Source organism: Plantactinospora sp. WMMC1484 (assembly GCF_049315195.1).
GTDB lineage: Bacteria > Actinomycetota > Actinomycetes > Mycobacteriales > Micromonosporaceae > Plantactinospora.
On the sequence record NZ_CP186055.1, the window covers coordinates 2121622 to 2351598 of the forward strand.

Sequence of the window (229977 nt, forward strand, 5' to 3'; positions counted from 1 at the left end):
GTCGGCCGGTCACTCCGGCCAGGGTAGGCCGTTTCGTCCATCGCCCGCACACCTACGGGACGGCACCGCCGGCCCGGGTGGCCTAGCGTCTCGGCATGTTCTCCACCGGTCAACTCCCCGCCCTGATACTCGCGTTGACCCTCTACCTCGCCGTCACGGTGGTGCTGTTCCTCGCCCTGTACTGGGTCGTCCGCCTGGCCGTGCGGCACGCGATCGAGGACACCGACCGCCGCCGGGCGAGCCAACGGCGCTGACCCCTGCCGCCGCGCCCACCCGGCACCGGGTAGCGGCGCGACACGCCTCCAAATGGCTGCCGGTGGTCACCGCCGACCTGCACTGTCACCCTGCGAGCCGCGCCACCGCTCCCGTCTCCAGGGCGACCCAGACCGTCCCGTCCGGACCGACCGTGATCCCGTGCGGCTCGGACGCCGGGGTCGGCAGGTCGTACTCCCGGATCGTGCCCTCCGGGCCGAGCCGCCCGACGCGGTTGGCGCCCCACTCCGTGAACCAGTAGCTGCCGTCCGTCCCGGCAGCGATGGCGTGCGGCCGGGCGGCCCGGTCCGGCAACGGCAGCTCGGTGATCTTTCCGTCCTGGGTGATCCGGCCGAGCTGCCCGGCAGCGATCTCGACGAACCAGATCGCGCCGTCGGTGCCGTCGGTACCGGCCGCGATGCCGACCGGCCCGGCTCCGGCGGTCGGCAGCGGGTGCAGCGCGATCTCACCGCCGAGGTCGAGCCGGCCGATCGCGTTCGCCTGGTTGAGGGTGAACCAGAGGGCACCGTCCGGCCCGGCGGCGATCCCCGACGGGTACGCCCCGGCCTGCGGCAGCGGGTACTCCTCGATGGCGCCGTCGGTGCCGATCCGTCCGATCCGGTCGGCGTTCATCTCGGTGAACCAGAGCGCGCCGTCGGGCCCGGCCGCGATGCCGTAGGGACCGCCCTCCCGCGACGGGACCGGATAGGAGGTGACCTGCCCCGAGGGCGTGATCCGGCCGATCCGGTGGTCCCGGAACCGGGTGAACCAGAGGGCGCCGTCCGAACCCGCCGTGATGACGGAGGGCCCACTCGCCGGATCGTCGAGTGGGAAACGCCGGATCTCCCCGTCCGGCGCCATCCGGGTGATTCCACCGGCATGCACCAGAGTGACCCAGATCGCCCCGTCCGGTCCCACAGTGATTCCGTACGGCCCGGCGGCGGAATCGGCTATCGGAAACTCCGTAACCGACGGTTGAGACGACGATGCCATGTCATTTTCCCCTTCCGAGATCTCGAATGGCGGACCGGCCGGAACGGCACCGCGCCGCGACCGAATCCGCCGCAGGGAACGCCGCAGCGGAAGCCCGTGCGGAATCAGCCGACCGGCGCACTGACCGGTTCCGGATCGAGCGATCCGGCGGTCATCGTCCGCTGCTCGCCGCGCCACCGCCCGCGCAGCCGGCGGTCGTGGCTGACCACGACCACTGCGCCCGGGTACGCCGCGAGGGCCGCCTCCAGCTCTTCGACCAGACCCGGCGACAGGTGGTTCGTCGGCTCGTCCAGCAGCAGTACGTCGGCCGGCGTGTCGACCAGCCGGGCCAGGGCGAGCCGCCGCCGCTGTCCGGTGGAGAGCTCTCCCACGGGTACGCCGAACTGCGCCCGGTCGAAGAGTCCCAGCGAGACCAACCGCTCCACGTGTTCCTCCACCGGCCCGGGACGGTCCCGCCCGAAGGCGGTGACCAACGCTTCCCCGGCCCGCTCGACGTCGACCTCCTGGGGCAGGTAACCGACCCGACCCCGCCGTAGCACCCGACCGGAGTCCGGCACGAGGTCACCGGCGAGGACCCGCAGCAGGGTGCTCTTGCCCGCGCCGTTGGCCCCGCTGACCAGCAGCCGCTCGCCGTCCCGCAGCAACAGCGTGGTCGGGCACAGCCGGCCGTCGACCGCCACCCCGTCGGCCGCCAGCAGCACTCGACCGGAGCCGTCAGCACGACCACCGGCCACCGGAGGAGCGAACCCGCCGGCCACCGGAGGAGCGAACCCGCCTGCACCCGCCACCGGAGGAGTGAAGCGGAGCGGCTCCGGCGGCGCCGGCACGGCTCGCTCCACCAGCCGGCGCAGCCGCTGCTCGGCGTTGCGTACCCGGCTGGCGACGGACTGCTGCACCCGGCCGCCGTTGCGGTCGTACGCCGCCTTGTTCCGATCCTTCATCTCCCGGCCGGGCGCGACCTGCCGGGCCGTGGTCGCCACCGCCTCCCGCAGCCGGGCGACCTCGGCCTGCCAGTCCAGGTGCGCCTGCACCCAGCGCTGCCGGGCCGCCGCCCTGGCGGCGAGGAACCCGGGGTATCCGTCGCCGTAGCGGACCAGGGTGTGCCGGTCACCGTCCACTTCGACCAGGGTGTCGGCGACCCGGTCGAGGAAGACCCGGTCGTGCGAGACCACCACCGTGCTGCCGCGCCGGCCGCGCAGGTGCTCCTCCAGCCAGGTCAGCGAGTCGTCGTCGAGATGGTTGGTGGGCTCGTCCAGCAGCAGCACCTCCGGGCCGGCGGCCAGCACCGCCGCCAGGTGCAGCCGGGACTGTTCCCCGCCGGAGAGCTCGCCGAGCCGCCGGCTTCGGTCGATCCCGGCCACGCCGAGGGCGTGCAGCGTCCGCTCGACCCGGGCGTCGGCGTCGTACCCGCCGCGCAGCTCGAAGACGGTGCTCAGGTCGCCGTACGCGGTGAGCAGCCGCTCGTCCCCGCCGCCGAGCCGCGGCTCCAGCTCCCGCAGCCGGGCCTCGATCCGGCGCAGCTCGGCCAGGGCCTCGTCGATCGCCTGCCGCACGGTCAGGTGCCCGGGCAGCGGCGCGTCCTGCCCCAGATAACCGAGGCCCCCGGTGGTGACGACGGTGACCCGGCCCTCGTCGGGTCGCTCCCGGCCGGCGAGCAGGCGGAGCAGGGTGGACTTACCGGAACCGTTCTCGCCGACGACCGCGGTGCGTTCGTCGGCGGCCAGGGCGCAACTGACCGCGTCGAGCACGGTCCGGTCGGCGTAGCGCTTGGTGACGGCGTGCAGGCTGAGCTGGGTGGGCATGGGTGCAACTCCGGGCGTCGACGGGTCGGCCGCCGTCGGTCGGGCGACGGCTCTCGGACACGGGGCGCTCAGCGGAGCATCGGAACGGACACCTGCCTCTGATCTGGCGGACGTGCCGTGCGGTCACGTCTGCGATGACCGCACGGGCCAACGACTAAGTCTACGGATGTAGCAGTAACATGCTGCCATGGCGCCACCGCGATCGACAACCAATTCCGGATCCGGCCCGATCCGCCGGCCGGGCGGGCGCAGTGCCGTGGTCCGACGCCGGGTGCTCGACGCGGTTCGGGCCCAGCTCGTCGAGTGCGGCTACGACGCGCTCGGCATCGACGCCGTCGCCGAGCGTTCCGGCGTGCACCGCACCACGGTCTACCGGCGCTGGCGCGACGTGGGTGGCCTGCTCGCCGACGTACTCGCCGAGGCCACGGCCGACGACTGGCGCCCGCCGGACACCGGCTCGCTGGAGGGGGACCTGCGCGCGCTCAACGCCGGGGTCTACGCCGCGCTGACCGAGGACCCCCCGGTCACGGCCGCGCTGATCGCGGCGTCGTTCCGGTCGGCGCCCGCGGCCGAGGCACTCCGCTCCTTCTGGGCCGACCGGTACGACCGCTGCGCCGTCGTCGTCGAGCGTGCCGTGCGGCGCGGCGAGATTCCGGCCGGAGCCGAGCCGCGTAGGTTGCTCGTTGCCGCCACCGCGCCGCTCTACCACGAACTGGTGCTGCTGCGGTCACCCGCCGACCCGCGGCTGGCCGCAGAGGCGGCCCGGGACGCCGCCGCTGCCGCTCGTGCCGGCGCCTTCGGTCCTACCACCGCCGCTCGTGCCGGCGCCTTCGGTGGCCCAATCGTCGCCGTTTCCGTCCGGAATGGTCACTGTTCAGTGGTTGAAGCGATTTAGGCAATATCTACCGACGGCGGCATTTGATGCGCCTGCCCGCGTACGTTCGGTGAGTCGCATTGAGCGCTGCGTGAATCGTGTCGGCCATTTGCCCACCAGGGGCTTGCAACCGGGCGGCGGAGTTGTACCTACCGAACGGTTAGACTTTGCCGATCGCCGGCTGGTCGCCCCTCCGATGGCTTTGCCGGTTCCCAGGACTGTGGCACCATCATGGAACATCTAGCTTTCACCTCGCCATCTCGACGGGAGCAACCAATGCCTGCATGGAGGCTGGGCCGCTACGTAGGCTCTCTTCTTGTGCTCGCCGTGCTCGCCGTCGGCGTTATCGCCGCGAGCGCGGGCATGGTCGGTTGGTCGGACCGCAGCGGTGTGGTCGCCTCCGAAACGTCCGACGAAGGCTGGTCCGACGACGGCGAGTCCGACGAAGGCGAGCAGCTTCCACCCGGGAGCGCCTTCCAGACCTTCGGCTTCGAGTGGTCGTAGCGGGATCACCTCGGTAGGCCGTGGGGATCCTCCCCGGCCAAGGAGCGGTTTCCCGGAGCCGCGGTTTCCCGGAGCCAAGGAGCAACCTCCCGGAGTTGACGAGCGATCTCCCGTAGATGGGGAGTGGTATGCCAAGGGGTTCTTCCGCGACACGTCGGTCCCCCGAGCATGCCTGGCTCGTCACCGGGCCGCTCGGAATCTTCGCCGTCGTCATGACGGTCGCGCTCGGTGTCCTCAGCAGGGAACCCGCTGGCGAGTGGGGAGTGGCCGCCCTGATCCTCGGGCTGGTCCTGCTCTCCGAGATGCCGATGCTCTACTTCGTCGTCCGGCGCCAGTCGATGTCCTTCACCATCACCGAGATCCCGCTGCTCTTCGCGCTCTTCCTGCTGCCGCCACTGACGGTCGTCCTGGTTTTCACCCTGGGTTCGTTGATCGCCCAGTTGCGCCGCCGGTTCGCCCCGCCCAAGGTCTGGTTCAACGTCGCCAAGGCGGCGGCGGCCAGCTCGCTGGCCAGCCTGGTCCTGCTGGCCCTGCCGGAGATGCGCGGGTTCGGGCCGGGGACCTGGTTCATCCTCTTCGCCGCCGTCGGCAGCCACACCCTGGTGACGCTCTTCGCCGTGGCGGCGCTGATCGCCGTGATCCACGGCAGCCCGGCCGGTTGGGAGATGATCCGCTCCTCCGGACCGGGCCTGATCACCGCGGCGATCAACGTCGCGGTGGGCCTGGTCATCATGCTCTGCATCCGGGCCACCTGGTGGTCCGCCCTGCTGCTGCTGGCGCTCGCGGCCGCCATGGCGGTCCTCTACCGGTCATACTCGCAGTTCTTCCGGCAGCACCGCACCCTGGCCGACGTCTACGAGCTGACCAAGGCGATGAGCGAGCGCGGTCAGGACGGCACGCTGGCCGACTCGCTGCTCGGCCGGGTCAGGGACATCATGCGGGCCGAGACCGCCACCCTCTGGCTGCCGGCGCAGGGCCGGCATCCGGAGGTGCTGCTGACCGCGCGGGTCGACGAGCGCGGGCTGCTCGACATCTCCCGGACCCCGGTCATCGCCCGGCAGCGGGCGGTCGACGAAGGGCGTACGGTCGCCGCCGGCGGTCGGGTGGGTGGAGACCGGGACATCCGGGAGGCGCTGCGCGACGCCGGCCTCAAGGACGTCATCGTCACACCGCTGCGCTCCGGCCAGGCGGTCATCGGCACCCTGGAGGTGGTGAACCGGCTCGGCGACATCGGCCATTTCGCCGAGGCCGACCTCCCGATCTTCGAGACGATCGCGGCGCACGCGGGGGTGGCCCTGGAGAACTCGCGGCTGGTGGACCGGCTGCGGCACGACGCGTACCACGACGGGTTGACCAACCTGCCCAACCGGCGGCGGGTGACCGGTGCGCTGGAGGAGGCGGTCCGGGTACGCGCCCCCAACGAGGTCGTCGCGCTGCTCCTCTTCGACGTGGCAGGGCTGCGCCAGGTCAACGAGTCCGTCGGGCACGCCGCCGGTGACCGGGTGCTCGTCGAGGTGGCCAACCGGCTGCGCACCTCCGCCCCCTCCGCCGCGCTGGTGGGCCGGGCCGGCAGCGACGAGTTCGTGGTGACCCTGCGGATGGAGAGCGTCGACGCGGCACTCGAGCTCGCCGCCGAGCTGCGCGAGCAGATCCGTGACCGGATGCTCTTCGAACCGCTGGTCCTCGACGTCGACACCGTCGTCGGGGTGGCGGTGCATCCGGACCACGGCGACGACCCGGCGACCCTGCTGCAACGTGCCGACCTGGCGGTGACGAGGGCCAAGACGACTCCGGAGGGCGTCCAGCTCTTCAGTCCCGGGCTGGAGTCCCGCTCGTCGCGCCGGCTCGGTCTCGCCGGGGACCTGCGGCGGGCGCTCGACCACGCCGAGGTCGAGGTCTACTACCAACCCAAGGTCGCGCTGACCGACCGGCGCTTCGTCGGGGTGGAGTGCCTGGCCCGGTGGGTGCATCCGGCACACGGCACGGTGGCCCCGGAGGACTTCGTGGCGGTGGCGGAGCACACCGGCCAGCTCTCGGAGCTGACCCGGCTGGTGCTCGGCGAGGCGCTGCGGCGCAGCCGCGACTGGACCAGCGGCGGCAACACGCTCGCGGTCTCGGTGAACATCTCCCCGCGTACCCTCGCCGACCAGCGGTTCCCGGCCCAGGTGCAGGAGATGCTCGCGGAGTACGGCGTCGCACCGGAACTGCTCACGCTGGAAATCCCGGAGTCCGGCGTGCTGGACGGCACCGACCGTGCCGTGCCCGCGCTGCGCCGGCTCCGCGACATCGGGGTACGCCTCTCCGTGGACGACTTCGGCACCGGCCACTCCTCCCTCTCCTACCTGCGCCGACTGCCCGTCAACGAGGTCAAGGTCGACCGGTCCTTCGTGCAGGGGATGGCGACCGACCCGGTGGACCTGGCGATCGTGAACGCCGTGGTGACCCTCTCCCAGCAGTTCGGCCTGGCGGTCGTCGCCGAGGGGGTGGAGAGCGAGCTGACCCTCGAACTCCTCCAGGACATCGGCTGCCAGATCGGGCAGGGCTTCCTGTTCAGCCGCCCGCTGCCGTACGAGCGCCTGGAAGCCTGGTTCGCGGCCCAGACGGAGTCCGACCTGCAGACCGGCCCGGCCGACGTACGCCGGCTGCGGGCGGTGCCCTGAGCTGCTCCGACGGCCCGGGACGGATGTCCCGGTCAGCCACCGGGGATCTGATTTCACCTCGTGCCCGCCGCCGTGTACTCTTACCCCTGCGCGCCCACCGGGAAAGATCGCGTGCGCGCCCCCTTAGCTCAGTCGGCAGAGCGTCTCCATGGTAAGGAGAAGGTCTACGGTTCGATTCCGTAAGGGGGCTCAGCGGGTTCAGCTGGACCCACCACGGCGGTGTAGCTCAGATGGCAGAGCAAGCGGCTCATAATCGCTGTGTCGCCGGTTCAAGTCCGGCCACCGCTACTCTCGGCCACCGGGCCCACCCGGAGACCGGAAACACAGGGCGCCACCGGCGCCCACTTTGCGTGTCCGCGTGGCAGGCGTCTACGCTGGTACGTCGTAGTTGAGTCCCGCTTACGAGGAAGGCGCCCCGCCGTGGCCAAGGCGACCGATGTCCGTCCCAAGATCACTTTGGCGTGTGTGGAGTGCAAGGAGCGCAACTACATCACGCGTAAGAACCGCCGCAACGACCCGGACCGCATCGAGCTGAAGAAGTTCTGCCCCCGGGACGGCAAGCACACCCTGCACCGCGAGACCCGCTGATCCGGGTCGACGCGAGTCGGACCTCCACCACGTCCCAAGACGTCGTAGATCGCCGTTCCGGCCCTCCGGTGAGCGTGCCTCGAGCCCGCCGCGCCGACGCCGGGGCGGCGATCGTGCCGTTTCCGGGCAGTCCGCGGTCCGCGGCGCACCGCCCGGTCTCCGGCGGCGGCTCCGGCTCGCACCGGCCGTGTAGGTTCGGCGGCATGTCCCTGGACCCGTCCTTCGTCGGCCGCAGTTATCCGCCGACCGCCCCCTATCAGGTAGGGCGCGAGAAGCTCCGAGAGTTCGCCACGGCGATCGGTGCCGCCGATCCGGCGTACCACGATCCGGAGGCGGCCCGGGCGCTCGGGCACAGCGACGTGGTGGCGCCGCCGACGTACCCGTTCACGATCACCATGGCGGCCAGCCGGCAGATCGTCGAGGATCCGGAACTCGGCATCGACTACAGCCGGGTGGTCCACGGCGACCAGCGGTTCCGGTACACCCGGCCGGTGGTGGCCGGCGACGAGCTGGTCTGCGTCAACACGATCGAGGAGATCGTCAGCCGGGGCGGGCACGCCTTCCTGACCACCCGCGCCGAGGTCAACACCGCCGCCGGGGAACCGGTGGTCACCGTCTGGACCAAGCTAGTCGTACGCGGAGAGGGCTGAGATGGCGGAGGCAACCGAGACGGCGGAGCGGGCCGGGACGGCGGAGCCGGCCGAGCGGGAGCTGACGCCCCGGACCTTCCGGGTCACCCGCGCGGACCTGGTCCGTTACGCCGGTGCCTCGGGCGACTTCAACCCCATCCACTGGAGCGACCGGTTCGCCACCGGAGTCGGCCTGCCCGGGGTGATCGCGCACGGCATGTTCACCATGGCGCTGGTCGGCCGGGCCGTCACCGACTGGGCCGGTGCGCCGGACGCCGTGGTCGAGTTCAGCGTCCGGTTCACCCGGCCGGTGGTGGTGCCGGACGACGACGAGGGGACCGAGATCGAGGTGAGCGCGGCCGTCCGGGGCGTACCCGAGGAGGGGTTGACCCGGCTCGACCTGACCGCCACCTGCCAGGGCGAGAAGGTGCTGGCACAGGCCCGGGCCGTGATCCGTACCCCGGCCTGAGTGGCTGCCGGCCCGCCCCCGGCGGTGCCGGCGGCGGCGCGGGTGGACCGGCCGCGACGCGCACTCCGACAGAGAGCGGTTGGGAAAGTCGTGCCTCTACCCGTACACTGGTCCGCCGTGGGGCAAGTGGCCTCTGCGAAGGCGTGCGTGCCTGAGTGGGTCCGCTGCCCGCACAGGGGTGTAGCTCAATTGGCAGAGCAGCGGTCTCCAAAACCGCAGGCTGCAGGTTCAAGTCCTGTCACCCCTGCGCCTACGGCCTGACCGGTCCCGGGATCGGCGTCGCCATCACCTGTGGCGACCGGCTCGTGTTGGTGGCATCGGCGGGGTCGAGCCGAGGTGGTGCATCCGCCCGGTTTGTCCCCGGCGGCTCCGCCGGCCGCGGGCCGTTCCGGGGGACGGTCGTCCGGGGGTTCGGTCGAGGCGGTCGGCGCCCCGGGCGGAAACCCGGGTCCGGCCGGCGTGACCAGCGCAGCGCGCGTCCACACCGACACGCGTACCAACCACCCGGCGACGGAGGGCGAAGTGGCCGAGAAGAACCGGCGCGACGAGGACGACAACGGCCGTCTCGACGACGAGATGATCGACGACGTTGTCGACGATGACGCTGACGAGGCGGACGAGCCGGTCGGTCGTGGCGGCACCGCCACCCGGGAGCGCACCAGGACCGACTCGGCGGACAGCAGGCCCAAGACCAGGACCGAGGGCCGGGTCGGAATATTCGGCCGGATCGCCCGGTTCATCCGCGAGGTCGTGGCAGAGCTGCGTAAGGTCATCTGGCCGACCCGCAAGGAGTTGCTGACCTACACCGCCGTGGTGGTCGTCTTCGTCGCCGTGGTGCTGACGATCGTGGCCGGGCTGGACTACGCCTTCGCCCGCGGCGTGCTGTGGGTCTTCGGCGGCTCCAGCTGACCACCTGCCCCACCTGATAGTGACGGAAGTGAGCGAGCGTGCCTGAGTACGACGAGACCGCCGAGACCCCGGACGAGCAGTCCGCGGTGGCGACGGCGAGCGGTAGCGAGTCGGTCGAGGCCGCCAACGAGCCGGAGTTCGGTGTCGACCAGGCGCCGGACGAGGATTACGACCCGGTGGCCGAGCTGCGGCAGAAGCTGCGCTACGCCCCCGGCGACTGGTATGTGGTCCACTCGTACGCCGGCTACGAGAACAAGGTCAAGACCAACCTGGAGACCCGGATCACCAGCCTCGACATGGAGGAGTTCATCTACCAGGTCGAGGTGCCGACCCGGGAAGAGGTCGAGGTCAAGAACGGCAAGCGCCTCCAGGTCCAGAACAAGGTCTTCCCGGGCTACATCCTGGTCCGGATGGAGCTGACCCCGGAGTCATACTCCTGCGTCCGCAACACCCCGGGGGTCACCGGCTTCGTCGGCTCCACCGACCGGGCCGACCGGCCTGCGCCGCTCTCGCTCGACGAGGTGCTCAAGTGGCTCGCCCCGGCGGTGGAGACCGAGACCAAGAAGGCGAAGCCCGAGGTCAAGGTGCTCGACTTCGAGGTCGGCGACTCGGTCACGGTGACCGACGGCGCCTTCGCGTCGCTGCCGGCCACGATCAGTGAGATCAACGCCGACCAGCAGAAGCTCAAGGTGCTGGTGTCGATCTTCGGTCGGGAGACCCCGGTCGAGCTGAACTTCAACCAGGTCGCCAAGATCTGACCGGCGCCGGCGCCGGCACCATCTCGGCGGCGGTTCCGCGCCGAGGTGTGGCGCCGGGCCTACCTCGGCGTGCCGCCCGGTCCGGCGCTGCGCTACTCTTGAACGTCGCCCGCACCGCAGGCGCGCTTGACCGTGCGCGCCCACCGGCGACGTCAGGTGCACGTTCCCCAGTTTCAAGCCCAGGAAGAGACATGCCTCCGAAGAAGAAGCTCGTCAAGACGTTCACGCTTCAGCTCCCGGCGGGCCAGGCCACCCCGGCGCCGCCGGTCGGTCCGGCGCTGGGTCAGCACGGCGTCAACATCATGGAGTTCTGCAAGTCCTACAACGCGCAGACCGAGTCGCAGCGCGGTGACATCGTGCCGGCCGAGATCAGCGTGTACGAGGACCGGACCTTCACCTTCGTGCTGAAGACCCCGCCCGCCGCCCGACTGCTGATCAAGGCCGCCGGCGTGCCGAAGGGCTCCGGCGTCCCGCAGAGCCAGAAGGTCGGCTCGGTCACCCGCGCCCAGTTGCGCGAGATCGCCGAGAAGAAGATGGCCGACCTCAACGCCAACGATCTCGACCAGGCCGAGAAGATCATCGCCGGCACCGCCCGGTCGATGGGCATCACGGTCAAGGAATAGCCCGCACCCCCGATCGACCAGTTCGTGGGAGGGCCGCGGAGCGCCGTGGCCCGACAGACACCACAGGAGTAACCAGATATGCAGCGCAGCAAGAACTACCGCAAGGCCGCCGAGGCCATCGACCGGGACAAGCTCTACACCCCGGTCGAGGCCGTACGCCTGGCCAAGGGGAGCAGCACGGTCAAGTTCGACGCCACGGTCGAGGTCGCGATGCGCCTCGGCGTCGACCCCCGGAAGGCCGACCAGATGGTCCGGGGCACGGTCAACCTGCCGCACGGCACCGGCAAGACCGCCCGGGTGATCGTCTTCGCGAGCGGCGCCAAGGCCGAGGAGGCGACCGCCGCCGGTGCGGACGTGGTCGGCACCGACGAGCTCGTGGCCCGGATCCAGGAGGGCTGGCTCGACTTCGACGCGGCGATCGCCACGCCGGACCAGATGGCCAAGATCGGCCGGATCGCGCGGATCCTGGGCCCGCGCGGTCTCATGCCGAACCCGAAGACCGGCACGGTGACGATGGACGTCAGCAAGGCCGTCTCGGACATCAAGGGCGGCAAGATCACCTTCCGGGTGGACAAGCACTCCAACCTGCACCTGATCATCGGCAAGGCCTCGTTCTCCGAGACCCAGTTGGTCGACAACTACGCCGCGGTGCTCGACGAGGTGCTCCGCTCCAAGCCGTCCGCGGCAAAGGGCAAGTACCTCAAGAAGATCACCCTCACCACCACCATGGGGCCGGGCGTTCCGGTCGACCCGAACGTGGTGAAGAACCTGCGGGAGTCCGACGCGGCCTGAGCCCCGACCGACCCGACAGTCCCGTCCGTTCGCGGGGCGCCCGTACGCCGGGCGCCCCGCGTCGGCGTTTCCGCCAGCCCACCTCCGCCGCGGGGATGTGCCGCTCGCGCGGGGCACGCCCTGCTCGGGAGCGCCGCCGCCCTGGCCGGGTACGCCTGGCTGCGCCGCCGGCGGACGTGACCCGGGACACCAGGGGTGATGTGGTTGTCACCCGCGCGGTCGCGTAGTCTTGAGGCCGGTCGTGTTCGTGCGGCCGACGTTATAACCCAGAGACCGCTGGTCACCGTGCTCCGGCACGGTCGAAGGTCCCGCTCGACGGGCGGCCCGCGCAGGGGGAGACGGTGAGCGTGCAGGTCGTGTCGCGCACATGACCTTCTTCGCCCCGTGCGCCCTGCGCCGGGGCTTTTCTCGTTGCGGTGTGAGCTTCCGATCTCCGTCCCCGGGGTTCGATCGCGCCTGCCGGCCGGTCGGCCGTGGCCAGCCTGGAGCAACGAGAGAGGAGGGACATGGCGGACAAGCCGGTTCGGGCCGACAAGGCCACCGCCGTCGCCGAGCTCACCGAGCACTTCCGCAACGCGGGAGCCACGGTGCTGACCGAGTACCGCGGGCTGACGGTCGCCCAGCTGACCCAGCTGCGCCGCTCGCTCGGTCGGGACACGACCTACGAGGTGGCGAAGAACACGCTGGCCAAGCGTGCCGCGACGGATGCTGGCATTGCCGGCCTCGACGAGCTGTTCACCGGTCCTACCGCGCTGACCTTCGTCTCCGGTGACGTGGTCGAGGCGGCGAAGGGTCTGCGGGAGTTCGCGAAGGCCAACCCGAGGCTCGTCATCAAGGGCGGCGTCTTCGAGGGCCGGGCGATCAGCGCGGACGAGGTCAACAAGCTCGCCGACCTGGAGTCCCGCGAGGTGCTGCTGGCCAAGATGGCCGGCGCGATGAAGGGCAGCCTGAGCAAGGCCGCTGCCCTGTTCCAGGCGCCGCTGGCGCAGACCGCCCGCCTGGCGGCTGCCCTGCAGGACAAGCGTGAGAAGGAGTCGCAGGGCTGAGCCCTGCCGAGGATCATTTAGAGAGGAATGCCGATCATGGCGAAGCTCAGCACCGAAGAGCTGCTCGACGCGTTCAAGGAGATGACGCTGATCGAGCTCTCCGAGTTCGTGAAGCAGTTCGAGACCACCTTCGACGTGACCGCCGCCGCGCCGGTGGCCGTCGCCGCCGGTGGCCCCGCCGCCCCGGCCGCCGAGGCCGAGCCGGAGCAGGACGAGTTCGACGTCATCCTGGAGGCCGACGGCGGCAAGAAGATCCAGGTTATCAAGGTCGTGCGCGAGCTGACCGGCCTGGGCCTGAAGGAGGCCAAGGACCTCGTCGAGGGCGCGCCGAAGGCGGTCCTGGAGAAGGCCAACAAGGAGACCGCCGACAAGGCCAAGGCCAAGCTCGAGGGTGAAGGCGCCAAGGTCACCCTCAAGTAGTCGTTCCCCGCGTCAGCCGAGTGAGCTGACGCACAGCAACGTCGTCGACGGGCGGCGATCCGGCGTCGGATCGCCGCCCGTTTCCGTCCGCTGACTGGCTGCGACCGTCGATGATCAGGGCTTTGGTGGCTCGGACGGCCCTCGTGGACCCGTCCGGGTGGCCAGCTCCGGATGGCGGGCCGGGCAAAGACGTGGCCCGACCCGGGCATCAGCCCTTGACGCGGCACGAAGCGGCAGGCACGCTGACATCAGCGAGACCTTCCGCGCTTGCGACGGCCGACACCTGGGTAAGAGCCGCGGCAGCACCACGAGCCGCAGGTGACCACGAGGCCTAGCGGGTTGCGTGCGGGACGTGTGAGCGCGTTCGACGCGCGCCAGCCAGCCTGCTGGCGACACGTTCTGCAACGCCCTGCCGTGGTGGGCTGGACAGCGGTTAGCCGCTCGGCTACACTGCTAGTTTGCGCTGCCTTCCGACTTGACCCCTGCTCGGAATGTCCAGTTTTGGGCGTTTGGAGTGGGGCCATTGGAGTGCACGCGTGACAGCCGCATCTAGCAGCACCGGTCCTCGGAAGGACGCATCTTGGCAGCTTCCCGCCCTGCGAAGACCAGTCGTACGTCGAGCGCTTTCGCGCCCCGCCGAATCTCCTTCGGCAGGATTACCGAACACCTCGAGGTCCCCAACCTCCTTGCCATCCAGAACGAGTCGTTCGACTGGCTGGTCGGCAACGAGGCTTGGCAGGGCCGGTCGGCCGACGACCCGCACGCTCGATCGGGTCTCGCTGAGATCCTCGACGAGATCAGTCCCATTGAGGACTTTTCTGGCACCATGTCGCTCTCCTTCTCCGCGCCCCGCTTCGACGAGGTCAAGGCCTCGATCGAGGAGTGCAAGGAGAAGGACCTGACCTACTGCGCACCACTCTTCGTGACCGCGGAGTTCACCAACAACACCACTGGCGAGATCAAGAGCCAGACGGTGTTCATGGGTGACTTCCCGATGATGACGCCGAAGGGCACCTTCATCATCAACGGCACCGAGCGCGTGGTGGTGAGTCAGCTCGTCCGGTCCCCGGGCGTCTACTTCGACAAGCAGCCGGACAAGACCTCCGACCGCGACCTCTCCAGCGTCAAGGTCATCCCGAGCCGGGGTGCCTGGCTGGAGTTCGACATCGACAAGCGCGACACCGTGGGTGTCCGCATCGACCGCAAGCGCCGGCAGGCCGTCACCGTCCTGCTCAAGGCGATCGGCTGGACCAACGAGCAGATCCGTGAGCGGTTCGGCTGGTCCGAGCTGATGATGACCACCCTGGAGAAGGACCACATCGCCGGGGTGGACGAGGCGCTGCTCGACATCTACCGCAAGCTCCGGCCGGGCGAGCCTCCCACCCGGGAGAACGCCCAGACCCTGCTCGACAACCTCTTCTTCAACCCGAAGCGGTACGACGTCGCCAAGGTCGGCCGATACAAGTTCAACAAGAAGCTCCAGCTCAGCGTGCCGATCAACACCGGCACGCTGACCGAGGACGACATCGTCGCCACCGTCGAATACCTCTGCCGGCTGCACGCCGGTGAGGAGGGCTACGAGGCCGACGACATCGACCACTTCGGCAACCGCCGGCTCCGTACGGTGGGCGAGCTGATCCAGAACCAGGTTCGGGTCGGCCTCTCCCGGATGGAGCGGGTGGTCCGGGAGCGGATGACCACCCAGGACGTCGAGGCGATCACCCCGCAGACCCTGATCAACATCCGCCCGGTGGTGGCGGCGATCAAGGAGTTCTTCGGCACGTCTCAGCTGTCCCAGTTCATGGACCAGACCAACCCGCTGGCGGGGCTGACCCACCGGCGCCGGCTGAGCGCGCTCGGCCCGGGTGGTCTGTCCCGGGAGCGGGCCGGCTTCGAGGTGCGGGACGTGCACCCGTCCCACTACGGCCGGATGTGCCCGATCGAGACGCCGGAAGGCCCGAACATCGGCCTGATCGGCGCCCTGTCGACCTTCGGCCGGGTCAACCCGTTCGGCTTCATCGAGACGCCATACCGCAAGGTCGTCGAGGGCCGGGTCACCGACCAGATCGACTACCTGACCGCCGACGAGGAGGACCGGTTCGTCAAGGCGCAGGCCAACACCGCGCTGCGCGCCGACGGCAGCTTCGCCGAGGGCCGGGTCCTGGTCCGCCGGAAGGGCGGTGAGGTCGACTTCGTCGCGCCCACCGCGGTCGACTACATGGATGTCTCGCCGCGCCAGATGGTGTCCGTGGCGACCGCCATGATCCCGTTCCTCGAGCACGACGACGCCAACCGGGCACTGATGGGCGCGAACATGCAGCGCCAGGCGGTGCCGCTGGTCAAGGCCGAGTCGCCGCTGGTCGGCACCGGCATGGAATACCGGGCCGCCGTCGACGCCGGTGACGTGGTCGTCGCCGAGGTCGGCGGCGTGGTCGAGGACCTCTGCGCCGACTACGTGACGGTGCACCAGGACGACGGCCACCGGCGCACCTACCTGCTGCACAAGTTCCGCCGCTCCAACGCGGGCTCCTGCGTCAACCAGAAGCCGGTCGTCTTCGAGGGCGACCGGGTGGAGGCCGGCCAGGTCATCGCGGACGGCCCGTGCACCGACGACGGTGAGATGGCGCTCGGCCGCAACCTGCTGGTCGCGTTCATGTCGTGGGAGGGCCACAACTACGAGGACGCGATCATCCTGTCGCAGCGCCTCGTGCAGCAGGACGTCCTCACCTCGATCCACATCGAGGAGCACGAGGTCGACGCCCGGGACACCAAGCTGGGTCCGGAGGAGATCACCCGCGACATCCCGAACGTCAGCGAGGAGATGCTCGCCGACCTCGACGAGCGGGGGATCATCCGGATCGGTGCCGAGGTCGTCACCGGGGACATCCTGGTCGGCAAGGTCACGCCGAAGGGCGAGACCGAGCTGACCCCGGAGGAGCGGCTGCTCCGCGCGATCTTCGGCGAGAAGGCGCGCGAGGTCCGGGACACCTCGCTGAAGGTGCCGCACGGCGAGACCGGCACGGTCATCGGGGTACGCACCTTCAGCCGCGAGGACGGCGACGAGCTGCCGCCGGGCGTCAACGAGCTGGTCCGGGTCTACGTGGCGCAGAAGCGGAAGATCCAGGACGGTGACAAGCTCGCGGGCCGGCACGGCAACAAGGGTGTCATCTCCAAGATCCTTCCGGTTGAGGACATGCCGTTCCTGGAGGACGGCACGCCCGTCGACATCGTGCTCAACCCGCTCGGCGTGCCGAGCCGGATGAACATCGGCCAGGTGCTGGAGACCCACCTCGGGTGGGTCGCCAAGACCGGCTGGCAGGTCGACGGCGACGACACCGACTGGAAGCGGGCGCTGCGGGCGATCGACGCGCACGAGTCCGAGCCGGACACCAACGTGGCGACTCCGGTTTTCGACGGCGTCAAGGAGGAGGAGATCTCCGGTCTGCTCTCGTCGACCCTGCCCAACCGGGACGGCAACCAGCTGATCGGCGCGAGCGGCAAGGCGCAGCTCTTCGACGGACGTTCCGGCGAGCCGCTGCCCGACCCGATCGCGGTCGGCTACCTCTACATCCTCAAGCTGAACCACCTGGTCGACGACAAGATTCACGCTCGGTCGACCGGCCCGTACTCCATGATCACGCAGCAGCCGCTGGGTGGTAAGGCGCAGTTCGGTGGCCAGCGGTTCGGTGAGATGGAGTGCTGGGCGATGCAGGCGTACGGCGCCGCATACGCCCTGCAGGAGCTGCTGACGATCAAGTCCGACGACGTCCTCGGCCGGGTCAAGGTCTACGAGGCGATCGTCAAGGGCGAGAACATCCCCGAACCGGGCATCCCGGAGTCCTTCAAGGTGCTGCTCAAGGAGCTGCAGTCGCTGTGCCTCAACGTCGAGGTGCTCTCCAGCGACGGTGTGGCCCTGGAGATGCGCGAGACCGACGACGAGGTCTTCCGGGCCGCGGAGGAACTCGGCATCGACCTGTCCCGGCGCGAGCCGAGCTCGGTCGAAGAGGTGTGAGGGTGCGTGGTGGGTTCGGGGCGGCTCGGGCCGTCCCGAACCCCCAGGCCAGTGAGCTAGTGGTAAAACGACACGACACGAGGGACGTATAACGTGCTCGACGTCAACTTCTTCGACGAGTTGCGGATTGGCCTGGCCACCGCCGACGACATCCGTCAGTGGTCGCACGGCGAGGTCAAGAAGCCTGAAACGATCAACTACCGCACCCTGAAGCCGGAAAAGGACGGGCTCTTCTGCGAGAAGATCTTCGGTCCGCAGCGGGACTGGGAGTGCTACTGCGGTAAGTACAAGCGGGTCCGGTTCAAGGGCATCATCTGCGAGCGCTGCGGCGTCGAGGTGACCCGCTCCAAGGTGCGGCGTGAGCGGATGGGCCACATCGAGCTGGCAGCCTCGGTGACGCACATCTGGTACTTCAAGGGTGTGCCGAGCCGGCTCGGCTACCTGCTGGACCTGGCGCCGAAGGATCTCGAAAAGATCATCTACTTCGCGTCGTACGTGGTCACCAGCGTGGACACCGAGGCGCGGCACCGTGACCTCGCCACGGTGGAGAACGAGATCCTCGCCGAGAAGCGGCAGGCCGAGAACAGCCGCGACTCGGAGATCGAGAAGCGGGCCGCCAAGCTCGAGGCCGACCTGGCCGAGCTGGAGGCCGAGGGTGCCAAGGCGGATGTGCGGCGCAAGGTCAAGGAGGGCGGAGAGCGCGAGATGCGCCAGATCCGTGACCGGGCGCAGCGCGAGATCGACCGCCTCGACGAGGTGCTGGACACCTTCCGCAAGCTGGAGCCGAAGCAGCTCGTCACCGACGAGCTGCTCTACCGCGAGCTGCGGGACCGGTTCGGCGAGTACTTCACCGGTGGCATGGGGGCCGAGGCGATCAAGGCGCTGGTCCAGAACATGGACCTGGACGCCGAGGCGGACAACCTCCGCGAAGTCATCCGCAGCGGCAAGGGCCAGCGGAAGATCCGGGCGCTCAAGCGGCTCAAGGTCGTGGCGGCGTTCCTGAACACCCGCAACTCGCCGCTCGGCATGGTGCTGGACTGCGTACCGGTGATCCCGCCGGACCTGCGCCCGATGGTGCAGCTCGACGGTGGCCGGTTCGCGACCTCGGACCTGAACGACCTCTACCGCCGTGTGATCAACCGGAACAACCGCCTCAAGCGACTGATCGACCTCGGTGCCCCCGAGATCATCGTCAACAACGAGAAGCGGATGCTCCAGGAGGCCGTCGACGCGCTCTTCGACAACGGGCGGCGTGGCCGGCCGGTCACCGGGCCGGGTAACCGGCCGCTGAAGTCGCTCTCGGACATGCTCAAGGGCAAGCAGGGTCGGTTCCGGCAGAACCTGCTGGGCAAGCGGGTCGACTACTCGGGTCGTTCCGTGATCGTGGTGGGTCCGCAGCTCAAGCTGCACCAGTGCGGCCTGCCCAAGCAGATGGCGCTGGAGCTGTTCAAGCCCTTCGTGATGAAGCGGCTGGTCGACCTCAACCACGCCCAGAACATCAAGTCCGCGAAGCGGATGGTCGAGCGGCAGCGGCCGGTCGTCTGGGACGTGCTGGAAGAGGTCATCGGCGAGCACCCGGTGTTGCTGAACCGGGCGCCGACCCTGCACCGGCTCGGCATCCAGGCGTTCGAGCCGCAGCTCGTCGAGGGCAAGGCGATTCAGATCCACCCGCTCGTCTGCACCGCGTTCAACGCGGACTTCGACGGCGACCAGATGGCGGTGCACGTGCCGCTGTCGGCCGAGGCGCAGGCCGAGGCCCGGATCCTGATGCTCTCCTCGAACAACATCCTCAAGCCGGCCGACGGCAAGCCGGTCACCATGCCCACCCAGGACATGGTCATCGGCCTCTACCACCTCACCCACCTCACCCCCGGTGAGCGGGGGGAGGGCCGGGTGTTCAGCTCGGACGCCGAGGGGCGGATGGCCTTCGACAGCGGCGAGCTGCACCTGCAGACCCCGGTGAAGATCCGGCTGCGGGGCGTCGTCGAGGTCGACAACGGGCCGGGTGCGACGCCGTGGGCGGCGCCGGAGGGCTGGACGCCGGGCGAGCCGCTGACCGTGGAGACCACGCTGGGGCGGGTGCTCTTCAACGAGACCCTGCCGCTGGGCTACCGGTTCGTCAACTACGAGATCCGCAAGGGGCAGCTCTCCGCGATCGTGAACGATCTCGCCGAGCGGTTCCCGAAGGTGGCCCTGGCCGCGACGCTCGACGGGCTCAAGGAGGCCGGCTTCCACTGGGCCACCTGGTCCGGTGTGACGATCGGCATGGAGGACGTCATCGCGCCGCCGCGCAAGCGGGACATCCTGGAGCGGTACGAGAAGGAAGCCGAGCAGATCGACAAGCAGTACCAGCGGGGTCTGATGACCGCCGAGGAACGCCGCGGCGAGCTCATCGAGATCTGGACCAAGGCGACCAACGAGGTCGCCAAGGAGATGGAGACCGCGCTGCCGCAGGAGAACCCACTGTGGAAGATGATCAACTCGGGTGCTCGCGGTAACCTGCTCCAGCTCCGCCAGATCGCCGCGATCCGTGGTCTGGTGGCCAACCCGAAGGGCGAGATCATCCCGCGGCCGATCAAGGCCAGCTACCGGGAGGGCCTCTCCGTGCTGGAATACTTCATCTCCACGCACGGTGCCCGGAAGGGTCTGGCGGACACCGCGCTGCGTACCGCCGACTCGGGTTACCTGACCCGCCGTCTGGTGGACGTCTCGCAGGACGTGATCATTCGCGAGGAGGACTGCGGGACGGACCGCGCCATCTCGATGCAGATCGCCGTCCAGTTCGACGGCAAGCTGATGGCGCACGAGCACGTCGAGACCGGCGTGCACGCCCGTACCCTGGCCGACGACATCAAGGGGCCCGACGGCAACCTGGTCGCCGAGCGGGGTGCCGACCTCAACTCGATCCTGGTCGACCGGATCGTGGCGGCGGGGGTGGACACCGTACGGGTGCGCAGCGTGCTCACCTGCGAGTCGAAGCTCGGCGTCTGCGGTGCGTGCTACGGCCGCTCGCTGCCGACGGGCAAGACCGTGGACGTCGGCGAGGCGGTCGGCATCATCGCCGCCCAGTCGATCGGTGAGCCGGGCACGCAGCTGACGATGCGGACCTTCCACACCGGTGGCGTCGCGGGTGAGGACATCACCCAGGGTCTGCCCCGGGTCCAGGAGATCTTCGAGGCCCGGGTCCCGAAGGGCAAGGCGCCGATCGCCGACACCCCGGGCCGGGTCCGGATCGAGGACGGAGAGCGGTCGCGCAAGATCATCGTCGTGCCGGACGACGGCAGCGACGAGATCGTGTACGACAAGATCTCCAAGCGGGTTCCGCTGCAGGTGCAGGAGGGTGGCCACGTCGACGTCGGCCAGAAGCTGACGAAGGGCACCATCGACCCGCACGAGCTGCTGCGGATCCTCGGCCCGCGGGCGGTCCAGGTCCACCTGACCCAGGAGGTCCAGGAGGTCTACCGGTCGCAGGGTGTGCTCATCCACGACAAGCACATCGAGATCATCATCCGCCAGATGCTCAAGCGGGTGACGGTGATCGACTCCGGCTCGACCGAGTTCCTGCCGGGCGTGCTGGTCGACCGGGCGCTCTTCGAGTCGGAGAACCGCCGACTCGTCTCCGAGGGCGGCGAGCCCGCCGCAGGGCGGCCGGTGCTGATGGGCATCACCAAGGCGTCGCTGGCCACCGACTCGTGGCTCTCGGCGGCCTCCTTCCAGGAGACCACCCGGGTGCTCACGGACGCGGCGATCCACGCCCGGAGCGACTCGCTGATCGGTCTGAAGGAGAACGTCATCATCGGAAAGCTCATCCCGGCCGGTACGGGCATCAGCAAGTACCGCAACATCCGGGTCGAGCCGACCGAGGAGGCGAAGGCCAAGGTCTACTCGATGACCGGCTACCCGGAGACCGACTACGGGTTCGGGCCGGCCAGCGGGCAGGCGGTGCCGCTGGACGACTTCGACTTCGGGTCGTACCGCTAGGCGACATCCGCGGCGCCCCGCTCCCGTCGGTGACGACGAGGGCGGGGCGCCGCAGCCTTTCCGGGTGGTGTGCGCCGGGTTCGATAGGCTGGCGGCGTGACGACGACGCCGGTCGCCGGTCCGGCCGGGCGCCATCCGCTCGACCCGGATCCGGTGCGCTCCACCAAGGCGCGGACCGTCTTCGCCCTCGGCCTGGTGGCACTGCTCACCGGTCCACTGGTCGGCGGCGTCGTTCCGGCGACCGTGGCGATGCTGCTGGCCCGGCAGGCCCGGCGCGAGGCGTACGCCTCGGGCGGCTACCTGACCGGCGCCGCCTGGTTGGATCGCGGTGAGTGGATGGCCTGGGCCGCTGTCGTCCTCGCGGCGACGGCGGTGGTGGTGGCGGCAGTGATCGGCGTGGTCAACCTAGCCGACGGCTCGGTCGGGCGGGACTTCGCGCCGGGTGTGGACTGAGCCCGACCGCAGCCCGGCCTCCCGAAGGGGTCGCCGACGGCAGGGGCAGCCCCGGCTGGTCCGGGCGACGACCCCGGACGTGGCTCATGGACGTAACCGGGCCGGTGCTGCGCGGCCCTGCGGCGGTAACCTGACCTTGGCGCGACGTGTCGGGCCCCGATCGGCGATTCCGGTCGGCCGATGATCGGTTCCGCCACCGGGCATGCGGCCCGATGGTTATGTCAGGGGGAGTTCGTGACGGACGAGGCGCAGCCGGACGGGGCGGAGCGCGCGGCGGACCGAACGCCGGAGCCGCCCGCCGAGCACGAGCCGCGCTACCACGAGCCGTCGTACACGCTGCCGACAGCCACCCCTCAGATGCCCTGGGCGGGCGGCCCGGGACAGCCGGCGGGACCTGTCAGCGAGTGGGCCCGGCCCGCGCAGGCCGGCCCCGAGCCCGGCCACCGGGGCTCCGCCCCGGCGGACCCGGGTGCTGTCCCGGCCGGCTGGGCTGCCGTCCCGAGTGGCTCGGGTGCTGCTCCGGCGCCGGTGAGTGCGACTCCTGGTGCGAGGCCGACCGCCGGGCCGGCACCTGCCGCGGTGGCCACCGGCGTCGGAGGTGCGCCGCCGCCGGGGCTGCGGACCGCAGCGTCGGGTGTGCCGCCTGCGGCCGCGTACCCAGGAATGTCCGGACCGGTGGGTGACCCGGCGGCGGCCGGCGGTGGTCTGCCGGCCCGGGTGCCGGCGCCGCCCCGGGAGTCGCTGCGGGCGCCCACCCGGGTGGACCCGGTGCCGGGTACGCCGTTCGGCCTGGTCTATCTCGACGTGGCTCCGGTCACCTCGGGACCGGCCGTGGCGTCGCTGGTCGCCGGAATTGGCTCCGTGCTCGTCGCCTTCATCGCCGGATGCCTGGGGCTGGCCGGCTCGCCGGAGGACTGGGGTGGCTGGGTGGCGGGAGCCTTCGCGGTGCTGGCCGGCGTGCTCGGCCTGGCCGGTCTGCTCCTCGGCGAGCTGGGCCGCAGGCAGACCGGGCCGGCGCGGCTGCCCTCCTGGTTCAGCCGCCAGGCGGCCGGCGGCACCGGGCCGGGCGGTGCCGCGCCGCCGGTCCGGTTCACCGGCCGGGGCCTGGCGATCGCGGGGATCACCTGCTCCGCCGTCGGGCTGGCGGTGACCGTGCTGGCGCTGGCCGTGGCGGTGCTGCTGCAACTGGTCTGAGCACCGGCGTCGGGCAGCCGGGCGACGGCTCCCGCGCAGTGGGTGGTGGGCCAGGGCGGCGGTGGGTTCTGGTCCTGTCCAGGTCGGGCGCCGGGCCCGCCTCGGGTCCGGGGCGGGTGCCGGGTTGTCGGGGCCACGCGTGCGATTGCGAAATCAGCCGGTACACTGGAAACCGGCAGTGCATGTCGTGAGCGACGCGGAGATGTGGGGCCTGGCCGGGGGACGGTGACGACCTCTCGGAGTCCTGTTTTGACGTGCCCACTCACGGTAGGTACTCTTTCCTCTCGTGCCCGGGCATGCCCGGGCAACTCGTGCGTGTGCCCGAGTCCACGTGGTGGCAAGTCCACGGGTGGCAATCGAGCACCGCCACGACACAGTCGAAACGAGTCGGCTACGCCCCGGCGTGCCGGCGAGCTGGAATCCGGCGTCGACGAGCGACGGCGGAAACCGCGAGCGAGCGACACGCCCGACCGCGGGTGCCGGGACCGCCGCCAGGCGGCCCTGGTCGGAAGGTAAGAGAGTCACCCGTACGGGCGGCTGAAGACACACGGCGCGGTCGCGAGCAGGCGGCCGGAGGGAGCGAAAAACCCGGTGCCCACGATCCAGCAGTTGGTCCGCAAGGGCCGCCAGGCGAAGACGAGCAAGACCAAGACGCCGGCGCTGAAGGGGAGTCCCCAGCGGCGCGGCGTGTGCACGCGCGTGTACACCACCACCCCCAAGAAGCCGAACTCCGCGCTGCGCAAGGTCGCTCGGGTGAAGCTCAGCAGCCAGATCGAGGTGACCGCCTACATCCCCGGTGTCGGGCACAACCTGCAGGAGCACTCGCTCGTGCTGGTCCGTGGCGGCCGGGTGAAGGACCTTCCGGGCGTGCGTTACAAGATCGTGCGCGGTTCGCTGGACACCCAGGGCGTCCGCAACCGCAAGCAGGCCCGCAGCCGTTACGGCGCGAAGAAGGAGAAGAGCTGACATGCCGCGTAAGGGCCCCGCTCCGCGCCGCCCGCTGGTCGCGGACCCGGTGTACAACTCCCCGCTGGTCACCCAGCTGGTGAACAAGATCCTGCTCCGCGGCAAGCGTCAGCTCGCCGAGCGCATCGTCTACGAGGCCCTGGAGGGCTGCCGGGAGAAGTCCGGCACCGACCCGGTGGTCACCCTCAAGCGGGCGATGGACAACGTGAAGCCGACCCTGGAGGTGCGCAGCCGCCGGGTCGGTGGCGCCACCTACCAGGTGCCGGTCGAGGTCAAGCCGCAGCGCGCCACCACGCTGGGCCTGCGCTGGCTGGTCACCTACTCCCGCGCCCGTCGGGAGAAGACGATGGTCGAGCGGCTGATGAACGAGCTGCTCGACGCGAGCAACGGTCTCGGCGCCGCCGTCAAGCGGCGCGAGGACACCCACAAGATGGCCGAGTCCAACAAGGCCTTCGCGCACTACCGCTGGTAACGGCCTTCGGGTTCCGGTGCGGTCCGCCGTACCGGAACCCGGCAACGGTCGCGATTACGCCGATCGAGACGACGAGACGATAAGTAGGGATTGAAGTGGCCGCCGCAGACGCGCTCGCCAACGTACGCAACATCGGCATCATGGCGCACATCGATGCCGGTAAGACCACTACCACCGAGCGGATCCTGTTCTACACCGGCATCACCTACAAGATCGGTGAGGTCCACGAGGGCGCCGCCGTCATGGACTGGATGGAGCAGGAGCAGGAGCGGGGGATCACCATCACCTCCGCCGCCACCAAGTGTGAGTGGAAGGGCCACACGATCCAGATCATCGACACGCCCGGCCACGTCGACTTCACTGTCGAGGTCGAGCGGTCGTTGCGGGTGCTCGACGGTGCCGTCGCCGTCTACGACGGCGTCGCCGGCGTGGAGCCGCAGACCGAGAACGTCTGGCGGCAGGCCGACAAGTACAACGTCCCCCGGATGTGCTTCGTCAACAAGCTCGACCGGACCGGGGCCGACTTCGACCGCTGCGTGCAGATGATGGTCGACCGGCTCAACGCGACCCCGCTGGTGCTGCAGATTCCGATCGGCCTGGAGGCCGGCCACATCGGTGTCGTGGACCTGATCGGGATGCGCGCGCTGACCTGGCGCGGTGAGACCCAGAAGGGCGAGGACTACGCGGTCGAGGAGATCCCGGCCGACCTCGCCGAGGCCGCCGCCGCCGGCCGCGAGACGCTGCTCGACACCCTCTCCAGCGTCGACGACGAGTTCACCGAGATCTACCTCGAGTCGCTGGACGGCGGGGAGCTCTCCGTCGACCAGATCAAGGCCGCCATCCGGCGGGCGACCATCGGTGGCCGGGCCAACCCGGTGCTCTGCGGCTCGGCCTTCAAGAACAAGGGCATCCAGCCGATGCTCGACGCCGTGGTGGACTACCTGCCGTCGCCGCTGGACATCCCGGCGATCGAGGGCACCGCCACCGACGGCGAGACCCCGCTGCTGCGCAAGCCGGACAGCAGCGAGCCGTTCTCGGGCCTGGCGTTCAAGATCCAGACGGACAAGCACCTGGGCAAGCTGACCTACGTGCGGGTCTACTCGGGCAAGGTCGACTCCGGTTCGCAGGTGATCAACTCCACCAAGGACCGCAAGGAGCGGATCGGCAAGATCTACCAGATGCACGCCAACAAGCGGGAAGAGCGCAGCTCCGCCCAGGCTGGCGACATCATCGCGGTGCAGGGTCTGAAGCAGACCACCACCGGTGACACCCTCTGCGACCCGGCCAACCCGGTCATCCTGGAGTCGATGACCTTCCCGGAGCCGGTCATCCAGGTCGCGATCGAGCCGAAGACCAAGTCCGACCAGGAGAAGCTCGGCACCGCCATCCAGCGGCTCGCCGAGGAGGACCCGACCTTCCGGGTCAGCCTCGACGAGGAGACCGGCCAGACGGTCATCGCCGGCATGGGCGAGCTGCACCTGGACATCCTGGTCGACCGGATGCGTCGCGAGTTCAACGTCGAGGCCAACATCGGCAAGCCGCAGGTGGCGTACCGCGAGACCATCCGCCGCAAGGTGGACAAGATCGAGTACACCCACAAGAAGCAGACCGGTGGCTCGGGTCAGTACGCGCGGGTGATCGTGAGCGTCGAGCCACTGCCGCTGACCAACGACTCGCCGACCTACGAGTTCGCCAACGCGGTCACCGGTGGCCGGGTGCCGAAGGAGTTCATCCCGTCGGTCGACGCCGGCGCCCAGGACGCCATGCAGTACGGCGTACTCGCCGGCTACCCGCTTGTCGGTCTGAAGCTCACGCTCCTCGACGGTCAGGCGCACGAGGTCGACTCGTCCGAGATGGCGTTCAAGATCGCTGGTTCGATGGTGCTCAAGGACGCGGCCCGCAAGGCCGACCCGGCGCTGCTCGAACCGATGATGTCGGTCGAGGTCACCACTCCGGAGGAGAACATGGGTGACGTGATCGGCGACCTCAACTCCCGTCGGGGCATCATCCAGGCGATGGAGGAGCGCGGCGGAGCCCGCGTCGTCCGCGCCCTGGTGCCGCTGTCGGAGATGTTCGGCTATGTCGGCGACCTGCGGTCGAAGACCCAGGGCCGGGCTAGCTACAGCATGCAGTTCGACTCCTACGCCGAGGTTCCCGCGAACGTGGCGAAGGAGATCATCGCGAAGGCGACGGGTGAGTAGGCGGGAACGCCGAGCTCACCCGGTGCCGGGCCGGTGATACCGCGAGGGCCGTGGGCGGGTAATCTCGCCCGCGGCGTTCACGGGCCGGGCTGCGAGACCGGGCCTGAAGGTTTCACCGCCGCAAGACCCACATGACCTCCCGGCCGGAAGTTCTCGGTCGGAAAGGCTGTCGACAGAGTCCTGAGCGCCGCATGGCGTGCCGGGCGTACGAACCAAGAAGTCCACAGGAGGACACCAGTGGCGAAGGCGAAGTTCGAGCGGACTAAGCCGCACGTCAACATCGGCACCATTGGTCACATCGACCACGGTAAGACGACGCTGACGGCGGCCATTACCAAGGTCCTGCACGACAGGATGCCGGACCTGAACCCGTACACGCCGTTCGACGAGATCGACAAGGCGCCGGAGGAGAAGGCCCGGGGCATCACGATCTCGATCGCACACGTCGAGTACCAGACCGAGGCGCGGCACTACGCACACGTCGACTGCCCCGGTCACGCCGACTACATCAAGAACATGATCACCGGTGCCGCGCAGATGGACGGCGCGATCCTGGTGGTCGCGGCGACCGACGGCCCGATGCCGCAGACCCGCGAGCACGTGCTGCTGGCCCGCCAGGTCGGCGTTCCCTACATCGTCGTGGCGCTGAACAAGAGCGACATGGTCGACGACGAGGAGCTGCTCGAGCTCGTCGAGCTCGAGGTCCGCGAGCTGCTCTCGGCGCAGGAGTACCCCGGCGACGACCTGCCGGTCGTGCGGGTCTCGGCGCTGAAGGCCCTCGAGGGCGACCCGGAGTGGACCGACAAGCTCATGGACCTGATGAGCGCCGTCGACACCGCCATTCCGCAGCCGGAGCGGGAGACCGAGAAGCCGTTCCTGATGCCGATCGAGGACGTCTTCACGATCACCGGCCGGGGCACCGTGGTGACCGGTCGCGCCGAGCGCGGCATCCTCAAGCCGAACGAGGAGGTGGAGCTCGTCGGTATCCGCGAGAAGTCGCAGAAGACGGTCTGCACCGGCATCGAGATGTTCCGCAAGCTGCTCGACGAGGCCCGCGCGGGCGAGAACGTCGGCCTGCTGCTCCGGGGCATCAAGCGCGAGGACGTCGAGCGCGGCATGGTGGTCGTCAAGCCCGGCACCACCACCCCGCACACGGAGTTCGAGGCGACCGTCTACATCCTCTCCAAGGAGGAGGGCGGCCGGCACACCCCGTTCTTCCAGAACTACCGTCCGCAGTTCTACTTCCGGACCACGGACGTCACCGGCGTCGTCACGCTGCCCGAGGGCACCGAGATGGTCATGCCGGGTGACAACACCACGATGTCGGTCAAGCTCATCCAGCCGATCGCGATGGAGGAGAACCTCAAGTTCGCGATCCGCGAAGGTGGCCGTACGGTCGGCGCCGGGTTCGTCACGAAGATCGTCAAGTAATTCAGGTAACCCCGATTGGCGTTGCCGTGCGGTAGTACGGCATACTGGTCAGGTTGCGTACCGGCGGGGTGGCTGATTGCCCGGCAGTCAGCCACCCCTGCTGGGCGTCCGGAGGTAGTTGATCTACGTCCGGCGCCCCCGAAAACCTCCCGCACGGGCGGGGCCGTCTCGGACCTTCCGAGGTGGAGTCCGGCCCAGGGGTGCGACACGCCCGACCGCGGGGGTCGGACAAGCACGGGAAACTGGGCAGCGCCCGAGCCCGGCATGGAACATCCCACTCCCCTCCGGGAGAGCGGCTCCGCAGGAGCGGGCGGGCGGGACGGACAAGGCGAGAGAAGGAACAGAGGCCACCATGGCGGGACAGAAGATCCGCATCCGGCTCAAGGCGTACGACCACGAGGTGGTCGACTCCTCGGCGCGCAAGATCGTTGAGACGGTGACGCGTACCGGGGCTCAGGTCGCGGGCCCGGTGCCGCTGCCCACGGAGATCAACCGTTTCTGCGTGATCCGTTCGCCGCACAAGTACAAGGACTCGCGTGAGCACTTCGAGATGCGCACGCACAAGCGTCTGATCGACATCATCGACCCGACCCCCAAGACGGTCGACTCGCTCATGCGCCTCGACCTGCCGGCTGGCGTCGACATCGAGATCAAGCTGTAGGGACCGGACTAATGGACAGGCAAGTGAAGGGCATCCTGGGCGCCAAGCTCGGCATGACCCAGGTCTGGGACAACAACAGGGTTGTCCCGGTGACCGTGGTGCAGGCCGGACCGTGCGTGGTCACCCAGGTCCGCACCGCTGACAAGGACGGCTACTCCGCGGTCCAGCTGGCGTACGGCGCGATCGACCCCCGCAAGGTCAAGAAGCCGATCACCGGCCACTACGCCAAGGCCAACGTGGCGCCGCGCCGGCACATCGTCGAGCTGCGCACCACCGACGCCGGTGAGTACGAGCTGGGCCAGGAGGTCAGCGTCGAGACCTTCGCCCCCGGGGCCAGGGTCGACGTGACCGGCCGGACCAAGGGCAAGGGCTTCGCCGGTGTCATGAAGCGGCACGGCTTCCACGGCCTGCGCGCCAGCCACGGTGTCGAGCGCAAGCACCGCTCGCCGGGCTCGATCGGCGCCTGCGCCACCCCGGGTCGCGTCTTCAAGGGCGTCCGGATGGCCGGCCGGATGGGTGGGGCGCGCTACACGGTGCAGAACCTCACCGTCCAGGCGGTGGACCCGGAGAACAACCTGCTGCTGGTCCGCGGCGCCATCCCCGGCCCGAAGGGCGCGCTGGTGCTGGTCCGGTCGGCCGCGAAGGTCGAGGCGACGAAGGGTGGTGCCGCCTGATGGCCACCGTTGACGTGCTGGACGCCGAGGGCGCCAGGACCGGCTCCGTCGAGCTGCCGGCCGAGATCTTCGACGTGCAGGCGAACATCGCGCTGATGCACCAGGTCGTGGTCGCACAGCTCGCCGCCGCCCGCCAGGGCACGCACAAGACGAAGACCCGGGGCGAGGTCGCCGGCGGCGGCAAGAAGCCGTACAAGCAGAAGGGCACCGGTCGGGCCCGGCAGGGTTCGATCCGCGCGCCGCAGTTCGCCGGTGGCGGCGTCGTGCACGGGCCGGTCCCGCGCGACTACCGCCAGCGGACCCCGAAGAAGATGAAGGCCGCCGCGCTGCGCGGCGCCCTGTCGGACCGGGCCCGCGGCGGTCAGCTCCACGTGGTCGAGACCTTCGTCACCGGCGAGAAGCCGTCCACCAAGGCGGCGCTGGCGGTGCTCCGCAAGGTGACCGAGGCCAAGCGGGTACTTGTCGTGCTCAGCAGCACCGACGAGCAGAACTGGCTCTCGCTGCGCAACGAGCCCCGGGTGCACCTGCTGGAGGCGGGCCAGCTCAACACGTACGACGTGCTGGTCGCCGACGACGTGGTCTTCACCAGGGAGGCCCTGGACGAGTTTCTGGGCGGCCGTGGTGGGACGCAGGGTGAGGAGAGCGAGAAGTGAGTACCATCGCCGACCCGCGGGACATCATCTTCGCGCCGGTCGTCTCGGAGAAGAGCTATAGCGTTCTCGACCAGAACTGGTACACGTTCCTGGTGCATCCGGACGCCAACAAGACGCAGATCAAGATCGCTATCCAGCAGATCTTCAACGTCCGCGTGCTGACCGTCAACACGGCCAACCGCGAGGGGAAGCGCAAGCGCACCCGCACCGGGTACGGCAAGCGCAAGAACACCAAGCGGGCGTTGGTGAAGCTGGCCGAGGGCGACCGCATCGAGGCCTTCGGCGGCCCGGTCAGCTGAGGGGTGTAGACAATGGCTATCCGTAAGTACAAGCCGACGACGCCGGGCCGGCGTGGCGCCAGCGTCGCCGACTTCGCCGAGATCACCCGGTCGACCCCGGAGAAGTCGCTGCTGGCTCCGCTGCCGAAGAAGGGCGGTCGCAACGCCCACGGCCGGATCACCACCCGGCACCACGGCGGCGGGCACAAGCGGCAGTACCGGATCATCGACTTCAAGCGGGTCGACAAGGACGGCGTGCCGGCGAAGGTCGCGCACATCGAGTACGACCCCAACCGCACCGCGCGGATCGCGCTGCTGCACTACGCCGACGGCGAGAAGCGCTACATCATCGCGCCGAAGGACCTGAAGCAGGGCGACCGGGTCGAGTCCGGTCCGGGCGCCGACATCAAGCCGGGCAACAACCTGCCGCTGCGCAACATCCCGGTCGGTTCGACCGTGCACGGGGTGGAGCTGCGGCCCGGTGGCGGCGCCAAGCTGGCCCGCTCGGCCGGTGTCGGCATCCAGCTGCTGGGCCGGGAGGGGGCGTACGCCACGCTGCGGATGCCCTCCGGCGAGATCCGGCGGGTGGACGTGCGCTGCCGGGCCACCGTCGGTGAGATCGGCAACGCCGACCAGTCAAACATCAACTGGGGCAAGGCCGGCCGGATGCGCTGGAAGGGCCGGCGCCCCACCGTCCGGGGTGTGGCGATGAACCCGGTCGACCACCCGCACGGTGGTGGTGAGGGTAAGACCTCCGGTGGTCGTCACCCGGTGAACCCGCAGGGTAAGCCCGAGGGTCGTACCCGGCAGAAGGGCAAGGCGAGCGACCGCCTCATCGTCCGCCGCCGCTACGCCACCCGTAAGCGCGGCTAAGGGAGATAGGTAGACATGCCTCGCAGCCTGAAGAAGGGCCCGTTCATCGACGACCACCTGCTCAAGAAGGTGGAGACGCAGAACGAGAAGGGCTCGAAGAACGTCATCAAGACCTGGTCGCGCCGCTCGACGATCATCCCGGACATGCTCGGGCACACGATCGCCGTGCACGACGGGCGCAAGCACGTCCCGGTGTTCATCACCGAGGCGATGGTCGGGCACAAGCTCGGTGAGTTTGCGCTGACCCGCACGTTCAAGGGTCACGAGAAGGACGACCGGAAGAGCCGCCGGCGCTGAGCGCCGACCACGGATTAAGGATCAAGGGGTTTCAGCGATGCCAGTAAAGGGCGACGCTCCGGTGCTTCCGGGCGCGCGGGCGGTTGCGCGACACGTGCGCATCTCGCCGACCAAGGCGCGCCGGGTGGTCAACCTCGTCCGCGGTCTGCCCGCGAAGGAGGCGCTCACGGTGCTGCAGTTCGCGCCGCAGGCGGCGAGCGAGCAGGTTTACAAGGTGCTCGCGAGCGCGATCGCCAACGCGGAGAACAACGAGCGGCTGGACCCCGACGCGCTGCTCGTCAGCGAGGCGTTTGTGGACGAGGGCCCGACGATGAAGCGGTTCCAGCCGCGGGCGCAGGGCCGGGCGTACCGGATCCGCAAGCGGACCTGCCACATCACCATCGTGGTCGAGGCCGTGGCGCCGGCGGCGCCGGGCGGGCGGGGCGCGGCGAAGAAGGCCGCACCGGCCAAGAAGGCGGCTCCGGCCGGGGCGACGGCGTCGACCGAGCCGGCCGAGACCGAGCCGACGACCGAGGGCGCGGAGAAGCAGAGCAAGACGGAGGGTGCCGAGTAATGGGTCAGAAGGTTCACCCGCACGGGTTCCGGCTCGGCATCTCGACCGACTGGAAGTCCCGCTGGTACGCGGACAAGCTCTACAAGGACTACATCGCCGAGGACGTCAAGATTCGGCGCATGATGTCCAGCGGCCTGGAGCGGGCCGGCATCTCCAAGGTCGACATCGAGCGGACCCGGGACCGGGTCCGGGTCGACATCCACACCGCCCGGCCGGGCATCGTCATCGGCCGTAAGGGTGCCGAGGCCGACAAGATCCGCGGCAAGCTGGAGAAGCTCACCGGCAAGCAGGTGCAGCTCAACATCCTCGAGGTGAAGAGCCCGGAGTCGGACGCGCAGCTCGTCGCGCAGGGCGTGGCGGAGCAGCTCTCCAGCCGGGTCAGCTTCCGGCGGGCGATGCGCAAGGCCATGCAGTCCGCGATGAAGAACCCGATCGTACGGGGCATCCGGGTGCAGGTCTCCGGCCGGCTCGGCGGCGCCGAGATGAGCCGCACCGAGTTCTACCGAGAGGGCCGGGTGCCGCTGCACACGCTGCGGGCCAACATCGAGTACGGCTTTTTCGAGGCCCGGACCACCTTCGGCCGGATCGGCGTGAAGGTCTGGATCTACAAGGGCGACGCCGTACCGGGCCGGGAGGCCCCGGCCGAGACGGGTCCGGCCCGGCCGCGCCGGGAGCGGGGCGACCGTCCCGAGCGCCCGCGTCGTGGTCGCTCCGGCTCCTCCGGCACCACCGCCGGCGGCACCGAGGCGGGCCGGGCCGCGCAGGCGGAGATCTCCGGTACGCCCGCCGAGGCGACGAACGACAGCGCCGCGTCGGCTTCCGCCGCGGCGACTCCGGCGGCTTCCGCCGGAACGGACAGCTCAGCGCAGGAGGGCTGACATATGCTGATGCCGCGCAAGCCCCCGAAGGGCTTCCGCAAGCCGCACCACCCCGACCGCCACGGCGCGTCGAAGGGCGGCAACCGGGTGGTGTTCGGCGAGTTCGGAATCCAGGCGCTCGAGCCCGCGTACGTGACCAACCGGCAGATCGAGTCGGCGCGTATCGCGATGACCCGGCACATCAAGCGTGGCGGCAAGGTCTGGATCACGGTCTTCCCGGACCAGGCCCTGACCAAGAAGCCGGCCGAGACCCGGATGGGTTCCGGTAAGGGTTCGCCGGAGTGGTGGGTCGCCAACGTGAAGCCGGGGCGGGTCCTCTTCGAGATGTCCTTCCCCAACGAGCAGATCGCGCGAGAGGCGATGCGTCGCGCGATCCACAAGCTCCCGATGAAGTGCCGCATTGTGACGCGCGAAGTGGGTGAAAGCTGATGGCCGCGGGCGTGAAGGCCAGCGAGCTGCGTGAGCTCTCCGAGGAGGAGCTGGTCAGCCGGCTCCGGGAGGCCAAGGCCGAGCTGTTCAACCTCCGTGTCCAGGGGGCGACCGGTCAGCTGGACAACAACCGCCGGCTCCAGGTCATCCGCCGGGAGATCGCCCGGATCTACACGATCATGCGTGAGCGCGAGCTTGGGCTTTCGGCCGCGCCGACTGAGGTGACTGCATCATGAGTGACGAGAACACGACCACCGCCCAGGCCCGGCCGCAGCGCAAGGTCCGCGAGGGCCTCGTGGTCAGCGACAAGATGGAAAAGACCGTGGTCGTCGAGGTGGAGGACCGGGTCAAGCACGCGCTGTACGGCAAGGTCATGCGCCGCACCAGCAAGCTGAAGGCGCACGACGAGCAGAACGCGTGCGGCGTGGGCGACCGGGTGCTGCTCATGGAGACCCGTCCGCTCTCCGCCACCAAACGGTGGCGGGTCGTGGAGATCCTCGAGAAGGCCAAGTAAGAGCCGTACCGCAGGCTCAGGGTTCCGCCAAGCTCAGCCGGCACGGGACTCCGGTCGGGAAGGCAGACCGGAGCGACCACCGGCTGAGAACTGGCAGACATAGGAGATAGACGTGATTCAGCAGGAGTCGCGACTGCGTGTCGCCGACAACACGGGTGCACGGGAGATCCTGTGCATCCGGGTGCTCGGTGGCTCCGGTCGGCGCTACGCGGGCATCGGCGACGTCATCGTGGCCACGGTCAAGGACGCCATCCCCGGTGCCGGTGTGAAGAAGGGCGACGTCGTGAAGGCGGTCGTCGTCCGCACCGCGAAGGAGAAGCGGCGGCCGGACGGCTCGTACATCCGATTCGACGAGAACGCGGCCGTGATCATCAAGGACGGTGGTGACCCGCGGGGTACCCGTATCTTCGGCCCGGTCGGCCGGGAGCTGCGGAACAAGCGGTTCATGAAGATCATCTCGCTCGCGCCGGAGGTGTTGTAAACCGTGAAGGTGAAGAAGGGCGACACGGTGATCGTCATCGCCGGCAAGGACAAGGGTGCCAAGGGCAAGGTCATCGCGGCCTACCCGCGGCAGGACAAGGTCCTGGTCGAGGGCGTGAACCGGGTCAAGAAGCACACCCGCATCCAGACCACCCAGCGCGGTGCCAAGACCGGCGGCATCGTCACCCAGGAGGCCCCGATCCACGTCTCGAACGTGATGGTCCTGGACTCCGACGGCAACCCGACCCGGGTCGGGTACCGGATCGACGACGGCGGCCAGAAGATCCGCATCGCGCGCAGCACCGGTAAGGACCTGTGATGACGGCAACCGAGACCAAGACGCTGCCCCGGCTCAAGCAGCGCTACCGCGACGAGATCGTGGGGCAGCTGCGCGAGCAGTTCCAGTACGGCAACCCGATGCAGGTGCCCGGGCTGGTCAAGATCGTCGTCAACATGGGTGTCGGCGAGGCGGCCCGCGACGCGAAGCTGATCGACGGCGCCGTGCGTGACCTGGCCACCATCTCCGGCCAGAAGCCGCAGGTGCGCCGGGCCCGCAAGTCCATCGCGCAGTTCAAGCTCCGCGAGGGAATGCCGATCGGCGCCAAGGTCACCCTGCGCGGCGACCGGATGTGGGAGTTCCTGGACCGGCTGCTCTCCATCGCGCTGCCCCGGATCCGCGACTTCCGTGGCCTGGACGGGCGCAAGCTCGACGGACACGGCAACTACACGTTCGGGCTCACCGAGCAGTCGGTGTTCCACGAGATCGACCAGGACCGGATCGATCGCGTACGGGGCATGGACATCACGGTGGTGACCAGCGCGACGACCGACGACGAGGGCCGGGCGCTGCTCAAGCTGCTTGGCTTCCCGTTCAAGGAGAGCTGAGCCGCGTGACGGATCGAAACGAGGAGAACTGAGATGGCGAAGAAGGCGCTGATTCTCAAGGCCGCCGCGAAGCCGAAGTTCTCGGTTCGCGCGTACACCCGCTGCCAGCGGTGTGGTCGGCCGAAGGCGGTCTACCGCAAGTTCGGCCTCTGCCGGGTGTGCATCCGGGAGATGGCCCACCGGGGCGAGCTGCCCGGCGTGTCGAAGGCTTCCTGGTGACACTGCGCCCCATCCGCCGGTGGCGGAGCGAGCACCGCGACGCCACCTGCTTTGGGCCCAGCCACGTCCCGGCCGATGTCCGGGGCGAGGATCGCAACGCCGTAGGCCCGGGGCACTGCCCCGGGAACCCCGGCGAGAAAGGCTGACGAGATCCATGACGATGACCGACCCGATCGCAGACATGCTGACGCGTCTGCGTAACGCCAACCAGGCGTACCACGACCGGGTGACGATGCCCTACTCGAAGATCAAGGCGAACATCGCCGAGGTCCTCAAGTCCGAGGGCTACATCGCGACCTGGTCGGTCGAGGAGCCCGAGGAGGGCGCCGTCGGCAAGCGACTGGTCGTCGAACTGAAGTACGGCCAGAACCGGGAGCGGAGCCTGGCCGGCATCAAGCGCGTCTCCAAGCCCGGTCTCCGGGTGTACGCCAAGTCGGACGGGCTCCCGCGGGTGCTCGGCGGGCTGGGTGTGGCGATCATCTCGACGTCCCAGGGGCTGCTGACCGACCGGCAGGCTCGCAAGCGGAGCGTTGGCGGGGAAGTCCTCGCCTTCGTCTGGTAACGGGAGACTGCCGTGAGCGCGAGGAGTGCAGCGAAGCGGAGCCCCGCAGTCGCGAACGAAGGAAATGATCGATAATGTCGCGTATTGGACGCAAGTCGATCCCGGTGCCGTCCGGCGTCGAGGTGACGATCGACGGCTCGACCGTCAAGGTCAAGGGCCCCAAGGGCGAACTGTCGCACACCCTGGCCGAGCCGATCACGGCGGAGCGGGGCGACGACGGCCAGCTGCACGTCAACCGGCCGAACGACGAGCGCAAGGCCAAGGAACTGCACGGCCTGAGCCGTACCCTGGTGGCGAACATGATCGTCGGGGTGACCCAGGGCTACCGAAAGACCCTGGAGATCGCCGGCACCGGTTACCGGGTCACCGCCAAGGGCAGCGACCTGGAGTTCGCGCTCGGCTTCTCGCACCCGGTGCAGGTGAAGGCCCCGACGGGGATCACCTTCACGGTCGAGCGGCCCACCCTGTTCCACGTGGCCGGCATCGACAAGCAGCAGGTCGGCGAGGTCGCCGCCAACATCCGGAAGATCCGTCCGCCGGAGCCGTACAAGGGCAAGGGCGTCAAGTACCAGGGCGAAGTGATTCGTCGTAAGGCCGGGAAGGCAGGTAAGAAGTGACCGCCACACTGCTCAAGCGCCGGCGCGGCGTTGCCGCTCAGCGCGCCGTCGGGCGGGCGCGTCGGCACTTCCGGGTGCGTAAGACCGTCGTCGGCACCGCCGAGCGGCCGCGTCTCGTGGTCACCCGTTCGCTGCGGCACATCACCGCGCAGATCGTCGACGACGGCAAGGGGCACACCCTGGTCTCCGCGTCGACCCTGGACGACTCGATCCGGGGCAGCGAGGGCGACAAGAGCGCCCTGGCCGGCAAGGTCGGCGCGCTCGTGGCCGAGCGTGCCAGGGCGGCCGGGATCGCCAAGGTCGTCTTCGACCGCGGTGGCAACAAGTACGCCGGGCGGATCGCGGCGTTGGCCGACGCGGCCCGCGAAGCCGGGCTCGAGTTCTGAACCCCGTCACGAGAAGAGAGGAAGGCTGCTGATGCCAGGTCAACAGCGCCGTGGCGGCGGGTCCGGTGGCAACGAGGGTGGTCGCCGCGACAACCGCCGTGAGGGCGGCCGCGGAAACGCGCCCGCCGAGAAGACGCCGCATCTGGAGCGGGTCGTCGCGATCAACCGGGTTGCCAAGGTCGTGAAGGGTGGACGTCGGTTCAGCTTCACCGCCCTGGTGATCGTGGGCGACGGCGACGGCACGGTCGGGGTCGGCTACGGGAAGGCCAAGGAGGTGCCCGCGGCGATCGCCAAGGGTGTCGAGGAGGCCAAGAAGCACTTTTTCAAGGTGCCGCGGATCGGTGCCTCGATCCCGCACCCGGTGCAGGGCGAGGACGCCGCCGGCGTGGTGCTGCTCAAGCCGGCCAGCGCCGGTACGGGCGTCATCGCCGGTGGGCCGGTGCGTGCCGTGCTGGAGTGCGCCGGCATCCACGACGTGCTCTCCAAGAGCCTCGGTTCGGCCAACCCGATCAACATCGTGCACGCGACGGTGGCGGCCCTGAAGGGGCTGGAGTCGCCGGAGGCGGTGGCGAAGCGTCGGGGCCTGCCGGTCGAGGACGTCGCCCCGGCCGCCATGCTGGCGGCCCAGGCGGGGGTGACGGCCTGATGGCACGCCTGAAGGTGACCCAGGTCCGGTCCGGCATCGGGACCAAGCACAACCAGCGCGAGTCGCTGCGGTCGCTCGGTCTCAAGCGGATCAATGACGTGGTGGTCAAGGAGGACCGCCCCGAGATTCGGGGCATGATCTTCACTGTGAGCCACCTCGTGAAGGTCGAGGAGGTCGAGTAATGACCATCAAGGTTCACCACCTGCGCCCGGCCCCCGGAGCCAAGACCGAGAAGACCCGGGTGGGTCGCGGTGAGGGCTCCAAGGGGAAGACGGCCGGTCGGGGCACCAAGGGGTCCAAGGCCCGGAAGAACATCTCGGCGGCCTTCGAGGGTGGGCAGATGCCCATCCACATGCGGCTGCCGAAGCTGAAGGGCTTCAAGAACAAGTTCAAGGTCGTGTTCCAGGTGGTCAACCTGGACCGGCTCGCCGAGCTCTTCCCGGAGGGCGGCCAGGTCGGCCCGACCGAGCTGGTCGCGGCCGGCGCCGTCCGCAAGGGTCAACCGGTGAAGATCCTCGGTACCGGGGAGCTGGGCGGGGTCGCCCTCCAGGTGTCGGCGCACGCGTTCAGCGCGTCCGCCAAGGAGAAGATCACCGCTGCCGGCGGCTCGGCGACGGAGCTGTAGGAGACCGTGGTCGGGGCGCTCGCTCAGTTCAGGTGACTGGCGGGCGCCACGGCCCTACTACTAGGGGGGGTCGGGCCCGCAGCGCCCGGATGCCCCGTTAATATCGGAACCGGTGAATGCTCTCCGGGGTGGATCTGCCCGGAAGCCCGCCGGACTGTTAGAGTCCGAACCCAGCTATGGGTATCGGGTCACTCGCCCGACAACCAACCCCGTCCCGCCACGCACCAGCGGCGGCCGCCTCGCGCAGGAGGAAGAAGTTGCTCTCCGCCTTTCTCAGTGCGTTCCGCACGCCTGACCTGCGCAAGAAGTTGCTGTTCACCTTAGGCATCATCGCGGTCTACCGGCTCGGCGCGACGCTACCCAGCCCTGGCGTTTCCTACGGCAACGTGCAGCAGTGCATCAGGACCATGGAGTCGGGGGAGGGCAACGGCGTCTTCAACCTGCTCAACCTCTTCTCCGGCGGGGCGCTGCTCTCGCTCTCGGTCTTTGCGCTGGGCATCATGCCCTACATCACCGCCTCGATCATCCTGCAGCTGCTGACCGTGGTGATTCCCCGGTTGGAGCAGCTCCGCAAGGAGGGTCAGGCCGGCCAGGCGAAGATCACGCAGTACACCCGTTACCTGACCCTCGGGCTCGGTGTGCTGCAGGCGTCGGCCTTCGTGGCGCTGGCCCGTTCCGGTCAGCTCTTCAACGGGATGTGCCAGGAGTTCCCGATCATCCCAGAGGGCACTGGCCTGCCGACCTGGCTGACGGTGAGCATCCTGGTGATGACCATGACCGCCGGCACCGGCGTGGTGATGTGGCTCGGCGAGTTGATCACCGACCGGGGCGTCGGCAACGGCATGTCGGTGCTGATCTTCACCTCGATCGCGGCCCGGCTCCCCAGCGAGGGCTGGACGATCAAGAACAACAAGGGCTGGGCGATGTTCGCCCTGGTCCTGGTGCTGGTCTTGGTGGTCATCACCGCGGTGGTCTTCATCGAACAGGCGCAGCGCCGGATCCCGGTGCAGTACGCCAAGCGCATGATCGGCCGCCGGATGTACAGCGGTACCTCCACCTACATCCCGTTGAAGGTCAACCAGGCGGGTGTGATCCCGGTCATCTTCGGCTCGTCGCTGCTCTACCTGCCGTCGCTACTGCTCCAGTTCTTCGACCAGAACAACCTCAACAGCTGGCAGACCTGGGTGCAGAACCACCTCGTCCAGCCGGACAGCCCCACCTACATCAGCATCTACTTCCTGCTGATCATCTTCTTCACGTACTTCTACGTCTCGATCACGTTCAACCCGACCGAGGTAGCGGACAACATGAAGAAGTACGGCGGGTTCGTCCCCGGCATCCGGCCGGGCAAGCCGACCGCCGACTACCTGGACTTCATCCTGAGCCGGATCACCCTCCCCGGGTCGCTCTACCTGGGTGCCGTCGCGGTCCTGCCGAACTTCTTCTTCATCTGGCTGGACAACCAGCAGTTCCAGAACTTCCCGTTCGGCGGCACCGCCGTGCTGATCATGGTCGGCGTCGGGCTGGAGACGGTGAAGCAGATCGAGAGCCAGCTCATGCAGCGGAACTACGAAGGGTTCCTGCGGTAGATGCGACTCGTTCTGGTCGGTCCCCCCGGGGCGGGCAAGGGGACCCAGGCCGAGTTCATCGCCGCCCACCTCGCCGTGCCCAAGATCTCGACGGGTGACATCTTCCGGGCCAACGTTTCGCAGGGCACGCCGCTGGGCGTCGAGGCCAAGCGCTACATGGACGCCGGCAAGCTGGTGCCGGACGAGGTGACGATCAACATGGTCCGGGACCGGCTCGCCGAGCCGGACGCGGCCGAGGGGTTCCTGCTCGACGGCTTCCCCCGGACCACCCCGCAGGCCGCCGCGCTGGACAAGCTGCTGGCCGATCTCGGCACCGCGCTCGACCTGGTGCTGGAGCTGGTGGTCGACGACGACGAGGTGATCCGGCGGCTCTCCGGGCGGCGCACCTGCCGGGGCTGCGGCAAGGTCTGGCACATCGAGTTCGACCCCTCCTCGGTGGAGGGGCTCTGCGACCGCTGCGGCGGTGAGCTGTTCCAGCGGGACGACGACAAGGCGGAGACGATCGCCGAGCGGCTGCGCGAGTACGCCAGCAAGACCGCGCCGTTGATCGACTACTACGGCGCGCAGGGCAAGCTCGTCGGCATCGACGCCACCGGACCGGTGGAGGACGTCACCGTGCGGGCTATCGACGCCCTGCGCTCGTACGGCGGCTAGGCTGGCACCATGCGCCGTCCCCAGCTGGACATCCAGCTGAAGACCCCGGAGCAGGTCGAGCTGATGCGTGCCGCCGGGCTCGTCGTCGCGGCGGCCCTGGCACGGATGCGCGCCGCCGTGGCGCCCGGGATCTCCACCGCCGACCTCGACGCGATCGCCGAGTCGGTGATCCGGGAGGCTGGCGGCACCCCTTCGTTCAAGGGCTACCACGGCTTTCCCGCGTCGATCTGTTCCTCCGTCAACGAGCAGGTCGTGCACGCCATCCCGGCACCGACCCAGGTGCTCCGGGAGGGTGACCTGATCTCGATCGACTGCGGCGCGATCCTCGACGGCTGGCACGGCGACGCCGCGATCACCGTCGGGGTCGGCGAGGTCCGCCCGGAGCTGCTCCGGATGGCGGAGGCCACCGAGGACGCGATGTGGGCGGGGATCCGCGCCGCGGCGCGCGGCATGCTCAGCGGGCGCGGCCGGCTGACCGACATCTCGTACGCGGTGGAGCGCGCCGTCCGGGCCGCCGGCCGCTACGGAATCGTCGAGGGGTACGGCGGACACGGCATCGGCACCGAGATGCACCAGGACCCGCACGTGCTCAACCACGGCCGCCCCGGGCGCGGCCCCCGGCTGGTGCCGGGGATGGCGCTGGCCATCGAGCCGATGCTCACCATGGGCTCGCCCCGGACGACGGAGCTGGACGACGGCTGGACGGTGGTCACCCGGGACGGCTCGATCGCCGCGCACGTCGAGCACACCATGGCGCTGCTGGACGACGGCGTCTGGGTGTTGACCGCCCCGGACGGCGGCCGGTCCCGCCTCGGTGACCTGGTGACCGCACGCGAACCGGCCCGCTCTTCCTAGCCCTTCCTGACGAGAGTTGTTAGGCGGGGGCCCTTCTTATACAAAAAGCGATAACCGGGGGCCCTTCCTTGCACTGTGGCGCGGGGGTGGCATCCTCGTAGGCATGGACCGGCGGGACCAGATGCGCGCCGCTGACTCGGATCGGGCGTCGGTGGCCGATCAGCTGCTGCGGGCCTTGCAGGAGGGCCGGCTCGACCTCGCCGAGTACGAGGATCGGCTGCAGCGGGCGTACGCCGCCAAGACGTACGGGGACTTCGCCGGCCTCCTCGACGACCTGCCGGGTACGGTGCCGGTCGACCGGTCCGAGCTCGTCCCCGCGACCGGGTCGGGAGCCCCGGTGCCCCGACCCGGCCCGGACGGGCGGTATCCGGGCGCGACCCGCGCGTGGCTGGCCGACACCTGGGACGGCTATTTCGGGGTGGTCACGATCGTGGTGGCGATCTGGGCGGTCACCTCCCTGGCCGCCACCGAGTGGCTCTATTTCTGGCCGGTCTGGGTGGCCGGACCGTGGGGTGCGGTGCTGCTGGTCTCCACCGTGGGCGGGCTGGCGAGCGGTGAGCCGCAACGCTGGGCCGGCAAGCGTGCCGCGAAGCAGCAAGCCAAGATCGAGAAGAGGCGGCGGGCCGAGAGCGAGACGCGGGATCGCGGGCGGGGCGAGCAGAGCGGCCAGGAGGAACCCGCCTGATATAGTCGCCTTCGTCCGATCCGCCGCCCGGGAGTCCCCGGGTTGGCGCTGGCGTGCGGGCGCGCGTACACTGGCTGATCGGCGCACAGCGTCCACTCCGGCATGCCCACCCGCGCTTCGGTGGGTCCGGAGCCGCGGCTGGCTCGGATGTTCTCCGTCCGGGAAAGGCGTTGTGAGCCGTCCGGAGTAACCGACGTCAGGACAGCGGAGGACATGCCGAAAAAAGACGGAGCCATCGAGATCGAGGGCCGAGTGATCGAGCCACTTCCGAACGCCATGTTCCGGGTGGAACTCGCGAACGGTCACAAGGTGCTGGCTCACATCAGCGGCAAGATGCGGCAGCACTACATCCGCATCCTGCCCGAGGACCGGGTCGTCGTCGAACTCTCGCCGTACGACCTGACCCGAGGGCGCATCGTCTACCGCTACAAGTGAACGTCGCCGGCCCGGCCACCACCGGTCCGGCAGGACGTGAACTGTCTGACGACGGCCGGGTGTCCGTGTCCGTCCTCACGACTCGACGGCGTCAGCGCGCTGCCGGGCAGAGATGGGAAGTAAGGCAACCGTGAAGGTCAAGCCGAGCGTCAAGAGGATCTGCAACAAGTGCCGGATGATCCGCCGGCACGGCCGGGTCATGGTCATCTGCACCGACCCGCGCCACAAGCAGCGCCAGGGCTGATCCACGACCGCCAGCCGGTGACGTGCCGGCGGCGCCGACGGCCAGTCCGGGTCGCAGATCCCGTACAACAACACAAGCTCGTCCCAGCCGCGAGCGGCGAGATCGCCCAGCGAGAACGCAGTCGTGGCCGACCCCCGGTCGGAGGCCGGGGCCCGCAGGTCAGGGCAGGCGGGGTGGGGCGGGTCCAGACCTCCGCAAGCAATCCGAGGAGTACGCCCGCACATGGCACGGCTAGTCGGCGTCGATCTTCCCCGCGACAAGCGGCTGGAGATCGCGCTCACCTACATTTTCGGGGTCGGTCGGACCCGGGCGGTCGAGACGCTCGCCGCCACCGGCATCTCCCCCGACAAGCGCGCCAAGGACCTCACGGACGACGAGCTGCTTCAGCTCAGGAACCACATCGAGGCCAACTACAAGGTAGAAGGCGACCTGCGCCGCGAGGTCGCCGCTGACATCCGCCGCAAGGTCGAGATCGGCTGCTACGCGGGCATCCGGCACCGCCGGGGTCTGCCCGTCCGTGGCCAGCGGACCCGTACCAACGCCCGGACCCGGAAGGGCCCGAAGCGGACCGTCGCCGGCAAGAAGAAGCCCGGCAAGAAGTAGAACTGAACCGGAATCCGGGTCGGCATCCGCCGAGGTAGGCCGGACTCCGACCCGCACCGGAAAGTTCTCTGGTGACCGGCCGGTTCTGCCGAGCAGAGCCGTGCCCCGGTCCGGGAAGTCAACTAGGAGCGCACAGACTCATGCCACCGAAGGCTCGCGCCGGGGCCGCCGTCAAGAAGGTCCGGCGCAAGGAACGCAAGAACGTCGCCCACGGGCAGGCGCACATCAAGAGCACGTTCAACAACACCATCGTCTCCATCACCGACCCGACCGGAGCGGTCATCTCGTGGGCCTCCGCCGGCCAGGTCGGCTTCAAGGGCTCCCGCAAGTCGACTCCGTTCGCCGCCCAGCTGGCAGCCGAGGCCGCCGCGCGCCGGGCCATGGAGCACGGCATGCGCAAGGTCGACGTGTTCGTCAAGGGCCCCGGCTCCGGCCGGGAGACCGCCATCCGCTCGCTGCAGGCGGTCGGCCTGGAGGTCGGCCAGATCGCCGACGTCACGCCGCAGCCGCACAACGGGTGCCGTCCGCCGAAGCGTCGTCGGGTCTGAGAGGTAGACGAAAGAGATGGCTCGTTACACCGGCCCCGACTGCCGCCGTTGCCGTCGGGAGAAGATGAAGCTGTTCCTCAAGGGCAGCAAGTGCGATGGCCCCAAGTGCCCGTTCGAGTCCCGGCCGTTCCCGCCCGGGCAGCACGGCCGGGGCCGCACCAAGGAGACCGAATACCTGCTGCAGCTCCGCGAGAAGCAGAAGGCCCGCCGGGTCTACGGCGTGCTGGAGAAGCAGTTCCGGGGGTACTACGAGGAGGCCGTCGCCAAGAAGGGCAAGACCGGCGAGATCCTCCTGCAGATCCTCGAGTCCCGGCTCGACAACGTCGTCTACCGGGCCGGCCTGGCGAAGTCGCGTGACCACGCGCGGCAGCTCGTCAAGCACGGCCACCTGACGGTGAACGGCCGCAAGGTCGACGTCCCGTCGTACCGGGTGAAGGAGCACGACATCATCGAGGTCCGGGCCAAGTCCAAGGAGCTGACGCCGTTCATCGTGGCGCAGGCCGAGGCCGGCTCGAAGACGGTGCCGGCCTGGCTGGAGGCGATCCCCAGCCAGATGAAGGTGCTGATCCACTCGCTTCCGGCCCGGGGCGTCATCGACACCCAGGTCCAGGAGCAGCTGATCGTCGAGCTCTACTCGAAGTAACGTTTCTGGCGCTGTCGCGTCGGCTTCCGGGCGTACCGCTCGGGAGCCGGCGCGGAGCGCCGGACAAGAGTTTGGGCATCAAATAGCGGGTGCCCCGAACGAAAAGGAAACAGCATGCTCATCACCCAGCGGCCGACCCTCACCGAGGAGTCGATCAGCGAGACCCGGTCCCGGTTCACCATCGAGCCGCTCGAGCCCGGTTTCGGCTACACCCTGGGCAACTCGCTCCGGCGGACGCTGCTGTCGTCCATCCCGGGCGCGGCGGTCACCTCGATCAAGGTCGACGGTGTGCTGCACGAGTTCACCACCATCCCCGGTGTCAAGGAGGACGTGGTCGAGCTCGTCATGAACGTCAAGGAGCTCTGCGTCAGCTCCGACCACGACGAGCCGGTCAGCATGTACCTGCGCAAGCAGGGCCCCGGCGACGTCACCGCCGGTGACATCCAGCCCCCGGCCGGTGTCTCGGTGCACAACGCCGACCTCAAGCTCGCCACCCTGAACGGCAAGGGCCGGCTCGACATGGAGCTGACCGTCGAGCGGGGCCGTGGCTACGTCACCGCCGCACAGAACAAGCAGGCCGGCGCCGAGATCGGCCGGATCCCGGTCGACTCGATCTACTCGCCGGTGCTGAAGGTGACGTACCGGGTCGAGGCGACCCGGGTCGAGCAGCGTACCGACTTCGACCGGCTGATCATCGACGTCGAGACCAAGGCTTCGATCGGGCCGCGCACCGCGCTCGCCTCCGCCGGCTCCACCCTGGTCGAGCTCTTCGGCCTGGCCCGGGAGCTGGACGAGAGCGCCGAGGGCATCGACATCGGCCCGTCGCCGCAGGACGCGCAGCTCGCCGCCGACCTGGCGCTGCCGATCGAGGAGCTGGACCTCACCGTCCGCTCCTACAACTGCCTCAAGCGCGAGGGCATCAACACGGTTGGCGAGCTGATCGGGCGTACCGAGGCCGATCTGCTGGACATCCGCAACTTCGGTCAGAAGTCGATCGACGAGGTCAAGATGAAGCTCGCCGGCATGGGGCTGGGGCTGAAGGACTCGGCGCCCAACTTCGACCCGGCGCACGTCGTCGACTCCTTCGGCGAGGCCGACTACGACACCGACGACTACCGCGAGACCGAGCAGCTTTAGTCCGGGGCTAGCCGGATTTCCGGCCACCCACTGGAAATCCGGCCACCCACTATCGAGGAGCACCAAGAATGCCCACGCCCACCAAGGGCCCCCGCCTCGGCGGTAGCCCCGCGCACGAGCGGATGATCCTGGCCAACCTGGCCACCGCGCTGTTCCAGCACGGCCGCATCACCACCACCCAGACGAAGGCCAAGCGGCTCCGCCCGCTCGCGGAGCAGCTCATCACCAAGGCCAAGCGGGGAGACCTGGCGTCCCGCCGGCGGGTGCTGACCGTCGTACGGGACAAGGACGTGGTCTTCGCCCTCTTCGACCAGATCGCTCCCCGGTTCGCCAACCGCAACGGTGGCTACACCCGGATCGTGAAGACCGTCCCGCGCAAGGGCGACAACGCGCCGATGGCCATCATCGAGCTGGTCGAGGAGCTGGTCGTCGCCCCGGCGGCGCCGGCGAAGAAGGCCACCGCCCGCAAGGCGGCGCAGCAGGACAAGGTCGAGGCACTCGCCCCCGACGAGGAGACCCCGCGTTCCTCGTCCCCCGCCGACCAGGACGACCAGGACGCCGAGGCACCGGAGTCGCGCTCCGGTGACACCCCGGCGGCCCGGGAGGACAGCGACGAGGCGGACACCAAGTAGCACCGACGAACGGCGCCGGGCCCGGCATCCCCGCGGGGGTGTCGGGCCGCGGCGTATCTGGAGCGGGCCGTGGAGCACGAGGTGGATGAGGATCTGACCCGGGTACGCCTGGACGTCAGCTACGACGGCGGTGACTTCTCCGGCTGGGCCGCCCAGCCGGGGCGGCGTACCGTCGCGGGGGTGCTGGTCGAGGCGCTGACCAGGATCGTCGGGCCGGGCCGGGTCACCGGATTGACCGTGGCGGGGCGCACCGACGCTGGGGTGCACGCCAGCGGGCAGGTCTGCCACCTCGACCTGCCGACCGGGGTGTGGCGGCAGTGGGCGGAGACGCTGCCGCGCCGGCTCGCCGGAGTACTTCCGCCTGACGTGCGGGTCCGGGCCGTCACCGAGATGCCGGCCGAGTTCGACGCCCGGTTCTCGGCCACCTACCGGCGTTACGAATACCGGGTCACCGACGCCCCGTACGGCGCCGAGCCGCTGCGCCGGCACGAGGTGCTGGCCTGGCCGCGCCCGCTCGACCTGGCGGCGCTGAACCGGGCCGCCGCCGGACTGGTCGGCGAGCACGACTTCGCGGCGTACTGCCGGCGTAAGGAGAATGCCACGACGGTGCGGGAGCTGACCCGGCTGGACTGGCGACGGGACCCGGACGGCGTCCTGGTGGCGACCGTGCAGGCCGACGCGTTCTGCCAGTCGATGGTACGCAGCCTGGTCGGCGCGATGCTGGTTGCCGGCGACGGGCGCCGAGCGGTCGACTGGCCCGGCAGCCTGCTCGGTCGCCGGGAGCGGGCCAGCGAGGTGAGCGTGGCGCCGCCGCACGGGCTGATCCTGGTCGCGGTCGGCTACCCCGACGATCCCGCCGAGTACGCCGGCCGGGCCCTACGGACCCGCCGGCTCCGGCTCAGCACCTCGGCCTGAGGCCGGCGCCGGGCCGGTCTCAGGGCGCGGCGACCACGTCACCCCGTTGGCCTGGCCGGCGTCCGGCGGTCTTCAGCCGAGCTGGCTGTGTTCAGCCGAGCTGGCTGTGTTCAGCCGAGCTGGCTGTGTTCAGCCGGGCTGGGCGGGGCTGGACGGACCGGGCGGGGTCGACGCGGAGATGGCCCGCTTGTCGAGCACCTTGCCGCGCAGATAAACCTCGATCATGTCCGAGAGGATCTGCCGGGCGAAGAGGTCGTCCGTGCCGATCGTCTTGCCGTCGGCCTTGGCGACGACGCAGTAGATCAGGAAGTGCCCCCGGACGTGCCATCCGGCCTGAGCCGAGGCGAGCGTGACGGCCTCGGTGCCGCGCCCGGCGGCCAGGCCGCGAAAGCGTCCCTCCCCGGCGTCGACGATCGTCTTGATTTTCTCCCGCGCGGATGTCGCCCCCGCCTCGTCGGCGAGGTTGACGATCCCGGCGGTCGCAACGTAGACCCCTGTCGGGGACCGTACGGTGCCCCGGACGAACTGGCTGCATCCAGCGTCCGCCAGGACCGTGGCGATCTCGCCCTCGGCGACCAGGTCGCAGTCCGCCGACTCCTGGGTCTTGAGCAGCTCGTACGCCGACTGGTCGGCATCGACCTGCACCTCCTTGGCGGCGGGGAAGAGTTCTTTGACCGTCAACGGGGCCGGATCGGCGGCCCGGGAGCTGATGTCCCGGGGTGCGGCGGCCGCGCCCACCCCGTCGGCGGGCCGGGCGTCCCGCCCCACCGGCTCGTCGACGACGAAGAAATAGGAACTGAGCCCGCAGATGCCGAGCATGAGCAGGACTCCGAGCGAGCCGATGACCAGCTGCCAGGTGCGTTTCGTACTCCGGAGCGGCGTGTTGGCCTCGCCGGGCGGCGGTGTGCCGGTGGTGGCGGCGGAACCGGCGGGCGGTTTCGCCGACGGGGCGGCCGGCGCCGGAGCGGGTGGGGCGGCCCCGCCGGGGGTGGGATTCCGGTCCGGAGTCGACGTCCGGCCCGGGGAGACCGGGGTGGACGTGGTCGGGCCGGTACGCGTACCGGGTCCGGTCGGCCCGGACCGGCGGTCACCGGCGGGACCGGTCCGGGGCCCGGCAGGTGGCCGCGGTGCCCGATCCTGTGCCGGTCCGGTACGTGGCGCGGCCGGTGAGCCCGGTACCGCTCCGGGGCGTGGGGGGCCGGCTGTCGCTCCGGAGCGCGGTGTGGCCGGAGAGCCCGCCACCGGTCCGGAGGGCGGTGCGGCGGCTGCCGGTCCGGAGCGTGGTGCGATCGGCGAGCCGGGTGCCGGTCGGGAGCGTGGTGCGATCGGCGATTCCGGCGGGCCGCCGGCATCCCTGGGACGGCGCGGCCCGGTCTGTGGCAGCGGACCGCGCTGTGCCGCAGGGCCGGCGTGGGAGGGCCTACGCGGCTCGTCGTCGGGCCGTGGGCCGGCATCCCGGCCGAATCCCGGCCCCACCGGTCGGCTCCTCGGCGGCATCATCGGCGCTTCGCCAGGCCCGGAGGGCGGACCGGAGTGGGGGGCTCCGGCGGGTCCACCGACACCGGTCCGGGGCGCGGGGACTCCGCTGCGAGGCGCGGGGACGGCGCTGCGGGGTGCGGGGGCGGCGGCGGTCCGGGGGGCAGCGGGGCCGGGGCGACCGGGGGAGGCTTCGGGGCGGCCGGCAACGGGCGGTCGTCGTACCTCCGAATCCTCGTCAGCCCGACGAGGGCCGGTGCGGTCGGCCGCCGCCCGGCCCGGGACGCCTCGGTCAGGGCGATGCTCAACCGGCTCGGCCGCCCTACGCCGTCCGGCGGGCGCCGGCACGCCGGACGCGGTCGGGTCGGGGCGGGCGGCCTCCCGGTCGCTGGAGGGAGCCCGGCGCTGCCGTGGCGCCGGGGCCGACCGTGGGCCGGCGAGTGGGACCTCGCCGGAACCTGGCCGGTAGCGGCCGTCGGGCGGTGACGGATCGGGTTCGGCGCGACGCCGGCCGGCCGGGGACTGTTCGCGGAGATCGGCGATGCCGGGCGATGCCGGGCCCGACACGTTCCGGACGGACCCGAACGGCTCGGCGCCGGACGGCAGCGGTCCACTGCCGACGGATCGTCCGCCGGTCCGGCCCGGGCGGCCGTCGGGGCCGGACCTGCTCTCGGGGACAGTCCTGCTGGCCGGGCCCGATCGGCCCTCGGTGCCGGGTCTCTGGTCGGGGCCAGGCCGGTCGGGGGCCATCCTGCTGCCCGGAGCCATCCGGTCGCCCGGACCTGTCCGGTCGCCCGGACCTGTCCGGTCGCCCGGAACCATCCGTTCGCCCAGCCTCGCCCGGTCGCGCGGCACGGACCCCTCGCCGATGCCCGGCCTGCCGCCGGCCCCGGATGCGGGGCGGCCACCGGCGGGCGGAACGTCCGACGGTGCGGCCAGGTGCCGTCCGCCTTCGGCCGAGCGCGCCGGATGGCGGCCAGCCGGTGGAGGACGATCGGGGCTGATCCGGTCCCGTGACGGACGGTCGTGGACCGGGCGGCCCGGCGGTGGATAACCGGAGGCCGGCCCCACGTCGTCCGCCTCGGATACGCCGTGTCGGGCCCGACGAGCCGGGCCGGGATCTGGTGCGGAGCGCCCAAGGCCGTCCGTCTTGCGAGCGGTTGGTGACCCTGGGTATCGACCAGCCGGCCCATCCACATGTCGGCCGGCCGGCCCTTCGAGGTGCCGGCCACCCGGCTCGTCGCGGTGCCGCTCCGCCCCGTCCGGATAACGGCCGGGTGCCTCCGGATAGCGGTCCGGTGACTCCGGGTAGCGGCCCGGAGTGGGAGCCGAGCGAGCCGGGCGGTCTGCGGAGCGACCCGGCCCGTCCACCCGCCAGCCGTGGGCGGAGCCGGACCCGGTCGGCTCCGCATTGGACGCGTCGAACCGGGACGCCGCCGGGGACGCCTCCGCGCGGTCGGCCCCAGACCGGCGTCGGCCGGCCCGCCCCGGAGGTGGACCGGCCGCCACATCCGGATCGACCGAAGGCTGATCGGCGGGATCTCGTCGGGACCGTGGCGGTCCACCGCCCGGCCCAGGTCCACGCCCATAAACCATGTCGCACAGGGTAACGGAAATCCGCATCGGCGCGCCGCCGTAGATGAATCACAGTTCATGTGAGACTAGGCATTTGCCCGAAACCCGGGCAGGGTCCACCCTGCGGCCGCCGCCGGGCGCGCCGCCGCGGTAGGCGAGAATGCGTGCCGTGAGCGGAGACCACTACTTCAGCACCGAGCCCGTGGCCAGCGCCGACCGGCGTACGGTGGTGTTCTCCGCCGGAGGACGCGACTACTCGCTGACCTCTTCGGCCGGGGTCTTCTCCGCCGATCGGCTCGATCCGGGAACCGCCGTACTACTGCGTAAGGCCGAGCTGCCCGAGTCGGACATCTCCGGCGTACTGCTCGACCTGGGTTGTGGTTACGGTCCGATCACCTGCGTACTGGCCAGCCGCACGGATGCGGCGACGGTCTGGGCGGTCGACGTGAACGCACGGGCCCGCGCACTCACCGCCGAGAACGCCGGACGTCTCGGCCTCGCCGACCGGGTACGGGTGGTCGCTCCCGACGAGGTCCCGGACGACCTTTCCTTCGCTCAACTGTGGTCGAACCCGCCGATCCGGATCGGCAAGGAGGAACTGCACGGCATGCTGCGGCGCTGGTTACCCAGGCTCGCACCGGAAGGTGTGGCGTGGCTGGTGGTGGCCCGCCATCTCGGCGGTGACTCGCTCCAGCGCTGGCTCGCCGAGAGCGGTTGGCACGTCGAGCGGCGCGCCAGCCAGAAGGGCTACCGGGTGCTCCGGGTCACCCGCTGAGCGCCCGCCCGTTCCCGCAGCACCTGCGCGCCGCCGCCCTGCCCTGGCCGCCGGCCCACAGTCCTCCTGCCCTGACAACCGGCCCTCTTGTCGTGCCGCCGAAACCCGGTGTCGCCGGAGGGGGTGGCTGCGGCACGATGCCGACGTGGGTTACGTGGACGTCGCCGGAGTCGCGCACATCCTGCCGGACGGCCGGCAGTTGTTCGCCGACGTCTCGTTTCGGGTCGGCGAGGGTGCCAAGGTCGCCCTGGTCGGGCCGAACGGCGCAGGCAAGACCACCCTGCTGAAGATGGTGGCCGGCGACCTGCCCACCCGGACCGGTGCCATCGCCCGCTCCGGCGGCCTGGGCGTGATGCGGCAGTTCATCGGCATGATCGGCGACGAGTCGACGCTGCACGACCTCGTACTCTCGCTCTCGTCGCCGGAGCTGCGCGCGGCGGGGGAGCGGCTGGCGGCGGCCGAGGCGGCACTGCACGCCGCCGAGGTGCGCGGCAAGTTCAGCAGCGTGGCCGGCAGGGCGCAACTGGCGTACGCCGAGGCGCTGACCGAATGGGGCGAGGTGGGCGGGGGATACGACGCCGAGGTGCTCTTCGACACCGTCTCGACGATCGTGCTCGACCTGCCCTGGGAGAAGGCCCGCACCCGACCGGTGCGCACCCTCTCCGGCGGCCAGCAGAAGCGGTTCGCCCTGGAGCTGCTGCTGCGCGGTGTCGACGAGGTGCTGCTGCTCGACGAGCCGGACAACTTCCTCGACGTGCCGGGCAAGCGCTGGCTGGAGGGGCGGCTGCGGGAGTCGGCGAAGTCGGTGCTCTACGTCTCGCACGACCGGGAGTTGCTGGCCCGCACCGCGGACCGGGTGGTGGCGGTGGAGGGTGGCAGCGCCTGGGTGCATCCGGGCGGCTTCGACAGCTGGCACGAGGCGCGGGTCGCCCGGCACGACCGGCTGGAGGAGCAGCGCCGCCGCTGGGACGAGGGGCACCAGAAGCTCCGCGAGCTGATGCTGCTCTACAAGCAGAAGGCGGCCTACAACGACGGGATGGCCTCCCGCTACCAGGCGGCGCAGACCCGGCTGCGCAAGTTCGAGGAGGCCGGGCCGCCACCCGTACCGCCGAAGGACCAGGACATCCGGATGCGGCTGGGCGGCGGGCGCACCGGCAAGCGGGCCGTCGTCTGCGAACAGGTCGAGCTGGAGGACCTCACCTTCCCGTTCGACCTGGAGGTCTGGTACGGCGACCGGGTCGCCGTCCTCGGCGCGAACGGTACGGGAAAGTCGCACTTCCTTCGGCTGCTGGCCCGGGGCGGCACCGATCCGGATCCCGCCAACGGTCCGGTGGACGGCGGGCCGGCCCTGGCACCGGTCCGGCACGGCGGCGTGGCCCGGCTCGGCGCCCGGGTCCGGCCCGGCCACTTCTCGCAGACCCATGACCGGCCCGAGTTGCTCGACCGGACACTCGTCGAGGTGCTCTGGCGGGGCGACGACCACCGGGCCGGGCTGGACCGGCACGCCGCGATGAAGGCGCTGAACCGGTACGAGTTGGCGGGGCAGGGCGACCAGCGATTCGGCACGCTCTCCGGCGGGCAGCAGGCGCGCTTCCTGGTGCTGCTGCTGGAACTCTCCGGTGCGACGCTGCTGCTGCTCGACGAACCGACCGACAACCTGGACCTGGCCTCGGCCGAGGCCCTGGAGGCAGGGCTGCGGGCATTCGAGGGGACGGTGCTCGCGGTCACCCACGACCGATGGTTCACCCGGTCGTTCGACCGGTTCCTGCTCTTCCGGGGCGACGGTGAGGTGGTCGAGACGGCGCAACCGGTCTGGGACGTGGCCTGAAGCGGGACGGGACCGGTCTGGGGTGGCCTGAAGGGGACCGGTCCGGGGCCTGAAGCGGGACCCGTCTGGATGGCCTGAAGGGGACCGGTCCGGGGAGGTGGCCTGACGCGGGACCGCGTCCGGGGGCGGCCTGGGGCCGGACCGGTGGGTGGACGGGCGGACGGGCCGGTGGGCGGGCGGACGGGCCGGTGGGCGGGCGGACGGGCCGGTGGGCGGGCGGACGGGCCGGTGGGCGGGCGGACGGGCCGGTGGCGGCGGAGGTGGCGCAGCCTGGCCGCGTGGCTTTCCGGGGTCATGACGTCACGGCGAGTATCGTCCGTGCCGTGGTGCCGCAGAAGTCCGGGCGGCTGCCGAGGTCCGGGCGGTCGCGCCTGGCACGCAGCGCCGCACAGGTCGCGGTCACCGGGGCATTCCTCGCCCTGGTCGGCTGGGCGTTGGCGGGGCGGTGGGGGGAGATCCCGGCCGTACTGGGCGAGTTGTCGGCGCTGGGGCTGATTCTTGCCGGACTCGCCGCCGCCGCCAGCGGCCTCTGCGGCTGCCTGGGGTGGCGGGCGGTCCTGCGGGACTTCGGTGTCGACCTTCCGCCGCTCGGCGCGGCGCGGATCTTCTTCGTCGGGCAGTTGGCCAAATATCTGCCCGGCAAGGTCTGGCCGATCCTGGTCCAGGCCCGGCTCGGTCGGGCGTACGGGGTCCCGGCGCGGGCCTCGGCGGTGGCGGCGCTGCTGTCCATGCTCATCACCCTCGGCACCGGCCTGCTGCTCACCGCCGCCACCCTGCCGGTACTCGGCGGCCGGGCCACCACCCAGTACTGGTGGATCCTGCCGGCCATCCCGCCGCTGCTTCTGCTGCTCTGGCCGCCGCTGCTCAATCGCATCCTCGCCGGGTTGCTCCGGCTCGCCCGCCGGGAACCGATGCCCCGGCCGCTCTCCCTGCGCGGCATCGGCGGGGCCGTCGGCTGGTCGGCGGCGACCTGGCTCGGCTACGGTACGCACCTCTGGCTGCTCCTGGCAGACGTCGGTGTCGGCGGCGCTGTCGGCGGCGGTGGTGTCGGCGGCGGGCCCGGGTTGCTGCTCGTCTCGGTCGGCGCCTTTGCCGGCTCCTGGTCCGTCGGGTTCCTGCTGGCCGTCGCGCCGGCCGGAGTCGGCCCCCGGGAGGTGGCGCTGCCCCTGCTGCTCGCTCCGGCGGTCGCCCAGCCGGTCGCGCTGGTCGCCACCGTGGTGTCCCGGCTGCTGCTGACCCTGGTGGACCTCCTCCTGCCGGTCATCGCGATCTCGGCGGACTGGGCGGCACGGCGGCTGCCCCGATCCGCCCGTCGGGTGCCCCGGCAGCCGACGCCGGAGACGGTGGCGGCGGCGGAGAGGGCGGCGCCGGAGGCGGCGGGGAGGGTGGCGGCGCCGGAGGCGGAGGCGGCGGAGTGCCGACCATCGGAGGGCGCGACGGAGGGCGTGACCGGCAACGCGACGGGCGGCGCGACGCGCCAGCAGTGACGACGGAACGTGGTCGAAGGCGTACGACGGGTTACTCTGCTGGGCGTGCGCTGGCTGGTGTTCGGCAGCTACGACGTACGCCGACATCCCCGGGTCGGTGTGCTCGTCGAGGGGCTTCGGTCCGCCGGTGACGAGGTGACCGAGCTGAACGAGCCGCTGACCCTGGACACCGCCGGCCGGATAGCGATGCTCCGGCAGCCGTGGCGGCTTCCGTTGCTCGTCGGCAAGTTGGCCCGGTGCTGGGCCCTGCTCGTGCTCCGGACTCGCCGACACGGGCGGGGTGCTGCGGGGGCCGGCCCGGGAGCCGGAGTCGTCGACGCCGTACTCGTCGGCTATCTCGGGCACTTCGACGTCCATCTGGCCCGGTGGCTCTTCCGGCGTACGCCGATCGTGCTCGACCATCTCGTCTCCGCCGCCGGGACGGCCCGGGACCGAGGACTCGCCGGGAGCGGTGGGAGCGGAGGGCTCCGGGGACGGCTGCTGCGGGCGATCGACGACACCGCGGTGCGGCGGGCCGACGTCGTGCTCGTGGACACCGCCGAACACCTCGCCGCGCTGCCGGCACCGGCGCGGGAGCGGGGGGTGGTGGTGCCCGTCGGCGCGGGACCGGAGTGGTTCGCGGCCGGCGCCCGTACCGCCCGACAGCGCTGGTCGGGCGAGAGGTCAGCGGGCTCTGGTGAGAGGCCGGAGGGCTCTGCCGGGCAGCCGGAGTGCCGCGACGAGACGGACGGCGGCGGACGGCGCCGGCTGCGGGTCGTCTTCGTCGGACTCTTCACTCCGCTGCACGGCACCGGGACCCTGGGTGCCGCCCTGGCCGCGCTGGCCGCCGACGAGTCGATCGAGGTGACCGTGGTCGGCACCGGCCAGGACCACGCGGCCTGCCGCCGGGCCGCCGCCGCCAACCCGAGAGTCACCTGGTACGACTGGATACCCGCAGCCGAGCTACCGGCGCTCGTCGCCCGGCACCAGGTGTCGCTGGGCATCTTCGGCGAGACGGTGAAGGCCGGCCGGGTGGTCCCGACGAAGGTGTTCCAGGGCGCCGCCGCCGGCTGTGCGATCGTCACCTCCGACACCGGCCCACAGCGGCGCGCGCTCGGCGACGCGGCGGTCTACGTCCCGGCCGGCGATCCGTCCGCGCTGGCCGCCGCGCTGCGCGAGTTGGCCGGAGACCCGGAGCGGGTCGCCGGGCTTCGCAGGGCCGCCCGGCGCCGGGCGGTCGCGTACTTCTGGCCGGCCACGGTCGTCGAACCGGTCCGGCGTCGTATCGGCGCCATCCCCACGCCCGGCACCCCCACCGAACCGCTCGGCGTCCCAGCCGGACCGCCTGGCGCAGCGCCTGACGCGCGTGGCGCAGCGCCTGACCCGCGCGGCGCCCGGAGCGAGGCGGCAGACGTACCGGGCTGGTGGATCGGATGACCGCGCCCGTGGCCGATCCACCGCTGCCGCCCCGGGCGGCCCTGCGCTGGCACGTCGTACGCCGGATCGTGGCGGAGTGCCGGCCGGACACCATCCTGGAACTCGGCTGCGGACTCGGTGCGGTCGGAGCCCGGCTTGCCCGACTGGCCACCTACACCGCGGCCGAACCGGACGCGCGCAGCTACCGGACCGCGCACGCCCGGATCACCCCGCTGGGCGGGACGGTGCTGAACGGGGATCACCGGCAGGTGCCGACGGTCGACGGCTACGACCTGGTCTGCGCGTTCGAGGTGCTGGAACACATCGCCGACGACGAACCGGTGCTGGCCGAGTGGCTGGCGCTGGTCAGGCCCGGCGGTCACCTGCTGCTCTCGGTACCCGCCGATCCAGAGCGGTTCGGCGCCTGGGACAGCCTGGTCGGCCACTACCGGCGGTATTCCGCCGAACAGCTCCGGGAGCGGCTGTTCGGCGCCGGGGCGACCGCCGTGCGCCTCGTGCACTACGGCTGGCCGCTCGGCTACCTGCTCGACTCCGTCCGGGACCGGTGGGCCGGCCACCGTGCCGACCGGAACGCCGGAGCGGGGGGCGGGGCCGAAGCCGGTGACGGCGGCGGATCGGGCGGCCCTGAGGTGGGAGCGGAAACGGCGCGGGAGCGGACCGCCTTCTCAGGCCGGATCCTGCAACCGAGCGGAATGCTCGCCGGTGGCGCGATCCGACTGGCGGTGTCGCCGTTCGCCGTACTGCAACGCGCGCGCCCCGACCGCGGGCCGGGCCTGATCGCCGTCGCGACACGCTGACCGGCTCGGCGACGCCCCGTCAGCCGCAGATCGGTGGCGCGGGCCGGTCGGGCTCAAGACCCGGTGGGGCCGCCGCCGAGCACGGAGACCGGAACGAGCACGTACGGCCCGGCCCGCGCCACGGCACCGGCCTCGACCGGCCCGGACAGCCACTCCGGGGGCCGTCGCAGGTCGACCAGGACGAGATCCTCGGGGCGGGTCGGTTCGCTCGTCAGCGTCGCGGCGGTGAGCAGCCGTGGCGGCAGGTTCCAGTAGTAGGCGAGCCAGCGGGGACTGCTCGCGCCATCACCGGCCACCCAGGCGTACCGCTGACCGGGTGGCGGCGGATGCCCGGCAACGAGCCGGCCGGCCTGTGCCGGCTCGCTCAGCAGGCGGTGTCGGTCCGGGCCGGCGACCAGCACCCCGAGGTACGTCGCGAGCGCCGCCCCCACCAGCACGGCCGTCGCCACCCCGACCCGCCGCCGGCCCTCGCCCCGGCCCTCGCCCCGCCCGTTGAGCAGCCCGCTGAGCCGGCCGTTGAGCAGCCCGCTGAGCCGGCCGTTGAGCCGGCCGTTGAGCCGGCCGCTGAGCCGGCCGTTGAGCAGCCCGTTGAGCCGGCCGTTGAGCAGCCCGTTGAGCAGCCCGCTGAGCCGGCCGCTGAGCAGCTTGCTGAGCAGCTTGCTGAGCGGGCCGGTGGATCGAGCGCTGAGTCTGCTGGTGAGCTGTCCGGCGGGCGCCGTGGCGGGCGGCGGGGCGATCCCGTCCGTGACCCGGTCCAGCAGCACGCCCATCCCGACGAGCCCGACCACGAGGAGCGGATACGACCAGTACGAGTGGACATAGGCGGCGTTGCGCAGCCCGAAGATCCAGGCGGCGGTGAACCCGGCGGCGATCGCCAGGTAGCTCCGGCTTCGCCGGTCCAGCAGTCCGGCGACCAAGCCGAGCGGAAGGGCGCCGAGGTACCAGACCGGCAACAGGCCGGAGACGAAGAACCACTGCCGGCGCAGGATCTGCCGAAGGGTGTGGCCGCCACCGCTACTGCGCAGCTCGGCCTGCCCGCCGAGCAGGGCCATCCCGGTCACCCCGACCACGTAGGCCAGACTGATCGCGACTCCGAGCAGCATGCTCGTGCCGACCAGGATCGTCACCCGGTCGAACCGGCGGGCGGCGAACAGCCACAGCCCGAGTATGGCGGCGAGGCCGACGCCGGGCCAGGAGACCAGGGTGCAGAGCAGCGCGGAGGCGCAGGCGGCGAGGACGAGGCGGCGGGACGGCTCCGGACGGGCGCGCAGGCGTACCACCGTGGCGGAGAGCGCCAGGATCGGCCCCAGGTCGAACATCAGCGGGCTGAAGACCCAGTAGAAGGTGGTGGCCACCATCAGGCCGACCGCCAGCAGCGTCGCCGACCAGCGCAGGCCGATCGCGCGCAGCAGGGCGGCGGCGGCGGGGATGATGAGGAGGGCGAGCAGGTACGGCGGCAGCCACACCTGGTACTCCCCGTCGCCGGGAAGCAGACCGGTCATTGCGGTGAGCAGGTTGAGCAGCGGCGGATGGTGTGCGTATGGTGTCGCGGCGTACGGTGCCCAGTCGGCGCCGAAGTGCGAGCCGAGGATGCCCTGCTCCTGGAGATTGCGCAGGTGCAACGCGTACCGGCCGATGATCCGGCCCAGGTGGTTGTCGCCGAACGGCTCGTCGAGCTGCGGAATCCAGGTCAGCGCGACGATGCCGGTGAGGATGGCGACCGCCGCCCAACCCCGCCGCCCGCCCCGCTCCACCCGCTCGACACGCGCGCGATTTCGAACCAACGGGGCACCGGGTGGCAGGGCACCGGCGGGACGGGCGTCGACGGGACGGGCGCCGGCTGGCGTGTCCGGTCCCGTGGCAGTGGTCGGCACCGCTTCGGTCACGAGCGGTTTCCGGGCGGCCAGTCGATCCTGGACCGGACGATCAGGTCGGCGAGCAGCGCCACCGCGCCGACGATCAGCCCGGCACAGAGCAGCAGCACGGTGTTGGTGGCGATCCGGACCGGGTGCGCGACCAGGTCGTAGACCACCTTCCCGGAGCCGACGGTCAGCAGCAGCAGCGACGGCGGCATCAACACCTTGAGCGGGTTGAAGTACATCACCATCCGGAGCACCTGGAGGAAGTACCGGTAGGCGTCGCGGACGAAGTGGAACTTCGACGAGCCCGAGCGGCGGGCATAGGCGATCGGCAGGTAGCGCACGTCGTGCTGGTTGTGCAGGAAGGCCATCGTGATCGTGGTGACACAGGAGAACCCGGGGGGCAGCAGCCGGAGATAGGGCAGTGACACGTCCCGGCGGAAGGCGCGCAGCCCGGAGTTCAGGTCAGGGATGCGGGTGCCGGCCAGCCGCTCGGCGATCTTGCGGATGAGCCACTTGGCCGGAACCCGGAGGAACTTGTGGCTGCCCTGCTCGCTCGTGCGCGCGCCGACGACCTGGTCGACGTGCGGATCCTGGAGCAGGAGCTGCACGAACTCCGGGATCCGTTCGTTGGGATAGGTCATGTCCGCGTCTGTCCAGACCACGATCCTGCCGCGCGCCTGTTCGGTGCCGATCCGGCGTGCGGTGCCGGAGCCACCGTTGCGATGGAAGGCGAGCACCCGGAGTCGGGGAAAACGTCCGGCGGCCCCACGCAGGATCTCCAACGTGTGATCGGTGGACGCGTCGTCGATAGCCAGTAATTCGTATTGCAGGCCGCTGGTGTCCATTGCCGTGCAGATGCGCTCGATCTCCGCCAGCACGTGTGCCTGCTCGTTGTAACACGGCAGAACCACCGTCACCTCGACGGGTGCGTTGCTGTCCCTGCTGACCTGGGCGGGGACGACGGAGATGTCCGTGCCGGGCCGGTCGAACCGGCTGTTCACCGCCATGTGGACCGCCTTCCGGCACGAGCTGCGCGGCGACCGTGAACGGCAGGGAACATTACGGCGGTCGCCATATTCGTGGACACGATATAGCAGTTTCCGGCGTACGCACGCGACGCGCCATGCCGCCAATCAGTTTGGCGTACGTGAATCGACGCCGAAACAATTTCTCGAACGGATGTCTCGGGTCGGTGCCGAGGACATAGGGTTGATCTCGTGACTGAGATGAACTTTCGCCGGTTGGGCGACTCCGGACTCGTGGTCTCCGTCGTCGGGATCGGGTGCAACAACTTCGGCCGGAAGGTCGACGCCGCCGGCACCCGGGCCGTGGTCGACGCGGCCCTCGACGCCGGCATCAACTTCTTCGACACCGCGGACATCTACGGGGAGCCGCACGGTGGCTCCGAGGAACTGCTCGGCGCCGCGCTGCGCGGCCGGCGGGACGACGTCGTGCTGGCGTCCAAGTTCGGCATGAGCATGTCCGGGATGAACGGGCCGGACCACGGCGCCCGGGGCGCCCGGCGCTACGTCGTCCGGGCGGTCGAGGCGTCCCTGCGCCGGCTGGGCACCGACCATCTCGACCTCTACCAGATGCACGAGCCCGACCCGGGTACGCCGATCGAGGAGACCCTGAGCGCGCTCGACGACCTCGTCCGGGCCGGCACGGTCCGCTACCTCGGCAACTCCAACTTTGCCGGCTGGCAGATCGCCGACGCGGCCTGGACGGCACGGACCCGCGGCCTCACGCCGTTCGTCAGTGCCCAGAACCAATACAGCCTGCTGCACCGCGACGTCGAGGCGGAGGTGGTGCCGGCCGCCGAGCACTTCGGCCTCGGCCTGCTGCCGTTCTTTCCCCTCGCGGACGGGCTGCTCACCGGCAAGTACAAGCGGGGAGTGCAACCGCCGTCGGAGAGCCGGCTCGCCGGCAGCAGCCCCCGGTACGCCGCCCGCCTCGCCTCCGCGCCCTGGGACACCATCGAGGCACTGGAGAAGTACGCGGCCGAGCGTGGTCTGACCCTGCTGGACGTGGCGATCGGCGGTCTGGCAGCCCAACCGGCGGTGACGTCGGTGATCGCCGGAGCGACCACTCCCGACCAGGTACGCGCCAACGCACAGGCGGGGCAGTGGCAACCCGCGCCCGACGACCTCGCCGCCCTCCGCGCCATCCTCTGACCGCCCCCGCCCCCCGCCCCCCGCCCCCGCCGCCGTATGTGCTGGCCCCCGTCTCCGCATGCGCCGGCCCCCGCCCCCACCTCGGCATGCGCCGCCCGCCGCCCGGGCCGCCCGCGGCCGCGCCGTTGCGCGGCTGCTGTCACGTCACCTGGGCATCAGAGGCGTTATGCGCGTCGATCAACGCCTCTGGTGTCCAGCTGAGTGCGCCGTTCCTGGATGGCGTGTCCGATCAGGGCGAGGGTGCGGGCGGGGTGGAGCAGGACATCGTCGGCGGTGAAGCGGAGGACGAGCCAGCCGGCGGCGCGCAGGGCGTTCAGCCGGGCGACGTCCTGACGGAAGTGGGCCCGCTCACGGTGGTGGTCGCCCTCGTACTCCAGCGCGATCCGGAGCTTCGGATAGGCCAGATCCACCCGGCCGATGAACCGACCCCGCGTGTCGCAGACGTCGTGTTGGACGGTCGGGGCGGGGAAGCCGGCGTCGACGAGGAGAAGCCGCAGGCGGGTCTCCATCGGCGACTCGCTGAGCGGTTCGGCCAGACCGAGCACCTTGCGCAACAGCGCGACCCCCGGCCAGCCGGGATGCTCGGCGAGATAGTCGCTCAGCGCGGCCGGCTTCACCAACCGCCGGTTGAGCAGCGCGTCCACCGCGACCACCGCCTCGGTGCGTGGCGCCTTCCGGCCGAGGTCGAAGGCGGTACGCAGCGGTGTCGTGACCGGTAGCCCCGCGAACCGGGTCACGTCGCCGGCGGTGAGCCTGGCGAGGGTGTAACGGACCCGAGGGTGCGAACGAGGGCGTGAGTTGCCGGGCAGCAGCACCGCGACCGGCGACTCTCGGGCGACTAGCCGGACGCCCCACAGGTAGGCCGCGCTGAGCCCGCCGATTGCCGCGCCAGGCGGAAGGGTGAGCCCGACGGCGTCGCACCACATCCGGTGGTCGTCCGCCCGGTAGCCGTCGCGGTGCACGTAGACGTCGGGAAGCAGTCGGTGCCAGGCCGGCCCGCGCAGCATGCTCCGGCTGATCAGCCCCTCGGCGACGGCGGCGCGGGCGGAGAACGGCAGGAACGCCAGTCGGGGCGGGACACGGGCCGGGCGGGACATCGGACCAGCCTGCCGCACCGCCCCCTGCCCCCGCTGCCCCGGACCGGCGCCCCGCCGTCCCAAACCGCGCCAGTGGACACTGCCAAATATCGGGTTACCGCGCACAGCCACGCTCGCGCTCGCCGGCTCGTCTCCCCGACCTGTACACCAGAGGCGTTAGGCGAGCCGGTTAACGCCTCTGATGTACAGGTGACGCTGCGATCCGCGCTGGCGCTGGCGCTGGCGCGGGCGCGGGCGCGGGCGCGGGGGGGCGGGTGGGGGTGGGGGTCAGGGGCGGCGGCGGGCGCGTACCAGTAGGGCACCGAGCGTGGCGATGGCGGCGAGTGCCAGGGCGGCCCCGGCCACCCACCCCAGTTGGGCGACCGGGGTGCCGCCGTCGCGTTCCGGTGCGGCCACCGGGACCGCCGGCGGGGCGGCCTGGGCGGCGCGGGCCTGCACCACCACCCGTACCTCGGCCGGGTTCGGCTTCGGCGCGGTGACCGTGACGTGCCACGGCCCGGGTGTGAGCAGCGGCCCGGTGCTGTAGAAGCCCTCACCCTCACCGGCCGGGGCGAGCTGGAGAGGGCCGACCGTCCGGCCGCCCTCGGCGGTGGCGGTCAGCACCAGCCGTAGGCCGTTGTCGACCGGGTGGCCGTCCTCGTAGCTCGCCTGCACGGTCACCCCCGTGGCGCCGTCACCGGCGACCGCGAGCTTGATCTTCTCTCCGTGCGCGGCTGCGGGTGCCGCCGGTGCCAGCCCGACCGCGAGCGCGGCGCCGAGCAGGGCGGCGAGCAACAGTGCGAGAAACGTGTCCCCGAAGGAGGCCGACGAGGCGGATGAGGCGGATGAGGCGGATGAGGCAGGGGAGAGCGGGCTGGGCAGTGGTGCGAGCGGCCGAGCCGCGGGGGTACGCGGAGTGGACCGGGCGGGTGTGCGTCGGTGCCGACGTCGCATCGGAGTACTCCTTCCCGGCGGATCGCCCGCCGGACGGGTGCGGGGGCGGTCGCCGTTGACCGCCCCCGCGCTTACCTGACTGTCCGCACCAGCCGGGCTTAGAGCCGGCTGCCCCGCTTCACCCGGGTCGGGTCCTCGAGCAGCCGGCCGGTGCCCTGCACCGACCTGCCGTCGTTGGCCCTGACCCCGGAGGCGCTCGGCGTGCCGCCGAGCCGCACGATCATCGCGTCGGCGTCCCTCACCAGCACGTCCCGGATCTCCGCCTCGCCGATCAGCGTGGCATCCGAGGCCAGCTCCTTGAAGGCGCCGAGCTGCTTGATCGCCCGGTTGTCGTTGCCGTCCGCCTCGGCGTCCCGGATCGTGTCGAGCTTCTTCGACAACTGCTTGTGCGCCTTGGCGGAGAGCCGACCCGTCGCCCTGAACCGGTCCAGCAGCATCTGCATGTCCCGGAACGAGGTGGTGACGAAGAACCGCACGGTCGAGGTCGTCGTGTTGCCGGCCCTGTCCGTGGCGGTCACGGTCAGCTCGTGCAGGCCGAGCGGTAGCTCGTACATCGCCTGCAGGGTGTTCGACTGGTAGGCGCGACCGTCCAGGGTGCCGACCGTCGTCTTGATCCCGGAGGTGGGGTCGACGGCCGACCAGGTCACCCGGACGTCCTGGCTGTCGCCGTAGAGCTGGCCGTCGGCCAGTCCGGAGACCAGCACCGTCGGCCTGGTGCCGTCGATCTTCAGGATCGCCGACTTCAGCGTCTCGGCGTTGCCGGCCGCGTCGGTGGCCCGGTAGAGCAGTTCGTGCTGCCCGTCCCCGGTCACGTTCACCGGCTCGGTGTACGCCGCCCAGGCGCCGCCGTCGAGCGACCACTCCAGTGTGGCGACCCCGGAACCGGCGTCGGTGGAGGTCAGCGTCACCGGGATGGTGCCGCTGTGCCAGCCGTCGTCGGTCGGCGGTGCGAACGCGGCGGTGCTGACCGGCGCGGTGGCGTCGATCTTCACCTCGACCGATTTCGCCGCCTCGACGTTGCCCGCCTCGTCGACGGAACGGAACCGCAGGGTGTGCGTGCCGTCCCCGGCGACCAGCACCGGCTCGGTGTAGCCGGTCCACTCCGTGGCGTCGTCGAGTTGGTATTCGGTGCGGGCCACCCCGCTACCACCGGCGTTGTCGGTGGCGGCGAGGGTCACGGTCACCGGCCCGGTGTGCCAGCCGGCCGTCGGGGTGCCCGACACGGTGACGGTGGTCACCGGCGCCGTCTCGTCCTCCTCTTCCACCGGCCCGGTGCTGAGCCGGAAGTAGTCGAACGAGACCGTCTTCGAGGCGGTCTGGGCGGCGCCGAGGCTGAACAGGCCGATCCGCGGCGTGCCGCCGACGGCGGCGTTGGTCAGCGGCGGAAGCTCCGTCCAGGTCGTCCCGTCGGCCGAGTACGCCGCCGTGTAGGTGTCACCGGCCCTGGAGAGCCGCAGGTGCCACACCGACTCGGTGAGGTTCCCGGCCTGCGGTTGCGGGTCCTGCACGATCGCGCCGATCTCGCTGCGGAACTCGATCCGCCGCGTCACCGGCTGGCCCACCTGGTTGTCGACGACGAAGTCGAGCTTCAAATAGTTGTCGTCGTCGCCGTAGACGAGCAGCCCGGCCTGCTGGTATTGCTCGTCCAGCCGGCTGGCGTCGACCTTCGTCTCGATCGTCCAGTCACCCTCCGGTGCGCCCTGCAGGATGAAGTTCGTCGGATCGGTGTTGTTGCCGGTGTAGATGTCGCCGTTCGGCACGTCGAGGTGCAGCGCGCCGTCGGCGACCCGGTACGCCGCCGGGTCCTCCCGGACGATTCCGTCCCAGCGGCACTTGTCCAGTGTGGTCCCGGTGAACTCGTCGTTCGGGGTCACCTCACCGGCGGGCTCGTCGGGGGTGATCTGGAACCAGTCGAAGCTGGCGTCCACCACCGGCGCGGTGCTGCCGCCGTTGAGCGCGAAGAGCCCGACCTTCGGGTTCTCGATCCCGGCCAGCGCCGCCGGCCGGCCGATCGGGGTGAAGTCCTGCCCGTCGGCCGAGTACGCCGCCGTCAGGTTCGTCCCGTCACTGGTCAGCCGCAGGTAGATCGTGCTGCCGGCCGGTGCGGCCGTCGAGTCGCCCCCCTCGTTGCGCGGGGTGCCGGCGGTCTCCCGGATGAACTCGATCCGGGGTGCCCCCGAGTGCAGCAGGTCCAGCTTGGCGTAGTTGTCGTCGTCGCCGTAGACGATCAGGCCGGCCTGCTGGTAGTTCTCCGTCACCGCCAGGCTGAGCCGGGTGGTGGCCTGCCAGCTCCCGTCCGGCGCCGGTTGCAGGACGACGTTCGTGGCGTCGTTGCGGGTGCCGTAGAGGTCGCCGACCGAGGTGGGCAGGACGAGCGAGCCGTCCCGGACCGCGTACAACTGGTTCTCCCGGACCACCGTCGACCAGCGCGACTTGTCCAGCTCGTCGCCGGTGAAGTCGTCCGAGCGGGCCCCGAAGCACGAGGTGTTCGGCGCCTCCACCTTCACCGTCACGACGGCGTACGCGGCGGCCCCGCGCGCGTCGGTGACGGTCAGGGTGGCGGTGAAGGTCCCCGGGGCGGTGTAGGTGTGCTCGGCGTCCAGGGTGGTCGCCGTGCCGCCGTCCCCGAAGTCCCAGGCGTACGTCAGCGGGTCGTCGCCCTCGGCGTCGCTGGCGGTGCCGTCGAAGCTCACCGTGACCGGCGCGGTGCCGCTGGTCGGGGTGGCGGTGACGGAGACCGTCGGCGGCGCGTTGTCGGTGACGCCCCGGCCGATGAAGTCGACCCAGTTGACGTTGACGATCGCACCCGTGCCGGTGGCCCCGACCGGGTTGCGCGCCACGAAGAACAGGGGACCCGTTGACGTGCTCGGCGTGCTGAGCTCTGCCGACGCGTTGGTGAAGGTCTGCCAGCCGCCGGTGTCCGGGACGGTGGCGGTGGCCAGCACCGGCCCGTCGGCCGCACCCGCGCGTACCTCGATCCGGGCGCCGCCGCCGGCCGAGGAGGCCCGGAACCGGACCCCGGTGATCCCGGTCAGGTTGGTCGGGTCGAAGGTCCAGTAGTCACCGTCCTCGATCCAGCCGATGTTCTCGAAGCCGCCCTCGACGTCCTCGGTGGCCTGGGTCTGCACGCCCGGGTCACCGCCGCCGACGCCGTCCGGCGCCCGGCCGGTGGCCGCGAAGTATTCCGCCTGCTTCCGCTTCGGCTGCAACTGCTCGATCGCCCGGCCGGTCAGCGGGTTGGCGCCGCCGGCCCCGCCGCCGTCGGTGTAGCTGGCCTCGAAGACCGCGAAGACGTTCGCGTCGGCGCCGTGCCCGGCGTCGAGTGAGGTCTGCACGGTGCCGCTGCACCCGGTCTGGTCGTCCAGCGGGTGGGCGTGCTCGTCGTGGCCGAGGTAGTACTGCAGGACCACCCGGTCACAGTCGATCTCCCCGTCCTCCGGGTCGGTGACCGTGACCGTGTATCTCACCTGGTCGCCCCAGTCGAAGAAGCCGCCGTCCGGCGGGAACTCGATGGTCACCGTCGGCGCGGTGTTGCCGACCGTCACCGGCACGTTCGCCACCGCCGTCCGGCCGGTGTCACCGGTCACGGTGAGCTGGGCGGTGTAGTTGCCGGCGGCGGCGTAGGTGTGCGTCGGGTTCGGCTCGGTCGAGGTGCCACCGTCGCCGAAGGTCCAGGCGTACGTGATCGGACCGCCGTCCGGGTCCCGGGAGCCCTCGCTGGAGAAGTTCACGGTCAGCGGGGCGGCGCCCGAGGTGGGCTCGGCGCTGGCGACCGCGATCGGCGCCCGGTCACCGGCGATGTAGTCGATCCGGTAGACGCCCGAGTTGTCGTTGTTGCCGCCGAAGCCGCTGCCCCACTCGATGAGGTAGAGCGCGCCGTCGGGGCCGAACTCGAAGTCCATCGGCCGGATGAAGGTCATCCCGGTGAGCAGCTGGTTGATGTCCACAAGCGACCGGCCGTCCTCGGTGACCTGGAAGGCGTACATCTTGTTCTGGTTCCACTCACCGAACATCGCCTTGCCGTCGTAGTACGCCGGCCACTTGCTCTCCGACGGGTTCTCCGGGTCGTACCGGTAGACCGGGCCGCCCATCGGGGCACCGCCGCCGCCGATCTCCGGGAAGAGCGGGTTGCCGCTGTAGTCGTAGTCGACGGTGGCCGGGATCGCCGGCGGCAGGTTGGTCAGCCCGGTGTTGTTCGGCGAGTTGTTCACCGGTGCGGCGCAGTCGAATTTCGCCCCGCTCGGCCCGGACGGGAACTGGTAGTCGTTGTAGGCGTAGTTCGCGCCGTGGCAGTACGGCCAGCCGAAGTTGCCGGCCTGCCCGATCGCGTTCCACTCGACGGTCCCCTCCGGGCCCCGGTTCGGGTTCGCCGCACCGGCGTCCGGGCCGTAGTCGGCGACGTAGAGGGTGTCGGTGGCCGGGTCGATGCCGATCCGGAACGGGTTCCGGAAGCCCATGCCGTAGATCTCCGGCCGGGTCTGCGCGGTCCCCGGCGCGAAGAGGTTCCCCTCCGGGATGGTGTATGTCCCGTCGTCCTCCGGGTGGATCCGGAGCACCTTGCCGCGCAGGTCGTTGGTGTTGCCGGAGGTACGCTGCGCGTCGAAGTCCTGCCGCCCCGGCCGCTCGTCGATGGGGGTGAACGAGTTGGACTCGAACGGGTTGGTGTTGTCGCCGGTGGCCAGATAGAGGTTGCCGGCGCTGTCGAAGACCATGCTGCCGCCCGCGTGGCAGCAGGTATTCCGCTGCGTCGTCACCTCGAGCACGACCTTTTCGCTGGCCAGGTCGAGCGTGTCACCGGTGACGGTGAACCGGGAGAGGTGGTTGCGGGGGCCGCCGCCGTTCGGGGCGTAGTAGAGGTAGACCCAGTTGTTGGTGGCGAAGTCCGGGTCGAGCCGGATGCCGATCAGCCCGTCCTCGTTGCCGGTGAAGACGTCGAGGTCGGCGGCGGTGACCGTGGTGCCGGTGTCCGGCTTGACGATCTGGACCCGGCCGTCCCGCTCGACGTAGAAGACCCGGCCGTCGGGGGCGACGTCCAGCTCCATCGGGTTGTTGGTGTTGCTGTCCAGGCTGATCTTCTCGAAGCTGCTGGTCAGCGAGGCGGAGCAGTCGGCCTCGACCGCGCCGGCCGCCGTCCGGATGCCGCCGAGCAGGTGGGCCAGGAACTCCGGTTCGGCGTACGACTGCTGGGTGTGCCCACCCGCCGTGTACCAGGCCCGGCCGCCGTCGTACTCCTGGCACCAGGCGAACGGGTGGTCGTGCCCCATCGCCCCGGCGCCCGGGGAGTAGCTGGTCTCGTCGAGCGAGGCGAGCACGTGCACGTCGCCGCGCGGGTTGTCGCGGAAGTTGTACCACTCGTCGTAGCGGGACCACCGTGCCGGCAGGTGCTCGGTGGACTCGTGCGCGTGGTCCTCGACCTTGATGGTGGCCTGCTGGTTGGCCGGGTGCGACGCGAAGTACGCCCCGACCAGCTCGCCGTACCAGGGCCAGTCGTATTCGGTGTCGGAGGCGGCGTGCACACCGGCGTACCCGCCACCGGCCTGGACGTACCGCTCGAACGCGGCCTGCTGCTCGGCGTTGAGTACGTCGCCGGTGGTGGAGAGCCAGATCACCGCCTGGTACTGCGCAAGGTTGGCGTCGGTGAAGGCCGTGGCGTCCTCGGTGGCGTCCACGGTGAAGCCGTGCTCGGCGCCGAGTTGCTGGATGGCCGCGATACCGGCCGGGATGGAGTCGTGCCGGAAGCCGGCGGTCTTGGAGAAGACCAGCACGGCGAAGGGCTCGGCGACCTCGTTGCGGACCTGCTGCCGGGCGGAGAGGTCACCCAGGTTGCGGGCGGAGGCTTCGGCCGGTGCGGGTAACCCGGCCAGGCCCGGTCTGGCCGAGGCGCTGCCGGGCAGGCCGACCAGCATGGTGGCGCCGAGCAGCACGGCAGTGGCCGCACCGGTCAGCCGGCGCCGCAGCCTGCGGGAAGGTGGGTGAGCGCGGTGTGGAGGATGATGCGAAGTGCCGCCGGAGCGGCCAGGGCTGGACACGAAGGATCTCCTTGGTCCGGGAAGGACAGCGGGGATCCCGGGTCGGACGCCGAAGACCGCCACGGGGTACGGAGTTCGGCCGGAGCTCGCCGAAGCGCCGGCCGCGGAATTTTGCCTTGTGGTTGAACAAATTAGGGCCGGGTCGGGGGCGGCCGGAATACGGCGGTGAGGTTAATTCGGGTAACGGTTGTGTAACGAGGTGGAATCATCCGGATAGGACAGACATATCCGCCAGACCATCCGACCCCTGTTCTCCGTGCCGGGGCGTCGGCCGCGTGGCGCAGGGTGGTTGACCGCTGACGTTGTGCGATACGTCACGGGTCTTTACGGATCCGTGATCGGCCGCGTACGCTCGCCGCTAGTAACCCACGGGAGCCCGGTGGACCGGGCTGAGAGGGGGGCTACCGAGCCCCCGACCGTCGAACCTGATCCGGGTAATGCCGGCGCAGGGAGGAGTGTTGCCGTGGTACACCTCGGACGACTTCATCTCGTCACCGACACCCGACCGGGCCGGGATCCGCTCGCCGTGGTCGAGGCGGCCCTCGCCGTCGCCGGCCCCGAGCTGGTCGTGCAGGTGCGGGTGGAGGACGACACCGACGACCGGACGGCGTACGAGCTGGCCGCCGCGGTCGCGGTGCGCTGCGCTGCCGCCGGGGCGTCCTGCCTGGTCAACGACCGTCTGCACGTCGCACTGGCGATCGGAGCGGCGGGCGGGCACGTCGGCGCCCTGGACCTGCCGGTGGACGCCGCCCGCCGGGTGCTCGGCCCGACCGCCGTGCTCGGCGCGACGGCCCGGGATCCGCAGGCCGGTGCGGCGGCGGTGGCGGCCGGAGCCAGCTACCTCGGTGTCGGCCCGTGCCACGCCACGTCCACGAAGGACGGCCTGCCGGCGCCGATCGGCCCGGAGGGGATCCGGCGGGTCGCCTCGGCGGTGCCGGTACCGGTGATCGCGATCGGCGGAATCACCCCGGAACGGGTGCCCGCGCTGCTCGCCGCCGGCGCGTACGGCGTGGCCGTGGTCGGCGCGATCTGCCACGCCCCGGATGCCGGCGAAGCCACCGCCGCCCTCCTGGCCGCCCTCTCCGCCGTCCCACCCCCACCCCTACCCGCGCCCCCGCTCGTGGTGGACCGGGGAACGTCATCGGGGCTCCCACCCCGGTCAGGTTCCCCGTCGTCCGCGCGGAGTGCGGGGGCGGGAGGATGGTAGGCGGCGAGCGGGGAGCCGACGTCGCGGTGGTCGGTGCCGGGCCGATCGGGCTCGCCGTCGCCTGGCGCTGCGCCACCCGGGGCCTGCGGGTCAGTGTGTACGACGCGACGCCCGGTTCCGGCGCCTCGGAGGTCGCGGCCGGAATGCTCGCCCCGGTCGCGGAGGCGTACTTCGGCGAGCGGATGCTGACCGGGCTGCTCGTCTCGTCGGCGGCGCGCTGGCCCGACTTCGCCGCCGAGCTCACCGCCGAGACCGGGATGGACCTGGGCTACCGGACCGAGGGGACGCTGACCGTCGCACTCACCCCCGACGACCTGGCCGAGGCGGAGCGGCTCTGGACGTACCAGCGGCAGGTGGGACTGCCGGTGACCCCGCTGCGGCCGGCGGAGCTGCGCGAGCGCGAACCGCTGCTCGCCACCCGGCTGCGCGGCGGCGCGCTCGCGCCCGGAGACCACCAGGTCGACCCGCGCCGGCTGGTGGCGGCGTTGCGGATCGCCGCCGAGCGGGCCGGGGCGACAATGCTGCCCCGGCCGGTGAGGGACCTGGCGGAACCGGACGCCGCGGTGACGGTGGTGGCGGCCGGCTGCGGTACGGCGGCACTCACCGGCCTGCCGGTCCGGCCGGTCAAGGGGCAGGTGCTGCGGCTGCGCGCTCCCGACGGTGCGGCGCCCCGGTTCCGGCACGTGATCCGGGGCCACGCCGACGGCCGGGGCGTCTATCTGGTGCCCCGGACCGACGGCGAGGTGGTGGTCGGGGCCACCGTCGAGGAGCGCAGCGACCTCGGGGTCACCGCCGGGGCGGTGCTGGAACTGCTCCGCGCCGCCACCGACCTCCTGCCGGAGATCGCCGAGTACGAGCTGGTCGAGGCGCGAGCCGGGCTGCGTCCCGGTACGCCGGACAACGCCCCGCTGCTCGGCCGGCTGCCGGACCGGCCCGAGGTGGTGGTGGCGGCCGGACACTTCCGGCACGGCATCGTGCTCACCCCGCTCACCGCCGACCTGGTCACCGACCTGATCGTCACCGGGACGCCGGATCCGGCGCTCGCGCCGCTGGATCCGGGCCGGTTCGGCGTGCCGGATCCAGCGGCAGCGGCGGAGGACGGACCGACCAACGAGGGGAGGACACTGTGGAGCTGACCGTGAACGGGATCGCACAGCGGCTGCCGGCCGAGCTGAGCGTGGCGGAGCTTGTGGAGCGGATCACCGACGCGCACCGTGGGGTGGCGGTCGCGGTGAACGGTGAGGTGGTGCCCCGGGGCGGCTGGCCGGGACGGCAGCTCCGGGACGGTGACCGGGTCGAGGTGCTGACCGCGGCACAGGGCGGGTGAGCGTCATGACCCTCCGACTCCCCGGAACCGGACCCGGACTCCCCGGAACCGGACCCGGACTCCCCGAGCCGGAACCCGGACCCGGACCCGATCCCGGGTCCGTGTTCGTGCTCGGCGGTGACAAGTTCGGGTCCCGGCTCATCCTCGGCACCGGCGGGGCGAGCAGCCCGCACGCGCTGGAACAGGCGATCCGGGCCAGCGGCACCGAGCTGGTCACGGTCGCGCTGCGCCGGATCGACAGCAGCGCCACCATGGGCGGCGGCCTGCTGGAGGTGCTCGCCAGGTGTGGCGTACGGCTGCTGCCCAACACCGCCGGATGCCGTACCGCAGCCGAGGCGGTGACCGTGGCCCATCTGGCCCGGGAGGCGTTCGAGACGTCCTGGGTCAAACTGGAGGTGATCGGCGACGAGCGGACTCTGCTCCCCGACGCGGTCGAGCTGGTCAGCGCCGCGGAGCGGCTGGTCGCCGACGGGTTCACCGTGCTGCCGTACACCACCGACGATCCGGTGCTGGCCCGACGGCTGGCCGATCTCGGCTGCGCGGCGGTGATGCCGGCAGGGGCGCCGATCGGCTCGGGGCTCGGCATCACCAACCCGCACAACCTGCGCCTGCTGCGGCAGAGCGTCGACGTCCCGGTGATCCTGGACGCGGGCGTCGGCACCGCCTCCGACGCGGCGTTGGGAATGGAGCTGGGCTGCGACGCGGTCCTGCTGGCCAGCGCGGTGACCCGGGCGGCCGACCCGGTGCGGATGGCGACCGCCATGCGGCTCGCCGTGGAGGCGGGGCGGCTGGCGGCCGGGGCGGGACGCATCCCCCGGCGCTTCCATGCGCTGGCCTCCACTCCGGACGAGGGGCGGCCGGAGCTGTGAACGGCCGTCAGGCGACCGTGCCGGGTGGGAACGGTCCGGGTGGGAACGGTCCGGGTGGGGTCGTGCCGGGTGGGAACGGTCCGGGTGGGGTCGTGCCGGTCGGGGTCGTGGTCGTCACCGACCGTTGGCAGGCGAGCCGGTCGCTTCACGAGGTGGTCGGTGCGGCGGTCGACGGCGGGGCTCGTCGGGTGCTGTTGCGGGAGCGGGACCTGCCGCGCCCGCAACGACTCGAGCTGGCCCGGCGGCTGCGGGCGATCCTCGCTCCGGTCCGCGGCACCCTGCTGGTAGCCGGGCCGGACCCGCTTGACGGTGATGCGGTGCACCTGCCCGCCGCCGGGCCCTACCCGCCGCCGACGCTGCCGCTGGTCGGTCGCTCCTGTCACGACGAGTCCGAGTTGAGCCGCCTCTCCACGGAGGACTACGTGACCCTCTCGCCGGTCTTCACCAGCCCGTCCAAGCCCGGGTACGGACCGCCGCTCGGTCCCGCCGGCCTGGCGCGGCTGGTCGCCCGCACTCCCGTGCCGGTGCTCGCGCTCGGTGGGATCGGCACGCCCGAGCAGGTCGAGGCGTGCGTGGCCGCCGGTGCGGTCGGGGTGGCGGTGATGGGTGCGGTGATGCGGTCGGACGACCCCGCCGGACTACTCCGTCGCCTCTGCGCGGCAGCCGCCACAGGCGCCGACGGCCCTCCGCCGGAGAGGACCGGTCTGCCGTCCGGAGCAGGTCTGCGGGTCCGAGTCGGTGACTCGGCTCTGCGGGTCCGAGTCGGTGACTCGGCTCTGCGGATCCGAGTCGGTGACTCGGCACCGGCACGGGGGTCGGGACCGGGGTCGGGACCAGGGTCGGTGCCAGGACCTGGATCGGGATCGGGGTGGTCGCCGTGACGGTGACGCCGCCGGTGGTGCTGACGGTGGCCGGCTCGGACTCCGGGGCCGGCGCGGGCATCCAGGCCGACCTGAAGGTCTTCGCCGCCCTCCGGGTGTACGGCACCTCGGTGATCACGGCGATCACCGCGCAGAACACCCGCCAGGTACGCGCGGTCTTCCCGATCCCCGCCGAGATGGTGACCGAGCAGCTCACCGCCCTGGTCGAGGACCTGCCGCCGGTGGCGGTCAAGACCGGCATGCTCGGTGAGGCGGCGGTCGCCTCGGCGGTGGCGGCGGCTGCCCGGGCCGGACTGCTGCCCAACCTGGTGGTCGATCCGGTGCTGGTCTCGACGAGTGGTGCCCGGCTCGGTGTGGTCGACGCGATCGAGCGGCTGCTGCCGTACGCCATGGTGGCGACGCCGAACCGGGCGGAGGCGGCGGCAATCCTCGGCCGTGCCGTCACCGGCCCGGACGAGATGGCGGAGGCGGCGCGTCAGCTCGCCGCCGGCGGTCCCCGGTACGTGGTGGTGACCGGCGGCGACGTCGACGGCTCGGGCCTGGCGACCGGCGGTGGCGAGGCGTTCGGGGGCGCGGTCGACGCGCTCTGGACCGGTACCGAGGTGCGGCTGCTGCGCCGGCCCTGGGTGCCGACCCGGAACACCCACGGCACCGGCTGTTCTTACTCGGCGGCGATCGCCGCTCGGCTGGCGCTCGGCGATCCGGTGCCGGAGGCGGTGGCCTCCGCCAAGGAGTACGTCACCCGCGCACTGCTCGGCGCCCGGAACTGGGCGCTGGGCGGCGGACACGGACCGCTCGACCACCACGACTGGTCCGGCACACCGACGGAAAACGGGTCCGGTTCATCCAGCATAGGGAGGTTGTCATGAAGGCTCGCCGCAAGGTGTACGTGACGGGGGCGCGTCCGGACGTCCGGGTGCCGTTCGCAGAGGTCGAGCTGACCGGGGACGAAGCGCCGGTCCGGCTCTACGACACGTCCGGTCCCGGCTCCGACCCGGCCGTCGGGCTGCCTCCGCTGCGCGGGACGTGGATCGCCGAACGGGGCGACGTGGCGCCGGTCCGGGGAGCGGGAACGCCGCTGGCCGGCCGGGACGGTGCCCGGCCCACCCAGTTGGCGTACGCCCGGGACGGGATCGTGACACCGGAGATGGAGTTCGTGGCGGTCCGCGAGGGCCTGCCGGCCGAGGTGGTGCGGGACGAGATCGCCGCCGGCCGGGCGGTGCTGCCGCTCAACGTCAACCATCCGGAGTGCGAACCGGCGATCATCGGGAAGAGGTTCCTGGTGAAGGTCAACGCCAACATCGGCACCTCGGCGGTGACCTCGTCCATCGCCGAGGAGGTGGAGAAGCTCACCTGGGCGACCCGGTGGGGTGCGGACACCGTGATGGACCTCTCCACGGGCAAGCGGATCCACGAGACCCGGGAAGCGATCATCCGCAACTCGCCGGTGCCGATCGGCACCGTGCCGATCTACCAGGCGCTGGAGAAGGTCGGCGGCGACCCGGTGAAGCTCTCCTGGGAGGTCTTCCGGGAGACCGTCATCGAGCAGGCCGAGCAGGGCGTCGACTACATGACGGTGCACGCCGGGGTACGCCTCGGCTACGTGCCGCTCGCGGTCGACCGGGTCACCGGGATCGTCTCCCGGGGCGGCTCGATCATGGCGGCCTGGTGCCTCGCGCACCACGAGGAGAACTTCCTCTACACCAACTTCGCCGAGCTCTGCCAGATCCTCGCCCGGTACGATGTCACCTTCTCGCTCGGTGACGGCCTGCGGCCGGGCTCGATCGCGGACGCCAACGACGAGGCGCAGTTCGCCGAGCTGCGTACGCTCGGGGAGCTGACCTCGGTCGCCTGGGAGCACGGCGTACAGGTGATGATCGAGGGACCCGGCCACGTGCCGATGCACAAGATCAAGGAGAATGTGGACCTCCAGCAGGAGCTCTGCCACGAGGCACCGTTCTACACCCTCGGCCCGCTGACCACGGACATCGCCCCGGCGTACGACCACATCACCTCGGCGATCGGCGCCGCGATGATCGGCATGTTCGGCACCGCCATGCTCTGCTACGTCACCCCGAAGGAGCACCTGGGGCTGCCGGACCGGGACGACGTCAAGGCGGGCGTCATCGCATACAAGATCGCGGCGCACGCGGCGGACCTGGCCAAGGGGCACCCCGGGGCGCAGGCATGGGACGACGCGCTCTCGAAGGCGCGGTTCGAGTTCCGCTGGGAGGACCAGTTCAACCTGTCGCTGGATCCGGAGACCGCGCGGGCGTACCACGACGCCACCCTGCCGGCGACGCCGGCCAAGACGGCGCACTTCTGCTCCATGTGCGGGCCGAAGTTCTGCTCCATGAAGATCACCCAGGAGCTGAAGGAGTACGCGGCCCAGGGCATGCGGGAGAAGTCGTCCGAGTTCGTGGCGACCGGCGGCAAGGTGTACCTGCCGCTGGCCTGATCGCTCGGTTCCGGGCCGGCTCGGCGGCCTCCCCCGGTCACCTGCGCACCGATGGCGTCATCGGCTGGAGATAACGCCATCGGTGTACAGGTGGTCAGTCGTCCGGGTCGGCGTGGTGGCGGCCGCTCGACCGCAGCGACCGTCGTACGCTGCGGTCGAGCCGGAGGTCGGATGCCGGGTCGGGTTCGCTGAGTCCGCTCACCCAGTCGACGTACTCCTCGTCGCGGGCGGGCACCGGATCGTTCGTACGGTTGCGCCCCTTCGGCTCCCGCTGCTTCGACTCGCCCTTGCCGTTGTCGGCGGTGTCGGAGTTGTCGTTGTCACTGCCCGTGGTGGCGGCGGTGGTGGCGGTGGTGGTGGCGGTCTGCTCCGGGTCGGTCGCGGCGCTGTTCCGGTTGCGCCGGAACAGACCACGGCGGATCCGTCCGGTAGGCCGGTCCGCCTCACCGCCCACGGCGGCCTCGGCAGCGGTGTCGGCCCCGGCTGTGGCCTGCAGGCCGGCGGTGGCGGCGGTCTCGGACTGGGCGGTCTCGGACTGGGCGGCGGTCTCGGACTGGGCGGTCTCGGACTGGGCGGCGGTCTCGGACTGCGCGGTGGCGGACTGCGCGGTGGCGGGGTGCGGCCCCGTCGTCGCCGTGGACCTGGTCCTGGGCGTGACCTGCGGGCCGTCCGTAGCGGCGGACCTGGTCCGCGGGCCGGCCGTGGCCCCCGGGCCGGCCGTGGCGGCGGGCGTCGCCTCGGATGTGGTCTCGGGTGAGGCGTGCGGGCCGGTCGCGGTCGGCGGGCTGGTCCGATTCGGCGTCGTCGGGACCGGGATGTCTCCGCTGATCACCGGAACGGGACGGATGCCAGCGGGGCCGGTCCGCCCGGCCGCACGCGCCTCCGTCCGGTTCCTCGCCGCATTCGCCTCCGCTGGGTTCCCGGCCGCGCCCGCCGGACCATCGCCGGTTCTGCTGGCCTCGCTGCCCTGCGCCGGCGGGTGGGCAGGGGCGGGGGTCGGGCGCGGTTCCTGGCGGTCGAGGCCGGGGCGGCTGACCGGGGCAAAGGCGTTCCAGGACGTCTCCGTCCGGGAGGGCGTGCCCGCCCCCCTGGAGGTGTCCGCACCGATGGCGGCAGCATCCGGTGACTCCGGCACTGGCTGCCCCGCCTGCGCTGACCGGGGCGCCGGCGCGGACTGCGCCGCCCGGGGCGCCGGTGCCGTCCATGGCGCAGACGCCGGTGGCGGCGGTGGCGACGATGGCGTCGCCGGTGATGTGGGCGGAGTCACCGGCCAGAAGTCCTCGGTGCGCAGCCGTCGGGCACCGGACCAACCGGGCGGGAGGCCGGCATCCGCCGGCTCGGTGCCCGGCCCGGTATCCGTCGCACCGCTGGATCCGGCGGCGTTCCGAGGCGGCTGCGGCGTCGTGTTCCGTGCCGGCTGCGGCGTCGTGTTCTGTGCCGGCTGCGGTGTCGTGTTACCTGGCGGGGTCTCGGATTCGACAGGCGCCGAGGAGCCGCCCAGGTCTGTGCTGGTCGGGCCGTCCCGGCCGGTCGACTGGCCGATCGGCCCCGTGGATGCCGAGTGCTCCGTGGAGCGGCGCGGGGTCGGGATCCCGGTGCGCCAGATCGTGTCGACCGGGGTGCCGCCGGGCGTGCCGATCGGCGGTGCGGTCGACGCACTCGACAATGTGCCCGACGTGCCCGACGTGCCCGACGTGCCCGACGTGCCCGACGTACCCGACGTGCCTGACGTGCCCGGCGGCATGTTCGACCTGCCGGGCCCGGCGGTCGTGGTGCCGGAGGGCGGCGTGGGTGTGGTCGACAGGATCGTGGTCGGCGCGTCCGTGCCGCTGCTGCCGGCGGCCAGCGGCACGGTGTCGTCGCCGCCCGCCCTGTGGCCGGGGCCCGCAGCGGTCGTGGGAATCGCCACGGTGTCGGTGTCGTCAGCGCTCCTGCCGGTGCCGGTGCCGGTGGTGGTGGTGCCGGTGGTTGCCACTTTGGTGGCGGGCCGGTCGGCGTCGTCGGTCGAATCAGTGGCGGCGGTCTCCGCCCGAGCGGTGGTGACCAGCGGCCACCGGAGCGTGGCCGCCAGCACCGAACCGAGCGCGCCCGCACCGACGGCGATCAGCGCCCCCCAGTACGGCGCCGCCTGGTAGGCGTCGGTCTGCTCGCCCCTACCCGCGACGACGTACGCCAGTCCGAGCATTGCCGGCCCTGCCACCCCGCAGCTCGCCACCACCGGCACCGGCCGCTCGCACCACCGGGCGAGCGCACCGACCAGCGCGCCCGCGACGAGGGCCAGCGCCGGCATGGCAACGACCGCCAGCCGCTGGCTGGTGCCGGCACTCAGCCAGTCGGGGTCGACGCCGCCGAGCCGGACGGCGGGTAGCGGGTCGGCGGGGCCGAGCGAGGGAAGCACGGAGACGATGGCCAGGAACCAGGCGGCGCCGGTGACGGTCGCGATGTTCCAGGCGACCGGGCGCAGGTTCAGCGCGGCCAGGGCGGCGACGAATCCGATCCCGGCGCCGATCGCCGCGGCCACGCCGGTCGTCGTCACCGGATCTGCCGAGGCGAGCTGGGCCGTGCGGGCGGGTTGCATGCAGAGCGGTGCGACCGCGAGCGCGCCGAGGGCCGCCACCGCGGCGATGGCCGCACGGGCACCGAGGGCGGTGGGTAGCGCGTAGCGGCGGGCCAGCCGGTCAGCCAGCATCCCGCCGAGCACCGCCGCGACCATGGCGAACCAGCTGACCCAGGCCACCTGGGCGGGCCACTGGTTTACCGTGGACGCGGCAAAGGGGCGGTCGAAGCGGACGAGGCCGAGCCCGTACGCGATCCCGAGCTGACCGGCGCCGCCGACGATCCCCACGAGGAGCGCGGCGAGCAGCACCCTGCCCCAGGTCCGGTAGGCCATGCGCGGCACGTTACGCACTCGGGGCACGTTACGCACTCGTCCGGCCGGGCGGCGCCCGGGGGCGGCCATCGGACATTACACATACGTGACGATGTGGAACGTCTGGCGACCAAGAGTGATTGGTAGTTGACTCAGTGCTGTTGGTCGCCCTGGGTGCCACCGCCGGGGCCGCTGCCGTGCAGGGCCAGGCCGGCGTCGCGCTCGGGGTGGTCGAGCAGGAGTTCGTGGAGCTCCGCGCTGGCCCGGGCGACGTCCTCGAAGTGCGCGTTGCGCCCGAGCGACCGCGGACGCGGGATGTCGATGTCGAGCACCTTGCGGATCCGTCCGGGGCGCGGGCTGAGTACGACGACCCGGTCGGCGAGCAGCACCGCCTCGTCGATGGAGTGCGTGACGAAGACGATGGTCGCCGAGTGCTCCATGTGAATCCGCTGGAGCTCGACCGAGAGCTCCTCCCTGGTCAGCGCGTCCAGCGCGGAGAACGGCTCGTCCATCAGCAGGACCTTCGGCTGCTGGATCAGGGCCCGGCACAGCGACACGCGCTGCTGCATCCCACCGGAGAGCTCGTGCGGGAGTCGCTTCTCGAACTCGGTGAGCCCGACCATCGCCAGCAGGTCGCGGGCCCGGTCGCGGTGCGCGGCCTTCTTCCAGCCGAAGATCTCGGTGGGCAGCAGCACGTTGTCGAGCACCGACCGCCAGGGCAGCAGGGCCGGCCGCTGGAACACCATGGCGATGTCCCGGCGTGGCCTCACGACGACCTCGTCTGCCACCCGGATCTCGCCCTCGGTCGCCGGGAGCAGGCCGGCCACCAGCCGCAACAGGGTGGACTTGCCGCAGCCGGAGCGGCCCACCACGGCGAGGAACTCGCCCTCGGCGACGTCGAGGTCGATACCCCGCAGCGCCTCCACGGCACCGGACCGACCGCCGAAGGTCCGGGACACCCCGGAGAGTCGGATCATGGTTGGGCCACCCCATTCGACGATCGACAGTGTGTCGACAGGCTATCGGAGGAGGTCTCCCGGCGGGGAAGGTCTTCTCCCGCCGCCTCCCGCCGCCGGGAGACCGTGTCCGGTCGCGGGCCTCAGCCGGCGAGCCGCCACCTGCCGCCGCGCGCCACCAGCAGGGTGAGCGCCTGCGGCATCAGTCCTGAGTGGTTTTCCGGCGTCATCCGGATCGGACCGGAGAGCCCGTCGGTCTCGGCGGTCTCCAGCAGGCTGCGGATGCGCCCCCGGTTCGGCGTCTCGCCGTCGCTGTCGGCCCGCACCGCCGCGTCCACGATGAGTTGCAGGGCGTCGGCGGCGAACGAGGAGTATCCGTAGTAGCCGCCGAAGCGTGCGGTGTAGTCCCGGAACCACTGCTTGCTCGCGGCCTTGGCCGGCGTCGTCGCGATGACGTCGTCGATCACCATGGTCTGGGTGAAGACCATGGTGGTGTTCTCCGCCGCGCGGCCACTGTTGCCGATGAACAGGTCACCGGCGGCGACGGCGTCGAAGAAGACGTGCCCCCGGTAGCCTTCGCCGCGCAGGCTCGTGATCGCGAGATTCGCCTGGTCCGCGGGGGCCCAGACGATCACCGCGTCGGGCTCCTCCTCCACCAGGGCACCGACCGCCTGGCTGACGTCGGTGTCGGTGGGCTTGACCGACCGGCGGATGACGATCGGAATGTCCGTCGCATCCTCTTCGGGGCCGACGAGTTCGTTCCGCAGGGCCGCCACACCCTCTTCGCCGTATTTGTCGGCGGTGTGCAGCAGTGCCACCGTCTTGACCCGGCGACTGCGGAGTTCGGCAGCGAGGGCAGCGACGTTGTCGCGCGCGTTGGGGCCGAGTTTGAACATGAATTCCCGGTCCTGCCCGGGTGCGGCCACGTCGCCGGCCGGCGCGAGGGCGATGGTCGGAACCTGTTTGCTCTTCACCGTCTTCGCCGCGCCGATGGCGCACTCGTTGCAGCTGCCCATGATGATGCCGCTGATCGCCGGGTCAGCCGTGAAATCACCGATGTTGGTTGCCGAGATGCTCGCGTCGAACTTGTTGTCCCGGACCTCCAGGCGGACCCGGCGTCCGCCGAGCGCGCCGGACTCGTTCAGTTGTTCGACCCGGAGCTCCAGGGCACGCTGGTAGGCCTTGCCCACCTGCGGGGCGGCGCCGGAAAGCTCCAGGTCGGCGCCGATCACAATCTCTCCGGAGTCTTCCTCCGGCGCGCCGAACTGACAGCCGGTCAGTGAGGTTGCCAGGATGGCCGACGCGAGCAGCGCGGGTATCGCGGAGCGGATGGGCCTCAACTCAGTCCTCCAGGTATCCGGCGCGGGGTGGGGGTTGCCCGGCCGCCGATCTAGTCGTCCACAATGGATGGGCAACGATCTGCCGTACGGTTCACGCGAAGCCTTCAAACCCGCAAAACCTTGCCAATGCCGGGGCGTCCCGGTCAAGCGGTGGATACGGCCCCGGTTTCGGGATGACGGGTCTCACATAGTGATAAGAGGGGGTACGGGTGCGAGATAACTTTCCAGATACAAGCGACCACTCTAGTGATATACATGCTGATCAGAGACTTGGCGTTCCGTCGATCTCTCGGCGCCGAGGGTAGTAGACGTCCCATGATGGACCTTTGCTGCCCTCCCGTCGCTTCCCAAAGCGGCCTTCTTCTGATGAAATCGCGGCCGTGCCGCGTGCGGCTCGATCCGCTGCAGCAGGCATCGGTCGACGGGTCACGTAAAGAAACGACGGAGGCGATGTCGTGAGCACCGGACCTACGACCCTGCCCGCCAAAGGTCTGCGGGGGGGCGTTGCACCACGCCGTTGGCTTCCCCGGCTTCGGGATACCCGGATCCGATCCAAGCTCGCGCTGCTGCTCGTCGTCCCTGTGGCCGCCGTGCTCGCGCTCGCCACGATCCGGCTCGTCGACATCGGACAGGGTGCCTACCAGGCCGGTGTGCTCCGGTCGCTTACCGAACTCTCCACCGACGTCTCGGCGCTCACCCAGGACGTGCACAAGGAACGGATGGCCGCCGCCCGGCTCCTCGCCAGGTCGCCGGAGACGACCACCGAGGTGTACGACGCGTACGTTCAGCGCACCGACGCGCGGATCGCCGCGTACAACGACCGGCGTGCCCAGGTCAGCGACATCCCGGCCTCCGTGGAGGACCGGCTCCGAATCATCGACGACCGGCTCACCACCCTCAACGCCACCCGGCAGGAGGTGCTGGAGCGCGGGCAGATGCCACCGGGCGAGGCGACCCTGCGGTACGGCATGATCATCGGTGAACTGGTGGCGTACGGCGAGGCGCTCGGCGAGATCTCCGGCGAGAGTGCGGTCGGTGACAGCCTGCGTACCCTGGCCGCCCTCGCCCAGGCCAAGGAGGCCGTGGCCGAAGAGGAGGCGGTGGTCTACGGCGCACTGGCAGGCAGCACCGGGGTGCTCGACCAGGAGCAGTTCTCGGCCTTCATCGCCACCCTCACCAGCCAGCAGGAGGCGTTGCTGGCGTTCGGGGCATCTGCCGACGCGCGACAGGAGGCGGTGGTCAACGGCAGCGTCACCGGCGACGCGGTGATCCTCGCCGACAAGGTGGCCCGGGACCTGAGCCGCTCGGTCGGGCAGCGGGCCCCGGTCAGCGCCAGTTCGGCGGCGATCGCGATCGGCTCGATCAACGACCTGATCCGCTGGGCCGAGACGCAGCTCGAGGCCGACCTGCTCGACCAGGCCGAGCAGGTCCGGTCCGAGGTCGTCCAGCAGGCGGTCGTGGAGTCGGTGATCGTGCTCCTCACCCTGGCGATCGCGCTGGCCCTCGCCGTCGTGCTGGCCCGGTCGCTCAACCAGTCGCTGCGCCGGCTCCGCGAGGGCGCGCTCTCGGTCGCCAACCACGACCTGCCGGAGGCGGTCCGCCAGCTTCGCGACGTCGGCACCGTCGGCGAGGGTGGCGTGGAGGAGATCGTCCGGCAGGTCCGGGATCCGATCCGGCTCAACAACAAGGACGAGGTCGGTCAGGTCGCCCTGGCGTTCAACGTGGTCCACAAGGAGGCGGTCCGGATCGCGGCCGAGCAGGCCGCCCTGCGGACCAGCGTCTCGGCGATGTTCCTCAGCCTGGCCCGGCGAAGCCAGGCGCTGGTCGACCGCATGATCGGTGAACTGGACGCGATCGAGCGGGGTGAGGAGGACCCGAAGCGTCTGGCCCGGCTCTTCGAGCTCGACCACCTGGCCACCCGGATGCGCCGCAACGACGAAAACCTTCTCGTGCTGGCCGGCGCGGACTCCACCGCACCCCGCCGGGAGGACGCGCTGCTGATCGACGTCCTCCGCGCCGCGCAGTCCGAGGTGGAGCTCTACAACCGGATCGAGTTCGGGACCGTCGACCCCGACATCTCGGTCGCCGCGCACGCGGTCAACGACGTGGTGCGGCTCGTCGCCGAGCTGCTCGACAACGCGACCCGCTTCTCACCGCCGCACACCACCGTGGTCGCCGACGCACGGCGGATCCGGGACTACGTCCTGATCCAGGTGGAGGACCGGGGCCTCGGGCTCAGCGAAGAGCAGATGGACGCTCTCAACCGCCGGCTGTCGGCTCCGCCCACCGTCGACGTGGCGGCCTTCCGGCTGATGGGTCTCGCGGTCGTCGGCCGGCTGGCGCACCGGCACGACATCCGGGTCGACCTGCGCCGCAACGTGGAGGGCGGCACGGTCGCCCAGATCACGCTGCCGGCCGCCACCGTGGTGCTGCCCGGTCCGCGCGGCGGCGGCCAGCTCATCGGCCGACCCCGGCAGCCACTCGCGGTGGAGCAGGGGCCGGCCACGAACCGGCCGACGAGCGGTGCGGCCTGGCAGGAGACGCTCTCCCCGGTGGGCGCGTCGCGTGGTGGCGGCACCCTTACCGAACAGTGGCGGAGCGCAGCGTCGCACCAGTGGCAGAGCGCGGGTGAGCCGGCCGGCACCGGTGCTCCGGTCAACAGCCACCTGACCGCGAACCACCTGTCGGCCCCGCCCGCCCCGGCGTACCAACAGAGCATGACGCCGACCTACCAGGCGCCGGCGTCGACGGCCCCGCCGGCCCACTCGGGCCTGGCCGGCTCGTCAGGGGTCACCTCGCCGACCGTGCAGTACCCGACGGTCGGCGGTGCCCTGCCGCACCGGGGTGCCGGTTCCGGCCAGAACGCCACGCACGCCATGACGCCGACGGCGGCACCGACGTCGGGACTGCCCTCCGGTCCGGTCGCAGGGGCGCCGGTCAACGCCGCGTCCGCGGTGGCACCCCGGGTGGAGGACACCGGCGAAGCGCCGATCTTCCGGGAGATGGAGGCGAGCTGGTTCCGTACCCACGGATCGGACTCGACCGCGATCTTCACCGTGCCGCCGGGCGGATACCAGTCGCCCCCCACGCCGAGCGGGTCGCCGAGCACGGCGACTCCGGGTCGGGCACCGTTGACCAGTCGCACACCGGGGCGGTCGGCGCCGCCGCCCGCCCCGTACGCACCACCATCCCCGCCGCCCGCCACCGCGCCACCACCCGCTGCGGCACCGCCGCCGGCCGCCCCCACGCCGACGCCGCCCGCCGCGGGGAGCGAGGGAGCCTGGCGGACGGCCGCCGACGAGGGCTGGGCCAGGGCCAGCCAGGCGGCCGAGCCGGCCAACGGCGGCACCACTCGCTCCGGCCTGCCCAAACGGGTGCCGCAGGCGCAACTCGTGCCGGGCGGCGTCGAGCCCAAGAGCGGGCGCGAGCGGACCCGTCGTACCCCGGACGAGGTGCGGGGGCTGTTGTCGGCCTACCACCGCGGCGTACAGCGTGGGCGGACGGCCGGTTCCGAGCAGAACGGCATGATCTCAACCAAGGAGACGAGCGGATGAACAGGCCAGCAGCGATGCAGGATATGGGTTGGCTGCTCAGCAACTTCGCCGACAGCGTCGCCGGCATCGCACACGTCGTGGCGGTCTCGGCGGACGGCCTGCTCCTCGCCTCCTCACGGGACCTGCCGCCGGACCGGGCCGACCAGCTCGCGGCGATCACCTCCGGCGTGGTCAGCCTGACCGACGGCGCCTCCCGGATGTTCAGCGCCGGCGGGGTGCTGCAGACCGTCATCGAGATGGACAGCGGATATCTGTTCCTGATGTCCATCAGCGACGGTTCCTCGATGGCGGTGCTGGCCGCTCGCAGTTGCGATGTCGGTCAGGTCGGCTACGAGATGGCGTTGCTTGTGGAACGGGTGGGTGCGGCCCTGGTGCCGCTGCCGCGCGAGGCTGTCGGGCGCCCGTAACCTCTGGGGTTGACGAAGGATGGCATCGATGCAGCCGCGACTGGACCTTGGGGAGGTGACCACGGCATGGAAGGACGACGCGACGACCCGCGTGGAGCGCTCGTCCGCCCGTACGCGGTCACCCGCGGCCGCACCGAGCCCCGTCAGGACATCGCGCTCGAGGCGGTGCTCGTGGCGAGCCCGGCCGCGGTCGTGGAGTCCCGGTTTGCCGGCCATGACAAGCACCGCATCGCCACGATCTGCGAGGGCCGGGCGCAGTCGCTGGCGGAGATCGCGGCGTACACCCGGCTGCCGTTGGGTGTCGCCCGGGTGCTGGTCGCCGACATGGTGGCCGACAGCCTGCTGACGCTGCACAATGCCGCTCCACCGTCTGAGGCGTACGAGGAGCGGATGGAACTGCTTGAGAGGGTGCTAAGTGGACTTCGCAGGCTATGACCCGGCCAGGCCGCGTCGCGGCGGTGGTGGCGGTGGCAGCGGCGGTGGTGGCGGTGGGATCACCTCCGCCAAGATCGTCATTGCCGGCGGGTTCGGGGTCGGCAAGACGACACTGGTGGGTGCGGTATCGGAGATCACTCCGCTGACCACCGAGGCGGTGATGACCGCGGCCGGAGTCGGCATCGACGATCCGTCCAAGGTGCCGGGCAAGGAGACCACCACGGTCGCTATGGACTTCGGTCGGATCACCATGGCCCAGGACCTGATCCTCTACCTGTTCGGTACGCCCGGACAGACCCGGTTCTGGTTCATGTGGGACGAGATCATCCGGGGTGCCGTCGGCGCGGCCGTGCTGGTCGACACCCGGCGGATCACCGATGCGTTCGCCCCGCTGGACTACTTCGAGAACCGGCACCTACCGTACGTGGTGGCGTTGAACTGCTTCGATGGCGCCCCGCAGTACGAGCCGGAGGAGGTGCGCGAGGCGCTCGCCATCTCTCCGCACGTGCCGCTGGTGATGTGCGACGCCCGGCAGCGCGAGTCGGTCAAGCACGTGCTGGTGAACGTGGTGCAGCACGCGATGGAGGTGCTGCGGGCGGAACACGGCCGGGGGCAACCCACGCCGGTCGGCTGACCCTCGCCGTCATGCAGGCTTGCCGGGCCCGGGGAGGCTCCGCGGTTCAATCCTGCACAACGAGAGGGACAGAACATGCCACAGCACGACGGCCCCGATGACGGCTCCGTAGTCGTCATCGGGGGTACCTCCGGCCTCGGCCGGGACGTGGCCGAGCACTACGCGAAGCGGGGACGTGAGGTCGTCATCACCGGGCGCGACGCGGCCCGGACCGAGGCGATCGCCGCCGAGATCGGCGGCCGGACCAGCGGTGTCGCCGTCGACCTCTCCCAGCCTGAGACCATCGCCGCCGCGCTCGCCGGGATCGGCGAGGTCAGGCACCTGATCCTCTCCGCGTTCGTCCGGGACACCAACAAGATCTCGGACTACCAGATCGACCGGGCGGTCGGCCTGGTCATGGTGAAGATGGTCGGCTACACCGAGGTCGCGCACGTGCTGGCGCCGAGGATGGTGCGGGACGGCTCGGTGCTGATCTTCGGCGGTGGCTCCAAGGACCGGCCGTTCCCCGGGTCGGCGACGGTCTCCACGGTGAACGCCGGGGTGGTCGGCCTGGTGAACGTGCTCGCCGCCGAGCTTCGGCCGGTCCGGGTCAACGCCCTGCATCCGAGCATCGTCGCCGACAGCCCGTTCTGGGCCAGGCAGCCGGCCGAGATACACGAGACCTACGCGGCACGTACGCCGACGGGCCGGCTGACCACGATGGCGGACGTCACCGACGCGGCGGTCTTCCTGTTGGAGAACCGGGCCGTCAACGGGGTGAACCTCAACATCAACGGCGGTACCGGGCTGATCTGAGTTCCGGGCCGGTCCGCTCCGGAGCCGGTGTGGCCCCGGAGCGGACCGGCGCCGAGCGGCGGCCGTTGGCGAGCAGGCGGCGGGAGGTCCCGTCCCGTTCAGCCGGAGATCTTCTGGGCCCAGGGCACGACGAGCCGCTCGGCCATCACCACGGCGTAGAAGAGGCTGATCCCGAGCAGCCCGGTGAGGGTGATCGCGGCGAACGCCAGCGGGGTGTCGAAGGACTGCTGGGTGCTGTAGATGATCGCGCCGAGCCCCTTGTTCAGGGTCTGCAACTCGGCCACGACGGCGCCGATCAGGGAGAGCGTGATGCCGAGTTTCAGCCCCACGAAGACCTGGGGGAGCGCCCACGGCAGGCGTACCTTCAGATAGGTCTTCAGCCGGGACGCGGAGAGCGACCGGGTCAGTTCGTGGAGGTCGGCCGGGGTGGAGGTGAGGCCCGCCATGGTGGCGATCATGATGGGAAAGAACGCGATCAGGACGACGAGGGAGACCTTGGTCCGCGAGTCGTAACCGATCCAGAGGATCAGCAGCGGGACGAGGGAGACCTTCGGCACCGCGTTGAACGCCACGATCATCGGCAGGGTGGCCTGCTCCAGCAGGCGTGAACTGGTCAACAGGAGTGCGGCGAGCATCCCGCCGGCCGCCGCGACGCCGAAGCCGGCGAGGGTCACCCAGAGCGTCACCCAGGCCGCCTCGAACAGGTAGGCCGGCTCACGGTCGAAGGCGTCGACAACCTCCGGCGGCGACGGCAGGAAGAGCGTCTCGATGTCGAAGACGGCGGTCACCAGCCACCACAGGCCGATCGCGGCGATGGTGCCGACGACCGGCAGGGACGTTCTGGTGCCGGCGGAAAGCTCTCGCCTACCGCTCATCGGATCCGCTCCGGCGGTGTCCGCGCCAGACGCGCAACATTTTCTCTCCTCTGGGGTCGGCAAAGGGACGGCGAGTGGCTCTCCACTCGCCGTCCCCGAGGTGTCACGCCGAGGGTCAGGCCTTGGGCGCGATCGAGAAGTCGATGACCTTGTCCGGGGTGAGGCCGGCCGGGATCAGCTCGGCGCCCTGGAGGATGGCGATGGCGCGGGCGGCACGCTGCTCGTCGAGCGCACCGACCACCCCGCCGGGTGCGGAGGTGACGTACGGGGTCATCAGCTTGATCTCGGCGGCGGCACCCTGCTCCTGCACGTTCGGGTTGTTCGCCTTCATGATCTTGGCGGCCTCCTCCGGGTTCTCCACCGTGTACTTGAGGCCCTTCATCGCCGCGTCCTTGAACCGCTTGACGATGTCCGGGTTGTCGGCGGCGTACTTGGCGGTGGTGGTCAGCCCGGTGCCGAGCAGGTCACGCAGGTAGTCGGTGAGCGGCAGGACGGTCATCTGCTGCTTGGTGACCGTCTCCACCGTGTTCCGGGTGATGACGAAGGTGCTCAGCACGTCGACCTTCTTGCCGACCAGCAGGCCGACCAGGGTCTGCGGGGTGGCCTCCACGAACTGGAGCTTGTTGGCGTCGAAGCCGGCCAGCTTCCCGTACGCCGGAAGCAGGGTCTTGGTGATCGAGCCCTGCGCCACGCCGACCTTCTTACCCTCCAGGTCGGTCGGCTTGGTCACACCGGATCCGGGCGGGGCGAAGATCGCCACCAGGGTGCTCTGGTGCACGGCGGCGATGACCCGCATCTCGCTGATCTGGCCCTTGCCGGTCTGGATCATGAGCTGCGTCACGTCGCTGTAGGTGAACTGCGCCTTGCCGGAGAGCAGCCCCTGGTTGTTGGTGGCCGGGGCGCCCGGCTGGATGGTGACGTCGAGCCCGGCCTCGGTGAAGAAGCCCTTGTCCTTGGCCACCCACGCGAATGCGTCGTGGCCGCCGGTGCCGAACCCGGTGAGGTATGTCACCTTGTCCGGTGCCTTGCTGCCGCCGTCACCCTCGGAGTCGTCCGACCCCGAGCAGCCGGCGGTGACCAACAGTGCCGTGGCCAGCGCGGCGGCGGCCAGCACGCGTATACGCCTCGTCATTCCTACCTGTCCTTTGAGGAGAATCCATTGCGGATGTAGATCGGTTGCCCGGTTTCAGGATCGGTCGCGTCCCGCTGGTGTCGCCGCGCGGGTGCAGAGGATTACCGACGGATCTCCATGGCCGGTGCCCGCCATGATCGTAATGCCTTGCCCGATGTTTCCGGCAGTCCTCCTGACGCGTCCGCGAGCAGGGTGTGACGCGACCCGAAAAATCCTCCGCCAGGGGTGACGAAGCGCCTCCACCTGTCCCCTGTGTACGGACCCGGATGGCAGTTTACGGTCGCGTCCGGGACGTTGCGGCCCTACCCTGCCAACCGCCTGCCTGCCAGTCAAGGGATCAAACCGAGCCGATACCCAAGCGTGAGGCGGGCCGATGTCCCCGCGTGCGGCGGCCGATGTCCCCGCGTGCGGCGGGCCGGCGCCGGTCAGTCGACCGGCAGCCGGTAACCGCGTTTGACCACGGTCTGCACCACCCCGGGGGCGCGCAGTCCGGCCCGCAGCCGGGCCACCGCCATCTCGACGGCGTGCTCGTCGGCACCCCTGGGGAGGGTACGCAGCAGGGCGGCCCGGGACATCACCCGGCCGGGGGTACTGGCCAGGGCCCGGAGCACCGCCATCGGGGCGGGGGCGAGCGGGCGGAGTTCACCGTCCAGGATCGCGGCGTGCCCGCGCAACGTCAGCACATGCCCGGCGACCTTGACGCTGATCGCCCGCTGCGGCAGCTCGTCCACGATGGTCCGGACCAGCGCGCCGAGCCGGGCCCGGTTCGGCGAGACCACCGGTACGCCGTGCCGGCGCAGCGGAGCGGCGGTGACCGGCCCGACACAGGCGGCCAGCACGTCCGAGCGCATCGCGTCCAGCACCGCGTCGGTGCTCGGCCCGGCCGCCCGGAGCAGCGCGTCGACGGCCGGCGCCGAGGTGAAGGTGACCGCGTCCACCAGTCGGCCGGCGATCAGGTCGACCAGCCGGTGCAGCGGGGCCGGGTCGGTCGGCGCCGCCCACCGGTAGACCGGCACCTCGAGCACGTTCGCCCCGGCCGCCTCCAGCGCCGCCGTGCACTCCGGCTGCCGCTCGCCGTGCAGCTGCATCGCGATCAGCTGACCACGTACGCCGCGCTGCCGCAGGTGCTCGATCACCTCGTCACAGCTCTCGGAGGCGGGGGACCACTCGTCGTGCAGGCCGGCCGCCCGGATCGCACCCCGGGCCTTCGGGCCCCGGCTGACGATGTAGGCCCGGGAGAGCACCGAGCGCAGCGGCTCGGCCAGCCCCCAGCCCTCGGCAGCCTCCAGCCAGCCACGCATCCCGATCCCGGTGTTCGCCATCAGGACGTCCGGCGGGTTGTCCAGGCAGGCCCGGGTCGCCGCCCGCAGTTCGGTGTCGTCGGCCAGCGGCACGATCCGCAGGGCCGGGGCGAGCACCACCCGGGCACCCCGGCGCTCCAGCATCGCGGTGAGTTCGTCGCGGCGCCGGTCGGCGGTGACCCCGACCGTGAAGCCGGCGAGCTCGCCGGACATCAGCGGCCCCCGGCCGGCCGGTGCCGGGCCGCCACCTCTACCAGCCCGTCCCGGCAGCGCACCGGGTAGGTCGGCACGGTGACGCCGGAGACGTCCAGGCAGTCGCCGGTGCGCAGGTCGTACACCTGTTTGTGCAGTGGCGAGGCGACCGTCGGGATCTCGCCGCGGGTGCCGACGATGCCTCGGGCCATCACGTACGCCCCGGCGATCGGGTCCCGCTGTCCGATGGCGAAGAGCCGGCCGTCGTGCGTGCGGAAGACCGCCACCTGCTCGCCGCCGACCAGTGCCGCCACCCCGCGCTCGGGCTCCAGCCGCCGGTACGGGCAGACCGGCGTCCAGCTCGCCTCCTGGCCCGGCCCTGTGGTCTCCCCGTGCGGCCCTGTGGTCTCCCCGTGCGGCCCTGTGGTCTCCCCGTCCGGCCCTGTCGTCTCCCCGTCCGGCCCCGCCGCGACCCGTGGCTCTCCGCCCGGCTCGGCGGTGTCGGTCGACGCGTCGGAGATCGTCGTGTCCAGAGTCAACTCGGTACCCCCATGGTCGTCGGGAGGCCGAGCGACACCGGTCGGCGGTCTCCCATGGCCGGAACGGGCTGTCCCCGCTCCACCTCGAAGGTGATCGACGGATCGGGGACGTCCGGCGCGTTGACGAAGGAGGTGAACCGGCGCAGCCGCTCCGGGTCTCCCAGGGTGTCGCGCCACTCGTCCGAGTAGGAACCGACGTGCCGGGCCATCGCGGCGTCCAGCTCGGCGCAGAGCCCGAGCGAGTCGTCGACGATGACCGCCCGCAGGTGGTCCAGGCCGCCCTCCATCGCCTCGATCCAGGCGGCCGTCCGCTGTAGCCGGTCGGCGGTGCGGATGTAGAACATGAGGAACCGGTCGACGTACCGGACCAGCTCCTCGGTGGAGAGGTCCTGGCCGAAGAGTTCGGCGTGCCGGGGGCGGAAGCCGCCGTTGCCGCCGAGGTAGAGGTTCCAGCCGCCCTCGGTGGCGATGATGCCGAAGTCCTTGCTGCGGGCCTCGGCACACTCCCGGGCGCAGCCGGAGACCGCTGACTTGATCTTGTGTGGGGCGCGCAGTCCCCGGTAGCGCAGCTCCAGGGCGATCGCCAGCCCGACCGAGTCCTGCACCCCGTACCGGCACCAGGTGGAGCCGACGCAGGACTTGACCGTACGCAGCGCCTTGCCGTACGCGTGCCCGGACTCGAAGCCGGCGTCGACCAGCCGGCGCCAGATCTGCGGCAACTGCTCGACCCGGGCACCGAAGAGGTCGATCCGCTGGCCGCCGGTGATCTTCGTGTAGAGCTGGAAGTCCCGGGCCACCTCGCCGATCACGATCAGCTTCTCCGGGGTGATCTCGCCACCGGGTATCCGGGGCACCACCGAGTAGGTCCCGTCCCGCTGGATGTTGGCCAGGAAGTGGTCGTTGGTGTCCTGCAGCGACGCCTGTTCGCCGTCGAGCACGTAGCCGTTGCCGAGCGAGGCGAGGATCGACGCCACCGCCGGCTTGCAGATGTCGCAGCCCCGGCCCCGGCCGTGCTCGGCGACCAGCCGGGAGAAGGTGCGGATCCCCCGTACCCGGATGATCTCGAAGAGCTCCTGCCGGCTCTGGTCGAAGTGCTCGCAGAGCGCCTTGCTCAGCGTCACCCCGGAGACCGCGAGCAACTGCTTGAGCATCGGTACGCAGGACCCGCAGCTCGTCCCCGCCCGGGTGCACGCCTTCAGCGCCGGCACGTCCGCACAGCCCTCGGCGATCGCTCCGACGAGCTGGTCCTTGGTCACCCCGTTGCAGGAGCAGACCTGTGCCGAGCCGGGCAGCGCGGCGATCCCGGCTCCGGTCGCGGTGCCCTCGCCGGCCGGGGCGAGCAGTGCCAGCGGCGGGCCGGGCAGCGCACCGCCGACGCTGGCCCGCAGCGTCGGGTACGCCGTCACGTCGCCCACCAGCACCCCGCCGAGCAGCGTCTTCGCGTCGTCGGAGAGGACCAGCTTGGCGTAGACCCGGGTGGCCGGGTCGGTGAAGGTCACGTCCAGGCAGCCCGGGGTGCGGCCGTGCGCGTCGCCGAAGGACGCCACGTCCACCCCGAGCAGCTTCAGCTTGGTGGAGAGATCCGCACCCGGGAAGGTCGCCGTGCCGCCGACCAGCCGGTCGGCCACCACCTCCGCCATCGCGTAGCCCGGCGCGACCAGGCCGTAGCAGGTGCCCTCGACGGCGGCGCACTCACCGACCGCCCAGATCCGCTCGTCGGTGCTGCGGCAGCTCTCGTCCACCCGGATCCCGCCACGTTCGCCCAGCTCCAGGCCGGCGGCGCGGGCCAGCTCGTCCCGGGGTCGGATGCCGGCGGCCACCACCACCAGGTCGGCCGGGAGCCAACCGCCGTCGGAGAGGGTGAGCCCGGCCAGCTCGCCGTCCGGCCGGGACCGGATCGCGGTGGTGGCCACCCCGAGGTGTGGCAGCACCCCCAGCTCCTCGACGTACCGGCGCAGCATCGCGCCGCCGGCCTCGTCGACCTGCACCGGCATCAGCCTGGGCGCGAACTCCACCACGGAGGTGCTCAGGCCGAGCAGGCGCAGCGCGTTCGCCGCCTCCAGGCCGAGCAGTCCGCCGCCGATCACCGCGCCGGTCCGCCGCCCCTTGGCGAAGTCGCGGATCGCTGCCAGGTCGTCCAGGGTGCGGTAGACGAAGACCCCGGGCCGCAGCGCCGGGGTGGGGCCGGGGGTGTCCGGGCCCCGGTCGACGTAGGCGCCGTCGATCGGAGGCACGAACGGGTACGAGCCGGTTGCCAGCACCAGCGCGTCGTACGGATGGTCGCCGCCGCCGGTGACCACCCGCCGGCCGGCCCGGTCGATCTCCAGCACCGGCTCGCCGAGCCGCAGGTCGACACCGTCGTCGGGGCGGTGCAGGCTCAGTTCGTCCGCGTCCACCCCGTCGAAGAACGCGGAGAGCCGCACCCGGTCGTACGCCGGCCGGCCCTCCTCGGCCAGCACGGTGACCTGCCACCGGCCCTCGGTGTCCCGGGACCGCAGCGCCTCGACGAAGCGCTGCCCGACCATGCCGTTGCCGACCACCACGACGCGCTGCTGCTGCGGTCGTCCACTCATCAGGCCGCCACCTCTGCTTCCACCGGGTCGGGAGTGTCGATCGTGGAGAGCCAGCCGAGGATCCCCTCGACGGCGTCCCGGCAACTGCCGCAGCCGGTCGTGGCCCGGGTGCCGGTGACCAGGTCGTCCAGGGTTCGCGCGCCGGCCCGCCAGCAGGCCACCAGCGCGCCCTTGCGGACGGTGTTGCACTGGCAGACCGTTGCCGCGTCCGGCATCAGCGCCGGTGACTCGACCGGCGCCACGCTCGCCGTGTCGCGGCTGCGGCCCAGCAGCAGCGTCCGGCGGTCGATCGGCACCGGGGTGCCCCGGTCGAAGAGCTGGATCACCGTGCCGACCGCCGGGTTGTCGCCCAGCATGATCGCGCCGGTGAGCCGCTCGCCGACGATCCGGAGCCGGGCGTAGGTGCCGCGTACCGGGTCGGAGAAGCTGAGCTCCTCGACGTCCGGCTCGGGGCCGGCGGAGGCGTCGCCCATGGCCGCGAGGTCGATGCCGGCGGCCTTGAGCCGGGTGACCGCGGGCTGCGGCCGGTAACGCGCCCGCGGGTCGTCCCCGGCCAGCACCTGCGCCAGCACCCGGGCCTGCTCCCAGGCCGGCGCGACCAGCCCGGAGACCACCCCGGCGTGCTGGGCGCAGTCGCCGAGCGCCGAGATGTGCGGGTCGCTGCTGCGCAGCCGGTCGTCGACCACCACCCCCCGGTCGACGGTGAGCCCGGCGGCGCGGGCCAGCTCGACGTCCGGGCGGATCCCGCAGGAGAGCACCAGCAGGTCGGCGTCGAGTGCGCGGCCGTCGGAGAGGGTCAGGGTGACGCCGTCGGCGCGCGCGTCGACCGCGCTCGCCGCCACGTCCAGGTGGGTGGTGACGCCGAGTCCCGCCAGGGTACGGGCCAGCACCGCGCCGGCCGCCGGGTCGAGCTGGCGCTCCATCAGGTGCCCGACCGGGTGCACCACGCGCACGTCGAGCCCCCGGGTGGCCAGGCCCCGGGCCGCCTCCAGGCCGAGCAGTCCGCCGCCGAGCACCAGGGCCCGGCGGGCACCGTCGGCGGCGGCCAGGATCCGCCGGCAGTCGTCGAGGGTCCGGAACACCGCCACCCGCTCCGGCAACCGCTCCCGGTCGAGCCCGGCCAGCGGCGGCACCAGGGCCCGGCCACCGGTGGCGAGCACCAGGTGGTCGTAGCCGATCAGGTCGCCCTGTGCGGTCGTCACCGTGCGCGCCGCCCGGTCCACGGCGGTGACCTCGACGCCGGGGCGGACGTCGATGCCGTGCCCGGCCGCCTCGGCCAGCTCCACACCGGACTCGTCGACCTTGCCGGCGAGCAGGCTGGAGAGCATGATCCGGTTGTATACGCGGTGCGGCTCGGCACCGAGTACGGTGATCTTCGCCTCGCCGAGCCGGGCCGAGAGTTCCGACGCCAACCTGGCGCCGGCCATTCCGTGCCCGACGATCACGATCCGGTTCCGTGATCCTTCGGCGGTCTCCTCCGTCATACCCTCACCTCGCCGGGTTCGCTGGCTGCTGCCCTTGCGTCCACCCCTGCTTCCGCCGCCCTCTCCACCCGCACCGCGCAGATTTTGAACTCGGGCATCCGGGAGACCGGGTCGAGGGCGTCGCTGGTCACCGAGTTGATCCGGGCCGCGCCCGCCCAGTGGAACGGGGCGAAGACGGTGTCCGGGCGGATGCTCGGGCTCAACCGGGCCGGTGCGCGCATCTCGCCGCGTCGGCTGGTCACCAGGACCTCGTCGCCGTCCGCAACGCCGAGCCGGGCCGCCAGGTCGGGATGCAGCTCCAGGAACGCGGTCGGTGCGGCCCGGCGCAGCGCCGCGACCCGCCGGGTCTGTGCGCCGGACTGGTACTGCGCCAGCACCCGCCCGGTGGTGAGGTACAGCGGATAGTCCGGGCAGACCTCCTCGGCCGCCGCACGGTGCTCGACCGGCAGGAACCGGGCCCGGCCGTCCGGGGTGGGGAACGTGTCGGCGAACATCCGGGGCGTGCCCGGCCCCTCCTCGGCGGGGCAGGGCCAGAAGACCCCGTCCTCGGCGTCGATCCGCTCCCAGCTGATCCCCGCGTAGTCGGCCACGCCGCCGGCCGAGGCGCGGCGCAGCTCGTCGAAGACCAGGTCCGGCGCTGCCGGAAAGCGTTCCGGCCCGGCCGCACCGTCGACGTGGTCGAGCCGGCCGGCGAGGTCGGCCAGGAGCGCCAGATCGGTGCGTACCCCGGGTGGTGGCGGCCGGAGGGCGCGGCGGCGCAGCACCCGACCCTCCAGATTGGTCATCGTGCCGTCCTCTTCGGCCCACTGGGCGGTCGGTAGCACCACGTCGGCGAGCTCCGCCGTCTCCGAGCGGACGAAGTCGGCCACCACCAGCAGGTCGAGGTCGCGCAGCCGACCCTCCACCCGGGCCGCCCGGGGCGCCGAGACGACGGGGTTGGAGCCGAAGAGCAGTAGTCCCTTCGGGCCGGTGTCGGTGCCGAGCGCGTCGAGCAGCTCGTATGCCGAGACGCCCGGACCGGGCAGCAGATCCGGTTCCACGCCCCAGACCCCGGCGACGTGTGCCCGGCCGGCCGGGTCGTCGATGCGCCGGTAGCCGGGAAGCTGGTCGGCCTTCTGCCCGTGCTCGCGGCCGCCCTGGCCGTTGCCCTGCCCGGTCAGGCAGCCGTAGCCGGAGCCGGGCCGACCGGGCAGGCCGAGCGCGAGGGCGAGGTTGATGAAGGCGGTGACCGTGTCCACGCCCTTGGCGTGCTGCTCGGCGCCGCGCGCGGTGAGGATGATCGCCCGCCCGGCGGTGCCGAGCGCCCGAGCCGCCGCCTCCAGGTCGGCCACCGGCACCCCGGAGAGCCGCTCGGCCCGGGCCGGCCAGTATCCGGCCGCCGCCCGGCGGACCGCCTCGAAGCCCGTGGTCCGCTCGGCGATGTAGTCCCTGTCGAGCCAGCCCTCGGCCAGCGCGATGTGCAGCAGCGCGTTCGCCACCGCGAGGTCGGTGCCGGGGGTCGGTTGCAGGTGCAGGGTCGCCTGCCGGGCGGTCGCGGTGGCCCGGGGGTCGACCACGATCAACGTGCCGCCGCGCTGCCGCTGCTCCACCAGATAGCGGACCAGCGGCGGCATCGTCTCGGCGACGTTCGCGCCGACCAGCAGCAGGGTGTCGGCGGTGCCGAGGTCGGCAAGCGGAAAGGGCAGGCCCCGGTCGACGCCGAAGGCGCGCATCCCGGCGGCGGCCGCCGAGGACATGCAGAACCGGCCGTTGTAGTCGATGTTGCGGGTGCCGAGCGCGACCCGGGCGAACTTGCCGAGGGCGTACGCCTTCTCGTTGGTCAGCCCGCCGCCGCCGAAGACGGCCATCGCGTCCCGGCCGTGGCGGGACTGGATCCGGCGGATGCCGGTCACCACCCGGTCCAGCGCCTCGGGCCAGCTCGCCGGGCGGAGCTCGCCGCCGGGGCGGTCCCGCAGCAGCGGGGTGGTCAGCCGGTCGGGATGGTCGAGCAGCTCGGCGGCGGTCCAGCCCTTCTGACACAGCCCACCCCGGTTGGTGGGAAACTGCCGGGGCAGCACCTCCACCCGCTCGCCGGTACGGCGCAGCGTCATGCCGCACTGCAGGGCGCAGTATGGGCAGTGCGTGACGACGTCCTGGGACACATCCTCCGAATGCGTCGCAGTGCGTGCACCGTCTGTCATGTCCGAAGCGTGCCGGCGCCCCGTTTCACGGCCGGGTCCCTCTTGTTTCGGGCCTGTCAAGAGCCGCTCACACGGATTCGACTCAGCGGGTCGGCTTGCCCTCGCCCGGGATCCGGGGTTGCCTGGAACCTGCCGACCAGGACCTGAAATTTTTTCGCACCGTCGGGCGGGCGGGGTGGGTCGGCGGAGTTCGCGACGGTGCTGCTCCGGGCAGTGGATCTATGCTGTGGACGCTCGTTCCGCAGCTGAGGAGGCGCTCCGATGGGCGTGGTGTCGCTCTTCGAGGCGGTGGCCGGGTCGTACGACGAGTCCCGTCGCCGGCTGGTGCCGTGCTTCGACGACTTCTACGGCACCGCGGTGGAGGTGGCCGCCCCGCCGCTGCGCCGGGCCCTGGCCTCCGGGCGTACGCCGGCCGTGCTCGACCTCGGTGCCGGCACCGGACTGCTCTCGATGCTGGTCAGCACAGCCGTCCCCGGGGTGCGGGCCACCCTGCTCGACGGTGCCCCGGCGATGCTGGCCGTCGCGGCGGGACACCTGAGCCGGCGCGGGGTGCCGCACGAGACGCTCGTCGCCGACCTGGGTGCGGCGCTGCCCGCCGGCCCCTACGACGCGGTGGTCTCCGCGCTGGCCATCCACCACCTGTCCGACGCAGGCAAGCGCGACCTCTACCGCCGGATCCGGCAGGTGCTGGTGCCGGGCGGCGTCTTCGTCAACGCCGAGCAGGTGGCCGGGGGCACGCCCGACCTGGACTCCCGGTACGACGAGGTGTGGCTCGCCCAGGTCACCGCCCTCGGCGCCACCGAGGCGGAGATCGCCGCGGCGCGGGAGCGGATGGCGCACGACCGCCCGGCGCCGGTGCCGGACCAGTGCCGCTGGCTGGTCGAGGCGGGCTTCGTCGGCGTCGACTGCTTCTACAAGTCGTGGCGGTTCGCCGTCTTCGGCGGCCGGCGGGAGTTGGACTGAGTGCTGCCGGCTGCCGGCTGCCGGTGGGCCGGGTCCGCCGGTGGGCCGGATCGACGACCGGTGACAACCCGCCGGCATGACGGCCGGTCATACCACCGGTAGGGTAAGCGGCATGACCGCCAAGGTGACCCTCTCGTTTTCGGACGAGACCATCGAAGAGGCGCGACGCTTCGCCAAACGGGACGGGATGTCGCTCTCCGCCTGGATCGACCAGGCCGCCCGCGAGAAGGCTCTCCGCGAGGTCTTCGCCGCGCACGCCGAGGCGGTGGGCCGGGCCCGGCTGGACATCGAGGCCGCCGCCATCGCCGACGCCCAGGAGGCCGCACTTGTCGACGCGGCTCTCGGCGGGCGTCCGAGTGCTGCGTAGGGGTGAGATCTGGCGCATCGACGGGGCGCGGTCCCGGCTCGGCCTGGTGATCAGCTCCGACGTCTACAACTCCACAGACGTCCCGATCGTGATCGTGGCCGAGGTGGTCGACTCCGAACTGCTCCGGGACTCGCCGCTCGCCGTCACCATGGGAAAATACGTCGTGATGCCCGACCGGCTCTCGTCACCGATGAAGAAGTGGTTCACCGAGCGGGTCGGGGCCGCCGACACCGACACCATGTTCCGGGTGAGCCGGGCACTGCGTATCCTCCAGGGCATCTGAGCGGGCCGGGGCGCGCGTCCGGGCACCGGAGCGGCGCATCTCACGACCGGTCCGAGCGCGCCGTGCGCTGACCGTTGCCGGCCCGACCCCGAGTGCGAACCGGCGGGAAACCGCCCGCTCCTACGTTCGGGCGGCATGACGAGTACTGCCGCCCCCACGGGCACGACGACCGCTTCCGGCGCCGACGGCGCGACGGCCGATGTCCGCGCCGAGGGCGCGACGGCCGACGCCGGCGCCGCCACCGCGGCCACCGCTGCGGCGGCGGCCGGTACCAGCACGCTCCGGCCACCGGAGGGCGGCACCGCCGCACCGGGAGGTCGCCGGCACCAGCTCGACGACTGGCGCCCCGAGGACCCGGTCTTCTGGCGGGAGACCGGGGCACGGATCGCCCGGCGCAACCTGATCGTCTCGATCGCCTCCGAGCACATCGGCTTCTCGGTGTGGAGCCTCTGGTCGGTGATGGTGCTCTTCCTCGGTCCCGCGTACGGGATCGACCCGGCCGGGAAGTTCCTGCTGACCGCCGTACCGGCCGCGCTGGGCTCGGTGCTGCGGCTGCCGTACACCCTGGCGGTGGCGAGGTTCGGCGGGCGGAACTGGACCATCGTCAGTGCCCTGCTCCTCCTGCTGCCGGCGGTGCCGATGGCGATCCTGATCGAGCCGGGAGTGTCGTACGGCACGCTGATGGTGCTTGCCTGCCTGGCCGGCGTCGGCGGCGGCAACTTCGCCTCCTCGATGGCGAACATCAACCTCTTCTACCCGCAGCGCCTCAAGGGCTGGGCCCTCGGGCTCAACGCCGGCGGCGGCAACATCGGGGTGGCCGCGGTGCAGCTCGTCGGGCTGGCGGTGCTGGCCACCGCGGGTGCCGCGTACCCGCGTCTGGTGCCGGCGGTCTACATCCCGCTGATCGTGCTCGCCGCGCTCGCCTCGGCCCGCTACATGGACAACATCACCGGGGCCCGCAACGAGCGCGGGGCGATGCGCGAGGCGGCCCGGGACCCGCACACCTGGGTCATGTCGGTGCTCTACATCGGCACCTTCGGGTCCTTCATCGGCTTCGGCTTCGCCTTCGGGCAGGTGCTGTTGGTGCAGTTCGGCGACCGGTTCGCCACCCCGCTCGACGCGGCGTACCTGACCTTCCTCGGGCCGCTGGTCGGCTCGCTGATCCGGCCGGTCGGCGGCCACCTCGCCGACCGGTACGGCGGGGCCCGGGTGACCTGGGCCACCTTCGCGGCGATGGCGGCCGGCGCCGGACTGGTCTACTACGCCTCCCGGGAGCGGTCGCTGACCCTCTACCTGATCGGGTTCATCGCGCTCTTCGTGCTCTCCGGGGTCGGCAACGGGTCGACGTACAAGATGATTCCGGCGATCTTCCGGGCCAAGGCGGCGCGGGCGGTCGCCGCCGGCGAGCTGGAGCCGGACGCGGCGCAGCGGCGGGCCTGGCGGCTCTCCGGGGCGCTGATCGGCATCGCGGGCGCCGTCGGCGCCTTCGGCGGCGTACTGGTCAACATCGCCTTCCGGCAGTCGTTCCTGGTCTACTCCTCGGCCGAGGCCGCGTACGTCGCCTTCATCGTCTGGTACGCCCTCTGCCTCGTGATCACCTGGGTGGTCTACCTCCGCCCCTCCCCGCACCGCCTCCCCGGCGTCTGAGGTGCAAGGAAGGGCCCCCGCTTATCGTTTTCTGTTGTAGCGGGGGCCCTTCCTTGCACCTCGTTTTGACCCGGATGCTGGCGAGCGGGTATCGTTGCCTGCTGTTGTGTGACACCCAAGTTTTCACGTGACATCCGAGGGCGTGCCTCTTTCGGGTACGCTTAGTCGTTTGTGCGTGCCTGGCGACCGGTGCGCGACCCCAGACCGACGACGAGACAAGGTAGACCTGTGCGTACGTACAGCCCGAAGCCGGGTGAGATCGAGCGTCAGTGGCACGTCATCGACGCGTCAGACGTCGTGCTGGGCCGGCTGGCCAGCCATGTCGCCACGCTGCTGCGGGGCAAGCACAAGCCGACTTTCGCGCCGCACGTCGACACCGGCGACTTCGTCGTCATCGTGAACGCGGGCAAGGTCGCACTGACCGGCAACAAGCGCCACCAGAAGATCGCCTACCGCCACTCGGGCTACCCGGGCGGTCTGAAGCAGGTCGGCTACGACGAGCTGCTCTCCAAGCGGCCGGACCGGGCCATCGAGCTGGCCGTCAAGGGCATGCTCCCGCACAACAAGCTCGGCCGTAAGCTGATCAAGAAGCTGAAGGTCTACGCCGGTGCCGAGCACCCGCACGCCGCGCAGCAGCCGGTGCCGTTCGAGATCAAGCAGATCGCGCAGTGAGCGCGGGCGAAGGAAACAGCATGACCGACACCATCGCGACCGCCGAAGCCCCGGTGCCCGCCCCGGTGGCCCGGGCTCCTCGTGGCGACCGCCCGATCCAGACCGTGGGTCGCCGCAAGGAGGCGATCGTCCGGGTCCGGATCGTCCCGGGCAGCGGCAAGATCACCTGCAACGGTCGTGAGCTGGAGGCCTACTTCCCGAGCAAGGTGCACCAGCAGCTCATCAAGGAGCCGCTGGTCACCGCCGAGAAGGCCGAGAGCTTCGACGTGATCGCCAACCTGCGCGGCGGCGGCACCACCGGCCAGGCCGGCGGACTGCGACTGGCCATCGCCCGGGCCCTGATCGCGAGCGACCCCGACGACCGTCCGGCGCTGAAGAAGGCCGGCTTCCTCACCCGGGACGCCCGGGAGAAGGAAAGCAAGAAGTACGGTCTCAAGAAGGCCCGCAAGGCGCCCCAGTACTCCAAGCGCTGACCAGCGGCACCACCGTGTATCTCTGACGTACGGCCGGAACCGTCCCCTCGCGGTGGCGGTGTCCGGCCGTTTCGTTTCCATCGCTGCGCTTCCCGGAGGATCCCGCATGGGGCGGCTGTTCGGCACTGACGGCGTACGCGGGCGCGCGAACGCCGACCTCACCCCCGAGTTGTCACTCTCGGTCGCGGTCGCGGCCGCGCACACCCTTGCCGAGCAGGATCGGAGCCATCCGCCGCTCGCGGTGGTGGGCCGGGACACCCGGGCCAGCGGCGAGATGCTGGAGGCCGCGGTGGTGGCCGGGCTGACCAGCGCCGGAGCCAACGTGGTCCGGGTCGGTGTGCTGCCGACGCCGGGGGTGGCGTTCCTGGTCGGCGAGGCCAAGGCCGACTTCGGGGTGATGCTCTCGGCCTCGCACAACCCGATGCCGGACAACGGGATCAAACTCTTCGCGGCCGGCGGCCACAAGCTCCCCGACGACGTCGAGTTGAGGATCGAGGCCGCCGTCGAGGCGAACGGCTCGGCCGGCTGGCAGCGGCCGACCGGTGCCGGCGTCGGCCGGGTGCACGACCTGCTCGACGGCGCCGAGCACTACGTGCAGCACCTGGTCGGCACCATCCCGCACCGGCTCGACGGGTTGAAGGTCGTGGTCGACTGCGCGAACGGTGCCGCCTCCGAGGTCGCCCCGGTCGCATATCAGGAGGCCGGGGCCGAGGTGATCGCGATCCACGCCGAACCGGACGGGCTCAACATCAACGACGGCTGCGGCTCGCAGCATCTCGACGACCTGCGGGCCGCCGTCCTGGAACACGGCGCCGACGTCGGCATCGCGCACGACGGCGACGCCGACCGGTGTGTGGCGATCGCCGCCGACGGCAGCGAGGTGGACGGCGACCAGATCATGGCCATCCTGGCGCTGGCGATGCGGGAGGCCGGGACGCTCACCCAGGACACCCTGGTCGCGACCGTGATGAGCAACCTCGGCCTGCGGCTCGCGATGTCCGCGGCCGGCATCCGGCTGGTCGAGACCAAGGTCGGTGATCGGTACGTGCTTGAGGAGCTGCGCGCCTCCGGGCTGGCGCTGGGCGGCGAGCAGAGCGGGCACCTGGTGCTGCCGGCGTATGCGACCACCGGCGACGGCGTCCTCACCGGGTTGCACCTGATGTCCCGGATGGCGGCGACCGGCCGCAGCCTCGCCGAGCTGGCCTCGGTGGTGACGAAGCTGCCGCAGCTGCTGATCAACGTGCCCGTGGCGGACCGCACGGTCGGTGCCGGCGCGCCGGCAGTACTCGACGCGGTCGCGCGGGCCGAGGCCGAGCTGGGCGAGACGGGCCGGGTCCTGCTCCGCCCCTCCGGCACCGAGCCGCTGGTCCGGGTGATGGTGGAGGCGCCGACGCTGGAACTGGCCCGGGACGTCGCCGAGCGGATCGCCGCCGAGGTACGCGCCGCCAGCCCGGTGCCGGCGTAGCCTCGCCGAGGTACGCGCCGCGCCAGCCCGGTGCCGGCGTAGCCTCGCCGAGGTCTGGCTCAGCTGGCGCTGGTGCCGAGGGGGCGGAGCCGGGTCACGGCCTCGGCCAGCACCTCCGGGCGCTTGCAGAAGGCGAACCTGACCAGCCGCCGCCCGGCCTCGACATCGTCGTAGAAGACCTGGGTCGGCACGGCCACCACCCCGCAGCGCTCCGGCAGCGAGCGGCAGAACTCCACCCCGTCCCGCCCGCCCAACCTGGTGATGTCGGTGGTGACGAAGTAGGTGCCCTCCGGCCGCAGCACGCGGAAGCCGGCCTCGACGAGCCCCGCCGAGAGCTGGTCCCGGCGGGCCTGGAGGCCGGCGCGGAAGTCACGGTAGTAGCCGTCCGGCAGGGCCAGCGCCACGGCGACCGCCGGCTGCAGCGGTGCGCCGTTGACGAAGGTGAGAAACTGCTTGACCCGCATCGTCGCCGCGACGAGCGGGGCGGGGCCGCTGGCCCAGCCGATTTTCCAGCCGGTGCAGGAGAACGTCTTGCCGGCGGAGGAGATCCGCAGGGTCCGCTCCCGCATCCCCGGCAGCGTCGCCAGCGGGATGTGCGGGCTGCCGGCGTCGGTGAAGACGAGGTGCTCGTAGACCTCGTCGGTGACGGCGAGGACGTCGTACTCCTGGCACAGCTCGCCGATCAGCGCCAGCTCGTCGGCGGCGAAGACCTTGCCGGTCGGGTTGTGCGGCGAGTTGAGCAGGACCAGCCGGGTTCGTGGCCCGAAGGCGGCGCGCAGCTCCGCCGGGTCGAAGGCGTATCGGCCGTCGGCCGCGGGGCGGAGCGTGACCGGCCGCCGAACCGCGCCGGCGAGCGCGATCGAGGCGGCGTACGAGTCGTAGTACGGCTCGAAGCAGACCACCTCGTCCCCTGTCTCGCAGAGCCCGAGGATCGCCGCCGCGATCGCCTCGGTCGCCCCGGCGGTGACCAGCACCTGATTGTCCGGGTCGTAGTCCAGCCCCCAGAACCGGCGCTGGTGTGCGGCGATCGCGGCGCGCAGCGCCGGGATGCCCGGCCCGGGCGGATACTGGTTATGCCCGCCGCGCAGCGCCTCGGCCGCGGCGGCCAGCATCTCTGCCGGCCCGTCCGTGTCCGGGAAGCCCTGGCCCAGGTTGACCGCGCCGGTGCGCACCGCCAGCGCCGACATCTCCGCGAAGATGGTGGTGCCGAACGGGCGCATCCGGCGGACCAGGGGGTCGGGGTCGGCTGCTGTGGTCGTCACCCCGCCACCCTAGGCCGCCGCGCGCCGTGCCGTCAGATCCCGAAGTCGGAGCAGGTGACGGTGGCGTACGTGCCGCTGGAGGTCTTGGTCGCCGTCGGCGTGCCGTCGACGGTGATCGTGCAGGCGATGTCGCCGGTACCGCCGCCGGTGCGGATCGCGACCACCGTCTTGAGGTCGTCCTCGGGAATCCTGACCTCCTTCCGCCACGGCAGCTCGACGGAGGAGGAGTGCACCTGCTTGCCGGCCCCGTCGATGTAGGAGAGGGCGACGCGCCCCTGACCGGTCACCTCGTAGATCACCGTCTGGCCGCTGGTGCCCGGATCGCCGCCGTCCTGCCGGTCCTGGCCGGTTGGCGCGGAGGTGGTGTCGAGGCTTCCCTCCACGGTGTTGCGTAGCCGGTCCATGAACGCGAGCGGGCCGAGGCAGATGCCGACGCAGGCGACCAGCACGACGACCACCACGGCCACGATCACGATGATCATGGTCTTGTTGCTCTTCTTCGGTGCCGGCGGCGGGAACGGCCCGCCGGGGTAGCCCTGCTGGTAGCCCGCCTGGTAGCCGGGATTCTGCCCCTGCTGGTAGCCCGGCTGCGCGTGCTGGTAGCCCGGCTGACCCTGCTGGTATCCCGGCTGCGCGTACTGGTAGCCCGGCTGACCCTGCTGGTATCCGGGCTGCGCGTACTGGTAGCCGGGATAGGCACCATAACCGGCGTCGTGCTGGTTCGGCGCCCCGCTGGTCGGGTATGGCGTGGCTGGCGGGCTGGACTGCGGCGGGTACGCCGGGCCGGCACCGTAGGCCGGGCCCGGGCCGCTGTGTTGCGGCGGCTGGCCCCACGGGCCTGGTTGCGCCGGTTGACCGTATCCGGCGGTCTGCGGCGGCTGGTCGTACCCCGCCTGCGGCGGCTGACCCCAGGCCGGCTGCCCGTACGGGGCCGCCTGCGGCGGCTGGCCGTGGGTGTCCGGTTGCGCCGTAGGCTGCCCGTACGCCGGCTGTGCCTGCTCTCCGTGGCCGGTGGGCTGCGGTGGCGAGGGCGGGGCGTACCTCGTGGTGGGGGCCTCCTCCTCGTCGGTCGCCGGCGAGTTCTCCGGCCGGGGCTGCTGCGGCGGGCCGAATTTCGTCGTCGGCGGCTCCTCCTCCGCTGCGTACGGGTTGTGCGGGTCGTACGGGTTGTGCGGGGGCGGAGAGTCGCTCATGGGGTCCTGGCTCCAGATATGGCGGACAGCAGAAGGCGGCGGCGAAAGGGGGAGATGCCGGCGGAGATGGCAGCGAATGCGCCAGTCACGGTACCGCGTCCGCCCTGGCCGCGATGTACCCGAAAGGACAGGCACGCGACGAGTGCCGCCGGATCGTCCGATCCGCCGGCCACCAACGGTCACCGAACGTCACCGAGCAAATTCGCTGATCGAATGAGCACCTTTCGATCACGCCGGATGAGCGAACTTAGGTTAGGCTGCGGGCCATGTGCGGAATCGTGGGTTACGCCGGCGCCAGGCCGGCGCTGGGCATCGTGCTGGACGGGTTGCGGCGGCTGGAGTACCGCGGCTACGACTCGGCCGGCGTGGCGGTCGTCGCCGAGGGCGAGCTGCTGACCGAGAAGAAGGCCGGCAAGCTGGCCAACCTGGAGAAGGCGCTCGCCGAGCGGTCGTCGACCGACGACGGTGCCACGGCGCTCGGCATCGGGGCCGGGACGACCGGGATCGGGCACACGCGGTGGGCGACCCACGGCGGGCCCACCGACCGCAACGCCCACCCGCACAAGGCGACCGACGGCCGGGTGGCCGTGATCCACAACGGCATCATCGAGAACTTCGCCAAGCTCCGCGCCGACCTGGAGGCCGAGGGCGTCGAGTTCGGCAGCGACACCGACACCGAGTGCGCCGCGCACCTGATCGCCGGCGAGCTCGCCCGGCTGCGCGCCGCCGGTGAGGCCGACGGCCCGCGGCTGCTGGCGACCGCGATGCGCCAGGTCTGCCAGCGGCTGGAGGGTGCCTTCACGCTGCTCGCGGTGGACGCGGCGATTCCCGGGGCGGTGGTCGGCGCCCGGCGCAACTCGCCGCTCGTGGTCGGGCGCGGCGTCGGGGAGAACTACCTCGCCAGCGACGTCTCCGCCTTCATCGAGCACACCCGGGAGGCGGTCGAGCTCGGTCAGGACCAGGTCGTGCTGATCACGGCCGACGACATCGAGATCACCGACTTCACCGGCGCCCCGGCCAGCGGCAAGGACTTCCACATCGACTGGGACGCCTCGGCCGCCGAGAAGGGCGGCTACGACTACTTCATGCTCAAGGAGATCGCCGAGCAGCCGCAGGCGATCGCCGACACCCTGCTCGGCCGTCTCAAGGAGACCGGCGAGATCGTGCTGGACGAGGTCCGCCTCTCCGACCAGGACCTGCGGGACGCCGACAAGATCTTCATCGTCGCCTGCGGCACGTCGTACCATGCGGGGATGGTGGCGAAGTACGCCATCGAACACTGGACCAGGATCCCCTGCGAGGTCGAGCTGGCCAGCGAGTTCCGCTACCGCGACCCGGTGCTGGACCGTTCCACCCTGGTGGTGGCGATCTCGCAGTCCGGCGAGACCATGGACACCCTGATGGCGCTGCGGCACGCCAAGGAGCAGAAGGCCCGGGTGTTGGCGATCTGCAACACCAACGGCTCCACCATCCCGCGCGAGTCCGACGCGGTGCTCTACACCCACGGCGGTCCGGAGGTCGCGGTCGCCTCCACCAAGGCGTTCCTCACCCAGGTGGTGGCCTGCTATCTGATCGGCCTGCACCTGGCCCAGGTCCGCGGCATCAAGTACGCCGACGAGGTCTCCGCAGTGGTGGAGCAGCTCCAGGAGATGCCGGAGAAGCTGCGGAGGCTGCTCGCCGGGGTGGAGCCGGTCCGGGAACTCGCCCGTGACCTCAAGACGGCGCCGACGGTGCTCTTCATCGGCCGGCACGTCGGCTTCCCGGTCGCCCTGGAGGGTGCGCTCAAGCTCAAGGAACTGGCCTACATGCACGCCGAGGGGTTCGCCGCCGGTGAGTTGAAGCACGGGCCGATCTCGTTGATCGACCAGGGCACCCCGGTGGTCTGCATCGTCCCGTCGCCGCTCGGGCGGGGGATGCTGCACGACAAGATCGTCTCCAACATCCAGGAGATCCGGGCCCGGGGCGCCCGGACGATCGTGATCGCCGAGGAGGGCGACGAGGCGGTGACGCCCTACGCCGACCATCTGATCTACGTGCCGCGTACGCCGACCCTGCTGGCCCCGCTGGTCACCACGGTGCCGTTGCAGGTGCTCGCCTGTGAGATCGCCGCCGCCCGGGGGCACGACGTCGACCAGCCGCGCAACCTGGCCAAGTCGGTCACTGTGGAATGAGTCGACGCGGCCGCCGGTAGGGTGAGGCGGTGATCGTCGCAGTAGGCATCGACGTCGTGCTCGTCGATCGGTTCGCCCGGGCGCTCGCGCGTACCCCGCTGCTGGCCGATCGGCTCTTCACCGAGGCGGAGCGCGTCACCGGGGCGGGCGGTCCGCGTTCGGCCGAGTCGCTCGCCGCCCGGTTCGCCGCGAAGGAGGCGGTGGCCAAGGCGCTCGGCGCCCCGGTCGGGCTGCACTGGCACGACTGCGAGGTGGTCGCCGATCCGGACGGGCGACCGTGGCTGACCGTCTCCGGCACGGTCGCCGCCGCCGCCACCGAGCGTGGCGTGGAGCGCTGGCACCTGTCGCTCTCGCACGACGGCGGGATCGCCTCGGCGATGGTGGTGGCGGAGCGATGAGCGGGCCCCGGGCGGTGGCGACGGCGGTGCGATCGGAAGCGGGGCGGCGATGAGGTCGGCATGGCGGGTGGCGGACGTACGGGCCGCCGAAGGTGCCCTGATGGCCACCGTCCCGGACGGGACGCTGATGCGCCGCGCGGCCGGCGGGCTGGCCGGGCACTGCGCCCGGGTGCTCGCCGACCGGGGCGGGGTCTACGGCTCCCGGGTGCTGCTGCTGGTCGGCTCCGGCGACAACGGCGGCGACACCCTCTACGCGGGTGCCCGACTCGCCGGCCGGGGCGCGGCGGTGCAGGCGCTGCTCCTCTCTCCGGAGCGCGCGCATCCCGGCGGCCTGGCGGCGCTGCGCTCGGCCGGCGGGCGGCTCTGCGCCGGGCTGCCGGACCGGGCCGACCTGGTGCTGGACGGGATCGTCGGGATCGGTGGCTCGGGCGGGCTGCGGGAGCCGGCGGCCCGGGTGGTGGCCGGGCTGGCCGGCCTGACCGACCGGGCCGGGAAGCGCACCCCGGTGGTGTCGGTGGACGTGCCGAGCGGGGTCGAGGTGGACACCGGCGGCGTACCGCGCCCGGCCGGCCTGCCCGGCACGGTGACCGCCGATGTCACGGTCACCTTCGGCTGCCTGAAGCCGGCCCTGGTGGTCGGGCCGGCCGCACCCCGGGCCGGCCGGGTCGAGCTGGTCGACATCGGCCTGGGCCGGTGGCTCCGGGCCGATCCGGCGGTACGGGTGACCGAGTGGTCGGACGTCGTCGAGTGGTGGCCCCGGCTCGGCCCGGAGGAGGAGAAGTACAGCCGGGGCGTGGTGGGGTTGGCGACCGGCTCCGCGACCTACCCGGGCGCGGCCGTGCTCTCGGTCGGCGGCGCGGTCGCCGGGCCGACCGGCATGATCCGGTACGCCGGCGGCGCCCGCGCCGAGGTGCTCCGCCGCTATCCGTCGGTGGTCGCCGCCGAGCGGGTCACCGACGCCGGCCGGGTGCAGGCCTGGGTCTGCGGCTCGGGGCTGGGCACCGGCCCGGAGGCCGCCACCGAGCTGCGCTGCGTACTCGCCGCGCCGGTGCCGGTGGTGCTGGACGCGGACGCGCTCACCCTGCTGGTCGACGGCTCGATGGCGGAGCGGTTGCGGGGACGGGACGCGCCGATCGTCATCACCCCGCACGACCGGGAGTACGCGCGACTGGCCGGCGAGGAGCCCGGTGGGGACCGGGTGGGGGCGGCGCTGCGCCTGGCCACCTGGACGAACGCGGTGGTGCTGCTCAAGGGCGACCGGACGGTGGTCGCCACCCCGGACGGGCGGGCCTTCGCCAACCCGACCGGCACCCCGGCGCTGGCCACCGGCGGCACCGGCGACGTGCTGGCCGGGCTGCTGGGCTCGCTGCTCGCCACCGGCCTGGCTCCCGAGCGGGCGGCGGCGGCCGCCGCGTATCTGCACGGGCTGGCGGGGCAGGAGGCGGTCCGGCAGGGCCCGGTGACCGCAGCCGACGTGGCCGCCGCGCTGCGCCCGGTGATCGCCCGGCTGCCCCGGTGACCCGGACCGCCCCGCTGACGACTGTCCAGCTCACGCCACCTGCGGCCAACTGGATCTACTGACAAGTAGGCTGGGCACATGTGGCAGGCCGAGGTGCGGGTCGACCTTGACGCGATCCGCGACAACGTGGCCCGGCTGCGGGCCGGGACGAACGCCGAGCTGATGGCCGTGGTCAAGGGCGACGGCTACGGCCACGGCATGCTGCCCGCCGCGCGGGCGGCCCTGGACGCCGGGGCGGAGTGGCTCGGCGTCTGCACCCTCGACGAGGCGCTGACGCTGCGCCGCGAGGGTGTCACCGCGCCGGTGCTGGCCTGGCTGCTCGCGCCCGGGATGCCGCTGCACGAGGGGGTGACCGTCGGGGTGGACCTGGCCGCGGCCAGCCTTGGCCAGCTCGCCGAGCTGGTGACCGCGGCGGAACGGGCCGGCCGGCCGGCGCGGACCCACCTCAAGATCGATACGGGGCTCTCCCGGGGCGGCGCGACCGTGGCCGACTGGCCCGACCTGCTGGACGCGGCGGCGAAGGCGCAGGCGGACGGCGTACTCGAGGTGGTCGGGGTCTGGAGCCACCTGGTCTACGCCGACGCTCCCGGGCACGCCACCATCGACCGGCAACTCGCCGCCTTCACCGAGGGGCTCGCCCTCGCCGAGCGCGCCGGGCTGCGGCCCCGTTACCGGCACCTGGCCAACTCGGCGGCGACGCTGACCCGCCCCGACACCCACTTCGACCTGGTCCGGCCCGGCATCGCGCTCTACGGGCTCTCGCCGATCCCCGGCGAGCGGTTCGGGCTGCGGCCGGCGATGACCGCCCGGGCCCGGGTCACGCTGACCAAGCGGGTGCCGGCCGGCACGGGCGTCTCCTACGGGCACACCTACCACACCGAGCGGGAGACGACGCTCGCCGTCGTGCCGCTCGGCTACGCCGACGGGGTGCCCCGGCACGCCTCCAACGTCGGCCCGGTCCAGCTTGCCGGTGGGCGGCGCCGGATCGCCGGCCGGGTCTGCATGGACCAGATCGTGCTGGACTGCGGCGACGACCCGGTGGCCGCCGGCGACGTGGCGACGCTCTTCGGCAGCGGCGCGCAGGGCGAGCCGACCGCCGACGACTGGGCGGAGGCGGTCGGCACCATCAACTACGAGATCGTCACCAGGTTCGGCGGGGTCCGGGTGCCCCGGGTGTACGACGGGCGGCAGTCATGAGTTCCAGCAGGCTGGCCGGGAATCGCGTGCCGGCGCAGCGGCTGCCCGCCCGGCGTACGCCGAACCGGACCGGACTGTTCCGGGTGGCCGGCATCATCGGCGCGGCGGCCGGGGTCGCGGCGGCCGGGATCGCCGCCGGGGTGGCCGCCGAACGGGCGGTGGTACGCCGTTCCAGGTCCGCGCCCGGCGACCGGTACGCGGCGGAACCGTTCGGCGCGCTGCCGTACGACGAGTCCTGCACCGTCACCACCGCCGACGGCACCGACATCCATGTGGAAATGGTCGGGCCACCGGCCGGGCCGGGGCGACCGACCCTCGTCTTCGTGCACGGCTTCTGCCTGGACATGGGGACCTTCCACTTCCAGCGCAGCATGCTCACCGAGCTGGGCGAGGACCGGATGGTCTTCTACGACCAGCCCGGACACGGCCGCTCGGGCCGGCTGGAGTCGGGCGAGTACCAGCTCGCGGCGCTCGGCGAGACCCTCCGGTCGGTGATCGACCGGACCGCGCCGACCGGGCCACTGGTGCTGATCGGGCACTCGATGGGCGGCATGACCATCATGGCCTTCGCCGAACGCCATCCGGAGATCTTCGCCGAGCGGGTGGTCGGCACCGTGCTGATGGCCACCTCGGGCGGGCTGGTGGCGGAGACGAAGTTCGGCCTGCCCACGATCGTCGCCCGGGCCGGTGCCCCGCTGCTCCCGGTGGTCGACAACGCCACCCGGCTCACCGGCAGCGTGCTCGACCGGGCCCGGCGCGCCTCGGCGAACCTGGCCTGGCTGCTCACCCGCAAGTACGGCTTCGGCACCGCCACACCCAGCCCGGCGCTGGTCTCCTACGTGGAGAAGATGAACTCCCGGACCTCCACCGAGACCGTCGCCCGCTATCTGCGCACCATCTATCTGCATGCCCGCTATCCGGTGCTGGCCGCCCTGCGGGACGCCCCCGCCCTGGTCATCGTGGGTGAGCGCGACATGATCACGCCGGTGACCCACTCCGAGGAGATCGTCCGCTGGCTGCCGGACGCCGAATATGTGAAGGTGCCCGACAGCGGGCACGTGGTCATGCTGGAGCACGCCGACGAGGTCAACGAGATACTGCTCGACTTCCTCGACCGGCTGCCCGCCCGACGAGAGGATTGAGGCTTCCCCGATGAGCGACGCGTTGCGCGGCACCGAACTCGTCCGCGAGCTGCCGACCGTGGGCGACACCCGCGAGTTCGGGCGCCGGCTCGGCGGACTGCTCCGCTCCGGGGACCTGCTGGTGCTCGTCGGGCCGCTGGGCGCCGGCAAGACCGCGCTGGTGCAGGGGATCGGGGCCGGGCTCGGCGTGCTGGGCGACATCACGTCACCGACCTTCGTGATCGCCCGGGTGCACCGGCCGGACCCGGCCCGGGGCGGGCGGATCACGCTGGTGCACGCCGACGCGTACCGGCTGGGGGATGCCGTCGACCCGCGGGCCGAGATCGACGACCTCGACCTGGACGCCTCGGTGGACGAGGCGGTCACCGTGGTCGAGTGGGGGGAAGGGCTGGTCGAGCACCTGGTCGACACGCATCTGCAGGTCCGCATCGACCGGCGGGACGACGAGACCCGGCGGATCGAGCTGGTGCCGTCCGGCGGCGACTGGGCAGACCGGCTCGCCGCGCTGCGCTGAGCCGTCGCCGGGTTGGATGTGCGGTGTCGTACCGGACTTCTAGAGTGCGGGGGACGATCCCGCCGCCCGAGAGGTTACCGATGACCCTGGATCTTCCCGCCCTGCTGCCACCGGCCTGGCGGGCGGCGTTGGAGCCGCACCTCGACCCGGCCAGGACTGCCGCGTTGAGCGAGTTCGTCGCCGGGGAATACGCGACGCAGAGCGTCTTCCCGCCGGTCGAGGACCTCTTCACCGCCTACCGGCTCTGCGCACCGGAGGAGTGCCGGGTGCTGATCCTCGGTCAGGACCCCTACCACCGGGCCGGTCAGGCGCACGGGCTGAGCTTCAGCGTCCGGGGCGGGGTGGCGGTGCCGCCGTCGCTGCGCAACGTCTTCAAGGAGCTCGCCGACGACCTCGGGGTGCCGGTCTCCCGGGGCGGCAACCTGACCCGCTGGGCGAGCCAGGGCGTGCTGCTGCTCAACGCGGTGCTGACCGTCCGGCAGGCCACCCCGGGATCACACGCCAACAAGGGCTGGGAGGACTTCACCGACGCCACCATCAGGGCCCTCGACGCGCGCCCGGAGCGGGTCGTCTTCCTGCTCTGGGGCGGCTACGCGCGCAAGAAGGCCGCGCTGGTCAGCAACCCGGCGCACGTGGTGCTGGAGGCCGGCCACCCGAGCCCGATGAACCCGCGCGGCTTCCTCGGCAGCCGCCCCTTCAGCGCCTGCAACAAGGCGCTCGCCGACGCCGGCCGCCCGGCCGTCGACTGGGACCTCTCCGCCGGCTGACGTGGGTCGCGCCAAGCGTCGGCGGCCACCCGGTTAGGGTGCCTGTGTGCTCGTACTCGTGCTGGACTCCTCGACCCCGGCGGTGACCGCCGCGCTGGCGGAGATCACCGCCGACTCGGTCGCGCTGCGCGGCGAGCGCAGCGTCGTCGACGCGCGGGCCCACGGCGAACTGCTGGCGCCGCAGGTCTCCGAGCTGCTCGCCGAGGCCGGCGCCCGCCCGCCCGACCTGGCCGCCGTGGTGGCCGGGCTCGGGCCCGGGCCGTTCACCGGGCTGCGGGTCGGCCTGGTCACGGCGGCGAGCATGGGACAGGTGCTCGGCGTCCCGACCTACGGGGTGCCCTCGCTCGACGCCATCGGACACGCCGCCACGCATCCCCGCTCCGGCGCCGCGCCCGAGGTCGGACCGGTGCTGGTGGCCACCGACGCCCGCCGCCGGGAGATCTACTGGGCGGTCTACGACCTGACCGGCGACCGGCTGGCGGGCCCGGACGTCGACACCCCGGCCGCCGTCGCCGAGCAGGCCCGGGAGTTGGGCGTCCGGGTCGCGGTCGGCGAGGGGGCCCGCCGGTACGCCGACATCCTCGGGCTGCCGCCGAGGGCCGGCCTGGACCACCCACCGGCGTACGCCCTCGCGGAGCTCGCGGCCGCCCGGATCCGGGCCGGCGCCCCCGGTGACCGGCTCACACCGCTCTACCTGCGCCGGCCGGACGCCGTGGCGGCGACCGGCCGCAAGCCGGTCCTGCGGTGAGGACGGCGGCCGGCGCGGGCAGCGGTCGGTTGGTCCGGCTGGGCCCGTTCCGCTGGTGGCACATTGTCGAGGCACTGCCGATCGAGGCGGACCTCTTCGGCGACGAGCAGTGGTCGGCGGGAATGTTCTGGAACGAGCTGGCGAACGGCCACTACTACGTGGCGGCGCTGGACGCGAGCGACGCCCTCGTCGGCTACGCCGGGCTCGCCGTCGCGCCCCCCGACGAGGCATGGGTGCAGAACGTGGCGGTACGCCGGGATGCGCAGCGCTCCGGCATCGGCCGGATGCTCCTGGTCGACCTGCTGGCCGAGGCGGACCGGCACCGCGTACGCCGGGTGCTGCTGGAGGTGGCGGTGGACAACGCACCCGCCCAGCGCCTCTACGCCATGCACGGCTTCGAACCGGTCGGCGTGCGGCGCGGCTACTACCAACCGAGCAACACCGACGCGCTGGTGATGCAGCTCGAACTGGAGCAGGTGAATGGCTGACGAACCGCTGATCCTCGGGATCGAGACCTCCTGCGACGAGACCGGCGTCGGCGTCGTACGCGGGCACACCCTGCTCGCCGACGCGCTGGCCTCCAGTGTCGAGGAGCATGCCCGGTTCGGCGGGGTGGTGCCGGAGGTGGCGAGCCGGGCGCACCTGGAGGCGATCGTGCCGACCATGCGCCGTGCCCTCGACGACGCTCGCGTGACCCTGGCCGACATCGACGCGATCGCGGTCACCGCCGGCCCCGGGCTGGCCGGCGCGCTGCTGGTCGGGGTGGCCGCCGCCAAGGGCTACGCGCTCGCCGCCGAGAAGCCGGTCTACGGAGTGAACCACCTCGCCGCGCACGTCGCGGTGGACACCCTGGAGCACGGTCCGCTGCCCGAACCGGCGGTCGCGCTGCTGGTCTCTGGTGGACACTCGTCCCTGCTGCTGGTGGACGACCTGACGACCGGGGTCACCCCGCTCGGCGCCACCATCGACGACGCGGCGGGGGAGGCGTTCGACAAGGTGGCCCGACTGCTGGGGCTGCCGTTTCCGGGCGGCCCGCCGATCGACCGGGAGGCGAGGGCCGGCGCGGCGGACGCGATCGCCTTCCCGCGCGGGCTGACCGCCCCGAAGGACCTGGCCGCGCACCGGTTCGACTTCTCCTTCTCCGGGCTGAAGACCGCGGTCGCCCGCTGGGTGGAGGCGAGGCAGCGGGCCGGCGAGCCGGTGCCGGTGCCGGACGTGGCCGCCTCCTTCCAGGAGGCGGTCTGCGACGTACTCACCGGCAAGGCGGTCGCGGCCTGCCGCGACCAGGGCGTCGAGACCCTGGTGCTCGGCGGCGGCGTCGCGGCCAACTCCCGGCTGCGGGCGCTGGCCGAGGAGCGGGCGGCGAAGCACGGCATCCGGGTCCGGGTGCCCCGGCCGAAGCTCTGCACCGACAACGGCGCGATGGTGGCGGCGCTCGGCGCGCACCTGGTCGCCGCCGGGGTCGCCCCGAGCCGGCTGGACCTGCCCGCCGATTCCGCGCTGCCGCTGACCACGGTCAGCGTGTAGTGTTCCGGCGGCGTCGAGGGCGGGAGGAGTGATGGCCGACGTGATCGTACGGATGTGGGAGGTACGCGCCGAGCGGGCCGGCTTCGCCGACCTCCTCACCTGGGTCTGCGACACGGCCCTGCCCGAGCTGGAGCACAATCCGCTGCACATCTCCAGCGAGGTCTTCTCCTCCACCGACAACCGGCTCGTGGTCATTTCCAGGTGGCGGGCCAACCCGGTCTCGCTGCCCGACCCGCCCGCCCGGATGCTCGCCCGCACCCCGCACGTCTGGGACTTCACCCCGGTCGACCGCTGACCCGCCCTCGCCCGAGCCGCGGGGGCCGTCCGGCGGGTACAGCCTCGGTCTGACACGGCGAAGCGGGTGGTCTTCCGCCACGCCGAAGGCGGGTGACGGCGGGCAGGACCGGGAGCCCTATCTGGCCGCGCTCCGGGGTGGAGCGCACTATCTGCGCCGCGACCGGCTGGTGCACGGCATCGTGCTGATGCTCCTCGTCACGAATTTCGCCGACGCGGCGTACACCTCGATTCTCGCTCCGGTCTGGGCCACCGAGGTGGCCGGCTCGTCGACGGCGCTCGGCCTGCTCACCGCGGCGTTCGCGCTCGGTGCGGTGCTCGGCAACGCCGTCTTCACCCTCGGGGCGTCCCGGGTGCCACGGTTCGCCGTCTTCGCGGTGGGCTTCCTGCTCGCCGGGGCGCCCCGCTTCGTCGCGCTGGCCGTGCTGGACCGGCTCTGGGCGGTCTACCTGATCTCGTTCGTCGCCGGGGTGTCGGTTGCCGCGATCAACCCGATCCTCGGGGCGGCCACCTTCGAACGGATCCCGGAACGGCTCCGCGCCCGAGTGCTCGGGCTGACCCATGCGGCTTCCTGGGCCGGCATCCCGCTCGGCGGGCTGCTCGGCGGTCTCGCCGTCGAGCAGTTGCGGCTGCCGGCCGCCTGCCTGCTGCTCGGGGCGGCCTACCTGGTGGTGACCGTGCTTCCGTTCGTCCTGCCGGTCTGGCGCCAGCTCGACCAGCCGGCGACAGAAGCGACAGTGCGGTCCGGGTCATCGGTGGCGGAGCCGCCGGCTCGTCGGTCGACCGGGGCCGTCAGGGCCGGACCGCCCCGATGATCTGGCCGATCCGCTCCGGCGAGGTCTCCGAGCGCTGGTACTCCGGGCGGCTCAGCACGCCACCCATCCGGGGCAGCGGGTTGCGGTGGATCGCCGGACCGTCCGTGCTGACCCGGGCCGTGAAGTGGTATTCGTCGGCGCCGGTGGCCGCCGCGATCCGGGCGATGGTGCGCTCGGTGACCCCGCCGCCGGCCATCACCGCGAGCCGGCCGTCGGCCTTGGCGACCAGGTCCGCGATGAGCGGGGCACCGGCCAGTGCGCTCTCCTCCTGGCCCGACGTGAGCACCCGGGGCACGCCCAGCTCGACCAACTGCTCCAGCGCGTCGAACGGCTCCCGGACCATGTCGAAGGCCCGGTGAAACGTGACGTCGGCACCGTCGGCCGCGGCGAGCAGCCGCCGCATCGTCGGCAGGTCGATGGCGCCCTCGGGGGTCAGCGCCCCGATCACGACGCCGTGCGCGCCGACCGTCACCGCCGCCTGCACGTCGCGCACCATCGCGTCGACCTCGTACGGAGAGTAGATGAAGTCGCCGCCCCGGGGACGGACGAGCACGTGCACCCTGATCCGGCTCGCCGCGTGCAGCGTCACCTCGATGGTGCCGATACTCGGCGTCAACCCGCCCTCGAACAGCCCTGCGCAGAGTTCCACCCGGTCGGCACCGGCGCGTTCCGCGGCCAGCGTCCCCGCGACGCCGTCGACGCAGATCTCGAACGTGGTCATGCCAACCATCTCCAATAACCCCGAACCGACGTACACAACTCTGAGTAACCGTGAAGAGTCATTCAAGTTGGCGCCATCGATCCGAGTCAACCAGATGTGAGAATAAGCGCTGTGCAAGCGGGACGGGCGGGACGTAGCTCGTCATACCGACCCTGACCAGGGCATATCAGCAGGCGTCGGCTCGGCGGATGGCCGCCATGAGGACCACGGGCAGCAGGTGCCCGTCCACGTCGGACAGCGTGGGCCGCCTCACATCTCGAGGGGAGCGGCGAGGAGGTGTTCGAAGGCGAGTTCGGCGGCGCCGACCAGGGCGGCGTCCTCGCCGAGCTGGGGCGTACGCAGCCGGACCTGCTCGCGGGGTGTGGCCAGAGCCAGGGAGTTGAGCCGGCTGCGGACCCGGGCGGCGGCGGCGAGGTAGACGTCCCGGAGGGTGCCGCCGAAGATGACCACCCCGGGGTTGAAGATGTTGACCAGGTTGGCGACGCCGAAGCCGAGCCAGTCGCCGACCTGCCGGACCGCGGCCTGGGCGGCGGCGTCGCCCCGGGAGGCCGCGTCGACCAGCCGCAGGGCGGCCTCCCGACCGGCGGCCTCGCCCCGGCCGGCCGCCTGGAGCATGGCGTACTCGCCGATCTCGGTCTCCCAGCAGCCGTACGAGCCGCAGCCGCAGGGGCGGCCGCCGGGTTGCACCACCATGTGGCCGACCTCGCCGGCGTACCCGCCCTGCCCGGTGAGCCGCCGGCCGCCGACGATGATTCCGGCTTCGATGCCGACGTCCCGGTGCAGGTAGATGACGTCGTCGTAACCCCTGGCCGCCCCACGGGCGTGCTCGGCGACCGCGCTCACGTCGGCGGCGTTGCTGACCAGTACCGGGCGCTCCTGCGGCAGCAGCTCGCCGAGCGCCTCGGCCAGGGGCCCGTCCAGCTGGTCACCGGCGACCTCGGCAGCACCGTCGAGGCCGAGTCGCACGGCAGCCTCCGGGCCGAGTCGCATGGCAGCCTCCGGGCCGAGTCGCACGGCGGCCTCCGGACCGGGCTGCCCGGCGCTGTCGGGGCGGCGGAGCCGGCCGCAGACCGCGACACCGCTGCCAACGTAAACGGAGCCCTCCGGCACCGCCTGGTGCATCTCCTTCACGAAGCCGGCCAGCAGGGGAAGGGTCTCCACGGCCAGCAGCCCCGGTGGCCGTTCGGCCTGCCGGCGGTCCAGCACCACTCCGCCGAGACCGATCCGGGCGGCCCGGAGCCGGTCCGCCTCGATGCTGTACGCGTACGCGAAGACCCGGCCCGACTCGGGCCGGACGACCAGGGACGGTCGCCCGGCCCGCCCGGTCTCCCGGGGTGCCCGCTCGCTGACCAGTCCGGCGGCCGCCAGTTCGGCGGTGAGCGCGCCGATGGTGCTCCGGTTGAGCCCGAGCGAGGTGGTCAGCTCCGCCCGGGAGGTGGCGCCGTGGATGTGGACGTACCGCAGCAGCGCGCCGAGATTCTGCCGGCGAATCTCCTCCTGACTCGGCCCTGCGCGCATCGTGCCCCTATCGATTGCCTGTCACGCCGGCTCGACGTCGGGAGAGTGCGTCGACACTTGCCGCGAGGAGCAGCACCAGCCCGGTCACCACGAAGGTGAAGCCGGAACTGCGGCTGAGCAGCCCCATCCCGTTGTCGATGACGGCGATCACCGCACCGCCGAGCACCGCGTCGACGACCCGGCCCTTGCCGCCGAAGAGGCTGGTGCCGCCGATGACCGCCGCGCCGACGGCGTAGAGCAGGACCTTACTGCCCCCGGTGTTGGCGTCGACCGAGGTGGCCCGGCTGGCCGCCACGATGCCGCCGATCGCCGCCATCGACGAGCAGATCACAAAGACCGATATCCTGATCCGGTCGACATTGATGCCGGCCCGGCGCGCCGCCTCCCGGTTGCCGCCGACGGCGTAGATGTGCCGGCCGTACGCGGTGCGGTGCAGGACGAAGGTCAGCGCGACCAGCAGGACGACGATGACCGGCACGACGATCGGTACGCCCCGGAGCGAGACGAGCGGGTTGCGGCTGCGTTCGAGGTTGAGCAGGTACACGGCGGTGCCGACGAGCAGCGCGAGCGCGCCGATCCGGATCAGCACCACGGCGAGGGGTTCGCTCACCAGCCCGCGTGTGGTGCGGTTGCGGTGCCGTAGCAGTTGCACGGCGGCGTAGCCGGCGATGCCGAGCAGGGTCAGCGCCCAGCCGAGCCACGGCGGCATGTTCCGGTTGGCGATCGCCACCAGCACCTCGTCCCGGATCGAGACGTTGGTGCCGCCCTTGATCAGCAGCAGCACGACGCCCTGGAAGGCGAGGAACGCGGCGAGGGTGACCACGAAGGACGGGATGCCGATCTTGGCCACCAGGAAGCCGAGGGCGAACCCGATCACCATCCCGGTGACGATCGCGGCGGCGGCCGCGACGTACCAGGGATAGCCGTGCAGGGTGACCAGTTGGGCGAGGACCGCGGCGCAGACGCCGCTGGCGAAGCCGGCGGAGAGGTCGATCTCGCCGAGCAGCAGGACGAAGATCAGACCCATTGCGATCAGCGTCACCGCCGCACCCTGGGTGAAGAGGTTGGCGAAGTTTCCCTCGGTCATGAAGTTCGGGCGCAGCGCGGCGAAGACGCCGCAGAGCACGATCAGGCCGAGTACGGCCGGCAGCGCGCCCATGTCGCCGCCGCGCACCTTGGCCAGGTAGTCGCGGAAGTGGCTGCCGACCGTCGGCGTCGGCGCGGCCGGTGTCTCCACCGGCGGCGCGGCGATGGTGGGTGGGGCGCTCATCGATCGGCTCCTGCGCTCGTGGTTCCGGTGTGTGCGGTGTCGGCATTGCCGGTGCCGTTGCCGTTCTCGGAGGTGAGTCCGAGTCCGTTGCTGCGGCCTGCGGTGATCAGCTCGACCACCTGGGCGTGGGTCACGTCGCTCGTCCGCAGTTGCGCGACCATCTGGCCGAGATAGAGCATGGCGATCTGGTCGGAGACGGCGAAGACGTCGTTCATGTTGTGCGAGATGAGCACGACGGCGAGTCCGTTGTCGGCCAGCCGGCGGACCAGTTCGAGGACCTGGGCGGTCTGCGCCACGCCCAGCGCGGCGGTCGGCTCGTCGAGGATGACCAGCCGGCTGTTCCAGAGCACCGCCTTGGCGATCGCCACGGTCTGGCGCTGCCCGCCGGAGAGGCTGGAGACGTGCTGCCGCAACGACTTCACCGTCCGGACGGAGAGCCCGGCCAGGGTCTCGGCGGCCATCTGTTCCATGGTCGGCTCGTCCAGGACGAGGCCGCTGCGCTTCTCCCGGCCGAGGAACATGTTCTGCACGATGTCGAGGTTGTCGCAGAGGGCGAGGTCCTGGTAGACGACCTCGATGCCGAGCGAGGCGGCGTCCCGGGGATTGTGGATGTGCACCGGCCGGCCGTCGAAGAACATCTCGCCGCCGTCGGCGGCGTAGATGCCGGCGACGCACTTGACGAGGGTGGACTTGCCGGCGCCGTTGTCGCCGACGAGCGCGGTCACCTCGCCGGGGTGGACCGAGAAGTCGACGTTGCGGAGGACCTGGACGGGACCGAAACTCTTGTCGATCCCGCGCAGTTCCAGCAGGGGTGTCGCGGACACGGGTTGGTCTCCTTTGCGCGGGTGTCCGGTCGCGGGTGTCCGGTCGCGGGGTAACCGATCACGGGTCCGGTCCAGTTTGCTCTGGGGCGGGGGACGCCGCCCGGTACGGATGCGTGGCGTACCGGGCGGCGTCTCGGCAGGGCCGGTCGGGGCCCGGTGCCGTCGTGCGGGTCAGCTCACGCCGGCCTCGGTGCAGGCGGCGGCGAAGGCGCCGGTGCAGAGCTCGTCCTTGCTGATGAAGCCGTCGGCGACGACGTCCTTGACGTTCTCCTTGTAGATGGCCTTCGGCTCGAGCAGCACCGCCGGCACGTCCCGGTTGCCCTCCGGGTCCTTCACCGTGGTGGGCGCCTCCTTCTTCTCGCCCTTGGCCAGCGCGATCGCCAACTCGGCGGCGGCGTCGGCCTCCTGCTTGATCGCCTTGTAGACGGTCATGCACTGGTCACCGGCGAGGATGTTCTGCAGCCCCTGGAGGGTGGCGTCCTGGCCGGTCACCGGGACCTTGCCGTTCAGCTTGTTCTTCTTGAGGATGGAGATCACCGCGTTGCCCAGCCCGTCGTTGGCGGCGAGTACCCCGTCGATCTTGCCGTTCTGCTGGGTCATCATCTGCTCGAAGATGGTGCCGGCCTGGGTGTTGTCCCAGCCGGGCACCCACTGGTCCGGGCCCTTGACGTACTCGCCGGAGTCGTACTTCGGCTTGAGCACGCTGTCGTAGCCGTTCTTGAAGAGCGTGGCGTTGTTGTCGGTCTCCGAGCCGTTCAGCTCGGCGACGACCGGTTTCTGGGCGCCCTTGTCGGTCAGGCACTTGACCAGGCCCTCGCCCTGGAGCCTGCCGACGGCCTCGTTGTCGAAGCTGACGTAGTACTCCGCCGAGCCGCCCAGGGTCAGCCGGTCGTAGTCGATGGTGAGTACGCCCTGGGTCTTGGCCTTGTCCAGGACCGCCTTGCCGGTGCCGGAGTCCAGGTTGACGATCATGAGGACGGTGACGCCCTGGGTCATCATCTGGTCGGCGATGGTCTGGAACTGGGCCTTGTCGTTCTGGGCGTTCTGAATGATCGAGTCGACGCCTGCGGCCTGGAACGCCGCCTCCAGGTACTTGCGGTCCGCGGTTTCCCAGCGGTCCGACGAGGCGCTGTCCGGAAGGATGACGCCGATCTTGGGCTTGGCCTCGGTGCCACCTTCGCCGCCGGACTCTTCGCCGCAGGCGGCGAGGCCGCTGGTGGCCAGCAGGCCCACGGCAGCGATGGTGAGGATCCCTCTGCGCATTGCACGGGTCCTTTCGGGGTGGGTGTGGTGTCTCGGTCACAGCGGTGGTACGCCCGAGCGGGTCGCCGCGTTGCCCGCTGGCCTCCCCCCGTTGGGCTGCCTCGGAGCGCCTCCGTCCGGTCGCGACTCTGGCGGGGTGCGGGTGGGCTGTGGCGACCGGCCCGCCTCACTTTTGTTGTGTCCGGCAACGTATTTCGCGGGAAGTCGCCGGGGCAAGGTCGTAAGGGCCCCGAGTTTGTTGCAGGGGATAACAATTCGGCAACGTGACCGACATCCCCGGATTGGCCAGCGGTGATACGCCGGAAATGATCGATGGTGATGCAACTGCCCGGTGCGCCCGGCACGTCCGGCGGAGCCGGGCGCCTCAGGACGTCGCGACCGGTGCGGTGACAGCGCCGGTGAGTCGGATCAGGTCCGCCGGCGCGAGTTCGAGCTGCAACCCCCGCCGCCCGGCCGAGACGTAGACCGTGGGAAAGCGTTCGGCGGAGGCGTCGACGACGGTACGCAGCGCCTTCCGCTGCCCCAGCGGGCTGATCCCGCCCCGGACGTAGCCGGTGGTCCGCTCCGCCAGGGTCCGGTCGGCAAGCGTGGCCCGCTTGCCGCCCACCGCCGTGGCCAGCGTCTTCAGGTCCAGCTCGCCGGTGACCGGGACCACCGCCACGGTCAGCACCCCGTCGACGCTGGCGACCAGCGACTTGAAGACCCGTTCCGGCGGCACCCCGAGCGCCGCCGCCACCTCGGCGCCGTAGTTCGGGGTGTCCGGCGCCACGTCGTACGGGTGCAGGGTGTGCGGGATCCGCTGCCGCGTCAGCAGCGCGGTCGCCGGTGTCCCCCTGCCCGCCACAACCGGCACCCTATCGCCGGCCGACTGCCTGGACGGTGTTGGGAGGGGGCCCTTCTACGACAGAAAACGATAAGAAGGGGCCCTTCCTTACAGGCCGTCCCGCGGCGGGTGGCAGAGCAGCGCCGTGGGTGCGCCGGCGACCCGGGTGAGCACCAGGCTGATCGGCTCGGTCCCGGTGAGCCGCAGGTCGCGGCGGAGCCGCTCCGGTTCCAGTGCCGAACCGCGCTTGAGGATCTCGGCGCGGCCGACGCCGAGCTCCCGGAGTCGGGCCCGCAGCCGCTTGAGTGAGAAGGGGAGCGACTCGACGACCTCCAGGCACCGGGCGTACGGGGTGGGGGCGGCGGCGTCGGCGTACACGTACGCGATCTCCGGGTCGGCGAGCGTGCCGTCGACGGTGTCGGCGAACTCGGCGACCAGGTGGGCGCGGACCACGGCCGGGTCCGGGTCGTAGAGGTAGCGCCGGACGGGGCCGATCGGGGCCTGCCGGGTCCCGTCGCCGGTCAGTTCGTGCACCGCCGGATCAGTCGGCCCGTGCCGGGTCGGCCCGCCCGGCTCACCGGGCCGGGCGCCGGTTCGGACGTCGGCGCCGTGGGCTGCCGACCCGGTCAGCAGGGTCGCCCGGCGGGGGGTGCCGGCCAGTGGGGCGCTCCAGACGGTCGCCTCGACCAGGTCGCCTCCGACGCTGACCCACTCGCCCTCGGCGCCCGGCGGCAGCAGGGCGTGGTCGATGCCGGGTGCGACCTTGAAGACCGTCCGGGGGATCCGGCCGGCGAGGTCGAGCAGGAAGTCCCAGGAGGGGGAGTAGGCGGCCGGGTCGAAAACCCGCCGGCCGGTGCCGGGGCGGCGCCGGGCCGGATCGCAGAAGACCGCGTCGACCGGCCGCCCGTCGACGGCGGTGACGTCGAACCGGGCCGCGTCGCCGAGTTCGACCGTGAACCGGTCCGCCACCCCGGCCGCCCCGGCGTTCGCGGCGGCCATCGCCGCGGTGAGCGGGTCGGTCTCCACGCCGTACACCCGGATGCCGGCCCGGGCGGCGGCGATCGCGTCCGCGCCGAGACCGCAGCCGAGGTCGACCAGGGTGCGTACCCCGGCGGCGCGCAGCCGGGCGGCCCGGCGGGCCGCCACGCCGGGGCGGGTCGCCTGCTCCAGACCGGCCCGGGTGAAGAACATCCGGGCGGCGTCCGGGCCGAACTTGGCCGCCGCCCGCCGCCGCAGCTCGGCCTGGGTCAGCGCGGCGGCGGCGAGCCCACCGGATATCCCGGCCGAGCGCAGCGTGGCCGCCGCGACCAGCGGGTCGCCGCCGGCCAGGTCGGCGGCGGTGGCCAGCGCGGTTCCCCCTTCCGGGGTACGCAGTGCGGCCAGCTGGTCAAGGTCCACCGCAGCATTGTGCCGGCCGGAGTCCCCGGCGGGCGTGTCGGGTTGGCACTCTCCTTGACGGAGTGCTAGCCGCAGGCATAACCTGCGGTTAGCACTCTCAAACCGAGGGTGCCAACTTCCGGGCGTTGTCCGGAAGTTGAACGCCAGGCGGACCGGCACCCGCGACGACGGCCCCGCCAGGTGGCATGTGGCAGATTGACGCCGGTCGGCGCGCCGACCGGCACAGAAACCAGTACCCCAGGAGGGTATGCCCGTGACTACCGCGACCAAGGTTGCGATCAAGCCGCTCGAGGACCGGATCCTGGTCCAGGCGAACGAGGCTGAGACGACCACGGCGTCGGGCATCGTGATTCCCGACACCGCCAAGGAGAAGCCGCAGGAGGGCACCGTCCTCGCTGTCGGCCCCGGCCGTTTCGACGACGACGGCAACCGGATCCCGGTTGACGTCAAGGTCGGCGACACGGTCATCTACTCGAAGTACGGCGGCACCGAGGTCAAGTACGCCGGCGAGGAGTACCTGGTGCTCTCCGCCCGCGACGTCCTCGCCGTCATCGAGAAGTGATCTGACCGATCCAGTGACGCTGCCCCGGACCGGCCCTGCCGGGCCGGGGCAGCGCTGCGTGAAGGGACCCTGTTAACACAATGGCGAAGATTCTGAGCTTCTCGGATGACGCCCGGCACCTGCTGGAGCACGGTGTCAACACGCTCGCGGACACGGTCAAGGTCACTCTCGGCCCGCGCGGGCGCAACGTCGTCCTGGACAAGAAGTTCGGTGCCCCGACGATCACCAACGACGGTGTGACCATCGCCAAGGAGATCGAGCTCACCAACCCGTACGAGAACCTCGGCGCGCAGCTGGTCAAGGAGGTGGCGACCAAGACCAACGACATCGCTGGCGACGGGACCACCACCGCGACCGTGCTGGCCCAGGCGATGGTCCGGGAGGGCCTGCGCAACGTCGCGGCGGGCGCCGGTCCGGCCGGGCTGAAGCGGGGCATCGACGCGGCGGCCGAGAAGGTCTCCGCGGCGCTGCTGGAGAAGGCCGTCGAGGTGGGCAGCCGGGAGTCGGTCGCGCACGTGGCGACGATCTCGGCGCAGGACGCCACCATCGGCGACCTGATCGCCGAGGCGATGGAGAAGGTCGGCCGGGACGGCGTGATCACGGTCGAGGAGGGTTCGACCCTCGCCACCGAGCTGGAGGTCACCGAGGGTCTCCAGTTCGACAAGGGCTTCATCTCGCCGAACTTTGTCACCGACACCGAGTCGCAGGAGTCGGTGCTCGACGACCCGTACATCCTGATCACCACGCAGAAGATCTCGTCGATCGAGGAGCTGCTGCCGCTGCTGGAGAAGGTCCTCCAGAGCGCCAAGCCGCTGCTGATCATCGCCGAGGACGTGGAGGGGCAGGCGCTCTCCACCCTGGTGGTCAACGCGATCCGCAAGACCATCAAGGTCTGCGCGGTCAAGGCGCCCGGCTTCGGCGACCGCCGCAAGGCGATGCTGCAGGACATGGCGATCCTGACCGGCGGCGAGGTGGTCGCCCCCGAGCTGGGCTACAAGCTCGACTCGGTCGGCGTGGAGGTGCTCGGCACCGCCCGGCGGGTGGTGGTCGACAAGGACAACACCACCGTCATCGACGGCCGGGGCCGGGACACCGAGGTCGCCGACCGGATCACCCAGATCCGCAAGGAGATCGAGGCATCTGACTCCGACTGGGACCGGGAGAAGCTCCAGGAGCGGCTGGCGAAGCTCTCCGGCGGCATCGCGGTGATCAAGGCCGGTGCGGCGACCGAGGTCGAGATGAAGGAGCGTAAGCACCGCATCGAGGACGCCATCGCCGCGACCAAGGCCGCGGTGGAGGAGGGCACCGTACCGGGTGGCGGCGCCGCCCTGGTGCAGATCGTCTCGGTACTCGACGACGACCTGGGCCTGACCGGTGACGAGAAGGTGGGCGTCTCGATCGTCCGCAAGGCGCTGGTCGAGCCGCTGCGGTGGATCGCCCAGAACGCCGGGCACGACGGCTACGTTGTCGTGCAGAAGGTCGCCGACAGCGGTTGGGGCACGGGGCTGGACGCCGCCACCGGCGAGTACAAGGACCTGGCCAAGGCCGGCATCATCGACCCGGTGAAGGTGACCCGCAACGCGGTCTCCAACGCGGCCTCGATCGCCGGGCTGCTGTTGACCACCGAGAGCCTGGTCGTGGAGAAGCCGGAGAAGGCCGAGCCGGCCGCTGCCGGGGGCCACGGCCACGGGCACGGCCACGGCCACCAGCACGGTCCGGGCTTCTGACCGGTCCGGCGACCGGTCCGGCCTACTGACCGGTCAGGACCGGATCGACGCCGATCCTCGCCGGCCCGGCCGACCCGTGTGGTCGGCCGGGCCGGCGGAGTCCGGGTGCCGGCCCGGAAGAACCGGCGCCGGTATTACGAACTCCTGACGCGACTTTCCGCGCCGAGCCCGGCCGGTAACACTGGTCGGATGGACGCGAGCCCGCAGCAGATCCGAGCGGAGCCGGCCACGGTCCCGGTCCGGCGGCCCGTTCCGGCACGCCGCTTCGGCGCGCTGGCCGGGGTGGCCGCCGCCGCGGTCGCCGTCGGCGCGGCCGAGGCCGTGGCGGTGCTCACCGGGCCGCGCTCCGCGCCGCTGGTCGCGGTCGGCGGCGTCGTGGTGGACCTGGCGCCCGCACCGCTCAAGCAGTTCGCCGTCGACGTCTTCTACGTCTACGACAAGATCGCCCTCCTGGTTGGCACCGCGCTGCTGCTGGCCGGCTTCGCCGCCCTGGTCGGGCTGGTCGCGCTCCGCTCGCTGCTCCTCGGGTACGCCGGGATCGCCCTCTTCGGCGCGGTCGGGGTGGTGGCGGCGCTGACCCGGCCCGGGGCCGGCCCGCTCGCCGCGCTGCCGTCGCTGGTCGGGGCCGGACTGGCGGCCGGGGTGCTCTGGCTCTTCGTGGCCGGCCCGCTCGGCCGGGCGCTGGCCGTGCCGGCGGCTCCGGGTGACGTTGCCGCCCACCCGGGTGACGTTGCCGCATACCCGGACGCGTACGCCCGGCGGCGGTTCCTCACCGGCGTCGGGCTGACCCTCGGTGGTGCGGCGGTCGGCGGCCTCGGCGGGCGCTGGCTCTCCACCCGCCGGGGTGTCTCGGCCGCCCGCTCGGCGGTCCGGCTGCCCGCCCCGGCCAGCGCGGCGGCACCGGTGCCGGCCGGGGTCGACCCGGTGGTGCCGGGCCTGTCGCCGTACGTGACGCCGAACCGGGACTTCTACCGGATCGACACCGCGCTGGTGGTGCCGCAGGTGGATCCGGAGGCATGGCGGTTGCGGATCACCGGCCGGATACGCAACCCGATGACCCTGAGCTACGCCGACCTGCTCGCCCGGCCGATGATCGAACGGCACATCACCCTGGCCTGCGTCTCGAACGAGGTCGGCGGCGACCTGATCGGCAACGCCCGCTGGCTCGGCGTGCCGCTGGGCCCGCTGCTCGCCGAGGCCGGGCCGCTGGACGGGGCGGACCAGGTGGTGGGTCGCTCCGCCGACGGCTGGACCTGCGGCAGCCCGACGGCGCTGCTCACCGACGGGCGGGACGCGATGCTGGCCGTCGGGATGAACGGCGAGCCGCTGCCGGTCGAGCACGGCTTTCCGGTCCGGGTCGTGGTGCCCGGCCTCTACGGCTACGTCTCGGCCTGCAAGTGGCTCGTCGAACTGGAGCTGACCAGCTTTACCGACTTCGACGCGTACTGGGTGCGCCGGGGCTGGTCGGCACGGGGACCGATCAAGACACACTCGCGGATCGACACCCCGCGGGCGGGCCGGAGGCTGGCGGCCGGCGAGGTCGTCGTCGCCGGGGTGGCCTGGGCGCAGCACGTGGGGATCCGTCAGGTCGAGGTACGCGTCGACGACGGCGACTGGCAGCCGGCGACGCTGGCCGCGTCGGTCTCGACCGACACCTGGGTGCAGTGGTCCTGGCGGTGGCCCGCCACCCCGGGCGAGCACAGCCTGCAGGTGCGGGCGACGGACGCCAGCGGGGCGGTGCAGATCGGCCAGCCGCGCCCGGTCGCTCCCGACGGCGCCACCGGCTGGCACGCGGTCCAGGTCACCGTCTCCTGAGGAGCGGGACGCCGGTCTCGCTCCACCATTCGCCGCCCCGGATCGTCGTCACCCGCCGGACTCCTGCCGTCCATGTCGGAGACACCTCGCGTACACCATCGAAGGCGTTCACGGTGCCTACATTGTCTGCTGCGGGTCACCTCGACTTCCACTCGCCTGCCGTGTCGGTGGTGACCGTCGCGGGACGCCACGGGGGTGTGCGGTGCAGGACGGCCATTTCGTGATGAGCACGCAGGACAGGCCGCCAGCGGAGCGGCTCGACTACTGGCGCGAGATGTTGTCGCGGTCACTGGGGCGGGTGCAGGTCTGGGCCGAGCGCCCGGCCGACTTCGCCGCGTCGGTACGGACGGTCTGCCTCGGCGCCGTCGATCTCTCCGTCTACGAGCTCTCGTCGTTGCGGGTGGCGCGTACCCGGAAGATGATCCGATCCTCGGACGCCGAGATCTACAAGGTCAATATGGCCCTGCACGGCAGTGGTTTCATCGAGCAGAACCGCAACACCTGCGTGCCGGGCCCCGGCCACCTCAGCTTCCTCGACACATCGAGTCCGCACGACATCGGTTATGCGGAGGGTCCGCAGGGTCAGGGCGGCATGGCCGTGGCCGTGCGGATCCCTCACGCGCTCCTACCGATTCCTGTCGACCAGGCGAGACGGCTGTACGCGACGTCCCTGGATCCGGAGCGTGACAGCCTCGGTGCCGTGCTCGCCAACCATCTCACCAGCCTCGCCCGGCATGCGGATCGGCTCGCGCCCGCCGATGCCGTGCGGCTCGGGGCCGTCACGCTCGACCTCGTCGCGGCCGTGCTCGCCCGCCGGCTCGATCTGGAGGCGACGCTCCCGTACGAGAGCCGGCAGCAGGCGATCTACCGCCAGATGCTGAGCTTCGTCGAGTCCCAACTGGCCGATCCGGAGCTGTCACCCGCAGTGATCGCCACTGCCCATCACGTCTCGCTGCGCAGCCTGCACCGCCTCTTCGAGGCCGACGGACGGACCGTCGCCGGGTGGATCCGCCACCGCAGGCTCGACCGCTGCCGACGCGATCTCGCCGACCCCGAGCTTGCCGGTCAACCTATCCGTGCCATCGCCGCTCGATGGGGGTTTCCGCGCGGCGGCCACTTCACCCGCCTCTTCACCTCGGTCGTCGGGATGAGTCCGCTGGCCTACCGCCGCCTCCATCAGCACATGCGACCGGCGGTTCCGGCACGACAGCGGGCCGAGGGCGGTGGACCCGGGCGTCGGGAACCCTGAGCGAGGCCCGCCGGCGGTGGGGACGACCCGGCGGCGACGGCTGGCACGGATGACCAACCATCCGGCACGGAATGGCATCGGTGTGCGCCACCGCCCAGGCCATGCTTCTCCGGAATCACGACAGCCAGTGCCGCCCCGGAGCCCCGGGGCGCAGCGCCGCGACCAGGGGCCGTACTCGCGGGGAGCTTCATCCGACTCGTGCGCGCAGCATCCGGAGACAGAGATCTCCGAACACAAAATGAGGGTGAGGGAGTGCGATGCGTTCATTGAAAGTCGATCCTGCATCGGCGGGGCTGCCGAGACTGACAGTATTACGCGGGTTGGTCGCAGCCGCTTCGGTGATGCTGCCCGTCGGAGTGGCCCTGGTGCCGGCCGCACCTGCCGCCGCCAATCCGAATCCGGCCAGGATCACGGACGCGTCCTGGTGGCTCATGCAGGAGTTGCTGAAGCTGGATCCCGGCACGCAGAACGGCGGAATCTACGCCAACAAGCCCGGCTACCACAACACTCGCGCGGCGAACAGTTCCAACGACTATTCGGTCCGGGACGCCGAAGACAAGGGAGGGCCGTCCGACAAGGCCGCAGCCTACGACTGGACCTTTCCTGAGGCCCAGGGCGGTGCTGCCGGGCAGTTGGCGATTGATGTCGAGGGTTCCGCTGACAGCGATCACTCCTCACATTCCGACGGAATCGGCACTCCGGGCAGCCAGGCTCTCGCCGCCGACTACAGCAACATCGCCCGGTTCTCCAGTCGGCTCCTGGCCTCCGGCAGGGATTCCAACGATCCTCGGCTGGACGGCTGGCGGGAGTTCTACGGGCAGGCTGACAGCGACACCGCGGTAGAGGGCTGGGACTTCCGGTACGACCGTGCGGTCTCGTCGGACCAGTCGCACCTCTGGCACATTCACCTCAGCGAGGACCGCGACAAGGTGACGAGCTTGGAGAACAAGCGGGCCCTGCTGAGCGTTCTTCGGGGCGAAACCGTGGCGGAGTGGCTCAATCAGGGCGGCGGCAGAACCGCGGGAATCGACTACGACGGCGATCGTCGCAGCGACCTGGCTCTGTATCGGCGGGATGCGCAGGCGGGTTCGTCGTGGTGGGTGAAGAGTGCGACGGGTGCGCAGTTGTTCGCGGATCACAAGTATGGCGGTGCGGCGGACATTCCGGTGCCGGGTGATTACGACGGTGACGGGCGTGCGGATTTCGCGTTGTTCCGGCGTGACTGTGTGAATGGTTCGTCGTGGTGGGTGAAGACCGCGTCGGGGACCCAGTTGTTCGCCGGTCACAAGTACGGCGGTTGTGCGGACATCCCGGTCGCGGGTGACTACGACGGTGACGGCCGTGCGGATCTGGCTCTGTATCGGCGGGATGCGCAGGCGGGTTCGTCGTGGTGGGTGAAGAGTGCGACGGGTGCGCAGTTGTTCGCCGATCACAGGTATGGCGGTGCGGCGGACATTCCGGTTTCGGGTGACTACACCGGTGACGGGCGTGCGGATTTCGCGTTGTTCCGGCGTGACTGTGCGGATGGTTCGTCGTGGTGGGTGAAGAACTCGGCGACGGGTGCGCAGCTCTTCGCCGACCACCGGTACGGCGGTTGTGCGGACATCCCGGTCGCGGGTGACTACGACGGTGACGGCCGTGCGGATCTGGCTCTGTATCGGCGGGATGCGCAGGCGGGTTCGTCGTGGTGGGTGAAGAGTGCGACGGGTGCGCAGTTGTTCGCCGATCACAGGTATGGCGGTGCGGCGGACATTCCGGTTTCGGGTGACTACACCGGTGACGGGCGTGCGGATTTCGCGTTGTTCCGGCGTGACTGTGCGGATGGTTCGTCGTGGTGGGTGAAGAACTCGGCGACGGGTGCGCAGCTCTTCGCCGACCACCGGTACGGCGGCTGCGCCGACATCCCCGCCGCCAGCAACCCCGCCACCACCTGATTCCGCCGGGCCACCCGTCCATCGGGTGGCCCGGCCCCTCTCTGCTCGGCCGAGTCTTCCCCTCCGTCCGACAAGGAGCCCTGCATGAAACTCGCCCGTTACGCCCTGCTCACGGCGCTGGCAACCCTCACCACCCTCGTGGTCCAGCCGCCCGCGGCGCGGGCGGCGGTCATCCCGGATTGCACCTCCGCGGCGCCGACCAGTGCGGACGCGGAGTTCGCCGCGCGGGTCAAACCGACCTTGACCCGCACCATGTCCCACAGCTTCAACGCCAGCCGGGCAGCCTGCGTCCGGATCATCGTGCTGACGATCAAGAATCGGGGACTTCCGTCGCACGCCGCCACCCTCGCCATCACCACCGCCATTGTGGAGAGTGGCATCCAGAACCTGAATCACGGCGACCGGGACAGCCTCGGCCTCTACCAGCAGCGCCCGAGTCAGGGTTGGGGCACGGAGAGTCAGATCCTCGACCCGGTGTACTCCACGAACGCGTTCCTCAACGCGATGCTGCGCAAGTTTCCGAACAACAGTTGGCTCACCAGGCCGGTGGGCGAGGTGTGCCAGGCCGTGCAGGTCTCCGCATTTCCCGAGCGCTACGGTGAGCAGGCCGGCGACGGGGCGAAGATCGCCGCTGCCGCGTGGGGTGGGCAGGCCGGCGTGGCGGTGGACTACGACGCCGATCGTCGCGCCGATCTGGCGTTGTATCGGCGTAACGGTCAGACGGGTTCGTCGTGGTGGGTGAAGACGGTGTCGGGTTCGCAGCTGTTGGCTGATCATCGTTATGGCGGTGCGTCGGACATTCCGGTGCCGGGTGACTACGACGGTGACGGGCGTACGGATCTGGCGTTGTATCGGCGTGACTGTGTCAACGGTTCGTCGTGGTGGGTGAAGACCGCGTCGGGCACGCAGGTGTTGGCTGATCACCGGTACGGCGGTTGCGAGGACATTCCCGCGCCGGGTGACTACGACGGTGACGGGCGTACGGATCTGGCGTTGTTCCGGCGTGACTGTGTCAACGGTTCGTCGTGGTGGGTGAAGACCGCGTCGGGCACGCAGGTGTTGGCTGATCACCGGTACGGCGGTTGCGAGGACATTCCCGCGCCGGGTGACTACGACGGCGACGGGCGTACGGATCTTGCGTTGTATCGGCGTAACGGTCAGACGGGTTCGTCGTGGTGGGTGAAGACGGTGTCGGGCACGCAGCTGTTGGCTGATCACCGTTATGGTGGCGCGTCGGATATCCCCGCGCCGGGTGACTACGACGGTGACGGGCGTACGGATCTGGCGTTGTTCCGGCGTGACTGTGTCAACGGTTCGTCGTGGTGGGTGAAGACCGCGTCGGGCACGCAGGTGTTGGCCGATCACCGGTACGGCGGTTGCGAGGACATTCCCGCGCCGGGTGACTACACCGGGGACGGGCGTACGGATCTTGCGTTGTTCCGGCGTGACTGCGCGGACGGTTCGTCGTGGTGGGTGAAGAACTCGGCGACGGGCGCGCAGGTGCTCGCCGACCACCGGTACGGCGGCTGCGCCGACATCCCCGCCGCCAGCAACCCCGCCACCACCTGATCCTGGAGAGAGCCGGCCGGTGCCAGCCCTCGTTCGGAGGTGGCACCGGCCGGCACGTCGCGGTGTTCGGCCCGCGTGGTCAGGCGGAGCGCTGCGCCGGTACCGCCGACCGGAACGGCCGGCCGAGGCGGGCCTCCAGTCGGGCGACGTCCACCCGGCTCTGCCGCCGGTCGGCGAGATCCTCCCAGCCGACGGCGAGCAGCCGGAGCCGTTCGGACTCGCTGAAGCCGCCCCACACCCCGTACGGCTCGCGGACGGCCAGCGCGTGCGCGGCGCATTCGGCGCGGACGGGGCAGCTCACGCAGACCGCCTTGGCGTTGGCCTCCCGACGGTTGCGGGACGAACCCCGCTCGCCCTCGGGATGAAAGAACTGGGCGCTGTCCCGGCCCCGGCATGCGCCAAGCCGCTGCCACTCCCACAGGTCGACGATCGGTCCAGGCAGCCTGCGTACGTTCGACATCAGCACCCTCCCTCCGCGCGGCACCGCGATGACTGCTCCGTCGGAATACGGGGCGGCGGGCCGCGCAGGCGCACCGATCCGACCAACGGCTCCGGTACCCAGGGCGCCGACGGCTCACACGTACTTGATCGCGTGTGATCGCGAACTTCTTCCGGGCGAGCCCTCCGGTGAGGCGAATCGTCCAAAAAGTTTGTGGTTCATCCGTGGAAACTCATCATGATCATTCGACGGCGTGGTCTCCTCGTTGCGGAGAGGAGTAGCACCGTGCGCACCGTTCTTGTCTGCGTCCGGACCCCGCTCGCGGCCCAGAACGTCGCGGCGGCGGCAGCCCGGCTGGGGTTGGCCGCCGCGGTCCGCACCGCCGTATCCGATCCGGAAGCCATGCTCCGGCTCGCCGAGCGACCGGCGGACGTGGTACTCGCCGACACCGCGCTCACCCGCCCGGACAGCGTGGGCTTCACCCGGCGGGTACTGGCCCGCTCGCCCGGAGCGGCGATCCTGCTGCTCGGTGCCGAGGATCCGGGGGTGGCGGCGGCCACCATCGCCGCCGGTGCCAGAGGGCTGATCCAGGGCGGCGACCACGACCTGGTCACCGTGGTGGCAAAGGCGCTCCTGCTGCTCGGCGGCCGGTCCGGCCGGGGCGGTGGGTCGCTGCCCGGCGGCGCGATGGCCGCCGGAGGGCAGACGGCCGTCCCGAACGCCACCGGCCGCTCCGGGGAGCCCGGCGACCCGAGCGGTCAGCCGGGGGCCGGTCAGCGGCTGGGTAGTGCCGTCCGGGCGCCCACCGGACCGGGCCGGGAGGGCCCGACCGGGAACGGCGCGGGCGAGGACCCGACCGGGAACGGCACGGGCGAGGGCCGACGTCCGGCGAACGGATCGGCCGGGGCGCGCCGGCCTGACGACCCGCAGGCGCGGGCCGGCACCGGCGAGGCGACCGGCGGAGACCAGACCGTCGGGCCGGCGGTGGTGCCGGCCCAGCGCGGGGACGATCCGAACGCCCCGGCCGACCCGGCGGCGGCCGGTGCCGCCGCGAAGGGAACCGGACCGGGATACCCGCCGGGCACGACCGCCCGGGACGACCAGGGCGGGACCGACCCCTCGGGACCACGCGGTGCCGAACCGGGCAGCGCAGCGCCGGGTGGACCGGGACAGCCGGGGCCGGCCCGCCGGCCGGTGCTGACCGAGCGCGAGATGCAGGTGCTGGTCGGAATGGCGGACGGCAAGAGCAACGCGGAAATCGGCCGGGAGCTCTTCGTCTCCGAGGACACCGTGAAGACCCACGCCCGGCGGTTGTTCCGCAAGCTCGGCGCCCGGGACCGGGCGCACGCCGTGGCCGCGGGCTTCCGGGCCGGCCTGGTGGCCTGAACACTGCTCTGGCCTCGGCGCCGGGCCCGCGCGGGCCCGGCGCGCCTCCCGACGTCGCGCGGGCTCAGTCCGGGGTCTCCGCCTCGCCCTCGTTCTCGTCGGCGGTCTCGGTCAGCGTGTCGTGCACACCGTCGGCGTAGCCGCGCGCGTATTCCCAGGTGACGTAGTGGTCCGGGTCGGGATCGTAGGCGGGCTCGTGCACCCGGGGCCGGCCGGAGCTGAGCAGGTGCCGAAGGTTGCCCCGGAGCAGGTCCCAGTCGAAGTAGTGCGGCTCGCGGCAGTCCTCACACTCGATCACGAGACCACGCACCCCCACCGGACCCAGCAGCGCCTGGTAGATCTCCAGGTCGGCCAGGTCTTCCAGCACGTCCTGCCGCTCGACCTCGCTGAGCGGGTCGAGGTCGGTCTCCTCGCCCGGCTCGTCCAGTCCGGCGGAGGGATCGGCGGGGTCACCGTTGAACGGGTCGATCGGCTCCTCGTGCACCCCTCCACCGTAGTCCCAACACCGCCCGGCGTGGTCGCCCGTTGTGTGCCCGTACCCGCCGCTGTACCCGCGCCTGCGACGCCGGGCCCGCCGGATGGGTACGATGAACCATCGCGCACCGTAGCCCGGAGCGAGCGCTGACACCGCCCCTGCTGCCGCGGGGCCGCAGTCGACCGTCAGCACCAGCAGCGCAATCGATCGTCAACAACCGCAGCAGGGGACACATCGTGGAGAACCGACCCGCCACCGACCTTCCGCCGGCCACCGACGCCGACCAGCTCGCCGGGCACCTGCCCGAACTGCCGGCCGGGTCGGCCCGGGTGGTGCCGCTCGGGTTGACCTTCGACGACGTGCTGCTGCAACCCGGCGAGTCCGAGATCATCCCGAGCCGGGTGAACACCATCACCCGGCTCAGCCGCAACATCGAGCTCGCCATCCCGCTGGTCTCCAGCCCGATGGACACGGTGACCGAGGCCCGGATGGCGATCGCGATGGCCCGGCAGGGTGGCATCGGCGTCCTGCACCGCAACCTCTCGATCGAGGACCAGGCGGTCCAGGTCGACCTGGTCAAGCGCTCCGAGGCCGGCATGGTCACCCACCCGGTCACCTGCGGGCCGGACGACACCCTGCGCGACGTCGACGCGCTCTGCGGGCGCTACCGGATCTCCGGGGTGCCGGTGACCGACGCCCAGGGCACCCTGGTCGGCATCGTGACCAACCGCGACATGCGGTTCGTCACCGACGGCGCCACCCCGGTGCGCGAGATCATGACCCCGATGCCGCTGGTCACCGCCGAGGTCGGGGTCACCAAGGATCAGGCGCTCGACCTGCTGCGCCGGCACAAGGTCGAGAAGCTGCCGATCGTCGACCCGGACGGGCGGCTGCGCGGCCTGATCACCGTGAAGGACTTCGCCAAGAGCGAGCAGTACCCGCTCGCCACCAAGGACGGCGCCGGCCGGCTGCGGGTGGCCGCCGCCGTCGGGGTCGGCGAGGACGCCTACAAGCGGGCCCGCGCCCTGGTCGAGGCCGGGGTGGACGTGCTGATCGTGGACACCGCGCACGGGCACCAGCGGGCCGTGCTGGAGATGGTCGGCCGGCTCAAGAAGGACACCGCCGTCGACGTGATCGGCGGCAACGTGGCGACCTACGCGGGCGCGAAGGCGCTGGTCGAGGCGGGTGCCGACGCGGTGAAGGTCGGGGTCGGGCCCGGTGCGATCTGCACCACCCGGATCGTCGCCGGGGTGGGCGTGCCGCAGATCACCGCGATCATGGAGGCGGCCCGGGCCGCCCGCCCGGCCGGCGTGCCGGTGATCGCCGACGGCGGCATCCAATACTCCGGCGACATCGCCAAGGCGTTGGTGGCGGGCGGTGACACGGTGATGCTCGGCAGCCTGCTCGCCGGCTCCGAGGAGAGCCCGGGCGAGCTGATGTTCATCAACGGCAAGCAGTTCAAGGCGTACCGGGGGATGGGGTCGCTCGGCGCGATGCAGTCCCGGGGTCAGGCCCGGTCCTACTCCAAGGACCGCTACTTCCAGGACGACGTGACCAGCGAGGAGAAGCTGGTGCCGGAGGGCGTCGAGGGGCAGGTGCCCTACCGCGGCCCGCTGGCCCGGGTCGCACACCAGCTCATCGGCGGGCTGCGGCTGGCGATGGGCTACGTCGGCGCGGAGACCATCCCCGAGCTGCACCGGCGTGGTCAGCTCATCCGGATCACCGCGGCCGGGCTCAAGGAGAGCCACCCGCACGACATCCAGATGACGGTAGAGGCGCCCAACTACCACACCCGTTGACAGTCACCACCCCGGCGCCAACCACCCCCTTCTACTCTGGAGTAATCCATGCGTGACGTGGTCGAAATCGGGTTGGGCAAGACCGCACAGCGCGGCTACCACCTGGACGACATCGCGATCGTGCCGAGCCGGCGTACCCGGGATGTGGACGACGTCTCGACGGCCTGGCAACTCGACGCGTACCAGTTCGGCATTCCCTGCGTCGGGCACCCGTCGGACGCGACCATGAGCCCGGAGTCGGCGGTCGCCCTCGGCCGGCTCGGCGGGCTCGGGGTGCTCAACGTCGAGGGCCTCTGGACCCGCTACGAGGACCCCAGCAAGATCCTTGAGGAGCTCGCCCAACTGGAGGAGGGCTCCGCCGCCACCCGCCGGCTCCAGGAGGTCTACGCCGAGCCGATCCGCCCCGAGCTGATCGCGGAGCGGGTCCGGCAGATGCGCGAGGGCGGCAGCACCGTCGCCGTACGGGTCTCCCCGCAGCACACCCTGGCGCTGGCCCCGGTGATCCTGGACGCCGGGGTGGACATCCTGGTGATCCAGGGCACCATCGTCTCGGCCGAGCACGTCTCCACCACCGACGAGCCGCTCAACCTCAAGGAGTTCATCGCCGACCTCGACCTGCCGGTCGTCGCCGGTGGCTGCACCGACTACAAGACGGCGCTGCACCTGATGCGCACCGGCGCGGCCGGGGTCATCGTGGGGCTCGGCGGCGACGAGTGGTCGACCACCGAGTCGGTGCTCGGCATCCGGGTGCCGATGGCGACCGCGATCGCCGACGCCGCGGCGGCCCGCCGGGACTACCTCGACGAGACCGGCGGCCGGTACGTGCACCTGATCGCCGACGGTGACGTGCAGACCTCCGGCGACATCGCCAAGGCGCTCGGCTGCGGCGCGGACGCGGTGATGCTCGGCGAGCCGCTCTCGCTCTGCGCCGAGGCACCGGCCGGTGGCGCCTGGTGGCATCCGGCGGCCAGCCACCCGAAGCTGCCGCGCGGCGCCTACGGTGTCGCCGACGAGCCGCTCGGCCCGATGGAGAAACTGCTCTACGGGCCCTCGGACGACCCGGAGGGTCAGCTCAACCTCTTCGGCGGGCTGCGCCGGGCGATGGCCAAGTGCGGCTACCGGGACCTGAAGGAGTTCCAGAAGGTCGGGCTCGTCCTCGACCGGTAGCGGGGCGCACCGCGATCCGGAGAACGGTTGTCGAGAGCAGGTCGATGATCAGGGCGGGGCGATGATCGGGTCACGGCGGTGACCAGGACGGCGCGGCCGGTGCTGGCCGGCGTACTGGTGGCGGTGCTGGTGGTGTCGTCCGGCGGCGGCTGCACCGGCACCCGAGGGGACGGCCGGCCGGCCGACGGCTTCCGCCCGGGCGCGGCCGGCATCGGCGACCCCTACTTCCCGACCTACGGCAACGGCGGCTACGACGTGGCCGGCTACCACCTCCGGGTCCGCTACGACCCGGCGACCGACGAGCTGACCGGCGACGCCACCATCGAGGCGACCGCGACCCAGGACCTCTCCCGGTTCAACCTCGACCTGGCCGGGCTGACCGTCTCGTCGGTCCGGGTCGACGGCACCGAGGCCGCGCACGCCCGCGCCGAGGACGAGCTGGTGGTCACCCCGGCCACCGGCCTGGGCCGGGGCAGGGCGTTCAGCGTGCGGGTGCGCTACGCCGGCAAGCCGGCCCCGATCACCAGCCCCGACCTGGGCAGCGGCGGACTGTTGCACACCCCGGACGGCGCGATCGCGCTCGGCCAGCCGGAGTCGGCGAGCACCTGGTTTCCGGTCAACGACCATCCGCTGGACAAGGCGACGTACCGGATCGAGGCGACCGTCCCGGCAGGGCTGGCGGCGCTGAGCAACGGGGTGCCGGGCGGCAGCAGCACCGACGCCGGCTGGACCACCTGGCGCTGGGCGGAACGGGCGCCGATGGCCAGCTATCTGGTCACCCTGGTGATCGGCCGCTACCGGGTCAGCACCGGCACGCACGCCGGCAGGCCGCTGGTCACCGCGATCGCGGCCGGGCTGCCGGCGGGCGGGCCGGCGGAGGAGTCGCTGGCGCGCACCGCCGAGATCGCCGACTTTCTGGCCACCCGCTTCGGGCCCTACCCCTTCGACGCGTACGGCGGGATCGCCGTCGCCGACGACCGGATCGGGTACGCCCTGGAGACCCAGTCCCGCCCGGTGTACGGCCCGGCGTTCTTCGCCACCGGGCCGAACCTCGGGGTGGTGGCGCACGAACTGGCGCACCAGTGGTTCGGGAACAGCGTCTCGATCCGGCGCTGGAGCGACCTCTGGCTCAACGAGGGCTTCGCCACCTATGCCGAGTGGCTCTGGTCGGAGGAGGACGGCGGCCCGTCGGCGCAGGCCATCTTCGAGCGCGAGTACGCCGCCACGGACTGGGCGGAGCCGGCGCTCGACCCGGGGCGCTCGGAGATTTTCAGCCGGGCCGTCTACAAGCGGGGTGCGCTGGCCGTGCACGCCCTGCGGCGTACGGTCGGCGACGAGACGTTCTTCCGGATCCTGACCGGCTGGACGGCGGAGCGGCGCAACGGCAACGCGACCACCGACGATTTCGTCGCGTACGCCGAACGGGTTTCCGGGAAAGAGCTGCGTGCGTTCTTCGACGCCTGGCTTTCCGACGCCACGGGACCGCCGGTGCCCTGATCGACCGGCCGGACCGGCTGTGACTCGGATGTCGAGCCACAGCCGACTCCCATCGTCGCCGCGCTAGGCCGCTACGTAGCCGTTGAACACGTGGACCCCGTCGAAGGCGCCGTCCGCGTTCGCCCGGTTCGTGTTGAAGTACAGCTTGCCGTCGCTGATTCCCACGCCCTCGATCTCGAACAGGGTCGAGTATTTCGAGGACGTGATCCGGAAGGAGAGGTCGGTGGCCGCGGGCGCTGTCCCGGTCGTCGTCGGCAACACGTTGCGGTAGACCAGCACGATGCTGCGGTTGGCCTTGGTCAGCGGGTAGTAGAGCACCTTCCTCGGCGCGTCGTAGAAGAACCCCTGGTTGGTGAAGGTGGCCAGGTCCGGCACCGTGGCACCGTTGACGAGGGCACCGTCGACCTGGAGGGTGAACGCGGTCGTCAGTTCGACGGTCCCGGAGGAGGCGCGCAGCGGAAGACTGCCGTTGTAGATCGTCCGGCCACTCTTGAACATGAACGCGATCGTGGTGCTGGAGACCGAGACCCGGCTGATCCCGGACGGCGTCGCCACGGCCCCGTTGCGCCGCAACTGGTACGACCCGGCGTGGTAGTAGCTGGTGCCCTCGTAGCGGAGCTTCACGAGCTGCGCGCCGCTCGCGTTCATGGTGACGACGAACAGGTGGTGCTGCCCGTCGATGTCGACGATCGTCATGTCGTTTCCGTGCCCCAGCCAGGGGTTGGTCGACGTGTTGTCCGTGCCGTTCGTCATCAGCACCCGCGCACCGCTGGTCCGGTGGACGCGGTAGATGACGGAGACGTCGTCGTAGTTGGTGTGGTTCTTGATCGAGTAGAGGTAGGTGGATCCGGCGGCGAAGCCCTGTGCCCCGGTGCAGCAGCTCGTGTTGGGCGTGCTGGCTATGTCGGTGTACGTGTTGTAATAGGCGGCCTGGGCCGGATTTCCAGACAGGACCAGAAACCCGGTGACCATCGCGACCAGTAAGGTCATTCTCCTACCGAGTCTCATGCCGTCCTCCCCCGTCATCGACGACCTGGCCGGTTGCCCTGGAGATCATCGACTGCAGGCTATTGCCCGACCCCGGGAGGGTCAAGGCGACGGTCACGGCGACGACGAGACCTGTGGAAGTGCCCGCGAAGCGTCGGACCACCTCGCAGCACCCACAATCTGGAACGACCCTCAAGATCTTCGGTAACTTATGGCTCGCTGCGAACCACGGGTTACCAAGATCATGAGAAATCGTCTTTGTCTCCGCGCGTAGGGCGACAGCGGCGCGTGGCCACGGGCCAACCGCACGTTGCTCGGGTCGTCACCACCGCGCCGGCAGGTTCCGGGGGACCAGTCGAAGATTGTCGGGGCGGGCGTGGAGCGCTGCCCGGACCGCAGCCCAGGAGCTTTCTGGTGTCCGCCGGCACCGGTCCTGGTCGCGGGCGATCCTGGAGATGAGCGCCAGCCGGGCCCGCGCGTCGCAGAGCCGGCGGTGCAGGTCGAGCAGGACCCGTTCCTGCGACTGGGTCTGCTTCGTGAGCCGTTCGATCTGCTGTTCGGCGGTGAGTCGCAGTGGCTCTGGTGGCTGCGGAGCCGCATCGAACACGCTTCCTCCTCGGCGGTCGTGTTACCAGACAGGGGGCCTGGTCAGATCCTCCCCCAACCCTGGCTACCTGCGCAAGCGGCCAGGGCCGAACGATAAGAGGTCTAGGACAGGGCTGATCGGGAAGACCCATCGGGTGGATAGCTTCGCCCCTATGTCGGAGGGGCCTGGCGAGCTGATGGGCACGCAGGAGATTCAGAACCTCCTGGGTGTGTCTCGGACCCGCGCACGGCAGATCACCACGCAGCGAAACTTCCCGGAGCCGTACCAGCGGCTGGCCGCAGGCAGTATCTGGCTGCGGAAGGATGTCGAAGCCTGGATCACGAAGCACCGTCGGCCACGCCCCGCGACCAGCGGCGACGATGACGAGTCAGCCTGATCGGTCGGCGCGCGAGGTGCCGTACTCCCCGCCCGGAGGGATCAGTTCTTGATCACGAGCTTCGGGTTCGCCGTCAGGTACGCGTCGACCCGGCCGGCGCGCAACTCGGTGAAGAACGTCTTTCCCACCGTGGTGAGCTGTTCGCCCCGGTAGGAGCTGCCCCGGCCCACCCCGCTGCCGGGGAGCGCCACCAGGGTCAGCGTCTCGGGACGGAGCCGGTGCAGCGCGTACCCGAAGTCGACGATCTCGTGGCCGTCGCCGCTGACGAAGGTCAGCGCGTCGCCGAGCGAGCGGACCACCTGCGCCGTCCGGTCGGCGTCCCGGGCCAGGTCCCGGTCGAGGATCTTCCGCAGCATCGCCTTGATGAGCTGCTGCTGGTGCCGCTGCCGGGTGTACGCGCCGCCGGTGGTGTAGCGCTGCCGGGCATAGTCCAGCGCCTGCCAGCCGGTCAGCTTCCGGCGGCCCTTCTCGTAGACCATCTGCGGCCCGACGTAGCCGCCGCCGCGCAGCTCGCGGTGCGTACCGTCCGGTTCCCGGTGCTGCGAGACGACCCGCTGGTCGATGTAGAGCTCCACCCCGCCGAGCGCGTCGACCAACTCGTCGAAGCCGCCGAAGGTGAGGATGGCACCCGCGTCGAACCTCTCGATCCCGGTGTACGCGCTGACGGTGGTGGAGAGCAGCTCGAAGCCCTGCGCGGTGTCCGGCGGGGTGTTCTTCCCCGGCACCCGGCTACCGTAGCTCATCGCGTGGGTCAGCTTGGTGCGGTCGCCGCCGAAGTTGGCCTTCGGAAACCGGGGGATGTCCACCACCAGGTCGCGGGGGAGGGCGAAGAGATAGGCCCGGTCGAGTGCCCTGGTGACGTGCAGGATGAGCACCGCGTCGGCGTGCGGCTCCCACTCCGGGTCGCTGACCCGGGTGTCGACGCCGACCAGCAGCAGGTTGAGCGGGCCGGTGATGTCGGCCCCGGGCTCCGGGGTCGGGCTCGGGGTGGGCGTCGGGGCGGCAGAGGTCGGCGGCGGGGTGCTCGCCCCGGCTCCCGGCGGCGTCTCCGCGCCGCGACCGTCCCAGAACCGGCTGGCCGCGTACGCCGTACCGGCCAGCAGCACGGCCACCACGACGATCGCGGCGATCCAGGCGCTCCGCCGCCGTCCCGGCCGGCCACCACCGGCCGGCGCCGGCCCGTCGCCCCCGCCGTTTCCGGGCACGCCGGTAGCGCCTCCGCCGTGATCTGCCACGCGTCCACATCCCCTCGGCCGTACGGTCTGCCAGGACCGGCCGTACCTTTCAGACGCCCCGTCGGCCCGCCGACGTTGCATCCCGGAAGCGCGGCAGCAGGAATCATGGCCCAACCGCACCCTGGCGCGGTAGCTACCGGTCGGTAATGATGGCCGCCATGGAGCCCACCGCCCGCAGCGCGGACGCCGGTCCCGCCGACGCCGCCCCCGACGTCGATGTCGATGTCGATGTCGTCGTGATCGGCTCGGGCTTCGGCGGCAGCGTCGCGGCCCTGCGCCTGGCGGAGAAGGGCTACTCGGTCGTCGTCCTGGAGGCGGGGCGGCGCTTCGCCGACCACGAACTGCCGGAGACCTCCTGGCGGATCCGCCGCTTCCTCTGGGCACCGGCGCTGCGCTGCTTCGGCATCCAGCGGATGACCCTGCTCCGTGCCACCCGCCCGCACGGCCACGGCCAACCGGCAAAGGTGCTGGTGCTCTCCGGCGCGGGTGTCGGCGGCGGCTCGCTGGTCTACGCCAACACCCTCTACGAACCGCTGCCCGCCTTCTACGCCGATGCGCAGTGGCGGGACATCACCGACTGGCGCGCAGAACTCGCCCCGCACTACGACCAGGCGAAGCGGATGCTCGGCGTGACGACGTACCCGGAACGGACCGCCGCGGACCGGGCGATGCGCGCGGTGGCCGAGCGGATGGGGGTCGGGAAGACCTTCGCCGCCACCCCGGTCGGGGTCTACCTGGGCCGCCCGGGGGTGCGGGTCGACGACCCCTACTTCGGCGGGGCCGGGCCGGCCCGCACCGGCTGCCTGCACTGCGGCGCCTGCATGACCGGCTGCCGGCACGGCGCCAAGAACAGCCTGGTCAAGAACTATCTCTGGCTCGCCGAGCGGCTCGGCGCCGAGATCCGTCCGCTGACCACCGCAACGGCGGTCCGGCCGGCGCCGTCTGGCACCGGCTACGAGGTCGAGACGGTACGCACCGGAGCCTGGCCGCTCCGGCACCGCCGACGGATCCGTGCCGGCCAGGTGGTCGTCGCGGCCGGCGCGGTGCAGACCCAGCGGCTGCTGCACCGGATGCGCGCCACCGGGGCGCTGCCGCACCTCTCGCCTCGGCTCGGCGCGCTGACCCGGACCAACTCGGAGGCGATCCTCGGCGCGACGGTGCCGCTGCGCACCGCCCGCCGCGACGGCGTCGACTTCACCGTCGGGGCGGCGATCACCAGCTCCTTCCACCCCGATCCGGAGACCTCGGTCGAGCCGGTCCGGTACGGCTCCGGCGCCAACCTGATGGGGCTGCTCCAATCGGCGCTCGTCGACGGCGGGCCGCACCGGATCCGGCGCTGGCTCGGCACCCTGGCCCGGCGGCCCGGCACCTATCTTCCGCTGCTCTCGGTGCGGGAGTGGTCCCGGCGTACCGTGATCGCGCTGGTCATGCAGTCCCGGGACAACTCGCTGACGCTGCGCTACCACCGGGGCCGGCTCGGCCGCCGCCGGCTCGGCACCGTCGCCGGGCACGGTGCGGCGAACCCGACCTGGATTCCCGCCGGCAACCGGGCGGTCCGGCTGCTCGCCGAGGAGATCGGCGGCATCCCCGGCGGCTCGGTCACCGAGCCGTTCGACGTGCCGGTCACCGCGCACCTGCTCGGCGGCGCCGTGATCGGGACGGGCCCGGACGACGGGGTGGTGGACGCCTACCAGCGGGTCTTCGGGCATCCGGGACTGCACGTGCTGGACGGTGCGGCGGTCTCGGCCAACCTCGGGGTGAACCCGTCGCTGACCATCGCTGCCCAGGCGGAACGGGCGATCTCGTTCTGGCCGAACCGCGCCGATCCGGACCCCCGCCCCCCGCTCGGCGCCGCGTACGCCCGGATCGAGCCGGTGCCACCCCACCACCCGGCGGTCCCGCCGCACGCCCCGGCGGCACTCCGCTGGATGTAAGGAAGGGATGTAAGGAAGGGCCCCTCCTTATCGCTTTTTGTATAGGAAGGGCCCCCTCCTAACACCTGGTCGGGGGAGCAGCGTCCGGCGGCGGCTTACCGGTGCCGGCCGGGGCTCGGTAGGCTTCTTACACATGAACACGCCGCGCCCGGTCCTGGTGGTGGACTTCGGAGCCCAGTACGCCCAGCTCATCGCCCGCCGTGTGCGAGAGGCCCGGGTCTACTCGGAGATCGTGCCGCACACGATGCCGGTTTCCGAGATGCTGACCAGGGATCCGGCGGCGATCATCCTCTCCGGCGGCCCGGCCAGCGTCTACGCCCCGGGTGCGCCGCAGGTCGACCCGAAGCTCTTCGACACCGGCGTGCCGGTCCTCGGCATCTGCTACGGCTTCCAGGCGATGGCCCGGGCGCTCGGCGGCACCGTGGCGCACACCGGCGGCCGGGAGTACGGCGGCACCGTCCTGCGCACCTGCCCCGGCGTGAGCGCGACCGCGTTGCTCCGCGACCTTCCGGCCGAGCTCTCCGTCTGGATGAGCCACGGCGACTGTGTGACGGAGGCGCCCGCCGGGTTCACCGTGACCGCCGAGTCCGCCGGGGCGCCCGTGGCCGCCTTCGAGGATCTGGCCGGGCGCCGGGTCGGCACCCAGTTCCACCCCGAGGTGGGGCACACCGAGCACGGCCAGCGGATGCTGGAGCGATTCCTCTACGACGTGGCGGGGATCGAGCCGACCTGGAACCCGGAGAACATCATCTCCGACCAGATCGCCGAGATCCGCTCCCGGGTCGGCGACAAGGAGGTCATCTGCGGCCTCTCCGGCGGTGTCGACTCGGCCGTGGCCGCCGCCCTGGTGCACCGGGCCGTCGGTGACCAGCTCACCTGCGTCTTCGTCGACCACGGTCTGCTGCGGGCCGGCGAGGCCGAGCAGGTGGAGAAGGACTACGTCGCCGCCACCGGGATCAAGCTCAAGGTCGTCGACGCGGCCGACCGGTTTCTGGGCGCGCTGGCCGGGGTGACCGACCCGGAGCAGAAGCGCAAGATCATCGGCCGGGAGTTCATCCGGGTCTTCGAGGCGGCGGCCCGGGAGGTGGCGGCGAGCGGCGACGTCGAGTTCCTGGTGCAGGGCACCCTCTACCCCGACGTCGTGGAGTCCGGCGGCGGCAGCGGCACCGCCAACATCAAGTCGCACCACAACGTCGGCGGCCTGCCGGAGGATCTGACGTTTTCGCTGGTGGAGCCGCTGCGTACGCTCTTCAAGGACGAGGTACGCCAGCTCGGCCTGGCGCTGGGCCTACCCGAGGCGATGGTCTGGCGGCACCCGTTCCCCGGTCCGGGGCTCGCCATCCGGATCATCGGTGCGGTGGACCGGCAGCGGCTCGACCTGCTCCGGGCGGCCGATCTGATCGCCCGGGAGGAACTCACCGCCGCCGGTCTCGACCGGGATGTCTGGCAGTTCCCGGTGGTGCTGCTCGCCGACGTACGCAGCGTCGGGGTGCAGGGCGACGGACGCAGTTACGGGCACCCGGTGGTGCTCCGGCCGGTCTCCAGCTCCGACGCCATGACGGCGGACTGGTCCCGCCTGCCGTACGACGTGATCGGCCGGATCTCCACCCGGATCACCAACGAGGTCGCGGAGGTCAACCGGGTGGTGCTCGACGTGACGAGCAAACCGCCGGGCACCATCGAGTGGGAGTGACCCGCCGTCACGCCGGAGGGCGCGCGGCCGGCGGGGCCGGCGGGCTCTGTGGCTCGGAGGCGGTAGGCGGCTCCGATGCGCTCTGCGGTTCCGATGCGCTCTGCGGTTCCGATGCGCTCTGCGGTTCCGATGCGGTAGGCGGTTCCGATGCGGGAGGCGGGGCTGGCGGGGACGGTGGGGTGTTCGCGCCGGCGGGCCAGCTCGGCGGCCAGACCGGGCCACGGCCCGGGGCCGGGTGCGGCCAGGCCGGCGCGTCGGCCGGCTCCTCCGGCATCAGGAACCAGAGCACCGGGTACGCCAGCAGGCCGAGCCCGCCGGTGAAGACCGCGACCGCAGCGAAGATCACCCGTACCAGGGTGGGGTCGACGTTGAAGTAGCGGCCGAGGCCGCTCGCCACACCGGCGATCATCCGGTCCGTGGTCGGGCGGCGGAGCTGCTTGTACGGGGGCTGGCTGGGTGGCATCTGCGTCATACCTCCACGGTCCGCCCGGCGCGCCCGCATGTCCTCGGTGACCGCCCGGATAGCTACCCTGACCGTTCCCTGACCAGCGCTCGTCGGGTGCGGTGACGTGGTCAACTGTCAGGAATCCGACTCTTTTTGTGGCCGGGTCAGATGATCAAGGGAGAATTTGGTCCTGTGACCCCCGCGCTGGAACCCATCCGCAGGATCGCCGCGTACGCGATTTGCACCGATTCAACGGATCGTGTGCTCCTGGTCCGAGCCTCCACCCGCTCCGGGACGCCCGGTGTCTGGTCGCTGCCCGGCGGCGCCGTCGACCACGGCGAGGACCCGAACCACACGGTGGTACGCGAGACGGCAGCAGAGACCGGCCTCTCGGTCTCCGTGCTGGGTCTGCGTGACGTCCTCGCCGACATGAGATCGCTGCCGCACCGGGGCGTCACGATCCACACCGATCGCCTGCTCTACCAGGTCTCCGTCCGGGGCGGCACGCTCTGCGACCGCGTCGGCCAACCGACCGACCTCGCCCGCTGGCACACCGTGGAGGAGGCCGGCAGGCTGCTGCTGCGGCCCTTCACCGCGCGCGCCCTCGGCCTGCCGTGCGGGCCGATCGACCTGCGGCCGGAGGAGGCGCCGGAGTTCCCCTCCTTCCACGCCGTGCCCGGTCCGGACGGCCTGCACCGGGCTCAGCGCTTCGCGGCGTACGCGGTCGCCACCGACCCGGCCGGCCGGGTGCTGCTGACCCGGGTCGCCGACGGCTATCCCGGGGCGGGATGCTGGCACCTGCCCGGCGGCGGCACCGACTACGGCGAGCAGCCGGGGGCGGCGCTGATCCGGGAACTCGTCGAGGAGACCGGGCAGCGCGGCCGGCTGGTCGAGCTGATCGGGGTGGCGAGCCACCGGGACGCGGCCTCGCTCGGCCCGGAGGGCTATCCGATCGACTGGCACGGCGTACGCGCCTTCTACCGGGTGGTGGTCGACTCGCCGGCACCACCGACCGTCGGCGATGTCGGCGGCTCCACCTCCGAGGCCCGTTGGTTCGGCCGGGAGGAGTTGGAGGCACTGCCGGTGGACCGGCTGACCGAGGTGACCGCCGAGGCCGTCCAGGCTGCCCGACTGGGCTGAGTCGTTACCGGAAACCGACCGACCCCACCGGCCCGGCCGCCGTCGCACGCGGCATGATCGATACGGGTGCGGGAAGGGAGCGGTGGTGCGACGGCGACGGCGGATCGGGGCGTACGGGCTGTGCCGGGACGGGCAGCGGGTACTCCTCGTCCGGGGCTCCGCCACCTCCGGCTCTGCGCGGATCTGGCAACTCCCGGGCGGCGGTGTCGCGCACGGGGAGCACCCGGCCACGGCGGTGCGGCGCGAGTTTGCCGAGGAGACCGGGCTCAGCATCGAGGTGACCGGGCTGCGGGCGGTGCTCGCCGACGTGGTCCGGCTGGTCGACGCCGACGGGAAGGTGGCCGAGCACACCGACCGGATCGTCTACGACGTCGTCCCGACCGGCGGCAGGCTGCGCGCCGAGCCGGACGGTGGCGGTGACGAGGTCGCCTGGGTCACCCCGGACGACCTGGCCGGGCTGACCCTGATGCCGTTCACCGCCGACCTGCTGGGCCTGCCGGTGGAGCCGCTGCCTGAGGACGCCCGGCTCGCCCCGGAGGAGGCTCGGGGCGCCGGACCTGCCGTGCCGGTCGACCGGCACCAGCGCTTCGCGGCGTACGGGCTGGCCACCGATCCGGCCGGCCGGATCCTGCTCACCCGGATCGCGGCGGGATTTCCCGGTGCCGGCCGGTGGCACCTGCCGGGCGGCGGCACCGACCACGGCGAGCAGCCGGTCAGCGCGCTGCTGCGGGAACTGGTCGAGGAGACCGGCCAGCTCGGTCGGGTGACCGGCCTGCTGCACGTGTCGCACCGGCACAACACCGCCGAGTTCGGTCCGGAGGGCCGGCCGCTGGACTGGCACGGGGTCCGGGCGATCTACCGGGTCGAGGTCGACGCGCCCACCGAGGCGACGGTGACCGAGGCGGCGGGCGGATCGACCGAGATCGCCGGCTGGTTCCGGCCGGCCGAGGTGGGGCGGCTGGCGCGTACCGAGGTGGTGGACGCGGCACTCGCCGCGATCCAGCCGACTCGATCCGGCGAAGAGGTGCGCCCTGGCGAGCCGCGAAAATTCCTCCCGAAACGATGGTTGTGACTGGTTCGGCTACAGTTGTGGCAGGCTCGATACCGCACCCCGGTGGGGCCGGCGTCCCCTGATGAGAGGTCTGGGTGCCTCGGGTGGTTTGCGAGAAATAGCCTTCAGGTAGCTATCGCGGATCCCTGCCCGTCTGTGCGATGGTGTAGGCCGCAATTGGTTGCCGGCCAAGGAGTCCCGGTGCCCGATGGCGCTTGGGCGGTTGCCGCCACGGTGGCGGAGACGTTGATCCGGTGATGGAGGAAGAGTGCCGAGAGCCCCATGGCGTCGGCGTCGCACGTCGGAGAGCCCGCGCCCCGCAGGGCGCCGGTGGGCGGGACGGCTGCGCCGTAGCGGTGCGTTCGCCCGGCAGGTGTTGCTGGTCCGGGTAGGACGCCGGGAGCAGAGCCTGGGTGGCGGCACCGGCGCCCTCGTGCTGTCCGACCGCCGCCTCTACCGCGACGACCCCGCCCGGCACGACCCGTACGGGGTTGGCCGGCTCTCCGCCGCCGAGATCGAGTCGGTCGTGCCGGTGAGTCCGGCGGTCGGCCCGGCTGAGCCGGTCGGCCCGGCTGAGCCGGTCGACGCTCCCGACTCCGCCATGGCGGTCCCGCTCCTGCCCGGCGAGCGGACCGCGGCCCGCCGGATCAAGTTCGCGGTGGTGAACGCCTGCACCCTGGCCAGCCTGACCCTCGGGCTGCTCGCCATCTTCCAGGCGATGCAGGGCGACGTGCGGGTCGCGGCGTACTGCCTGATCGCCTGCGTCGCGTTCGACGGACTCGACGGGGCGCTGGCCCGCAAGATGGGCGTGGCCAGCCCGTTCGGCGCCCAGATGGACTCGCTGGCCGACATGTGCTCGTTCGGCCTGGCCGCCCCGGTGGTGGTCTACGCCTCGCTGGTGGGCTCGGTCTCGACCTCGGCTGCCGGCGTGGCCTGCGCGCTCGTGGCGGGGTGCGCGGCGGTGCGGCTCGCCCGGTTCAACGTGTCGCCGAAGGACGGCCGGTTCTTCTGCGGGGTACCGACCACGATGGCCGCGGCGGTCCTCGCCCTGGCGGTGCTGATCGGCCTGCCCGTCTCAGGCGAGATCCAGGTGGCCGGCATGGGACTGCTCGCCTTCGCCATGGTCTCCAGCTTCCCGTACGCCAAACTGGCGCGGTTGATCAAGTTTCCGCCGTGGGTGTGGCTGGTCCCGGTGATCGGTGCCCTGATCGACATCAGGCTCACCTTCGCGCTCCTGGTGGTCGGTTACCTGGTCAGCGGGCCGCTGGTCTGGCTCCGCCAGCGCCGTACCGTGTGACCCGGCTGCGCCGGACCGTCTGACCGACCGGAAGACGACGGCCCGTGCCGCAGAGTCCCTTCCGTGGACCCTGCGGCACGTGACACAGGGGCACGTCGCCGCCGTCGGTGGCCGGGACGGTCAGCGCCAGCGGGCGATGATCGAGGACCCGCCGATCACCCGTTCGCCCGGGCCGACCACCGGCTCGGCCGCGTCGGCGGGCAGGTAGACGTCGGTCCGCGAGCCGAACCGGATCAGGCCGAACCGTTCGCCCCGGGCCAGCAGCGCACCGACCGGGGCCCGCTGCACGATCCGCCGGGCGACCAGGCCGGTCCGCTGGGCCACCACCACGGTGCCGTGATCGGTGTCCAGCACCGTGTACGCGGCGACGTTGTGCTCGGCGTCCGGCTTCATCGCGGCGGCGAAACCGCCGTCCGAGACGAAGTAGTCGACCACCTTGCCCGCCACCGGCGAGCGGTTGACGTGCACGTCCAGCACGGAGAGGAAGACCGCGATCCGGAGGAACTCGCCGTCGCCGAAGCGCTCGTCCCGGAGCCGCTGCACGGAGAGGACCTGACCGTCGGCGGCGGCGACGACGGCGGACCCGTCGTCCGGTACGTCCCGCTCCGGGTCCCGGAAAAAGGCGGCCACCGGACCGGCGGCGAGTGCGGGCACCAGCCAGAGCCGGGACTTCGGCCGGGTGATCCGGGTGATCGCGGCGAGTCCCAACGCGATGCCGGCCGCGGCGATCCCGTTGGAGTCGATGTGCATCCGCCGGGTCAGCGGCACGCTCGACGTGCGGTAGGCGGGTGCCAGCCGGGCCGCGACCGACACGTCGGCCGGGGTGAACCGGAGCCGGTGCACCCGGACCGGAGGCTGGTTGACCAGGACGAGGTCGGTGGCGACGCCGAACAGGGCGCTCTGCCGGTCGAGCTCGGCGACGGCACCCGGGGACCGGCCGGGCAGCGCCGGCGCCAGCACGCTGAGCACGCCGCCGCCGGTCAGGTGTTTGGTCAGGCCGTCCAGCGTGGCCCGGGTCTCCTCGGCGGTGCCGGTCAACGGCTCGGCAGCGATCACGACGTCCGCCGCGTCCGCCTCGATCAGCGAGTCGACCACCCGTACCCGGTTGGTGGTCCACTGCCCGAGCGTCCCGAGGTGCTCCCGGAGCTGGTCCGCGGCGAGCGCGTCCGCCGGTACGACGGTGAGCACGTCGTCGTGCAGCTGCGCGTCGAGCGCTGCGGCCAGTACCGGCGAGTCGGTGGTGGCCCCGACCAGCAGGGTGGTCTTCGGGCCCTGGTGCCGGGAGGTCTCGGCGGTGAGGACGCGGGCGGCGCGCTCGCCGACGCGGACCGGACGGCCTGGGCCGGTGGCGCGTCCGGCGGGGGACTGGGTCATCTCGGGCGGGCTCCTCGCGAGGTCAGGACGGACGGCTGCCGATGCCGGCGCGGGCTACGCGGTGGGCGGTTCGCGGCTGCGGCACGTGATCGGCCGGCGGAGGGAAACCTCCGCCGGCCAGTCTAGGCACCGCCCGATTCCGCCGCACCGATCACGTGGGCCGCTCGGTGCCCCTGCCTGTTCCGGGGGCATCTCCGGGGAGGTTGCCGGCCGGCCCTTCCCGACGCGGCCCGTCGTCGCCGTCCTGCCCGCCGGAGAACGTGTCGGTGGGCCGCGGGAACGATTCGGTGGCACCCCGGGGGTACAACTCGGCGGTGGGCCGGTCGACGTCGATCTGCTCGGCCGGGTCGCGGTCGAACCGCCAGTTGGGGTCGGGTGCGGTTGATGCGGTCGGGACCGGGTCGACCGGGTCGACCGGAGCGACCGGAGCGACCGGGTCCGGGTCGGTCGGTCGGGTCTGGTCCGGGTCGATCGCTCCGCCCCGGTCCGGGCCGGTCGGTCGGGCCGACCCGGTATCGGTCGACCGGGCCGGTTCCGTGACCGTCGGCCCGGCCGGCTCTGTCGCCGGCTGCCGCCCCGACCGGTTCGCCCGGAGAACGCCGACCAGCCCCAGTGCGCCGACCCCGATCAGGCCCGCCGCCACCAACCAGCCGATGGCCGGCAGCGTGAGGTGCATGAGCTGCGCGAACAGCCACCAGGTGGCGATGGCGAGGAAGATCAGGGCGAACGTCAGCGACACCCCGTCGGTGCGGTGCGCCTTCATCGTGTCACCTCCGCAGTGGCGGCATCGACCGACAGGTCGAGCAGCAGTTTGCCACCGCCGGCTCCGTCCTCGCCGAGGTCGGTCACCTCGCGCGGGCTGCCGTTGAAGTGGCCGTACCGGTGGTCCAGGACCAGGGCGTCCCCCGCGTTCACATCGAGCCGTACGGTCACGTCGACGGTGGCCGGCAGGATCACCTTCACCTCACCGAGGTCGACGTCGACGCTCACCCGGGCGTCCTGACCGGTGAAGTCGATCCGGGTCAGGTCCAGCGTGGCCTTGCCGAGCCGGGTCTCGTAGCGGTCGGCGAGCACGGCGTAGCTGGCTGGCGCCCAGAGGACGTCCTCCTCGTGCTGGAGCCCGGTCTGCGACTCGGCCACGGTGGAGATGCCAAGGGCAAAGGCCGCGACCAGCCCGAGGGCTATCAGCCAGCGGGCTCGGCCGAACCAGGCGCCGACCAGCAGCCCGATGGCGATCGTCACCAGGACGGCGGCGAAGTAGGTGGACGGCGCGATCCGGATCGCGTTCGTCAGGTCGAGGATCGCGACCAGGCCGATCGCCACGAAGATCATCGAGAAGGTGGCACCGCCCAGCGCCGAGCGTTCGCGTGGCCGCTTCGGCTCCTTCACCCTCGGCGGTGGCGGCGGTGGTGGTGGGACCGGCCGCGCGGTGGCGTACGGGCCGTGCGGCGCGAACGGTGCCCGGTAGCCCCCGGGCACGGGCGGCACGGCCGGCTGCGCGCCGGTCGGCGCGACCGCCGGCGGCACGGTCGGCCATCCGGGTGCTGCCCAGCCGGGCGCAGCCCAGCCCGGTGCCGGCGGTGGCGGGGCGGTGGCCGTCGTGGCCCCCGCCGGATAGCCCGGTGCGGTGGGCGGTTGCGCGGCCGGCGGGTACCAGCCCGGATATCCGGGCCCGGTCCCCGGCGGCACCGGGTGGCCGGTACCCGGCGGTGGATAGCCCGGCGGCGGTGGTGGCGCGGTGCCCGGTTGCCAGTACACCCCGGCCCGTCCCCGGTCCCGGTCCCGGTTGAGCAGCAGTGCGCCGGTGATGAGGACGGCTGCGCCGAGCAGGACGGCCCGGAAGGTGTCGGTGACGATGAAGCCGAAGAGCACCGCGACGACGATCCCGAGCACCAGCACCGTGACCGGGGACATGCTCGACCGGCCCCGGCCCAGCATCGACTCCACCGGTGAGGCGCTGTCACCCTCGGACGGAATGACCAGCCAGGCGGCGAGGTACACCAGGATGCCGATGCCGCCGAAGAAGCCGAGTACGGCGAGGAGGACCCGCCAGAGGATCGGGTCGCTGTTCGTGGCCCGGCCGATCGCGGCGCAGACGCCGGCCAGGTAGCGACCCTCGCGTGGCCGGACGAGGTTGTACCGGTAGGCGAATCCGAACTCCGGTCCGCCGCCTCCAGGTGGTGGCTCGCCGGGTCCGGGTGCTGTGGGTCCGCCGGGTCCGGAAGGTGGTGGGCCACCGGCTCCGGGCGGAGTGGATCCGCCCGCTCCGGGGGGTGGGGTGTCGCCGGGCGGCGGTGGCCAGGCTGTTCCGGGGGGCGGGCGGTCCCGCGGCTCGGCCGGTGGTGGGCCGGCAGCGCCGGGATCCGGCACCCCGGGATCCGGCACCCCGGGCCGCTCCTGAGCGGGGCCCGGGCTGTCCGCTCGGTCAGGGCCGCCCACCGGACCAGGCGTTCCGCGGGCGGCAGCGTCGTCGGTCATGCTCAGATCCTCCGTCGGTCATGCTCCGGCGGCCTCCGGCGGTGACCCTGAGCCCACCCTGAGATATCTCGCCGGCAAAGTCCGGGGAGTCCCCATGGCCGCCGAGCGGGGCGCGTGTGACGATCGGAGCGCGCCCTCCACCACCTGGGACCAGCCACCACCTGGGACCCACCCGACGCCCGAGGAGCCCGACTATCCGCGCCGTGACCGAGCCACCCCGGCTGTACCGCGCCCGCGATCACCGCATGGTCGCCGGGGTGGCCGCCGGGATCGCCCTGCACCTGGGCGTCCGTGCGGTCTGGGTGCGGATGGTGTTCCTCCTGCTGCTCGGGTTCAGCGGGCTCGGCCTGCTGCTCTACGCGGCGTTCTGGGCGGTGGTGCCGCCGTTGCCCGGCGGTGCCCCACCCCGGCGCAACGTCTTCCAACTGCTGCCGTTCGTCGCTATCGGCCTCGGCGTGATCCTGATCGAGGTGCTGGCGTTCAAGTCGGGCGGGGTGGCCGGGACGGCCGGCTGGTTGGTGTCGATCATCGCGGTCGGTGCCGGGGTGATCTGGCACCAGTCCGCGCCGGAGCGCCGCTGGCAGTGGGAGCGGTCACTGCCGGTGCCGTGGCTCGGCGCGGTGGTGGCGGAGAGCGACCGTCGGGCCTTCATCCTGCGGTTCATCGGTGGCGGGGTGCTGGTCGCTGTCGGCCTGATCGGCGTGGTGGCGGTGTACCGCCCGCAGGGCAACTTCGACGCCGTGATCAACGGCGTGATCTTCGCCCTCGTCGCGCTCGCCGGGGTCGCCGTGGTGGCCGCGCCGGTGCTCTGGCGGACCTACAACCAGCTGCGGGCGGAGCGGGAGGGACGGATCCGGGAGCAGGAGCGGGCCGAGTTGGCCGCGATGATCCACGACCAGGTGCTGCACACCCTCGCCCTGATCCAGCGCAACGCGGCCGACGTCAAGACCGTCCAGCGGCTCGCCCGGGGGCAGGAGCGGTCGCTGCGGAACTGGCTGTACCGGCCGACCGGTTCTCCCAGCGAGCGGTTCGCCGCAGCGCTGGAGCAGGCCGCTGCCGAGGTGGAGGACACCTTCGCGATCACGGTGGAGGCGGTGGTGGTCGGCGACCGGGAAACCGACGAACGGGTCGGCGCGCTGGTGGCCGCGGCCCGGGAGGCACTCGTCAACGCCGCCCGGCACGCGAAGGTGCAGACGGTGTCGCTCTACGCCGAGGTCGAGCCGGAGCAGGTCAGCGTCTTCGTCCGGGACCGGGGCGCGGGCTTCGATCCGACTACCGTTGAGGAACACCGGCACGGCGTACGGGGCTCGATCGTCGGGCGGATGAAGCGGCACGGTGGGCGGGCCGAGATCCGCAGCGCGCCGGGGGACGGTACCGAGGTGCGACTCTTCCTGCCGATTCCGCGGGAGAGCGCAGCAGCAGGAAAGGACAGGTAAGAATCATGGTCGAGACGACGGGGCCGGCGCAGGAGGGCATCTCGGAGCCGCAGCCGCTGCGGGTCTTCCTCGTCGACGACCACGCGATGTTCCGGGCCGGCGTACGGGCCGAGCTGGGTGCGCACGTCGAGGTGGTGGGCGAGGCCAGCACGGTGACCGAGGCGATCACCCGGATCGCGGCGACCGAGCCGGACGTGGTGCTGCTCGACGTACACATGCCGGACGGGGGCGGTCGGGCGGTGCTGGAGGCGGTCCGGCGTACCCGCCCGGAGGTGCGTTTTCTGGCACTGAGCGTCTCGGACGCGGCGGAGGACGTGATCGGGCTGATCCGGGCGGGTGCCCGGGGGTACGTCACCAAGACGATCTCGCCGGACGAGCTGACCGCCGCCATCCGCCGGGTAGCCGACGGTGACGCGGTCTTCAGCCCTCGGCTGGCCGGGTTCGTGCTGGACTCCTTCGCCTCCCGGCCGGACGCGCCGGTCGCGGACCCGGAGCTGGACCAGCTCACCAACCGCGAGCGGGAGGTGCTCAGGCTGCTCGCCCGGGGCTACGCCTACAAGGAGATCGCCAAGGAGTTGTTCATTTCGATCAAGACGGTGGAGACACACGTCTCGAACGTGCTGCGCAAGCTGCAGATGTCCAACCGCTACGAACTCTCCCGCTGGGCCGCCGACCGCCGCCTGGTCTGATCCGGCGGCCGGGTGCGGCCAGCGGTTGCTGCCGAGTCGCACGACCGTCGGCACGCGGCGCGCCATCGGCGGATCCGCCGGTAGGACATCGGTCGAGCGGAGGGTGCCCGGTCGATGACGTTCAGATAGCCTACATCGATGAATCTCGCTATCCCGGCACCTGTCGGCTGCCCGTCCGTCCGGGGTCGCGTTGCCCGAACGGCCGAACACGGCAGGTATGCGCTTGACATCGGAGAGCGCCCGAAGTGACGCGGGGAAGGTCACAGCGTGCCGGGTCGGCATCCAGCAACGTAACTGTTGCTGGCGACGTTTTCCCAGCTCAGAGCCATATTGGAGAGGCGCCGGGGTGGCTCGTACACGCACCGGAAACATTGCCCCGCAACTAACGGGTTGATAACGGCACCTTTCCGCGCTAGGCAGCTCAGTGTCACAGTGTCAGTCACCTCACAGTCCCTCGTGAGCGCCCTGAGGAGGCTTCACTCATGCGCGGGCAATTCCCGTTAAAGATGGCGGTCGGAGCGACCGCCATAATGTTGTTGGCGGCAGGCTGCGGTGGCGGCGATGACGAGACCTCGGCGGCCGACGCCCTGGTGTCGATCGGCATCGGCGAGCCGCAGCACCTGATCCCCTCCAACACCACCGAGTCCAACGGTGCCGAGGTGCTGGCTGCGCTCTTCAGCCCGCTCGTGGACTTCGACGCCGACAACGAGCCGTACCTGGTCGCCGCCGAGTCGGTGGAGTCGACGGACAACAAGGTCTGGACGATCAAGCTGAAGGACGGCTACACCTTCCACAACGGCGAGAAGGTGACCTCCGACAGCTACATCAACGCGTGGAACCACGGCGCGTACGGCCCGAACGGCAACGGCGGCTCGTACTTCTACGAGCGCATCGAGGGCTACAACGACCTGCAGTCCAAGGACCCGGACGGCGAAGAGGGCCCGCAGAAGGCTCCGGAGCCGAAGGCGAAGACCATGACCGGCCTCAAGAAGGTCGACGACCTCACCTTCACGGTGACGCTGACCGAGCCGTTCTCCGGCTGGCGTTCGGTGATGGGCTACACCGTCTTCTACCCGCTGCCGCAGGCGGCGTGGGCCTCCGAGGGTGTGCTCAAGGAGGACTTCGAGCAGGCGCCGATCGGTAACGGCCCGTTCAAGATGAAGGGCACCTGGCAGCACGACTCGAAGATCGAGGTCGAGCGCTACGACGCCTACCCGGGCGACAAGCCCAAGGTCGGCGGCGTCAACTACAAGATCTACCAGGAGCAGACCGCCCAGTACGCCGACCTGATGGGTGGCGCCCTGGACGTGGTGACCCAGATTCCGATCGAGAACCTGGCGCAGGCCCCGGCCGACCTGGGTGACCGCTTCAAGACCGGCCCGAACTCGCTCTTCCAGTTCGTCGGCTTCCCGACCTTCCTCCCGCAGTACTCGAAGGTCGAGGTCCGCAAGGCGATCTCCATGGCGATCAACCGCAAGGAGATCACCGACAACATCTTCCGTGGCTCGCAGAGCCCGGCGACCTCGTTCGTCTCCCCGGCGGTGGCCGGCTACCGCGAGAACAGCTGCGGCGAGCCGTGCACCTACGACCCGGCCAAGGCCAAGGCGGACTACGCGGCCGCGGGCGGCCCGGCGCAGATCAAGATCACGTACAACGCCGACGGTGGTCACAAGCCGTGGGTCGACGCGACCTGCAACCAGCTCAAGGCCAACCTCGGCGTCGACTGCGTCGGTGTCGGCGAGCCCAAGTTCGCCGACCTGCTCACCAAGGTCGAGAACAAGGAAGACGTCGGCATGATCCGGCTCGGCTGGATCATGGACTACCCGCTGATGGAGAACTACCTCGGCCCGCTGTACGGGACCAACGGTTCGTCGAACTACTACGGCTACAGCAACCCGGAGTTCGACAACCTGGTCAAGCAGGGTTCGGCCGCGCCGACCGAGGAAGAGGCCATCAAGCTCTGGCAGCAGGCCGAGGACATCCTCGCCCGCGACATGCCGGTGATTCCGCTGCGGCTCGGCCAGAACGTCTACGGCCACTCGGAGCGGGTCAAGAACGTCGAGGTCGACAAGTTCCAGAAGGTCGAGCTCCTCAAGATCGAGGCGACGAGCTGACCTGACTGCTCCACGTCACGGACGGTCCGGTCCACCCGGCCAAACCCGGGTCGGATCGGACCGTCCGTGCGAGCCTCACCGGCCCGCCATCGGACCGGTGGGGCTGCAGTCGCTACCGTGCGCATCACGGTCTGCTGCCCACCAGGCAGTCGCCGATGCTCGTCTCGCTAAGGACTTGGGATATGTTCCGCTACTTCGTGCGGCGCGTGCTGCAGGGGGTCCTGACGTTTTTCGGGGCCACCTTCATCGTGTACGCGCTGATGTTCGCCAACCAGGACGACCCGCTCCAGGCTCTGGCGGGTGAGCGACCACTGCCGGAGAACGTCCGGCAGGCGCTCACCGAAAGGTACCATCTGGACGATCCGTTCATCCTCCAATATGGCCACTACATGCGCGGCCTGCTGACCGGGGACTTCGGCATCTCGCTGACCAACCGGCCGATCGCCGACATGATGCAGCAGGCCTGGCCGGTGACCATCCGGCTCGCCGTCTTCGCGATCATCATCTCGGCGCTCTTCGCCGTCACTGCCGGCATCATCTCCGGGATCCGGCGCGGTGGGCTCTTCGACAACACCACGCTGATCATCACGCTGATCCTGCTCTCCCTGCCGATCGTCGTGCTGGCGCCGCTGGCGCAGCTCATCTTCGGCGTGCAGTTGCGGTGGTTTCCCGCGACAGCCGGTGCCGAACCCGGGTTCTACCAACTCATCCTTCCGGCGGTGGTGCTGAGCTGTCTGGTCATCGCCACCCAGATCCGGGTCACCCGGGCGTCGGTCGCGGAGAACCTCCGCTCGGACTACGTCCGCACCGCCCGGGCCAAGGGCCTGGCGAACCGGCGGGTGATCGGCGTCCACGTGCTGCGCAACTCGCTGATCCCGGTCGTGACGCTGATCGGTCTCGACCTGGGGCAACTGATGGCCGGCGCGATCGTCACCGAGGGTGTCTTCAACATCCCGGGCGTCGGCTTCAACCTGTTCCGGGGTATCCGCACCGAGGACGGGCCGCTGGTGGTCGGGTTCGTCAGCATCCTGGTGATCGTCTTCCTGGTGGTCAACCTGATCGTCGACCTGCTGTACGCGGTCCTCGACCCGAGGATCCGTTATGAGTAAGCGAAACCGCCGGCTCAGCGCGTGTGTGCCTGATGGCGGCGCGGAGCGTAGCGAGATGGCGGGCAAGAGTGAGCGAGGCGCCCGATGAGTAACGTCGAATCTGCGGCCAAGGCCGAGGCCGATGCCATACCCGGAGGCCCGCCCGGAGCCCCGGAGGCCGGACCGGAGAAGCCACGCAGCCTGACCGGCGACGCCTGGGACGACCTGCGCCGGAACTGGATCTTCTGGGGAGCCGCGGTGCTGGTCGTGCTGGTCGTCACGATGGCGGCCTTCCCGACCCTGTTCACCTCGGCCGACCCGGGTGCCTGCGCGCTCTCCCGGCAGCACCAGGGGCCCTCCGGCGGGGCGATCTTCGGCTACAACTTCCAGGGCTGTGACGTCTACGCCCGGACGATCCACGGTGCCCGCAACTCGGTGCTGATCGGGCTCTTCGCCACCCTGATCGCCGGGACGATCGGCCTGGTCGTCGGGATGGCGGCCGGCTACTTCGGCGGCTGGATCGATGCCCTGCTCGCCCGCGGCATCGACATCGTGCTCGGCATCCCCACCCTGCTCGCGGCGATCGTGCTCGCCCGGCGGCTCTCCGCCGACCCGCAGAACTCGGGCTTCTGGGCGGTGGTCTTCACCCTGGGGGTGCTGACCTGGACCACCGGTGCCCGGATCATGCGTTCGTCGGTGATCGCGGCCAAGAGCCAGGACTACGTCGCGGCGGCCCGGATGCTGGGCGCCGGCCCGGTGCGGCTGATGTTCCGGCACATCCTGCCGAACGCGGCCGCGCCCTTCGTGGTGGTGCTGACCATCCTGCTCGGCATCAACATCGCCACCGAGGCCACCCTGACCTTCCTCGGTGTCGGCCTGAAGGGCAACGCCATCTCCTGGGGCATCGACATCTCGACGGCGGCGCCGTACGTCCGGGAGACGGCCACTCCGCTGGTCTGGCCGTCGGTCTTCCTGGCCATGACCGTGCTGGCGTTCATCATGCTCGGCGACGCGATCCGCGACGCCTTCGACCCGAGGCTGCGGTGAGCTGACCCATGACCGATATCAAGGCAGAGATCGACGTCCTGCCCGGGCTGGACTCGTCCGCCCGGCTGCTGGAGGTCGAGGGTCTGCGCGTCGAGTTCCGTACCCAGGTCGGGGTGGCCAAGGCGATCAACGGGGTGGACCTGTACCTGGATCCCGGTGAGACGCTGGCGATCCTGGGTGAGTCCGGCTGCGGCAAGTCCGTCACCGCCCAGGCGATCATGGGCATTCTCGATTCGCCGCCCGGCTTCGTCACCGGGGGTGCGATCCGCTATCGCGGCGTCGACCTGCTCAAGCTCCCCGAGGAGCAGCGTCGCAAGGTACGCGCCAACCACATCGCGATGATCTTCCAGGACGCGCTCTCCGCGCTGAACCCGGTCTTCTCGGTCGGGTTCCAGCTCGGCGAGCTGTTCCGGATGCATCGGGGGATGTCCCGGCACGACGCGAAGAAGCGGTCGATCGAGCTGCTCGACATGGTCAAGATCCCGGCCGCCCGGCAGCGGATCAACGACTATCCGCACCAGTTCTCCGGCGGCATGCGGCAGCGCGTCATGATCGCGATGGCACTGGCGCTGGACCCCAAGGTGCTGATCGCCGACGAGCCGACCACGGCGCTGGACGTGACCGTGCAGGCGCAGATCATGAACCTCCTCGCCGAGCTGCGGCGGGAGCGGAACATGGGACTGATCCTGATCACCCACGACATGGGCGTGGTCGCCGACGTGGCCGACCGGATCTCGGTGATGTACGCCGGGAAGGTGGTCGAGGAGGCGCCGGTGCTGGACATCTACGCCCGGCCGGCGCACCCCTACACCAAGGCGCTGCTGGAGTCCATTCCTCGGCTGGACCACAAGGGGCAGCAGCTCAACGTGATCCGGGGACTGCCGCCCAACCTGACCCGGATCCCGGCCGGCTGCCCGTTCCACCCGCGCTGCGGGTACGCCCGCGACGCCTGCCGGGTCGACCCGGCCCCGCAGCAGTACGACGTGGCACCGGGCCGGACGGCGCGTTGCCACTTCTGGACGGAGGTGGTCGGCGATGAGCCAGCCGTCAGGTAACGACGTGGTGCTGGAGACCCGCGACCTGGTCAAGCACTTCCCGATCACCCGGGGCATCGTCTTCCAGCGGAAGATCGGTGCGGTGCGCGCGGTCGACGGTGTCGACCTGCAACTGCGCCGGGGCGAAACCCTCGGCGTGGTGGGCGAGTCGGGGTGCGGCAAGTCGACGCTGGCCAAGCTGCTGGTCGGGCTGGAGAAGCCGACCAGCGGCTCGATCGACGTCCGGGGCCAGGACATGACCCGGCTGGCCGGCGGTGCCCTGCGGCGGGCGCGGCGTCACATTCAGATGGTGTTGCAGGACCCGTACACCTCGCTCAACCCGCGCATGACGGTCGGCGACATCATCGGCGAGCCGTTCGACATCCACCCGGACGTGGTGCCGGCGGGGCAGCGGAAGCAGCGGGTCCGGGAGCTGCTGGATCTTGTCGGGTTGAACCCGGAGCACATCAACCGGTACCCGCACCAGTTCTCGGGTGGGCAGCGGCAGCGGATCGGCATCGCCCGGGCGCTGGCGTTGCAGCCGGAGATCATCGTCTGTGACGAGCCGGTCTCGGCGCTGGACGTGTCGATCCAGGCCCAGGTGATCAACCTGTTGGAGAAGTTGCAGCACGAGCTCGGGCTCTCGTACATCTTCATCGCGCACGACCTGTCGGTGGTGCGGCACATCGCCAACCGGGTCGCGGTGATGTACCTCGGCAAGATCGTGGAGATCGGCGTCGAGGACGAGATCTACGAGCGGCCGACGCACCCCTACACCCAGGCGCTGCTCTCGGCGGTGCCGGTGCCGGACCCGACGCTGCGCGGTCAGCGCGACCAGATCGTCCTGGAGGGTGACGTGCCGTCGCCGGCCAACCCGCCCTCGGGGTGCCGGTTCCGGACCCGGTGCTGGAAGGCGCAGGAGATCTGCGCGACCCAGGAGCCGGCACTGGTCGAGCGGGAGCGTTCGGCGCACCCGAGCGCGTGCCACTTCGCCGAGGAGCGGGACGTGGTACACGCGCACGTGGTCGACTAGACCGGTCAGGCGTCGGTGGTGGGCCTGACCCGGCCGCCACCGGTGGTAGTAGAACGCCTCCTCACTGCCCGGGGCGCGGGCCGCCATCCATGCGGCCGGCGTCCCGGGCCCGCGTCAACCGGCTCCGCCCGCGTCACCAGGCTGCTGCTCAGGAAGCGCGGGTCGGCTGTCCAGAGCGCGTGGGCTGCTCAGAGCGGGCCGCGACCGGCGCGGAGCAGTAACAGGGCGAGCTGGGTGCCGTCCGCGCCGAGCGCCTCCCGGAAGCGGTCCAGGATCTCGCGCTCCCGGGAGAGGACGAGCCGGGTGCCGCCGGAGGCCATCCGGGTCCGGCCGACCTGCTGGGAGAGCGCGGCCCGCTCCCGCCAGAGCGCGATCAACTCGTGGTCGATCTCGTCGATCCGCCCGCGTAGCCCGAGAATGTGCTCCGAGGCTTCCGGTGCGCTGGTCCCGGTAACGGGCTCGGCACCGTTCGACTCGACGGGTTGCTCCGCCACCTCTGCTGCCACCTCTGCCGCCATGGGGTCCTCCCTGCCAGTTGGCCCCGGTGCCTGGAACCCGACGCTAAAAGCCCCGGGCTCCAGGAGCCCGGGGCTTTCGTAGGTCATGTCTCAGGCGCGACCCACGGCTGCCGGACTCCCGGAGCCGTAGTAAAAGTAGGGCCGCACCCGATGGATCACGGCTTGAGTATGCCCAGCCAGCGATGGCTTGGCAAGCACATCGCCGATCCCCGCCCAACGGTCCGGCGGGGGCGTACGGCCCGGCGGAGGCGTACCTTGTCCGCCCGGCGGCATAGACTCGCGGGGCGATGCATGCTCTCTTCGAACCCCCGCCGCCCTCCGTCCCGCCGGCCGAGGACGCGCCGCGCCGCCGGCCCTCGCCCGCCGACCCGCAGGCCCTGCTGGCCGGGCTGAACGGGCCGCAGCGGGCTGCGGTGACCCATTCGGGCTCGCCGCTGCTGATCGTGGCGGGCGCCGGTTCGGGCAAGACCCGGGTGCTCACCCACCGCATCGCCTACCTGCTCGCCGCCAGGGACGTGCATCCGGGGCAGATCATCGCGATCACCTTCACCAACAAGGCGGCCGGTGAGATGAAGGACCGGGTCGCCGCGCTGGTCGGGGGGCGGGCCCGGCTGATGTGGGTCTCGACGTTCCACTCGGCCTGCGTACGCATCCTGCGGGCCGAGCACGAGCACGCCGGCCTGAAGTCGACGTTCTCGATCTACGACGCCGACGACTCGCGCCGGCTGATGCAGCTTGTCACCCGCGAGCTCGACCTCGATCCGAAGCGCTATCCGGCGCGCGGGCTGACCACCCAGGTCTCCAACCTGAAGAACGAGCTGATCGACCCGGAGACCTTCGCCGCCCGGGCGTCGGGGCCGAACGAACGGGCACTCGCCGAGGCGTACACGCTCTACCAGCGGCGGCTGACCGAGGCGCACGCGCTGGACTTCGACGACCTGATCATGACGACGGTGCACCTGCTCCAGTCGCACCCGCACGTCGCGGAGAGCTACCGTCGTCGCTTCCGGCACGTTCTGGTCGACGAATACCAGGACACCAACCACGCGCAGTACACGCTGGTCAAGGAGCTGGTCGGCGGCACGCCGGGGTTGGAGCCCGCCGAGCTCTGCGTGGTCGGCGACGCCGACCAGTCGATCTACGCGTTCCGGGGCGCCACGATCCGCAACATCCTCGAGTTCGAGCGGGACTTCACCGACGCCCGCACCATCCTGCTGGAGCAGAACTACCGCTCCACCCAGACGATCCTCAACGCCGCCAACGCGGTCATCGAGCGCAACAGCTCGCGCAAGCCGAAGCGGCTCTGGAGCGAGGAGGGGGCCGGCGAGCAGATCGTCGGCTACGTCGCCGACACCGAGCACGCCGAGGCGGACTGGGTGGGCCGGGAGATCGACAGGCTCTGCGACGCCGGTGCGGCCCGTCCGGGTGACGTCGCGGTCTTCTACCGCACCAATGCCCAGTCCCGGGTCTTCGAGGAGGTCTTCATCCGGGTCGGCCTCCCCTACAAGGTGGTCGGCGGGGTCCGGTTCTACGAGCGCAAGGAGGTCAGGGACGCCCTGGCCTACCTGCGCGCGGTTGTCAACGACGACGACACGGTCAGCATCCGGCGCATCCTGAACACCCCGCGCCGGGGCATCGGCGACCGGGCCGAGGCCTGCGTGGCGGCGCTGGCCACCCGGGACCGGATCTCGTTCGGCGCCGCGCTGCGCCGGGCGGCCGAGGCGCCGGGCATCTCCACCCGGGCCGCCAACGCCATCGCCGAGTTCGTCTCACTCCTCGACGAGTTGCGCGAGTTGGCCGAAACGGCCCTGCCGGAGGAGGTGCTGGAGGCGGCCCTCACCCGCTCCGGCTACCTCGGCGAGCTGGAGGAGAGCATCGACCCGCAGGACGCCGGCCGGGTGGAGAACCTCCAGGAACTGGTGAGCGTCGCCCGGGAGTACACCGAGCGGGTCGAGGCGCTCGCCGGCGACGAGGACGGCCCCGGCGCCACCCTGGCCGGCTTCCTGGAGCAGGTCGCGCTGGTCGCCGACGCCGACCAGGTGCCGTCCGACGACCCCGACCACCAGGGTGTGGTCACCCTGATGACCCTGCACACCGCCAAGGGCCTGGAGTTCCCGGTGGTCTTCCTGACCGGCCTGGAGGACGGCGTCTTCCCGCACCTGCGCGCGCTCGGCGACAACCGGGAGCTGGAGGAGGAGCGCCGGCTGGCGTACGTCGGGATCACCCGGGCCCGCAAGCGGCTCTACCTCTCCCGGGCGGTGACCCGGTCGGCCTGGGGGCAGCCCTCCTACAACCCGCCGTCCCGGTTCGTCGACGAGCTGCCGGGCGACCTGGTCCGCTGGGAGCGCACCGGCGCCGCGTACACCTCCTGGTCGGGGACGGGCGGCGGCGTGGGTGGCCGGTCCGGCGCCGAGGAGCGCTCCGGCGGACACCGGGGCGGCGGCTTCGCCGGGGGTACGCCGAAGGCCGCCCAGCTCGCCTCGCGGCTCGGCATCGACGCCAGTCGGCTCAGCACCGCCAGTGAGCTGAAGCAGCCGCCCAAGGTCGCCGTCGGGGACCGGGTCAACCACCAGCGGTACGGCCTCGGCCGGGTGCTGGCGGTCGAGGGACACGGTCCGGGTGTCCGGGCCCAGATCGACTTCGGCGACCAGACGCTCTGGTTGGTGCTCCGGCACGCCCCGATCGACAAACTCTGAGCACCGTCGGCGACGAACGGCCCCGCCAGGGTCGAGGAGGGTTCGTGGAATACGTCGGCCAGGTGCCCGCCCCGCCGCTCGACCGGTTCATCGACGACATCTACTACCTGACCGGGGCCCCGCGGTACCGCAGGATGAACGTCCCACCGATGCCGTCGGCACACCTCTTCGTCAACCTGGGGGAACCCGTCCGCGTCTGGGATTCCGATCCTGCGGTGCCACCGGCGCTCTTCACCGACGGGTGGTTCGTGGGCGTGTGGACCAGGCGGTTTCTTGTCGAGTACCCCACGCGGGTCCGGCTGGTCGGGGTCCACTTCAAACCCTGGGGCATGTCGCCTTTCGTCGACATGCCGGCGACCGAGCTGCGGGACCGGTGGGTGCCGGTCGACGCTGTCTGGCAGGGGGCGCTGGACCGGATTCGCAACCAGGTCGGCGGCGTCGCATCGGCTATCGAGACGTTGCGGGTGCTGGAGGAGGAGCTGCGGTCGCGACTTGCCGAGGCGCCCGTGGGCGGCCTCGACCTGGTCCGGCGCACGGGCGGGCGATTGGAGACGTTCCACGGCGCGGTCCCGATCGGTGCGCTGACCGACGCCGCCGGGGTGAGCGGCACCCACCTGGCCACGCAGTTCAAGTCCCACATCGGGATCACTCCAAAGCGGATGGCGCGGATCTACCGATTCGCGCGCCTGATCCTCTCCGTGGACGCCATGCGCCCGGTCGACTGGTCGCAGCTCGCTCACCGCGGGGGCTACTTCGACCAGGCCCACTTCAGTAGGGAGTTCAAGGATTTCACCGGCCACACTCCGACCGAATACCTGGCCCTGCGGCGCCGGTTCCCGGCCGAGCAGGGGTTCCCGCCGGACAGCGGTCCGATGCCCGCTGTGTGATTTTTTACAAGCTCAGTCGCCCGAGGAGCGACAAGATCAGGGGCGAATACCCAAGGAGATGCCGAGGAGAATTCGTGGGCGCAGTGATCATGCACAACGTGGTGTCGGTGGACGGCTTCATCGCCGACGAGCGTGACGACGTCGGGCCGCTCCACGATTGGTACTTCAACGGCGACACGCCGATCACCGAAGGCGGCGATCAGCCGTACGATCATTCCGGAGTGGGCAGCAGTTTCAAGGTCTCGCGTGCATCGGCGGTGTACGTCCGGACGATGTGGGATCGCGTCGGCACCATCGTGCTGGGCAGGCACCTGTTCGACCTGGTGAACGGCTGGGAGGGTCATCCGCCCGTGGGTGACCACGTGGTCGTCGTGTCCCACCGCCCCAAGCCCGAGGGCTGGCACCCCGAGGCGTCGTACCACTTCCTCGATGACGTGACCGCTGCGATCGAGCGGGCCAGGGAACTCGCCGGGGAGCGGGACGTCGCCGTGAACGCCGGCAATGTGGGCAGCCAGATCTTCGGGGCCGGACTCGTGGACGAGGTGGCGATGGATGTGGTGCCCGTGGTGTTCGGGTCGGGCAAGAGCTATTTCGGCAGCATCGACGGGCAGCATCTGCTGGAGGATCCACACGTGGTCGTCCAGGGCGACCGGGTTTTACACCTGAGGTTCAAGGTGCGCCGATAGCCCCCCGACAGAAGGCCGCTTCACGATGACCGCGGACGATATCACCGCACACGCACGAGCGTTGCTTGATGCGAACGTGTTCCTGACCCTCGGCACGGTCGATTCGGCTGGCCGGCCCTGGACCTCCCCGGTCTACTTCGCCGCATCGGGCCTCCGCGAGTTCTACTGGAGCTCCGACACCGACGCCGTGCACTCACGCAACCTCACCGAACGCCCGCAGGTGAGCATTGTCGTGTTCGACTCGAGCGTCCGGCCCTACCACGGTCGTGCCCTGTACGCGGTCGGGCCGGCACGCGAACTGCACGGCGACGACCTCGAGCGCGGACTGCAGGCGTACCCCGGGCCCGCCGACCGGGGCGGTACCGCGCTGACCCGGGACGACGTGACCGGTTCCTCGCCGTACCGCCTCTACCGGGCGACGGCGACCGACCTGTGGGTCCTGTGCCCTCGGGCGCCGAGACAGCCATGCCCACTGCACGGCCTGGCCAAGGACCACCGCACCCGCGTCGAGTAGCGACCGCGGGAGACCTGCGAACCGGTCAGCAGCCCAGGTCGACGCCGCGGGCCCGCATCCAGGGGGCCGGGTCTATCTGGTTCCACAGCCCCTCGTGCACCTCGAAGTGCAGGTGCGGCCCGGTGGCGTCGCCGGTGGCCCCCTCGTAGCCGATCACCTGGCCGGGGGTGACCCGCTGCCCGACGCTGACCACCGTCCGGCTCTGGTGGGCATAGTGGGTCAGGTAGCCGTTGCCGTGGTCGACGACCACGGAGATGCCGTATCCGGCGAAGGCCCATCCCGCGTTCACCACCGTGCCGGCCCCGGCGGCCCGGATCGGGGTGTCCGCCGGCATCGCCAGGTCGATGCCGGCGTGCATCGTCCCCCAGCGGGGACCGAAACAGGAGGTGACGTCGGCGCCCGGCATCGGGTCGACCCAGGCCGGCGCCGCGCGGCTGGCGGTCGGGCTCGCCTTCGTCGCGGGCGTGCTGCTGCTGCGGGCCGGTCCGGCGGTTGCCGGCGTGCTGCTGGGGGACGGGCCGGTCGCGGCGGCGCTCGGCGGCGGGGCTGCGGTGACCTCGGGGATGCCCTCCCGCGCGGATCGGTCGGCACGTTGTGCGGCAGCGGCCCTGGCCGCCTCCTGCTCCGCCACCGAGACCCGCTCGGACGCCCGGTCACTGCCCGCACCGACGGTCACCGCCGTCACCGCGCCGGCCACCGCGACAACGAGCAGGGCGACCAGTCCGAGGACGAGGTACGGGCGGCGGCGGCGGCCGAGCCGGTGCCGGGCGACGCCGGAGCGGCTGCGGCGCGCGCCCGGCCCGGGGCCACGCGAAGTACCGCTCGACGTCGTGTCACCGCTCGACGTCGTGTCACCGCTCGACGTCGTGCGAGCGGTCGGCTCGGCGTCGCCGGTCGGCGTGGCGGTCGGCGCGGCGTCATCGGTCGGCTCGGGCTGGATCGGGTCGGTCTCCGGCACGACGCGGGTCCCTTCCTGAGGCGGGCATGGACCCGGAAATCGTGGCGGCGTGCCGGTGCCCGACCGCCGTCGGGGCGCCGGAGTGGACCGGCGGGCGGGGCACGGTGCGCGGAGCTACGCCGGAAATGCCAACCGTTGGGCGCTTTCCGGCGTACCGCCGTTGTGTGGCGGCTCACAGCGGCCGATGTGACGGAGGGAACTTCTCCGAAGTGCCGGAAACATCAAAACCGCCCGAACGGTAGCGATCGGGCAGTAAAGTGACGTTACAGATAGTCAGGAAACGGGTACGTCTCCGTAAAGGTCGTCGACCTGGAGCTGGATGTCCACTCCCCGGTCCCGCAGGTAGGGGATCGGGTCCGTCGGCTTGCCGTTGACATGCAGCTCGAGATGCAGGTGGGAGCCGTAGGAGTGGCCGGTGTTGCCGACCAGGCCGAGCGGATCGCCGGCCTTGACCTCCTGCCCCTCGCTCACCAGCAGCTTCGACGAGTGCCCGTAGATCGACTCGGTGCCGTCGGGATGCTGGACGATCACGCAGTAGCCGTATCCGCCGTACCAGCCGGCCTTGGTCACCGTGCCGGCGTGCACCGCGTTGTAGGGCGTGCCCTCGACGGCGGCCAGGTCGATGCCGGCGTGCAGCTTGTTCCACTTCATCCCGTAGGGCGAGGTGAAGTGGTATTCCTCGAGCGGGAGCCGCCAGACCTCCGGGGCGGCGGCCAGCGTGGAGGCGAGGCCATCCTCCCGCTCGTCGGTCCGGGAAGCCCGCTCGGTCTCGGCGTCGGCGGCCCGGGCGCTCAGGTCCTCACTGGTGGCGGCGGCCTTCTCCAGGTCGGCGAGTGCGGACGGGCTGACCGCCTTGGCGTCCGGCAGAGCCCCCGCGCCGAGCGCGACGACGCCGGCGCCGACGAACGCGGTGGTGACGACGGCGGCGTAGCGGCTGCGCGGGGGTGTGGGGACGCGTCGTCGCCCTCGATAGCGATCGGGCTCAGACGACAGGCGCTGGCGCACGCACACCCTCCGTTGTCGGGTCAGTGTTGCGACCGTCACCGGCGTTCGAGGATCGAGGTGAACTCCGGTTGACCGCGTTGTCACCCGGTCATGGACCTGATGGCAACCGTGGGCCACGGTAGCCAACCCCTAGGCGCGCCACAAGTCGCAGCGCCATATTGCCGGTTCGCTGTGCGGTTGTCCGTCATGGAATGCCACATCTCGTAACCTTTTGCGATCGGCCTCGTTATTGACGCTCAGTTACCTTGCTGACGGCGCGCTGTCATCGGATCGGCTCGACTCGGGGTGATCCCGGAGTCGCTGACCGGGGGTCGCCGGATGGCTTCCCGGGGGCCGGCGACTGGGTTACCGTTCGTTAAGGTGGGTCTGGTCGGTGTCCTGGAGAGGTGTTGCGCTGATGAGTTCTCGGATCCGGGTCGTCGTCGCCAAGCCCGGCCTGGACGGGCACGACCGGGGCGCGAAGGTGGTCGCCCGTGCCCTGCGGGACGCCGGCATGGAGGTCATCTACACCGGCCTGCACCAGACGCCGGAGCAGATAGTGGAGACGGCGATCCAGGAGGACGCCGACGCGATCGGCCTCTCGGTGCTCTCCGGGGCGCACATGACGCTCTTCCGCCGGGTGCTGGAACTGCTCACCGAGCGGGACGCGGCAGACCTGGTCGTCTTCGGCGGCGGGATCATTCCGGAGGCGGACATCCCGGAACTGGAGCGGATCGGCGTGGCAAGGATCTTCGGCCCGGGCGCCACCACCGGCTCGATCGTGGAGTGGGTCCGGGCCAACGTGGGTCAGCCCGTCGTCGGCTGAACGCCGCAACCGGTCCCGACGCCGGCCCGTCGACCCCGGCGCCCGGCCCATCGACCCGGCCCACGCCTTTCCGGTCGGCTGCGGCGTCTCCCCTCGAAGGACGGAGAGCCGGCGAGCAGGTCGGCGCGGGATGGGGGAGAGGCCGGACGCACCCCTCACACGTCCGGCCTCTCTATGCACGATGCCCCGCCGCCACCCCTCGACCGACAGGGCATCGGCCGTATCCGTCGTTGCGCTTCCCCCAGCACTCCGACATCAGACTCAACGACGTCCCTTACGCCGGGTTACGCCGCGCGGGGAATCTTTTCCGGGCCCACCGACTGCGAGTTTCCGCGCCCGCCGTGCACGAGCCCGTCCGGCGGCGGCGAAGGGTGCCTCCGGCGGCGGGGTGGGGGCACGTCCGGCGGTTGTGCGTTACCGCACACCGAGCACCCACGTGGATGCCGGCCGTGGTCGCCTCGCTAGGCTGCGGCGATGGCCTGTTTTGCGTACGTCGGGCCACACTCATTCACACGCTGGCGGCGGTGCGACGGCGCGCCGCGGAGACGGGACGGGACGCGCAATCGTGGACCTGTACGAATACCAGGGGCGTGAGCTGTTCGAGCGGCACGGGTTGCCCGTGCTGGCCGGCGGCGTAGCGACGAATCCCGAGGAGGCCCGCGCGATCGCCGAGCGCCTCGGCGGCCGGGTGGTCGTCAAGGCCCAGGTGAAGGTCGGTGGCCGGGGCAAGGCGGGCGGCGTCAAGCTGGCCGAGGGGGCGGACGAGGCGGTGGCCCGGGCCACCGACATCCTCGGCATGGACATCAAGGGCCACACGGTCGACAAGGTCATGCTGACCGTGACCGCGGACATCGCCGAGGAATACTACTTCTCCTACCTGCTCGACCGGGCGAACCGCACCTTCCTCTGCATCGCCAGCGTTGCCGGCGGCATGGACATCGAACAGGTCGCGGCCGAGACGCCGGAGCGGGTCGCCAAGGTGGCAATCGACGCGAACGCCGGCGTCGACGAGGCCAAGGCGCGCGAGATCGTCGAGGCGGCCGGCTTTCCCGCCGAGCTGACCGACCAGGTGGTGCCGATCGCCGTACGACTGTGGCAGGCATTCGTGGCCGAGGACGCCACCCTGGTCGAGGTGAACCCGCTGGCCCGGACGACCGACGGCACGGTGCTCTGCCTGGACGCCAAGGTCTCGCTCGACGAGAACGCCGCCTTCCGGCACCCCGACCACGAGGCGCTGGTGGATCAGGCGTCGGTGGACCCGCTGGAGCAGCGGGCCAAGGAGAAGGACCTCAACTACGTCAAGCTCGACGGCGAGGTCGGCATCATCGGCAACGGCGCCGGCCTGGTCATGTCCACCCTCGACGTGGTGGCGTACGCGGGCGAGTCGCACGGCGGCGTCAAGCCGGCGAACTTCCTCGACATCGGCGGCGGCGCGAGCGCCGCGGTGATGGCGAACGGACTCGAGATCGTGCTCTCCGACCCGTCGGTGCGCAGCGTCTTCGTCAACGTCTTCGGCGGTATCACCGCCTGTGACGAGGTCGCCAACGGCATCATCCAGGCCCTCGCCCTGCTGGCCGAGCGTGGCGAGACGGTCGAAAAGCCGCTCGTGGTGCGGCTCGACGGCAACAACGCCGAGGCGGGGCGGGCAATCCTCGACGGCGCCGCCAACCCGCTGGTGCAGCGGGTGGACACTATGGACGGTGCGGCCCAGCGGGCCGCCGAGCTCGCGGCTGCGGGGGTCTGAGATGGCAATCTGGCTGACGAAGGAATCGAAGGTCGTCGTACAGGGGATGACCGGTTCCGAGGGCATGAAGCACACCCGGCGGATGCTGGCGGCCGGGACCAACGTGGTCGGCGGGGTCAACCCGCGCAAGGCGGGCCAGAAGGTCGGCTTTGACGGCCTCAACGACGGGGTCGAGCTGCCGGTCTTCACGAACGTCGCCGAGGCGATGGCGGCCACCGGCGCCGACACGACGGTCATCTTCGTGCCGCCGCAGTTCACCCGGGCGGCCGTGGTCGAGGCGATTGACGCCGGCATCCCGCTCGCGGTGGTGATCACCGAGGGCGTGCCGGTGCACGACACCGCCGCGTTCTGGGCACACAATCTCGCGCAGGGGGAGCGGACCCGGATCATCGGCCCGAACTGCCCCGGTATCGCCTCGCCGGGCGCCTCCAACGCCGGCATCATCCCGGCCGACATCAGCGGTGCGGGCCGGATCGGCCTGGTCAGCAAGAGCGGCACCCTGACCTACCAGATGATGTACGAGCTGCGTGACATCGGCTTCTCCACCTGCGTCGGCATCGGCGGCGACCCGATCATCGGGACCACCCACATCGACGCGCTCGCCGCGTTCCAGGCCGACCCGGAGACCGACGCCATCGTGATGATCGGCGAGATCGGCGGTGACGCCGAGGAGCGGGCGGCCGAGTTCATCAAGTCCAACGTCACCAAGCCGGTGGTCGGCTACATCGCCGGGTTCACCGCCCCGCCTGGCAAGACCATGGGACACGCCGGTGCGATCATCTCCGGCTCGGCCGGCACCGCCGACGCCAAGAAGGCCGCCCTGGAGGCGGCGGGGGTGAAGGTCGGCAAGACGCCGAGCGAGACCGCCCGGCTGATGCGCGGGCTGATGTCGGGCAACTGACCGATCGGGGAGACCGGGGCCGGCTGAGGATGTCCGCCGGCTCCGGCCGCCCTTGTCGCACCGACTCGCGGATGTCGCGCCGGCTCCGGCCGGCCGTGTGGTGGCGCCGGCTCCGGCCGGCCGTGTGGTGGTGTCGTAGACGTGCGGACCCGCTGTTGTGCCAGAGTAGGCGCTGATGCCACCACCCACCGTTCCTGACCGGTCGGGCCGGCCGGAGCGGCCGGAGACCGACCCCACCGCGCCGGCCGGACGGCGTGCGGAGCCGGCGGAGGCCGATCCCGCTGGTCGGCGTGCGGAGCCGCGGAGCGATCCGGCCGGTCGACGTGCGGAGCCGGCGGAGCGCGCGGAACGGCGTCGCAACGGGCTGGGCGGAAAAGCTCCGCCGGAGGAACAGGCCGGGCTCGACCGTCGTGGTGCTGGCCACCGCCCCCGCCGGGTGCCCCGGCAGCGCCGGGGCGGGACGGGAGGTCCCGGCCGGGCTCCGCTGGCGGTGGCGGCGGCGGTGGCCGCCGGCTGGGCGGCCCTGATCTGCTACCTACCGGTCGCCGCCGTTCTCGGAGCGGCCCGGCTCGCCGACGGCGGCGACCTCGCCGGCGCGGCGCGCCTGGGGCTGGCCGGCTGGTTGCTCGGGCACGGCGTGCCGCTGCAGACCGACGCCGGGCCGTTCGGCCTGCCGCCGCTCGCCCTCGCCATGCTCGCGGCCTGGCGGCTGAACCGGGCCGGTGTGCACGTCAGTCGGGCGGCCCGGGTCCGGGAACGGCCGACGGCGGGACGGGCACTCGCCGTCGCGGGCGCGGTCGGCATCGGGTACGGCACACTCGGTGCACTGGCCGCGCTGCTGCTGGGCGGCGGTGGCCCGAGCGCCGCACCGCTGCGGGCCGGGTGGACGCTGACCGCCTTCGGTACCGTCGCCGCGCTGTTCGGGGCGCTGCGCGCCAGCGGCCTACTGGTGATCGTGGCCCGGCGTACCCCGCTGGTGCTCCGGGACGGGCTGCGTACCGGGGTCGTCGCGGCCCTGCTGTTGCTCGGGGCGGGGGCCGGAGCCGCCGGCTTGGCGGTGGCGACCGGCGGTGGGGAGGCGGCCGACATGATCGGGGCCTATCGCACCGGTCTGCTCGGCCAGGCCGGCATCACCCTGGTCAGCCTCGGCTACGCACCGAACGCGGCGGTCTGGGCCGCCAGCTATCTCCTCGGGCCAGGATTCGCCGTCGGCACCGACACCGCGGTCCGTACCTCCGAGGTCTCCATCGGGGCGTTGCCGGCCGTACCGCTGCTGGCCGGGCTGCCACAGGGGCCGCTCGGCGGGGTCGGTGGCGCCGTGCTCGCCGTTCCGGTGCTGGCCGGCATGGCCGCGGGATGGCTGCTCGCCCGGCGCAGGATGCGCTCCGCGATCGAGCGGAACGCGGCCCCGCCCGGCTGGGCCCCGCTGATCGGCGCGGCCGCGGTCGGCGGACCGGTCGCCGGGGCGGTGTTGGGGCTCGCGGCGTTCCTCTCCGGGGGGCCGCTCGGCGGCGGCCGGCTCGCCGAGGTGGGGCCGGCCTACTGGCAGGTGGCTGCCGGGGGAACCGTCGTCGTGCTGGTCGGCACCCTGATCGGCGCCGTCGCAACCCGCGCGATCGGCCGCGTCTGAGAGCGGTCGGGGCTTAGTTCGCCGGGCGTGTTGGGCGGGCGGGTTTGCCGGGCGGGTTCGGCAGGCTGGGAAAGCGCTTGGGGCGCCCCGGAACATCCGGAGCGCCCCACTGCGGCTGTCACCGTCTCCGGGCGGCGCTGCGCCCGCCGGAAACGGTCACGGGGTGTAGGAGAACCCGTTGACGTTCAGCACGACCGCGAGGATCGCATTGGCCACCCCGAGGACCAGGCCGACCGCGCCGCAGATCAGACCGGCCGTGGCCTGGCCCCCGTTGCTGGCCTCGCCCCGGCTGGCCTTGCCCCGGCCGAGGTAGCCGAGCACGATGGCGGCGATGCCGGCGACGATGCCGAGCGCGGCGCAGCACGCCGCCGGGATCGAGATGATGCCGACGATCATCGCGATCAGTCCGAGCGTGTTGTTCTGCCCGCCGGCCGGGGCGTACCCCCCGGTCTGGTAACCGGGAGCCGCGCCGTAGGGCTGGCCCGGCATCGGCTGCTGGCCGTACGGATCCTGGTACGGCTGCTGCGCATCCTGGTACTGCGGCTGACCGTAGGGCTGGCCCGAGGTGGGTGGCTGACCGTAGGGCTGGCCCGAGGTCGGCGGCTGACCGTAGGGCTGGCCCGAGGTCGGCGGCTGACCGTAGGGCTGGCCCGAGGTGGGCTGCTGCGGCTGGGCGTACGGATCCTGCGGTTGCGGTGTGTTCGGATCCGACGGCTGCTGCCCGTACGGGTCCTGGCCTGGGTAGCCGGGCTGCATGACAAGACTCCTTCGACAGGTCCTACGGGTTAGACGTTAGCCGCGTCTACTTGCCGGGGTACAGCGGTGCCCCGAGCGTCCGGCAGCGTACCTAATCAGCGCCACTTTGGTGGTCCGCCCTGCGCCCGACATGCCGATCGTGACCGGCGCCCCTCTCCCGCGGGCGAGCCGTCTCCCCGGCCAAACCGGATCGCCTGCTCCGCCGGGAAGTCAGCCTGACCTGCACGACAGCCGCCCGGTAGTCGACCTGACCTGCCCGATAGGGTGCTGGGGTGACTGAGCCCGCGGCGGCAGCCCGCATCGTCGTCCTCGTCTCCGGCTCCGGAAGCAACCTCCAGGCCCTGCTCGACGCCGCCGCGGACCCGGCGTACGGGGCCCGGGTGGTGGCTGTCGGCGCGGACCGGGACGGCATCGCCGGACTCGACCGGGCCGCCGCTGCCGGGGTGCCCACCTTCGTCGACCGGGTCCGGGACCACCCGACCCGCGAGGAGTGGGATCGCGCGCTCACCGCGCACGTCGCGGAGCACCGACCGGACCTGGTCGTCTCGGCCGGCTTTCTCAAGCTGGTCGGCGGGCACTTCCTGGCGGCCTTCGGCGACCGGTACGTCAACACCCACAACTCGCTGCTGCCCGCGTTTCCCGGCATGCACGGCCCGCGCGACGCCCTCCGCTACGGAGTCAAGCTTGCCGGGGCCACACTGTTCTTCGTCGACGCCGGTGTGGACACCGGACCGATCGTCGCCCAGGTGGCCGTGCCGGTGCTGGACGACGACGACGAGGAGACCCTCACCGAGCGGATCAAGGTGGCCGAGCGACGTCAGCTCGTCACTCAGGTCGGCCGGCTGCTCCGGGAGGGCTGGACGATCACTGGAAGAAAGGTCACGATCGGAGTGAGCGACTCACGTTCCGGCGCGGACGGCCGGCGGCCGGTCAGGCGTGCGCTGGTCAGCGTCTACGACAAGAGCGGGCTGGTCGAGCTCGCCAGGGCCCTGCACGCCGCCGGTGTCGAGATCGTCTCGACCGGAAGCACCGCGGCGACCATCGAGGCGGCCGGGATGCCGGTCATCCCGGTCGACACGGTGACCGGGTTCCCCGAGGTGCTGGACGGCCGGGTCAAGACGCTGCATCCGAAGGTGCACGCCGGGCTCCTGGCCGACCTGCGGCTCGATCGGCACGCGGCGCAGCTCGACGAGCTCGGCATCGCCCCGTTCGACCTGTTGGTCTCCAACCTCTACCCCTTCGCCGAGACGGTCGCCTCCGGCGCGGACTTCGACGGCTGCGTCGAGCAGATCGACATCGGTGGGCCGGCAATGGTCCGGGCGGCCGCCAAGAACCACGCCTCGGTGGCGGTGGTGACGTCGGTGTCGGCGTACCCGTCGGTGTTGGCGGCTCTGGCCGACGGCGGTTTCACCGCCGCGCAGCGCCGGCAGCTCGCGGCCCGCGCCTTCGCCGACATCGCCGAGTACGACGTCGCGGTGGCGAACTGGTTCGCGGTCCGGACCGGGCCGGAGGAGCAGGAGTGGCCGGCCTTTGCGGGTCAGGTGCTGACCGCACCCACCCCGCTGCGGTACGGCGAGAACCCGCACCAGGCGGCGGTGCTCTACGTCGATCCGGCCTCCCCGCCCGGGCTGGCCCAGGCGGTGCAGTTGCACGGCAAGGAGATGTCCTACAACAACTACGTCGACGCGGACGCGGCCTGGCGGGCGGCGAACGACTTCGTCGACCGGCCGGCGGTAGCGATCATCAAACACACCAACCCGTGCGGCATCGCCGTCGGGGTCGACGTGGCCGACGCGCACCGCAAGGCGCACGCCTGCGATCCGGTCTCCGCGTTCGGTGGGGTGATCGCGGTCAACCGGCCGGTCTCGGTCGCCATGGCCGAGCAGGTGGCGGAGGTCTTCACCGAGGTGGTCGTGGCACCCGACTTCGAGCCGGGCGCGGTCGACGTGCTCTCCGGCAAGAAGAACATCCGGCTGCTGCGGGCGCCGGCCTGGGCGCCGTACCCGGCGGAGTGGCGCCCGGTCAGCGGGGGCGTACTGGTGCAGATGGCCGACCGGGTGGACGCGCCGGGCGACGACCCGGCCGCGTGGCGGCTGGCCACCGGCGAGCCGGCCGACGCGGCGACCCTGGCCGACCTCGCCTTCGCCTGGCGTGCGGTCCGGGCGGTGAAGAGCAACGCGATCGTGCTCGCCGCCGACGGTGCGACGGTCGGGGTGGGGATGGGGCAGGTCAACCGGGTCGACTCGGCACAGCTCGCCGTCTCGCGGGCCGGTGCGGACCGGGCCCAGGGCGCGGTCGCCGCGTCGGACGCGTTCTTCCCGTTCCCGGACGGGCTCCAGGTGCTGGTCGGCGCCGGGGTCCGGGCGGTTGTCCAGCCCGGCGGCTCGCTGCGCGACGAGGAGGTCGTGGCGGCGGCCACGGCGGCCGGGATCACCATGTACTTCACCGGTACCCGGCACTTCTTCCACTGATTCCTGTCGGGCCGCCGGTCCCCTGTCCGGGGTGCCGCCGGTCCCTGACCGGGGGCGCCGGTCAGCCGACCCGCAACACCACGGTGCCGGTGGCACCGCCGGACCGGCTGGCCCGCACGGTCCAGCAGCCGGCGGTGGGAAAGTTCCAGCCGGTGCCCCACTCGTCACCCGGCCTGCTCCAGGAGCTGCCGCCGTGCGCGGTGGGTCCCCAGACCGGCTCGACGGTGGCGCCGTCCGGACCGGTGGCCCGGATGTGGAACGAGCCGGAGCCGGTCATCCGCCAAACGATCTTCTCGTCCCGGCCGGCCCGCAGCTCCGGGCCGCCGCGCGGGAAGAGCAGGCCCCAGAGGGAGTTTCCGGCGTTCGCGACACCCTGCACCTCGGGCGGTCCCTCCGCCCTCTCCACCGGCGCCGATGCCGTCGGGGTCGCTCCGGCGGTGCCCCGGCCGTCCCCGGTGCAGCCCACCAGCGGGACCGTCGAGGCGACCAGGGCCAGCGTCACGAGCACTCTTCGCACCATGCACACGAGCACTGTTCGCACCATGCACACGAGCACTCTTCGCACCATGTAGACGAGAGCCCGGGAGCCATTGTGTGGTTCCCGGGCTCTCCACCCCCGCCGTACGCTCGGTCCTGCCTCGCGCGCGGCGTCTATCCGTACCGGGCGGTCTGCCGCCCGGTCGGTCTCCCGGATCCGCCTGCCTGCTACCTGCTACCTCAGCTCGGCGAAGTGGCAGGCCGACGGGTGCGGCTCGACGGCCCGGAGGACGAGCTGCGGCTCCTGGGTGGCGCAGATCTCCTGCGCCTTCCAGCACCGGGTCCGGAACCGGCACCCCGAGGGCGGGTCGGCCGGCGACGGCACGTCGCCGTCGAGCCGGATGACCTCGCGGTGCGCCCGGGCCTTCGGGTCCGGCACCGGCACCGCCGAGAGCAGCGCCTGGGTGTAGGGGTGTGTCGGCCGCTCGTAGATCTCGTCCTCGGTGCCGATCTCCACGATCTTGCCCAGGTACATCACCGCGACCCGGTCGGCGATGTGCCGCACCACCGACAGGTCGTGTGCGATGAAGATGTAGGAGAGGTCCAGCTCGTCCTGGAGGCTCTCCAGCAGGTTGATCACCTGGGCCTGGATCGACACGTCCAGTGCCGAGACCGGCTCGTCACAGACGATGATCTCCGGCTTCAGGGCGAGCGCCCGGGCGATGCCGATCCGCTGCCGCTGCCCGCCGGAGAACTGGTGCGGATACCGGTTGACGTGCTCGGGGTTCAGTCCGACCAGGTCCAGCAGTTCCTGGACGCGGTGCCGCCGGGAGCCGCGCGGCGCCGCGTCCGGGTGGATGTCGAACGGCTCGCCGATGATGTCGCCGACCGTCATCCGGGGGTTCAACGAGGTGTACGGGTCCTGCATGACCATCTGCACGTTCCGGCGCATCCGGCGCAACTCCCCGCCGGAGAGCTTGAACATGTCCCGGCCCTCCAGCATCGCCCGGCCCGAGGTCGGCGTCTCCAGCCGCATCAGCAGCTTGGCCAGGGTCGACTTGCCGCAGCCCGACTCGCCGACGATGCCGAGGGTCTCGCCCCGGCCCAGTTCGAAGCTGACCCCGTCGACCGCCTTCACCGCGCCGATCTGACGCTTGAAGACGATGCCCTGGGTGATGGGGAAGTGCTTGACGACGTTCTCGACCCGCAGCACGGTCTCACCGCGCGACCTGGTCGGTGTCGTCGTCCGCTGCTCCTCAGAGCGTGCCATCGAGGACCTCCTGGGCGAAGTGGCAGGCGCTGGTCCGGCCGTTGCCGAGCGACCGGGCGGCCGGCACGACGTCGACGCACTCCTGCCGGGCGTACGGGCAGCGCGGGTGGAAGGGGCATCCGCTCGGGATGCGCATCAGGTTGGGCGGCAGGCCCCGGATGGTGGTCAGCCGCTGGCCCTTGAGGTCGAGCCGGGGAATCGACTCCAGCAACCCCCTGGTGTACGGGTGTGCCGGCGCCTCGTAGAGCGAGTGCACGTCGGCGTGCTCGACGATCCGGCCGGCGTACATCACGGCGATCCGGTCGGCCACGTCGGCGACGACCCCGAGATCGTGGGTGATCAGGATCATCGCCATGTTCAGGTCCCGGCGCAGTTCGCCGAGGAGGTCCATGATCTGGGCCTGCACCGTCACATCCAGCGCGGTGGTCGGCTCGTCGGCGATCAGCACCTTCGGGTCCAGCGCCAGCGACATCGCGATCATGACCCGCTGCCGCATCCCGCCGGAGAACTGGTGCGGATAGTCCCCGACCCGCTGCCGGGCGCCGGGGATCTTGACCAGTTCCATCAGCTCGATGGCCCGGCGCCTGGCCCGGGCCCGGGAGAGTCCCTCGCGCAGCCGCAGCATCTCGCCGATCTGCCAGCCAACCGGGAAGACCGGGTTCAGTGCGGAGAGCGCGTCCTGGAAGATCATCGAGATCTGCTTGCCGCGTACCTTCCGACGCTCCTCCTCGGGCAGCGAGAGCAGGTCGGTGCCGCGGTATCGGATCTGCCCGGACGGGATCACCGCCGGTGGCATGTCCAGGATCCCCATGATCGCCTGGGCGGTCACCGACTTGCCGGAGCCCGACTCACCCAGCACCGCCAGGGTCTCCCCGGCGTCCAGGTGGTACGAGACGCCGTTGATCACCTTGGCCACGCCGTCCCGGGTGTGGAACTCGACGAAGAGGTCGCGTACCTCCAGCAGGTGCCCGCCGTCGGTGGCGCCGGCACCCTGCGGTCCGCCCTGCCCGCTTCGTTCGTTCAGGTAAACCGACATGTGATCACCGCAGCTTCGGGTCGAAGGCGTCGCGGATCGCGTCGCCGAGCATGATGAAGGCCAGTACGGTCAGCGCCAGGAAGGTCGAGGGCACCACCAGCGGCAGCGCCGACTCCCGCATGTGGGTCCGCCCGGCGTCGATGTCGATGCCCCAGGAGATGGTCGGGGCCTTCAGGCCGATGCCGAGGAAGGAGAGCGTCGCCTCGGCGGCGATGAAGGAGCCGAGCGCGATGGTCAGCACCACGATCACCGGCGCCAGCGAGTTGGGCAGGATGTGTCGCCACATGATGCGGCCGTTGTTGGCGCCGAGCATCCGGGCCGCCGCCACGTAGTCCTGCTGCTTGGCGCTGATCACCGAGGAGCGGATCACCCGGGCGGCGGTGGTCCAGCCGAGGACGGCGAGGACGAGGATCACCGCGATGATCCGGACGTTCGGGCTGTCGCTGCCGATCCGCTTCAGCAGGACGATCGCGGCCAGCAGCAGCGGGATGCCGAGGACGATGTCGATCACCCGGGAGAGTGCCGCGTCGATCCACCGGCCGAAGTAGCCGGCGAGCATGCCGACGGTGATCGCGATCAGCCCGGTCAGCAGCGCGGAGAGGGCGCCGACCAGCAGGGAGGCGCGGGCACCGAAGACGGCTCGGGCGTAGATGTCGCAGCCCTGGAAGTCGTACCCGAACGGGGCCCCGCCGCCGGGTCCGGCGTGCTGCCGGGACAGCGTGCAGTCCTGCGGGTCGTTCGCGGTGAACAACCCGGGGAAGGCGGCCATCGCGGTGACGGCCACGACCAGGAACAGCGAGATCCAGAAGATCGGGTTGCGGCGCAGGTCGCGCCAGGCGTCACCGGCCAGGCTGCGTGGCCGGGTGGCCGGGTCGCCCGATCCGGTCCCGCTGCCGGCCGCCTCGGCCGTGGTGACGGTGTGCAGATCACTCATTGCGCTACGTCCCTCACTCGTACCGGATGCGGGGGTCGAGGACGGCGTAGAGGACGTCGACCACGAGGTTGGACACCAGGTAGACCACGACCAGCACGCTGACCAGGCCCACCACCAGCGGACCGTCCTCGGTCTTGATGCCGCGGAAGAGGTTGAACCCGACGCCCGGAATGTTGAAGACGCCCTCGGTGATGATCGCGCCGCTCATCAGGTTGCCGAGTTCGACGCCGAGAAAGGTGATCACGGGGATCAGGGAGTTCCGCAGCACGTGCACGCTGACCAGGCGCCGGGTCGGCAGGCCCTTGGCCCGCGCGGTCCGTACGTAGTCCGAGCGCATGTTCTCCGCCACCGACGTGCGGGTCAGCCGTAGCGCCGTGGCCAACGACAGGGAGCCGAGCACGATGCCGGGCAACAGCAGGGCGTAGAGGCTCGGCTCGGCACCGGCGGTCGGCGGGAAGAGCGGCAGCTTGACGCCGAGGAAGTACTGGGCGAGCGGCGCCAGCACGATGGTGGGGACGCCGAGCACCAGCAGGGTCAGCACCAGGGTGGCGTTGTCGAAGATGCCGCCCCGGCGCAGCCCGGCGACGACCCCGGCGGTGACCCCGACCAGGATCGCCACCAGCAGCCCGATGATCGCGAGTTTGGCGGTGACCGGCCAGGCCTGTGCCAGCATGTCGCTGATCTTCCGGCCGGTCAGGGAGTCGCCGAGGTCGCCCCGGAGCAGGTTGCCGACGTAGTCGAAGTAGCGGTAGAAGAACCCGCCGATCCCGGTCTGGTCGAGGTGGAACTTCTCGGTCAGGTACGCCCGCTGCGCGGCGCTGACCGGGCGCTCGCCCGCGAGCGCCTGGATCGGGTCACCCTGTCCGGCGAACATCAGCGCGTAGACGATCAGTGTGGTCCCGAAGAAGGCCAGGACCATCTGAAGCAGGCGCCGCACGATGTAGCGGAACATCCTTGCTTACTCCCCCGTGGCTTGCTCCCCTGTGGAAGCGGTCCAGTGGAACGGTCCGGGCCACCCGCTGGACGGGTGACCCGGACCGGCCCTGCGCTCAGCTCAGCTGACGACCTCGATCTTGGTCAGGTCGACGACCTGGAAGAGGTCGACCTCGACGTTGGTGACCCTGGTCGAGTGCGCGTAGACGTTCTGGCCGAACCGGAGCGGGATGACCGGCATGTCCTGGGCCAGGATCTGCTCGGCCTGCTGGTACTTCTGGATCGCCTCGTCCGGGGTCGCCGCGGCGGTGCCCTCCGCGACCAGCCGGTCGAACTCCGGGTTGCTGTAGCCGTAGTAGTTCGACGAACCGTTTGTGGTGTACAGCGGGCCGAGGTAGTTCTCCATGGACGGGTAGTCCATCAGCCAGCCCAGCCGGATCAGGCCGACCGGCTGCTTCTGCTCGACCTTGGTCAGCAGGTCCGAGAACTTCGGCTCGGCGGTGCCGACGCACTCCACGCCCAGGTTGGCCTTGAGCTGGTTGCAGGTGGCGTCGACCCAGTCCTTGTGCCCGCCGTCACCGTTGTAGGTGATCTTCAGCTCGGCGGGGCCACCGGCGGCCTGGTAGAGCTCCTTCGCCTTGGCCGGGCTGAACTCGCAGGCCTCGCCGCAGGTGTCCTCCTGGTAGCCGGCGACGACCGGCGAGACGAACGAGCGGGCGGAGATCTGCGACTCCTTGAAGATCGACTTTGCGATCTCGTCCCGGTCGATCGCCATGGAGATCGCCTTGCGCACCTCCGGCTTGCTGAACTCCTCCTGGAACGTGGGGAAGGCCACGAACTGGAAGGACGAGTTCTGGCTCTGCTGGAACCGGTCGCCCAGGTCGGTCGGCGCGGTGCTCAGGTTCTCGGTCGGCACCGTCACGTCCACGTCGAGGTTGTCCGAGAGCACGTCCGCGTACGCGGCGGTGAGCTGCTGGTAGATCCGGAACTCGGCGCCGGCGATCTTCGGCTTCTCACCCGGGTACGCGTCGTAGCGCTCGACCTCGACCTTGGCGTCGTGCAGCCAGGTGCCCTTCATCTTGAAGGGGCCGTTGCCGATCGGGGCGTCCTCGTAGCCGTCCTTGATCACACCGGGGGACGAGAACGCGGCGTCCGGCAGGGGGTAGAACGCGGTGTAGCCGAGGACGGTCTTGAACTCGGCGTACGGCTTGGCCAGCGTCACCGTGAAGGTCAGGTCGTCGACCTTCTCCAGCCCGCTCATGGTGGTGGCTTTCGGCTCCGGAGCCTTCTGTGGGCCCTCTTCGCCGTCCGGGTCCTTCGACTGGAGGTCGTCGTAGCCGGCAATCTTCTCGAAGAAGTAGCTGTTGCCCTGGCCGTTCGGTGCGTAGGCGCCGTAGTTCCAGGCGTTGATGTAGTTGTCGGCGGTCACCTTCTCGCCGTCGTGGAAGGTGTAGCCGTCCTTGAGCTTGATCGTCCAGGTCAGGTTGTCGGTCGACGTCACCGACTCGGCCGCGACCTCGTACGGCTTGTTCTCGGCGTCGTAGTCCACCAGGGGGGTGAACAGGGCCGAGAGCACCTGGTTGCCGCTCGAGTCGTTGGTGTTTGTGGAAATCAGGTGCTGCGGTTCCGAGATCTGGATCGAAACCGTGGCATTCGGGTCGCTCTCCCCCGAATCGCCGCCGCCACAGGCCGCGAGGCCGAGGGTCGCGGCAAGGGGGAGGGCGGTCCAGGCAGCGAGCCTACGAACCTGCATGAAGCCTCCTCGTCTCCTTTACGCTGAGCAGTCGTCCCGACACTGGGGTAACGCTGTGCAACGCTCGGTAAAGGTAGGTCGCGGCAGGAGCCATGGCCAAACTGGATGGTTACGGGTCAGTAACTCGGCAGGCTCTCAGGGCTTGCGCATATTCGGCACGAGCTGCTAAAGAGAGTCCGGCTCGACGTATCCGCAGAATCGGTCATCTAGCACTAATCCCCCTATAGCTGGCGCCATACCGATCTGTTGCCGAGGTCTGTTGCCTTGAAGATTAATCCCGTTTCGCCCCTGTCGGCTGGTCCAGAATGTGGACAACTCCACAAGGCCCTAACTCACCGTGACTAACGACACGGTTACACATAGTCATGGGGCGGTGCCAGTCGCGCGGACGACCGCCGCTGGGCCGAGTAGCCGATCCCGGCACCGACCGACCGGGTGCCGGGTCGGCTGGCCGTACCGCGTGAGACGATCTGCCTGTGACGGCCACCCTTCTCGACGGCAAAGCGACCGCGGCAATCATCAAGGACGAACTGCGCGACCGGGTGAAGGCGCTGGCCGATCGGGGCGTCGTACCAGGTCTCGGCACGGTGCTGGTCGGCGACGACCCCGGTTCCCAGGCGTACGTCAACGGCAAGCACCGGGACTGTGCCGAGGTCGGCATCGCCTCGATCCGCCGCCAGTTGCCGGCCGACGCCACCCAGGCACAGGTCGACGCCACCATCGCGGAACTGAACACCGATCCGGCCTGCCACGGCTACATCGTGCAGCTCCCGCTCCCGATCCAGCTGGACACCCAGCGTGTGCTGGAGATGATCGACCCGGAGAAGGACGCCGACGGGTTGCACCCGGTCAACCTCGGCCGGCTCGTCCTCGGCTATCCCGGCCCGCTGCCCTGCACCCCGCGCGGCATCGTCGAGCTGCTGCGCCGGCACGACGTGCCGCTGCGTGGCGCCGAGGTGGCCGTGGTCGGCCGGGGCAACACGGTCGGCCGACCGCTCGGGCTGCTGCTGACCCGGCGCAGCGAGAACGCCACAGTGACGCTCTGCCACACCGGCACCCTGGACCTGGCCGCGCACACCAGGTCCGCCGACATCGTGATCGTGGCCGCCGGCGTGCCCGGACTGCTCACCGCCGACATGGTTCGGCCGGGTGCGGTGGTGGTCGACGTCGGAATCACCCGGGTGATCGGCGCAGACGGCAAGGGCCGCTACACCGGCGACGTCGAGCCCGAGGTCGCCGAGGTGGCCGGCAAGCTGGTGCCGATGCCGGGCGGGGTGGGCCCGATGACCCGGGCCATGCTGCTCAGCAACGTCGTGGAGCGCGCCGAGGCCGACCTGGAGCCGGCCGGAGAGAGCTGACCCGGGCCGGCGATGCGGGCCGCCCGGGTGTGAGCCGGTGCCGGCCAATTCCGCCCCTGGCCAGAACCGCACACTCCTGGCTGATACCGTCCGGAAATAACCAGACGGGTATCAGGGAGTGGGACGACCATGGGCAAAAAGGTCACCGTAGTCGGTGCCGGCTTCTACGGCTCGACGACCGCGCAGCGCCTGGCGGAGTACGACGTCTTCGACACGGTCGTGATCACCGACATCATCGAGGGGAAGCCCGAGGGCATCGCGCTGGACCTCAACCAGTCGCGGCCGGTCGAGGGCTTCGAGACCAGGGTCGTCGGCGTGACGACCGGCAAGAACGGCGAGGGCTACGAGCAGATCGAGGGCTCCGACGTCGTGGTGATCACCGCCGGCCTGCCCCGCAAGCCGGGGATGAGCCGGATGGACCTGTTGGAGACCAACGCCCGGATCGTCCGCCAGGTCGCCGAGAACGTCGCCAAGTACGCCCCGAACGCCGTGGTCATCGTCGTCTCCAACCCGCTGGACGAGATGACCGCACTGGCCCAGATCGCCACCCAGTTCCCGCGCAACCGGGTACTCGGCCAGGCCGGCATGCTGGACACCGCCCGGTTCACCAACTTCGTCGCCGAGGCGCTCGGCGTGAAGGTCGGCTCGGTGCGAACCCTCACCCTCGGCTCGCACGGCGACACGATGGTGCCGGTGCCGTCCCGGAGCACCGTCGACGGCAAGCCGCTGCGCGACGTGATGCCGGCGGAGCAGATCGAGGAGCTGGTGGTGCGGACCCGCAACGGCGGGGCCGAGGTGGTGGCGCTGCTCAAGACGGGTTCGGCGTACTACGCCCCGTCGGCGGCCGCCGCCCGGATGGCCCGGGCCGTGGCGACCGACTCCGGCGAGGTGATGCCGGTCTGCGCCTGGGTCGACGGTGAGTACGGCATCTCCGGGGTCTACCTGGGCGTCGAGGCCGAGATCGGCCGGGAGGGCGTACGCCGGGTCGTGGAGACGCCGCTCGACGACGACGAGATCGCCAGCCTGAAGGCGGCCGCCGAGGCCGTCCGCGCCAAGCAGGCCGACGTCGCCGACATGTGACAGGTGCAAGGAAGGGCCCCCGCTTATCGTTTTCTGTTGTAGCGGGGGCCCTTCCTTGCACTTCAGGCTTGTGGTTCCTGGCTGACGACGGAGATGCCGGGGCGGCCGGCGAGCACCACGAACTCGGCGGCGGTGCGTACCGTGGCGGTGGGCGCCAGGACGGTGTCGACCAGGCGCAGCGAGCTGAGCATCCGCTCCGGGGTCACGTCGCAGACGACGTAGCCGCGCTGGTTGTCGATGTACTTCCAGTGCGGGCTCTCGGCCATGATCGGGTCGTAGCTGCGGTGGAACGCCGCGCGGTCGGAGTTGCCGCCGGAGGTGATGGAGGTGCCGGTGATCTCGGCACCGACGACCGGGGAGGCGGGGTCGTCGAAGTCCGGCTTCAGGTCGCAGACCCAGGTGCAGTGCCGGTCCCCGGTCAGCACGACCGGGTTGGCCACCTGGCCGGAGCCGAAGTATTCCAGCAGCCGGCGCCGCTGCACCCGGTAGCCGTCCCAGTTGTCCAGGTCGAAGGTCTGCCCCGGGCCGGCCTGGCGGTCGTTGGAGGCCCACATCACCTGGTTGGCGAGCAGGTTCCACCGGCTGCCCGACGAGCGCATCCCGTGCACCAGCCAGCGCTCCTGCTCCGGCCCGGTCATCGACAGCTCCGGGTTCTGCGCCTCGGCCAGGGTGGCCGGCTGGTCGCTGCGGTACTGCCGGGTGTCCAGCACGTGCACGCTGGCCAGGTCGCCGAAGCGAAGCCGCCGGTAGAGCCGCATGTCGATCCCGCGCGGCAGTGCCGACCGGCGCAGCGGCATGTGCTCGTAGTATGCCTGGAAGGCAGCCTTCCGTCGGGCCCGGAACGCCTCCGGGCTCTGCAGTTCGGGGTCCTGCGGGATCTCGTCGGCCCAGTTGTTGTCCAGCTCGTGGTCGTCGAGGGTGACGATCCAGGGGAACGCCGCGTGCGCCCGCTGGAGATCGGGGTCGGTCTTGTACTGGGCGTGCTGGTTGCGATAGTCGGTCAGCGAGTACGGCTCGTCGGTGCCCTGATGCGTCCGGTACGCCGCCGGGTTCGGCCGGTTCTCGTAGAGGTAGTCGCCGAGGAACGCCACGAACGCCAGGTCCTCCTGGGCCAGGTGCTGGTGCGCGGTGTACGCCTCGGCCTGGTAGTCCTGGCAGCTCGCGAAAGCGAAGCGCAGCCGCCGGGGCCGGGCGTGCGCGGCCGGCGCGGTCCGGGTCCGGCCCACCGGGGAGATCTCCTGGCCGACCCGGAACCGGTAGTGGTACTCGGTGTCGGCTCGCAGCCCGGCGAGCTCGACGTGCACCGAATGGGCGAGGTGGGGCGAGGCCAGCGCGACGCCCCGGCGGTGGATTCGGCGGAAGCGGTCGTCCTCGGCGACCTCCCAGTGCACCGGCACCGGCCGGTCCGGCATGCCGCCGCCGAGCAGTGGCTGCGGCGCGAGCCGGGTCCAGAGCACGACGCCGTCGGGCATCGGGTCGCCGGAGGCGACGCCGAGGGTGAAGAGGCCGGCGGGAAGCGGGCCGCCGGCCGTGGACGGGATGTGCGCCTCCGCGCCGTCGGCGCGGAGGAGCATCGGCCCGACCACCAGGCCGGCGGTCGCGGCACCGGCCGCCGAGACGAAACGCCGGCGGTTGAACGGGTACGGAGCAGTCATGCGATCGATGATCGTCAACCGGGGCGAAGCCCAGCTCCTCCGACAATCGACCTGAAGAGGTATTACAGCGGAACGAAAGGTGTACTCGGGTGCGGGGTGCCGAGGACGCCGTCGGGCCGGGCGGCGAGCTGGGCGAGGAGTCGCTCCCGCGAGGCGCGGGCGGCGACCGGACCCACCCGACGGCTGAGCATGGCAGGCAGTGTACGGGCGCTCCGCGCTCTCCAGTACGCTCGTACTGCTAGCGCAGATGTCCCGGAGAGGAGCGTCGCCCGATGGCGAAGATCAAGGTTACGAATCCGGTGGTAGAACTCGACGGCGACGAGATGACCCGGATTATCTGGAAGCAGATCCGCGAGCAGTTGATCCTGCCGTACCTCGACGTCGACCTGCACTACTACGACCTGTCGATCCAGTACCGCGACGAGACCGACGACCAGGTGACGGTCGACGCCGCCAACGCGATCAAGCAGCACGGCGTCGGCGTGAAGTGCGCCACCATCACCCCTGACGAGGCCCGGGTCGAGGAGTTCGGCCTCAAGAAGATGTGGCGCTCGCCGAACGGCACCATCCGGAACATCCTCGGCGGCGTGGTCTTCCGCGAGCCGATCATCATGTCCAACGTGCCCCGGCTGGTGCCGGGCTGGACCAAGCCGATCATCATCGGCCGGCACGCCCACGGCGACCAGTACAAGGCCACCGACTTCGTGGTGCCCGGGCCCGGCACGGTCACCATCACCTACACCCCGGCCGACGGCGGCGCCCCGGTCGAGATGGAGGTGGCGAACTTCCCCGGTGGCGGCGTCACGATGGGGATGTACAACTTCGACGACTCGATCCGCGACTTCGCCCGGGCGTCCTTCCGGTACGGCCTGGACCGCGGCTACCCGGTCTACCTGTCCACGAAGAACACCATCCTCAAGGCGTACGACGGCCGGTTCAAGGACCTCTTCGCCGAGGTCTTCGAGGCCGAGTTCAAATCGGAGTTCGACGCCGCCGGGATCACCTACGAGCACCGGCTGATCGACGACATGGTCGCCGCCGCGCTGAAGTGGGAGGGCGGCTTCGTCTGGGCCTGCAAGAACTACGACGGTGACGTGCAGTCCGACACCGTGGCGCAGGGCTTCGGCTCGCTGGGCCTGATGACCTCGGTGCTGATGACCCCGGACGGCCGTACGGTCGAGGCCGAGGCGGCGCACGGCACGGTCACCCGGCACTACCGGCAGTGGCAGAAGGGCGAGAAGACCTCCACCAACCCGATCGCGTCGATCTTCGCCTGGACGCGCGGCCTGGCGCATCGGGGCAAGCTGGACGGTACCCCGGAGGTGACCCGGTTCGCCGAGACCCTGGAGCAGGTCTGCGTGCAGACCGTCGAGGGTGGCCAGATGACCAAGGATCTGGCGCTGCTCATCTCCCGCGACGCCCCGTGGCTCACCACCGACGAGTTCATGGCCGCCCTGGACAGCAACCTGGCCCGCCGGCTCGCCGCCTGATCGCACCGTTCCGGATGGATGTTGACGACTTGTTGTCGCTCCCACAGCAACAAGTCGTCAACATCCACCGCTTTGTGCCGTTACTGGCGATGGTGGCGACTCGTTGAACGAGGTGGACGTGATGCCAGTCGCGTTCAGGAAGACCGGCCCGGTCTGAGGTCGCCGCGAGAGGCCCGTACCGGACGGACGGTCTTCCCGGCTGTTGCGCACAGCCGGCCGTCCCTTCCCTGCGGGGGGCCCTGTCCCGGGCCCCCCGCGCCCTCGTCTCCGAAACGGCAGGGCCGAGGGCGGTCGATCGACGGAGCCGGCGGGCGTCTCCAGCGTGGCACCGAACGTCGACGGTGACGCCTACTCGTCGACCGGGCCGAGGGTCACCCGGCCGTCCTCGGCGACCTGCCAGCCCGGGTTGTACGCGACCTCCCAGAGCGACTCGGGCTCACTCCGCTGCCGGGCTCACTCCGGTCCGGGCGGGCTCAGGCCAGTTACCGGAACGCGGCGAGTTCAGCCGGCGTCGCGGATCAGTTGGGCGGCCCGCTCCGGCGCGATGTCGTTGATGAAGACCCCCATCGCCGACTCCGAGCCGGCCAGGTACTTGAGCTTGTCCGCCGCACGCCGGATGCTGAACACCTGCAGGTGCAGGTGCCCGAGCTCCCGGTCGACCCGCACCGGTGCCTGGTGCCAGGCCGAGATGTACGGCAGCGGCCGGTCGAAGAGCCGGTCGAGCCGGCGTAGCAGATCCAGGTAGATCGGACCGAAGGCGTCCCGCTCGGCGTCGGTCAGGGCCGGGATGTCCGGCACCGGCCGGTGCGGCGCGAGGTGCACCTCGAACGGCCAGCGGGCGGCGGCCGGCACGTACGCGGTCCAGTGGTCGTTGGCCAGCACCACCCGCTCCCCGGCGGCGCGTTCGGCGGCGAGGACGTCGGCGTAGAGGTTGCGACCGCCGGTGCGTTCCGCGTGCCGCCGGGCGGCGGCCAGCATCGCCCGGGTACGCGGCGGCAGGAACGGGTACGCGTAGATCTGCCCGTGCGGGTGGTGCAGGGTCACCCCGATCTCCACGCCCCGGTTCTCGAAGCAGAAGACCTGCTCCACCCCGGGTAGTCCGCCGAGCGCTACCGTCCGGTCGGCGAGCGCGTCGACCACGGTGCGTACCCGTTCCGGCGGCAGGGTGCCGAACGACGCGGAATGGTCGGCGGTGAAGCAGACCACCTCGCACCGCCCCGTCCCCGGCCGCACCGGCGTGTACGGGGTGATCTCGCCGGGCGGGTCGCCGGGACGGTCGCTGAACGACGGGAAACGGTTCTCGAAGACCACCACGTCGTAGTCGTACGCCGGGATCTCGCTCGAACGCTCCGGAGTGGACGGGCAGAGCGGGCACTGGTCGCTGGGGGGTAGGAAGATCCGGCCCTGCCGGTGTGCGGCGACCGCCACCCACTCGTCGACCAGCGGGTCGTACCGGAGTTGCGAGGCGGGTGGTGGCGGCGGCAGGTCGCGCCGGTCCGGCTCGTCCCGCACCGCGTCCGGGTGCTCGTCGAAGTAGATCAGCTCGCGCCCGTCGGCCAGCTTGATCTCGGTCCGATTCACGCCGTCACCTCACAGAACAGCTCCACGCCGGCATCTCCCAGGTCAATCCTCACGCCGGCACCTCACAGAGCAGCAGGTCCGGGCCGGCGGCCCGGATGACCTCCCGGGCCGGTTCGGCGAGGTCGGAGTCTGACACCACGGTCTCCGCCTCGGCCAGGTCGGCGAAGGAGGAGATGCCCACCGTCGCCCACTTGGTGGAGTCGGCGAGCACCACCAACCGGTCCGCCGCGGCCACCAGGGCCCGGTTGGTCTCCGCCTCCAGCAGGTTCGGCGTGCTGAACCCGGCGCGCTCGCTCATCCCGTGCACCCCGAGGAAGACCACGTCGAGGTGGAGCGAGCGGATCGCGGCCACCGCCACCGGCCCGACAAGCGCGTCGGACGGGGTGCGTACCCCGCCGGTGAGCACCACCGTCTGGTCCGGGCGGCCGGAGCGGTGCAGGATCTCGGCGACCGGGATCGAGTTGGTCACCACGGTCAGTCCCGGCACGGCGACCAGCCGGTGTGCGAGCTCGGCTGTGGTCGTACCGGCGGAGAGCGCGACCGCCATCCCGGGGGTGACCAGCCGGGCGGCCTCGGCCGCGATGGCGGCCTTCTCGCCCCGCTGCCGGACCGACTTGGCCGCGAAGCCCGGCTCGTCGGTGGAGCCGGGCCGCGCGGTCGTCGCGCCGCCGTGCACCTTGGCCAGCAGGCCGCGTTCGGCCAGCGCCTCCAGGTCGCGCCGGATGGTCATGTCCGAGACGCCGAACTCTCCGGCCAGCTCGGTGACCCGGACCCCGCCGGTGGTGCGGACCCGGTGCAGGATCGCCTCCTGCCGCTGCTGGGCGAGCATCAGACCGCCCCGGCCGGATCCGGCTCCGCCGGCTCCCCGGCCGGGCCGGACGGCGGCGCTGCCGGCGCGGTGGCCAGCACCGCGACGCCGCGCGGCTCGACCCGGGTCGGACCGGCCCACCGGATGCCGGTCAGCAGGTCCGTGCCGGCCGCGTCGACCTCCGCCGGCCGGTCGCCGTGGTTGAGCAGGAAGAGGTACGACCGGCCGTCCGGGTGCCGCCGCCGGATCTGCTCCACTCCGGGTACGGGCGTCTGCGCCGGCCCGGCACCGGCCTGCTCCGCGATCGTGCGCAGCAGCCGGCCGAGCGCGGTCGTCTCCAGCCGGGTGCCGAGATACCATGCGGCCCCACCGTCCCGGCTGTCCCCGTTGTCCCGGCCGTCCCCGTTGTCCCGGCTGCCCCCGGTGCCGCGGCGGGTGATCGCCGGGGCACCGGGCACCGGCCCGTTGTCGTAGCGCACCAGCACCTCGGCCTGCGGAGCGGCCAGCGCCTCGGTCCAGATCTCTGCCGTCGTGCCGTCGTCGAGGCGTACCCCGCCGGCGGCGGGGAGCGGGAAGAACTCCTCGACCCGGATGCCGAGCAGCTCGGCGAGGGCGCCGGGCAGCGGGGCCGGGCGGACCCGGTCGCACTCGTCGACCAGCCCGCTGTACGGGCCGACCACCAGGGTGCCGCCGGAGTCGGCGTACCGGGCGAGGTTGGCCACGGCCGCGTCGTCGACCAGGTAGAGCGCGGGTGCGAGTACCAGCCTGTAGCCGCTCAGGTCGGCGCCGGGCGGCGCCAGGTCGGCGGTGATCCCGGCCCGCCACAGCGCGCCGTGCCAGCGCCGAATCTCGTCGAAGGCGACCATGTCGGCGCTGGGCTGGTTGGCCGCCTCCTGCGCCCAGACGCTGGAGTAGTCGAGCAGCACCGCGACCTCGGCCTCGGTCCGGGAGCCCTCGATCTCGGCGAGCGCACGCAGGTGCCGGCCGAGCTGGACCACCTCGCGCCAGATCTTCGAGTCGGTGCCGGCATGCGGCAGCATCGCCGAGTGCCACTTCTCCGAACCCGCCCGGCTGGCCCGCCACTGGAAGAAGAGGGCACCCTCCGAGCCCCGGGCCACGTGCGCCAGGGCGTCCCGGACGAGCTGGCCGGCAGGTTTGGCCAGGTTGCGCGGCTGCCAGTTGACCGCGCTGGTGGAGTGCTCCATCAGCAGCCAGGGGCCGCCCGCCAGCGACCTGCTCAGGTCGGCGGCGAAGGCGATCTGGGCCGGCGGTTCGAGGGGGTGCTCGCCGAGCAGGTAGTGGTCGTTGGAGAGCAGCCGGTCCGGGCCGGTCAGCTCCCGGCCCCAGGCCCAGTAGTCCAGGTTGACGCAGCTGGCCGTCATCAGGTTGGTGGTGATCGGCACGCCGGGGGAGAGCCGGTGCAGCGCGTCCCGCTCGGCGGTGAAGCAGGCCAGGTGCTCGTCTGAGCTGAACCGCTTGAAGTCGAGCACCTGGCCGGGGTTGGACGAGGTCGGGGTGGCCCGGGGCGGCTGCACCTGCGCCCAGTCGGTGTAGGTCTGCGACCAGAATGCCGTACCCCAGGCGGCGTTGAGACCGTCGAGGTCGCCGTGGCGGTGCTGCAGCCAGGTCCGGAACGCCTCGGCCGAGACGTCGCAGTAGCAGTGCGCGTTGTGGCAGGCGTACTCGTTGTGCACGTGCCAGGCCGCCAGCGCCGGATGGTCTGAGTAGCGGCGGGCGAGCTGCTCGGTCAGGGCGAGCGCGGCTCGCCGGTACTCCGGTGAGCTGGGGCAGATGGCCTGCCGGCTGCCGTAGGTGAGCCGCCGGCCGTCGGCCTCCACCGGCAGCGTCTCCGGGTGGGCGTGGGAGAACCAGGGCGGCGGCGAGGCGGTCGCGGTGGCCAGGCAGACCCGGATCCCTCCGGCGTGCAGCCCGCCCATGATCCGGTCCAGCCGGTCGAAGGCATACACCCCTGGTGCCGGTTCGAGCCAGGCCCAGGCGAAGACGCCGACGGTGACCAGGTTGACCCCGGCCTCGCGCATCAGTGCGACGTCCTGCGCCCAGACCTCCTCGGGCCACTGCTCCGGGTTGTAGTCGCCCCCGTAACTCAACCCTTCGATTCTCGGCACCAGGTTGCCCACACCGCCTCCAAACGCGCCCGCACGTAATTCAACAGATATGAACACTAGCGCGCGGCTGGCTGCCGGGGTAAGGGGGTGTGGGCAGGTGTTAGGCGGGGGCCCTTTTTATGCAGAAAGCGATAAGAAGGGCCCCTTCCTTACATCTGGAGGCGGGACTCGACCCAGCCGGTCTCGGTCAGGTGCGCCAGCACCAGGTGTACGGACTCCTCGACCGTCAGGTCGGTGGTGTCCAGCACCAGGTCGGCGTCGGTCGGCTCCTCGTACGGGTCGTCGATGCCGGTCATCCCGGTGAGCTGGCCGGCGCGGGCACGGGCGTAGAGGCCCTTGCGGTCGCGCTGCTCGCAGACGGCGAGCGGGGTGGCGACGTGTACCAGCAGGAAGCCGGCCCCCGCCTGCCGGGCCATCTCCCGGGCCGCGGCCCGGGCTCGGGCGTACGGCGCGATCGGGCAGCATATGGCGAGCCCCCGGTGCCGGCCCACCTCGGCGGCGACCCAGCCGATCCGGCGGACGTTCAGGTCGCGGTCGGACCGGCTGAAGCCCAGCCCGGCGGAGAGTTCCCGGCGGACCACGTCGCCGTCGAGCAGGGTGATGGTGCGGTCGCCGCTCTCCCGCAGCGCGTCGGCGAGGCCACGGGCCACGGTCGACTTGCCCGAGCCGGAGAGGCCGGTGAAGAAGACCACCAGACCCCGGTGCCGGCGGGGTGGCCGGGCCCGGGTGAGCTCCTTGGCCACCGCCGGCGGAGTGTGCCACTCGGGCAGCGGAAAACCCCGGTCGAGCAGGTCCTCGATCTCGGCCTGCTCCAGCGGCAGCCGCCGGTTGCGCGGCGGGATGTCGTCCCGCCACCGCCACTGGCCGTCCCGGTTGTCGTAGGCCAGCTCGCGCGGGACCAGCATGCGCAGCCCGCCACCGGTGACCATCTCGGTGGTGGAGAGGACGTGGGTCACCCCGTAGGCCCGGGCCACCCTGGCCCGCAGCAGCGCGTCCCAGATGTCGTCGCCGCGCCGGGCGAGCGGCACCGCGACGATGGTGACCGGGGGCATCCGGTCCCGCGCGCCGAAGACGCTGCGGACCAGCACCTCCGGCGGCAGCCCGTCGGGGTTGGTGTCGGCGACCGGGATGAGGATGAGCAGGTGGGCGGCGAGCGCCCGGACCGCGTGGGCGATCTGCGCGAGCTGGGGCCGGTGCAGCGGTCGGTCGGCGATGACCCCGAGCACCCGGCCCGGAGGCAGCAGCTCCCGGACCTCGGCCGGGGGTCGGCGCAGCCGCTGGAACGGGCCGTGGCCGCCGTCGCCGATCCGGCGTACCGGGCCGCCGACGCCGTACCAGCCCTGGGTGGTGGGCCAGAGGTCGGCGACCTCGATCAGGGCGGTCGGCGCCCCCTCCGGGTCGGTGAGGACCAGCCCGCGTTCGACCGGGTTGGCCAGGTCGAGGCCGCTGACCAGCTCACCCGGGACCTGCAGGGTCACCGGCACCGGCCAGGCGGCGCCGTCGGCGAGACGGCCGCGCCGGGCCACCGAGGCCAGGTCGGACCGGCCCAGGAAGCCGGTGAGCGGGGCGTACGCCCCGGAGAGCAGCAACTCGAGGTCGGCCAGCTCATACGGGCGCGGCGTGTACGCCGGAGCGTCACGCAGCAGCTCATCGGGCAGCACCCACCCGTTGCTCATCCGCACCCCCAACTACCCGGCCGGCCGGCACACAGTTTCTCAGCCGGGCGCCGATCGGTCGAGACCGGCACTCCCGTTTGGACGCCCCGATCGGTGACGCCCCGGCCGTTGGTGCCGCCGCCGATGCCGTCCCGTGCGGTGGCAGCCCCGTGCGGTGGCAGCCCCGTGCGGCCGGTGGTCAGGTGGAGGTTACCCAACCCGGTGGAGTTCGGCCGCGCCGAACGATACCGCAAAGCGCCGACACCAGATGGATACGCTACGCAGCTGGTCAAGGTCGGTGCCGGCCGGGATGGCGTACGCCTGGTCGCCACGGTTCCCCTTCAGCCGGCCCAGCTCGACCCAGCGGCCGTCGTCGAAGACGTGCCAGCCGGCCGTGCCCTCGCGCACCGGCTGGTCGGTGAGCCAGACCCGCAGGTCGGGCCCGTTCGAGGTGTCCAGGTCGACCAGTTCCAGTCGGTGCCGGCCGCCCGGGTCGCGGACGATCCGGGCCGTCCCGCTGGTCCGGTGCTCGTGCGTGACGAAGCCTCCGCTGCGCAGCAGCACCGGTCCGCCCGGCGAGGCCGTTCCGGTCGGCCCGGCGCCGGCCGGTGGTGCCGGGGCCGGGTCGGTGAGCCGCTCGGCGACGGTCTGGTCGACGACGAGCTTCCACGGTTGGAACCAGTAGCCGCCGAAGGCCCCGGCGGCCACGAGGACGGCGGCGACCACCCAGGTCACCGGGGCGCGGAGCAGACGACGGGACATGCCGCGTGACATGCCACCCAGTCAACCCGATCACCGCCCGCCGTGTGGTGCCGGACGCCTTACCAAAGTCTTACCCCGGCCCCTAGGGGAGCCGGCCACGGCCGGCGGACTATTCAGGGTACTTCCAGGGTGGGTTCAGGGCCTCCGGCATGGTCCGCCGGCCATACCCTGGCAGGCGTGACACTGATCGCGACCCAGTCGCTGACCAAGACGTACGGCAATCGCGTGACCGCGTTGTCCGACCTGACGGTCACCGTCGAGCCGGGCATCGTCGGTCTGGTCGGGGCCAACGGGGCCGGCAAGTCGACGTTTATCAAGATCATGCTCGGTCTGCTCGAACCGACCGGCGGGCAGGCCAGGGTGCTCGGCCTCGACCCGACGGTGCAGGGGCACGAGGTTCGTGCCCGGGTCGGCTACATGCCCGAGCACGACTGCCTGCCGCCGGACCTGTCGGCCGCCGAGTTCGTGACGCACATGGGACGGATGAGCGGGCTGCCCCGCACCATCGCCCGGGAACGGGCCTCCGAGACCCTGCGGCACGTCGGCCTCTACGAGGAGCGCTACCGCCAGATCGGCGGCTACTCCACCGGCATGAAGCAGCGGGTCAAACTCGCCCAGGCGCTGGTGCACGACCCTGACCTGTTGCTGCTCGACGAGCCGACCAACGGGCTCGACCCGGCCGGCCGGGACGCCATGCTCAGCCTGATCGAGCGGATCGGCACCGAGTTCGGCATCTCGGTGCTGGTCTGCTCGCACCTGCTCGGCGAGGTGGAACGGATCTGCGACGCGCTGGTCGCGATCGAGGGCGGCCGGCTGCTCCGGGCGGCACAGGTGGCCGACATGACCGCGGTGACCGAGGTGCTCTCGGTGGAGGTCAGCGAGGGCAGCGAGGAGTTGGCCTCCCGGCTCGCCGCCGCCGACCTGCCGGTCCGGCGGGAGGGCCGGCTGCTGCTGGTCCCGCTGCTGGACGACATGACCTACGACCTGATCCTGACGGCAGTCGCCGAGCTGGACCTGCCGCTGCACCGGCTCGACCAGCGCCGGCACCGGGTCGTCGAACTCTTCGCCACCGATCCGGCCCGCCCGGCCGAGCCGGTCGGTGCCGGCGCGACCCCGGGAGGCGCCCGATGACCACCCTCGACACGCAGCGGTCCGACCGGCCGGCCGGGGTCATCCACGACATCGGCTACCGGCGCTACGACGGCTCCCGGCTCGGCCGGCGGCACCTGCTCGGCGCGCTCTACGTGCACAGCCTGCGTACCGCCTTCGGGCTCGGGCGCAGCGTCAAGGCGAAGATCTTCCCGTGGTTGATCGTCGGGGTGGTGGGTGTGGTCGCGGCGGTGCTGACCGCGGTCCGGGCCCAGACCGGCCAGGCGCCGATGAGCTACGCCGAGTTTCCCGAGACGCTCACCGTGCTGATCATCTTCTTCTGCGCCATCGTCGCGCCGGAGATCGCCTCCCGCGATCTGCACAGCGGGGTGCTGCCGCTCTACTTCGCCCGCCCGCTGCACCGCGGCGACTACGCGGTGGTCAAGCTGGCCGCACTGATCTCGGCGACGTTCCTGATGCTCGGTGTCCCGCTGACGGTGATGTTCGTCGGGGCCGCGTTCATGTTGGACGGCTTCGGGGCGGTCTGGTCCGAACTCGGCGACTTCCTGCCGGCGCTCGGCTACGTCGCCGTACACGCGGTGGTCTTCTCGGTGGTGGCGCTCCTGGTCGCCGCCCTGCTCCGGCGCCGGGCCGTCGCGGCCGGGGCGATCGTCGGCGCGTTCCTGGTGACCACCCCGGTCGTCGGGGTGCTCTTCCTGCTCCCCTACGAGGCGGCGAGCCAGCTCGCCGGGCTGGCCAGCCCGGTGACGCTGGTCGGCGGGCTCGGGGACTGGCTCTTCGAGTCGGGCGGCGAAACCGACGTCGGCAACTACGGCCCGCTCTACGGCCTGGTCGCGGTCGGGCTGGTCGCCGCCGGCGTCCTGCTGCTGCTCGTCCGCTACCGGAAGGTCGCTGCGAAGTGAGCCCGAGGAGCGAGCCGGTGTTGCGAGCCCCGCAGTCGCGAAGGAAAGGCGGCACTGCAAAATGACGGATCTGGAACTGGCCGCGGTGTCCCGCTGGTACGGCAACGTGGTGGCGGTCAACGACGTGTCGATGAGTCTCGGCGCCGGGGTGACCGGGCTGCTCGGGCCGAACGGCGCCGGCAAGACCACCGTGCTGCACATGATGGCCGGGTTCCTGGCCCCCTCCAAGGGCACGGTGACCCTCGGCGGCGAGCCCACCTGGCGCAACCCCGCCGTCTACCGGCGGCTCGGCCTGGTGACCGAGCGCGAGTCGGTGTACGACTTCCTCAGCGCGTACGAGTTCGTGCTCGCCAGTGCCAGGCTGCACGGCCTGGCCGACCCGGAGTCGGCGGCGCGGCGGGCGATCGCGCTCGTCGAGTTGACCGACGCGCAGGACCGCCGGATCGGGACGTACTCCAAGGGCATGCGCCAGCGGGCCCGGGTCGCCGCCGCGCTGGTGCACGACCCGGAGGTGCTGCTGCTGGACGAGCCCTTCAACGGGATGGACCCGAGGCAGCGGCTGCACATGATGGAGCTGCTGCACTCGCTCGGCGGTCAGGGCCGGACGATCCTGTTCAGCTCGCACATCCTGGAGGAGGTCGAGCAGGTCTCCGGCACCGTCCAGGTGATCGTCTCGGGCCGGCTGGCCGCCTCCGGCGACTTCCGGACCATCCGGCGGCTGATGACCAACCGGCCGCACGTCTTCGCGGTGCAGTCCAGCGACGACCGGCGGCTGGCGGTGGAGCTGATCGGGCAGCCCTCGGTGAACGGGGTGGACCTCGGCCGGGACGGGTTGACCGTCCGGGCCGGTGACTACGGCAGCTTCACCCGGGCCCTGCCGAAGATCGCGCTGGCCTCCGGCATCCGGGTACGCCGGCTGCTCCCCTCGGACGAGTCTCTGGAGAGTGTCTTCTCCTACCTGGTGGAGGCGTGACGTCGATGTCGACTGTTTCCTGGATCACCGCGCGTGGGCTCTTCGGCCGGCGCCGCTTCCTGCTGCTCTTCCCGCTGCCGATCCTGCTGGTCGGGCTCGCGGTGCTGGCCCGGTCGGCCGGGGTCGACCCGGGCGAGTGGGGCCCGCCCGTGGTGCAGGGGCTGGGGCTGGCCGTGCTGCTGCCGGTGACGGCGCTGATCGTCGGCACGGGCGTGCTCGGTTCCGAGATCGACGACGGGACCCTGCTGCACATCCTGACCAAGCCGCTGCCCCGATGGCAGATCGTGCTGCCGAAGCTCGTGGTGGCGACCGTGGTCACCGCGCTGACCGCGGCCATCCCGCTCTACGTCGCCGGGGTGCTGGTCGACTCCGTACGCTTCGGGCTCGGCCTGGCGGCGGCGAGCGCGGTCGGCGCGCTGGCGTACTCGGCCTTCTTCCTGGCGCTGAGCCTGGTCACCCGCCGTCCGGTGCTGCTCGGCCTGGTTTACGTCCTGATCTGGGAGGGCCTGCTGAACAACATCGTGAGCGGCACCCGGGTGCTCTCGGTGCAGCACTACGTGGTGACCCTGGCCGACCGGATCGCGCCGACGGCGCTGCTGGACGGCTCGGTGTCGCTGCCGGTGGCGATCGTGATGAGCGCGCTCTTCACGGTCGGCTTCACCCTGCTGGCGATCCGCCGGCTGCGCTCCTTCAGCGTGGCCGGCGAGACGAGCTGACGGTGTGGCGACCGGCCCGACGCGGTACCGGAGCCGCTGTCCCGGTCAGGGACGGCGGCTCCGGCCCGGGTTACCGCCGAGGTGTCTCCCGGCGGGCGAGGGGCGGCGCGGTCAGCTCAGCCCGAAGTAGCGGGCGATGCCCTGGGCATGCCCGACGGCGAGCGCCTGCCGGAACGTGGCCTGGCCGAGGAGGTTGGCGTCGGCCGCCCGGTCGACGAAGAGGTTCTCGGTGAGAATGGCCGCCATCACGGTCTCGCGCAGGACGTGGAAGTTCGCCGTCTTCTGGCCGCGGTCGGTGACCGGGGCGACGCTTCGGGCGTTGCTCAGCACCGCCGCGTGCACGTCGTCCTGGAGCCGTTGGGTCGCCGCACCGGCCGTGGGGTAGATGTAGCTCTCGAAGCCGGTGCCGCCACCGGCGTTGATGTGGATGCTCACGAAGATGTTGGCGCCCCAGGCGTTCGCGTCGTCGGTCCGCCAGGCCAGACTCCGGGTGATGTCCGTGGTGCGGGACATGCGTACCGAGACGGTCCAGTTGTTCTGCAGGTAGGTCCGGGTACGCAGCGCGATGTCGAGGGTCAGGGCCTTCTCCTGGAGACCGTTTCCGACCGCGCCGGTGTCGGTGCCGCCGTGCCCGGCGTCGAGATAGATCTTGGGCGTCGCGGCCTGGGCCGGGACGGCGAGCAGGGGTACGGCGGCGATACCGGCAGCCGCGGCGAGCAGGACCCGTCTACGTGCGAGGGGTGCGTCGGACATGAGTTCCTCCCAGGGGAGTGGACGGACGGTGCCGTCCACGGGCGGATGTGACAGCCGAAGCCGGGATGGTGTGACAGCGCGAATCGCGGATGAGGTCGACGGTGCGGGCATGTGTGCGGAGCCTCGCCCCCGAGTGGAACGCCACGGCCCTCCACCAGCAGCAGCGTTCAGACGGTAATTTTCGCTACCCGAGACACTGCCGTAAATTTTCGACATGACAGATGTCGATGTCAAGACCGGATCCGGCGGTCGACCCACCGTCGGTCGGGTGCGCCTCCTAGCCTGGTCCGGTGCGAGCCATCCTGATCTCCGGGGTGCCGGGTGCGGGAATCGGACCACCATGCCCCGGGTCGGGCTCTGGCTGGGGCTAAAACCCGCTTGTCCGGCCCGGCTGGATCAGCCGGTGTTGCGCATCCCGGCGGCGATGCCGTTGACCGTGGTGAGCAGCGCCCGTTCCAGTGCGGTGCCGTCGCCGGGGGCGCGCCGACCGCCGGGTGCGGTGGCCACGGCCCGGCCGGCGGCACCCGAGTCCCGGTACTGCCGCAACAGCGCCACCTGAAGGTGGTGCAGCGGCTCCAGGTAGGTGTCCCGGACGGCGAGGGTGCGTTGCAGCACCGGGGAGTTCTCCAGCAGGGCGGGGGAGGAGGTGATGGCCAGCACCTCCTGCTTGGTCAGCTCGTACTCCGCCTCGATCAGGTGGAAGATCGGGTGCAGCGGCTCGGGGACCAGGGTCTCGACGTACCGCCGGGCGATGGTCAGGTCGGTCTTGGTCAGCATCATCTCGACGTTCGACAGGAACGTGCCGAAGAAGTGCCAGGCCCGGTGCATCTCGGCCAGGACGTCGCCCATCCCGGCCTCGCGGGCGGCGGCCAGCCCCGTGCCGACGCCGAACCAGCCCGGCACGATCTGTCGGGTCTGGGTCCAGCCGAAGACCCACGGGATGGCGCGCAGCCCGGACAGTCCGGCCCCGGTGTTCGGGCGCTTCGCGGGCCGGGAGCCGATGTTGAGCGCGCCGAGCAGCTCGGTGGGGGTGGAGGCCCAGAAGTACGCCGGCAGGTCCGGGTTCTCCACGAGCGACCGGTAGCGCCGGTAGGCGGCGCCGGAGACCACGTCCATCGTGGCGTCCCAGCGGTCCAGCGCCTCGGCGGGCTGCCGGGGAGTGGTGTGCAGCAGGGTGCTCTGCAGCACGGCCGCCAGGGTCAGCTCCAGGTTTTCCCGGGCCAGCGAGGGCAGGGTGTACTTGTCGGAGATGACCTCGCCCTGCTCGGTGACCTTGATCTCGCCGTCCAGCGTGCCGTAGGGCTGGGCGAGGATCGCCTCGTGGGTCGGGCCGCCGCCCCGACCGACCGTACCGCCCCGGCCGTGGAAGAGCCGCAGCCGTACGTTGTGCCGGGCGGCCACGTCCCGCAACGCGCGCTGGGCCCGGTGGATGGCCCACTGCGAGGTGGTGATCCCGGCCTCCTTGTTGGAGTCGGAGTAGCCGAGCATCACCTCCTGGACGTCGCCCCGGGCCGCCACGATCGCCCGGTACGCCGGCAGCGACAGCATCTCGTCGAGGAGTTCGCCCCCGGCGTCCAGTTCGGCGGGGGTCTCCAGCAGCGGCACGAAGCCGATCCGGGCCCGGCCGGTGTGCACGTCGATCAGCCCGGCCTCCCGGGCCAGCACCACCGCCGCCAGTACGTCGTCGACGCCGAGCGTCATCGAGATGATGTACGACTCGATCACCTCGACCCCGAACCGCTCCTGCACCTCGCGGATGGCGCCGAAGACGTCGAAGGTCTTGCGGGCCGCCTCGGTCAGCGGGGTGTCCATCGTGGAGAGAGGGCGGCGGCCGGTCAGCTCCTCGGCGAGCAGCTTCGTCCGCTCGGTCCGGCTCAGCGCCGGATAGTCCGGCACCTCGCCGACCTGGGTGTAGAACTGCGCCAGGACGACGTGGTGCGCCTCGGCGTGCTCCCGGATGTCCATCGTCGCCAGGTGCGGCCCGAACGCGGCGACGGTGCGGATCGCCGAGGCGAGCCGGCCGACGGCGGTGAGCTGGCCGGAGTTGCGGGCCAGCGAGGCGCGCATCAGCTCCAGGTCGGCCAGTAGGTCGGCGGAGCCCCGGTAGTCCCGGCCGGGCACGTGCGGGGTGCCCTGGTTGAGCCGGCGCCGGGTGTTGGCGAGCTTGGCCCGGACGCACCGCGCCTTGAGCCGGTACGGCTCCTCGGCGTTGACCCGGCGGAATCTGGCGGCGACCTCGGGGAGTGCGTCCAGGTCCTTGGCGAGGCTCGCGGAGAGATCGAGAGAGACTCCGCGCAGCCGGCGGGAGACCGAGATCTCGTTGATCAGCTCCTCCATCGCCGCCTCGGTCGCCTGGATGCCGTGCTCGTGCTGGATCAGCAGCACGTCCCGGGTGACCTGGGGGGTGACGAAGGGGTTGCCGTCCCGGTCGCCGCCGATCCAGGTGCCGAAGGTCAGCGGCCGGGCGGTCGGCGCGGTCTCCACGCCCAGCCCGCGCAGCGTGTCGGCGAGGTCGTCGAGGACCTGCGGGGCGGCCTCGGCGTAGAGGTCACGCAGGTAGTAGATGGCGTTGCGGGCCTCGTCGGTCGGGTCGGGGCGGTCGAGCCGTAGCTCGTCGGTCTGCCAGAGCAGGTCGAGCAGCTCGGCGAGGCGCCGGCTCGCCGGGCCCTCGTCGCTGGCCCCGTAGAGGATCGCGGCGGCCGCCTCGGCGTCGAGTTCGTCGGCGACGGCACGCAGCTTCGACAGGATCGACCGGCGCGCCGCCTCGGTCGGGTGGGCGGTGAAGACCGGCCGGACGGAGAGCCGGCGGGCGACCGAGGCGATCTCCTCGGGTGGCACGCCGCGCTCCCGGATCAGCTGGGCGGCCTGGTCGAGCCAGCCGCCGTGGGTTGCCCGCTGCCGGCGCAGGTCGCGGGAGCGGTGCACCTGCTCGGTGATGTTGGCGAGGTGGAAGTAGGTGGAGAAGGCCCGGGCCAACTTGGTGCCGGTGGTCACGTCCATCGCACCGAGCCGTTGGGCGGCGGCCTCCGCGTCGTGCCGGACCAGCGCACGGATCTCCTCGACGAGGTCGAGGAGGGGTCGGCCCTCCTGGCGGGCGAGGGTCTGGCCGAGGAGCTTGCCGAGTCGCCGGATGTCGGCCCGCAGGGCGGCGTCGGGCCCGTCGTGATCATGCTGGTCGGTCACCGTGCGCTCCTTGGTCGAGTACGGAGGACAGCGTTGTCCGACAAGTGGATGTTATCGGCGGGCGGTCCCGGAACGCCAACGAGAGTCGTGCCGTCCCGCCCTGCCGTGGCTACTGGTAGAGCGTATCCAGTGCCGGCAAAACGTGCGTTATGTCGACCTTCGACGGGTCGGGCGATGCTCCGTTACCTTGCTCACGCCCCGGAGCCCTTCCCGACCCCGGACCGCTCACCGCCCGGCGGGGCGCACGTGCCGGCGGGGCGGGATGGCGGGGCGGGGTGGCGGGTCGACGGTGGTCCGGAGCCTGTCGGGCTCAGGGGATAGGCTTGAGCGCGGTGCCGAGAGGGCCCCTTCCGACAGCGACGGCGCACCGGCGACGGCGCGCGGAAGTCCTTCCCGCACTCCACCCCCGACCCCCGTCCGGCACGGACGCGGGGCCGCTTCCGCGTGCCCAGGCTCGAAGGTGTGATCAGTGTGCTTACCGGGTTGTTGACTGCGGCGCTGCGCGACCCCGCGCTGGCCCGGGCCCGAACGCTTGCCCGCACCGGCGGCGCGGAGGCCGACGGGCTGGACCTGACCGCCCCGCCCGCGCTGCGGCCGTTCCTGGTGGCCGCCGTGGCGGCCGGCGAGGAGGCGGGCGGCGCCGGGCGGCCGGTGCTGGCCGTCACCGCCACCACCCGGGAGGCCGACGACCTGGCCGCCGCGCTGGGCAGCCTGCTGCCACCGGAGCAGGTGGTGGTCTATCCGGCCTGGGAGACCCTGCCGCACGAGCGGCTCTCGCCCCGCTCCGACACGGTCGGCCGGCGGCTCGGCGTGCTGCGCCGGCTGGCCCATCCCGACCTCGCCGAGCACGCCGGCCCGCTCCGGGTGGTCGTCGCACCGGTCCGGTCGGTGTTGCAGCCGCAGCTCAGGGGGCTCGGCGACCTGGAGCCGGTCCGGCTCGCCGCCGGTGCCGAGGCGGGGCTGGAGGAGACCGCCCGCCGCCTCACCGACCTGGCGTACGCCCGGGTGGACCTGGTCACCAAGCGCGGGGAGTACGCCGTCCGGGGCGGCATCCTGGACGTCTTCCCGCCCACCGACGAGCATCCGTCCCGCGTCGAGTTCTGGGGCGACGAGGTGGAGGAGATCCGCACCTTCGCCGTCGCCGACCAGCGGACCATCGAGGCGGTGCCGGCGCTCTGGGCACCACCCTGCCGGGAGTTGCTGCTCACCGACACGGTCCGGCGGCGCGCGGCCGAGTTGGCCGAGGAGCACCCGGAGCTGGCCGAGATCCTGGACAGGCTCGCCGAGGGGATCCCGGTCGAGGGGATGGAGTCGCTCGCCCCGGCCCTGATCGGCGCGGACTCGCTCGAGCTCCTGCTGCACTGCCTGCCGGCCGGCAGCCACGTGCTGCTCTGCGACCCGGAGCGGATCCGGACCCGGGCGCACGACCTGGTGCGTACCTCGGCGGAGTTCCTGGAGGCGAGTTGGGCCGCGGCCGCCGTCGGTGGCCAGGCCCCGGTCGACCTCGGCGCCGCCGCCTTCAAGACCCTGGCGGAGGTACGCGCCACCGCCGCCGCCCTCGGCCAGCCCTGGTGGTCGGCGTCGCCGTTCGGGCTGGTCGAGGCCGCCCCCGGGCCGGCGGCCACGCCCGAGCCGTGGGCGGTGGAGCCGGAAGCCGAGGTGACCGTGGTGCCGGACGCCGGTGAGTCGCTGGCGATGCACGCCCAGCCGGTGCCGCTCTACCACGGCGAGACGGCCCGGGTCGTCGACGACCTGAAGCGCTGGGTGGGCGACGGCTGGGCAGTGGCGCTGGTCTTCGAGGGGCACGGCCCGGCGCAGCGCGCCGTCGAGGTGCTCCGGGACGCCGGGCTCGGCGCGGCGCTGACCGAGACCGTGCCGGCACCGCCGGGTGCCGGCGAGCTGGTCGTGACCTGCGGCTCGCTCAACCACGGCTTCCTGGACACCGCCTCCCGGATCGCGGTGATCACCGGCAACGACATCACCGGCGGCCGGGGTGCGTCGACCCGGGACATGCGGAAGATGCCGAGCCGGCGGCGCAACACCATCGACCCGCTGGAGCTGCGAGCCGGCGACCACGTCGTGCACGAGCAGCACGGCATCGGCCGCTACGTCGAGCTGGTCCAGCGCACCGTCAACGGCGCCGACCGGGAATACCTGGTCATCGAGTACGCGGCCAGCAAGCGCGGCCAGCCCGGCGACCGGCTCTTCGTCCCGACCGACCAGCTCGACCAGCTCTCCCGCTATGTCGGCGGCGAGACCCCGGCGCTGCACAAGATGGGCGGCGCCGAGTGGCAGAAGGCCAAGGCGCGGGCCCGCAAGGCGGTACGCGAGATCGCCGCCCAACTCGTCCAGCTCTACGCCGCCCGGAAGGCGTCCAAGGGGCACGCGTTCGCCCCGGACACCCCGTGGCAGCGGGAGTTGGAGGACGCCTTCCCCTACACCGAGACGCCGGACCAGCTCGCGGCGATCGAGGAGGTCAAGCGGGACATGGAGCAGTCGATCCCGATGGACCGGCTGATCTGTGGCGACGTCGGCTACGGCAAGACCGAGATCGCGGTCCGGGCCGCCTTCAAGGCGGTGCAGGACGGTCGGCAGGTGGCGGTGCTGGTGCCGACGACGCTGCTGGCGCAGCAGCACTACAACACCTTCGCGGAGCGGATGGGGCAGTTCCCGGTCAGCATCAGGCAGCTCTCCCGGTTCCAGACCCCGAAGGAGGCCGAGGCGACCCTGGCCGCCGTCGCCGACGGCAGCGCCGACATCGTGATCGGCACCCACCGGCTGCTCCAGGCGGCGACCCGGTTCAAGTCGCTCGGCATGGTGGTGGTGGACGAGGAGCAGCGCTTCGGGGTGGAGCACAAGGAGCACCTCAAGCAGCTCCGGACCGCCGTGGACGTGCTGACCATGTCGGCGACGCCGATCCCCCGGACCCTGGAGATGGCGATCACCGGCATCCGGGAGATGTCGACGATCGCCACCCCGCCGGAGGAGCGGCACCCGGTGTTGACCTTCGTCGGGGCGTACGACGACCGGCAGGTCGCCGCCGCGATCCACCGCGAGCTGCTCCGCGACGGCCAGGTCTTCTACCTGCACAACCGGGTCGAGTCGATCGACCGGGCGGCCCGGCGCATCCGCGAACTGGTGCCGGAGGCCCGGGTCGCCGTCGCGCACGGCCAGATGGGCGAGGACGCCCTGGAGAAGGTCATGGTCGGCTTCTGGGAGAAGGAGTACGACGTCCTGGTCTGCACCACGATCGTCGAGTCCGGCATCGACATCCCGAACGCCAACACGCTGATCGTGGAGCGGGCCGACCTGCTCGGGCTGGCCCAGCTGCACCAGATCCGCGGCCGGGTCGGCCGGGGCCGGGAGCGGGCGTACGCCTACTTCCTCTACCCGCCGGAGAAGCCGCTGACCGAGCACGCCCACGAGCGGCTGGCCACCATCGCCCAGCACACCGAGCTGGGCGCCGGGATGTACGTGGCAATGAAGGATCTGGAGATCCGGGGCGCCGGCAACCTGCTCGGCGGCGAGCAGTCCGGGCACATCGAGGGGGTCGGTTTCGACCTCTACGTCCGGATGGTCGGCGAGGCGGTGCAGGCGTTCAAGGGCGAGCGGCCGGAGGAGGAGGTCGACATCAAGATCGATCTGCCGGTCGACGCGCACCTGCCGCACGACTACATCGGGGTCGAGCGGCTGCGCCTGGAGATGTACCGCAAGCTCGCCGAGGCCCGGGACGCCGACCGGCTGGCCGAGGTGGTCGCCGAGATGACCGACCGCTACGGCGAGCCGCCCGAGCAGGTCGGCAACCTGGTGGCGGTGGCCCGGTTCCGGCTGCTGGCCCGCGCGTACGGGCTGACCGACGTCTCCGCCCAGGGCCGCCACCTGCGGTTCTCTCCGCTGCCGCTGCCGGACTCGAAGCAGCTCCGGCTCAAGCGCTACCACCCGGACGCGGTCTACAAGTCCGCGACCGACCAGGTGAGCGTGCCCCGCCCGACCACCCGGCGGATCGGCGGCGAGCCACTGCGCGACCAGGCACTGCTGGACTGGTGCGCCCAGCTCCTCCGCGACGTGCTCGGCGAACCCGCGACGGCGGCGAGGGCGGAGCCGGCGAGGTGAGCGCGGCCGGCGGGTCCGACCCCGTGCCGGAGGTGGCCGGGCTGCGTGAGAGAGTGTCGAGCATGCAGCGTGCCCGTCGTCTGGCGTCGATCGCGGTCATTGCCGTTCTCGGCGCCACCGCCCTCTCCGCCTGCCGGTCCGACTCCAGCGTCGCCGTCTACCTCGGTGACAAGAAGATCACCGAGGACGAGGTGACCGCCGTCCTCGACGACGTCCGGGACAGGGTGCCGCAGGGCGGTGACGAGGCCGGCGCCACGCCCGCGCCGGGCGCGCCCGAGGTGAAGGCGCCGACCCGCACCGAGGTCGTCACCACGCTGACGATGCGGGAGGTCTGCCTGGAGCTCGCCGCCGACAAGGGCTTCACCCCGTCGGAGCAGGCCCCGATCGAGCAGGTGGCGCAGGCGACCGGCCTGCCGGCGGACTCCCGCTACGTGCGGCTCTTCTCCGAGCTGGACGCCTGCCGGGCCGGCATCCCGGTGACCCAGCCGGTCGCGCCGACCCAGGAGGAGCTGATGGACGTGGTGGCCCGGGGGCGGGTCGCCGGGGTGATCCCGCCGGACGCGAAGGACGGCGAGGCCGGCCAGCAGCTCGACGGCGACGTGCTGCGCCGGGCGCTGGCCATGCGCAACACCCTGCACGAGGCGCTGGAGGGCTACGACGTCACCGTCAACCCCCGGTACCGTCCGCTGGAATACCCGGTGCTGACCTTCTCGGACAGCAGTCCGGCGCTGGTCGTCCCGATCGGGCAGAGCGGTCCCGACACCGTGATCGACGCCCGCTGAGCGCGCCCGACCCGTCGCCCGCGCCACGATGACTCCGCCACCGGCGTCCACCGACCTGCCGACGGCCGGTGTGCCGTCCGGCCCCGCCGGTCGGATCGTGCTGCTGGTCACCTCGCCCCGGCTGCCGGCCGGGCTGCTGACGGCGGCGGCCTGGGACGCCGTACGCGCCCATCCGGTACTGGCCGGCGCCGAGAGCGAGGTCTGCACGGCGGTACGCGCGGCGGGCGCCAAGGTCACCGTCACGGAGACCCCGGTGCCGGACCTGCTGGCCACGGTCGCCGCGTACGGTGTGGCGGTCTGGCTGGCCGGCCCGGCCGGCGACGAGGAGCTCGCCCGCGATCTGGGGCTGCGGCTGGCCCGCGAGCCGGGGCTCGCCGAGCTGGAGTTGATGTACGGCTCCTGGGACCCGCCCGGCGCCCGGCTCCTCGACGCGGTGGCGGTGATGGACCGGCTCGCCTCGCCCGGTGGCGACCCGTGGAAGCGGGCACAGACACACGCCACCCTGGCCCGCTATCTGCTGGAGGAGTGCTACGAGGCGTACGACGCGATCGTCGCCGACGACCTCGGCGCGCTCCGCGAGGAGCTGGGTGACGTGCTGTTGCAGGTGGTGCTGCACGCCCGGCTGGCCGAGAACCTGCCCGAGGGCGAGCGCTGGTCGATCGACGACGTGGCCGGCGGCCTGGTGGCGAAGATGGTCCGGCGCAACCCGCACGTCTTCGCCGGCACCGAGGTCGGCGGCCTCGACGAGATCACCGAGAACTGGGAGCGGATCAAGCGGACCGAGAAGCCCCTGACCTCGGTGCTGGACGGCGTCGCGCTCTCCCAGCCGGCGCTGGCGCTGGCGGCGAAGGTGCTGCACCGGGTGGAGCGGGCCGGGCTCGACCTGCCGCCGCCGTCCGCCGCCGGGCCGGACGAGACGGCCCGGCTCGGCGCCGGCCTGCTGGAGACGGTGGCCCGGGCCCGGGCGGCCGGGCTGGACGCGGAGGCGGCACTGCGCCGGGCGACCCTGGACTACGCGGCCTCGGTCCGCGCCGCCGAACCGGACTCCCTTCCGCCGTCCTGACTCCGGCCCTCGCCGTCCTGACTCCGGCCCCCGCCGTCCTGACTCCGGGGCCGTGCCCTGGCGGAGTATGTGCGAACGATGCCGTGGATGGCATTATGAATTGAAATACTTGAATGGCTATCTTCGGGCGGGCGGCCCGGCGGGCGAGCGCGACCGGCCTGCCGTATCCCGTCCCGACCCGGTACCGAGGAGCCAGCGTCATGACCATGCCCCGTTCCGGACGCGTGCCCGGCCGTCGCCGCACGGCCCTCGCCGCCCTCGCCGTGCCCGTACTGCTGGCCGGGACGCTCGGCAGCGCCGGGCCGGCCGGCGCCGCCGATCCGCCGCACCGGGTGGCCAATCCGTACGCCGGGGCCAGGGTGTACGTGAATCCCGAGTGGTCCGCCCGGGCCGCCGCCGAACCGGGGGGCGACGCGATCGCCGACCAGCCCACCGCCGTCTGGTTGGATCGGATCGCCGCTGTCGGGGGAACGGACGGGGCGATGGGCCTGCGCGACCATCTGGGCGCCGCCGTGGCGCAGCAGGCCGACGTCGTGCAGTTGACCCTCTACAACCTGCCGGCCCGCGACTGCGGCCGGCCGACCCCACAGGGCGAGCTCTCGATCGACGAACTCGACCGGTACCGGACGGAGTTCGTCGACCCGATCGTCGAGCTCCTCGCCGCTTTCCGCCACACCGGCCTGCGGATCGTCACCATCGTCGAGCCGAACTCGCTGCCCAACCTGGTCGTCAACACGAGCCCTCGGCACACCGCCACCTTTCTCTGCGACAGGGTGCTGGCCCGGGGCGTCTACCTGGACGGGATCGGGTACGCCCTGGCCCGGCTCGGCGCCCTGCCGAACGTCTACCCGTACCTGGACATCAGCCACCACGGGGAACTCGGCTGGCCGGACGACTCCGGCCCGATGACGGAACTGCTGCGCCGGGCCGCGACCGCCGCGGGCGGCACGACGGCGGACGTGCACGGCTTCGTCGCCAACACCGCCAACTACTCGCCGCTGCACGAGGCGTACCTCCGGGCCGACGACGTCGTCAACGGCCAGCCGGTGTACCAGTCGAGGTGGGTCGACTGGAACCCGTTCGTCGACGAGGTGCCGTACGCGCGACACATGCGGGATCTGCTGGCCGGGGTGGGCTTCTCCCCGCGGTCGAGTCTGCTCGTCGACACCTCGCGCAACGGTTGGGGCGGCCCGACCCGGCCCACCGGTCCGGCGGCCACCGGTGAGCTGAACTCGTACGTCGACGCCAGCCGGATCGACCGGCGGGCACACATCACGAACTGGTGCAACCAGGCGGGTTCCGGCCTCGGCGAGCGACCGGCCGCCGACCCGGAGCCCGGCATCGACGCGTACGTCTGGGTGAAGCCACCCGGTGAATCCGACGGGACCGGTAACCGCTCGGGTGCGGGCCAGCGGTACGAGCCGATGTGCGACCACTCCTACAACCCGCCGGGCGCCGCCCTCCGGATAACCGGGGCACTGCCGGACGCTCCGCCGTTCAGGGAGTGGTTCCCGGCGCATCTCCGGCAGTTGCTGGCCTATGCCTGGCCGCCGCTCTGACAGGCGGTCGGGGACGGCTCAGCTCCGCCGCCGCACCCTGCGCCGGAGCCGCAGCGTCGCCCCCGCGCTCGTGCCGGCGAGTAGCAGAACGGCGAAGATGAGCGCGAGCGGGCCGGGGCCGAGCCCGTCCACCCAGCCGGCGATCGTGGCCTGGACGGTGGCAGCGGTCTCAACCACCGGGTCCGCGTCGGCGCCGCCCCCGAAAACCCGGATCTCGTACCAGCCGTACCAGGCGACGTAGCCGCCGGCCAGCACCAGCAGCCCACCGGCGACCCGCCCGACGACCGGCGCCGCCCGGCGCAGGGCACGGACCAGGGAGACCTTGGCCAGGGCCACCGCCAGGGCGGCCAGCCCGACCACCAGGGCCATGCCGGCGGCGTACGCGAGGAAGAGCCCGACCCCGGCCGGGACCGAGTCGGTGCGGAAGCCCGCCACCACCACGGCGAGGAACGGGCCGATGGTGCAGCCCAGCGATGCGACCGCGTAGGAGGCCCCGAAGAGTGCCATCGAGCCGAACCGACGGGTCAGCTCCGGGGAGGCGCCGACCTTCGGGACGGCGCCGGGCAGCTCGCGGCCGGCCAGCAGCCAGGCGCCGAGCCCGACCAGGACCAGGCCGATCACGATGCCCACCCAGGGCAGGTGCCGGGCGAGCAGGTCGGCGGCGGGCGCGGCGAGCAGACCGAACGCCCCGAATACCGCGACGAAACCGGTCGTCATCGCCAGGGTCGACCAGAGCGCCCGGCCGACCGCCCGGGACCGTCCGGCGTCACCGTCGGCGAGCACCAGGAACGACAGGTACGCGGGGAGCAGTGCGAACCCGCACGGGTTGAGCGCGGCCAGCAGCCCGGCGGCGAGCGCCAGGGCGTACGGGGCGTCGAGCACCGGTACCGTCACCCGACCAGTGCGGTGACCCGCTCGCGCAGCGCGTTCGGCGTCAGCCCTCCGCTGTGCACGACCGTGCCGGTGGCGTCGAGCAGCACGTAGTACTCCTGGCTGGTGACGCCAAACCGCCGCCACACCCGGCCCTCGTCGTCGGCGAGGTTGACGAAGCCGCCGATGCCCTGGCCGCTGACGAACTCGCGCATCGCGCCGTCGCCGCTCTTCAGTCCGGCGACCCCGACCACGTGCACCCGGTCGGAAAAGCTCCGGTGCGTCTCGGCGACGTCGTCGGCGGCGGCCCGGCAGCGGGTGCACCACGCGGCCCAGAACCAGAGCACGACCGGCCGGCCGTGCAGCGCGGCGGCGTCGAACGGCTCGCCGTCCACGGTGGTGGCGGTGAACCGCAGCGTTTCCGGCACCGCCCCGCCGCTCGGCGGCCCGGTCTCGCCGGCCGCTGCCGGGGCGGAACCCGGCGACACGGCCGGGGGCGGCCCGCCGTCCGTGCCGCCCGGTGTGTCCGGCTCCGTCGCGCAGCCCGCCAGGGCGAGCGCGGCGGCGGCGACAAGTGCTCCCGCTCGACCTCTCCGTGCCATCCGACCCCTCCACGTACTCCCGTCAGGTGGAGGCCAATCTATCGACAGTGGGCCCGGGAGAACCCTTACCGGCTGATTACGTCGGTGCCGGCGGGACCATCCGACGGTCCAATACCGCGCCCCGTCGGGCAGGGCCGCTCCGGCCCGTCTAGGTTGGCCTCCATGCCACCATTCGTGCCGCTTGCCGAGCGAATCGTCGACGCACTCCTGGCCAGCGACCCCGAGCTGGCCTCGTCGGTCGGCGAACACGGCGTCGACGACCGATTGCCGGACCGCTCCGTGGACGCCGTGGCGGGGCGGGTGGCGATGTTGCGGGACGCCGCCCACGCGCTCTCCGAGGTGGACGCCGAGGAGCTGCCGGTGCCGGAGCGGGTCGACCACGCCGTGCTCACCGCCCTGGTCGACCGGGGCATCTTCGAGCTGGCCGAGGTGCGGGCGCACGAGTGGAACCCCCTGGTGCACAACCCCGGCCCGCTGCTGCACGCGCTGCTCGCCCGGCCGTTCGCCCCGGCCGACGTACGGCTGACCAGCCTCGCCGGGCGGCTGGCCGCCGTACCGGACGCGCTGGCGACCGCCCGGGCGGTGCTGCGCGACGTGCCCCGGATTCACGCCGAGACGGCCGTCGGGCAGTTCGAGGGGGCGGCGGCCCTGGTCCGGGACCAGGTGCCGGCCCTGCTCGCCGAGGCACCCGGCCTGGCCGGGACGGTCGAGCCGGTAGCCCGGGCGGCGGTACGCGAGCTGACCGGTTTCGCCGACCGGCTCCGCGCCGGCCTGCGGGACGATCCCGGACCAGGCCGGGATCCCCGGCTCGGACGGCGGCTCTGGGAGGCCCGGCTCTGGCACACCCTCGACACCGAGCTCGGCGCCCGGCAGGTGCTCGACTCGGCCTGGGCGAACCTGGAGCGGGTCACCGAGGAGATCCGGGCGGCGGCGGTGGAACTGGTCGGCGGCGCGCCCTCGGACGAGGCGGTACGCCAGGCGCTCTCCCTGCTCGCCGACGAGCACCCCGACAACGCCTCGGTGGTGCGGCTGGCCCGGGCGACCCTGGACGAGATCCTCGACTTCGTCGCCGACGCCGAGCTGGTGTCGCTGGTCGACGACGACTGCGTGATCAGGGAGATGCCGGAGCACGACCGGGGGGTGGCCGTCGCCTACTGCGACGCGCCGGGGCCGCTGGAGACCGCCGCGGTGCCGACGTACTACTGCATCGCGCCCACCCCGGCCGACTGGTCGGCGGCCCGGGTGGAGTCGTTCTTCCGCGAGTACAACGAGCACATGATCCGCAACCTGACGGTGCACGAGGCGGTGCCGGGCCACTTCCTCCAGTTGGCGCACGCCCGGCGCTACCGGGGCAGCAGCCGGGCCCGCGCGCTCGGCCACTCCGGGCCGTTCGTCGAGGGCTGGGCGGTCTACGCCGAGGAGGCCATGGTCGAGCGGGGGTACGGCGGCCTGGCGGTCCGGTTGCAGCAGCTCAAGATGCAGCTCCGGATGACCATCAACGCGATCCTCGACCAGTTGGTGCACTGCGAGGAGCTGACCGAGTCCGACGGGCTCGCGCTGATGACCGGGCGGGGCTTCCAGGAGGAGGGCGAGGCGGCCGGGAAGTGGCGCCGGGCACTGCTCACCTCGACGCAGCTCTCCACCTATTTCGTCGGCTACCACCAGGTGGCCGGGATCGCCGCGCGCCGGCCGGACGGGGTGCCGGTGCGGCAGTGGCACGACGCGATGCTCGCGCACGGCTCCCCGGCGCCGCGCCACCTGCCCGCCCTGCTCGGCCTCGACGGGTAACGGCGCGGCGTGGGCCCACCCGGCCGGGTGCGGCCCCCACCCGCGTCACTCCGGCGAGGGGCTCGGTGTGCCGCGTCGGTCGATCAGCCCGGCGCCGGGCGGCAGGTCGAAGGCGCTCTTCTCCACGGCGTCGCGGTAGCGGCTCAGCGCCACCTCGATCTCGGTGCCGTCGACCGTACCGGTGAAGCTGCCCAACGCGCCCTCGCTGGTGATGCAGGCGTCGAAGCCGGCGGCGGGCGCGTCGCTGAGCTGGCCGACCTCCACGCAGGTGGCGTGCCGCCCGGCGACGGTGGTGTCGTACTGCCTGATCGCCGCATCCGGATCGATCGCGGCGGCGGTGAGCAGGCCGATCACCACGGGCGGCGAGACCAGGCCCCGCCTGTTCATCTCCGTGAAGATCGTCAACGACGGCTTGGCGTTCGTCGCCGGGGGCGGGTCGAGCGTGCAGGTGGGCTTCTTCGCGCGGGTGTCGCAGGCCGTGGTCGCGTCGGCGGTGACGGTCAGCTTGCCGCCGGGATAGGTGTACGCCGCGCGCAGCGGATCCTGGGACTGCGAGATCGAGGCGCTCCGGCCGCCGGGGAGCTGGTAGTCGGCCGAGTAGGTGAGCTCGGTGGACTGGTCGAGCCGGGCGGCGAGGTCGTTGACCAGGTCGGCGCGGCCGATCACCCGGCCGGCGTCGTCCAGGGTCTGGCACCCGGAAACCGTCAGTACGGAAATGATCGCCCCCGCGAGTACCCGGAGTGAGATCGACACAGCCGGCATGGCCCACAGCCTTGTCGATCGGGTCGAGCCCGCGCAAACCGGTTGCCCCGTAGTGTGAAGGATATCCGCAAATGTCACCACTGGAGCGTGGACCGTCACCGGGCCCCGGAGGCAGCGCCCGGAGCGCCGGGGCGGCCCGATAGGCTGCCCTGCGGAGCCTGCGCCGCACCGTCGCGACGGGGACGACCGCCATCGGCTGTCGATGGATAGACTTCGATTCTGAGGAGCAGGACAGTGGCCACCATCGAGGGAATCGTCGCCCGGGAGATTCTCGACTCGCGCGGCAACCCGACCGTCGAGGTCGAGGTCGGCCTCGACGACGGTACGGTCGCCCGCGCCGCCGTGCCGTCCGGCGCGTCCACCGGAGCATTCGAGGCGATCGAGCTGCGCGACGGGGACAAGCAGCGCTACAACGGCAAGGGTGTGGAGAAGGCGGTCGCCAACATCGAGGACCGCATCGTCGACCAACTCGTCGGCTACGAGGCGAGCGAGCAGCGGCTGATCGACCAGAAGATGCTCGACATCGACGGCACCGACGACAAGTCCGAGCTGGGCGCCAACGCCATCCTCGGGGTCTCCCTCGCGGTGGCCAAGGCGGCGGCGAGCAGCGCCGAACTGAGCCTCTTCCGCTACCTGGGCGGGCCGCACGCGCACCTGCTGCCGGTGCCGATGATGAACATCCTCAACGGTGGCGCGCACGCCGACTCCAACGTCGACGTGCAGGAGTTCATGATCGCCCCGATCGGCGCGCCCTCGTTCCGGGAGGCGCTGCGTTCCGGCGCCGAGGTCTACCACGCGCTCAAGTCGGTGCTGAAGAAGAAGGGCCTGGCCACCGGCCTCGGCGACGAGGGCGGCTTCGCACCCGACCTGCCGACCAACTCCACCGCGCTCGACCTGATCGCCGAGGCGGTCGAGAAGGCCGGCTACCGGCTCGGCGCCGACATCGTCTTCGCGCTCGACGTCGCCGCCACCGAGTTCTTCTCCGACGGGGTCTACACCTTCGAGGGCGGCACCAAGACGGCGGACGAGATGACCGCCTACTACCACAAGCTCGCCGACGACTACCCGATCGTCTCCATCGAGGACCCGCTCTCCGAGGACGACTGGTCCGGCTGGGCCGGCCTGACCGCCTCGGTCGGCGACCGGATCCAGATCGTCGGTGACGACCTCTTCGTCACCAACCCGCAGCGGATCGCCCGGGGGATCGCGGAGCGGACCGCCAACGCCGTACTGGTCAAGGTGAACCAGATCGGTTCGCTCACCGAGACCTTCGAGGCGGTCGACATGGCCCACCGGGCCGGCTTCAGGTGCATGATGAGCCACCGCTCCGGCGAGACCGAGGACACCACCATCGCCGACCTGGCGGTCGCCACCGGCTGCGGCCAGATCAAGACCGGCGCACCGGCCCGCTCCGACCGGGTGGCGAAGTACAACCAGCTGCTGCGGATCGAGGAGGAACTGGCCGACGCGGCGCGGTACGCCGGCACCAGCGCCTTCCCGCGCTACCGTTCCAGCTGACGGTCGAGTCCAACTCACGATCAGATACACCTGACGGTCGAGCCTTCGGGGGAGGAGTGCGACGGCGATGACGCAACGCCGTACGCCGAGCGGGCAGGGGCCGGCCAGCCGGCCGGACCGCGCTGGCGGCCGAGCCGGTACGCCCCGGACGGCCCGGACCACCTCCCGGGACGCCGCGTCCCGGACGGAGCCACGGCAGGGCCAGGGCCGGCCGACCGGGTCGACCCGATCGGCCGGCGCCTCCCGGGGCGCGGGTGCCGCCCGCGGCAGCGGCTCCGCCCGGGGCGCCGACGGGACGCGCTCGGGCAGCCGGCCCGCGGCGGCGCGCCGGACCGTCGCCGCCCGGACGGTGAAGCGGACCTACGCCCAGCATCCCCGGCGCTACACAGGTCGGGCGACCGTCCTGGCCGGGGTGCTCGTCGCGCTCGCCCTCGCCTACACCTATCCGGTCCGGATCTATCTCAACCAGCAGTCCGACATCGCCCGGATCGAGGCCGCCCAGCAGGCGCAGCGGGAACACATCGGTGACCTGACCGAGAAGGCCGCACTCTGGGACGACCCGGAATACGTGAAGATCCAGGCCAGGGAGCGCTTCTACATGGTGGTTCCCGGCGAGACGCCGCTGGTGGTGCTCACCGACCACGAGGGCGCCGCCCGGGACGCCGGGATCGACCCGACGGCCGCCGAACGGGCCCCGGAGCCCTGGTACGACACCCTCTGGTCCAGCGTGCAGGCTGCCAACGAGCGGGATCGGGCCGGCCGGTGAGTCGACCGGAGGCGGTCGGCGTACCCGGTGCGGGTCGGCGGGACGCGGATTCGGCGGCGGCCGGCGCACCGGTGCCGGAGCCGGCCACCGACGCCGACCTGGCGGCGGTCGCCGCCCAGCTCGGTCGGACCCCGCGGGGCACCCGGGCCGTCGCACACCGCTGCCCCTGCGGTCGCCCCGACGTGGTGGAGACCACCCCACGGCTCGCCGACGGTACGCCGTTCCCGACGCTCTTCTACCTGACCTGTCCCCGGGCGGTGGCCGGATGCAGCCGGCTGGAGTCGGCCGGGCTGATGCGCCAGATGGCGCAGCGGCTGGCCGACGACCCCGAGCTGGCCGATCGTTACCTGGCGGCGCACCGCGACTATCTGGCCCGGCGGGAGGCGATCGGTCGGGTGCCGGAGATCGAGGGGATCTCGGCCGGTGGCATGCCGGGGCGGGTGAAGTGCCTGCACGTGCACCTCGGGCACGCACTGGCCGCCGGTCCGGGCGTCAACCCGTTCGGCGACGAGGTGCTGGAGCTGCTGGAGCCGTGGTGGGCCGACGGCCCCTGCGTGCAGTCGGTCGGGTCGGCGCGCTCGGCGGAGCCGACCGGATGACGGGGCCCGCCGAGCCGGTGCCGGCGGAGCTGATCATCCGGCGGGCGAGGACCGCCGACGTACGGGGCATCCGGGAGCTGATCGACATGTACAGCTCCGAGCGGCTGCTGCTCAGCAAGGCCACCGTCACGCTCTACGAGGACATCCAGGAGTTCTGGGTCGCGGTCGATCCGTCCCCCGGCACGGTGGTCGGCTGCGGCGCCCTGCACGTGATGTGGGAGGACCTGGCCGAGATCCGCACCGTGGCGGTGCATCCGGCGCACCGCGGCCGCAAGATCGGCCAGCGGATCGTGGCGGAGCTGCTGACCACCGCCCGGGAACTGGGTGTGGCCCGGGTCTTCGTGCTCACCTTCGAGACCCGCTTCTTCGCCACCTTCGGCTTTGTCGAGATCGACGGCGCACCGGTGCCACCGGCGGTCTTCGAGCAACTGCTCCGCTCGTACGACGAGGGCGTCGCCGAATTCCTCGGCCTGGAACGGGTCAAGCCCAACACCCTCGGCAACGTCCGCATGCTGCTACGCCTGTAAGGAAGGGCCCCCGCTTATCGTTTTCTGTAGAAGAAGGGCCCCCTCCTAACACCCCGGGCAGCCGAGGCGCGCGCCCCGGCCCGCCTTCGGGCCGATCGGTAGGCTGGTGGGCGTGACGACGCGAACGGGGCGCGACCGGGTGGCCGCGATCGACTGCGGGACGAACTCGATCCGGCTGCTCGTGGCCGACCTGCCTGATCAATCCGCCGGCCCGGACGCCGGGCTGGTCGACGTGGTCCGCCGGATGGAGATCGTCCGCCTCGGGCAGGATCTCGACCGGACCGGTTGGCTGGCGCCGGAGGCACTGGAGCGGACCCGGCAGGCGCTGATCGGGTACGCGACCAGGATCGAGTCGCTGGGTGTCGCCCGGGTACGCATGTGCGCCACCTCGGCATCGCGGGACGCGCAGAACGCGGGCGAGTTCCGGTCCATGGTGGTGGACACGCTCGGCGTCGAGCCGGAGGTGGTGACCGGTGACGAGGAGGCGCGGCTCTCCTTCACCGGCGCCGTACGCGGGCTCGGTGCCGACGTCGCCGAGCCGTACCTGGTGGTGGACATCGGCGGCGGGTCGACCGAGTTCGTGGTCGGTGGCCGGCCAACCGGTGGCGGTGCGGCGGTGTCGGCGGCGGACGTCGACGCGGCGGTGTCCGTGGACGTCGGCTGCGTCCGCATGAGCGAACGGCACCTGCACGGCGATCCGCCGACGCCGGAGCAGGTGGCGGCGGCCGAGGTGGAGATCATCGCCGTGGTGGACCGGGCGCTCTCGGCGGTGCCGGGGCGGGAGGCCGCGACGCTGATCGGGGTGGCCGGCTCGGTCACCACGGTCGCCGGGATCGCGCTGGGCCTGCCGGAGTACCGCGCCGACCGGATCCACCACGCCCGGCTGTCGTACGCGGAGGTGGCCAAGGTGACCGCCGACCTGCTGGCCCGGTCGGTGGCCGAGCGGCTGACCATCCCGGTGATGCACCCCGGCCGGGCCGACGTGATCGGTGCGGGTGCGCTGATCCTCCGGATCATCATGGAGCGGGCCGGGATGACGTCGGTGATCGCCAGCGAGCACGACATCCTCGACGGCATCGCCTGGAGCCTCGCCCAGACCTCCGGATAGGCATCGAGCCCGACGGCCACGGCCACAGCCACGGCCACAGCCACGGCCACGGCCACGGCCACGGCCACGGCCACGGGCGATTGCGTCAAACGGCAAATGACGGCTCGCATCCCCGCTACCGTGTGCCGGTGCGGCCGCCAGCGGAACCCGGGGTGACCTGGGAAGAACTTTTCTTCGACCTGGCCCTGGTGTTCGCGCTCATCCAGCTCTCGCAGGTGCTGCACGGTGATCACAGTTGGGGTGGCGTCGCCCGCGCGTTGATCCTGTTCGCCCTGATCTACTGGAGCTGGGTCGCCACCACCTATCACACCGACCAGCGCGACATCAACAACGCCGTCGACCGGTTGGGCCTGTTCACCCTCGCCCTGGGTAACCTGCTGCTGGCACTGATGATCTCCGACGCGTACGGCGACCGTGCGCTGTCACTGGTCGTCGTGTATCTGGCGATCCGGGTACTGCTGGCCGTACTGGCGCTGCGCAACCGCCGGGCCACTCGCGCGGTCTTCTCGGGGCCGTACGGGGTGGGCCTGGTCACCGGCCCGCTGCAACTGGCGGGTGGTTTCGTCGGTGGCACCGCCCGGCCCGTGCTCTGGGGGATCGCCGCGTTGATCGACATGTCCGGACCGTGGATCGCCCGCCGTGCCCTGGCCAGGGCACCGGTCCGACCGGCGCATTACGCGCATCGGTACGGACTGCTGATCATCCTCGTGCTCGGCGAGTCCATCATCCAGGTCGGCATGGTAGCCAGCGCCCTTACGCTCACCGCCGTCCGGATGACCACGGTGGGCATCGGGTTCACCCTGGTCTGCGGGCTGTGGTGGGTGTATTTCATCTATGGCGGGCGAGCCTTCCGGGAGGCGCTGGAGCGCCCCGACGCGGTGGACATCCGCCGGTCCGTCCTGGTCCACGGACACCTCTCGTTCGGCTTCGCGATCATCCTGACCGCGGGTGGCCTGGCCGAGGTGGTCTCGGCGCCGGTGAAGCCCCTGCCCAAGGGGGAGGCATGGCTGCTCTGCGCGGGCTGCGCCCTCTTCGTCGGCACCTTCGTCTACACGCACTGGCGCATCCACCGGCAGATTGCCTGGCGCCGGATCGGTGCGGCAGTCGCCTGCCTGGCCGTGTGGCCACTCGCGCTCCACATTCCCGCCATGATCGCGCTCGCCGTACTGTCCGTCGTGATCGTCGTCGTCAACCTGCTGGAGGAGGCGATCAGCCGGCACCGCCCGGCGGTTCAGCCGGGAGGCCCTGGCGGATCGGGGTAGGTCCCCCCGGTCAGCCGTTCCGAGACGTCCCAGGGCCTGGCTGTCCGCCGGGATCCAGCTGGCGGTGCCCGTCAGATCTTGACGACGTCTTGCGCCTGGAGCGACAACAGGTCGTCGAGATCTACTCGGGTGTGCCTTCGGGGCGAGCGTCAGCTGACCGCGAAGGGGAGACAGCCGCCGGTCGGCGGGTCGCGGTCGTCGGCCATGGCACCGACCAGCAGCGCGCCGCAGTGCGCGAGCGTACGCAGGTCGTCCTCGGACAGCCGGTCGAGGATCCGGCGCATCTTCTCCGTGCCCGCCGTCACGAACCGGTCGACCAGGTCCCGTCCGGGCCCGCTCAGCTCGATCCGGCGTACCCGGCGGTCGTGTGGGTCCTCGCGGCGGGTGACCAGGCCCTGTGCGACCAGCCGGTCGACCATGCCGGTCATGGTGGCCAGGCTGACGCCCATCGCGGCGCTGAGTTCCTGACCGGCGATGCTGCCGTGCGCGGAGAGCAGGAGCAGCGCCTTGAGCTGCGGCAGCGTCAGGTGGAGGGTGAAGAGCGGGTTCGCCGGGTCGTTGGCGAAGTGGTGCTGCATCTCACGTTGCGTGTCCATGATCTGCGCGATGAGATTCTCTCGGTCGCCCATCGCTGCCTCCTGACCCAGGGGGACGGCGCCTCGCCGTCGCTCACCACGCCCGCCGGGCGCCTGCGCGGTCTGCGGAGGCTACCAGGCACCATGCCCACCCCAAATACTTCGCATGAGTCGAACTGTTAGGGTCGGCCTAACTTTATCTACGGGGAGAAGGAGCGAGCCGCATGTCCGGGGCCGTCCCACCTGATGCCGGGAGCGACAAGCTCGATCCCGCCGTCCTGAGAGTCGCCGGTGTGGTGGTGCTCGGCGCCATCATGTCGATCCTCGACGTCACCGTGGTCAGCGTCGCCCTGCCCACCTTCCAGCGCGAGTTCGACGCCAGCTACGCCACCGTCGCCTGGACGATGACCGCCTACACGCTGGCGCTGGCGACCGTGATCCCGGTCACCGGCTGGGCCGCCGACCGGTTCGGCACCAAGCGCCTCTACCTGCTCTCCCTGGTGCTGTTCCTCGCCGGCTCGGCACTGTGCAGCGTGGCCTGGGACATCGGCCCGCTGATCGTCTTCCGGGCCCTCCAGGGTCTCGGCGGCGGCATGCTGATGCCGCTCGGCATGACGATCATGACCCGCGCCGCCGGCCCGCACCGGGTCGGCCGGGTGATGGCCGTGCTCGGCGTACCGATGCTGCTCGGCCCGATCGGCGGGCCGATCCTGGGCGGCTGGCTGATCGAGGCGGCGTCCTGGCACTGGATCTTCCTGATCAACATGCCGGTCGGTCTCGTCGCCTTCCTGCTGGCCCTGCGGGTGCTGCCGAAGGACCAGCCGCACCCCTCCGAGTCGTTCGACTTCGTCGGCATGCTGCTGCTCTCGCCGGGGCTCGCGCTCTTCCTCTACGGCGCCTCCTCCATCCCGGAGGCCGGCACCGTGGCCGCCGCCAAGGTGCTGGTCCCGGCGATCGCCGGTCTGGTCCTGATCATCGCGTTCGTGCTGCACGCCCTGCGCAAGGACCACCCGCTGATCGACCTCGGGCTGTTCAGGAACCGCAACCTCACCACCGCGGTCGTCACGATGACCCTCTTCACCGTGGCGTTCATGGGCGCGATGCTGCTGCTGCCCAGCTACTTCCTCCAGGTGCGCGGCGAGGGCACCCTCGACACCGGTCTGCTGCTGGCCCCGCAGGGCATCGGCGCGATGCTGACCATGCCGATCGCCGGCCGGCTCACCGACCGGACCGGGCCGGGCCGGATGGTGCTGGCCGGGATCGTCGTCCTGGCCCTCGGGCTCAGCACCTTCACCCAGATCACCGCCGACACCTCCTACCTGCTGCTCCTCGGCGGCCTCTTCGTGATGGGCCTCGGGATGGGCATGACGATGATGCCGATCATGTCCGCCGCGATGGCCAGCCTGACCCACCAGCAGGTGGCCCGGGGCTCCACGACGATGAACATCGTCCAGCAGACCGCAGGCTCGATCGGTACCGCCGTGATGTCGGTGGTCCTCACCAACCAGGTGCTGGCCAACCCGGCCGCCACGGCGTACACGGCGGTGACCCAGGGCCAGGTGCCTGCGGAGCAGGTGCCGCCGGAGGTACTCGCCCAGGGGCAGTCGTCGCTGGCCGACGCCTTCGGCCAGACGTACGTGATCGCGCTGGTCCTGATCGTCCTCTGTGTGATCCCCGCGCTGCTGCTGCCGCGTAGGCGGATCGAGCCGGCGACCCCGGAGCCGGGGGAGACGCCGATCCCGGTGGCCATGCACTGACCACGACGACCTGCGATAGCGCAGCGATCACGGGGCCCTTCCGCCGACCGGCGGAAGGGCCTCGCCGTCTGCGTGATTATCCCCGCCCTGTCCGGGTAGGCCCTGCCGCGAAAAGCCGCGATGCGGTGCGAAGCCGCAGCGCGGCACGGACGGAACGGAGAAGGCACCGATGGCCACCAGCGCGGGCGATGCGCGAACAGACGTCAGGCCGGCCAGCCTCCAGCTACCCGGAATCGTGCTGGGGGTGGGCCTGGGTGGGTTCGTCGACGGCATCCTGCTGCACCAGATCCTGCAGTGGCACCACATGCTCACCGGCACCGACAGCGACAACATCGGGGTCAGGTACTACAACCCGGAGACCGTCCCCGGGCTGGAGATGAACACGGTGTGGGACGGCATCTTCCACGCGGTGTGCTGGCTCGCCGTCCTGATCGGCCTGGCCGTCCTCTACTCCCGGGTCACCCACCACCGTCGCCGGGTCTGGACGTCCAGGGTGCTCTGGGGCTGGATCCTGGTCGGCTGGGGCCTCTTCAACCTCGTCGAGGGCATCCTCGACCACCACATCCTCGGCATCCACCACGTCTACGGCGGCGACCACCAGCTCTGGTGGGACATCGCCTTCCTGGTCCTGGGCGCGCTGCTGGTCGCCGGTGGCTGGCTGCTCCAGCGCGGCGGGCGCTCCTTCGACCCCGAGCCGCCCGCCGGCCGGCACGCGGCCACCGGGATGCCCGGGGGACCCCGACCGGAGGGCTGATGGACCACGACCACCCGATGCCGGGACACGGTACGGGCGGCGGCCTCCTCCCGGCCCTGCCGCCCGCCGCCGTTCTGCTGCCCGCGCTCGCCCTGCTGGTCTGTGCCGCCGGCTACCTGCACCTGGTCGGTCGGGCCCGGCGGCGCAACCCGGCGCGGGGCTGGAGCCGGTGGCGTACCGCCGGTTTCCTCACCGGGCTGCTCCTGCTGGCGGTCGGGCTGCTGCCGCCGCTCGCCACCTTCGGGCACACCGACTTCCGGGGTCACATGCTCGGGCACCTGCTCGTCGGGATGTACGCCCCGCTCGCCCTGGTGCTCGGCGCCCCCGTCACCCTGCTGCTGCGTACGCTGCCCGCCCGGCACGGCAGGCGGCTGGCGGCGGTGCTGCACAGTGCCCCCGCCCGGCTGCTGACCCATCCGGCACCCGCCTGGATCCTCTCCACCGGCAGCCTTGCGCTGCTCTACTTCACCCCGCTCTTCGACACGATCACGGCCCGGCCGGTCGGGCACTGGCTGCTGCACCTGCACTTCCTGCTCGCCGGATGCCTCTTCGTCCACGCCATCGCCGGTCCCGATCCCGCACCGGCCCGGCCCGACGTGCGCACCCGGCTGGTCTATCTCGGCTGCGCCATCGCGCTGCACGCCGTCGTCTCGCAGCTGATGTACGGCGGCTACTGGGTCCGGATCGCCGCTCCCGCCGCCGAGGTCCGCACCGGGGCGGAGCTGATGTACTACGGCGGCGACCTCGCCCAACTGCTGCTCGCTGCGGCCCTCGTCGCCACCTGGCGTCCGGAACGCGGCCCGGACCGCCGGCCGGAACGTCACCGGACCGTCGCGCCGGCCGCCGCCCCGCTCCGCACATCGACCGCCCCACAGTAGTGGCGCGTTGACGGTACTACGTATTGAACAGTAGTATTCCGGCGTGGACACGACCCAGTTGCTCAAAGGCGTGCTGGACCTCGCCGTCCTGGCCGTGCTGAGGGACGAGGACGGCTACGGCTACGACATCATGCGCCGGCTCCGCGCCGCCGGCCTCGACGAGATCGGTGACGCCTCGGTCTACGGCACGCTGCGCCGGCTCTTCCAGGCCGGTCTGCTCACCACCTACGTGGTGCCGAGCGAGTCGGGCCCGCACCGCAAGTACTACGCGCTCAACCCGGCCGGGCGCGACCAGCTCGTCCGATCCGGTAAGGTCTGGCGCTCGTTCGCCACCACCATGGACACGCTGCTCGACGACAAGGGGATGGCAGCCTGATGACCGTGACCGAGCAGGAGATCGCCCGGTACGTCGGGCAGGTCCGCGAGGCGCTGGCCGACCTGCCGCCCTCGGTCCGCGACGAGTTGCTCGAAGACCTGCCCGAGCACCTGGCCGAGGTGGCAGCCGAGGGCGAGGGCCCGCTGCACGAGCGGCTCGGCCCGCCCCAGGCGTACGCGACGGAGCTGCGCACCGCCGCCGGGGTCCGCCCGCCGGCCGGCGCCGTCAACCTCGACCAGCGGATCAACGCGGCGGTGCGCAGGGGACGGGCCCGGCTGCGTGCCGCCGACAGCCGGCTCGGGCCGGTCCTCGGCTACGCCCGGCTCAGCGACTTTCTCCGACTGCTCCGCCCCGCCTGGTGGATCCTTCGCGGCTACCTCGTCGCGATGCTGGTCACCGCGGTGCTGACCGGAGGCTCGTTCGGGCTGCTGCCCCGGCTCGGCGGCAGCACCCTGGCCGCGCTGCTGCTGCTCGCCGCCACCGTCACCGGGTCGGTCTGGCTCGGTCGCCGCACCGACCGGCTGGGCCGGCGTCCCAGGGCGGTGCTGCACCTGAGCGGGGCGCTGCTGGTCCTCTTCGGCCTGGCCGGCTTCGCCCTGCTCGACAGCCGGGCCGGCGGTGGCGGCGCTCCGATCCCGTACGAGCAGGTCTACACCGATCAATACTCCGGCGTGCAGGACGTCTACGTCTACGACAGCGAGGGGCGGCTGCTGGAGGGCGTACGCCTCTTCGACCAGAACGGCGAGCCGATCCGGCTGGGCAGCCCGTGGTGTGACGAGGCGTGGCAGCGGATCCAGCCCGGCCCGGACTACGTCGACCCGGTGCGGCAGCCCTACCCGTACTGCCCGCAGAACGCGCCGTTCCGGATCCACTCGCCCTCGGCCCCGCCGGCCCCCGAGCCGGCCGAGTCGGTGGCCACCCCGGAGACCGCGGCGCCGACCGCCACCCCGAGCGGCGGTCAGGCCACCCCGGGCGGCGGGCCGACGCCCACTCCCGCTCCGACCGGCTGAACCGCAACCGCCGCCCGGCGGACAGGCGACGACGTGGCGTACACCTCGGCAACAGGAGGTGTACGCCACGTCGCTCCTGGCTTCCGTACCCCGCTCGGGCGTGGCACGCTACCCGAACACCCGGCACGCAAGATCCGGCCATCGGATTTCGGTGCGGTGAAACTGTGCGACCAGCCAACGATGACTGACCGACAGGAGGGCCACCGATGGGCGAGATGGTGAGTTACCGGAGCAACGGGGGGACCAGCGAGGGCTACCTGGCGGTGCCGGCGGCCGGCGGCAGCGGGCCGGCGGTCATCGTCATCCAGGAGTGGTGGGGGCTGGTGCCGCACATCACATCGGTCGCCGACCGCTTCGCCGAGGCGGGTTTCGTGGCGCTCGCACCCGACCTCTACCACGGGATCTCCACCACCGAGCCGGACCACGCGGGCAAGCTGATCATGGGCCTGGCGATGGACCAGGCCGCCCGGGACATCGCCGGTGCCGCCGACTACCTGGTGGAGCGCCCCGAGGTTACCGGCGACAAGGTGGGCTGCGTCGGCTTCTGCGCGGGCGGCAGCCTGGCGCTCTGGTCGGCCACGCTCTCCGAGCGGATCGTCGCCACCGCGGGCTTCTATCCCGTACTGCCGTGGGAGCGGATGCGTCCCGAGTGGTCGAACTACGCCGGCAAGGCCGCGGTGATCCACTGCTCGGAGGAGGACGGCACCTCGGCCGCCGACGGCGTCAAGGCGGCCCGGCAGGCTATCGAGGCGGCCGGCGGCGACTGCGTCGCCCACGACTACCCGGGCACCCGGCACGCGTTCTTCAACGACGACCGGCCCGAGGTCTACGACCAGCCGGCCGCCGCGAGCGCCTGGGCCCGCACGCTGGAGCTCTTCCGGAGCAAGCTTGGCTGAGCAGCACCGCCCCACCGGGCCAGAGCGCCAGCCGTCCGGCCGGCGGCAGGAGCGCCAGTCGCCCGGCGCCGGTCCGGACCGGCGGTCGCGTACCGCCGGGGAGGTGCTCGCCCGCGCGGCGCGGGTGGGCGACCTGGCCGGGCTCGACGGCGCGGTCGCCGACTGTTTTGCCTGCCCCCGGCTGGTCGCCTGGCGGGAGGAGGTCGCGGTGGTCCGCCGGGCCGCCTTTCGTGACCAGGAATACTGGGGGCACCCCGTCCCCGGCTTCGGTGTCGCCGACGCCCGGATCGCGATCCTCGGGCTGGCCCCGGCCGCGCACGGCGGCAACCGGACCGGGCGGATCTTCACCGGCGACCGCTCCGGCGACGTCCTCTTCGCCGCGCTGCACCGGGCCGGCCTGGCCAACCAGCCGACCAGCGTCGCCGCCGACGACGGGCTCGCCCTGCGGCACACCCGGATCGCCGCCGCGGTTCGGTGCGCACCGCCGGACAACAGGCCGACCCCGGCGGAGCGGGACACCTGCGCACCCTGGCTACACCGGGAGATCGAGCTGATCAGGCCGACCCTGCGCGTCGTGGTCGCGCTCGGCGCGTTCGCCTGGGCGGCGTGGTGGCCGGTGCTCCACCAGGTGTACGGGGTGCGACCGCCCACCCCGCGACCCGCCTTCGGCCATGGGGCACACTGGTCCGGAGACGACGCCGTCCCGCAGGTGCTCGGCTGCTATCACGTCAGCCAGCAGAACACCTTTACCGGGCGGCTCACACCGACAATGCTGGACGAGGTGTTCGCCCGGACCCGGCGCCTGGCCGGGCTGGGCGATTTCCGCTAGGCGGCTCAGGAGGGCGGCGCGATGACCGACGGGCACTCCGGTCGTGCCCGTTCGGCACCCCCCGCCCCCCGGTCCGGTAGCACCGCCGCTCTGCTGCGCACGCTCTGGCCGCTGGCCGCCGTCGCCGGGTTGCTGGCGCTGGCCGCGCTGGCCGCCGCGCACTCGTCGCTCGGGGTGACCCGGGTCGCGCCGCCGGCCGACATCGTGCCGACCATCGAGCAGCCGGACCGGACCGCCGCGGTGACGGAGCCCAGCCCGACCCCGGTGGTGCCCGGTCAGCCCGGCGCCTACCTGCCCGGCTGGCTGCCGACGGTCGGTGCGGTGCTCTGCGGCGTCGTGGTGGCGGCGGTGCTCGGCGCGCTGCTCTGGGCCCTCCTCCGTGACCTGCTGCGCCGTCGCCGGAACCTCTCCCGCACCGCTGCCCGGCAACTGCGCTCGGCCGAGCAGACCGCGGAGGAGGTGGTCGCCGCGCTCGACGCCGGCCTGGTCGACCTCGACGACACCGACGGCGACCCGCGCAGGGCGGTGATCGCCTGCTGGGTACGCCTGGAGCAGGCCGCCGCGGCCGCCGGTGTCGAACGTCGCCCCGGTGACACCCCGACCGACCTCGTCACCCGGCTGCTCGGCGCCGGACGGCCGGTCAGCGCCGACGTGCTGGCCGCGTTCGCCGACGTCTACCGCGAGGCCCGGTACGCCACGCACACCGTCGACGAGCGGATGCGTCACCAGGCCAGGGCGGCGCTGCGCCGGCTGCGTACCGACCTCACCTCGCCCGCGGGCGGCCGGGTGCCGGCCGGGGACGCACCGGCATGAGCGGGTCCAGTGCGAGCATCTACGACCTCCTCCAGGACGAGGAGGAGGAACAGCAGCCCGCGCCCGCCCGCCGGCGT

General features: G+C 71.6%; 206 protein-coding genes, 3 tRNA genes, 5 pseudogenes and 1 riboswitch (1 of these 215 only partly in view). Of the genes and pseudogenes, 154 read left to right on the forward strand and 60 right to left on the reverse strand.

What is annotated here, in order from left to right; genetic code table 11:
• The first annotated feature begins 95 nt into the window (after positions 1 to 95).
• Entirely contained in the window at positions 96 to 254 is a 159-nt protein-coding gene (locus ACN28C_RS09340; protein WP_422773129.1) for a hypothetical protein, read from the forward strand.
• An 85-nt stretch (positions 255 to 339) separates the two neighbouring features.
• Here the strand turns inward: ACN28C_RS09340 and ACN28C_RS09345 are convergent, their stop codons facing one another.
• Together ACN28C_RS09345 and ACN28C_RS09350 are read right to left on the reverse strand one after the other, a co-directional pair.
• The gene (locus ACN28C_RS09345; protein ID WP_422773130.1) at positions 340 to 1245 is read right to left on the reverse strand and encodes a virginiamycin B lyase family protein; all 906 of its coding nucleotides are present in this window, start codon (positions 1243 to 1245) and stop codon (positions 340 to 342) included.
• A 104-nt stretch (positions 1246 to 1349) separates the two neighbouring features.
• Positions 1350 to 3047, reverse strand: a complete 1698-nt coding sequence (locus tag ACN28C_RS09350; protein ID WP_422773131.1) for an ABC-F family ATP-binding cassette domain-containing protein — start codon at positions 3045 to 3047, stop codon at positions 1350 to 1352.
• Between the two features lie 271 nt (positions 3048 to 3318).
• Between ACN28C_RS09350 and ACN28C_RS09355 the strand changes: the two genes are divergently transcribed.
• The 56 genes from ACN28C_RS09355 to truA all read left to right on the forward strand — a co-directional run bounded on the left by ACN28C_RS09355 (position 3319) and on the right by truA (position 47199).
• Positions 3319 to 3942: a TetR/AcrR family transcriptional regulator gene (locus ACN28C_RS09355; RefSeq protein ID WP_422774594.1), complete on the forward strand. Its 624-nt coding sequence runs from the start codon at positions 3319 to 3321 to the stop codon at positions 3940 to 3942.
• Between the two features lie 297 nt (positions 3943 to 4239).
• Positions 4240 to 4425, forward strand: a complete 186-nt coding sequence (locus ACN28C_RS09360) for a hypothetical protein (protein WP_422773132.1) — start codon at positions 4240 to 4242, stop codon at positions 4423 to 4425.
• 128 nt (positions 4426 to 4553) lie between these two features.
• Complete coding sequence (locus tag ACN28C_RS09365; RefSeq protein WP_422773133.1) at positions 4554 to 7085, forward strand: putative bifunctional diguanylate cyclase/phosphodiesterase; 2532 nt, start codon at positions 4554 to 4556, stop codon at positions 7083 to 7085.
• A gap of 117 nt (positions 7086 to 7202) precedes the next feature.
• Positions 7203 to 7275: transfer RNA gene (locus ACN28C_RS09370), tRNA-Thr, on the forward strand.
• A 25-nt stretch (positions 7276 to 7300) separates the two neighbouring features.
• Positions 7301 to 7373, forward strand: a tRNA-Met gene (locus tag ACN28C_RS09375).
• Between the two features lie 132 nt (positions 7374 to 7505).
• On the forward strand, positions 7506 to 7673 hold the full coding sequence (gene rpmG, locus ACN28C_RS09380) for a 50S ribosomal protein L33 (protein ID WP_046567246.1): 168 nt from the start codon (positions 7506 to 7508) through the stop codon (positions 7671 to 7673).
• Positions 7674 to 7876: 203 nt separating this feature from the next.
• Positions 7877 to 8323, forward strand: a complete 447-nt coding sequence (locus tag ACN28C_RS09385) for an FAS1-like dehydratase domain-containing protein (RefSeq protein ID WP_422773134.1) — start codon at positions 7877 to 7879, stop codon at positions 8321 to 8323.
• A 1-nt stretch (position 8324) separates the two neighbouring features.
• Positions 8325 to 8771, forward strand: coding sequence for a MaoC family dehydratase (locus ACN28C_RS09390; RefSeq protein WP_422773135.1), 447 nt, complete (start codon positions 8325 to 8327; stop codon positions 8769 to 8771).
• Between the two features lie 174 nt (positions 8772 to 8945).
• Positions 8946 to 9018: transfer RNA gene (locus tag ACN28C_RS09395), tRNA-Trp, on the forward strand.
• A gap of 275 nt (positions 9019 to 9293) precedes the next feature.
• Entirely contained in the window at positions 9294 to 9680 is a 387-nt protein-coding gene (gene secE, locus ACN28C_RS09400) for a preprotein translocase subunit SecE (RefSeq protein WP_421495338.1), read from the forward strand.
• Positions 9681 to 9718: 38 nt separating this feature from the next.
• The gene (gene nusG, locus ACN28C_RS09405; RefSeq protein ID WP_422773136.1) at positions 9719 to 10438 is read left to right on the forward strand and encodes a transcription termination/antitermination protein NusG; all 720 of its coding nucleotides are present in this window, start codon (positions 9719 to 9721) and stop codon (positions 10436 to 10438) included.
• A 191-nt stretch (positions 10439 to 10629) separates the two neighbouring features.
• A complete protein-coding gene (rplK, locus tag ACN28C_RS09410; RefSeq protein ID WP_421495336.1) occupies positions 10630 to 11061 on the forward strand; it encodes a 50S ribosomal protein L11 in 432 nt (143 codons plus the stop codon).
• 78 nt (positions 11062 to 11139) lie between these two features.
• Positions 11140 to 11853, forward strand: a complete 714-nt coding sequence (rplA, locus tag ACN28C_RS09415) for a 50S ribosomal protein L1 (protein WP_422773137.1) — start codon at positions 11140 to 11142, stop codon at positions 11851 to 11853.
• 506 nt (positions 11854 to 12359) lie between these two features.
• Entirely contained in the window at positions 12360 to 12899 is a 540-nt protein-coding gene (gene rplJ, locus ACN28C_RS09420) for a 50S ribosomal protein L10 (protein ID WP_422773138.1), read from the forward strand.
• Positions 12900 to 12935: 36 nt separating this feature from the next.
• Positions 12936 to 13319, forward strand: a complete 384-nt coding sequence (gene rplL / locus ACN28C_RS09425; protein WP_421497462.1) for a 50S ribosomal protein L7/L12 — start codon at positions 12936 to 12938, stop codon at positions 13317 to 13319.
• 580 nt (positions 13320 to 13899) lie between these two features.
• The gene (locus ACN28C_RS09430; RefSeq protein WP_422773139.1) at positions 13900 to 17331 is read left to right on the forward strand and encodes a DNA-directed RNA polymerase subunit beta; all 3432 of its coding nucleotides are present in this window, start codon (positions 13900 to 13902) and stop codon (positions 17329 to 17331) included.
• Positions 17332 to 17424: 93 nt separating this feature from the next.
• On the forward strand, positions 17425 to 21312 hold the full coding sequence (locus tag ACN28C_RS09435; RefSeq protein WP_422773140.1) for a DNA-directed RNA polymerase subunit beta': 3888 nt from the start codon (positions 17425 to 17427) through the stop codon (positions 21310 to 21312).
• Positions 21313 to 21408: 96 nt separating this feature from the next.
• Entirely contained in the window at positions 21409 to 21765 is a 357-nt protein-coding gene (locus ACN28C_RS09440; RefSeq protein WP_422773141.1) for a hypothetical protein, read from the forward strand.
• Positions 21766 to 22428: 663 nt separating this feature from the next.
• Positions 22429 to 22959: a hypothetical protein gene (locus ACN28C_RS09445; protein WP_422773142.1), complete on the forward strand. Its 531-nt coding sequence runs from the start codon at positions 22429 to 22431 to the stop codon at positions 22957 to 22959.
• 591 nt (positions 22960 to 23550) lie between these two features.
• The gene (gene rpsL / locus ACN28C_RS09450; RefSeq protein ID WP_101368150.1) at positions 23551 to 23925 is read left to right on the forward strand and encodes a 30S ribosomal protein S12; all 375 of its coding nucleotides are present in this window, start codon (positions 23551 to 23553) and stop codon (positions 23923 to 23925) included.
• 1 nt (position 23926) lies between these two features.
• Complete coding sequence (gene rpsG, locus ACN28C_RS09455; RefSeq protein WP_101368149.1) at positions 23927 to 24397, forward strand: 30S ribosomal protein S7; 471 nt, start codon at positions 23927 to 23929, stop codon at positions 24395 to 24397.
• A gap of 95 nt (positions 24398 to 24492) precedes the next feature.
• On the forward strand, positions 24493 to 26598 hold the full coding sequence (fusA, locus tag ACN28C_RS09460) for an elongation factor G (protein ID WP_422773143.1): 2106 nt from the start codon (positions 24493 to 24495) through the stop codon (positions 26596 to 26598).
• A 237-nt stretch (positions 26599 to 26835) separates the two neighbouring features.
• Positions 26836 to 28029, forward strand: coding sequence for an elongation factor Tu (gene tuf / locus ACN28C_RS09465; RefSeq protein ID WP_101368147.1), 1194 nt, complete (start codon positions 26836 to 26838; stop codon positions 28027 to 28029).
• A gap of 352 nt (positions 28030 to 28381) precedes the next feature.
• A complete protein-coding gene (rpsJ, locus tag ACN28C_RS09470; protein ID WP_007073037.1) occupies positions 28382 to 28690 on the forward strand; it encodes a 30S ribosomal protein S10 in 309 nt (102 codons plus the stop codon).
• A gap of 11 nt (positions 28691 to 28701) precedes the next feature.
• Positions 28702 to 29364 carry a 50S ribosomal protein L3 gene (rplC, locus tag ACN28C_RS09475; RefSeq protein ID WP_422773144.1) on the forward strand — a complete coding sequence of 221 codons (663 nt, stop codon included), beginning with the start codon at positions 28702 to 28704 and terminating at the stop codon, positions 29362 to 29364.
• Complete coding sequence (gene rplD / locus ACN28C_RS09480) at positions 29364 to 30017, forward strand: 50S ribosomal protein L4 (RefSeq protein WP_422773145.1); 654 nt, start codon at positions 29364 to 29366, stop codon at positions 30015 to 30017. The genes rplC and rplD overlap by 1 nt, the downstream gene beginning before the upstream one ends.
• Positions 30014 to 30316 (forward strand): 50S ribosomal protein L23, encoded by a 303-nt coding sequence (rplW, locus tag ACN28C_RS09485; RefSeq protein WP_422773146.1) that lies wholly within the window; start codon positions 30014 to 30016, stop codon positions 30314 to 30316. The genes rplD and rplW overlap by 4 nt, the downstream gene beginning before the upstream one ends.
• Positions 30317 to 30328: 12 nt before the next feature.
• Positions 30329 to 31168, forward strand: coding sequence for a 50S ribosomal protein L2 (gene rplB / locus ACN28C_RS09490; protein WP_422773147.1), 840 nt, complete (start codon positions 30329 to 30331; stop codon positions 31166 to 31168).
• Positions 31169 to 31183: 15 nt separating this feature from the next.
• Complete coding sequence (gene rpsS, locus ACN28C_RS09495) at positions 31184 to 31465, forward strand: 30S ribosomal protein S19 (RefSeq protein WP_101368142.1); 282 nt, start codon at positions 31184 to 31186, stop codon at positions 31463 to 31465.
• 37 nt (positions 31466 to 31502) lie between these two features.
• Positions 31503 to 32018, forward strand: a complete 516-nt coding sequence (rplV, locus tag ACN28C_RS09500) for a 50S ribosomal protein L22 (RefSeq protein WP_422773148.1) — start codon at positions 31503 to 31505, stop codon at positions 32016 to 32018.
• Entirely contained in the window at positions 32018 to 32896 is an 879-nt protein-coding gene (gene rpsC, locus ACN28C_RS09505) for a 30S ribosomal protein S3 (RefSeq protein WP_422773149.1), read from the forward strand. Before rplV ends, rpsC begins: the two co-directional genes overlap by 1 nt.
• A gap of 3 nt (positions 32897 to 32899) precedes the next feature.
• Positions 32900 to 33325 carry a 50S ribosomal protein L16 gene (gene rplP, locus ACN28C_RS09510; RefSeq protein WP_088647000.1) on the forward strand — a complete coding sequence of 142 codons (426 nt, stop codon included), beginning with the start codon at positions 32900 to 32902 and terminating at the stop codon, positions 33323 to 33325.
• Entirely contained in the window at positions 33325 to 33561 is a 237-nt protein-coding gene (gene rpmC / locus ACN28C_RS09515; protein WP_278064266.1) for a 50S ribosomal protein L29, read from the forward strand. Before rplP ends, rpmC begins: the two co-directional genes overlap by 1 nt.
• A complete protein-coding gene (gene rpsQ / locus ACN28C_RS09520; protein WP_421495319.1) occupies positions 33558 to 33839 on the forward strand; it encodes a 30S ribosomal protein S17 in 282 nt (93 codons plus the stop codon). Before rpmC ends, rpsQ begins: the two co-directional genes overlap by 4 nt.
• 112 nt (positions 33840 to 33951) lie before the next feature.
• Complete coding sequence (gene rplN / locus ACN28C_RS09525; protein ID WP_422773150.1) at positions 33952 to 34320, forward strand: 50S ribosomal protein L14; 369 nt, start codon at positions 33952 to 33954, stop codon at positions 34318 to 34320.
• Positions 34321 to 34323: 3 nt separating this feature from the next.
• Positions 34324 to 34638 carry a 50S ribosomal protein L24 gene (rplX, locus tag ACN28C_RS09530; protein ID WP_422773151.1) on the forward strand — a complete coding sequence of 105 codons (315 nt, stop codon included), beginning with the start codon at positions 34324 to 34326 and terminating at the stop codon, positions 34636 to 34638.
• Complete coding sequence (gene rplE, locus ACN28C_RS09535; RefSeq protein WP_421495317.1) at positions 34635 to 35204, forward strand: 50S ribosomal protein L5; 570 nt, start codon at positions 34635 to 34637, stop codon at positions 35202 to 35204. The genes rplX and rplE overlap by 4 nt, the downstream gene beginning before the upstream one ends.
• A 33-nt stretch (positions 35205 to 35237) precedes the next feature.
• Positions 35238 to 35423: a type Z 30S ribosomal protein S14 gene (locus ACN28C_RS09540; RefSeq protein ID WP_007073023.1), complete on the forward strand. Its 186-nt coding sequence runs from the start codon at positions 35238 to 35240 to the stop codon at positions 35421 to 35423.
• Between the two features lie 154 nt (positions 35424 to 35577).
• Positions 35578 to 35985: a 30S ribosomal protein S8 gene (rpsH, locus tag ACN28C_RS09545; protein WP_018784557.1), complete on the forward strand. Its 408-nt coding sequence runs from the start codon at positions 35578 to 35580 to the stop codon at positions 35983 to 35985.
• A 74-nt stretch (positions 35986 to 36059) separates the two neighbouring features.
• Entirely contained in the window at positions 36060 to 36602 is a 543-nt protein-coding gene (gene rplF / locus ACN28C_RS09550) for a 50S ribosomal protein L6 (protein ID WP_422773152.1), read from the forward strand.
• Positions 36603 to 36610: 8 nt separating this feature from the next.
• Positions 36611 to 36988, forward strand: a complete 378-nt coding sequence (rplR, locus tag ACN28C_RS09555; RefSeq protein ID WP_422774595.1) for a 50S ribosomal protein L18 — start codon at positions 36611 to 36613, stop codon at positions 36986 to 36988.
• 31 nt (positions 36989 to 37019) lie between these two features.
• On the forward strand, positions 37020 to 37634 hold the full coding sequence (rpsE, locus tag ACN28C_RS09560; protein WP_422773153.1) for a 30S ribosomal protein S5: 615 nt from the start codon (positions 37020 to 37022) through the stop codon (positions 37632 to 37634).
• Positions 37634 to 37816 carry a 50S ribosomal protein L30 gene (gene rpmD / locus ACN28C_RS09565; RefSeq protein ID WP_013735939.1) on the forward strand — a complete coding sequence of 61 codons (183 nt, stop codon included), beginning with the start codon at positions 37634 to 37636 and terminating at the stop codon, positions 37814 to 37816. The genes rpsE and rpmD overlap by 1 nt, the downstream gene beginning before the upstream one ends.
• A complete protein-coding gene (gene rplO / locus ACN28C_RS09570) occupies positions 37816 to 38259 on the forward strand; it encodes a 50S ribosomal protein L15 (protein ID WP_422773154.1) in 444 nt (147 codons plus the stop codon). The genes rpmD and rplO overlap by 1 nt, the downstream gene beginning before the upstream one ends.
• A gap of 257 nt (positions 38260 to 38516) precedes the next feature.
• Positions 38517 to 39848, forward strand: coding sequence for a preprotein translocase subunit SecY (gene secY, locus ACN28C_RS09575; protein ID WP_422773155.1), 1332 nt, complete (start codon positions 38517 to 38519; stop codon positions 39846 to 39848).
• Entirely contained in the window at positions 39849 to 40502 is a 654-nt protein-coding gene (locus ACN28C_RS09580) for an adenylate kinase (RefSeq protein WP_422773156.1), read from the forward strand.
• A 9-nt stretch (positions 40503 to 40511) separates the two neighbouring features.
• On the forward strand, positions 40512 to 41357 hold the full coding sequence (gene map / locus ACN28C_RS09585) for a type I methionyl aminopeptidase (protein ID WP_422773157.1): 846 nt from the start codon (positions 40512 to 40514) through the stop codon (positions 41355 to 41357).
• A 103-nt stretch (positions 41358 to 41460) separates the two neighbouring features.
• On the forward strand, positions 41461 to 42042 hold the full coding sequence (locus tag ACN28C_RS09590) for a DUF1707 SHOCT-like domain-containing protein (protein ID WP_422773158.1): 582 nt from the start codon (positions 41461 to 41463) through the stop codon (positions 42040 to 42042).
• A gap of 213 nt (positions 42043 to 42255) precedes the next feature.
• Positions 42256 to 42477 carry a translation initiation factor IF-1 gene (gene infA, locus ACN28C_RS09595; protein ID WP_007073013.1) on the forward strand — a complete coding sequence of 74 codons (222 nt, stop codon included), beginning with the start codon at positions 42256 to 42258 and terminating at the stop codon, positions 42475 to 42477.
• A 130-nt stretch (positions 42478 to 42607) separates the two neighbouring features.
• Positions 42608 to 42721, forward strand: a complete 114-nt coding sequence (rpmJ, locus tag ACN28C_RS09600) for a 50S ribosomal protein L36 (RefSeq protein ID WP_421497460.1) — start codon at positions 42608 to 42610, stop codon at positions 42719 to 42721.
• A gap of 222 nt (positions 42722 to 42943) precedes the next feature.
• Complete coding sequence (gene rpsM / locus ACN28C_RS09605; RefSeq protein ID WP_422773159.1) at positions 42944 to 43324, forward strand: 30S ribosomal protein S13; 381 nt, start codon at positions 42944 to 42946, stop codon at positions 43322 to 43324.
• 140 nt (positions 43325 to 43464) lie between these two features.
• A complete protein-coding gene (rpsK, locus tag ACN28C_RS09610; protein WP_030329919.1) occupies positions 43465 to 43872 on the forward strand; it encodes a 30S ribosomal protein S11 in 408 nt (135 codons plus the stop codon).
• Between the two features lie 16 nt (positions 43873 to 43888).
• Positions 43889 to 44515: a 30S ribosomal protein S4 gene (rpsD, locus tag ACN28C_RS09615; protein WP_422773160.1), complete on the forward strand. Its 627-nt coding sequence runs from the start codon at positions 43889 to 43891 to the stop codon at positions 44513 to 44515.
• 114 nt (positions 44516 to 44629) lie between these two features.
• On the forward strand, positions 44630 to 45652 hold the full coding sequence (locus ACN28C_RS09620; RefSeq protein WP_101368124.1) for a DNA-directed RNA polymerase subunit alpha: 1023 nt from the start codon (positions 44630 to 44632) through the stop codon (positions 45650 to 45652).
• A 68-nt stretch (positions 45653 to 45720) separates the two neighbouring features.
• Complete coding sequence (rplQ, locus tag ACN28C_RS09625) at positions 45721 to 46284, forward strand: 50S ribosomal protein L17 (protein ID WP_422773161.1); 564 nt, start codon at positions 45721 to 45723, stop codon at positions 46282 to 46284.
• A gap of 81 nt (positions 46285 to 46365) precedes the next feature.
• Positions 46366 to 47199: a tRNA pseudouridine(38-40) synthase TruA gene (gene truA / locus ACN28C_RS09630; protein ID WP_422773162.1), complete on the forward strand. Its 834-nt coding sequence runs from the start codon at positions 46366 to 46368 to the stop codon at positions 47197 to 47199.
• 129 nt (positions 47200 to 47328) lie between these two features.
• Here truA and ACN28C_RS09635 read toward each other — a convergent pair whose 3' ends face one another.
• The gene (locus tag ACN28C_RS09635; protein WP_422773163.1) at positions 47329 to 48018 is read right to left on the reverse strand and encodes a hypothetical protein; all 690 of its coding nucleotides are present in this window, start codon (positions 48016 to 48018) and stop codon (positions 47329 to 47331) included.
• A 2401-nt stretch (positions 48019 to 50419) separates the two neighbouring features.
• On the opposite strand from ACN28C_RS09635, the gene ACN28C_RS09640 reads away from it, so the two are divergent.
• The 5 genes from ACN28C_RS09640 to ACN28C_RS09660 all read left to right on the forward strand — a co-directional run bounded on the left by ACN28C_RS09640 (position 50420) and on the right by ACN28C_RS09660 (position 56553).
• Positions 50420 to 51025 carry a class I SAM-dependent methyltransferase gene (locus tag ACN28C_RS09640; RefSeq protein ID WP_422773164.1) on the forward strand — a complete coding sequence of 202 codons (606 nt, stop codon included), beginning with the start codon at positions 50420 to 50422 and terminating at the stop codon, positions 51023 to 51025.
• 145 nt (positions 51026 to 51170) lie between these two features.
• Positions 51171 to 52853, forward strand: a complete 1683-nt coding sequence (locus ACN28C_RS09645) for an ATP-binding cassette domain-containing protein (RefSeq protein WP_422773165.1) — start codon at positions 51171 to 51173, stop codon at positions 52851 to 52853.
• A 323-nt stretch (positions 52854 to 53176) separates the two neighbouring features.
• Positions 53177 to 54340: a lysylphosphatidylglycerol synthase domain-containing protein gene (locus tag ACN28C_RS09650; RefSeq protein ID WP_422773166.1), complete on the forward strand. Its 1164-nt coding sequence runs from the start codon at positions 53177 to 53179 to the stop codon at positions 54338 to 54340.
• 45 nt (positions 54341 to 54385) lie between these two features.
• Positions 54386 to 55756, forward strand: a complete 1371-nt coding sequence (locus ACN28C_RS09655; protein WP_422773167.1) for a glycosyltransferase — start codon at positions 54386 to 54388, stop codon at positions 55754 to 55756.
• A complete protein-coding gene (locus ACN28C_RS09660; RefSeq protein WP_422773168.1) occupies positions 55753 to 56553 on the forward strand; it encodes a class I SAM-dependent methyltransferase in 801 nt (266 codons plus the stop codon). Before ACN28C_RS09655 ends, ACN28C_RS09660 begins: the two co-directional genes overlap by 4 nt.
• A 53-nt stretch (positions 56554 to 56606) precedes the next feature.
• Here the strand turns inward: ACN28C_RS09660 and ACN28C_RS09665 are convergent, their stop codons facing one another.
• Together ACN28C_RS09665 and ACN28C_RS09670 are read right to left on the reverse strand one after the other, a co-directional pair.
• A complete protein-coding gene (locus ACN28C_RS09665) occupies positions 56607 to 58337 on the reverse strand; it encodes a hypothetical protein (RefSeq protein ID WP_422773169.1) in 1731 nt (576 codons plus the stop codon).
• Between the two features lie 98 nt (positions 58338 to 58435).
• Positions 58436 to 59422 (reverse strand): glycosyltransferase family 2 protein, encoded by a 987-nt coding sequence (locus tag ACN28C_RS09670; protein WP_422773170.1) that lies wholly within the window; start codon positions 59420 to 59422, stop codon positions 58436 to 58438.
• A gap of 219 nt (positions 59423 to 59641) precedes the next feature.
• Here ACN28C_RS09670 and ACN28C_RS09675 point away from each other — a divergent pair, with 219 nt between their 5' ends.
• A complete protein-coding gene (locus ACN28C_RS09675; RefSeq protein WP_422774596.1) occupies positions 59642 to 60589 on the forward strand; it encodes an aldo/keto reductase in 948 nt (315 codons plus the stop codon).
• Between the two features lie 164 nt (positions 60590 to 60753).
• On the opposite strand, the gene ACN28C_RS09680 is transcribed toward ACN28C_RS09675, so the two are convergent.
• From ACN28C_RS09680 to ACN28C_RS09690, 3 genes are all read right to left on the reverse strand, one after another.
• Positions 60754 to 61686, reverse strand: coding sequence for a DUF559 domain-containing protein (locus ACN28C_RS09680; protein ID WP_422773171.1), 933 nt, complete (start codon positions 61684 to 61686; stop codon positions 60754 to 60756).
• A 267-nt stretch (positions 61687 to 61953) separates the two neighbouring features.
• Positions 61954 to 62619 (reverse strand): hypothetical protein, encoded by a 666-nt coding sequence (locus tag ACN28C_RS09685; RefSeq protein WP_422773172.1) that lies wholly within the window; start codon positions 62617 to 62619, stop codon positions 61954 to 61956.
• 98 nt (positions 62620 to 62717) lie between these two features.
• Positions 62718 to 68525, reverse strand: coding sequence for a ThuA domain-containing protein (locus tag ACN28C_RS09690; RefSeq protein ID WP_422774597.1), 5808 nt, complete (start codon positions 68523 to 68525; stop codon positions 62718 to 62720).
• A 481-nt stretch (positions 68526 to 69006) separates the two neighbouring features.
• Positions 69007 to 69117: riboswitch (TPP riboswitch) on the forward strand.
• Here ACN28C_RS09690 and thiE point away from each other — a divergent pair.
• The 7 genes and pseudogenes from thiE to thiC all read left to right on the forward strand — a co-directional run.
• Positions 69112 to 69732, forward strand: a pseudogene (gene thiE, locus ACN28C_RS09695) (thiamine phosphate synthase); the annotation flags it as partial. (Overlaps the previous riboswitch by 6 nt.)
• Before the next feature lie 116 nt (positions 69733 to 69848).
• On the forward strand, positions 69849 to 70991 hold the full coding sequence (gene thiO / locus ACN28C_RS09700) for a glycine oxidase ThiO (protein WP_422773173.1): 1143 nt from the start codon (positions 69849 to 69851) through the stop codon (positions 70989 to 70991).
• On the forward strand, positions 70982 to 71182 hold the full coding sequence (thiS, locus tag ACN28C_RS09705) for a sulfur carrier protein ThiS (protein WP_422773174.1): 201 nt from the start codon (positions 70982 to 70984) through the stop codon (positions 71180 to 71182). The genes thiO and thiS overlap by 10 nt, the downstream gene beginning before the upstream one ends.
• Positions 71183 to 71283: 101 nt before the next feature.
• A complete protein-coding gene (locus ACN28C_RS09710) occupies positions 71284 to 72051 on the forward strand; it encodes a thiazole synthase (RefSeq protein WP_422773175.1) in 768 nt (255 codons plus the stop codon).
• Positions 72052 to 72143: 92 nt separating this feature from the next.
• Positions 72144 to 72728 (forward strand): annotated as a pseudogene (locus ACN28C_RS09715) (thiamine phosphate synthase); the annotation flags it as partial.
• Between the two features lie 206 nt (positions 72729 to 72934).
• Positions 72935 to 73801 carry a bifunctional hydroxymethylpyrimidine kinase/phosphomethylpyrimidine kinase gene (thiD, locus tag ACN28C_RS09720; protein WP_422774598.1) on the forward strand — a complete coding sequence of 289 codons (867 nt, stop codon included), beginning with the start codon at positions 72935 to 72937 and terminating at the stop codon, positions 73799 to 73801.
• Positions 73798 to 75390: a phosphomethylpyrimidine synthase ThiC gene (thiC, locus tag ACN28C_RS09725; protein WP_422773176.1), complete on the forward strand. Its 1593-nt coding sequence runs from the start codon at positions 73798 to 73800 to the stop codon at positions 75388 to 75390. Before thiD ends, thiC begins: the two co-directional genes overlap by 4 nt.
• Positions 75391 to 75484: 94 nt before the next feature.
• Here thiC and ACN28C_RS09730 read toward each other — a convergent pair whose 3' ends face one another.
• The 3 genes from ACN28C_RS09730 to ACN28C_RS09740 all read right to left on the reverse strand — a co-directional run bounded on the left by ACN28C_RS09730 (position 75485) and on the right by ACN28C_RS09740 (position 80555).
• Complete coding sequence (locus ACN28C_RS09730; protein WP_422773177.1) at positions 75485 to 78280, reverse strand: hypothetical protein; 2796 nt, start codon at positions 78278 to 78280, stop codon at positions 75485 to 75487.
• 131 nt (positions 78281 to 78411) lie between these two features.
• On the reverse strand, positions 78412 to 79236 hold the full coding sequence (locus ACN28C_RS09735) for an ABC transporter ATP-binding protein (protein ID WP_422773178.1): 825 nt from the start codon (positions 79234 to 79236) through the stop codon (positions 78412 to 78414).
• 122 nt (positions 79237 to 79358) lie between these two features.
• Positions 79359 to 80555 carry an ABC transporter substrate-binding protein gene (locus ACN28C_RS09740; protein WP_422774599.1) on the reverse strand — a complete coding sequence of 399 codons (1197 nt, stop codon included), beginning with the start codon at positions 80553 to 80555 and terminating at the stop codon, positions 79359 to 79361.
• A gap of 455 nt (positions 80556 to 81010) precedes the next feature.
• On the opposite strand from ACN28C_RS09740, the gene ACN28C_RS09745 reads away from it, so the two are divergent.
• From ACN28C_RS09745 to ACN28C_RS09765, 5 genes are all read left to right on the forward strand, one after another.
• Positions 81011 to 84109, forward strand: coding sequence for a nitrate- and nitrite sensing domain-containing protein (locus tag ACN28C_RS09745; RefSeq protein WP_422773179.1), 3099 nt, complete (start codon positions 81011 to 81013; stop codon positions 84107 to 84109).
• On the forward strand, positions 84106 to 84516 hold the full coding sequence (locus tag ACN28C_RS09750; RefSeq protein ID WP_422773180.1) for a roadblock/LC7 domain-containing protein: 411 nt from the start codon (positions 84106 to 84108) through the stop codon (positions 84514 to 84516). The genes ACN28C_RS09745 and ACN28C_RS09750 overlap by 4 nt, the downstream gene beginning before the upstream one ends.
• A 66-nt stretch (positions 84517 to 84582) precedes the next feature.
• Complete coding sequence (locus ACN28C_RS09755; RefSeq protein WP_107260835.1) at positions 84583 to 84951, forward strand: DUF742 domain-containing protein; 369 nt, start codon at positions 84583 to 84585, stop codon at positions 84949 to 84951.
• Positions 84932 to 85585 (forward strand): GTP-binding protein, encoded by a 654-nt coding sequence (locus ACN28C_RS09760; RefSeq protein ID WP_422773181.1) that lies wholly within the window; start codon positions 84932 to 84934, stop codon positions 85583 to 85585. Before ACN28C_RS09755 ends, ACN28C_RS09760 begins: the two co-directional genes overlap by 20 nt.
• A gap of 75 nt (positions 85586 to 85660) precedes the next feature.
• On the forward strand, positions 85661 to 86380 hold the full coding sequence (locus tag ACN28C_RS09765; RefSeq protein ID WP_422773182.1) for an SDR family NAD(P)-dependent oxidoreductase: 720 nt from the start codon (positions 85661 to 85663) through the stop codon (positions 86378 to 86380).
• A 98-nt stretch (positions 86381 to 86478) separates the two neighbouring features.
• Here the strand turns inward: ACN28C_RS09765 and ACN28C_RS09770 are convergent, their stop codons facing one another.
• The 7 genes and pseudogenes from ACN28C_RS09770 to ACN28C_RS09800 form a co-directional block, all read right to left on the reverse strand.
• On the reverse strand, positions 86479 to 87255 hold the full coding sequence (locus ACN28C_RS09770; protein WP_422773183.1) for an ABC transporter permease: 777 nt from the start codon (positions 87253 to 87255) through the stop codon (positions 86479 to 86481).
• Between the two features lie 115 nt (positions 87256 to 87370).
• The gene (locus ACN28C_RS09775; RefSeq protein ID WP_422773184.1) at positions 87371 to 88387 is read right to left on the reverse strand and encodes an ABC transporter substrate-binding protein; all 1017 of its coding nucleotides are present in this window, start codon (positions 88385 to 88387) and stop codon (positions 87371 to 87373) included.
• A 425-nt stretch (positions 88388 to 88812) separates the two neighbouring features.
• Positions 88813 to 89901, reverse strand: coding sequence for a uroporphyrinogen-III synthase (locus tag ACN28C_RS09780; protein WP_422773185.1), 1089 nt, complete (start codon positions 89899 to 89901; stop codon positions 88813 to 88815).
• Positions 89901 to 90242 (reverse strand): annotated as a pseudogene (gene nirD, locus ACN28C_RS09785) (nitrite reductase small subunit NirD); the annotation flags it as partial. The gene ACN28C_RS09780 and the pseudogene nirD, both read right to left, overlap by 1 nt.
• A gap of 173 nt (positions 90243 to 90415) precedes the next feature.
• A complete protein-coding gene (gene nirB, locus ACN28C_RS09790; RefSeq protein WP_422773186.1) occupies positions 90416 to 92992 on the reverse strand; it encodes a nitrite reductase large subunit NirB in 2577 nt (858 codons plus the stop codon).
• The gene (locus ACN28C_RS09795) at positions 92992 to 94476 is read right to left on the reverse strand and encodes an FAD-dependent oxidoreductase (protein WP_422773187.1); all 1485 of its coding nucleotides are present in this window, start codon (positions 94474 to 94476) and stop codon (positions 92992 to 92994) included. The genes nirB and ACN28C_RS09795 overlap by 1 nt, the downstream gene beginning before the upstream one ends.
• On the reverse strand, positions 94473 to 96656 hold the full coding sequence (locus tag ACN28C_RS09800; RefSeq protein ID WP_422773188.1) for a molybdopterin oxidoreductase family protein: 2184 nt from the start codon (positions 96654 to 96656) through the stop codon (positions 94473 to 94475). Before ACN28C_RS09800 ends, ACN28C_RS09795 begins: the two co-directional genes overlap by 4 nt.
• A gap of 261 nt (positions 96657 to 96917) precedes the next feature.
• Between ACN28C_RS09800 and ACN28C_RS09805 the strand changes: the two genes are divergently transcribed.
• The 7 genes from ACN28C_RS09805 (at position 96918) to glmM (ending at position 102526) form a co-directional block, all read left to right on the forward strand.
• Complete coding sequence (locus ACN28C_RS09805) at positions 96918 to 97619, forward strand: class I SAM-dependent methyltransferase (protein ID WP_422773189.1); 702 nt, start codon at positions 96918 to 96920, stop codon at positions 97617 to 97619.
• Between the two features lie 112 nt (positions 97620 to 97731).
• Positions 97732 to 97986: a DUF6364 family protein gene (locus ACN28C_RS09810; protein ID WP_422773190.1), complete on the forward strand. Its 255-nt coding sequence runs from the start codon at positions 97732 to 97734 to the stop codon at positions 97984 to 97986.
• Positions 97976 to 98269, forward strand: coding sequence for a type II toxin-antitoxin system PemK/MazF family toxin (locus ACN28C_RS09815; protein ID WP_422774600.1), 294 nt, complete (start codon positions 97976 to 97978; stop codon positions 98267 to 98269). Before ACN28C_RS09810 ends, ACN28C_RS09815 begins: the two co-directional genes overlap by 11 nt.
• 135 nt (positions 98270 to 98404) lie before the next feature.
• Positions 98405 to 99916: an MFS transporter gene (locus tag ACN28C_RS09820; RefSeq protein WP_422773191.1), complete on the forward strand. Its 1512-nt coding sequence runs from the start codon at positions 98405 to 98407 to the stop codon at positions 99914 to 99916.
• Positions 99917 to 100144: 228 nt separating this feature from the next.
• On the forward strand, positions 100145 to 100588 hold the full coding sequence (gene rplM, locus ACN28C_RS09825) for a 50S ribosomal protein L13 (protein WP_422773192.1): 444 nt from the start codon (positions 100145 to 100147) through the stop codon (positions 100586 to 100588).
• Positions 100589 to 100608: 20 nt separating this feature from the next.
• On the forward strand, positions 100609 to 101061 hold the full coding sequence (rpsI, locus tag ACN28C_RS09830) for a 30S ribosomal protein S9 (RefSeq protein WP_422773193.1): 453 nt from the start codon (positions 100609 to 100611) through the stop codon (positions 101059 to 101061).
• 106 nt (positions 101062 to 101167) lie between these two features.
• Positions 101168 to 102526, forward strand: a complete 1359-nt coding sequence (glmM, locus tag ACN28C_RS09835) for a phosphoglucosamine mutase (RefSeq protein WP_422773194.1) — start codon at positions 101168 to 101170, stop codon at positions 102524 to 102526.
• A 59-nt stretch (positions 102527 to 102585) separates the two neighbouring features.
• Here glmM and ACN28C_RS09840 read toward each other — a convergent pair whose 3' ends face one another.
• Both ACN28C_RS09840 and ACN28C_RS09845 read right to left on the reverse strand, forming a co-directional pair.
• Positions 102586 to 103788, reverse strand: coding sequence for a pyridoxal phosphate-dependent aminotransferase (locus ACN28C_RS09840; protein WP_422773195.1), 1203 nt, complete (start codon positions 103786 to 103788; stop codon positions 102586 to 102588).
• 32 nt (positions 103789 to 103820) lie between these two features.
• Positions 103821 to 104981 (reverse strand): MmpS family transport accessory protein, encoded by a 1161-nt coding sequence (locus tag ACN28C_RS09845; RefSeq protein ID WP_422773196.1) that lies wholly within the window; start codon positions 104979 to 104981, stop codon positions 103821 to 103823.
• Between the two features lie 266 nt (positions 104982 to 105247).
• Between ACN28C_RS09845 and glmS the strand changes: the two genes are divergently transcribed.
• From glmS to ACN28C_RS09905, 12 genes are all read left to right on the forward strand, one after another.
• Positions 105248 to 107152 carry a glutamine--fructose-6-phosphate transaminase (isomerizing) gene (gene glmS, locus ACN28C_RS09850; RefSeq protein WP_422773197.1) on the forward strand — a complete coding sequence of 635 codons (1905 nt, stop codon included), beginning with the start codon at positions 105248 to 105250 and terminating at the stop codon, positions 107150 to 107152.
• Positions 107153 to 107181: 29 nt separating this feature from the next.
• The gene (locus tag ACN28C_RS09855) at positions 107182 to 107550 is read left to right on the forward strand and encodes a holo-ACP synthase (protein ID WP_422773198.1); all 369 of its coding nucleotides are present in this window, start codon (positions 107182 to 107184) and stop codon (positions 107548 to 107550) included.
• 49 nt (positions 107551 to 107599) lie between these two features.
• A complete protein-coding gene (locus ACN28C_RS09860) occupies positions 107600 to 109069 on the forward strand; it encodes an NAD(P)H-hydrate dehydratase (RefSeq protein WP_422773199.1) in 1470 nt (489 codons plus the stop codon).
• Positions 109070 to 109147: 78 nt separating this feature from the next.
• Positions 109148 to 110266: an alanine racemase gene (gene alr, locus ACN28C_RS09865; protein WP_422773200.1), complete on the forward strand. Its 1119-nt coding sequence runs from the start codon at positions 109148 to 109150 to the stop codon at positions 110264 to 110266.
• A 41-nt stretch (positions 110267 to 110307) separates the two neighbouring features.
• Positions 110308 to 111408: an alpha/beta fold hydrolase gene (locus ACN28C_RS09870; RefSeq protein ID WP_422774601.1), complete on the forward strand. Its 1101-nt coding sequence runs from the start codon at positions 110308 to 110310 to the stop codon at positions 111406 to 111408.
• A 10-nt stretch (positions 111409 to 111418) separates the two neighbouring features.
• Positions 111419 to 111922, forward strand: a complete 504-nt coding sequence (gene tsaE, locus ACN28C_RS09875) for a tRNA (adenosine(37)-N6)-threonylcarbamoyltransferase complex ATPase subunit type 1 TsaE (RefSeq protein ID WP_421495262.1) — start codon at positions 111419 to 111421, stop codon at positions 111920 to 111922.
• A gap of 80 nt (positions 111923 to 112002) precedes the next feature.
• Positions 112003 to 112689: a uracil-DNA glycosylase gene (locus tag ACN28C_RS09880; RefSeq protein WP_422773201.1), complete on the forward strand. Its 687-nt coding sequence runs from the start codon at positions 112003 to 112005 to the stop codon at positions 112687 to 112689.
• 46 nt (positions 112690 to 112735) lie between these two features.
• Positions 112736 to 113437 carry a tRNA (adenosine(37)-N6)-threonylcarbamoyltransferase complex dimerization subunit type 1 TsaB gene (tsaB, locus tag ACN28C_RS09885; protein WP_422773202.1) on the forward strand — a complete coding sequence of 234 codons (702 nt, stop codon included), beginning with the start codon at positions 112736 to 112738 and terminating at the stop codon, positions 113435 to 113437.
• On the forward strand, positions 113434 to 113925 hold the full coding sequence (gene rimI / locus ACN28C_RS09890) for a ribosomal protein S18-alanine N-acetyltransferase (RefSeq protein ID WP_422773203.1): 492 nt from the start codon (positions 113434 to 113436) through the stop codon (positions 113923 to 113925). Before tsaB ends, rimI begins: the two co-directional genes overlap by 4 nt.
• A complete protein-coding gene (gene tsaD, locus ACN28C_RS09895) occupies positions 113918 to 114964 on the forward strand; it encodes a tRNA (adenosine(37)-N6)-threonylcarbamoyltransferase complex transferase subunit TsaD (RefSeq protein ID WP_422773204.1) in 1047 nt (348 codons plus the stop codon). The genes rimI and tsaD overlap by 8 nt, the downstream gene beginning before the upstream one ends.
• Before the next feature lie 40 nt (positions 114965 to 115004).
• Entirely contained in the window at positions 115005 to 115259 is a 255-nt protein-coding gene (locus tag ACN28C_RS09900) for a hypothetical protein (protein ID WP_422774602.1), read from the forward strand.
• A 121-nt stretch (positions 115260 to 115380) separates the two neighbouring features.
• On the forward strand, positions 115381 to 116073 hold the full coding sequence (locus tag ACN28C_RS09905) for an MFS transporter (RefSeq protein WP_422774603.1): 693 nt from the start codon (positions 115381 to 115383) through the stop codon (positions 116071 to 116073).
• Here the strand turns inward: ACN28C_RS09905 and ACN28C_RS09910 are convergent.
• The 7 genes from ACN28C_RS09910 to ACN28C_RS09940 all read right to left on the reverse strand — a co-directional run bounded on the left by ACN28C_RS09910 (position 116051) and on the right by ACN28C_RS09940 (position 123890).
• The gene (locus ACN28C_RS09910) at positions 116051 to 116794 is read right to left on the reverse strand and encodes a copper homeostasis protein CutC (protein ID WP_422773205.1); all 744 of its coding nucleotides are present in this window, start codon (positions 116792 to 116794) and stop codon (positions 116051 to 116053) included. The genes ACN28C_RS09905 and ACN28C_RS09910 overlap by 23 nt on opposite strands.
• Positions 116795 to 117043: 249 nt before the next feature.
• On the reverse strand, positions 117044 to 118312 hold the full coding sequence (locus tag ACN28C_RS09915) for an ROK family transcriptional regulator (RefSeq protein WP_422773206.1): 1269 nt from the start codon (positions 118310 to 118312) through the stop codon (positions 117044 to 117046).
• 7 nt (positions 118313 to 118319) lie between these two features.
• The gene (locus tag ACN28C_RS09920; RefSeq protein ID WP_422773207.1) at positions 118320 to 119582 is read right to left on the reverse strand and encodes a sugar ABC transporter permease; all 1263 of its coding nucleotides are present in this window, start codon (positions 119580 to 119582) and stop codon (positions 118320 to 118322) included.
• Entirely contained in the window at positions 119579 to 120406 is an 828-nt protein-coding gene (locus ACN28C_RS09925; RefSeq protein ID WP_422773208.1) for an ATP-binding cassette domain-containing protein, read from the reverse strand. Before ACN28C_RS09925 ends, ACN28C_RS09920 begins: the two co-directional genes overlap by 4 nt.
• Positions 120407 to 120577: 171 nt before the next feature.
• Positions 120578 to 121669 carry a sugar ABC transporter substrate-binding protein gene (locus tag ACN28C_RS09930; protein WP_422773209.1) on the reverse strand — a complete coding sequence of 364 codons (1092 nt, stop codon included), beginning with the start codon at positions 121667 to 121669 and terminating at the stop codon, positions 120578 to 120580.
• Between the two features lie 364 nt (positions 121670 to 122033).
• The gene (ybaK, locus tag ACN28C_RS09935) at positions 122034 to 122513 is read right to left on the reverse strand and encodes a Cys-tRNA(Pro) deacylase (RefSeq protein WP_422773210.1); all 480 of its coding nucleotides are present in this window, start codon (positions 122511 to 122513) and stop codon (positions 122034 to 122036) included.
• Between the two features lie 87 nt (positions 122514 to 122600).
• Positions 122601 to 123890 (reverse strand): THUMP-like domain-containing protein, encoded by a 1290-nt coding sequence (locus tag ACN28C_RS09940; RefSeq protein ID WP_422773211.1) that lies wholly within the window; start codon positions 123888 to 123890, stop codon positions 122601 to 122603.
• 247 nt (positions 123891 to 124137) lie between these two features.
• Here ACN28C_RS09940 and groES point away from each other — a divergent pair, with 247 nt between their 5' ends.
• The 6 genes and pseudogenes from groES to ACN28C_RS09970 all read left to right on the forward strand — a co-directional run bounded on the left by groES (position 124138) and on the right by ACN28C_RS09970 (position 131177).
• Positions 124138 to 124452 carry a co-chaperone GroES gene (gene groES / locus ACN28C_RS09945; RefSeq protein WP_199187625.1) on the forward strand — a complete coding sequence of 105 codons (315 nt, stop codon included), beginning with the start codon at positions 124138 to 124140 and terminating at the stop codon, positions 124450 to 124452.
• An 80-nt stretch (positions 124453 to 124532) separates the two neighbouring features.
• Positions 124533 to 126179, forward strand: coding sequence for a chaperonin GroEL (gene groL, locus ACN28C_RS09950; RefSeq protein WP_422773212.1), 1647 nt, complete (start codon positions 124533 to 124535; stop codon positions 126177 to 126179).
• 189 nt (positions 126180 to 126368) lie between these two features.
• The gene (locus tag ACN28C_RS09955) at positions 126369 to 127994 is read left to right on the forward strand and encodes a molybdopterin-dependent oxidoreductase (RefSeq protein ID WP_422773213.1); all 1626 of its coding nucleotides are present in this window, start codon (positions 126369 to 126371) and stop codon (positions 127992 to 127994) included.
• A 223-nt stretch (positions 127995 to 128217) separates the two neighbouring features.
• Complete coding sequence (locus tag ACN28C_RS09960; RefSeq protein WP_422773214.1) at positions 128218 to 129243, forward strand: helix-turn-helix domain-containing protein; 1026 nt, start codon at positions 128218 to 128220, stop codon at positions 129241 to 129243.
• Between the two features lie 728 nt (positions 129244 to 129971).
• Positions 129972 to 130238: pseudogene (locus ACN28C_RS09965) on the forward strand (hypothetical protein); the annotation flags it as partial.
• A 171-nt stretch (positions 130239 to 130409) separates the two neighbouring features.
• Positions 130410 to 131177, forward strand: coding sequence for an FG-GAP repeat domain-containing protein (locus ACN28C_RS09970; RefSeq protein WP_422774604.1), 768 nt, complete (start codon positions 130410 to 130412; stop codon positions 131175 to 131177).
• Between the two features lie 98 nt (positions 131178 to 131275).
• Here the strand turns inward: ACN28C_RS09970 and ACN28C_RS09975 are convergent, their stop codons facing one another.
• Positions 131276 to 131476, reverse strand: a complete 201-nt coding sequence (locus ACN28C_RS09975) for a hypothetical protein (protein WP_422773215.1) — start codon at positions 131474 to 131476, stop codon at positions 131276 to 131278.
• Between the two features lies 1 nt (position 131477).
• Between ACN28C_RS09975 and ACN28C_RS09980 the strand changes: the two genes are divergently transcribed.
• On the forward strand, positions 131478 to 132746 hold the full coding sequence (locus ACN28C_RS09980; protein WP_422773216.1) for an FG-GAP repeat domain-containing protein: 1269 nt from the start codon (positions 131478 to 131480) through the stop codon (positions 132744 to 132746).
• A gap of 79 nt (positions 132747 to 132825) precedes the next feature.
• On the opposite strand, the gene ACN28C_RS09985 is transcribed toward ACN28C_RS09980, so the two are convergent.
• On the reverse strand, positions 132826 to 133206 hold the full coding sequence (locus ACN28C_RS09985; protein ID WP_422773217.1) for a WhiB family transcriptional regulator: 381 nt from the start codon (positions 133204 to 133206) through the stop codon (positions 132826 to 132828).
• Between the two features lie 264 nt (positions 133207 to 133470).
• On the opposite strand from ACN28C_RS09985, the pseudogene ACN28C_RS09990 reads away from it, so the two are divergent.
• Positions 133471 to 134034 (forward strand): annotated as a pseudogene (locus ACN28C_RS09990) (helix-turn-helix transcriptional regulator); the annotation flags it as partial.
• A 345-nt stretch (positions 134035 to 134379) separates the two neighbouring features.
• Positions 134380 to 134571 (forward strand): response regulator transcription factor, encoded by a 192-nt coding sequence (locus ACN28C_RS09995; protein WP_369930863.1) that lies wholly within the window; start codon positions 134380 to 134382, stop codon positions 134569 to 134571.
• Between the two features lie 64 nt (positions 134572 to 134635).
• On the opposite strand, the gene ACN28C_RS10000 is transcribed toward ACN28C_RS09995, so the two are convergent.
• The gene (locus ACN28C_RS10000) at positions 134636 to 135055 is read right to left on the reverse strand and encodes a DUF5319 domain-containing protein (protein ID WP_422773218.1); all 420 of its coding nucleotides are present in this window, start codon (positions 135053 to 135055) and stop codon (positions 134636 to 134638) included.
• Positions 135056 to 135282: 227 nt separating this feature from the next.
• Here ACN28C_RS10000 and guaB point away from each other — a divergent pair, with 227 nt between their 5' ends.
• The 3 genes from guaB to ACN28C_RS10015 all read left to right on the forward strand — a co-directional run bounded on the left by guaB (position 135283) and on the right by ACN28C_RS10015 (position 139509).
• Positions 135283 to 136845, forward strand: a complete 1563-nt coding sequence (gene guaB, locus ACN28C_RS10005; RefSeq protein WP_422773219.1) for an IMP dehydrogenase — start codon at positions 135283 to 135285, stop codon at positions 136843 to 136845.
• Between the two features lie 48 nt (positions 136846 to 136893).
• Positions 136894 to 138012: a GuaB3 family IMP dehydrogenase-related protein gene (locus ACN28C_RS10010; protein WP_422773220.1), complete on the forward strand. Its 1119-nt coding sequence runs from the start codon at positions 136894 to 136896 to the stop codon at positions 138010 to 138012.
• 78 nt (positions 138013 to 138090) lie between these two features.
• A complete protein-coding gene (locus ACN28C_RS10015) occupies positions 138091 to 139509 on the forward strand; it encodes a M1 family metallopeptidase (RefSeq protein ID WP_422773221.1) in 1419 nt (472 codons plus the stop codon).
• 63 nt (positions 139510 to 139572) lie between these two features.
• Here the strand turns inward: ACN28C_RS10015 and ACN28C_RS10020 are convergent, their stop codons facing one another.
• The 3 genes from ACN28C_RS10020 to ACN28C_RS10030 form a co-directional block, all read right to left on the reverse strand.
• Positions 139573 to 140499 (reverse strand): hypothetical protein, encoded by a 927-nt coding sequence (locus tag ACN28C_RS10020; RefSeq protein WP_422773222.1) that lies wholly within the window; start codon positions 140497 to 140499, stop codon positions 139573 to 139575.
• 319 nt (positions 140500 to 140818) lie between these two features.
• Entirely contained in the window at positions 140819 to 141103 is a 285-nt protein-coding gene (locus ACN28C_RS10025) for a hypothetical protein (RefSeq protein WP_422773223.1), read from the reverse strand.
• A 417-nt stretch (positions 141104 to 141520) separates the two neighbouring features.
• Positions 141521 to 142684 (reverse strand): LCP family protein, encoded by a 1164-nt coding sequence (locus tag ACN28C_RS10030; protein ID WP_422773224.1) that lies wholly within the window; start codon positions 142682 to 142684, stop codon positions 141521 to 141523.
• Between the two features lie 188 nt (positions 142685 to 142872).
• Between ACN28C_RS10030 and ACN28C_RS10035 the strand changes: the two genes are divergently transcribed.
• Together ACN28C_RS10035 and guaA are read left to right on the forward strand one after the other, a co-directional pair.
• Positions 142873 to 144648 (forward strand): FAD-dependent oxidoreductase, encoded by a 1776-nt coding sequence (locus ACN28C_RS10035; protein ID WP_422773225.1) that lies wholly within the window; start codon positions 142873 to 142875, stop codon positions 144646 to 144648.
• Positions 144649 to 144781: 133 nt separating this feature from the next.
• Positions 144782 to 146341: a glutamine-hydrolyzing GMP synthase gene (gene guaA / locus ACN28C_RS10040; RefSeq protein ID WP_422773226.1), complete on the forward strand. Its 1560-nt coding sequence runs from the start codon at positions 144782 to 144784 to the stop codon at positions 146339 to 146341.
• A 7-nt stretch (positions 146342 to 146348) separates the two neighbouring features.
• On the opposite strand, the gene ACN28C_RS10045 is transcribed toward guaA, so the two are convergent.
• Entirely contained in the window at positions 146349 to 146813 is a 465-nt protein-coding gene (locus tag ACN28C_RS10045; RefSeq protein WP_422773227.1) for a PspC domain-containing protein, read from the reverse strand.
• A 165-nt stretch (positions 146814 to 146978) separates the two neighbouring features.
• Here ACN28C_RS10045 and ACN28C_RS10050 point away from each other — a divergent pair, with 165 nt between their 5' ends.
• From ACN28C_RS10050 to ACN28C_RS10060, 3 genes are all read left to right on the forward strand, one after another.
• Positions 146979 to 147926 (forward strand): NUDIX domain-containing protein, encoded by a 948-nt coding sequence (locus ACN28C_RS10050; RefSeq protein ID WP_422773228.1) that lies wholly within the window; start codon positions 146979 to 146981, stop codon positions 147924 to 147926.
• Positions 147927 to 148011: 85 nt separating this feature from the next.
• Positions 148012 to 148998, forward strand: coding sequence for an NUDIX hydrolase (locus ACN28C_RS10055; protein ID WP_422773229.1), 987 nt, complete (start codon positions 148012 to 148014; stop codon positions 148996 to 148998).
• 322 nt (positions 148999 to 149320) lie between these two features.
• Positions 149321 to 150274 carry a CDP-alcohol phosphatidyltransferase family protein gene (locus ACN28C_RS10060; protein WP_422774605.1) on the forward strand — a complete coding sequence of 318 codons (954 nt, stop codon included), beginning with the start codon at positions 149321 to 149323 and terminating at the stop codon, positions 150272 to 150274.
• 120 nt (positions 150275 to 150394) lie between these two features.
• On the opposite strand, the gene ACN28C_RS10065 is transcribed toward ACN28C_RS10060, so the two are convergent.
• The 3 genes from ACN28C_RS10065 to ACN28C_RS10075 all read right to left on the reverse strand — a co-directional run bounded on the left by ACN28C_RS10065 (position 150395) and on the right by ACN28C_RS10075 (position 154126).
• A complete protein-coding gene (locus ACN28C_RS10065; protein WP_422773230.1) occupies positions 150395 to 151648 on the reverse strand; it encodes a phosphatidylserine decarboxylase in 1254 nt (417 codons plus the stop codon).
• A 151-nt stretch (positions 151649 to 151799) separates the two neighbouring features.
• On the reverse strand, positions 151800 to 152411 hold the full coding sequence (locus tag ACN28C_RS10070; protein WP_422773231.1) for a hypothetical protein: 612 nt from the start codon (positions 152409 to 152411) through the stop codon (positions 151800 to 151802).
• Positions 152408 to 154126 (reverse strand): PspC domain-containing protein, encoded by a 1719-nt coding sequence (locus ACN28C_RS10075; protein ID WP_422773232.1) that lies wholly within the window; start codon positions 154124 to 154126, stop codon positions 152408 to 152410. Before ACN28C_RS10075 ends, ACN28C_RS10070 begins: the two co-directional genes overlap by 4 nt.
• Positions 154127 to 154329: 203 nt before the next feature.
• On the opposite strand from ACN28C_RS10075, the gene ACN28C_RS10080 reads away from it, so the two are divergent.
• The 7 genes from ACN28C_RS10080 to ACN28C_RS10110 all read left to right on the forward strand — a co-directional run bounded on the left by ACN28C_RS10080 (position 154330) and on the right by ACN28C_RS10110 (position 162567).
• Entirely contained in the window at positions 154330 to 155562 is a 1233-nt protein-coding gene (locus ACN28C_RS10080) for a PspC domain-containing protein (protein ID WP_422773233.1), read from the forward strand.
• Positions 155563 to 155567: 5 nt separating this feature from the next.
• Positions 155568 to 156251, forward strand: a complete 684-nt coding sequence (locus tag ACN28C_RS10085) for a response regulator (protein ID WP_422773234.1) — start codon at positions 155568 to 155570, stop codon at positions 156249 to 156251.
• A 482-nt stretch (positions 156252 to 156733) separates the two neighbouring features.
• Positions 156734 to 158365, forward strand: coding sequence for a peptide ABC transporter substrate-binding protein (locus ACN28C_RS10090; protein ID WP_422773235.1), 1632 nt, complete (start codon positions 156734 to 156736; stop codon positions 158363 to 158365).
• 182 nt (positions 158366 to 158547) lie between these two features.
• A complete protein-coding gene (locus ACN28C_RS10095; RefSeq protein ID WP_421495224.1) occupies positions 158548 to 159474 on the forward strand; it encodes an ABC transporter permease in 927 nt (308 codons plus the stop codon).
• Between the two features lie 84 nt (positions 159475 to 159558).
• Positions 159559 to 160500, forward strand: coding sequence for an ABC transporter permease (locus ACN28C_RS10100; RefSeq protein ID WP_421495223.1), 942 nt, complete (start codon positions 159559 to 159561; stop codon positions 160498 to 160500).
• Positions 160501 to 160508: 8 nt separating this feature from the next.
• Complete coding sequence (locus tag ACN28C_RS10105) at positions 160509 to 161555, forward strand: ABC transporter ATP-binding protein (protein WP_421495222.1); 1047 nt, start codon at positions 160509 to 160511, stop codon at positions 161553 to 161555.
• Positions 161536 to 162567 (forward strand): ABC transporter ATP-binding protein, encoded by a 1032-nt coding sequence (locus ACN28C_RS10110; protein ID WP_422773236.1) that lies wholly within the window; start codon positions 161536 to 161538, stop codon positions 162565 to 162567. The genes ACN28C_RS10105 and ACN28C_RS10110 overlap by 20 nt, the downstream gene beginning before the upstream one ends.
• 188 nt (positions 162568 to 162755) lie before the next feature.
• Here ACN28C_RS10110 and ACN28C_RS10115 read toward each other — a convergent pair whose 3' ends face one another.
• Positions 162756 to 163085, reverse strand: coding sequence for a chorismate mutase (locus ACN28C_RS10115; RefSeq protein WP_422773237.1), 330 nt, complete (start codon positions 163083 to 163085; stop codon positions 162756 to 162758).
• Positions 163086 to 163372: 287 nt separating this feature from the next.
• Between ACN28C_RS10115 and pcrA the strand changes: the two genes are divergently transcribed.
• The 4 genes from pcrA to ACN28C_RS10135 all read left to right on the forward strand — a co-directional run bounded on the left by pcrA (position 163373) and on the right by ACN28C_RS10135 (position 167868).
• Entirely contained in the window at positions 163373 to 165781 is a 2409-nt protein-coding gene (pcrA, locus tag ACN28C_RS10120; RefSeq protein ID WP_422773238.1) for a DNA helicase PcrA, read from the forward strand.
• A gap of 44 nt (positions 165782 to 165825) precedes the next feature.
• Entirely contained in the window at positions 165826 to 166668 is an 843-nt protein-coding gene (locus ACN28C_RS10125) for a helix-turn-helix domain-containing protein (protein WP_422773239.1), read from the forward strand.
• Between the two features lie 74 nt (positions 166669 to 166742).
• On the forward strand, positions 166743 to 167354 hold the full coding sequence (locus tag ACN28C_RS10130; protein WP_422773240.1) for a dihydrofolate reductase family protein: 612 nt from the start codon (positions 166743 to 166745) through the stop codon (positions 167352 to 167354).
• Between the two features lie 25 nt (positions 167355 to 167379).
• Entirely contained in the window at positions 167380 to 167868 is a 489-nt protein-coding gene (locus tag ACN28C_RS10135) for a pyridoxamine 5'-phosphate oxidase family protein (RefSeq protein ID WP_422773241.1), read from the forward strand.
• A gap of 25 nt (positions 167869 to 167893) precedes the next feature.
• Here ACN28C_RS10135 and ACN28C_RS10140 read toward each other — a convergent pair whose 3' ends face one another.
• Positions 167894 to 168826, reverse strand: a complete 933-nt coding sequence (locus ACN28C_RS10140; RefSeq protein ID WP_422773242.1) for a M23 family metallopeptidase — start codon at positions 168824 to 168826, stop codon at positions 167894 to 167896.
• A gap of 273 nt (positions 168827 to 169099) precedes the next feature.
• Positions 169100 to 169831, reverse strand: coding sequence for a M23 family metallopeptidase (locus tag ACN28C_RS10145; RefSeq protein ID WP_422773243.1), 732 nt, complete (start codon positions 169829 to 169831; stop codon positions 169100 to 169102).
• A 397-nt stretch (positions 169832 to 170228) separates the two neighbouring features.
• Between ACN28C_RS10145 and ACN28C_RS10150 the strand changes: the two genes are divergently transcribed.
• The 4 genes from ACN28C_RS10150 (at position 170229) to ACN28C_RS10165 (ending at position 174911) form a co-directional block, all read left to right on the forward strand.
• Positions 170229 to 170636: a cobalamin B12-binding domain-containing protein gene (locus ACN28C_RS10150; protein WP_422773244.1), complete on the forward strand. Its 408-nt coding sequence runs from the start codon at positions 170229 to 170231 to the stop codon at positions 170634 to 170636.
• A gap of 565 nt (positions 170637 to 171201) precedes the next feature.
• Positions 171202 to 172380, forward strand: a complete 1179-nt coding sequence (sucC, locus tag ACN28C_RS10155) for an ADP-forming succinate--CoA ligase subunit beta (protein ID WP_422773245.1) — start codon at positions 171202 to 171204, stop codon at positions 172378 to 172380.
• A gap of 1 nt (position 172381) precedes the next feature.
• A complete protein-coding gene (gene sucD, locus ACN28C_RS10160) occupies positions 172382 to 173281 on the forward strand; it encodes a succinate--CoA ligase subunit alpha (RefSeq protein WP_422773246.1) in 900 nt (299 codons plus the stop codon).
• Positions 173282 to 173456: 175 nt separating this feature from the next.
• Positions 173457 to 174911 (forward strand): DUF6350 family protein, encoded by a 1455-nt coding sequence (locus ACN28C_RS10165; protein WP_422773247.1) that lies wholly within the window; start codon positions 173457 to 173459, stop codon positions 174909 to 174911.
• 156 nt (positions 174912 to 175067) lie between these two features.
• On the opposite strand, the gene ACN28C_RS10170 is transcribed toward ACN28C_RS10165, so the two are convergent.
• Positions 175068 to 175667: a hypothetical protein gene (locus ACN28C_RS10170; protein ID WP_422773248.1), complete on the reverse strand. Its 600-nt coding sequence runs from the start codon at positions 175665 to 175667 to the stop codon at positions 175068 to 175070.
• Between the two features lie 272 nt (positions 175668 to 175939).
• Between ACN28C_RS10170 and purH the strand changes: the two genes are divergently transcribed.
• Complete coding sequence (gene purH, locus ACN28C_RS10175; RefSeq protein WP_422773249.1) at positions 175940 to 178138, forward strand: bifunctional phosphoribosylaminoimidazolecarboxamide formyltransferase/IMP cyclohydrolase; 2199 nt, start codon at positions 175940 to 175942, stop codon at positions 178136 to 178138.
• A gap of 61 nt (positions 178139 to 178199) precedes the next feature.
• Here purH and ACN28C_RS10180 read toward each other — a convergent pair whose 3' ends face one another.
• The 6 genes from ACN28C_RS10180 to ACN28C_RS10205 form a co-directional block, all read right to left on the reverse strand.
• Positions 178200 to 178646 carry a hypothetical protein gene (locus ACN28C_RS10180; protein WP_422773250.1) on the reverse strand — a complete coding sequence of 149 codons (447 nt, stop codon included), beginning with the start codon at positions 178644 to 178646 and terminating at the stop codon, positions 178200 to 178202.
• 204 nt (positions 178647 to 178850) lie between these two features.
• Positions 178851 to 179885, reverse strand: a complete 1035-nt coding sequence (locus ACN28C_RS10185; RefSeq protein WP_422773251.1) for an ABC transporter ATP-binding protein — start codon at positions 179883 to 179885, stop codon at positions 178851 to 178853.
• On the reverse strand, positions 179872 to 180921 hold the full coding sequence (locus ACN28C_RS10190) for an ABC transporter ATP-binding protein (protein ID WP_422773252.1): 1050 nt from the start codon (positions 180919 to 180921) through the stop codon (positions 179872 to 179874). The genes ACN28C_RS10185 and ACN28C_RS10190 overlap by 14 nt, the downstream gene beginning before the upstream one ends.
• 4 nt (positions 180922 to 180925) lie before the next feature.
• Positions 180926 to 181855 carry an ABC transporter permease gene (locus ACN28C_RS10195; protein ID WP_422773253.1) on the reverse strand — a complete coding sequence of 310 codons (930 nt, stop codon included), beginning with the start codon at positions 181853 to 181855 and terminating at the stop codon, positions 180926 to 180928.
• A 13-nt stretch (positions 181856 to 181868) separates the two neighbouring features.
• Positions 181869 to 182807: an ABC transporter permease gene (locus tag ACN28C_RS10200; protein WP_422773254.1), complete on the reverse strand. Its 939-nt coding sequence runs from the start codon at positions 182805 to 182807 to the stop codon at positions 181869 to 181871.
• Between the two features lie 102 nt (positions 182808 to 182909).
• Positions 182910 to 184541: a peptide ABC transporter substrate-binding protein gene (locus tag ACN28C_RS10205; protein WP_422773255.1), complete on the reverse strand. Its 1632-nt coding sequence runs from the start codon at positions 184539 to 184541 to the stop codon at positions 182910 to 182912.
• Between the two features lie 476 nt (positions 184542 to 185017).
• Here ACN28C_RS10205 and ACN28C_RS10210 point away from each other — a divergent pair, with 476 nt between their 5' ends.
• Positions 185018 to 185899, forward strand: coding sequence for a bifunctional methylenetetrahydrofolate dehydrogenase/methenyltetrahydrofolate cyclohydrolase (locus ACN28C_RS10210; protein ID WP_422773256.1), 882 nt, complete (start codon positions 185018 to 185020; stop codon positions 185897 to 185899).
• Positions 185900 to 186028: 129 nt separating this feature from the next.
• On the forward strand, positions 186029 to 186979 hold the full coding sequence (gene mdh / locus ACN28C_RS10215; protein ID WP_422773257.1) for a malate dehydrogenase: 951 nt from the start codon (positions 186029 to 186031) through the stop codon (positions 186977 to 186979).
• Between the two features lie 62 nt (positions 186980 to 187041).
• Here the strand turns inward: mdh and ACN28C_RS10220 are convergent, their stop codons facing one another.
• Entirely contained in the window at positions 187042 to 188634 is a 1593-nt protein-coding gene (locus ACN28C_RS10220) for an alkaline phosphatase D family protein (RefSeq protein WP_422773258.1), read from the reverse strand.
• 62 nt (positions 188635 to 188696) lie between these two features.
• On the reverse strand, positions 188697 to 188825 hold the full coding sequence (locus ACN28C_RS10225; protein ID WP_422773259.1) for a hypothetical protein: 129 nt from the start codon (positions 188823 to 188825) through the stop codon (positions 188697 to 188699).
• A gap of 81 nt (positions 188826 to 188906) precedes the next feature.
• Here ACN28C_RS10225 and ACN28C_RS10230 point away from each other — a divergent pair, with 81 nt between their 5' ends.
• Entirely contained in the window at positions 188907 to 190124 is a 1218-nt protein-coding gene (locus ACN28C_RS10230; RefSeq protein ID WP_422773260.1) for an NADP-dependent isocitrate dehydrogenase, read from the forward strand.
• Between the two features lie 501 nt (positions 190125 to 190625).
• Here the strand turns inward: ACN28C_RS10230 and galT are convergent.
• The 5 genes from galT to ACN28C_RS10255 form a co-directional block, all read right to left on the reverse strand.
• Positions 190626 to 191705 carry a galactose-1-phosphate uridylyltransferase gene (gene galT, locus ACN28C_RS10235; protein WP_422773261.1) on the reverse strand — a complete coding sequence of 360 codons (1080 nt, stop codon included), beginning with the start codon at positions 191703 to 191705 and terminating at the stop codon, positions 190626 to 190628.
• 49 nt (positions 191706 to 191754) lie between these two features.
• Positions 191755 to 192534: a DeoR/GlpR family DNA-binding transcription regulator gene (locus ACN28C_RS10240; RefSeq protein ID WP_422773262.1), complete on the reverse strand. Its 780-nt coding sequence runs from the start codon at positions 192532 to 192534 to the stop codon at positions 191755 to 191757.
• On the reverse strand, positions 192534 to 194621 hold the full coding sequence (locus ACN28C_RS10245) for a beta-galactosidase (RefSeq protein WP_422773263.1): 2088 nt from the start codon (positions 194619 to 194621) through the stop codon (positions 192534 to 192536). Before ACN28C_RS10245 ends, ACN28C_RS10240 begins: the two co-directional genes overlap by 1 nt.
• Positions 194622 to 194788: 167 nt before the next feature.
• Positions 194789 to 196315: an adenylyl-sulfate kinase gene (gene cysC / locus ACN28C_RS10250; protein ID WP_422773264.1), complete on the reverse strand. Its 1527-nt coding sequence runs from the start codon at positions 196313 to 196315 to the stop codon at positions 194789 to 194791.
• Between the two features lie 189 nt (positions 196316 to 196504).
• Positions 196505 to 197056: a DM13 domain-containing protein gene (locus tag ACN28C_RS10255; RefSeq protein WP_422773265.1), complete on the reverse strand. Its 552-nt coding sequence runs from the start codon at positions 197054 to 197056 to the stop codon at positions 196505 to 196507.
• A gap of 177 nt (positions 197057 to 197233) precedes the next feature.
• Between ACN28C_RS10255 and ACN28C_RS10260 the strand changes: the two genes are divergently transcribed.
• From ACN28C_RS10260 to ACN28C_RS10275, 4 genes are all read left to right on the forward strand, one after another.
• Positions 197234 to 198187: an ABC transporter ATP-binding protein gene (locus ACN28C_RS10260; protein WP_422773266.1), complete on the forward strand. Its 954-nt coding sequence runs from the start codon at positions 197234 to 197236 to the stop codon at positions 198185 to 198187.
• The gene (locus ACN28C_RS10265; protein ID WP_422773267.1) at positions 198184 to 199068 is read left to right on the forward strand and encodes an ABC transporter permease; all 885 of its coding nucleotides are present in this window, start codon (positions 198184 to 198186) and stop codon (positions 199066 to 199068) included. Before ACN28C_RS10260 ends, ACN28C_RS10265 begins: the two co-directional genes overlap by 4 nt.
• A 61-nt stretch (positions 199069 to 199129) precedes the next feature.
• Entirely contained in the window at positions 199130 to 200041 is a 912-nt protein-coding gene (locus tag ACN28C_RS10270; RefSeq protein ID WP_422773268.1) for an ABC transporter ATP-binding protein, read from the forward strand.
• Positions 200042 to 200046: 5 nt separating this feature from the next.
• A complete protein-coding gene (locus ACN28C_RS10275; RefSeq protein WP_422773269.1) occupies positions 200047 to 200757 on the forward strand; it encodes an ABC transporter permease subunit in 711 nt (236 codons plus the stop codon).
• Between the two features lie 111 nt (positions 200758 to 200868).
• On the opposite strand, the gene ACN28C_RS10280 is transcribed toward ACN28C_RS10275, so the two are convergent.
• Both ACN28C_RS10280 and ppc read right to left on the reverse strand, forming a co-directional pair.
• The gene (locus ACN28C_RS10280) at positions 200869 to 201510 is read right to left on the reverse strand and encodes an N-acetylmuramoyl-L-alanine amidase (protein ID WP_422773270.1); all 642 of its coding nucleotides are present in this window, start codon (positions 201508 to 201510) and stop codon (positions 200869 to 200871) included.
• A gap of 396 nt (positions 201511 to 201906) precedes the next feature.
• Positions 201907 to 204693 (reverse strand): phosphoenolpyruvate carboxylase, encoded by a 2787-nt coding sequence (gene ppc / locus ACN28C_RS10285; RefSeq protein WP_422773271.1) that lies wholly within the window; start codon positions 204691 to 204693, stop codon positions 201907 to 201909.
• A gap of 471 nt (positions 204694 to 205164) precedes the next feature.
• Here ppc and mfd point away from each other — a divergent pair, with 471 nt between their 5' ends.
• The 4 genes from mfd (at position 205165) to ACN28C_RS10305 (ending at position 212210) form a co-directional block, all read left to right on the forward strand.
• Complete coding sequence (mfd, locus tag ACN28C_RS10290) at positions 205165 to 208806, forward strand: transcription-repair coupling factor (RefSeq protein WP_422774606.1); 3642 nt, start codon at positions 205165 to 205167, stop codon at positions 208804 to 208806.
• Complete coding sequence (locus tag ACN28C_RS10295; protein ID WP_422773272.1) at positions 208803 to 209588, forward strand: hypothetical protein; 786 nt, start codon at positions 208803 to 208805, stop codon at positions 209586 to 209588. The genes mfd and ACN28C_RS10295 overlap by 4 nt, the downstream gene beginning before the upstream one ends.
• A gap of 28 nt (positions 209589 to 209616) precedes the next feature.
• Positions 209617 to 210651 carry a nucleoside triphosphate pyrophosphohydrolase gene (locus tag ACN28C_RS10300; RefSeq protein ID WP_422773273.1) on the forward strand — a complete coding sequence of 345 codons (1035 nt, stop codon included), beginning with the start codon at positions 209617 to 209619 and terminating at the stop codon, positions 210649 to 210651.
• 200 nt (positions 210652 to 210851) lie between these two features.
• Positions 210852 to 212210 carry a glycoside hydrolase family 6 protein gene (locus ACN28C_RS10305; protein ID WP_422773274.1) on the forward strand — a complete coding sequence of 453 codons (1359 nt, stop codon included), beginning with the start codon at positions 210852 to 210854 and terminating at the stop codon, positions 212208 to 212210.
• A gap of 18 nt (positions 212211 to 212228) precedes the next feature.
• Here ACN28C_RS10305 and ACN28C_RS10310 read toward each other — a convergent pair whose 3' ends face one another.
• Both ACN28C_RS10310 and ACN28C_RS10315 read right to left on the reverse strand, forming a co-directional pair.
• Positions 212229 to 213092 (reverse strand): cytochrome c biogenesis CcdA family protein, encoded by an 864-nt coding sequence (locus tag ACN28C_RS10310; protein ID WP_422774607.1) that lies wholly within the window; start codon positions 213090 to 213092, stop codon positions 212229 to 212231.
• 8 nt (positions 213093 to 213100) lie between these two features.
• Complete coding sequence (locus ACN28C_RS10315) at positions 213101 to 213682, reverse strand: redoxin domain-containing protein (protein ID WP_422773275.1); 582 nt, start codon at positions 213680 to 213682, stop codon at positions 213101 to 213103.
• A 162-nt stretch (positions 213683 to 213844) separates the two neighbouring features.
• On the opposite strand from ACN28C_RS10315, the gene ACN28C_RS10320 reads away from it, so the two are divergent.
• Positions 213845 to 215470: a DUF885 domain-containing protein gene (locus ACN28C_RS10320; protein WP_422773276.1), complete on the forward strand. Its 1626-nt coding sequence runs from the start codon at positions 213845 to 213847 to the stop codon at positions 215468 to 215470.
• Between the two features lie 45 nt (positions 215471 to 215515).
• On the opposite strand, the gene ACN28C_RS10325 is transcribed toward ACN28C_RS10320, so the two are convergent.
• Positions 215516 to 216232: a hypothetical protein gene (locus tag ACN28C_RS10325; RefSeq protein WP_422773277.1), complete on the reverse strand. Its 717-nt coding sequence runs from the start codon at positions 216230 to 216232 to the stop codon at positions 215516 to 215518.
• 234 nt (positions 216233 to 216466) lie between these two features.
• On the opposite strand from ACN28C_RS10325, the gene eno reads away from it, so the two are divergent.
• The 6 genes from eno (at position 216467) to ACN28C_RS10355 (ending at position 222012) form a co-directional block, all read left to right on the forward strand.
• Positions 216467 to 217750: a phosphopyruvate hydratase gene (gene eno / locus ACN28C_RS10330; RefSeq protein ID WP_422773278.1), complete on the forward strand. Its 1284-nt coding sequence runs from the start codon at positions 216467 to 216469 to the stop codon at positions 217748 to 217750.
• 67 nt (positions 217751 to 217817) lie between these two features.
• On the forward strand, positions 217818 to 218516 hold the full coding sequence (locus ACN28C_RS10335) for an FtsB family cell division protein (protein ID WP_422773279.1): 699 nt from the start codon (positions 217818 to 217820) through the stop codon (positions 218514 to 218516).
• A 71-nt stretch (positions 218517 to 218587) separates the two neighbouring features.
• On the forward strand, positions 218588 to 219115 hold the full coding sequence (locus tag ACN28C_RS10340) for a DUF501 domain-containing protein (RefSeq protein ID WP_422774608.1): 528 nt from the start codon (positions 218588 to 218590) through the stop codon (positions 219113 to 219115).
• Complete coding sequence (locus ACN28C_RS10345) at positions 219112 to 219642, forward strand: amino-acid N-acetyltransferase (RefSeq protein WP_422773280.1); 531 nt, start codon at positions 219112 to 219114, stop codon at positions 219640 to 219642. The genes ACN28C_RS10340 and ACN28C_RS10345 overlap by 4 nt, the downstream gene beginning before the upstream one ends.
• Before the next feature lie 139 nt (positions 219643 to 219781).
• On the forward strand, positions 219782 to 220750 hold the full coding sequence (locus ACN28C_RS10350) for an exopolyphosphatase (protein ID WP_422774609.1): 969 nt from the start codon (positions 219782 to 219784) through the stop codon (positions 220748 to 220750).
• 128 nt (positions 220751 to 220878) lie between these two features.
• Complete coding sequence (locus ACN28C_RS10355; RefSeq protein ID WP_422773281.1) at positions 220879 to 222012, forward strand: low temperature requirement protein A; 1134 nt, start codon at positions 220879 to 220881, stop codon at positions 222010 to 222012.
• Positions 222013 to 222161: 149 nt separating this feature from the next.
• Here ACN28C_RS10355 and ACN28C_RS10360 read toward each other — a convergent pair whose 3' ends face one another.
• Complete coding sequence (locus tag ACN28C_RS10360; RefSeq protein ID WP_422773282.1) at positions 222162 to 222641, reverse strand: MarR family winged helix-turn-helix transcriptional regulator; 480 nt, start codon at positions 222639 to 222641, stop codon at positions 222162 to 222164.
• A 170-nt stretch (positions 222642 to 222811) separates the two neighbouring features.
• Here ACN28C_RS10360 and ACN28C_RS10365 point away from each other — a divergent pair, with 170 nt between their 5' ends.
• From ACN28C_RS10365 to ACN28C_RS10405, 9 genes are all read left to right on the forward strand, one after another.
• Complete coding sequence (locus ACN28C_RS10365) at positions 222812 to 224344, forward strand: DHA2 family efflux MFS transporter permease subunit (protein ID WP_422773283.1); 1533 nt, start codon at positions 222812 to 222814, stop codon at positions 224342 to 224344.
• A gap of 169 nt (positions 224345 to 224513) precedes the next feature.
• Positions 224514 to 225098 carry a DUF2243 domain-containing protein gene (locus tag ACN28C_RS10370; protein WP_422773284.1) on the forward strand — a complete coding sequence of 195 codons (585 nt, stop codon included), beginning with the start codon at positions 224514 to 224516 and terminating at the stop codon, positions 225096 to 225098.
• Complete coding sequence (locus ACN28C_RS10375; protein ID WP_422773285.1) at positions 225098 to 225976, forward strand: cytochrome c oxidase assembly protein; 879 nt, start codon at positions 225098 to 225100, stop codon at positions 225974 to 225976. The genes ACN28C_RS10370 and ACN28C_RS10375 overlap by 1 nt, the downstream gene beginning before the upstream one ends.
• A gap of 43 nt (positions 225977 to 226019) precedes the next feature.
• Positions 226020 to 226352 (forward strand): PadR family transcriptional regulator, encoded by a 333-nt coding sequence (locus ACN28C_RS10380; RefSeq protein WP_421495146.1) that lies wholly within the window; start codon positions 226020 to 226022, stop codon positions 226350 to 226352.
• Positions 226352 to 227362, forward strand: coding sequence for an HAAS signaling domain-containing protein (locus tag ACN28C_RS10385; protein ID WP_422773286.1), 1011 nt, complete (start codon positions 226352 to 226354; stop codon positions 227360 to 227362). The genes ACN28C_RS10380 and ACN28C_RS10385 overlap by 1 nt, the downstream gene beginning before the upstream one ends.
• 206 nt (positions 227363 to 227568) lie before the next feature.
• A complete protein-coding gene (locus ACN28C_RS10390; protein ID WP_422773287.1) occupies positions 227569 to 228258 on the forward strand; it encodes a dienelactone hydrolase family protein in 690 nt (229 codons plus the stop codon).
• 103 nt (positions 228259 to 228361) lie between these two features.
• Positions 228362 to 229087, forward strand: coding sequence for a uracil-DNA glycosylase (locus ACN28C_RS10395; protein ID WP_422774610.1), 726 nt, complete (start codon positions 228362 to 228364; stop codon positions 229085 to 229087).
• A 21-nt stretch (positions 229088 to 229108) separates the two neighbouring features.
• Entirely contained in the window at positions 229109 to 229900 is a 792-nt protein-coding gene (locus tag ACN28C_RS10400; protein ID WP_422773288.1) for a DUF4129 domain-containing protein, read from the forward strand.
• Positions 229897 to 229977, forward strand: partial view of a hypothetical protein gene (locus ACN28C_RS10405; protein WP_422773289.1) — the 5' end (the start) only. 507 nt of this gene lie beyond the right edge of the window; only the first 81 of its 588 coding nucleotides appear in the window; its start codon is at positions 229897 to 229899; the stop codon falls past the right edge of the window. Before ACN28C_RS10400 ends, ACN28C_RS10405 begins: the two co-directional genes overlap by 4 nt.

Excerpts from the sequence above, each read along its gene's own strand:
- ACN28C_RS09730 (WP_422773177.1), bottom strand. The coding sequence starts at position 78,280 with ATGGCCTACCGGACCTGGGGCAGGGTGCTGCTCGCCGCGCTCCTCGTG.
- rpmC (WP_278064266.1), top strand. The coding sequence starts at position 33,325 with ATGGCCGCGGGCGTGAAGGCCAGCGAGCTGCGTGAGCTCTCCGAGGAG.
- rpsJ (WP_007073037.1), top strand. The coding sequence starts at position 28,382 with ATGGCGGGACAGAAGATCCGCATCCGGCTCAAGGCGTACGACCACGAG.
- ACN28C_RS09580 (WP_422773156.1), top strand. The coding sequence starts at position 39,849 with ATGCGACTCGTTCTGGTCGGTCCCCCCGGGGCGGGCAAGGGGACCCAG.
- rplP (WP_088647000.1), top strand. The coding sequence starts at position 32,900 with ATGCTGATGCCGCGCAAGCCCCCGAAGGGCTTCCGCAAGCCGCACCAC.
- thiC (WP_422773176.1), top strand. The coding sequence starts at position 73,798 with ATGAAGGCTCGCCGCAAGGTGTACGTGACGGGGGCGCGTCCGGACGTC.
- ACN28C_RS09820 (WP_422773191.1), top strand. The coding sequence starts at position 98,405 with ATGACGAGTACTGCCGCCCCCACGGGCACGACGACCGCTTCCGGCGCC.
- ACN28C_RS10170 (WP_422773248.1), bottom strand. The coding sequence starts at position 175,667 with ATGCAGCCCGGCTACCCAGGCCAGGACCCGTACGGGCAGCAGCCGTCG.
- ACN28C_RS09960 (WP_422773214.1), top strand. The coding sequence starts at position 128,218 with ATGAGCACGCAGGACAGGCCGCCAGCGGAGCGGCTCGACTACTGGCGC.
- ACN28C_RS10195 (WP_422773253.1), bottom strand. The coding sequence starts at position 181,855 with ATGAGTGATCTGCACACCGTCACCACGGCCGAGGCGGCCGGCAGCGGG.
- ACN28C_RS09750 (WP_422773180.1), top strand. The coding sequence starts at position 84,106 with ATGAACAGGCCAGCAGCGATGCAGGATATGGGTTGGCTGCTCAGCAAC.
- rplQ (WP_422773161.1), top strand. The coding sequence starts at position 45,721 with ATGCCCACGCCCACCAAGGGCCCCCGCCTCGGCGGTAGCCCCGCGCAC.
- rplB (WP_422773147.1), top strand. The coding sequence starts at position 30,329 with ATGGCTATCCGTAAGTACAAGCCGACGACGCCGGGCCGGCGTGGCGCC.
- rplO (WP_422773154.1), top strand. The coding sequence starts at position 37,816 with ATGACCATCAAGGTTCACCACCTGCGCCCGGCCCCCGGAGCCAAGACC.
- ACN28C_RS09620 (WP_101368124.1), top strand. The coding sequence starts at position 44,630 with ATGCTCATCACCCAGCGGCCGACCCTCACCGAGGAGTCGATCAGCGAG.
- ACN28C_RS09805 (WP_422773189.1), top strand. The coding sequence starts at position 96,918 with ATGGGCGTGGTGTCGCTCTTCGAGGCGGTGGCCGGGTCGTACGACGAG.
- glmM (WP_422773194.1), top strand. The coding sequence starts at position 101,168 with ATGGGGCGGCTGTTCGGCACTGACGGCGTACGCGGGCGCGCGAACGCC.
- ACN28C_RS10275 (WP_422773269.1), top strand. The coding sequence starts at position 200,047 with ATGTCGACTGTTTCCTGGATCACCGCGCGTGGGCTCTTCGGCCGGCGC.
- ACN28C_RS09390 (WP_422773135.1), top strand. The coding sequence starts at position 8,325 with ATGGCGGAGGCAACCGAGACGGCGGAGCGGGCCGGGACGGCGGAGCCG.
- pcrA (WP_422773238.1), top strand. The coding sequence starts at position 163,373 with ATGCATGCTCTCTTCGAACCCCCGCCGCCCTCCGTCCCGCCGGCCGAG.
- rplK (WP_421495336.1), top strand. The coding sequence starts at position 10,630 with ATGCCTCCGAAGAAGAAGCTCGTCAAGACGTTCACGCTTCAGCTCCCG.
- ACN28C_RS10075 (WP_422773232.1), bottom strand. The coding sequence starts at position 154,126 with ATGACCGACGACGCTGCCGCCCGCGGAACGCCTGGTCCGGTGGGCGGC.
- ACN28C_RS10300 (WP_422773273.1), top strand. The coding sequence starts at position 209,617 with ATGACTCCGCCACCGGCGTCCACCGACCTGCCGACGGCCGGTGTGCCG.
- ACN28C_RS09765 (WP_422773182.1), top strand. The coding sequence starts at position 85,661 with ATGCCACAGCACGACGGCCCCGATGACGGCTCCGTAGTCGTCATCGGG.
- thiO (WP_422773173.1), top strand. The coding sequence starts at position 69,849 with ATGGTAGGCGGCGAGCGGGGAGCCGACGTCGCGGTGGTCGGTGCCGGG.
- ACN28C_RS09690 (WP_422774597.1), bottom strand. The coding sequence starts at position 68,525 with ATGCTGGTCGGCCTGCCCGGCAGCGCCTCGGCCAGACCGGGCCTGGCC.
- groES (WP_199187625.1), top strand. The coding sequence starts at position 124,138 with ATGCCCGTGACTACCGCGACCAAGGTTGCGATCAAGCCGCTCGAGGAC.
- rplC (WP_422773144.1), top strand. The coding sequence starts at position 28,702 with ATGGACAGGCAAGTGAAGGGCATCCTGGGCGCCAAGCTCGGCATGACC.
- ACN28C_RS09985 (WP_422773217.1), bottom strand. The coding sequence starts at position 133,206 with ATGTCGAACGTACGCAGGCTGCCTGGACCGATCGTCGACCTGTGGGAG.
- ACN28C_RS09795 (WP_422773187.1), bottom strand. The coding sequence starts at position 94,476 with ATGACGGAGGAGACCGCCGAAGGATCACGGAACCGGATCGTGATCGTC.
- ACN28C_RS10375 (WP_422773285.1), top strand. The coding sequence starts at position 225,098 with ATGGACCACGACCACCCGATGCCGGGACACGGTACGGGCGGCGGCCTC.
- ACN28C_RS10020 (WP_422773222.1), bottom strand. The coding sequence starts at position 140,499 with ATGACCTTACTGGTCGCGATGGTCACCGGGTTTCTGGTCCTGTCTGGA.
- ACN28C_RS10265 (WP_422773267.1), top strand. The coding sequence starts at position 198,184 with ATGACCACCCTCGACACGCAGCGGTCCGACCGGCCGGCCGGGGTCATC.
- ACN28C_RS10100 (WP_421495223.1), top strand. The coding sequence starts at position 159,559 with ATGAGTAACGTCGAATCTGCGGCCAAGGCCGAGGCCGATGCCATACCC.
- ACN28C_RS10390 (WP_422773287.1), top strand. The coding sequence starts at position 227,569 with ATGGGCGAGATGGTGAGTTACCGGAGCAACGGGGGGACCAGCGAGGGC.
- ACN28C_RS10255 (WP_422773265.1), bottom strand. The coding sequence starts at position 197,056 with ATGTCCCGTCGTCTGCTCCGCGCCCCGGTGACCTGGGTGGTCGCCGCC.
- ACN28C_RS10190 (WP_422773252.1), bottom strand. The coding sequence starts at position 180,921 with ATGTCGGTTTACCTGAACGAACGAAGCGGGCAGGGCGGACCGCAGGGT.
- glmS (WP_422773197.1), top strand. The coding sequence starts at position 105,248 with ATGTGCGGAATCGTGGGTTACGCCGGCGCCAGGCCGGCGCTGGGCATC.
- ACN28C_RS10385 (WP_422773286.1), top strand. The coding sequence starts at position 226,352 with ATGACCGTGACCGAGCAGGAGATCGCCCGGTACGTCGGGCAGGTCCGC.
- ACN28C_RS09340 (WP_422773129.1), top strand. The coding sequence starts at position 96 with ATGTTCTCCACCGGTCAACTCCCCGCCCTGATACTCGCGTTGACCCTC.
- ACN28C_RS10400 (WP_422773288.1), top strand. The coding sequence starts at position 229,109 with ATGACCGACGGGCACTCCGGTCGTGCCCGTTCGGCACCCCCCGCCCCC.
- rpsM (WP_422773159.1), top strand. The coding sequence starts at position 42,944 with ATGGCACGGCTAGTCGGCGTCGATCTTCCCCGCGACAAGCGGCTGGAG.
- rplA (WP_422773137.1), top strand. The coding sequence starts at position 11,140 with ATGCAGCGCAGCAAGAACTACCGCAAGGCCGCCGAGGCCATCGACCGG.
- guaA (WP_422773226.1), top strand. The coding sequence starts at position 144,782 with ATGAACACGCCGCGCCCGGTCCTGGTGGTGGACTTCGGAGCCCAGTAC.
- nirB (WP_422773186.1), bottom strand. The coding sequence starts at position 92,992 with ATGAGTGGACGACCGCAGCAGCAGCGCGTCGTGGTGGTCGGCAACGGC.
- ACN28C_RS09955 (WP_422773213.1), top strand. The coding sequence starts at position 126,369 with ATGGACGCGAGCCCGCAGCAGATCCGAGCGGAGCCGGCCACGGTCCCG.
- ACN28C_RS10325 (WP_422773277.1), bottom strand. The coding sequence starts at position 216,232 with ATGCCGGCTGTGTCGATCTCACTCCGGGTACTCGCGGGGGCGATCATT.
- ACN28C_RS10360 (WP_422773282.1), bottom strand. The coding sequence starts at position 222,641 with ATGGGCGACCGAGAGAATCTCATCGCGCAGATCATGGACACGCAACGT.
- infA (WP_007073013.1), top strand. The coding sequence starts at position 42,256 with ATGCCGAAAAAAGACGGAGCCATCGAGATCGAGGGCCGAGTGATCGAG.
- ACN28C_RS09670 (WP_422773170.1), bottom strand. The coding sequence starts at position 59,422 with ATGGCGGTGAACAGCCGGTTCGACCGGCCCGGCACGGACATCTCCGTC.
- ACN28C_RS09775 (WP_422773184.1), bottom strand. The coding sequence starts at position 88,387 with ATGACGAGGCGTATACGCGTGCTGGCCGCCGCCGCGCTGGCCACGGCA.
- ACN28C_RS09590 (WP_422773158.1), top strand. The coding sequence starts at position 41,461 with ATGGACCGGCGGGACCAGATGCGCGCCGCTGACTCGGATCGGGCGTCG.
- ACN28C_RS10085 (WP_422773234.1), top strand. The coding sequence starts at position 155,568 with ATGGTCGAGACGACGGGGCCGGCGCAGGAGGGCATCTCGGAGCCGCAG.
- rplD (WP_422773145.1), top strand. The coding sequence starts at position 29,364 with ATGGCCACCGTTGACGTGCTGGACGCCGAGGGCGCCAGGACCGGCTCC.
- ACN28C_RS09680 (WP_422773171.1), bottom strand. The coding sequence starts at position 61,686 with ATGTCCCGCCCGGCCCGTGTCCCGCCCCGACTGGCGTTCCTGCCGTTC.
- cysC (WP_422773264.1), bottom strand. The coding sequence starts at position 196,315 with ATGAGCAACGGGTGGGTGCTGCCCGATGAGCTGCTGCGTGACGCTCCG.
- ACN28C_RS09880 (WP_422773201.1), top strand. The coding sequence starts at position 112,003 with ATGACCCTGGATCTTCCCGCCCTGCTGCCACCGGCCTGGCGGGCGGCG.
- sucD (WP_422773246.1), top strand. The coding sequence starts at position 172,382 with ATGGCAATCTGGCTGACGAAGGAATCGAAGGTCGTCGTACAGGGGATG.
- rpsQ (WP_421495319.1), top strand. The coding sequence starts at position 33,558 with ATGAGTGACGAGAACACGACCACCGCCCAGGCCCGGCCGCAGCGCAAG.
- rpsC (WP_422773149.1), top strand. The coding sequence starts at position 32,018 with ATGGGTCAGAAGGTTCACCCGCACGGGTTCCGGCTCGGCATCTCGACC.
- ACN28C_RS10150 (WP_422773244.1), top strand. The coding sequence starts at position 170,229 with ATGAGTTCTCGGATCCGGGTCGTCGTCGCCAAGCCCGGCCTGGACGGG.
- ACN28C_RS09685 (WP_422773172.1), bottom strand. The coding sequence starts at position 62,619 with ATGCGACGTCGGCACCGACGCACACCCGCCCGGTCCACTCCGCGTACC.
- ACN28C_RS10135 (WP_422773241.1), top strand. The coding sequence starts at position 167,380 with ATGACCGCGGACGATATCACCGCACACGCACGAGCGTTGCTTGATGCG.
- tsaD (WP_422773204.1), top strand. The coding sequence starts at position 113,918 with ATGGCTGACGAACCGCTGATCCTCGGGATCGAGACCTCCTGCGACGAG.
- ACN28C_RS10165 (WP_422773247.1), top strand. The coding sequence starts at position 173,457 with ATGCCACCACCCACCGTTCCTGACCGGTCGGGCCGGCCGGAGCGGCCG.
- ACN28C_RS10065 (WP_422773230.1), bottom strand. The coding sequence starts at position 151,648 with ATGACCCAGTCCCCCGCCGGACGCGCCACCGGCCCAGGCCGTCCGGTC.
- ACN28C_RS09755 (WP_107260835.1), top strand. The coding sequence starts at position 84,583 with ATGGAAGGACGACGCGACGACCCGCGTGGAGCGCTCGTCCGCCCGTAC.
- ACN28C_RS09635 (WP_422773163.1), bottom strand. The coding sequence starts at position 48,018 with ATGCTCGGCATCTGCGGGCTCAGTTCCTATTTCTTCGTCGTCGACGAG.
- ACN28C_RS10345 (WP_422773280.1), top strand. The coding sequence starts at position 219,112 with ATGACGGGGCCCGCCGAGCCGGTGCCGGCGGAGCTGATCATCCGGCGG.
- ACN28C_RS10365 (WP_422773283.1), top strand. The coding sequence starts at position 222,812 with ATGTCCGGGGCCGTCCCACCTGATGCCGGGAGCGACAAGCTCGATCCC.
- ACN28C_RS10035 (WP_422773225.1), top strand. The coding sequence starts at position 142,873 with ATGGAGCCCACCGCCCGCAGCGCGGACGCCGGTCCCGCCGACGCCGCC.
- ACN28C_RS09845 (WP_422773196.1), bottom strand. The coding sequence starts at position 104,981 with ATGAGCGACTCTCCGCCCCCGCACAACCCGTACGACCCGCACAACCCG.
- ACN28C_RS10270 (WP_422773268.1), top strand. The coding sequence starts at position 199,130 with ATGACGGATCTGGAACTGGCCGCGGTGTCCCGCTGGTACGGCAACGTG.
- rpsE (WP_422773153.1), top strand. The coding sequence starts at position 37,020 with ATGCCAGGTCAACAGCGCCGTGGCGGCGGGTCCGGTGGCAACGAGGGT.
- rpsI (WP_422773193.1), top strand. The coding sequence starts at position 100,609 with ATGACCGACACCATCGCGACCGCCGAAGCCCCGGTGCCCGCCCCGGTG.
- ACN28C_RS09930 (WP_422773209.1), bottom strand. The coding sequence starts at position 121,669 with ATGCGCAGAGGGATCCTCACCATCGCTGCCGTGGGCCTGCTGGCCACC.
- ACN28C_RS10185 (WP_422773251.1), bottom strand. The coding sequence starts at position 179,885 with ATGGCACGCTCTGAGGAGCAGCGGACGACGACACCGACCAGGTCGCGC.
- ACN28C_RS10095 (WP_421495224.1), top strand. The coding sequence starts at position 158,548 with ATGTTCCGCTACTTCGTGCGGCGCGTGCTGCAGGGGGTCCTGACGTTT.
- rpsS (WP_101368142.1), top strand. The coding sequence starts at position 31,184 with ATGCCTCGCAGCCTGAAGAAGGGCCCGTTCATCGACGACCACCTGCTC.
- ACN28C_RS10105 (WP_421495222.1), top strand. The coding sequence starts at position 160,509 with ATGACCGATATCAAGGCAGAGATCGACGTCCTGCCCGGGCTGGACTCG.
- ACN28C_RS10240 (WP_422773262.1), bottom strand. The coding sequence starts at position 192,534 with ATGCTCGCCCAGCAGCGGCAGGAGGCGATCCTGCACCGGGTCCGCACC.
- rpmD (WP_013735939.1), top strand. The coding sequence starts at position 37,634 with ATGGCACGCCTGAAGGTGACCCAGGTCCGGTCCGGCATCGGGACCAAG.
- ACN28C_RS09540 (WP_007073023.1), top strand. The coding sequence starts at position 35,238 with ATGGCGAAGAAGGCGCTGATTCTCAAGGCCGCCGCGAAGCCGAAGTTC.
- rpsH (WP_018784557.1), top strand. The coding sequence starts at position 35,578 with ATGACGATGACCGACCCGATCGCAGACATGCTGACGCGTCTGCGTAAC.
- ACN28C_RS09800 (WP_422773188.1), bottom strand. The coding sequence starts at position 96,656 with ATGACAGACGGTGCACGCACTGCGACGCATTCGGAGGATGTGTCCCAG.
- groL (WP_422773212.1), top strand. The coding sequence starts at position 124,533 with ATGGCGAAGATTCTGAGCTTCTCGGATGACGCCCGGCACCTGCTGGAG.
- ACN28C_RS10110 (WP_422773236.1), top strand. The coding sequence starts at position 161,536 with ATGAGCCAGCCGTCAGGTAACGACGTGGTGCTGGAGACCCGCGACCTG.
- alr (WP_422773200.1), top strand. The coding sequence starts at position 109,148 with ATGTGGCAGGCCGAGGTGCGGGTCGACCTTGACGCGATCCGCGACAAC.
- rplF (WP_422773152.1), top strand. The coding sequence starts at position 36,060 with ATGTCGCGTATTGGACGCAAGTCGATCCCGGTGCCGTCCGGCGTCGAG.
- ACN28C_RS09920 (WP_422773207.1), bottom strand. The coding sequence starts at position 119,582 with ATGAGCGCCCCACCCACCATCGCCGCGCCGCCGGTGGAGACACCGGCC.
- ACN28C_RS09385 (WP_422773134.1), top strand. The coding sequence starts at position 7,877 with ATGTCCCTGGACCCGTCCTTCGTCGGCCGCAGTTATCCGCCGACCGCC.
- ACN28C_RS09910 (WP_422773205.1), bottom strand. The coding sequence starts at position 116,794 with ATGACCACGTTCGAGATCTGCGTCGACGGCGTCGCGGGGACGCTGGCC.
- ACN28C_RS10225 (WP_422773259.1), bottom strand. The coding sequence starts at position 188,825 with ATGCTCAGCCGTCGGGTGGGTCCGGTCGCCGCCCGCGCCTCGCGGGAG.
- ACN28C_RS10370 (WP_422773284.1), top strand. The coding sequence starts at position 224,514 with ATGGCCACCAGCGCGGGCGATGCGCGAACAGACGTCAGGCCGGCCAGC.
- ACN28C_RS10070 (WP_422773231.1), bottom strand. The coding sequence starts at position 152,411 with ATGAAGGCGCACCGCACCGACGGGGTGTCGCTGACGTTCGCCCTGATC.
- ACN28C_RS09365 (WP_422773133.1), top strand. The coding sequence starts at position 4,554 with ATGCCAAGGGGTTCTTCCGCGACACGTCGGTCCCCCGAGCATGCCTGG.
- ACN28C_RS10205 (WP_422773255.1), bottom strand. The coding sequence starts at position 184,541 with ATGCAGGTTCGTAGGCTCGCTGCCTGGACCGCCCTCCCCCTTGCCGCG.
- ACN28C_RS09445 (WP_422773142.1), top strand. The coding sequence starts at position 22,429 with ATGTCCGGACCGGTGGGTGACCCGGCGGCGGCCGGCGGTGGTCTGCCG.
- ACN28C_RS10335 (WP_422773279.1), top strand. The coding sequence starts at position 217,818 with ATGACGCAACGCCGTACGCCGAGCGGGCAGGGGCCGGCCAGCCGGCCG.
- ACN28C_RS09975 (WP_422773215.1), bottom strand. The coding sequence starts at position 131,476 with ATGATCCGGACGCAGGCTGCCCGGCTGGCGTTGAAGCTGTGGGACATG.
- rplV (WP_422773148.1), top strand. The coding sequence starts at position 31,503 with ATGCCAGTAAAGGGCGACGCTCCGGTGCTTCCGGGCGCGCGGGCGGTT.
- ACN28C_RS10200 (WP_422773254.1), bottom strand. The coding sequence starts at position 182,807 with ATGTTCCGCTACATCGTGCGGCGCCTGCTTCAGATGGTCCTGGCCTTC.
- ACN28C_RS09735 (WP_422773178.1), bottom strand. The coding sequence starts at position 79,236 with ATGATCCGACTCTCCGGGGTGTCCCGGACCTTCGGCGGTCGGTCCGGT.
- rplJ (WP_422773138.1), top strand. The coding sequence starts at position 12,360 with ATGGCGGACAAGCCGGTTCGGGCCGACAAGGCCACCGCCGTCGCCGAG.
- ACN28C_RS09345 (WP_422773130.1), bottom strand. The coding sequence starts at position 1,245 with ATGGCATCGTCGTCTCAACCGTCGGTTACGGAGTTTCCGATAGCCGAT.
- mdh (WP_422773257.1), top strand. The coding sequence starts at position 186,029 with ATGGGCAAAAAGGTCACCGTAGTCGGTGCCGGCTTCTACGGCTCGACG.
- rpsD (WP_422773160.1), top strand. The coding sequence starts at position 43,889 with ATGGCTCGTTACACCGGCCCCGACTGCCGCCGTTGCCGTCGGGAGAAG.
- ACN28C_RS10090 (WP_422773235.1), top strand. The coding sequence starts at position 156,734 with ATGCGCGGGCAATTCCCGTTAAAGATGGCGGTCGGAGCGACCGCCATA.
- ACN28C_RS10230 (WP_422773260.1), top strand. The coding sequence starts at position 188,907 with ATGGCGAAGATCAAGGTTACGAATCCGGTGGTAGAACTCGACGGCGAC.
- ACN28C_RS10315 (WP_422773275.1), bottom strand. The coding sequence starts at position 213,682 with ATGGCACGGAGAGGTCGAGCGGGAGCACTTGTCGCCGCCGCCGCGCTC.
- ACN28C_RS10115 (WP_422773237.1), bottom strand. The coding sequence starts at position 163,085 with ATGGCGGCAGAGGTGGCAGCAGAGGTGGCGGAGCAACCCGTCGAGTCG.
- rplL (WP_421497462.1), top strand. The coding sequence starts at position 12,936 with ATGGCGAAGCTCAGCACCGAAGAGCTGCTCGACGCGTTCAAGGAGATG.
- ACN28C_RS10280 (WP_422773270.1), bottom strand. The coding sequence starts at position 201,510 with ATGTCCGACGCACCCCTCGCACGTAGACGGGTCCTGCTCGCCGCGGCT.
- tsaE (WP_421495262.1), top strand. The coding sequence starts at position 111,419 with ATGAGCGACGCGTTGCGCGGCACCGAACTCGTCCGCGAGCTGCCGACC.
- rpsK (WP_030329919.1), top strand. The coding sequence starts at position 43,465 with ATGCCACCGAAGGCTCGCGCCGGGGCCGCCGTCAAGAAGGTCCGGCGC.
- ACN28C_RS09350 (WP_422773131.1), bottom strand. The coding sequence starts at position 3,047 with ATGCCCACCCAGCTCAGCCTGCACGCCGTCACCAAGCGCTACGCCGAC.
- ACN28C_RS09810 (WP_422773190.1), top strand. The coding sequence starts at position 97,732 with ATGACCGCCAAGGTGACCCTCTCGTTTTCGGACGAGACCATCGAAGAG.
- ACN28C_RS10045 (WP_422773227.1), bottom strand. The coding sequence starts at position 146,813 with ATGACGCAGATGCCACCCAGCCAGCCCCCGTACAAGCAGCTCCGCCGC.
- ACN28C_RS09915 (WP_422773206.1), bottom strand. The coding sequence starts at position 118,312 with ATGCGCGCAGGGCCGAGTCAGGAGGAGATTCGCCGGCAGAATCTCGGC.
- ACN28C_RS10220 (WP_422773258.1), bottom strand. The coding sequence starts at position 188,634 with ATGACTGCTCCGTACCCGTTCAACCGCCGGCGTTTCGTCTCGGCGGCC.
- ACN28C_RS09770 (WP_422773183.1), bottom strand. The coding sequence starts at position 87,255 with ATGAGCGGTAGGCGAGAGCTTTCCGCCGGCACCAGAACGTCCCTGCCG.
- ACN28C_RS09660 (WP_422773168.1), top strand. The coding sequence starts at position 55,753 with ATGACCGCGCCCGTGGCCGATCCACCGCTGCCGCCCCGGGCGGCCCTG.
- ACN28C_RS09780 (WP_422773185.1), bottom strand. The coding sequence starts at position 89,901 with ATGTCCGGCGAGCTCGCCGGCTTCACGGTCGGGGTCACCGCCGACCGG.
- ACN28C_RS09675 (WP_422774596.1), top strand. The coding sequence starts at position 59,642 with ATGAACTTTCGCCGGTTGGGCGACTCCGGACTCGTGGTCTCCGTCGTC.
- ACN28C_RS10010 (WP_422773220.1), top strand. The coding sequence starts at position 136,894 with ATGCGTGACGTGGTCGAAATCGGGTTGGGCAAGACCGCACAGCGCGGC.
- map (WP_422773157.1), top strand. The coding sequence starts at position 40,512 with ATGCGCCGTCCCCAGCTGGACATCCAGCTGAAGACCCCGGAGCAGGTC.
- ACN28C_RS09860 (WP_422773199.1), top strand. The coding sequence starts at position 107,600 with ATGAGGTCGGCATGGCGGGTGGCGGACGTACGGGCCGCCGAAGGTGCC.
- ACN28C_RS10305 (WP_422773274.1), top strand. The coding sequence starts at position 210,852 with ATGACCATGCCCCGTTCCGGACGCGTGCCCGGCCGTCGCCGCACGGCC.
- rpsG (WP_101368149.1), top strand. The coding sequence starts at position 23,927 with ATGCCGCGTAAGGGCCCCGCTCCGCGCCGCCCGCTGGTCGCGGACCCG.
- ACN28C_RS10320 (WP_422773276.1), top strand. The coding sequence starts at position 213,845 with ATGCCACCATTCGTGCCGCTTGCCGAGCGAATCGTCGACGCACTCCTG.